The organism is Lysinibacillus sp. JK80 (genome assembly GCF_027557635.1).
In the GTDB taxonomy this organism is placed as follows: Bacteria; Bacillota; Bacilli; order Bacillales_A; family Planococcaceae; genus Lysinibacillus; species Lysinibacillus capsici.
The window spans coordinates 612,053-842,738 of the sequence record NZ_CP058997.1; the positions used below are offsets into that span (position 1 = coordinate 612,053).

A 230,686-nucleotide genomic window follows, 5' to 3' on the forward strand; every position below is an offset into this window, starting at 1 on the left:
CTACTAATCATTCAACAAATCGGGGCTCTTTTTGGCTTTGATACAACAATTTATAACGAGCGAGTTACAGAGTTATTTAACACTGTACTCGCTTTTTTAGTTCTGATTGGTGTGGTTGTTGATCCAACTACCCCAGGTACTAACGATAGTGAAAGGGCTATGGGATATGCACGAAAGGATGATGAATAATGACTTATATGTTCAAACAAACCTTATTACCTTCAAGCAAATATTCAATCAAAGCGCCATACTCAATGGTGCCTCAATATATCACAGTACACAATACAGCCAACGATGCTACTGCAGTAAAGGAAATTGAATACATGATTAATAACAATAATCAGGTGTCTTATCATGTTGCTGTGGATGATAAAGAGGTTATTCAAGCAATACCTTTTAACCGTAATGGTTGGCATTGTGGAGATGGCGGGGGTAGCACTGACACTAATGCACACAAAAAAGGTAATCGCATTTCTATTGGAGTAGAAATTTGTTACAGCAAAAGTGGTGGTGTTCGCTATGGAGTGGCTGAAGAAAATGCTGTTCAATACATTGCAAAACTTTTAAAGCAATATGGTTGGGGTATTGAGCGAGTGAAGAAGCACCAGGACTGGAATGGTAAATATTGTCCACATCGTATTTTAGCAGAAAATCGATGGGATAGTTTCTTGAAACGAATTGAAGAAGCAATGAAGCCGACGGAAATAGGAAAACCAACAGAAAAGGATGATGACACAATGAAATTCACTAGCACAACCGCAAAGGCTGCCGTACGTGATTATATTCAACAAGCAGTCGATAAAAATTTGATTGATAAATCTTGGTTGGAGAAATTCGATAAAGGCACAATGACAAGTGGTGATTTTGAAGGATTGAAGATGATCATTTCACAACGTAGCGCTTAACAGTAAAGGCCTGTTACCTAATTGGTAATGGGCTTTTTTGTTTTAATAACAAAATATTATTCAATTAACAATAATCTAATTTGTGAACTTTTTACAAAAATAATTATAGTTATTAGGACATTTTTTTAAACAGATGTCAATAATAACTGTCTGTTTTGATACTTTTTATCTATATTAGGATACCAATACCGCCAAAAGAATGGCGTAGTGAGTTGGCGTGATAAGGCGTGAATTAATGTAAAGTAGAATAATACCGCCAAAAAATGCTATTAAGACCGCCAAAAAAGTGGCGTCAAATTTCCATTGAATTGGTTCCGCTGGGAATGATAGTATGAAGTTACCTCGAGGGTAAGACTTTTAAATTTTAATTTTCAGAAATGATTTTCGAAAATAATAGCATTACTAACATCGGAATATAAGGATTTAAATTATAAAAAAGAAAAAGAGGGTTACCAATAATGAGCAAAATAAAATTTTTAGCAGCAACTTGTTTATCTACTTCACTACTACTTTCAGCAGGTTTTACAAACGTAGCACATGCTGAAGAAATTAATCAAGAAAGTCAAGAAAAAATTCAACTTCCTCAAGATCAAATTGATTATATGAAATCATTTTTTAATGAATACAATGTTGATAATGAAACACAACTTCAATTAATAGAAAAAGTAGAAAATGGTATTATATTGGATTGTTATTTAGAAAACAAACAACCAATCGATACTTATACAAAAGAATCTGATAATGTTACAGAAACTGTAGATGTTTATGAAGATGGTTCAATTATTGTAACTGCACTTGATTTGTCAGAAGCAATAGTAGAGGTCAATAATCCTAGTATAACTCCATTTGCTATTGATACAAGTGAGGGCAGTGTTACCTCAGGAAGTGGATATACAGTCTACAAAAATGCTTTTATTCATGCAAGATCAGCAACAATCCCAAAGCCGGATTCTATGCAGATTTCACTGTAGTTAATGGTGGTTATAGTTACATTTCGTATGTTAATCAATCTTATTATCTTACTCTTTTTGGAGGCTATGCAAATAATGAGAGTCTAACAACAATTAATGCAAAAGAAACAGGCAGTGCACCAGCTGAGGCTATATTAAAATGGACATTCGTAGCTTGGAATGGTGGTGCAAGTACTACAGGTTGGTTAAAATTACACATTCAAAATAGTAGAGTTACAACACCAAACTTCTTGTAAACAAAAATTTATTTGTAATAAGAACAATAAAAAATGATACGAAGATAGACTTCGTATCATTTTTTATTAAGACAACAGGAGTTGCTTTAACTAATTTATTAGTCAACTTCTTTTAACATTTTTTCTATAATAACTAATCGTTCATTTAATTCATCTAATCTTTTGTTTAACAAGACTGAATTTTCTTTTTCAAAGGCTAATCGTTCTTCATTTTGTTTTTCAAATCTTTTAGCTATCTTTGAAAGGATAAGCCAAGCTAGTAAAGCAATTATAACTATCGGTACTAATTGTATTAAGAAATCCATCATTAAACTATTAATTAAAATATTTGTTGAACTCATAATCTTACTCCTTTAAATAATTTTTCTTTTTAATTGTTAAAGATGAAATAAGTGAATTAATCAGTTCTGAATTGATTTTCAATTCAAATGGATTTAACATATAAAATTTTGCTGCTTTACCGGTTTCTAAAATTTCCATTTCACTTGTAATAAGTTTCGCCTCCTCTAATTTTTGAAGATGCAAGTAAAGCAAAGGTCTGCTAATTCCAATTTCTCTTGCTAACTGACTAACATATTGTTTTCCTTGATATAACACACTTATTATCTTTAATCGATGGGGATTTGAAAGAGCCTCAAGAACTAAAAGCAAATCATTTCCGGAATTTAAATGTTTCATATGTAAGTATTTTATTACACATTTACTTAAATGTATATAGGTTTACACAAAAAAATACAAATGGAAAAATTATTATTAATTCACTAAAACAAAGCCCAGGCGCTCAATTGAAAGTGAGTACCTGGGCTTTTTTGGTTTAACTTAAATATTAATTATTTTTTATTAGGCATAGATAACAGTATACCTATAGAACTTTCTGTAGTTGTAAGCTTAATTTCAGCATCATCTTTTGTATATACCCTTAATGTGTCCCCGTCTTCAAATGTTTCACTGTCGACCTCTTTCCAGCCTTTTAACATAATTAAAAGCTTATAGTCAAACGGAATCCCATTCGTAACTTTTGGCCAATCCAAATATAGCGAGTTAGATATATTTGATTCAATATCTATAAGCTCATCTTCCCCAATTACTTCAGCATTTTTAGGTACTGGAAACCCATTTACTATGACTCCTTCTTCATATTTTGAATCTAGCAAAAAGTAAGATATTCCTATAAGTGCTACTAGTACAATTGCAATTACTGCCACTATTTTTTTTATTTCACTCACTCCCTTACAATACCATTTTAGGAAAAATGAGATGTTTTGTATATAGAAATAAAAGTTGATAATCGAATATTGGAAGGGTATTTAAACTTATATGTAGAAATACCTGTAAAAAGGGTGTGGATTATGAATTACGATATAATTGTACCAGTTAAATTTCTATTCAAACGTAAGCCTGACAATGTACCAATTATAGGTTTATCAAGCTTGCATTTAACACACGAAGAACATGATGCACTAACAGATGATATGGCTCTAAAACTTTTAAGGCAACAGGGTTACAACGTAATCAGAATGATCCATAGAGATGAGAATATTATAGCTGTCAATTTCAAAGAAAGATTTTAAAGGTTATCAAATAAGATAGCCTTTTTTATTTCCAGAAATTTTATCTTGTCAAAATACAAACATATGTTCTATTATGTATACAAACAAGTGTTCTTGTATAAATTATAAATGAGGAACATTTCACGTATTAGGAGGAACTGCGATGAGAGAGCAACTGATTAAAGCTATGCAACGTAATCAATTAGTAAACATGATGTATGTATCTAAAAATGGGTCTGTAACAAAAAGGCGAGTTAAGGTTATAAAAATCGTTGGCGATTCATTTCAAGCATTCTGTTTCATGAGACAAACAAAGCGTACATTTTTAATCAGAAGTATACTCGCTGTTACTCCTGTTATTCGAAAAGAGCGTGATGTTGTATGAACTATGAGGGCATGCCAGACAAACCAATTATTTGCATTGATATGAAAAGCTTCTATGCCAGCTGTATCGCCATGTTAGAGGGGTTGGATATACTAAAGGACCCAATTGCAGTTGTCGGTAATTTTAGTCAACCAGGTAGTGTTGTGCTGGCTGCGTCTCCAGTCATGAAAGAACGATTCAAAATTAAGACTGGGAATCGTCGTTATGAAATTCCTAAGCATCCTGATATAAAATTGTTTGAACCTAAAATGGCTTTTTTTATTCAGATGTCGATGTCAATTACAAAGTTGATTTCTAACTATGTTCCTCCAGAGGCTATACATGTTTATAGTGTGGATGAAAGCTTTGTTGATTTAACAGGTACTGAAAAACTATGGGGTTCAGCAGAGGAAACCGCCAAAGAAATCCAGCGAGCGATACTTGATCAGTTTAATGTGCCAAGTGCTGTAGGCATGGGACCAAATATGCTAATGGCTAAATTAGCCTTAGACATTGATGCTAAAAAAACAGGCTTCGCTAAATGGACTTATGAGGATGTACCAACAAAATTGTGGCCTGTACGTCCCTTGTCAGAAATGTGGGGAATTGGCAAGCAAATGGAGGGCAATCTAAATAAGCTAGGCATTCAAACAGTTGGTGGATTAGCAAATGCTGATTTAGATGAACTAGAAAAACAGTTTGGCATAATGGGCAATCAATTATACCATCACGCTTGGGGCATCGATTTATCAAAATTGGGTGAGCCTTTAGTTAAAAATCCTTCTTTAAGTTTCGGTAAAGGTCAAATGTTGATGAGAGATTATCACACACGAAAAGAAATATCAGTAGTACTCCTTGAAATGTGCGAGGATGTGATGAAACGAGCTAGGGATGCTGGATTTGTTGGCCGCACCATTAGCTTAGGTTTATCGTACAGTCGTAATGCAATGACAAAAGGATTCCATCGTTCTAAAACAATTTCTACACCTACAAATGAAACACTTGAAATGTATAAGGTCTGTATTGAATTACTCGATGAGCATTTTGCAGGGGAGCCAGCTCGACAGCTTTCTGTCCGTATTTCCAACTTAGATCGTGAACATAGTATCCAATTAGATTTGTTTGATGATAGAAAGCCACAAAGACAGCTGATTGGCCCTACCATGGACGCCATTAGAAATAAATTTGGATCAACTGCAATATTACGTGCTGTGTCATTTACTGGAGCAGGGACAGCTATAAACCGTGATCGTTTAGTTGGCGGACATTTAGCATAGGAGTGATTTGATGATAAAAGACAGAGGTAATATTAAGTGGGCATCCATGATGATGCCTGAACATTTGGATGTTCTCAGGGAATACAAACAAGACACTACAATACAACGTCGAGACTTAAACGAATGGGAACTAGAAGAAATACAACAAACAATTGATCAAGCGTTTAGTCAGCATCTAGACATTAAATTAGAAGCATGGCAGGACAACAAAATCATACAATGGACTGGAACTATCAAAACAATTAATTTTAATACTAATGAACTCATACTTGATACACTACTTAAAACAAAACGAATTCCAATTCAAAACATACAGTCAGCTCAATTAGAAGCTGATTTTTATGATTAAACCTGATCAACGACAGTTGTTACACAAATACTTACTAATTGAACTAGCAGTGAAGTCCTTACAGATTGATTATCAAAAAACAGAACAATTTAAAATGAAAGTTGTATTTCTTCCGCTGATGGATGCCCTTTTAAAAGATTTACGCCAAGAATATTTTGAACTTAAAAGAAAACTTGCGCAACAAAAGATACGAGTTATAGGATGGACTAATGTAGATGAATATTTCAGTGATGTACAAATAGCAACTGCTGGTAATGATGTTGTGCTTCGATATGCCAACCAAGCACTAAAGACTCAAGTAGAAAAATTATTGATCAATCATATTAATGAGAAAATGAAATTGTAATTGCCATCAATCCCTTGATTTACATGTATTCTTGTCTTATCTAACATGAGATAATGTAGAGTAAGGAGGGATATACAATGTTATTTACTCCAATAAAACCTATGCTTTTACACATGGGAAATAATGAAGAAATAAATGATAATCCTGAATGGATTTACGATATAAAATGGGATGGTTGGCGGATTCTTTTACACAAGCAAGGAGAACGGATAGAGGCTTTTACTCGACATGGTAACAATGTGACAGCTAAGTTTCCTGAACTTCAAGAGGTTGGCCGTTCAATTCAGTCACATACAGCAATTATTGACTGTGAAGGTGTAGTTCTTCGAAATGGTGTATCTGTATTTGATGATTTTGCATTCAGGGGCAGACTTTCTAATACGAGTAAGATTCAGCAGGCTACTTTAACCCATCCAGCAACCTTTATTGCGTTTGATGTATTAGGGACCAATAAACCGCATACCAACAAGCCATTAGTGGAACGGAAAGAAATCCTTTTATCAATTATAGAACCTTCTAATAGTCTGCTTATCACACCTTCTGTAACGGGTAATGGTAACAATATCTTTCAGCTAACAAAAGACAAAGGCATGGAAGGTATTGTAGGAAAGCGAAGTAATTCAACATACAAAACTAAACATAGATCCCATGATTGGCTCAAATATAAGCATTTCAAAGTAATCGATACTGTTATCTTAGGTTATAAAGAAAATCCTTTTACAATGCTTGTAGGTAAACAATTAAGTAACGGTAAGTGTAAACCATTGGCAAATGTAGAATTTGGATTCAAGCCAGAGGAAAAAACTGCATTCAGGGAAATAGCTAAACAAATCGTTACCAAAGTAGAAAGAGATATGACATGGTTGGAACCTAGACTGTGCTGTAAAGTTCAGTATCTAGAGAAAACGAATACTGGGTCACTACGAATTGTATCCTTTAAAGGGTTCAATTTTGATAAAGTTCCAGAAGCAATAAACTGATAACCAGGCGCTCGAATGAGTACCTGGTTATTTTTGTAGGTGCTGTATTGTAACTGCTCGTGCACGTTTATTTAATTATTCAAAAAGTGGTACCCCACGGTACCCCAGATAGTACCCCATTTAAAAGTGTTTATATGAGTTTATATGGAATAAAAATTTATATTAGAAAAATCGATATTTATTTTAAATACCGAGAAAAGCAACGCTCTATTTTTCACCGTTCTAATTTCCTCAGAGCAAAAACCCCACCAAATCAACACTTTTGCGCTATAATGTAGGACGAGGTGAAGAAAATGTTTGTGAGTGAGAAACAGATTGAAATACGGTACGCAGAGACAGACCAAATGGGCGTGGTGTACCATGCAAACTATATTATTTGGATGGAAATTGGGCGTACCCAGCTTGTAAGTGATGCAGGCTTTGAGTATGCTGCCTTAGAAAAAGATGGCTATGTATCGCCAGTGATGGATTTATCGATTTCGTATAAAGCAGCCATGCATTATGGACAAGTGGCGACGGTGCGCACTTGGGTAGAAAAGCATGATCGTTTACGAACGACGTATGGCTATGAAATTTTACATGAGGATGGCACGGTAGCAGCCACAGCTCAATCCGTACATATTCTTGCGCATAAGGATATATTGCGACCGGTATCATTAAGTAAGATTGACCCAGCTTGGGATGCCAAATATAAAGAAATTGCCGTCGAGGCAAAATAGGAGAACAATAGATGGAAATGTTTATAGCTTTAGGCGCTATTTTGGCAGCTCTTGGTGTTGTTTTAGGTGCTTTTGGTGCACATGCACTCAAGGATAAGTTTGCCTCACCGCACTATGCAGCCATTTGGGAAACGGCTGTGCAATATCAGATGTATCATGCTTTAGGGATTCTAGCCCTTGGCATTCTATCCAATGAGGCATTTTTAGGAAGCTCTAGTTTGCTTTCTTGGGCAGGTTACTTAATGTTTACAGGGATTGTATTCTTCTCTGGTAGTCTATATGTGCTAGCTGTGACAGGTGTGAAAAAGCTAGGTGCGATTACGCCAATTGGTGGCATGTTATTTATTATTGCGTGGGTGCTTGTTATAATAGCTGCCTTATCCTAATACAGAAAAAGTAACGAGAACGTTTTGATGATTTATATCATTGGCGCTTCTCGTTTTTTTAGTTGATAGGAAGAAAATGAAACAATTTGTCTGATTTTGCGTATTACATAGTATGAAGAGATGTTAAAATAAGCTAAACATCAATGTGAAGGTGGGAATATTTATGGGTTTATTGAAAGCAGGCGTTGGGGCATTAACAGGTGTTTTAGAGGATCAATGGCGTGAATATTTTTATTGTGAGGCATTATCCTCAGATGTTCTAGTAACTAAGGGTATTAAACGCACTTCTAAACGAGGTTCAAATAAAGGAAATGACAACATTATTAGCAATGGCTCGATTATTGCCATCAATGAAGGGCAATGTATGATGATTGTTGAACAGGGGAAGGTTGTAGAGTTTTCTTCAGAAGCTGGGGAATATGTCTATGATACATCTACAGAGCCTTCGATTATGTACGGCTCAGATTTATCTCATGGCATTATGGAAACATTTAAACAGATAGGCAAGCGTTTTACATTTGGTGGAGAACCTGCTAAAGATCAGCGAGTTTATTATTTTAATAAAAAGGAGATTGTTGGCAATAAATATGGTACTCCGGCACCAATTCCGTTCCGTGTTATTGATCGTAATATCGGATTAGATATCGACATTGCCATTCGTTGTCATGGTGAGTATTCTTATAGAATCATTGATCCGTTATTATTCTATACAAATGTATGTGGAAATGTAGAGCGTGAATATACGCGAGAGGCCATTGATAGCCAGTTAAAATCAGAATTAATGACAGCGTTACAGCCAGCCTTTGCACAAATTTCAGCAAGTGGCGTTCGTTATAGTGAAATACCTGCGCATACGGTTGCGTTAGCAGACGCACTCAATAAGGTATTATCAGAAAAGTGGCTTGCTACACGTGGTTTAGCTGTTGTGTCATTTGGGATTAGTACCCTAAAGGCTTCTGAGGAAGACGAAGCCATGATAAAACAACTACAACGCAATGCGGTTATACGTGATCCAGGTATGGCTGCTGCCCATTTAACAGGCGCTCAGGCAGAAGCGATGATTGCAGCTGCTAACAATGATGGTGGCGCTATGGCAGGCTTTATGGGGATGAATATGGCTGCACAAGCAGGTGGAGTCAATGCTGGTCAACTTTATCAAATGAATGAGCAAAATAAGCAAGCACAAATGGCTCAGGCTGCGATGCAAAATCAATCAGCCAAAGCACCTGGTACATGGACATGTGCATGTGGTCATGACAACACAGGGAAATTCTGTTCAAATTGCGGTGCAGCAAAACCAGCGGAAGAGGGCTGGACATGTACATGTGGAGCGGTGAATAAAGGAAAGTTTTGTAGCGAGTGTGGCTCTAAAAAACCAGCTGGTGCTTTACTCTATGCATGCGATAAATGTGGGTGGGCACCAGAGGACCCTGCCAATCCGCCTAAATTCTGTCCAGAATGCGGCGATGTTTTTGATGAAAAGGATGTCAAGTAAGGAGATGATGACCTATGTCAACGCAAGAAGTTGAACATGTCAAACAAGTAAAGCTTGACTTTGATGCGGAATGTCCATCCTGTAGTGCATCAATTGAGTTTAATCCTGCTACAGGTAAGCTGACTTGTCCGTATTGTGGATTTGAATCTGAAATTGCAACCCCTGAGCAAGAAGAAGAAAAGGTTGCACAGGAAATGGACTTCTTAAAAGCAGAGGAACGTGGGAATTTCAATTGGGGCGTGGAGAAGAAAACAGTTATTTGTAAAGCTTGCGCGGCCGAGACAATTTATGATGCTCTGCAGGTCGCTGACAGTTGTCCTTACTGCGGCTCAAATCAGGTCATGGAAGCGAGCGCTGAAAATACGCTTGCTCCCAATGGCGTATGTGCTTTTGAAGTAACGGATAAGCAGGCAGGAGAACATTTTCAGAAATGGATCAAAGGTCGATGGTTTACACCAAAGGCTGCCAAAATAAGTGCAAAGCCTGATGCCTTTAAAGGGGTATACCTCCCGTATTGGACGTTTGATTCAAAAACAAGCTCCCGATACTCCGCAAGATATGGACGACATCGAACGGTTACGGATAAAGATGGTAAAACACATACTGAAACAGATTGGTATTCAACAAGTGGGTTTTATCAGGAATTTATAGACGATCATTTAGTGAGTGCCACAACACGCTATGATCGAGACATGATGCGAAAAATTGAACCATTTAATCTTCTTAATAATAAGGCCTATAAACCTCAATATGTAGCTGGATTTTTATCAGAGCGTTACAGTGTTGGTTTGCAGGATGGCTGGAGCCAAGCAAAAAGTGAAATCCATGATCATCTCCATGCGCAGATTACAGCCAAAATTCGTTGGGAAAATAGGGCGGATGTAGTATCCAATCTACGTTTTTCCACAAACCATGATGATATTACATACAAATATTTAATGTTACCGATTTGGTTATCTTCTTTCCGCTATAAGGAAAAGATTTACCGCTTTATGGTGAATGGACAAACGGGACGAGTTGGTGGAAATGCGCCTATTTCACCGCTTCGTGTAACAATTGCTGTTATTTTATCATTAGCAGTAATCGCTCTGATTTGGTATTTCTTTATGTCTGAATAATAATAAACAGTATGCCAGTAGGAGCCTCTTATTGTCCTTTTGGGATACTGTTTTTTTCATAAAATTGTCCTTAAATACTGGGTAAATGACTGAATTAATTGACTGGTATAGGATAATCATCATCCATTATCACGGCTGTCATTGCGTCAAGTTGCATAGATTAAAGGGAGAGTAAAATATCAGAACAGCCTTGGTTGGACAAAAGCATAACGTTGCAAGATGGTGTAACAAGCAACCTACTATGCAGGAAAGTCGTTAGAAATAATGCAATTATGGTGGTTAAAAATTAGGACGGATTTCCATTAATGATGAGAAGTGAAGTTGCGATTTTACTTTAAACAACTTATTATACAGTCAGAGAGCATTTTTTAAGCTAGTCATGATAAATGTAATGTTATTTTTGAATAACAATGAAAACGTTATTCATATTGGAGGTTTCGATGATGGACGCAATTGAAGTGTTAACAAATTTAGATCAAATACATGGGTATTATCAACCGATATTTAGCGCAGATGCGCATACGGTGATTGCCTACGAAATTTCCGGATATCTACAAATTCAAGGTCAGCAAATTAATTTAAAGGATTTTGTCAACAATGAAGATATTCCAGAAGAATATCGAATTGATATGGAACACAAAATTTTACATGCGGCATTAGCCAAAATTGATGAAATTGCACCAGAAATTGATATTTATATCCCAAGCAATCCAAATTTATTGATGCAAGATTTTGGTGAAAGTCATTTTAATATTATCCAACAATATATAGAGGAAAAAGATTTACAGCGTATCGTACTTGTCGTATCAGAGCATCGTTTTATAGGGGATATTAACAAATTACATCACGCCCTACGCTATTTTACGACGTTTGGGGTAAAAATTGCCGTTCAGGAAGTAGGAGCCGAAAGTCATTTAGAGCATATTGCGCTATTGGCACCACATATCTTAAAGGTCAATACACGTGATTTAAATTACGATTCTTGGTCCGCTCAATCGGACATGATTTCTGCCATTGGTAGCCTAGCTTATAAAATTGGAGCAAATCTATTATTTGAAGATATTGAAACGGTTTATCAGCTACAATTTGCTTGGAAAAATGGCGGTAGATTTTATCAAGGGCCATACCTAGCAAATCCAGCTATGACTTTTGTCGATAAGGATATATTAAAGGAACGTTTTAAAAAAGAATGCCAGCAATTTATTACTTCCGAAAAGAAAATGCTGGAGGCGCAATATTTGCAGCTGAAAAAATTAAGGGAGGAATTAGAGGCGATTGTTCACCGTGTGAAACCAACAAGCGACAATGTCTCCCATTTAGAGTACTTAGCTGAATTATTGGATAACTATTCCTTCCGTCTCTATATTTGTAATGAGGATGGGTTCCAGTTAACGCCTAACGTTATGCGAATTGATGGGAATTGGGAGCTACAGCCACGTGCCATCAATAAAATTTGGAGCTGGCGCCCTTATTTCCTTCAAACGATTATCAAAATGCGCAACGATCAAAGTGGGGAAATATCTGAATTGTATCGAGATATTGAAACAGGAGAAATTACAAGAACATTCTCCATTGCCATCAACGAGCATGAATATTTGTTTGTTGACCTTTCCTATGACTATCTTTATGAGAACAAAATCTTTAGATAAGAATGAATAAGTAGTTAGGGGTATAATCAGTGATTATACCCCGCTTTATTTGCAAGATTTTTGGATAAGTACATAAATTTTAAGTTGTGTTTAGGTAGTTGTAAAGCATAAAGGAGGGCTCTTAGTAATGAAGACAGCTATTATCTCAGACATTCATGGGAATATCGATGCATTACAAGCAGTACTACTAGATATTAGAAATCGTGGGATCGAGGATATTTATAATTTAGGTGATAGCTTATATGGACCTTTATTTCCGATCGAAACTTATGAATTATTAGTCAAAGAGAACATTCGAAATATCAGGGGGAATTGCGACAGAATCTTAATAGATCACAAGACAGACAATTCAACGGTACAATATGTTCAGGACTTATTGGAAGAAGAGCAGAGGGATTGGATTGCTAATTTACCATTCTCTTTACAAACGGAGGATTTTTTTTTGCCATGGTACGCCCACTAGTGATGAAAGTTATTTATTAGAGGAAGTGAGTTCAAAAGGTTCTACACTTAAGAAGACAGAAGATATTATAAAGTTGGTGAATGGGATTTCGCAGAATATTATTTTTTGTGCCCATACGCACATACCTAGAGTTGTCTATTTACCTAATGATAAGATCGTAATTAATCCAGGTAGTGTTGGATTGCCAGCGTTTGAAGACGAATTACCAACCTATCATAAAATGGAATCAGGCTCTCCTTATGCGAATTATACAATTATAACTAAAAAAGAAAACGATTGGATGATAGAGCAAATACTTATTCCATATAATCGAGATGCAGCTATCTTACAAAGTGAAAAAAATGGAAGAAAGGATTGGGTAAAAGCCTTACAAACAGGAAGAATTTAAAATTTACTGTTAGACATTATTCAGAAGGTCTTCTTGTGGCCTCAGGGAGATAAGATTGATGATAGTGTGAAAGGAATTAATTTAATTTTAGATGGAAGTAATGCCAGCATAGGTTGTTCAGAAAATGTTCATATTACCCTGATATACTATGAATGAACACGCATATTCACAAAAAAACTAGGTACCGCCAAAGAGGGGTACCTAGTTCTATTATGCAAAGGGACACTTGGGATGGAGTGACCCTAGTAACAATTTCGGAGGTGTAAGGCTAATTTAGCTTTACACTACTATATATATGTTGTGATTGCTATGGTTGAATAGTTAATTGCCTGAGAAATAATCGATGAAATGCAAAAGAGTTTGGGTATTTCATTGATTGTCTAGGATAGAAATGGTAAAGTGAACATAACTTTAGGGACAAGGAGGAGAATTCACATGAAAAAAGAGCTATTCGTTTTTTAAGCATGGGTATAGGGTTCTCCACAGCTGTTTTTTTCTAAAATCAACGAACAAGGGATAAGTCTGCCCTTTTTTAGAAAAAAAAACAATCCTAAAGGAGAAAAGAATATGAAAACAAACATAGTACGTAAAAATCCAATGCAGGTACCTAGCCCTGTTGGGAAGTATAGCCACATCACAATCATTCCGAAAGATGCAACAATGTATGCATTCTCTGGACAAATTGGGGTTGATCAAGATGATCAACTGCCTGCAGATTTAATTGAACAAACCACCAATACATTAGAAATATTGAAGCGCTTTTAGCAACTGAGGGATTGGATGCATCTCATGTGGTAAAGGTGAATATATGGGCGACAGAGGAGATTGATTGGCACCATTTCTATCAGCAATGGGAAGTAATGTTTGGTCATTCCTATCCCTCTATGACTATTGCTTATGTATCTGCATTAGGGCTACCAGATATAAAAATAGAGATTGAACTTTGGGCTGCTAAATAGCTTAAAAAACGACAATATCCATGTGGTATTGTCGTTTTTGTATACAGACTGAATTAACGTAACATCCTTTTTAATTGTTTCATTTCATAATTTAAATCGTCAATTTGCTTTTGTAGTTTGTCAATATCATTGCTATTACTTTCATTTTCCTTCAACTCATCTTCTAGCGCAAGACCAGCCGCAATGGTCGCTAGAGCGTCTCCAAGTGTTGTAATTGCCCCCGCAATGACAGCCAGCTTAGCTGCTTGACTCACGGATTCCAATCCCTCATTATTCCGATTACCTTTATTTTGCTTCATATAATCCTCCCTACAAAAAGGGTATTATTTGCATTGTATGCTTAGAATAAGAAACAGGTGAAGAATTTATGGGCATCAAATAGGTAACAAGGGAAAGTTGGATTTTATAAGGCGTTTTTTAGAAGTTTATGGTCTTTTCTAACATGATTCCAATGACATTCAGAGAATAAATAAATATTTTAACTCATATAAAAATGTGTTGTCAATAATAAATTTGTAATTTATTAAAAAATGTTATAATAGTATTACGATCATTTTTTATAAACGTATTTCGAATTCCGATGTCCTATTTTGCAGAAAGAATTTGGATACGTTTTTTTTATTTTTTAAACGGAAGAAAAATTCGAAATTGTTTAAAGAAGTTATTTAAAAGAATTTACTATCTAATAGTAACTTAATTTTTATTCCATAAGGAGGACTAGATGAATGAATCTAATTAATAAGAAAGTTACACACAAGCGTTTTGGCATAGGTAGTATAGTTAATCAAAATGATTCAAGTATTGAAATACATTTTGCATCAGAAAATAAAAGGTTTGTTTTTCCAGATGTATTTGGAAAGCACCTAACAATACATGATAAAAGTGATGCTAAGTTACTTGAGGAAATTATACAAAAAAAAGAAATTGAACGAAAAGAAGAAGAATCGCGGATGGAAGAGGCCAAAGAACTTCAACGGAAAGAACTCTTGCTTCGCTTGGAACACGAAAAACTTATGAGTAATCATAAACTTCATCCCTCATCACAGATGGTTTTTTGGTGTGATTCAGAGGAACAGAATAGTTCTGTTTCCGAGTGGAATGTTTTTTCAGGTATATTAAAGAGTGGTAATAACAAAGGAAAGCCAAACAAGCCGAGCCGCTTGCACCAAAATAGCGCTGTCCTTTTAACAGCAAGGGATTCCAGCCAGCCTGAAAGTGATAGACGCATCTTAGGTGTCTATATGGTGAATGAAAAATTCGTCGGCAAGCTGTGTGAAGATGGACATATTCCTGCTCATTCAAAATACAGAATTCAACTGACAGAACAGGAATCGGATCAGTTACTTTTCTGGCAATATTATATCAATGAAAAATTCCCCGAAAAAATGACATGGAAGACAGGGAAATATCGTTATTTCGAAAATTTATGGATGGCTCAAATTTTACTTGATATCATTTCGTTGAAAAGTGACCCAAAAGAACTGGAGTTGGCACAACAATTCTTTAAACATTTTTGTAAAATGAATCAGCTAACAGTTCAAGAAATTCCCAAACCTGATGGCGCATTAACCCGTATTTAGTACTGTTAACCAATTATCAAGATAAAGAGCTATACTTGCTTGCAAGAGAAAAATAATGGCAATGAATACAAGTCACGGGATTTTAAAATCCCGTGACTTGTATGTTTTTGTCCCAGTAACTTTATTAGCTTTTAATACCTATTCCACACAAAGTAACCCCAATGATTCACTTATTAGATGTAATAAAAGTAAAAAAACAGCGTTAACAATGGCTTAACGCTGTTTTTAAATTAGTCACTTTGGTGACTAAATAAAATGGGGATGTGTTTCTTGCTGAAGATATGAGCAAAGATGGAAAGCGAGTAGGGTACATTACCAATATATGATGTTTACCACCAAGCTGATAGGTGTTTATCCTTTACGATAAATAATCTTTCGTACTTTGTCGTAGGGGAGGAATTGTCCAATATGTCCCGATTCGCCATAGCCATTCCATAGGGCCAAAGCGGAAAAAGTATAGCCATAGCTTACTAAAGAGCAATTGGCAACCATAAATGCCTAGACAAATCCACAAAGATTCAAGATAGCGAAGTTGTCCAATTAAACCGAAAGCATGGCCAATTAAGAGAATGAGCGCTGTTTGCCCCAGGTAATTAGTCAAGGCCATGCGCCCATATGCTTTTAACGGTGCCAATAGTCGCTGGAACAAAGTGCTTTGTAATAATAGGATGATTGTTCCCATGTAAAAGGCAGAAGCGAATGGGCTAAACTGTAGTCCAATTAATGAAAATTGCTCAATATTTGTAATATGAGCCGCTAGCTGATCCTTGGGCAAATGCTGGATATTAACAAGAGGCTCAGGGACATACTGCCATTGATAAAACCAGCTAGCCATGCTTATAAAGCCCATTACAATCGTCACTAACATGATTTTATTTCGATGTAACGAGATATTTTCAAATAAATGATATTGACCAGCAGCTAGACCAAGCAAAATCAGTGGAAATGGCATTAAAATTTTTAGACCAAAATAGGCAGTGATGGCTAATAGGATGAATCCAAGGATGAGATTGATGTCTTTGCGCATTTTATAAAAGGTAAGGCTACAAAGCCAAAGATAGCATAGACAGTTAAGGCTTCACCTGGTTGGAAATAAAAATGCACTAGCCCCATAAACAGTAAAATCAAAAGTCTACGACTAAATAAGGCATAAGCTTTTTCGCCCCTTGCCTGTGCGCGTGAAATAAAGAGATAGAATCCTATTCCAAATAAAAATGAAAAAATGATAAAAAATTTACCCTCTACAAAAAGTGTTAGAAAGCGGCTATAGGCAATATCGTTTGCCAATTCAGGTGGTTCAATCCACATTAATGAGGGGATATTGACTAAAATAATGCCCAGTAAGGCGAACCCTCTTAAATAATCTAATGTATCAATTCGTTTATTACTGTTGGTCGGTTGCAACGTATATCTCCTCCTTCAAAACCAATTATAAGGAAGATCTTTTAAAAGTAGTAACGATGAATGTTACGTGAATCTGACAAAATTGTCATCTTATAGAGGCTCTTTTGGCTCAGGGTAAATCGCTAATAGCTCATATGCATGCTGACGTATAAGCTGAATTAGTGCGTACGGTTCTTTGACAATCGCATGTTGACCAAGGCGAAAGAAAAGGGAGCTATTAAAGTGGAGCTCATGTTGATCGATGATCGTATCGATATAGCCTGTTCCATCAATATGTCGAACAACCGCTTTTTCAAGATGGGGCTCACTTAAACATTGACGAACGCCCTCGCTTGATAATTCTACATATAACCGAATAGGCAGCTGTGGCTCATAGTCAGTTTCAAGCCATTGCTGCAAATTCATCGTCGTTTTATGGGTTGCTTCACTAATTTTTATCCCTTTAATTCGATCTACACGGAAGAGTAATATTCTTTCATTTGATAGCAGTAGCGCAGGCATATACCATAAGCCATCATGAGCGTACACGCCAATAGGCTGGATATGCTTAGAGGTGATACCAGACTTCGATTCATACTGGATATGCAATTGTGATTGGTTGATGATAGCCTCTAAAACGTCCGTTAAGAGTGGTGTTGTAATGGCTCTTTTAGGGTTCCAAAAGGCAATATAGGATTGCAGCGTATCCACCTTTTTCTTGGCTTCCTTCTGTAAGGATTCATACAGCTTTTGAGAGACAGACTTCATTTCAGTATTAAAGGGTAAATCACGATAATAGTGCAAAGACTGGAATGCAAAGAAAATGGCGACCGCCTCTTCCTCGGTAAATAATATCGGGGGGAGAATGGCATTTGATAGCACCGTATAGCCCCCATATCTTCCCTGTTCCGCATAAATGGGTAGCCCCATATCACTTAAATCCAAAAGGTAACGATGCACCGTTCGCACGGAAATATGGAAGGTGTCGGCAATTTCCTGCGCTGTAAATTTCTTTTTCTTACTGACAAATAGCAAAATATCAATTAATCGTTTAGCTTTGGTCATATTTTTTCACCTTTTTATTTAATCATGCCAATAGTTGTCATGTTTTATATTTAGTATAGAGATTGTACAAGAGATTTTCAAAAGAAGAGGAGCTGACGTAATGTCACGAGAAATACTGGTATTTATTGCAGGGAGTTTAGATGGATTTATTGCCAAGGAAAATGATGATCTACAGTGGCTAGAGGAAACAGAGGGAGAGGGTGATAATGGCTACGGTGATATGTATCAAACCATTGATACCGTCATTATGGGAAAACGGACATATGATTATATCCTAGAACATCTTAAACCGTTCCCTTATCCTGATAAAAAATGCTATGTGTTCTCAACAACTCAAGCTGGGGAAAATGAGCATGTGACGTTTATCCAGGAGGATGTCATCACATTTACTCAACGTTTAAAAGAGCAAGAAGGCACAAAGATTTGGATGGTAGGGGGAGGTAACCTTCTAGATGCTTTTTTACAGGAGCGGCTAATTGACGAATGGATTATTACGATTACACCCCATTTACTGGGCTCAGGGATACCCTTGTTTAAATCTCCCCGTCCGTTCGAAAACTTAAGGCTATTGGAAACAAAACGATATGGTCAAATGGTACAACTGCATTATGAGGTAAGGAAAGAGGCTTAAATCAAGCCTCTTCTTTATTGGATAAAGGAACGATAGATTTCTCCTAAGAGACCTTGCATTTGATGGACGCCTGTATCGGTGTTAGTCATGGCAACAAAGCCTTTGTCTAGGTGGGGGTAGGCCACTAGCATACATTGATAGCCAACGCCCCAGCCAAGCGAGGATATTTCAAGCTGCTCACCAGCACCATCAAGAAATACACCAAGGCCCATCCATTCTTTACAGCCCTGAGGACGAATTAGCTCATGGATTGAAGCTAAACCAAGTGTACCCTTTCCCTTTAAGGCCTGCATTACCTCTTGTAATAATTTTGCTAGATCTGACGGTGTTGTCCATAATCCACAAGCTGCATCATACGGGTAAATAGGGTATCTTTGTGCTGTTAGGGTGCCATCTTTCTGATGACCACTTGCTGTATTGGCAGTTGGGACTGCGGAAGAAAAAAAGCTATTTGTCATGGCTAGTGGTCGGAAAATCACGTCTGTCATGAGTGTTGAAAAACTTGAGCCTATTATATCCTCAATCAGCAATTGAACAATGCAAAAGCCAGCATCTGAATAGTGAAATTCTTGCCCGGCCTCAAAAGTACTATCGATTGGTATGGAACAATAAGGAGTGGTACCTTTTAATAAGTCGACCATCGAAGGCCTCTGCCATCGTGAATGTAAGGGAGAGAAGCTGCCTTTAGGGTCAATAATCCCGGCCTGATGACTTAACAAATGTCGTAATGTTACTTTTTTTTCCTGAGCGTAGCTATGCTCTGGCATCTTCCAAGATGTGAGCTTTTGATTAATATCCTCATCTAAATCTACTATACCTTGCTCGACCAGCTTCATCACTAAAATGCTTGTAACTAGTTTACTAATTGAACAGGCATTGAAGATGGTTTCGGTATTGATTCTGTTAGTTTCCCCGACCTCTAATAGACCAAAGCACTCTGCTTTCTGAAGCTCACCATCCTTTATAGAGGAAATGCTGAGGCCAGCTATTTGTTGTTGCGACATTTGCTCATGTATTGTCATGAATAAAGATCTCCTAGTTTTTCCTTTATTATACCATAATTAGGAACGAATGTTCTTGGAAAACTATCGTTATGTAAGTTGAAATCTATTGTATAATAAAGGAATTATTTCTACAAAGGTACATACAATGGAGGGGTTCTGTGACAAAAGCGTTTCCACAAAAAATACATATCATTGGGTCCGTTGGCAGTGGGAAAACAACATTGGCGAGGAAGTTATCTAAAACCTTGCAGATTCCTTATTATGAGCTTGATAATGTGGCATGGATGCGAAAGGAATCAGGGGATATTCTAAGAACAGATGAAGAAAAAAAGGAGCACTTACAAACCATTCTCCAAACGAACAGTTGGATTATAGAGGGGATCCATCAGGAGGAGTGGGTTGTTGATAGCTTCCAGCAAGCTGATTGCATTATCTTTCTCGATACGCCTTATAAAATTCGAGTCTTTCGTATAATAAAAAGATTTATGAAACAAAAAATGGGCTTGGAAAAAGCTCACTATCAACCTACTTTTTCGATCTTTTTTAAAATGTTTCGTTGGAATAAACGCTTTGAAAGGGTAGGAAAGCCTAAATTCTTTAAACAGCAACATGCTGTATTGGCTAAACTTTTAATGATTCAGCGCAAAAAGGATTTAGATTCCTATTTTCGACAATTCTAAAGCGTATCCCGATGTCAGGATACGCTTGTTCTTAAGCATTTTTCTTTGTACGTGTAGTCCGTTTTCTTGTAGCGGGCTTTTTTGTTTTTTCTAAAGAGGCCTGTAGAGCTGTCATTAAATCCGTGACATTTTCAGGAATTGGACGTTGTTTATCGCTTGTAGATATCGTATTTGTAGCTTTCTTTTCTTCAATTAGTTCTAATAAAGCATTGCGGTAATCATCTGTATATTTTTCAGGGTTGAATGTAGTTGTTAGTTGTTCCACTAACATGAGGGCTGTATCGAGCTCCTTTTGTACTACATCCTGTTCGCTTGGAATATTAGGGACATCGCCAATGCTCCTTACCTCATCTGGATAGTGAATTGTTTCCATCACAAGGGCATTTTGATAAACACGCACAATGGCAAGTTGCTCTTTAGAGCGGATAACGATTTTGGCAATGCCAATTTTCCCTGATTGTTCTAATGTTTTTCGTAACAATGAATAGGCTTTGGCTCCCGTCGAATCGGGTGATAAAAAATAGGTACGTTCAAAATAGATTGGATCGATTTCAGTTAATTGCACAAAATCAATAATTTCCACAGCCTTATCTTCATTTTCCTTACGCAAGTTTTCTAAGTCCTCTTGATCCAACACAACAAATTTATTTTTGGCATATTCATAAGCCTTCACGATATCCTCATCTGTTACCTCTTGGTTACAGCCCTCACAAACCTTTTTATAGCTAATCGGCGTATGGCAGTCTTTGTGAAGCTGACGCAATTTGACATCTTTATTTTCAGTTGCAGCATGTAGTTTCACAGGAATATTAACAAGTCCAAAGGAAATACTGCCTTTCCACACTGTATGCATTGTTGTCACCTCGTTTTTCTTACTATGATGTATTTTGAGGTTTTTTATGTATCTTAAAATGAAATCTTCAAACACTGAATATAAAAAGCAAAGTAGGTATAGCGGAATGAAACCAATGCTTTTATCCGAAACAAACGATATTCCTAGTGGAGATGAATGGCTATTTGAAACAAAATATGATGGTTTTCGCTGCTTATTAGTTTGGGATGAGGAGCCGAAGCTCATTAGCAGAAATGGACGACATTTAAATCACTTGTTTCCCGAAATTTTAGCTTTTTGTCAGCAAATATATGCATCCATCCAAACCTTTTTACCCCTAACCTTGGATGGAGAGTTAGTTTATTTACGCAATCATTTTAAAAGTGATTTTGCCGTTGTTCAGAAGAGGGGGAGAATGCAAAATCAAGACGTGATTCAGGAACATGCTCATTCATGTCCTTTTCACTATCTAGCATTTGATGTTTTAACCCTTAAAGGAGAATCTCTCCAAAACCACTATTTAAAAACGCGTAAGGAGCAATTGGGCAAGCTTGCGACGAAGTTCAAATGGCCAAGCGTAAACTATGAGAATCCAACGCCTATCCAAGTCATACATGGTAGTGAGGAACATGAGAGCTTATGGCAGTCCATCAAGCTTTACAATGGGGAAGGCATTGTTGCTAAGAAGAAAACAAGTAAATGGCTTGAAAACATACGATCAAATCACTGGTTAAAGATAAAAAATTGGCGTTATGTCACAGTCATTGTCACACAATATGACCATAGCAATAGTTATTTTCATGGTGCAGTTTTTGAGGACAATCAATTACGAGAAGTTGTTACGTTTAAGCATGGGATGACAGAGGAAGAGCATCAAACACTTGTCAAATTCTTTCAGACTAATGGACTGCGTAAAAAGGAGCTATGGGCACTTGAGCCTTCGATTTGTGTTGATATTGCCTGTATTGATTTTGATGGTAGTAAGCTTCGGGAACCTAGATTTCATGCCTTTCGATTAGAGATATCACCTAAGGAATGTCATTGGCTGCACATGCAACGTCAACTGTATCCTATCCCTGATTCAGTTGCTATCACACATCCAGACAAGCCTGTATGGCCGAATATGGGGATTACAAAGGATCAATACTTGTTCTATTTGCAAAATATTTCGTCCTATTTAATGCCTTTTCTAAAGGATCGTCCTCTAACGCTAATACGCTATCCACATGGTGTTCCAGGCGAAAGTTTTTATCAAAAAAGTAAACCAGAAAAAATGCCTAATTTTGTGGCAACAGCTGTGATGGATGATATTGATTATATCGTGTGTAATAACTTGGAAACGTTATTGTGGCTTGGAAATCAACTGGCATTAGAGCTCCACATTCCATTTCAAACACATCATTCTCCGTACCCGACAGAAATCGTTTTCGACTTAGATCCTCCCTCAGTACAAGATTTTTCATTAGCCGTTTCAGGGGCACTTGATTTAAAGAACATTATTGATTATTTTCAGCTCCAATCCTTTGTCAAAACATCAGGTGGAAAAGGTTTACAGCTGTATATTCCTTTACCCGCAAATACATTTACTTATGAAGAGGTACGTATATTTACAGAGTTTGTTTGTCGCTTTTTATGTGAGCAAAAGCCAAATCTATATACAATTGAGCGTTTAAAAAAGAATCGTCATGAAAAATTATATTTAGATTATGTGCAGCATGCAGAGGGCAAGACTATCATTGCCCCGTATTCTACTCGGGGCAATGAAATGGGTTTAGTAGCAACACCGCTTCTATGGGAGGAGGTCAATGAAAACCTAACACCAACACTTTTTACGATTCCCTTTGTCATGGAGCGCATGAAAAAAATGAGCAATCCCTTTCAATTATTTCGTGAAGTAGGGGAGCAACAAAATTTTCAAGCAGTTCTAGATCAATTAAAGGAATGAGGACACTTATGGAGATAGGAAAAGCTTGGACAGGGCATAAGCGCAGTGCGATGTAAAGCGAGCGGTTCACCTGAAAAAAGAGCGCCCTCCGATGTAAAAGGGCAGGTTTTACAAAAAGCTTGCTTTGACCAGTACTATAAGCGCTTCTAAAAAAGAGGTGTCCCTAATGTCATTGGGAACACCTCTTATTGCCGTTAAAGTGGAATCTGCGCATTTGCTTTTTCGAGATAATCCAGTATGCCCATTGCGGACACAATGGTATCGAATGGGATGGTTTGATAGACAGGATGATCGGACGGAATGCCGTTTTCCTGTAGATAGTTAAATAAAAGTTCCTTTAAGCGAGCATCTAAGTAGTGAACTTGTTCTTGGAACTGGCTGGATGCTGCTTGCGCTTTTCTACCTTCTTCTAAAAAGAGTGGTGTCCAATAGCGCACCTGACGATAGGCTTCAGCTGGATTTTTATAAGCCCCATAGTGACCGAAGTATAATTCATTTGCTTGTAGCTTTTCGTACAATTTTAAGGATTGTTCCATTGTTTCAGGGTTGTATTGATTTGGAGAGGTGGACGGAATGATTAAATCAATTACTTCCTCATCCATTTCGGGATAGCGAACACCTGTTGTATCTCCTACAAACAAGCCATTTGTTGCGGAATAAAGCATTGAAACATGATGCTTAGCATGCCCCTCAGTATGATAAAACGTTAAATGATGTTGACCTAATTGTAAACGCTGTTCGTGAAGAACTTCAATAATTCTTGCAGCGTCAATGGGTACAATTGGATCAAAAAGGCGGTCAAATTCAGCGCCATAAACCCCTTTAGCACTGCGGATAAGACGACTAGGATCAATCATGTGGGCTGCGCCTCGTGGATGAACCACTAATTTAGCATTGGGACAGCTTTGCAAAAATAACCCTGCTCCGCCTGCATGGTCTAAATGAATATGTGTCACGATGACATAGTCTATATCCTCTACGGAAATATTTAATTTCTGTAACCCTTCCATAATATAAGGTACGGATGGACTGGCTGAAGTTTCGATGAGAGCTATCTTTTCATCGATTAAAAGATAGGAGCTTGTTCGCTGCTCTCGACCTAAATCATGTGTATCGATACAGTAGAAATTTGATGCGATTTGTTGGACGCTAGTCAATTCAATTTCCCCCTTTTATTTCAAAAATAAGCTAATTCTGCTTATAAATGCAATATTTAGCTACAAAAAGTAGTTGTTATACTATATAATAATAGAAAATTAAACTGAATGTCTATTCATTTTTTTTAGGGGGATAGTAATGGAGCATAAAATTCGTTATGATACACGAAAAGTTCATCGTGTAAATTTGGCTATTATCTCAATTTTGGCCATTCTAATATGTGGACCTATGATTCTATCAAAGGGCATCCATTTTTTATTTATTGGGTTAGCTGTCATTGCTTTGGCGGTATGTAATTATTTTTTACCTATAAAAACGTATGTCAAAGGCTTTATTTTTGGCCTCATTCCATCAAGTGTTGTGTTTACCTTATTTTTGCTTGATAGCTTTTCATTAAATAAACATTATATTTTACTGTGCACAGTGGCCATCATTGCCCTATATTTTAAAAAAGAATTGATTGTATTCTTTGGGATTCTAACCAATTTTAGTTTTTTCATTTTATATATGGTCAACTCGTCATCATTGTTAGGCCCATTTGATGACACCATTGTCTTTGTGACACTTCTGGCAATTATGAATGGGGTCATTATTGCTTTTTATTTGCTGGCAAAATGGGGAAATGAATTGATTCAGCATGCAGAAATCCAGCAAAATGAAGTGCAAGCATCCTTCAATCAACTACAAAATACATTTCAGGAAATCGAAAAGAGCAGTCAGGCTTTGGACAAACATGTCACGCAATTCCAACAAACAATGCAAAGGATTTCTGGCTCTAGTAAGCAAATTTTAGTAGCGACAGAGGATATTTCTGCAAGTATTCAGCAGGAGGCATCCAGTTTGCAAATGATTCATGGCACAATGGGCGACTCGGTTCATTTTGTCAATAAAACATTGACGATTTCGAAGGATACGGTCGCTAAATCTACTGATCTACAACAAGAAGTATTAGCAGGGTGGGATAAAATGCAGGATGCAATGACTCAAATGAGCGTCATGGGTCATGCCATGGGCTCAACTGCGGAAACTGTCAACGAGCTGCAACACAGCCTGCAAACAGTGGATAGTCTTTTAAAGGGGATTACCCATATTGCAGAACAGACTAATTTATTGGCCTTAAATGCGGCGATAGAAGCAGCTAGAGCGGGAGAACATGGAAAAGGATTTGCTATTGTAGCAGATGAAGTGCGTAAGCTAGCAGAGGAAAGCGCTGCAATTACTGTCAGCATTACCAATGTCACAAAAACCTTGTTTGAAAAATCAACAGAGGCTCATCAACGCTCTGATGACGGTGAAAAGGCACTCCAGCATGGAGAACGGCTTTTACAGGATGTCAGTCATTTCTTTAATAGTTTAAAGGACTCTTTTACGGAAACGAATACAGATTTAACAAGAGGGATGCATGAATTAAGCAGTGCCATCTCACAATTCGAGGTAATCCAAAAGCAAATTGAAAAACTGAATCACATGACCGAGCAAAATGCGGCTTCTACTGGTGCTATTCTACATTCAGTGGAGGATGAAAATCAGCTTCTAGTAAGCATGACGGATACAACAAATCATATTCAGGCTTTAGGTAACACGTTAAAGGCATTAGTGATGGCAAAGGTATAATAGAACCATTGATATTGAAATAAATGGTAGGGTAAAATAAGAGTAGGATTAACCTTCCTAGATGGAGGGTATAGAGATAGTATTCATCGACATTGTTTTATCCATATCTGGTTGTGGTGATTGTTTTTGAGTTTGTATGAGCCTCAGCACAATAACTTAAATATGCATTTGTAGTGTGTTTGTTATGGTGATTGTCACCATTTATATATTAGCTGTAGATACATTCAGACCATAAATCTGTTGTATGACTTGAAAAGGAGGAGGGATTCCATGAACATTCGTAGTGTACAGAGTTCAGATTACTATACTTTATCTCCATTGATTAATGAGTGGTGGGGTGGTAGGAATATGTCAGACAAGCTGCCTAAATTATTTTTTGATCACTTTACAAATACAAGCCTTATTATGGAGAAGGATGGCGAAATTATCGGCTTCCTCATTGGCTTTTTATCGCAGTCCAAAACAAATGAAGCGTTCATCCATTTTGTTGGGGTCCATCCTGATTACAGAAAACAGAATATTGCAAAAAGATTATATGATGTATTCTTTCATGTGGTGAAGCAATACCATCGAAATATTGTGAAATGTGTCACGTCGCCTATTAATGAAGTATCCATCGCCTTCCATACGAATCTGGGTTTTAGAATGGAAAAAGGTGACAAAGTGATAGATAATATGTCCATTCATAGTAATTATGGTGGTGAAAATCAAGATCGTGTGTTGTTTTATAAAATTCTACCGTAATTTACTTTCGATAGTTGGCATATAGTCCCGAATAAGGGGGCTATACATGTTTATTAAAAGGTTATTTACGTTATGGTTTCTACTTTTAAGCATTGTTTGTGGTGCATTTTTCTTTTTGGCAAATGCACCTATTCAATATGCTGAAAAAACCAATGTTTCTATGCCACAGCCTAGTAATGATGAATTATTGCGTTATATTCAGCAATATCAATTTTTAATTAGTGAGATTTCCTATACATTGCGCAAAGAATCCTATAGCTTTCTATTAGATTATGGAATTTTACCTAATGGAAAAATAGAGCTCCTTGTGTCATTACCCGACAAGGTCGATCACAAGACAAAGCAACATATAGAAGAAACAATGCTGGACGTTATCAAAGCTAATGAATTAAACCCCATCTCTTTTCAAATAACGTTAAAGCAACTCTATGAGCCAGTAGAAGCGATCTCAACTCGGCTAAGTTATAATGATGTCATGGCCAATCTATTTGAGGTGATGTTTGCAGAAAATTTTGGCACTTTCAGCATTGACCATAGTATGACGTCTGAGGAAATTCAAGTAAGAATTAATTTAACTCAAGAGAAAAATCACAAGGCTAAAAAGAAGGCTCAACAGTTAGCGGAAGATACGATAAAGCAGCATCAATTTGATGTAGAAGCCTTTTCTATTGATGTTCAAAATACGATGAAAACTTTAGATTAAAAAATAATTCAGATTAGATGAAGAGGGGAATACATACTCTACATGTGACAAACTCTGTATCTTTTTCCTTTATAGGTGTGTGTCAAGGTATGATGGTCATTTTCAAAGAAGTGCAGTGTAAGGGTTTTGATTTCTAAAAACGGAGCGGACCATTATGGTGATGCTCTTTTTTTTATTAATAATCTCAATAACCATGGGGGTAAAAAGAAATGAATAAAACACAACATAAAATAGCAATCATTACGGGTGCAAGCCACCCTCAAGATATTGGAACAGCTATTTGTAGAAGATTGGCTATGGATGGTGTTAATGTTTTTTTCACACACTGGCATGCTGATCGTAAGTGGATAGGAGAATTCAAACAGGAAATTTTGAGTAAGGGTGTTTCATGTGAAGAATTGTCGATTGATTTATCAGATTCCCAAGCTCCAAAAACGATACTCCAAACGGTTTTCGAAAAACTAGGTGTACCTTCCATTTTAGTGAATAATGCTGCCCATTCAGCACAAGATGGTTATCTAGCATTAGATGCTCAAACATTAGACGAGCATTACGCGGTGAATATAAGGTCAACCCTACTACTTTGTGTGGAATTTGCACGTCTTTTTGAAAAAGCTAATTTAAACTCAGGGAGAATTATTAATATGACTTCTGGTCAAGATTTAGGTCCTATGATCGGAGAGCTAGCCTATGTGGCAACGAAAGGGGCAATTTCAGCCTTTACTAGATCATTAGCACAGGAGCTAGCACCGCTGGGCATTACCGTCAATGCTGTCAATCCAGGGCCAACAGATTCTACATGGATGAATGATGAGATTAGAAGTTATCTGTTACCCAAATTTCCAATGGGGCGGATTGGGACACCAGTGGATGTGGCCAAGGTGATTAGCTTTCTTGCTAGCGAGGAGGCTACATGGATAACTGGTCAAATAATCCACTCAGAGGGCGGATTTTTACGAGGATAATTGATTAAAAGCCTTGCTACAGTTGTGGCAAGGCTTTTCTACGTGCTTATATGTACGTAAAAAGGGTCACTCCCGAAATTGGGAATGACCAAGGTTTGTTAGGTGTGTTCGTTGGAGGAAAAAATCTTAAAGAACAGATACACTACTATTTTATTCGGTTAGTATAATAATTTCTAGGCTTTAAACCAGTGACAGCGTATCTTCCTAAGGGTTTTATTTTTTCCCATATCAACACTTTTATAGTCCTCCTACTTATGTATAGCAAGGCAAAAAGGTTGCTGTAGACCCACTCGATGTTGGGTTGTTATGATGATAATGTACGTAAGTGGGAGGTAAGTGAATTGGAAGCAGAAAGATATAATAATCTTAAATTAGGTGAACGTGGTGCCATTATCAGTATTATTGCTTATATAATTTTATCCATCATAAAAGTTGGCATTGGTTACTTGAGTGGTTCAGAAGCTTTAAAAGCGGATGGTTTGAATAATACGACAGATATTATTGCCTCTATTGCAGTACTTATTGGACTAAAGCTTTCACAAAAACCAGCAGATCATGATCATCGCTATGGTCATTGGAAAAGTGAAACCATTGCATCAATGGTCGCTTCATTTATTATGATGGCCGTTGGTATTCAAGTATTGGTCGGTGGGTTTTCTTCCATTTTTCAAGGTGGAAAAGAATCGCCGGATATGGTCGCAGCCTATGTAGGGATAGGATCAGCATTGGTGATGTATTTAGTCTATCGTTACAACAAACAATTGGCTAAAAAAATCAATAGTAAAGCCGTTATGGCTGCAGCTAAAGATAATTTGTCAGACGCTTGGGTAAGTATTGGAACCGCTGTAGGAATTTTAGGGTCACAACTACATATGCCTTGGTTAGATACGGGTACTGCGATTGTCGTAGGTTTCATCATTTGTAAAACAGCTTGGGAGATTTTCAAGGAAGCCTCTCATGAACTATCGGATGGATTTGATGAGAAAATTCTTCAAACATACAAAGAGATTATTTTAAAAATAGATGGTGTTAAAGGATTGAAAGAAATCAGAGGAAGAAATTATGGGAATAATGAGGTAATTGATGTCGTTATACTTGTAGATGCAAAGTTAGATATCACGAAAGCGCATGATGTTGCTTCGGTTGTTGAAAAAAATATGGTGGAAGAGCAAGGGGTTTATGAAGTGCATGTCCATGTAGAGCCTAAGGATGCAAAGGGCAAATAAGTCCTAAAATGTAATATTCAGCTTCAAAAAATATACGGATTAATGAGGTAAGGAATGTCGCTATTGAAATACAAAAACAATAGCTGCGGGTTATCGTCATACTGATGGGCTAAAGGCTGACGGCACGATGTTAGCTGTGAGCAGGAATAATGAAGGCCAAGGTAATGTAGTTTCCAACTAAACAATAAATAATCTGTAGCTACTTAATGGTGGCGAAATGACTAATTTTAACCTTTAAAATTGATTGTACGTGTAGGTTTTAGCCTTCATTGATAAAAAATTCACTTTTCACTGGACTAATACGATTTTTTATCATATACTGTATGTAATAGAATCTTTCTTAAAGAAATAATAAATTCACATATTACAAAGAGTAATCGTGTTTTGTTAGTTACTTTTTGTAATATGTGAATTTTTTTCTTTGGAAGTAGTATGATTTTATTTAATAACATTATTGGAGGTCATTTAAATGACACAAGGTACAGTAAAATGGTTTAACGCAGAAAAAGGTTTTGGTTTCATCGAAGTAGAAGGCGGACAAGACGTATTCGCTCACTTCTCAGCTATCCAAGGTGAAGGTTTCAAATCACTTGAAGAAGGTCAAAAAGTTGAATTCACAGTTGAAGAAGGTCAACGTGGACCACAAGCTGCTAACATCGTTAAACTTTAATTTTTAAATGAAGAAAAACATTCTTAAATAGAGTGGTTTCAGTAGACAAAGTCGATTTTTTCGACTTTGTCTTTATTTTTTTTCATTACATTTCAAATCAAAATACATTTGTTACTTGCCTATTCTCGATGAAAGAAGTGAGGATATGAGGTTTTACCAAGAAGAATGTAAAAGCAACACGAGGGAGTTTGTTCAGTATGATCTGTTTACAAATCAAAACTACCTAAAATCATAAAATCTACAATCACGCCACTTACTGGATTTTCCGATCCTAATACATTAATTCCTAATACTGTCACACCACTAATATTTGTAATATTAGCAGAGACATATTTCCCACTAATATTCTTCTCTCTCATTTGAACTCTCGGTCTTAAGTTTATCGTTGGATTTGTCGAGTATACACTTGCAACTGCATAGTCAATAGTAGATAAAAGAGCATTGCCATTCGCTAATGCATTGTCTGTAAAATATAATGTGGCTATTCCATTTGCATCAGAGGTAGCTTGTCCATAAACGATGCGCTTTACTTTTTTTGGATTTGCATCTCCTGCTTTAAACACCTGCATGACAGTTGGGGCAAGTGTAATAAAATCAATGCTCATAGGCATTCTCCTTTGTTATTTTTAGCCCAAATTATGCTTGATATATTCTATGAACTGTTTGTTAGATTAGTACACTAAGCAACAAACTTCCTACATACATTCTTCTATGCAACAAAGTAAGTAGTAAAAAAGGGTCACCAGGGTGGAAGACGACCCTTTGATCATAGCATGAATATTTGAGGATAATAGAAGGTAATTATTAATGATATAAGAAAGTAGCACCAGCAATAATTAAAAGAATAAAGAGGACAACAATTAGAGCGAATGATAAATTATCATGCTTGCCATAGTTTGAACCGTAAACTTCATATCCCATATGAAAGTCCCTCCTTTCGAAAATCTAGAATATGTAAAGTATAGAAAGCTTCAGGCAAAATAATCTCCTTTAAAACGAGGTTTATATAAATGAATAAATATTTAAGGGTCACTCGGCTGAAAGTGACCCTAAGTAACAATTCGGGAGGTACATGTTAAACTAGATTAGCTTAACACTACTATTTATATGAAAAGTTAACTCATTGTGCATAGTTTATTGCCTTTAAAATAAAAATAAGACTATGACGGTCAACCAACGTCACAGCCTATGCGATACACTTATTAATAGTTTGTGTAAATACAGTCTATTTTTACATTCAAAAAGCCGCAGCGTCGACAAACGCTACAGCTAAAAGTATTTTAGTTATTCATATCCATCAGGCCAGGACTGTGTTCATTTGGCATCTCTGGCATAACAGGTACTGGGAATCCTTCTGGTGGAGGGGTCACATTTAATTCTCCACCATTTCTACTTGGAGTTTGTCCTTGAAAGATTTCCCCGATACGAGTTGGATCTAATCTAAAGTTAAATTGAGCATTGTGATAACCCATTTCAACAAACTTTCTACACTCTGGGTATTTGTTGATATCGTAGTTCGGTACAGGGAATAATTTTCCCCAATCTACCCCTAAAGTTTCTAATGCTTTGGCAAATGCATTTTGATGAGCATTGTCACGAACAATTAGAAAAGCAAGTGTTTCTCTAAATGTCTGATTAGAGCTCATCTCATATATACGTGTCTTTTGAAGTACACCCGTTGACTCCAATACTAAATTATCCAATAAATCTGCAATAAGGTTTCCATGTGCATAAACCCACGAACCATTCCAGGGATTACCTGCTGCATCTACAGGCAAAGATGATTGTGCACCCACAATATAATGGTGTGGATTAGCATGTTTAACTGCCTCATCTAAAGGTGCTTGGTCCATGCCGTTATTTCCAGGAGCAGAGGATTCCCCAGAATCATTTAGTAATTGGTTGATTGTATTTTGTACAAGTTCAACGTGTGCAATTTCTTCTAAGAAAACGCCCCGTAATAAATCACGATATTGGGTCTCTTTGCCTCTAAAATTAGAGCTTTGAAAAAAGTACTGCATCATGGTTCTCATTTCACCATAATGACCACCAAGTATTTCTTGCATTACTCGTGCTGCTTGAGGATCTGGTTTGTCAGGTTTAATAATGTTTATCAATTCTTCTTTATAATAATACATTTACTTTCCTCAATTCAGGGGAATAGTCTTTATTTTTCAGGATAATTAACATGTAATGGTGGTGGTACAAGCCAGCCTTTATTTTTGTTTAAACGTAAAAGTTTTGCGCCAAGCTGAGCTTTAGCCATATGGAATTGCCCATACATTAATGCGATGTCTTCACGAGTAGAAGTGCCCATTGCCTGACTACATGCAACTAATCCAGCTGCAACGTCAGCAGTAAGGGCAGCGCTTATTTCTGGATCATTAAACTTTGCACCTGGAGGAATATCTTCCAGTCTTGCTACAGGTCTCTCAGGTGATGCAGGAGGTAGTGCAATCCCGTTTGTTTTTAGAATTTTTTCTAATTGCTTTACTTCTTCCCTGCATGTTTCGATGATATCTTCAATAATTTTTTTAAGATCTTCATCACCAGCATGATTATAAAACGTTTGATAGCCAGAAATCATGCCATAGTCTGCAATTAAACCCGACCAAACACTAAATACCTCACCATAATGCAACGGTTCATCTTTTGGATTTCCACCAAGAATACCCATCTGTACACATCCTTTTCTTATTATTCGCCATTAAAGCCATGTTAGTATGGCTGAAAAAATAAGTAAAATTCACTTTTAATAAAATTTTTAATGTAAAAATTAAAAGAAGCCACAGAGAAAGAAATCTCTGCAGCTATCTTTAAGTAGTGAAACACTACGCACTTTATAGAATGGGTGTTTTCTGTTTAGTTATACGTTTAATGTAGCTTGAAAAAGTGAAAAGTATAGATTTTCTTAAGAAAGGCCACTTAAAGCATATTGGAGGTGAGTGTTTTGACAAAAGAAAAGCAAAAAAATGAAGTAGAGCAAGAAGAAATAGCAATGGAATTTAATCCTGAAGAATTAGAAGCAGTAAAAGAGGAACAAGAGCAACAGAAAGAACAGCTCTACAATAAAAAAGAAAAGAAGTAAGAAGGTAAGTATGCCATCATCAATGGTTGTGGCATTTCCATATAGTTTATGCTTGAACCTCCAATGACTTAATTGAAAGAAGATGATTTAAAATGGACAAGAATTTGAATTACGGGGACGATTATAAATTTATCCCAGCAACTTCTGTTGGAAGCGGTGTAGGTATAGACATATTACCTGATTTATATCAATACACGATTCAAATTGTAAATATTGTACTTTATGGTGAACCGCAGATGAAAGATTTTGTGCTAATAGATGCGGGGATGCCCAAAAGTGCGGATGAGATCATTTCAGTTGTTGAAGAACGTTATGGTTCTAAGTCTCGACCGAAGGCAATCATACTGACTCACGGTCATTTTGATCATGTCGGAGGAATCATAGAATTAATAGAGCGGTGGGATGTTCCTGTCTATGCGCATACATTGGAAATACCCTTTTTATCTGGAAAACAAAATTATCCTGAGCCTGATCCAACGGTAAATAACGGCTTGGTTGCTAAAATGTCACCTATTTTTCCAAATGAAGCTATAAATTTAGGTGGTAACCTCAAAGTTTTACCTTCTGATGGTAGTGTTCCATTTATGGCAGGTTTCCGATGGATTCATACGCCAGGCCATTCACCAGGGCATATATCTTTATTCCGTGAGAAGGATAAGGTGCTTATTGCTGGAGATGCATTTGTTACAGTCAAACAAGAATCTCTTTATAAGGTGATTACGCAGACAAAAGAAATCAGTGGTCCCCCTCAATATTTTACAACAGATTGGTCGGATGCTCGAGCATCTATCGAAAAATTAGCAATACTAAAACCTTCAGTTGCCATCACAGGGCACGGATTACCTATGAAGGGCGAAGAACTGACAAGCAACCTAAAAAAACTAGTCGATGATTTTGAACAAATCGCACTACCCAAGCAGGGTAAATATTTAAATTAATCACGTAAGGAAAAAACAAAGAAAAAGCCGCAGCGTCGTCACACGCTACAGCCATTGTTAGTCAGATGATTCATTATATCATAAATTATCAGATTGCAACTGAAGAATGAACATATTTGAATGACAAGACACGATGAATGGCCAAGTTGTTAATAGGAGCCTGTTTTGATAATAGCTATCAAAACAGGCTCCTTCTTTATATTTGAATGTCATAGATCATTTCATGGTATAAAATTTCCTTTTAAAAAAGTGATTGAACAAATTTTTTATTTGTGTATATAATGTTTATATAGTATATATACAATATAATGAATTTGTGGGGGGAATTGTTTAAGTGATAGGCACTGAAAAAGCGGATGAAAGTAATCTGTTAAAACGATGGATCATCACTATTGGTATATTTTTAATTGTTCAATTGATCTTTATCGCGGTCGATGGCACTAATCTGGAGCCGAACATGAACGATAGTAATAATTTAGTTGCCAGAATGGGGAGATGGATTTTAGATTCGAGGCTTTTCACCGAATGGATAACGCCTTATTCCTTTCCTTTTTTTAATATGTTCATCACAATCCATGTTATTGCTATACTGATTGCAGCACTAGGGAATATTATTTCAACGATATTCTCAAAAAATAAAGAAGAGGGATTGGCATGCAAATAATTATTTCGAACAGTTCAAAGGAGCCAATTTATGAACAAATTACGAATCAAATTAAATCACTTATTTTAGCAGGTGAACTACAGGAGGGCACAGCAATACCCTCCATGCGTAACCTCGCAAAGGATTTACAAATTAGTGTAATAACGACAAAACGGGCTTATGAAGAATTGGAGAAGGCGGGCTTTATCTATTCCATTGTTGGCAAAGGATCTTTTGTAGCGGAGCAAAATTTGGAGGTTATACGAGAAAAGAAGCTGAAGGTTATTGAGGAACAGCTAAGTGCGGTCATTGCGAATAGCAGAGAAATAGGCCTGTCTCTTGATGAACTAAAGGAATTATTGAAGATTTTATACGAGGAGTGAAAGGTATGGAAAATGTAGTCGAATTAAAGAATGTCACAAAGAGGTTCAAAGGCTTTTCCGTAAATCATATAAATTTACAGGTAAAGAGAGGCTTTGTAACGGGTTTCATTGGGGCAAATGGAGCTGGTAAGTCTACAACGATAAAAACGATGATGAATCTATTAAGGCCAGATGCTGGAGAAGTAAAGCTTTTCGGATTAGACTACAAGACGCATGAGAAGGAGATTAAGCAGCGCATTGGGTTTGTATACGATGGCAATATATTTTTTGAAGGGTTGAACTTAAAAGATATAAAACGTATAGTTGCACCTGCCTACAAGCGCTGGGACGATACAATATTTTATCAATATGTAGAACAATTCGAATTACCGCTTAACAAAGCAATAAAAACATTTTCTAAAGGGATGCAAATGAAGGCTTCATTAGCAATAGCCCTCTCACATCATGCAGAGCTAATCATTATGGATGAGCCGACAGCAGGATTAGATCCCATTTTTAGACGGGAGCTGTTAGATCTATTACAGGAATTAATGGTTGATGGCAATCGCACTATTTTCTTTTCTACGCACATTACAACTGATTTAGATCGTATCGCAGATTACATAGCTTTTATACAGAAAGGGGAATTAGTATTTAATCAATCTATACACGATGTAGCTGAAAACTATGCGCTCGTTAAAGGTGAGTTGAATCTACTTGATAGAGACACTGAAAAAGCATTTGTCCATGTTCATCGTGCATCCACAGGATTTGAAGCATTAACGGATAATATTAAAGCAGCGAAAAATATTTTCGGAGACACAGTTATTATTGAACGTGCCTCTCTGGAAGATATCATGTATTACTTTAAAGGAGGCATCCATCATGCTTAACTTAATTAAACGCGATGTCATACTACAGAAAAGGCAGCTATTGCTTTTTATTCCTTTTATCTTAGTTTTTATTTTGTTGGGGGCACCACCCGTTTTAATTTTTCTGGTCGCCAGTATTTTTATTCCCTTTAACACGTATGCATACGATGAAAAAGTTGAGACGAATATATTATTAAACTCCTTGCCATACACACGTACAGAAATTATCGCATCCCGCTATCTTGGAGCGATTGTCTATATGATTTTATCCATAGGTGTTACAAGTCTAGCGCTGCTAGCTTTCAATAAACATTTTACGGTATCTGACATTGCCATTGGTAGTGGCTTATTCTTACTATTTGCTGCGCTTACCTTCCCATTATTTCAGATATTTAAACAGGGTTATATTACAACGGTTATACTTATTAGCTTTATCCTCTTAACTTGGATTTCAAGACCGATTGCATTGTATATGAATGAACACTTAACAACAATTATTGATTTTGTTGATAATACATCCGTTACGGTTTTATATACAGGGGCGACGTTTTTTATTATGCTAATCTATATTATTTCTTGGGGGATTACACATATTATTTATCAACGAAAAGCCTTCTGATTGTGTGCTTTTGTTTACTCTTAGCAAGGAAAGTGGTCAATTTTAGAATGGTGCCCACTTGATAAAATATCATTTGGAACTAAATGTAAGATGGATTTAAATGTCTTTATGAAGAACCATATAATACAGGACTGCAAGGTAATTTTTTCTACCTGATTGCTTAATATAAGGGAAAGAATGAAAGCCTCCATATGCCTACAAATCGACATATTTAGGTATGTTTACTTAGTATTTCGAAAGTGGTTTTATAGTAATATTTGGTATATATACTGTAGGAGGTTTTATATGCCTGATTTATTACTCGTTCTTTTTTTATTTAACTTTTCTTTATTTCTTTTGCACGAAATGGATGCAATAAGATGCTCTGAGTGGCGATTGTTTATAATACTTAAAGATATGGAAGATTCAAAGGCTTATAAAGTATTCACTTTTATTCACCTGTTTCTATACGTATTAATCCTTTCCTTACTTTTCAGTCAGTATCAAACCATCATTTTTTGGGTCCTTGATCTATTCTTTATCATTCATGCAATCCTGCATTTATTTTTTGAAAGGCATCCTCGAAATGAATTTAAAAATAGCTTTTCAAGATCCATTATTTATCCAATGGGGGTCCTTTCTGTAATACATTTAGTATTATTAATTAATATTTCGACTTAATTGTATTATAAAGGAAGTTTTCAGCTAGTAATTTGCAGAAAATTATTCCAATTTGTTGGTTTTCTGCTTATTATAAAGATGGAGGTGATTATCAGATGTATAGTAATACGGCAAATATGTTGAAGCAAACGAACAATCTTATCAATGCATTGAAAAAATTGAAGCAAAATCTATCTTTTGTGAAATTGTATATTAATAGCGATAGAATACTGGCTATCTATTTTTTAAGTAATGCGTATAGTGATTTTAATTTATTTAAAACAATTTATTTATCTGTAACACCTGGTGATCAAACGATTGATAAGTTTTTACAGGAGTATGAAAAATTCTTTGTAGAAGTGAATAAATACTTAGAGGTCTTTAATGATGATAGCGTTGCCGAGGATAGACTTCATAAGGAAGTTTTGTTTGCGATTAATGAATTAGAAAGATATTTGTTAAATCTGTTAGATGTGTATAGATAAAAAGTTAGACATTCCTTATTTCTGAGGGGTGTCTTTTATTTTAAAGAAGCTTCTTAGATAAAGCTTCTCTGGTTGTAGGGAGAAATGAATAAGAAATGTTAAGGGATGGGAGAAAAATATGATTAGAAAAATTGAAATGGGTTTGTTTGTAATTGGAGTAGTAATGGCCTTAATAGGTATGCCTTATTTATTGGGGTATTCAACGAATGAATGTTTAAAATATCCTCTCTATCTAGGGTTAATATTAATGGTTGCCACTCTCCCTGTAACAATATCCAAAAGAAAGTAATCCATTGAGATTTAAATACTTGGTGTCTAGAGATTGTAGAGACACACTTGTGATATTGATCCTAAAGAGTAGTATTATTCATAAGTAACGAGTTATCTTGCTGATACGTACTATAAAAATGATTTTAAGTAATAGAAAATTAAACAGTCACAAAAGTATTAAACAAAAATGCTATCTTGCTTTGAAACCTAATTTTAAAGAGAGACAACACTAAATGATGAAGAAATAAATACATTGTTAAAATAACAAAATGAATGCAAGAAAATAAGAAGCTCCATATAACTAAAGAAATACTACTCAAATCCCCTGGATAACTTTCTGCAGCTGTAAATCGAATAACTCCCATAAAAAGCACAGTCACCGATTGGATACAATAAGTTAAGAAAAGTACGATTACAAAATAAACAATATACGATAAAGTAAGAAAAATGTCTTATGAACTATTCCAGTCTCCTCCAACAATAATGATATTAGTTAGTTGCACATTTCTAAAAGTAATGCTCCTTCCATTACGAAAAAGGAAAATATTACATATATAAAATTAGGTGAGACATTGTTAAGATTTGATAGGTAAAGTATTCGATGGAATTGGAATAGAAAGCTAGTTAGTCATTACAAACTTTAAAAAATGGTACATAGGTCTAAACTTAGGGACAATTAAAAAAGTAGTCAAAATAAAATATAGGAGCAGAAATGGCAGTCCTTACGTAATAAAGAAAGGAAAAACAGAGCTGATAATTGAGAATAGAGAAACTATTGTAGAGAAATTATCCGAACTTTTCTTAGTGCGACCATAGCTTTTAGAGGGTTTGTAAAAGGAAGGGAAGTATTTTATGAAAAATCAATTGATACGAATAATCGCTATCGCTCTACTTGGTGTGTGTGTATATATTAATATGTACGAAATAGATGAATTAGGGTTGATGCAATTTTTTGCATATGCTGGCTTATTAGGTTTTACTTTTGCGGTGGGTATTCCAATTATCTTTATTAAAAATAAGATTAGTTTATCCAAAAAATTTGGTTTGTTGTTTTTAAGTATGATTATCGCAGCAATAATTCCTTTATTGGGATTTGGAAATTTAAAATATATCCTTGAAGAACATTTAATGAATAAAGAGATGAATAAAGTTGTAAATCAATATAATGTAAATTTGCAAACTGATGAGGTGTTTTTAACCTTTCAAAATCATCTTCTCGTTGGAAAAAGAGATGATTTGTTTGGAAGTATAGACAAAACACTATTAGTTTATAATGCCGTAGGGAAAGAAACGAAAAGAATAAAAATAACGGAATTAGCAAAAGCAGCCGTTCCTTATCTGCCCCTTACTGATAAAGAAAAGGAAACAACTTATTTTGATGGTATGAAGACACAAGGAAATACATATGACCTTTGGGAAAAAATAGATGATAACGACATACAACTATTTTTTAGATACGTTACAACGGAAGTTTCTGAGGATTATCAACCTGAACCAGATATGCCAGCCGATGCAAAGGACATAAAGTTCCATTATGATATCACCTATTCACCGGTTTTAGATGAGAACGGGGAATTTGTTTTTAGTTCGGATACTTTCCATTTATATAAAAGCAACGACTCAATTCGAGTTAGCTACAAAGCTTCGGGCATTGAAGCGATTGTTGCTCCAAATACTGCAGTGTTAGTGAACGAAATCAAGTAAAGATTACATACATTGCTAACAAAAGTACAACATGAAGCCAGTAGAGTGTTAGCGGCAAATCCACAAACGTAACTAGAATGAATATACTAAGTAACAACAAAGCCTAGGTACTCAAATTAATGTTGAGCCTGGGCATTTTTTACGTGATTTATTTATCTAACGAACGTGTTGTTTTTCGAAATTTCAAATAAATGAATGACCACAACCTAATAAAGTGGTAAAGTATAGAAAAAGTGAATGGAGAATTATGTAATGGAAAAACTGAAGAAGGTTGAATTAAAACATTTTTCAAGTGAATATATGCAAGGACTGAATGCTTTTGTACTTACTGAAGAGCAAAAACAATTTTCTGCACTGCCGAGCAATTTTGAGGAAATTAATGAAGGACAGCATCGCATTGTAATTCTAAGTGAAAATACACCTGTTGGTTTCTTTCTCCTAAATGCAAATGAACGAGTTAAGAAATATTCTACGAATAGAAATGCGATGCTATTATCTGCATTATCAATTAATCATACAGAACAAGGGAAGGGCTATGCAAAACAAGGAATGACATTACTAGTTGAGTTTGTTAAAGCAGAATTTCCAAATTGCGATGAAATTGTTTTAGTTGTAGACAAAGATAATATTCCAGCACAGAAACTATATGTAAAAGTAGGTTTTGAAGATACGAATGAAAGGCTAATAGGACGTATCGGCGAAGAAATAATCATGAGGCAATTCATAAAATAAAGTTAGACCACCATTGTCACCAGAGTTTATGCTACATTTTGTAGATGAACTCTGGTTTTATGTTTTAGGGAAATGTCGCATCCATTCTTGAAAAAGAGTTTCATCGATCAAGATTAGCAAAGAAAATTATTTAAAATATCCTGATTAAAAATACACCGGCTATCATCACCATTAAACCAATTATTTGTAATGGTTGAATTCGATTCTTTAGCGAGTTAAACAATCCGAATTGCTGTACCAGCAAGCTACCAGTGATTTGACCGAATAAAGCAAGAACTACAGTTTGGCCATTTCCAATTTGATTGACAAGAAATACATTGATGAGAACATAAGATCCTCCTAAGATCCCGCCAATCCATATCCACCAAGGAGCAGCTTGTTTAAAAGGCTCTTTAATACTTGTGTAAGATCGATCTTTTAACCCAACAATTATAATCAAGGTAATAGTACCAACAAAGAATGAAACAAGGGCAGCATGAGAAGAAGAGTGAAGAACTTTTCCTAATTGCCCATTAACAGCGATTTGGATAGCTAGTAACATTCCTGCTAGAATCCCTACTATGCGCCAAATCCATAGATTCCGCACACTCTCCTTATTTGTTTGGGGAGAATACTGTTCATTTTTCTTGCTTCGTATAGCTGTAGCTAAAAGGACGCCTAGTAAGACTAGTAATATGCCAAAGATTCGATTCCATCCAAAGGAATATTGTGTTGCATTAAACCAGCCATTATGATCGATTAACATACTCATGAGAGTCATGCCAAAGATCGGTAGAATAGTTGTTTGCACACTTCCCAATTTAGGAAACAAGAGAATGTTAGTAGTTATCGCAATAGCGCCACCAATTCCCCCCAACCATATATAGATAGGTTGGTTCAACAATAAATCTAATGGAATCCCCAGTGATGAACCACTACTTACTAATGTAATAGTTAAGAAGATGACACCAACAGCGAAGGAAATCATTGAAGCTAAAAAAGGAGAAATCACAAACTTTCTTAATTGAGCATTAATGGCTGTTTGCACAGCAAGAATAGCTCCAATACTTATAGCCAAAAGTACTGCAAACATAAAAATTCATCACAACCTTTGTTGAAGAAAATGTAAAGAAAAAGAAATGTAAAACAACGCATGATTGATTATATCAGAGTACGTGTTGAATTTTATAAAATTAAGCACTGAACACTAAGTAAGAAATAGATTTTATTTATGATGTGGAACGTCACCAAACACATTAAGATAACGATAAAAAATCAGTTTCTCAAAAAGAAATGATTTTTCATGTATAGAAGCGGTTAAGAAATAGAGCTTTATGTTAATAAAGTATAGTGTAATCTCTTCATATTCTGTATATTGGTGTATGAGGAGGAGATTTAATGGCAAGAAAATGGATACTACCATTATTTATATTACTAGGTGTTTTGATCTCTGGTTGTAGTGAGGGTCAGGAAAAAGGTAGCAAAGATGGTGGAGATGTAGAAGTAACTATTCCAGCTCTATTTTTTGAGGGTCAGGACATTGATTCTGTTATTTCAAAGGCAAAAAGCAGTGGGATGAAGGAAGTCAGTAAGAATGATGATGGTTCTTTAACTTATAAAATGTCTGAAACAGAACATAAAGAAATGATGAAAGGTTTAAAAGAAGGCATTCTAGCAAGTGTAGATGAGCTTAAAGCAAGTGAAGAGTTCAAATCTATTAAAGATGTAACCTATGACAAGTCTTTTTCAGAATTCACTTTATCTGTAAACAAAGAAGAATTTGATAATAGTCTTGACACAATGGCCTCATTCGGGCTAGCTTTAACAGGTATGTACTATCAATTATTTAATGGTGTGGATGAAAAGGATTATAAAGTCAAAGTAATTTTTAAAGATGAATCAAATGGAGATGTAATTAACACGATAGTTTATCCAGATGATTTAAACAAGAAAAAATGATCGGAAGAGCACCTAACATAGGTGTTCTTTTTAAATGCTTTGAGTGCAATCGAGTTGGGCAGTAGTAGTTGTTCCTGATTCTTGATGGCTTTTTATTTTTGTAAAGGTTTTGTGTTCAAAGTAGAATGTCAGCAGCAAATTCTTAATGCAAACATGGATAGGCATAAGAAAATGATAGAATTTGTTTTGAGAAACGACTGACGATAGCATAGTTGTAAGTAGAGATAGAACTAAATGATCCCACAAAGCCCAGATACTCATTAATTTTGAGCCTGGGCTTTATACTTATTTAACTTGTAATCCCTTTTATTATTCTCAAGATCTGCTGAAGGAGCTATCTAAAGAAATTTTTAATAGCATCCATACGAATTTTGCTATAATATTCTTCGCAACGAAAAATCTTATCGGTTCTTTCCTTTAACTGTCTAAATCTCAGTGATCCCTCGTATACTCTGAATTTATTCCTACAACTAGAACAAATTACCTCATAGTAATGCATAGCTATCCTCCTCAAGTTTTCTGACATATTACTTTTTAGTTGATTTATCGAATATTGTAATCAGTTCTCTCGTATATTCCTCAACATTTAACTGGGGATTTCTCATTAATTCAATAGTGAAACCGTCAATGGAATTTCGTATCGTTAACGCCATAACTCTTGAAGCCAATTTGGTGAATTCGCGGAAGACACCCGCGTGCATTCCCAGTGTAAGTATGTTTTCAATGGGAAGAAAAATAGTATCATCATGATCCGCCGCAAAACGAAGTTTGCCATCAGCAGTTCTTTCATTAGAAACAATTTCAATGACAGCGAAAACATGTTGCCGATTTTCATCTATGAATCTAAGGTTTGATTCAATATAAATGCTAAGCATATCTATAGGAGATTTTTGATTTTCGATTAGAGGAGCAGTATAAGCTTGACATGCCATATAGTAATCATAAATTACTTGCTCTAACAATTCCCCCTTACTTGCAAAGTGATAGGAGATAACCCCCTTACTAATTTGTGCACGTTTTGCAATTTGACCTAAAGAAGCTTGAGCGTAACCCACCTCTGCAATGGTTTCAATAGCACATTCCACAATTTGAGTTCTACGAGCTTTTTCAATAAATGACATTTCTTTTTGATTAGTTGTTTTATTTTTTTACTCATGTATTTATTTTAGCACGGTTGTACTAATTAAGCGATTAAAAAAACATTTAGGGAGGTTCCTAAATGGAGGCTTTTCTTTTACTTTGAAATGTCAAGGGCTAGACTAGGGCGTTTCGTGAGGAAGAATAAGATACTTCAGCTTAATGGAACTATTTCTTATCTGTTGACATGGAGTCGGCTCCATCTTTTAAGATGAATGAAATCAAAGAATGGAGTGATGGGATGGTAATTTTGACAACTATACTAATTGTGTTATATGCGGTTTTAATAGGAGTGGCAGGGATAAAAAATGGAAAGAAGTTGGATTTGAAGTACGAACATTCATATTTGTTATCATATCAATTAGTATTCTCTTAATATTATGTATACCAAGCAAAGGTTGGTTATTTATATTACTGATAATTGCGTTTATCTTGTTACATATACTAGCAGTTATAGAAGGGAGGTTAACAAATGGACGAATTACTTTCAGCCATCATATCATTCGCTTCATTTTCCATTGTATAATTGCCCTAATGGTTTATAAATTTATATTATAGAAGGAGATTTTAATGAAAATTGGTGAATTTGCAATATGTACTGGTCTTAGTAAAGATACTATTCGTTATTATGAAAAAATGAATTTATTGCAACCGGAAATTAAAAATAAGCACCGCTATTATAACAAGAAAGACATTGATACAGTGGAAGCAATTCTTAAACTTAAACAAACGGGATTTTCTCTTCAAGAAATCAAAATGCTTTTTGATTGGTCGGGAAATATTGATCAAAATAAAAAACTGACAAAAGAAGAAATACAAAATCTGCTTGAAATAAAAGTTATATTCCAAGAAAAGTATGAGCAGATGTTACAAAGAGAACATCAGCTTAAACAAATTAAACAGGTTTTATTAAATATAGATAATAAAATAAAGCACCTTTTAGAGAAAAATAAAGAAGAAAATTGCTGGTTTTAACGATGTGTTTAGAAAATAAAGAAAAAGAATGTACCAATAATTAAAGCTGTTTGACGTTCTAATTGAACGTTTGAAACGAACGTCTGAAGGTGAGAAACAATATTTTAAGCTGCTTCTATTTAGTTATTTCTAAAAGTGTTGTTTTTTTATCGGGTAGGTGTGCAAGAAGGAATAGTAGAATATCACGTTGAAATAGAAGTAGAAATAAATTAGTAAGGAGGATGTATTTGTGACTAGCCATGACTATAAATCACCAATAAAAAACAGAATCGGCGGTGTATTTGTTCCAGTTCGTAACCTAGAGAAAGCAAAAGAATGGTACAGAAAAATACTTGGTTTGGAAGGGGGAGAAGAATATTTTGGACATTTATTCGTGGTACCCATGAAAGGTACCGCTGGATTAATTTTAGATTCCATGCCAAAGTGGAGAAAAGAAGATGGTGATATTACCACTTACCAAGTTCCGTCAATTCAGCTTTTGACCGATGATATTGAAGCTTCATATCAATTTATGAAAGAAAATAATGTTGAACTGGTTACAGAGATTCAGGATAATTTTTATTTTGTGTTCAAAGATTTAGATGGCAATTTACTAATGATTTGTAAAGAAACTACTTAAAAAAATGCGAAAATTGTTCTTTGGACTACTGGAAAGAAAGTGGGGAGTCAATAGCAACTGAAAAGTATTGTACAAAGTGATAAACGACAAACAATTCAAGATTGATGATAAATTAATCAAGTTTTACATGACATCAAAAGCGTACTAGCGAGGAGAAGGTAGACAATTAATAAAGTTTACCGAGGATTAATCGAAAGAAAAAGGTCACTTCTATTAAAAGTGACCAGGATGCTTAGTTATGCTTTATTAAAACTCTAGGGGATTAGGTGTTTATTCAATTTTATTGAATTGTAATATTTCCTTTATATGTTGCAAAGTAAATACCTGCATCAGGATCGTATGCATAATCAAATCTTGTTAGGTATCCTGCGTATTTAAAATCTCCATCCCATTCAACATGATAAATTTGTCCAGGTGGAAACGTTGAAGTTCTTGTATTAACTGTGACATATTTAGTATACACAGCAGCTGGACTAACATTGTCTATACTAGTAGAGTTTTGAACAACGTTGATTTCGGCTGCTGAAACATTACCTGATGGATAGATGAAAAATGAAACAAGTAAAGCTGAGAGTAGAGCAAAACCAAAAATGCGACCTTTAATTGTTTTTACCATTATTATTCCTCCATTCTAGTATAATCCCCTAGTAATTTACATTTAAACATATATTGGTATTTATAGCAACGAATGGTGGTCGTTGGTTATGAAATTGATTAAAAAGTAGGTGTTACACATGCATTATGAGTGGTTAAAGAACTATCGATAATTAGCAGATTAATTTGTACATAGAATAAGCGTTAATCTCAAAAAAATCTACATAACATACTTTTTATATTTTCATAAATTTCTCCTTGCTAAAGAGCGAATGTTTGTTCTAATATAAATACAAACAAACGTTCCGTAGAAGGAGAGGTCAAAATGGCGAAAATATATAATTTTCCAACTAAAGCATTTCGAGATATAACAAAGGAAAGAGTTGATGTTGTAACTATTGCTTCTGGTTTTATGGGTGGTGTTGTAAAGGTATATGAATGTGAAGGGACAGTCATTATTCATAGTGAAAATAAGAAATCCAGCCATGCTAGTATTTCAAATGATCTTGGTCAGGTTAAAGAATGGGAGATTAGATATGCAATAGAACATATATTAAAAAGAGGCATTACAGAAGTGAATATAAAAGTTAGTAATACAGGAGTTGTTCATATTCGGAATAAAGATATTAATTCACTTTCTCAGTAAAGTCAGGTCACTTATAAAATAATATGAGTACTGGTTATATCGTTAATGGTCTTTTTAAAACGTAGTTTGCAACTATCCCTTCGACTGTTAGAGACTTTTAAATTTGTTCCAGCTAACTCTGTTAGCAAGTAATTATCAACTTGTTTGGAATGATCATGTACAAGAAATAACAGGTCAATTGGAGTTAGATATTTAAAAGATATTGTTCTGTAAAGTTATTTAACTTTTAGAGGTTTTACAAAGAATGAAATGAACATAACAGAAACCCCTATAGCAATGAATAGTATTGCAACAGATTTATTTGAAATAAATGAATTGTATTCTAGGGCACCTGTTAATCTCGCTGATCCGATTGAAAGCGATAAGATGCCTAAAACAAATATGATATGTCCAATTTTAGAAGGTGTTTCCATTTTATAACAACTCCTTATATTTAGGTAATAACTTACAAAAGGATAACATGATTAGGTAATATTTGAAAATATGGTTCGGTTTGATTATTGCACAATAGGAGTATTTGAGGTTGATGGAGGAAGTACAAAAGTGCGAAAGTCAATATGGGCTGTCAGTAAATTATATGAATTTATTATAAAGGGGTATATTTTATGAAACCATTTATGTTACGTCATAAACTGGGTTGGCTACCTAACAAATTAGAGTATCGCAGAACCTATATCACAGGTTTTAAAGGAGAAATAGACAAAAGTTATACTTTCATTCTAACAAAGAATAGTAAGTATGTAAGATTAGTAAATAACAATAAAGAAATGGTTGTTAGGAAAAGAGAATTAAAGAGATATTTCAAGGATGGTTGTTTACAGTTTCTAACTACACAATATGAGGAACATGCTTGAAAGATATGGAATGGTAAACGTTTAACTTTTTTCTTTTTTGGGTTTAACAAAGTAAGAAATGAACATAACAGAAACGCCCATAGATATGTATAGTAGTGCAACAGATTGATTTGGAATAACTGAATCATATTCAAAGAAACCAGATAATCTTCCTAATCCAGTTATCATCAAAGTAATGCCAAAAATAAATATGATATATCTATTTGTAGAATGTATTTTCAACACAAAACAACCCCCGAGGCTTCCTAATAATTTATATAAGGATAACATAAAATGGTAAATATTTCACTATTCAGATTGAGTCAATATACATTATGAATATGTAAAATAAACACGTTCACTTGTACGTGTATGTCAGAAACGAGCAATTGATACAACTAATCATAAAGGCTTTCAAATCAAAGTGACAATAATGTTAGCTTAAGCAATTAATTGTCACCTTTTACGATGGTTTAAAGATACATTTTTTCTTAACATAGCTTTATAAGCTATAAAGGAGAGAATGTCTTGAATATATTAGAAATAAATAATGATTTATTTAGAATGCTTAATAGTTTAGGAAAAGAATTTCAATTCTTCAATTTACCAATGATTATTATTGCTAAATACACAGTTATTTTCTTAGCTATTTTTGTTATTCTGTTCTGGTTTACCAAAGATAGAGAAAATAAAATAATGCTCATGTGCGCAAGTATTACTTTCGTTTTAGCTGAAATTATAGGGAAATTTGCAGGGTTATTACATTTTAATCACCAACCATTTGCTGTCCTTTCGAATACAAATCAGTTGATAGAAAAAGCAATAAATAATTCATTTCCAAGCGATCATACCATATTATTTTTTTCATTCTGTATGTCCTTTTGGTTATTTAAAAAAGGAAAATGGATTCTATGGATTTTGCTTGCTATATTAGTCGGAATTTCACGTATTTGGGTAGGAGTTCATTATCCATTAGATGTAATGGTAGGTGCTCTTATTGGAATTACTTCTGCAATAATAATTTACTTTACACTTCCGAAATTAACACTAATAGAAAATGGAATTACCAAATATGAATCCATTGAAAAAGTAATTAGAAGAAAATTCCATAAAACAAATCTAATGTAAAACAATATTAAAGGTCACGTCTAAAATTAAAGTGTACCCTTTACAAAGGGTACACTTTATATGGGTTGTGGCTTTTTCTTTTGCTTTGAAAACTGCATCAAACAGCCAAAACGCTTTGAGTTGAGAGGGCAGAGTTTGGTGATATTTTGAAAGTGGAATTTATAGAAAATTGTTCCAATTTATTATCTCTCAGATTATGATTTAGTGGGAGGTTAAATAATGTCAGATAAAATTTAAAACATTTTTATTGGAATCATATTTTTTGTTGTCCTAATTTTAGGGACATCATTCGTAATTGATACAATAATGATCGATGGATTAAATGTTGATAATGGACTTATAGGTAGTATAGTGGGTGGGATAATAGGAATGGTAGGCGTAATTGTAACTACTTATTTCATTATCGAAGCAAACAAAAAATCAATGGAGGATTCGTTAAAAAAACAAGATAAGCAGGCAAGGGATAGAGATTACATTGCATTAATCCTTACCAAAGCATAGGAGTTGAACCATGAAATTATAAAATCTACTCAAATCTACAAAAAAATAATGGATAATTTCAGAATTACTAAAACACACCAAATCTTAATTAACACATATGAGGATAGATTTTCTTTAAAACGTAAAGATGACGGAATTTATGATATGGCTAAAAGGGATTTAGTCGAAAACAATCTGAAACTCGAAAAACTGCGAAACGAATTAACAGTTTGTTTAAATACTTTAATTATAAAAAATATTTACATCGGAATTTTATCCGACCAAATTAATGGTTACGAACATACAGTTAATCGGAATATCGAAATAATAATTAATAGTTTAGATTCGATAGGTAATTTAAATGAACTAGAAGAAACGTTACGATGGCATAATAAGTATTACATAAAGGATTCAAATAAATTACTAAAAGATTTGAATGATTTGTTGTAGAAAAACTGAGCGAATTAAGAAAAGGCGTAAGTTGAATACTTTACTAATCAAAAAGGGTTGATTTCAAACAAATTTTTCTAATAGGAGCGTGTAAAATGAATTTAAAAGAAAAGTTGATAGTAATAAAAGAAAATGGGTACCAAGTACCTCCCGATAGATTTCAGTTGATACTAGAAATGATAAATAACATTGGCTCTTTGGATGCCCAACTACGTGATGAGCTAATTTATACAACCTTATCACACTGGATTCCTGATAAATCTCTCACCGCAAACGAACTAGAACAACTTTTACCGGTTGTTTTGGATAAAAACCATTTGCTTTTTAAGCTTGGTGAAACAAATACAGACTCTGTCTTCACTCGGTCTTTCTCCATGCTAGTCATACCGCTCCTCTTAACGAGGCATAGAGAATCACCATTTCTCTCAAGAGAGCAAATTCATCACATAAAAGAGAAAGTATTTTACAATGTACAAGAAGAGCGAGATTACCGTGGGTATGATGAAGAAAAAGGCTGGGCTCATGCCATAGCCCATGCAGCAGATGCTTTAGATGATTTGGCTCAATGTTCCGAACTGGATAAAAGCGACCTCTTAACTATCCTCGATTTGATTTACGAAAAGATGACTATAACAGAGCGAATTTACTCCGATGGGGAAGATGAGAGAATGGTCAAATCCATAATTAGTGTTTTAAATAGAAAAATACTTAGTCAGACTTGTGTAGAGCAATGGATTCAAAGTTTTGGTGATGTGGAGAAAAATTCAGAATTTCTCCCTGCCTTTAAGCAAAAAAATAATATAAAGAACTTTTTGAAAAGTTTATACTTTCGAGTTAAATTTTACAAAGCGGATGCCGTTCTCTGCTCCACTATCGAGCAGACATTATATAAAGTAGAAAAAGTATACTATTCCTAATTTTAAAAGTGTCGAATAAAAAAAAGAATATCTTCATAATGAATTACTCTCTTGGTAGTTATTTGTAATCATAAAAAAGTATTATTATAGTAGAATGTTGTTTGTATATTAAAAAATAAAAATGCCACAGATTGTGACAAAGAAATACTATTAACTTTAAAGGAATTCATATTGTTCTTTCCTTATAATAATACCTGCCAAAACCTTCATGTTTTACATTTTACAAATTGGGGTACACATTTTACAAAAAGTCCGCGTATCCCAGTTTGTACCCCACATCGTACCCCAGTTAAATACACTTAGATACACTTCGTTAGACAGGTATAGAAACCTTCATTAATACAAAACCTTGATATTATGCACATCAAAAAATTAAAAACATCAGGATAGAAACCAAGGTCATAAGTTATGCTTATCAAAAAAGATAATATTAATGTAATTTACTTATGAATATAAATGCGCTATCATGGGTATTGGAGAAAAGATGCTACACATTTTTAAAGCCTTTTCAAAAAGATATATTAGGGGGATCCGCAAAATGGCACAAGGTAATTTACACAACAGCCGTGCATCATTCGAAGTGAATGGTAAAACTTACAATTACTATGACTTAGCTGCGATTGAAAAAGCTGGCGTTGCAAAAGTTTCAAACCTTCCTTACTCAATTAAAGTATTATTAGAATCTGTTTTACGTCAATATGATGCGTATGTAATTAAAGAAGAACACGTAAACGAATTAGCAAAATGGGGTAACGGTGCTGACCCAGAGGCAGAAGTACCATTCAAACCTTCTCGTGTTGTATTACAAGACTTTACTGGTGTACCAGTAGTTGTTGACCTTGCATCTCTTCGTTCTGCAATGAAAGAAATGGGCGGCGACCCAAGCAAAATCAACCCTGCTATTCCAGTTGACCTTGTAATTGACCACTCAGTACAAGTTGACAAATATGGTAATGCATCTGCATTACAAGCAAACATGGACCTAGAATTTGAACGTAACGCTGAGCGTTATAACTTCTTAAAATGGGCTCAAACTGCTTACAATAACTTCCGTGCTGTACCACCAGCAACAGGTATCGTTCACCAAGTAAACTTAGAGTACTTAGCTCCAGTTGTACACGTAAACGAAAATGCTGACGGCACATTCGAAACATTCCCAGATTCAGTAGTAGGTACTGACTCTCATACAACAATGATTAACGGTATCGGCGTTCTTGGATGGGGCGTAGGTGGTATCGAAGCTGAAGCAGGTATGCTTGGTCAGCCTTCATACTTCCCAATTCCAGAAGTTATCGGTGTTAAATTAGTTGGCGATCTTCCAAACGGAACAACTGCTACTGACTTAGCATTAAAAGTAACACAAGTATTACGTCAACGTGGCGTAGTTGGTAAATTCGTTGAGTTCTTCGGACCTGGCGTATCTAAATTACCACTAGCTGACCGTGCGACAATCTCTAACATGGCTCCTGAATATGGTGCTACATGTGGTTACTTCGCAATCGACGAAGAATCATTAAACTACATGCGTTTAACTGGTCGTGACGAAGAGCACATTGCGGTTGTAGAAGCTTACTTAAAAGCGAACCACATGTTCTTCGATCCAACATTAGAGCCAGTTTACACAGACGTTTTAGAAGTAAACTTAGCTGAAATCGAACCAAACCTTTCTGGTCCTAAACGTCCACAAGACTTAATTCCACTATCTCAAATGCGTTCTCGTTACAAAGAAGCAGTAGTGGCACCACAAGGTACACAAGGTTTCGGTTTAACAGAAGATGAATTCGAAAAAACTTCTGTAGCGAAATTCGCTGAAGGCGATGTAGAAATTCCAACAGGTGCTGTTGCGATTGCTGCGATCACTTCTTGTACAAATACTTCTAACCCATACGTATTAATTGCTGCGGGCTTAGTGGCGAAAAAAGCTGTAGAAAAAGGTCTAACAGTACCGAAATGGGTAAAAACTTCTTTAGCACCAGGTTCTAAAGTTGTTACTGGTTACCTTGAAGATTCAGGTTTACAAACATACCTTGACCAAATCGGTTTCAACACTGTAGGTTACGGTTGTACAACATGTATCGGTAACTCAGGTCCATTATTACCTGAAATCGAAGAAGCAATTAAAGCAAATGACTTATTCGTAACTTCAGTTCTTTCTGGTAACCGTAACTTTGAAGGTCGTGTACACCCACTTGTAAAAGCTAACTACTTAGCTTCACCACCACTTGTTGTTGCTTACGCACTTGCTGGTACAGTGGATATCGATCTACAAAAAGATTCATTCGGTAAAGACAAAGATGGTAACGAAGTATTCTTCGCTGATATCTGGCCATCAACTGAAGAAGTTAATGCAGTATTAGGTACTGTTGTTAACCGTGAATTATTCCAAAAAGAATACGAAACTGTATTCACAGCGAACGAAAAATGGAATGCAATTGAAACATCAACTGAGTCTCTATACACATTTGATGACAAATCAACTTACATCCAAAATCCACCATTCTTCCAAGGTCTTGCAAAAGAGCCAGAAGCTATTAAAGGCTTAGACGGCTTACGCATTATGGCGAAGTTCGGTGACTCAATCACAACTGACCATATTTCTCCAGCTGGTGCAATCGGTAAAGATACACCTGCAGGTAAATATTTAATTGAAAACGGTGTTGCAATCCGTGACTTCAACTCTTACGGTTCTCGTCGTGGTAACCACGAAGTAATGATGCGTGGTACATTTGCAAACATCCGTATCCGTAACCAAGTTGCTCCTGGTACAGAGGGTGGATTCACTACTTACTGGCCAACAGGCGAAGTAGAGTACATCTATGACGCATGTATGAAATACCAAGAGCAAGGTACTGGCTTAGTCGTACTTGCTGGTAACGACTACGGTATGGGTTCTTCTCGTGACTGGGCTGCGAAAGGTACATTCCTACTTGGCGTGAAAACTGTTATCGCACAATCTTACGAGCGTATCCACCGTTCTAACCTAGTAATGATGGGTGTTCTTCCACTTCAATTTATGCCAGGTGAATCTGCTGATACATTAGGCTTAACTGGTAAAGAAGAAATCTCTGTTAACATTACTGACAACGTAAAACCACGTGAAATCTTAACAGTAACTGCTAAATCTGAAGACGGCACAGTTAAAACTTTCCAAGCTTTAGCTCGTTTCGACTCAGAAGTAGAGGTAGACTACTACCGCCATGGTGGTATCCTACAAATGGTTCTACGCGCAAAAGCTGCTGAGTAATCATCACCATAAAAACCGATCTCTTAGGAGGTCGGTTTTTTATTTATTAAGAGAGTGTTGGATAGAAGTGACCAAAATATGTATAAATAGCACCAAATGACGGATTTAATGGATAATTATAATTTAATTTCCAATGAACCTAGCATTTTTCCAATTCTTTCGCTAAAATTAATAGGTAAGCATTAAATTTACATAAACGGGGGACGATTGATTATGACAAAGAAAAAACATAAGTTTTATACAGCGGCAACAGCTGCAATGGCGGTTACTGCTGTTGCGGTAGTACCTGTATCGGCGGCTAGTCCATTTTCAGATGTGAGTGAGGATTATGCGCATTTTAATAGTATTTCTACATTGCATGCAGCAGACATCATTAATGGTTTTCCAGATGGTACATTTAAGCCTTCAAAGGATGTGACACGTGGACAGGCAGCAAAGATGATAGCAAGTGCTTTTCATCTAACTACAACGGATACGGCTGTCGAGAATCCGAATTTCAAGGATGTTGACTCATCTAGCCCATACTATAAAGCGATTGTTACATTAGTTAATCTTGACGTTGTACAAGGCTATGAAGATGATACATTCCGTCCAGATGACACTATTACTCGTGGTCAAATGGCAGTAATGGTAGCAGAGGCTGCAGGTTTAACAGCAGAAGGTAAAAGTCCATTCACAGATGTACAGCAAGATAGTCCATTTGCAGATGCAGTAACAGCTCTATATGAGGCAGGCATTGCGAAGGGTGTTACTGCCACAGAATTTGGTGTAGATAAAAATGTTACTCGTGGTCAGTTAGCAACATTTATTGTGAACGCATTAGGCTTAGCTGAGGATACACAGCCTACAACAGAAGTAAAAGAGGAAGAGCCTAAAGAGGAGCAAGTAACAGAAGAACAACCTACTACAACAAAGGATAGTGCTTTGTTAGAGGAAGTATTTACGAAAACATTAGCCAAGCAAAAAGAGCTAAAAAGCATGAAGGCTACCATGACGATTTCTCAGACAGTAGAGGCAAACGATGGTAAGGAAACCATGAAAATGGATTCTAAAGGCAACATGAAGATGGAAATTGTTACAGAGCCAATGCAATTCTTTGCTGATGGTTCAATGGCTTTAACAGATCCAACAAGTGGTGAAGCGATTAATTTGCCAATTAAAATGTATATGACGGCTAAAGATGGTATGTATATGTATGAGGCAGAACAAAAGGCCTGGGTAAAGTTCCCGAAACAATTATTTGAAGATGTACTGAGCCAAACAGGGATGCAGCCAGATGCAACTGAACAATTGGAGATGCTACAAGCATTTGCCGAAGATTTTACATTAGTAGAATCAGCAAACCGTTATGAATTAACATTAAAAGGCTCTGGCGATAAATTCACAGAGCTAGTGAAGCAGCAGCTTGGCGCAATGGATTTAGGAATGGAAGCGGATCTAGAGGCACAATTAGGCAATATTTCCTTTGATGGTCTCACATATAAATTATTGATTAATAAAGAAACATTCGATGTAGAAGAAATTGCTATGGACATGACATTAAAGATGCAAGTAGAAGGCAATTCGATCAAAACAAGACAGCAAACAACGATCAAATATCATGATTTCAATGCGGTAACGACAATTACGATTCCAAAAGATGTGCTAGACAATGCAAAGGAAATGGATTTGAGTGCATCAGAAACAGCACCAGTAAGTAAATAATACAAAAAGTAGGTTTATGCCAAGTATATTGGTATAAGCCTACTTTTTTTATGCTTTAGTGGAAGCCCATTAATTCTTTTACTTTCGCTGTGTTTGGAGCAGATGTTAGAGTTTCTAGTAAGCGAAAGGCAACATCAAAGGCTGTTCCTGGATTGGAGGAGGTGATGATATGATCAGTTTGTACAATGCGCTCGTTGACAATTGCTGCGCCATAGCTCTTTAGCTGTGCTAAACGTTTACTTGTTGGATGATTATAGGTTGTTGCTTGACGATGCTGAAGAATTCCACTGTGGCCTAAAATAAGAGAAGCTACACAGATTGTTGCAATCGGTTTTTTCTGTTCATCAAAGTGACGAACGACTGCCTGAAATTCCTCGCTAAACGCATCCTCATAAAAACCGGCTTCCTCAAAGCCTCCAGGAATCGCTAATGCATCAAAATCCTCTAATACAATTTCATGGAGCAATTTTTCAGGAGTGACTTTAAAATTCCAGGTGCATTGCAGCTGTTCATGCAGGCCGACCGTAACCACATCTGTTGTACCATCACCTTCCCACTTATTCCAGCCGAGCACATCAGTAAAGACGCTTGCCTCTACCGCTTCAAAGCCATTTGCTAATAGTAACAATATTTTTTTCATGTTTGATTTGCCTCCTTTATTGATATTATTGTAAACAAAAGGGAGAAAAGCTTACATACGTTGTATAATGGATTTTAGGTAAAAAACTTTATATGAAAAGGTATTATGTCATAAATAATTTATTTAGAAAGGTGAAGGACCATGGATCATATTGATACACAAATATTACAGCAGTTACAGCAAAATGCCAAAATCTCTATGAAGGAATTAGCCACTACCGTTCATTTATCCTCTCCTGCCGTTATTGAAAGAATCAGAAAGCTAGAGGAGCAGGGTGTGATTGAGGGCTATCATGCAAAGGTAAATCTGAAAAAGATGGAGCGTACGATTGAAGCCATTATTTTATTTAAGTCCATTGATTGTAAAAGTCTTTCTTCATTTTGTAATGCTCATCCTGATGTTTTGGCATGTTATCGAGTGGCTGGGGAAATTAGCTATATTGTTAAATTAGCGACCTATTCAGTAGAAACATTAGAACAATTTATTGATGCGGCTATGCCCTATGGCACACCTTCTACTAATATCGTGTTATCTTCAACGGAAAAACAAGTGATTACACCATTTGCTGACAATGATTTGGAGTAAATGACAAAAAAAACAAACCTCGAAGCCGTGAGCACCGTTTATAGGGTAGAGAGGAGGAAGAATGTTGCTAATTCATGAACTGGAACGAATAATGGAACAGCATACAGAGAGGCTTATTCGTCTTGCCTTTTACTATGTGAGAGATTTACAAAGTGCTGAAGATATCGTACAGGATGTCTTTATTAAGTTCTATGATAATCAGCAAAACTATGAGGAACGTGGGGAGCTAAAGGCGTATTTATCGAAATTAGTTAGTAATCGAAGTAAAGATTATTTACGTAGCTGGACCTATCGGAAAATTCAAGTGCAACAGAAGATTTTTCCGCAGCAAACCGTTATGAGAAGAGATATGCTTGTACAGCAAGATGAACGTACTTTGATTGAAAATGCGATTCTAGCTCTCCCTTTCAAACAGCGAGAGGTCATTATACATTTTTATTTTGAAGAAATGCCTGTGGTAGACATTGCAGAGCTGTTAACGATTCCTGAAAGCACCGTCAAAACAAGGCTACGTCGTGGGCGAGAGTTATTGAAGCTACAATTACAGCATGTTGAATGGGAGGTGCTCCTGCATGAGTAAAATGGATGCACGCGTAGTAAGGGATTTATCAGAAAGTAAAAAGCGTGTGATGACAAATGTGGTTCAGCATTTACAGCAACGCCAAGAAAAAAAATCTGCAAAACGCTGGCCATATGGTGTTTTGGCTATGATTTTAAGTGTCTGCATAGGGCTGTTTATATATCAGCAATATAATGAACAACAACAGCAAGCTTCTACTATTCCACCCGTATTAGATGAGCGGATTTTAGAGCTATATTTACAACTTGATTCTTTTATGAACGGAAAGAATCGTTTATATAAGGCAAGCTTTGATAACTTTTTATATTTTGAATCGACCTTTGCTTATGCGCAATCGAAAAAACTAGTACCTACACAAGAGCAAGTAGATAAGGCACTCGAACAGTTCATGGAAGAGTGGAGCTATGAGGATGATACTCGGCCAACTTATGATAAGCTTCTGCAAATGTTGCAAGTCACAAACGAAGGGTTTATAGAGAACTATGGCAAGCCAATTGCCTATAAAATGGCTACATTTGACTTGTTATGGGAGGCAAGCCAAGCCGATTATAAGGATGTAAGTAATCCCATTCGTACATGGCTTGTCGAGCAAGAAGCCATGAATTATTTAGAACAACATTATCATAAAGACATTGCTTCCTTACGAGAAAAATATAAAATCCCTGAAAAGGACAGCCAAATGAAGCTCATCAGAAGTGGAACCGTCTTAGCGATCAAGGAACATGAATTTTTAGTTGTCTCAGGCGTATTGGCTAGCGAGGTTGGGCAAAAATCTGTCGATGAATTAGTGCAAAAACATAGTAATGGTACATGGTTTCCTCTAGTGGATGTCCCGAAAACACTATCAGTTGGTGATCGAGTAGAAGTTCAATATAGACAGTCGATTGGGAACGATGACGCTCAGCCATTCATTGATTATAAGGATATCGTAGAAATGAAAATAGTAAAGGAATCTCCCTAACAAGAAGCTAGACATTCTCGTGCTATTCAATAGTAAAACATTGCTGAAGAGCTTTTTGATTCAAACCATTCAACAGCCACAATATGCTGATCTCCATCAAAGTATTGCCACTTGTCTCAACGAAATTTTTTAAGATTGTCCACCGTTGACAGACAATTGGTAATTTGCTAAGATGAAGGACAATAAAAGCATACAAATTCGTTGATGAGAAAGAGTAGTGTTTCACTTTGTTCTACAGAGAGCCGACATTTGGTGGAAGTCGGTGTGCAGGTGTTACATGAAAATCCTCTCTGAGAAGATTAGCTGAATGGAGTAAGCTAATCCGGGTGTCTACCGTTAAAAAGAACACGTATGATTGTACGTTGCTGAGTGCTATTGGCCATCGTGTCAATAGAATTAGGGTGGTATTCGCGGTTAACCCCGTCCCTTTTCCTTGGGACGGGGTTTTTTGTATGCCTTTTATACAAATTTGCTTGTATAGGAGGAACTAATATGCAGAAAGAACAAAAGAAAGAAACAACGGTTGAACGAGAAACAAGGATTCGTACATTATGGGCGCAAGAAGGGACCTTTGCAAAATCTGTAAGTAATCGTGCTGAACAGCAGCCCTTTGTATTTTATGAGGGACCCCCAACAGCGAATGGTTTACCACATGTTGGCCATGCATTTGGTAGAACCATAAAAGATGTGGTGGCACGTTATAAAACAATGCAAGGCTATTTAGTTGAACGCAAAGCAGGTTGGGATACACATGGGTTGCCTGTGGAATTAGGGGTAGAAAAGGCATTAGGAATCTCAGGAAAGCAGGAGATTGAGAACTATGGGGTGGAGCAATTTATTCAAGCATGTAAGAAGAGCGTTTTTACCTATGAGCAAAAATGGCGTACTTTTACAGAGCAGCTTGGCTACTGGCTTGACATGGATGATCCTTACCTAACATTAAGTAATGACTATATTGAATCTGTGTGGCATATTTTAAGCCATGTTCACAAGGAAAAACTGTTATACAAAGGACATCGCGTTTCACCTTATTGCCCTAGCTGTCAAACTTCCTTAAGCTCTCATGAGGTGGCACAGGGCTATAAGGATGTTAAGGATTTATCCGTTACTGCAATGTTTAAGCTAGAGGATCGAGACGAATATATCTTAGGCTGGACAACGACGCCTTGGACATTACCAGCCAATGTAGCCTTGGCTATGAATCCTGCTCTTCGATATGTCCGTGTAAGGCATGCAAACAGCATCTATATACTAGCTAAATCGTTGGTATCAAAGGTTTTTTCAGAGCCTGTAGAAATATTAAGTGAGCATGACGGACAGGAGTTTGCAGGTGTTTCCTATCTATCACCATTTTCCTATGTAACCGTCGATAAAGGGCATATCATTGTCATGGCAGATTATGTGACAGAGCATAGTGGAACAGGAATTGTACACATAGCGCCTGCTTATGGAGAGGACGATTATAAAACGGTGCAGCAACATGGCTTGTCCTTTGTCAATGTAGTTGATCTTAAAGGCTGTTATACAGAAGCGGTACCTGAGCTTGTTGGACGATTTGTGAAAGATTGTGATGTCGATATCATTAAAATGCTTGCAGCAAATGAGCTTTTATTTGCTAAAGAAAAATATGAGCATAGCTATCCACATTGCTGGCGCTGTGATTCACCATTATTGTACTATGCAACAGATAGCTGGTTTATCAAAATGTCGGCATTAAAAGAGCAGCTTTTACAAAATAATCAGCAGGTGACATGGTACCCTAGCCATATTAAGGATGGACGATTTGGCAACTTCCTAGAAAACTTAGTGGATTGGAATATTAGTCGTAATCGTTATTGGGGGACACCACTCAATGTGTGGATTTGTCAGGATTGCAATCATGAGGAGGCACCTAACAGTGTTGCAGCGCTACAACAATTAGCCAAAGGAGCTGTCAATGAACAATTAGAGCTGCATAAGCCATTTATAGATGACATTGTCTGTACCTGTCCTGTCTGCCAGGGCAACATGAAACGTACGCCTGAAGTTATCGATGTTTGGTTTGACAGTGGCGCGATGCCATTTGCCCAACAGCATTATCCTTTTGAAGACGTAGCGAACTTTCATCATCTGTTTCCAGCAGATGTGGTCATTGAGGGCATCGACCAAACGCGAGGATTTTTCTATAGCTTATTAGCAGTATCGACCTTGTTTACAGGAAAACCACCTTATAAAAATGTGCTCTCGTTAGGGCATGTACTCGATGAGCATGGACAGAAGATGTCCAAAAGTAAAGGCAATGCATTAGAGCCTGTTGAGTTAATCCAGGAGTATGGAGCAGATGCTCTACGTTGGGCATTTTTAGTTGATAGCTCACCATGGAATCCAAAGCGTTTTTCGAAGAAAATTGTCTTAGATGCGAAATCTAAGCTAGTGGATACACTCGACAATACGTTTAAATTTTATGACATGTATGCCCAAATCGATAACTTTACGTATGATGCTACAAATACAGGTACACGTTCACAGCTAGATCATTGGATATTGTCCCGCTTACATCACACTATCCAGCTTGTCACAACCTCTATGGATGATTATCAATTTACACAGGCTACAAGGGAAATTGGTCAATTGGTGGAAGAGTTAAGCAATTGGTATATACGTCGTTCACGTGCTAGATTTTGGGCAAATGGAATGACAGCAGATAAACGAGGTGCATTTAGCACACTTTACGAGGCTCTGACATCCATTTGTCAATTAATAGCACCGTTTACACCTTTTATAGCAGAGGATATCTACCGTCAACTATGTGGAAAAAGTGTTCATCTTGAGGAATATCCAATATTCGACGATCAACTAGTGGATGTGAAGCTTGAACAAGAAATGGCAACGGTCTTAACAGTTGTCGAACTTGGACGTAGCATTCGCAATAGTCAGGGAATAAAGGTCAAGCAGCCTTTAAGTGAACTCATTGTTGCCCTAAAAGGTGAACTGTCGGATTACCAAGCCTATAGCGAACTCATTCAGGATGAGTTAAACATCAAAGCTTGTAGATGGACACATGATTTTTCAGCCTATGAAAGCGTGCATTATAAATTGAATTTTAAAACAGCGGGAGCGGCATTTGGACCAAAGGTTCATCAAGTAAAAGAGTATGTGTTGTCATTAACAGAGGAAGAGAAACAAATGCTACAACATCATGAAACTGTGGATCTCATGATGGACGGTCAACAGCTAACATTATTAAGAGAACATGTAATAGCTGAATCAATCGTCAAGGACCATTATATTTTAGCGGAGGATAGCACTCGCCGTGTCTTGATGAATGCTCAACTTACAGAGAGCTTACTACAAGAAGGGCAAATACGAGAATTGATTCGTACTATACAAGATGCACGAAAAAAATGGCAGCTACCAGTGGCACAATATGTATCGATTGCCTTTAATGGTAGTGCAGAGGTACTTTTCATGATTCAGCAGCACGAAGCTTTATTACAAGAAAATGTATTAGTTAAAGCTATTCATTATGGTGAGCAATGGCCTCATGCAAAATCCATTGAGACGGCATTGTTTAATGAAAAGCTCACTTTATTTGTTTCTCTATAAAAGAAAAGCTCAGGGTTACCTCCTGAGCTTTTTCTATGTACGTTAAAATAAGCCACTTGCCAGATAACATGCTGTTGCCCAAATAAAGACGGCGGAGCATTTATTAAATAGTCGCATCAATTTTCCAGAGCCGTCTAGTTTTTTGAACGAGGCGCCAGTCAATGTGAGACCGAAAAACCATAGCCAGGAAATGAACACACAAGCAACAGTGAACATTATTTGCTCGGTTCCACTATATTTTAATGCGCTTGTACCAATAACACCGATTGTATCTAAAATAGCATGTGGATTTAGAAGTGACACAGAGAGTGCGAAGAGAATTTGTTTTTTTATAGGCAATGCTTCGCTATTTTCAGTGTTTGCTGGATTTGAACGCCAAATGCTATAGCCCATGTAAAGTAAAAAGATGATACCAATAGTCATTAAAGTGATACGCAACCATTCAAACTGTAGAACAATTAATGACAGACCGAATACCGCAAGTAGAATAAGCAGTGTATCACAGATCGCAGCAGTCACACCTGCTGGCAAAGCGCGTAATAAACTTGGTTGTGTAGCACCTTGTGAAAAAACAAAAACATTTTGTACACCTAATGGCAAAATGAGTCCAAATGCTAAAATGATCCCATGAAGAAAAGCTTCCAATGACCATTCCTCCTTTCTTTACTTATTTTAGATATGGTATAACTAAAAGAAAACGACCAATTGGATGGTTTTTTATCCACCCAATTTCATTGCATGGAAGGAGAAGGAACATGAGCTGGCAGCCGAATAGACGAAGTGATAATACATTACAGCAGCAGATTGTACAGTGGATAACAGCCAATGTGGAGCGAGGAGACTGGGCAGCAGGGACAAAACTACCTACCCAAAGACAGCTAGCCATGCAGTTCGATGTGAATCGTAGCACAGTTCAGCAGGCTTTGGAGGAATTAAAAGCAATGGGCATTCTTGAAGCAAAGGTAGGCTCTGGTGTTTATGTTACGCACAATTCCTGGCATGCATTAATCCAACAAACACAGCCGAATTGGCAAACTTATATCGAAACAAGCATCCACAAGCCAAACTACCACACCATCCAATTAATTAACGAATACGAACAGCGCGAGGATGTAATTCGTTTAGGAACGGGAGAGCTAGCACCCAGTTTGTTGCCTACCGAGGAAATAGAAGCTTCACTGCGAGAGCTATCCTTTCAACCCAAAGCATTAGGCTACTCTTCGCCACAAGGTAATGATCAGCTTCGTAAAGCTATTTGTAAATATGTTCAAAAAAGAGGCATTCCTGCTGAGCCTCAAAACGTCTGTATTGTTTCAGGTGCACTTCAGGCACTACAATTAATTGCTGTTGGCTTATTAGAGCAAGGGTCTATTGTGTTTCAGGAGCCAACCTCCTATTTAAATTCTGTTCACCCTTTTCAGTCAGTTGGCATGCAAATGATTAGTATTGAACGTGATGTACAGCTTGCTCAAACATTAGCGCAAAGGAAACGAAAGAAACAAGCCGTGTTTTATGCCATTCCTACTTTACATAATCCAACAGGTCATGTATGGACAACACGAGAAAAAGAACAGCTATATGAAGCTTGTCAGGCATCACGGATTCCGATTGTAGAAGATGATGTTTATCATGAATTGCTTTTTGAAGAGGCATCACCGCCGCTTAAGGCCATGGATAATAGTGGACAAGTTCTTTATATTGGCAGCGTCTCTAAAACCTTAAGCCCAGGGTTACGCATTGGCTGGCTCATCGGTCCAACCACTGTGATTGAGCGATTAGCCGATATAAAAATGCAAACAGACTATGGCTCAAGTGCCATTTCTCAGGAAATTGTCCTACATTGGCTGCAATCAGGAAAATATGAAAAGCATCTCGCAGGATTACGTCAACAATTACAGGAGCGAGCCAATTTTACGGAACAGCTTTTAAAGGAGAAGTTTACAGATGTGGCGAATTGGAGCAAACCAAGGGGAGGCTTTTATATTTGGTTCAAGTTTCATGAGCCGCTTGTAGATAAAGACTTCTTTATGAAGCTGTTGCAGCGGCAAGTATTAATCAATCCAGGCTATATCTACGATCCACAAGATCATCATCATATTCGTCTATCCTACGCCTATGCAACCTATGAAGAATTACAGGAAGGCTTACAAATTCTACATGAATGTGCGGTGGAGGCTATTGGACGAAAGAGTAAGTAAGGACTTACCCTGAAGTTAGGAAAACGAGAGAAGGTTGCTCTAAAAGTGATCAAAGAAGTGAGAAACCCGCTCTAAAGTGGTTGAGAAACGATCAAACAAGTAAGGAATCCGCTCCAAAGTAGATGAGAAGTGATCAAACAACTGAAGAACCCGCTCGAAAATTAGCGAAAAGTGATCAATGTAGCAAGCTCCTCTCAATAAAGTATCTATGCTTAGTCAGCCAACCCACTGCCAGAAAAGAAAGTGAATAATCCAAGCTGTGTATCCATACATTTTAGAAGAATAGAAGTATTTTATTTTGATTACAAACATAAAGAGGTGAACGATTGGAAAATTTGCCACCGGGTTATTTTCAGGTGCCTCAGCCTATTCGAGGTGATGGGGCTGGAGGGGTGGATAAGGGGCCACGGGATATTATGAGGGATTTAGAAAATCCTGATATGCTAGTGCCACCAACGACTGATGCGGGTTTGATTCCTAATTTACGATTCTCGTTTTCAGACACGCATATGACCTTAAATCAAGGTGGGTGGTCACGGGAAATTACGGTTCGTGAATTACCGATTGCTACGACTTTGGCGGGTGTGAACATGAGTTTGACACCAGGAGGCGTACGTGAGCTGCACTGGCATCAACAGGCAGAGTGGTCTTATATGCTGCTTGGCCATGCTCGCATTACAGCCGTCGATCAGAATGGTTGTAACTTTATAGCGGATGTGGGACCTGGTGATTTATGGTATTTTCCACCTGGCATTCCTCATTCCATTCAAGGACTTGAGGATGGCTGTGAATTCTTATTAGTATTTGATGATGGGCATTTCTCAGATCTGAACACACTGTCAATTTCAGATTGGTTTGCTCATACGCCAAAAGAAGTGTTATCAGCGAATTTTGGGGTTCCTATTCATGCTTTCGATCACATCCCGAGTGAACAGGTATATATTTATCAGGATCGGGTTCCGGGGCCAATTGATTCTCAGAAAGTGCAATCTCCATATGGTGAGGTTCCGCAAACCTTTAAACATCGTTTGTTGGCACAGCCTCCATTAAAAACACCTGGAGGCAGTGTGCGCATTGTCGATTCGACTAATTTTCCAATTTCTAAAAATATCGCGGCTGCACTGGTGGAAATTGAGCCAGGGGCGATGCGGGAGTTGCATTGGCATCCTAACAACGATGAATGGCAATATTATCTGCAAGGAAAAGGCCGTATGACAGTTTTCACAGGGAATGGAACGGCTCGAACATTTGATTATCGGGCGGGAGATGTTGGCTATGTCCCATTTGCGACGGGGCATTATATTGAAAATACTGGAACAGAGCCATTATGGTTTTTAGAAATGTTTAAAAGTGATCGATTCCAGGATGTGTCCTTAAATCAATGGATGGCGTTAACGCCGACAGAATTGGTGCGAAGTAATTTACAGGTCGGTCCTGAGCTGCTTGAGGCTCTCAGAAAAGAAAAATGGCCGGTTGTAAAATATCCTGGTTTTTCCTATTATCCGAAATAATTAAAGCAGGTGGGAAGTTCTCCACCTGCTTTTTGTTTAATATTGATATTTTTTGCGTGTCATTAGCAAAATAGCGATGGCTGGTATTGTACAAATGAGCATGGCTGCGAAGGACAGACCTGGTGATATTTCGTATAAATAGCCACCTAAAAATGTAAGGATGGCAGTACTTAAGCCCATAGCTAATGCAGAGTATAAACCTTGTGCATTGGGGATTTGTTCCTTTGGTAGCGCTTTTGTTAAGTAGCGAATAAAGGCAAAATGGGCTAATGCAAAGGATAATGCGTGCAAGGTTTGAGAAGCGATAAATACCCAGACATTTGGGAACAAAAAGATAAGTAACCAACGTAGGGAAGAGCCGCTCGCTGCTAAGAGTAATAAGGATGATGAGCGCCATTTCGTCAATAACGTATCAGCCTTCATAAAGTAAAGAATTTCGCAAATAACAGCGATATTAATAATCATACCCATATAGAATGGATCAACCTGTAAATCTTCTAAATAAATATAACCGTAGCTATAATAGGAGGCATGTGCACCCTGTAGCAAGATCACGATGAATAAAACAATCGGGAAGCCTTTGATAGTCCATAGTGTTTTCATCGACAATGATTTTGCACGCTGTTCTTTTGTTGGTACTACGAGTAATTCCTTTGGTGTTGCTAATTGTTGCATAAGTAACATGCCCACCAACCCTATAATCATGCTCCAGAAGATGATGTTCTTTCCAAAAACGCCTGTCAGCATACTAATAATTAAAACAGCGATGACAAAGCCAAATGAACCATAGGAACGGCTTTTACCATAATGAATATTGCCATACTGCACAAGCGTAGCGGCACTGCTTTCCACAGCAGGTAATAGTGCTGGGTAAAAAACACTAAATAAAATGGTCACGATTAATAATGCTGTAAAGCCTGTGCTTGGAATATAGAGCAAGGCAGTTAGCAACGAGCCTATTGCTAAAATTGTAATGAGTCGTTTATTGTGTACGTATTTTGCAAGTGTTGGGAAGAAGAAGAGATTGGATGTGGCACGAGCTAGGAGCCCACAGCCCATCACGACACTTGCCTGCGAGACGGTTAGATGTTTCGCATCCACCAGCCAACCTGTCCAGTAGGGTAAGAAAATGCCCCAAGTGATAAAAAATGTAAAGAAATTCTGAGAAAGCCATCGTTGATTGTTCATATAATTTCCGTACCTCCATTAACTATGTTGAATAATAGCATGTTCATCGCTACAATAATGTGAGATATCTCATATTTTTTATAGGAGAGAGTAAAAAATGCATATTTTAACAGCTGAAGCCCGTACCCATTATCTTGAAAAATATCCGATCGATGATTTTTTCTCATTTGATATCAATCCCTATTTAGAAGTCCGCCAGTTTGACAAGGGGGAGTGGATCTTCCAGGAAGGCTCCTTTCCAGACACCGTGTATTACATGATAGAAGGAAAGGCGAAGCTCTATATGACACATAAAAATGGCAAGGTATCTCTTATTGAATACCTAGAGGCTCCTCTTTTTATGGGGGAAATTGAATTGTTAAATGAGGCTAGGTATACAAAGGGGATACAAACCGTCACCAAAACAATTTGCTATTCGATTACACAGTCATGTAAGGAGAAGTTACTTGTGGATGCTTTGTTTTTACGTAGACTTTGTGTATTTTTAGGGGAAAAAGCGACAAAAATGACATCTAAATATACACAAAATCAGGCCTATCCGCTGGAAAATCGCTTAGCAGCCTTTATCCAATTATCAGCCGACCAAGGTGTCTACAAGGAAAAACATACGGAAATCTGCGAATATTTAGGGGTCTCTTATCGCCATTTACTATATGTCTTGGCACAGTTTTGTGATGAAAGGATATTGGAAAAGCGTAAGACAGGCTACCAAATTATTGATAAAAATCGTCTCGCACAACTGGCACAGGAAGTACTATGAAAACAACCATTCCATAAAGGTTGCCTATTAGTGCAGATCAGCTGAGGGAATTAATTCAATTTTATAAGTTATAAATTAAAAAGGATTTGACTTCTTTAAATGAAGTCAAATCCTTTTTTGTTGTATTCACTTTTTTTAATTAACCAGCGAGCGATATCCTTACCACTATGGTAAAAGTCCACTTCATTTACCTTGTTTTTTTGGATGGAGAGGTCAGGGGTGTTTTCTAAAACGTCAAAAGGTAAAACACCGATACATAAATGATTATTTGTTGGAAAATCTCCTTGTTGCTTACTGCCACTTTGTATCGATTCACTATGCTTGTTCATTGAGTTTTGTGTCATATGGAATGCAAGTAGTTCTCCTTGTGCCAATGCTGTCCTTGATGAGTAACCAGTACTTTTCATTCAACATGCCCCCTTTTGTCGTTATAGTTATTGTACAAGACTAAGTGGGAAAATAGCCGTTATTTACAAGGCTTTTACAATAACTTTAAGGTTCATGGAAAATTTAGTGATTTGTAACCGTATTCATACCATTATGGGATAAAAACCATAGAAAACTGATATAAATTCTTTTTAAAAAACTCATACTCAAACTATTGTGAATTTTTCTAACACGAAGTATTATTGTAATTAGATTTAACGTGAAAGTTTTCACAAAGTCGCGAAATCGTTAGGAGGAATTTTTAATGAGTGCAATTCGAGTAGGTATTGTAGGATATGGAAATTTAGGACGTGGTGTGGAGTATGCCATTTCACAAAATCCAGATATGGAATTAGTAGCAGTGTTCACACGACGTGATCCTTCAACAGTAAACGTAGCAAGCAATGCAAGCGTATATTTAGTAGATGACGCTGAAAAATTCCAAAACGACATTGATGTTATGATTTTATGTGGTGGTTCTGCAACAGATTTACCAGAGCAAGGTCCACATTTTGCACAATGGTTTAATACAATTGATAGCTTCGATACACATGCGAAAATTCCTGAATTTTTCGATGCTGTAGATGCAGCGGCACAAAAATCTGGTAAAGTATCTGTTATCTCAGTTGGTTGGGATCCAGGTCTATTCTCTTTAAATCGTCTACTTGGAGAATCGGTATTACCAGTTGGTACAACATATACATTCTGGGGCGATGGCCTAAGTCAAGGACATTCAGATGCTGTTCGTCGTATTGAAGGCGTAAAAAATGCTGTTCAATACACATTACCGATTAAAGAAGCGGTAGAACGAGTTCGTAACGGTGAAAACCCTGAACTAACAACACGTGAAAAACATGCACGTGAATGTTGGGTTGTATTAGAAGATGGTGCAGATGCAACAAAGGTTGAACAAGAAATTGTCACAATGCCTAACTATTTCGATGAATATGACACAACAGTGAACTTCATTTCTGAAGATGAATTTAAAGCAAATCATACTGGTATGCCACATGGTGGTTTTGTCATTCGCAGTGGTGACAGTGGTGCAAACGATAAACAAATTCTCGAATTCTCATTAAAACTGGACAGTAATCCAAACTTTACATCTAGCGTATTAGTGGCTTATGCACGTGCAGCACACCGTTTAAGTCAAGCGGGTGATAAAGGTGCGAAAACAGTATTTGATATCCCATTAAGCCTACTTTCGCCAAAATCAGCTGCTGAATTACGTAAAGAATTACTATAAACGTAGCTAATGATCCCGATTATCATTGAGTTGATAATCGGGAATTTTTTTAAGCCTAATTTTTTCCTAAAAATAATGCTTCCTTTATAGCAAGAATAGCCTTTCTAGTTGCCACTGTTAAATTTTCTTTCATAAATGGTACTAAGTCTTTTGGAATTGCAATAACCACATATCCATACTTCACTCAAATTCCTTCGCTCGGTAAAGCAGTTCCATTATAATCGGAACTCGTATAATCTCTATATTTAAAGGCGGTTCATTTAGCCACTTTCCTTCTAAATTTTAGTAATATAACAGGATACTAAAATTGGGAAGAAAATACCAACTAAATTCTACTTCCATCCCTCAAACAAAAAATGGGGATAAAATCTATAAAAATACATAAAAAATATGGTAAACTGTCAATAATTTAATAATCTGAATTTTTGTAGAAATTTTTGTAACCTTACAAAATATGGAGGTTATGTTTATATGACAGCAGATATTATTATTCAATCAAAATGTATGGCCCCCAATCCATCCACGCATTGTATTAATAGAGCAACACTAATGCGAACGCTAAAGAAAAGTCATCATCATACTTGTACTTTCTTGCATAGTGGAGCAGGGTACGGTAAAACAACCATTCTAACTCAATTTCTTGCAACCGAATCAAGTACGTTTTCTTGGTATAGTATTTCTGATGAAGATGATAATTTATTACCCTTTTTGAGGCACCTCTTTTTTAGTATACAGCGCGTCGTACCGAATTTTGGTCATACATTTGATGGGTGGAACCAATTATCGCGCTTTCCAAAAATGGATGAGCTCAATCGATGGTATAAGCTTTTTGTCAATTGCCTCTGCGATATAGACGAGCCTCTTCTCATCGTGATTGACGATTTTCACCTAGTAGATCATGTTTTTCCTATTAATTATTTCATGGAAAAAATCATTGAATTTGCTCCACCCAGCATTCATTTTATTTTGGCTTCCAGAACACTACCCAATTGGGATATTATGAGGAAATTAAAGCTACAAAAAAGATGGCTCGTTATAAAAGAGGACGAACTGGCATTTTCAACTGAGGAGATTGCAGTGTTTTTTGAAGAATATGTAGATGTACATTTATCCGAGGCTGAAATGAAAAAAGTATTAGAGATCACTGAAGGCTGGGCCATTAGCATTTCCTTATTGGCAGAGCAATGGCATCATGCTTCGCTAGATCATTGGCTGACGATTCCCACAAATGAGCTATTCACATATTTATCAGAGGAAGTTTATAGTAGGATGACTGCTACTGAGCAGGAGACGATCTTAAAATTAGCGATTTTTCCTACCTTTTCTGCGGAGCTATTGAAAGCGTTTTATGGCGCTGAGATTGCGCAAATGCTGAATGTATTAACTCAGCGTCATTTATTTATCCAACCTGTGACAACAGATGGCTTCTATCGTTTTCATGCATTGTTTAGTCGATTTTTAGAAATGAAATGGCGACAGTATCCAACACAACATGCGGACCTTCATAAACAAGCAGCATTGTATTATGTAGAACTTCAAAATATTCAAGCTGTCCTGTATCATGCCTTTAAAACGAATGATCATCATTTTTGCGGAGAGCTCCTACAGCTTCATGCAGAATCAATCGTACGGGCTGGTCAATTTGAATGGTTGCTCGAAAAAATCAATCGATTTAGTGCACAGGAAAAAGATAAATTTTATAAATTAAATTATTTTGAGGGTGAATGTCATCGCTACCGAGCTTATTATGAGAAAGCGAAACAATCCTATGAAAAATGTGCAATCCTCGCACAGCAGCAGCGGGATCACCTATTTATGACAAAGTCTCAAGCTGGGATAGCCCATATTTACTTAGACACCATTCAACCTGCTTTAGCAGAGCCATATCTCGAGAAAGCATTAGAGCTAGCGAAACATACACCATTGCGCAAAGAGGAATTACTAGAACTTCAACGGCAATACGCTGAAAATTTAGTGAATCTAGGGAAGGCCAAGGGTGCACAGCTCTTTATGGAGGACGTCGCATTGCCAGAGGATGTCATACAGCGAGCAAATGTTGATGTACGTGTTTTACTACGAACAGGACAACTACGGGAGGCCAAGGAGTTATTAGCGCAGCGTCTTGAATTACCGCCTCAGCTTGTTGCAACCCATCGAGAAAGTGAACTGCTGGCAGCTTTCGTTTATGCACTGTTAGGTCAAGGCAAAGAAGCCTGGTATGCTGCCCAGCATGGTATTCGAAGAGGATTAAAAGAGAAGTCTATTTTCATAGAGGCGGTTGGCTATATCAGAAAGGCTCATGCTCTGCTGTTAATGGATTTCCCAGATCATTATGGGGCATGTCAAGCCTATGAAAAAGCGTTGACCCTCATGAATGCCATTAATATTTCTCGTGTGAAGGCGGAGCCATATATGGGTTTAGCCATTGTCAAACATTTGTTAGGAGATATGGTAGCGGCTAAGAAATACTTAGCACTGGGCTTACAGGAAACGGAGCAAGTTCAAGATGCTTGGATGACAGCGCTTATTCTTTTAGCAGAAGTAAAAATAATACTTTCTGAGCAAGAAATAGGGCGAGCGAAGCAATTATTAAAGAAGACACAGCAACTATTTCAGGAGTGCGGTGATCGCAATGGCTTGATGCATGTCTTATTTTATCAATCAATGATTGCCCTGAAAGAGTGTAATAAGAAGCCGTTTCAACAGTATTTTCAACAGTTTGCACAACTATGTGTCTCAAATGGCTATGAATACTTCTTACAAAGGCCAACGATACTTGGTCCGAGCAATCGAATGGTTTTTTACGAGCTATTGCAATTTAGTCAAAAATGCCAGATGGAGCATCCAGCTATATTAGCATTGCAAAATCATTTTCAGGTCGAGGATAGTATTAGTTATCCGCATGATGAAATACAGATAAATCTTTTCGGGAGTTTAAATTTAATTCGTACACAACGAAAGCTAGAAGACAAAGAATGGCAACGTGATAAATCAAAGGAATTATTCGTATATCTCTATTGCCATCGCCATCGCTTTACACCAAAGGAAGAAATAGCACAGGCATTATGGCCAGATCGTAGTGTCGAGTCCTTGGATCGTGATTTTAAGGTGGTGTTAAATACGTTACTTAAAGTGTTGGAGCCGCAACGACATGCAAGACAAGAGAGCTTTTTCATTCAGCGGAAAAATAATATGTATCAGTTACAAAATATTGCTTTTCTCCAAATTGATGTTGAACGTTTTCACTATTATTACAGCTTAGGAATCGACGAATTTGATCCACAGCTGTCCAATGAGTGGCTCTTATTAGCGGAAGCGAGCTATATGGATGCGCTCTATGCGGAAAAAAAGCAAATCGACTGGCTAACGCAGGACCGTGAAAAGCTACAATTTTTATATATCGAAGTCTTAGAACGACTAGCACAAAATGCAACAAGACAACAGCAATATAAAAAAGCCATTTTTTTCGCAGAAAAGATGCTACGCGAGGATGCACTCTGGGAAGAAGCGTATCGCCTGCTCATGTACAGCCACTACCAGCTCCATAATCGTTCTCTTGCCTTAAAATGGTATGAAAAATGTGTCCAGCAATTACAACAAGAGCTTAACACAACCCCGATGGAATCCACCATGACGGTCTATGACTTGATAATGGGGTAATTGGTGTTGTTATTAAGGCTAGGTGAAGTGATTTTGTATTGGATGGGCTTGCTCAAGTGTGGGGAAGTGCTCCATTGATTGTGGGAATGCTCATTCATATGTGGAAACCCGCTCCAACTGAGAGTAGAGCCGCTCCTAAGTAATGTGAAAACACTCCAACAGAGGAGGTGCCCCCTCCTAGTCAAAGCACTCATTCTATGAGGAACTCACTCATAAACTATGTCAATCCGCTCCAACAGTGGGGTAGTCAATACTATAAAAATGTAACCTATTTGGAGGAACAACAATGCCATTTTGTCAGACAAGTAAAGCGAATATTTACTACGAAATAATTGGAACAGGGATACCTATCATCATGCTACATGGTTTTTCTCCTGATCATCGTTTGATGAAGGGCTGTATGGAGCCTGTTTTTAAAGAGCGTGAAGGGTGGAAACGTATTTATCTGGATCTTCCGGGAATGGGAAAAACAACAGACTATTCATCAATTCAAAACTCGGATGAAATGCTAGAAGCGATTATCGAAATGATACACACAATCATTCCACAAGAATCGTACTTGTTGGTTGGTGAATCTTATGGTGGCTATTTAGCGCGCGGTATTATGAGGAAATCAGTGGATCAACTTTTAGGTACTGCCTTTATTTGCCCTCTCATCATTCCTGAAAAAGAACAACGTACGGTGCCACCGCATTGTATTGTACAAGCAGACACCGCTTTTTTATCAACATTAAGTCAGCAGGAGCAAGATGATTTTATGGCTAATCAAGTTGTCTTAGATGCCTATAATTGGGAGCGCTATTCAACAGAGGTGTTGGCAGGGTGTAATCTAGCAGATCAGGCATTTTTAGAAAAAATTCAGCAAAGCTACGGATTTTCCTTTGCCGTTGACGAAAGGTCCTTTGATAAGCCAAGTCTCTTTTTGCTTGGTAAACAAGATTCTGTGGTTGGCTATAAGGACGCGTTTTCACTTCTAGAGAAGTTTCCCAGAGCAAGCTTTGCCATTTTAGATAGAGCAGGCCACAATTTGCAGATCGAGCAACCTGAATTGTTTACCGAGCTGATGAGTGAATGGTTGAAGCGTGTAGAGGGAGCGATGGATTAAAGTGATACTTGCAAATGATAAATTATTTTTAAGAGAATTCAGGCAGCAAGACTGGGTTGATGTGCATAAATATGCCTCTCAGGAGGTTGTTTGTAGGTATCAAACATGGGGACCGAATTCAGAAGAGGATACAAAAGAATTCATTCAGGATGCTCTCGAAGAAGCAACACAAACACCAAGGGAACGATATGTTTTTGCTATTATTCATCAAGAAACATTAATAGGTGCGGTAGAAATGATGATCAGGGATTTTGTAAATGAAGTCGGGGAAATTGGCTATATCGTGAACCCTGATTATTGGGGTAAGGGAATAGCAACGCAGAGTGCTAAATTGATGATGACTTTCGGCTTTGAAACATTAAAGCTCCATCGTATTTATGCAACCTGCGACCCTCGAAATATTGGATCATCCAAAGTATTAGAGAAAATAGGAATGTCAAAGGAAGGAATATTACGTGAAAACATGCTAATGAAAGATGGCGTTTGGCGAGATTCATTATTGTATAGTATGTTGAAACAGGAATGGTTATCATGAAGCGTATGATTAAAAGTCATCTTATTTAGGGGTATAAAGCTATGCAGAAGGAAAAGAGCAATAAGAATCCGATGTATCACTGCAATTAAATGCAGTAGGGAATGAGAAAAAAATTATAAGAAAAATAGATGTGGACTCTAAAAAGCAAGAATGTTGATTTCTAAACATTCTTGCTTTTTGTTTTAAGAAATGTTGTTTAGTTGCCATTCTGCTTCGCTCCATTTTCGGGACAGAGCTAGGTGGCTTATATTTGAGCCAGCTAGCTTGTAACTAATTTGTAACTGGACTTTTATATAGTGTTGTCATAGCAAGAAAGCGCTTTCTAGGGAGCTTATTTTGAAGGGGGATATGGGATGAGGAAGCAGTGGTATTGGTTTCTTTTAGTGATGTTGGCTGTGGTGTTGGTGGCTTGTAATGGGGATACGAAAGAGGGTGCAACGGAAGCGGATTCTTCTGATGGGGAGACGAAGGCGGTTACTGCGGAAGGCGGCACAATTAAGATTGGTGTGCTTGCATCGTTAACTGGGGCGCTTGAGTCATATGGGAAGCAGACGCAGCGAGGATTTGATTTAGGAATTGAGTATGCAACAGGCGGCACGATGGAGGTCAATGGTAAGAAAATAGAAATTGTATATGAGGATACCGAAACAAAGCCCGAGGTGGCTGTACAAAAAGCGACAAAGCTTTTAGAAGATGATCAGGTTGATTTTTTAGTCGGCTCTTCAAGCTCGGGTGATACGCTTGCTGTTCTACCGCTTGCCGAGGAGTATGAAAAAATTATGGTGGTAGAGCCTGCAGTGGCTGACAGTATTACAGGTTCAGAGTTCAATGAGTATATTTTCCGAACAGGTCGTAATTCATCACAGGATGCCTATGCGGCAGCAGCGGCTATTGCAGGCAAAGGTGTGAAGATTGCTACATTTGCGCCAGATTATTCGTTTGGCTGGGATGGTGTGAATGCCTTTAAAACGGCAGCGGAGAAATTAGGGGCTGAAATTGTACTAGAGGAGTATGCAGATCCTGCTGCAACAGATTTTACTTCCAATTTGCAAAAAGTGATTGATGCGAAGCCAGACTATTTGTTTGTGGTTTGGGCGGGGGCAAATTCACCATGGAATCAAATTGCAGATCTTAAAATTCAAGAAAAGGGCATTAAAATTTCGACGGGTGCGCCGGATATTATTGCGCTTCAATTTATGAACCCATTGGTTGGGATGGAGGGCTTCTCGGTGTATTATCATACACTTCCTCAAAATGATGTCAATGAATGGTTAGTAGATGAACATCAAAAACGTTTCAATGAAGTGCCCGACTTATTTACTCCTGGCGGCATGTCTGCGGCGATTGCTATTGTGGAGGCATTGAAACAATCGGATGGGGATGCAGACGCCAACAAGTTAATCGACGTTATGGAAGGTATGTCCTTTGAAACACCAAAAGGGACAATGACATTCCGTGAAGAGGATCACCAGGCTCTACAATCCATGTATTCGATTCGCTTAGAGCAACAAGATGGTGTGGATTATCCAGTACCAGTACTTATTCGGGAGCTTAGTCCTGAAGAGACAGCACCGCCCGTTATGAATTAAAGAATTGAGAGGCAGCATAGCTGTCTCTCTACATAAATGTGAGAAGGAAGGGAGTAGAGAATGGAGCCTATATTATATACAGATAATTTAACAATTCGTTTTGGGGGACATACGGCTGTAGATGGCGTTAATTTTCAAATGCCTGAGAAGCATTTAAAGTCCATTATTGGGCCGAATGGTGCTGGGAAAACAACCTTCTTTAATTTGATTAGTGGTGAGCTAAAGCCAACTGCGGGTGATGTTTATTTTAAAGGGCAATCACTTGCACAAAAGTCGGCCATTGAAAGAACTCGAATGGGATTGGGACGATCTTTTCAGATTACCAATGTTTTTCCAAACTTAACGGTTCTCGAAAATGTTCGTTTAGCCGTTCAATCCAAGGAGAGAATTCGTTATCAGCTATTCCGCCATTACAAAAGCTATCAGGCGATTACGGACAAAGCGGAGGAGTTATTGGCACTTGTGTTACTCGACAATAAACGAGATGCCCTGACAACAATGCTATCCCATGGAGAGAAAAGAAAGCTTGAGATTGCCATGCTACTCGCGTTAGATACAGAAATTCTACTGCTCGATGAACCCACTGCAGGGATGTCATTAGAGGAAGTACCTACGATTTTAGAAATTATTCGAAGCATAAAACAGCAGGGGGATAAAACCATTTTGCTCATTGAACACAAAATGGATATGATTTTGGATTTATCGGATTCTATTATGGTGTTGTTCAATGGTCAGCTATTAGCAGATGGCTCACCAGAGGAAATTATGAATAATGATACTGTGCAACATGCATATTTAGGAGGGCTGTACGATGACCACCTTACTGACATTGAATGAGGTTCACACGCACATTGGTCAATATCATATTTTGCAGGGCGTTAATTTTGAAGCGAAGGAGGGGCAGGTGACTGTACTGCTCGGACGCAATGGCGCAGGGAAAACGACCACCCTGAAAACAATAATGGGTTTAACGCCTGCAACAAAGGGTGACATTGCCTTTCGCTCCCAATCGATTAAAAAAAGTCCTACCTATAAGGTGGCGAAATTAGGAATCGGCTATGTACCTGAAAATCAAGGGATTTTTGCAGATTTAACGGTAGAGGAAAACATGAAGGTAGCGATGCGCAAGGAGGATACAGCCACATTAGAGCGACAGCAATATGTGCTAGAGCTGTTTCCTGATTTAAAGAAGTTTTGGAAAAAGGCTGGTGGGCATTTATCGGGTGGTCAAAAGCAAATGCTGTCCATGGCAAGAGCCTTTATCAATGATAGCCAATTAATATTGATAGATGAGCCTTCCAAGGGACTTGCTCCGATAGTTGTGGAAAAAGTGATGGAAGCCATTGTGGAAATGAAAAAGAAAACGTCCATTGTTCTAGTGGAGCAAAACTTTATAATGGCTAGTCGAATTGGTGATACCTATACATTAATCGATGATGGTAGAACAGTAAATTCGGGCAATATGCAGGATTTGATTTATGATGAAGAGCTAAAACGCAAGTATCTTGGCATTGGATAGAGGGGGGTGACTATCATTGGAGTTATTCGTCAATTTAATCATTAATGGCTTGGCCACTGGGATGTTAATTTTTCTGCTAGCAGCTGGTTTGACATTAATTTTCGGTTTAATGGATGTATTGAATTTTGCGCATGGTGGGCTCTTTGTTTGGGGGGCCTATGCGGGCATCTTTACCTATATGTTGACAGAAAGTTTTATCGTTGGGATTATAGGCGCGATTGTGACTGGAGCGTTGCTTGGACTGCTGACAGAGAAATTCATTATTACGCCTGTTTACGGCAATCATATTCAGCAAATTTTAATTACCTTAGGGCTGATGCTCGTTTTGCAGGAGCTTATTAAGGTGGTCTTTGGACCAAATGGGGTGGCAGTAAAAACACCAAGTTATTTAGCAGGAAGCTGGGAAATTGGTGATGTGATCATCATTAAATATCGTTTATTTATTATTGTCATAGGGTTTGTGATTTTTGGTATTTTCCAATACATGCTGAAGCGCACGAAGATTGGCTTGATCGTTCGGGCTGGGGTGCAGGATAAGGAAATGGCGCAGGCTCTCGGTATTCATATTAAGCGTGTATTTTTATACGTCTTTATGGTGGGCGCTGCTCTGGCGGCACTTAGTGGAATGTTGATGGCTCCCTATTCAGGTGTGATTTATGCGGAAATGGGCATGGAGTATGCCATTTTAGGCTTTATTGTTGTGGTAATTGGCGGTATGGGTAGTTTTTCTGGCTCCCTGCTTGCAGCGATTTTAGTTGGGCTAGCAGGTAGCTTTATGGCTTATTATGTCCCTGTGCTGTCACTGGCAGTCAATATGATTTTAATGGCCATCGTTTTAATTTTCCGTCCTCAGGGGCTGTTTGCGATGCGAAAGGAGCGGACATCATGAACAACAAAATATCTTTACGCGCTTTCGCTTTTTTCCTGTTACTTGTCATTTTTATTATCCTTCCTTTTGTCAATGATTCAAGGACACTACTTATTTTACTAACACAAATCTTTATTTTTGGGATATTGGCAATGAGTTATGATATTTTACTAGGCTATACAGGCATCGTCTCCTTTGGGCACGCCATGTTCTTCGGCATTGGTGCCTACACAACAGCAGTCATGCTTAAGCAGATGGATCACACACTCTTGATCTTTGTACTGTCCATCGTGATTGGTATGATACTAGCAGGCTTCATTAGCTTTTTAGTAGGTTTATTAACCTTACGCTTAAAAAGTCATTTTTTTGCGATGCTGACGCTAGCCTTTTCGGGGTTATTTTTAGTCTTAGCTGAAAAGTGGCGCTCTGTTACGTATGGCAATGATGGCTTTACATTCAGAGCACCTGATCTATTTAGAGATCGAATGACCTTCTATTTCTTTGTGCTAGCAAGCTTGGTTGTCATCTTTTTGGCGCTCTACCGCTTTGTTAATTCACCAACAGGCCGTATTTTAATTGCCGTTCGTGAAAATGAACAGCGGACGAAATCATTAGGCTTTAATACGTTGCACTATAAAGTCATTGCCTCAGTTGTGGCAGGCATTGTAGCAAGTTTTGCTGGCTCCTTATATGCAGTGTCATTGCGCTTCGTTAACACGAGTGTGATGGCCATGGATATTACGCTGGATGCATTGTTAATGACGATTATCGGTGGGGTTGGTACTTTAGTGGGGCCGTTATTAGGCTCGGCGGTCATTGAATATGCGCAACATGCACTGTCAGGGCTTGCACGAGATTATCCTATTTTCGAACGTTGGATTATCTTCTTCGGGATTCTCTATATTTTAGCCGTTATCTTCTTCCCAAAAGGTATTATTGGCTCATTAAGATTGCTCTTTTGGAAGTGGCGAGGAAGGCTAAAGCAACGAAAAACGACAGGTCCCTTGCCTCAGGAAAAGGAGCGATTTGAATGACAGTTGGTATTGTTAGTACAGGTATTTATCTACCTCAACAGAAGATGGCGTCGCAGGAAATTGCGGCTCTTTCCAATATTCCTGAGGCCATTATCCGTCAAAAAATGGGCATTCATGAAAAGCCAATTCCTGATAAGTCTGATCATACCGTGCAAATGGGTATATGGGCAGCACAGGAGGCGATTCAAAAAGCGAATATAGACCCTAAGGATATTGATGTTGTCATCTATATGGGGGAGGAACATAAGGAATATCCACTCTGGACAGCCTCCATTAAAATGCAGGAGGAGCTTGGTGCTGTGAATGCATGGGCATTTGATGTGCAATTACGCTGCGGCACTACAATCATGGCGTTGAAAGTGGCGAAAAGCCTAATGGCCTCAGATGACACGATACGAACCATTCTGTTAGCAGGTGGTTATCGCAATGTTGATTTTATCGATTATAGCAATCCACGAACGCGCTTTATGTACAATTTAGCGGCTGGTGGAGGGGCCATGTTATTACAAAAAAACTATGAAAAAAATTTGCTACTAGAGGCAGATATTATAACGGATGGTTCTTTCTCAGAGGATGTAGTCGTGCCAGTCGGGGGAACGAAAAATCCATTAACCCCAACCCTTTTAACCGAAAATTTATATAAGCTTGACGTTTTGGACCCCATTGGGATGAAGGAGCGGCTAGAACAAAAATCTTTAAGCAATTTTTTGAAGGTCATTCGCAGTTCTTTAGCGAAAAGTGGATACAGTGAGGAACAGCTCAATTATTTAGCGATGCTGCATATGAAACGATCTGCACATGATTATATTTTAGCAGAGCTTGGCTTACAGCAGGAGCAGTCTATTTATTTGCAAGACTATGGACATATTGGTCAGATCGATCAAATATTGTCCCTACAGCTAGCACAGGAGCAAAACCAAATTCAAGCAGGCGATATTGTGATGCTTGTTAGTGCTGGCATTGGCTATGTATGGGGAGCTATCACAATACGTTGGGGATAAGGGGGAAATGGCATGGTAAAAACGATTCAACTAGCGAATGGAGAAACAATGGCCTATCGCAAGCGATCAGGTGGAGGTCATCCTTTAGTGTTGGTACATGGCAATATGACATCTTCTAAGCATTGGGATATTCTGATGGATGCTTTAGACGAGAAATACACCATTTACGCGATAGATTTACGTGGTTTTGGTGAATCATCCTATCTTAAGCCAATCACTGCTATTAAAGATTTTAGTGATGATGTCAAACTATTTGTGGATGCACTGCAACTGCAAAGCTTTGATATGATTGGCTGGTCAACAGGTGGAGCTGTCTGTATGCAGTTTGTAGCAAATTATCCAGGACACTGTCAACGACTAATTTTACTTGCGTCTGCTTCTACACGTGGTTATCCATTTTACACGGATTTAGGAACAGGCAATCCAGCCTCCTTTAAGCGAGCCTATCATTATGAGGAGGTATTAGTGGATACATCCAAAACAAAGCTTATTCAAGGCTTCTACGATGAAAAAAATGCGGAGGGCTTACAGTCTATATGGAATGCATTAATTTATACGCATCATCGACCAAACGAGGGAAAATATCAAGAATATGTAGAGGATATGCTTACACAGCGCAATTTAGCAGAAGTATATCATGCACTCAATACATTTAATATAAGCGCTGTTGACAATGAGGTGGCAAAAGGCTCTCGGGAGGCCATGTTGCTTCATATCCCAATTTTAGTGCTCCGAGGGGATCGTGATTTGGTGATTACAGAGGAAATGAATGCAGAGATATTACATGATTTAGGCAAAACAGCACAGTTTGTAAGCCTAAAAGATTGTGGGCATTCGCCTTTGGTCGATGATTTAGCACAATTGACAGCTGAAATTGAAGCCTTTTTAGAAATTGGAGGAAGACAGTATGCGTTTGAACAATAAAGTGGCTATCATTACAGGCGCTGCAAACGGTATTGGCTATGCGGCTGCTGAGCGTTTTATCGAGGAGGGGGCATGGGTATTTATCGCCGATTATGACGATAAAGCAGGCATTCTAGCAGCACAACAACTAGGCGAAAATGCTGTATTTATACAAGTAGATGTTGCAAGTAGAGAGAGCGTTAATCAGCTGGTGACGGCAGTGATCGAACAGGCAGGACGGATTGATATTTTAGTGAATAATGCGGGGATTACAAGAGACGCGATGCTGACAAAAATGACGGAGGATCAATTTCAGCAGGTACTAGATGTCAATTTGACAGGTGTCTTCCATTGTACACAGGAGGTCATTCCCTATATGGTGGCAGCAGGTGGAGGCAAAATTATAAATACATCCTCAGTTAGTGGAGTATATGGCAATGTTGGTCAAACCAATTATGCAGCGACAAAAGCAGCGATTGTAGGTATGACAAAAACATGGGCGAAGGAATTAGGGCGTAAGGGGATTAATGTTAATGCAGTGGCACCTGGCTTTACAGAAACAGATATGGTCAAAAAAATGCCTGAAAATATTTTGGCTCAAATGCGATCAATCGTCCCCCTACAACGCCTAGGGACACCACGTGATATTGCCAATGCCTATTTATTTTTAGCATCTGATGAGGCCTCCTATGTTCATGGGCATACTCTGCATGTGGATGGCGCAATTATGATGTGATAGGGGGTAGTCAAGATGTTTGTTGAGCAAGAATGGATTTTAAAACGTGCAGCTTTAACACCTCACCACATCGCCTTAATTAATTTAACATCAAAGGAACAATGGACCTACCAGCAATTATCTGAGGAAATCGGCAAATGGAGTCAATTTTTCGAACGGCAGCAGCTACAAAAGGGAAGTAGAGTCGCTGTTTTTGCGAAAAATCATATCCAATTGTTTGCTGTTTTATTTGCCTGTGGGCTACGTGGGCTCATTTATGTACCGTTAAATTGGCGCTTAAGCAAGGAGGAGCTAACACAAATTTTGGAGGATGCGACTCCTGCTATCCTATTATACGAAGAGGATAGTCATTGTCCCTTAGTTTTAGAAAAAATGTTTTCACTTCATGTTAGCCAGCATGAGAAGGAGATACAACCAAGTAGGCAAGACGTGGATGTGGATGATCCATGGTTAATGATTTATACAGGAGGCACGACGGGTCAGCCAAAGGGGGTAGTGTTATCCTTTCAGTCGGTCAATTGGAATGCCATGAATACTATTATTAGCTGGGGTTTACATGCTCAAGATCGGACATTAAATTATATGCCGATGTTTCATACTGGTGGCTTAAATGCTTTATGCATTCCCTTACTGATGGCGGGAGGAACCGTCATTATTGGCGATAAATTTGATGCAGAAGAGGCACTAAAAGCAACGAACCAATATCAAACGACAATTTCTCTTTTTGTGCCAACAATGTATCAAGCAATGATTGCTACGAAGTATTTTCAGGAAAATCAATTTCCTTCCATGAAGGTATTTTTATCTGGCGGTGCCCCGTGCCCTCATCCTATTTACGATGCTTTTTATAATAAGGGATTATTTTTTAAAGAGGGATATGGTTTAACAGAAGCAGGACCCAATAATTTTTATATTGACCGAGAGCGTGCCTATGCAAAAAAGGGTGCTGTCGGGAAAAGCATGCAATTCAATGAAGCTAAAATCATCAGTCATACAGGAAAAAGTTGTGCACCTGGAGAAGTAGGAGAGCTATTGGTAAGAGGGAAGCATATGTTTCGCTTTTACTGGAATAACAAGCAAGAAACTGCCAATATCCTGCAAGATGGCTGGTTGAAAACAGGGGATTTAGCGATGATGGATGCGGAAGGCGATTTTTATATTGTTGGGCGTAGAAAAGAAATGATAATTTCAGGTGGTGAAAATATCTATCCTCAGGAAGTAGAACAATGTCTACTACGGCATCCAGATGTGCGGGAGGTGGCCGTGATTGGTGTAGGTGATGACTATTGGGGTGAGATCGTGACAGCTTTTATTGTTTGTCCCCACCAAGTAGCCTCTCTATTAGATGATCTTAATGAGCTATGTCATCAACAATTAGGACGTTATAAGATTCCAAAACAAATGATTTTCTTAGACGAACTACCGAAAACAAGCGTTGGTAAAATCGATAAAAAGGCATTGTATAGGCTTGTTGACTCATCTATCTGTTAAGTATGATGAGAAGGAAGAAACGCACGTCTTTCTAAATCCGAAATAAGAGAGGGACACATAAATGGCCCACGCATTAGTTATTGGTGGAACAGGGATGTTGGCTGACACATCCCTTTGGTTAGTGAATGATGGCTACCATGTCTCAGTAATTGGACGTAGTGCCCATCGAATGGAAGATTTGCGAAATAGAACAACCAAACCTGCCCTTCTAACGCCGATTTTAGTTGATTATTGTAATATAGCCTTATTAAAAGAGAAGCTAGAAGAAACGCTCGAGCATAACGGGCCCATTGAATTGGTCGTTGCTTGGATTCATTCCTATGCGGACACTACATTAGAGAACATCTCCAATGTAATTTCAATAGAGAATAATGGGGAATGGAAACTGTTTCATGTGTTGGGGAGTAAGGCGAATTTAAGTGAAGTCCAAGAGAAATTGAAGCTCCCTGCTCGTTCGCAATACAGGCAAATCCAGCTAGGTTTTATGATGGAAGAAGGTCATGCGAGATGGCTTACGCATGAGGAAATATCGCAAGGTGTCGTTGCTGCTATTCAACAGGATCAACCTATCCATATCGTCGGGACGCTACAACCTTGGGAAAAGCGACCATTATAAACTAACTAACCTTCGTCTAACTAGATGGACGAAGGTTTTTACTTATCTCCATTATCAGTTTGTTGTAGATGTCTACATAATTGTGAGGGATAGTTAGGTTTGTGTGAAAAACGTCAGGATCAAGCAACTTTCTTCTCCTTACCTTTTACTTAGTATAACAAAATCATTTCCATATAACTTATCCTTATTTACTCACATCTCTTCCCATCAGACCGACATATCAGTAAAATAGAGTAGGTTAGGGGGATTACATGTGAAAGATCAACGCTTTAAAATAGCGCATCGAGAGGCGCTTATCGGAATTGGACTCGTCCTTGTCAACTTTGCGATTTGGTTTGGCTTTGCCTATGGATTAGGTTCAGGAGATCCAAGAAATTATACGTATGTATTTGGTTTTCCTGCCTGGTTTTTCTATAGCTGTATCGCTGGGACAGGCTTTATGATCCTTCTTATCTGGATTGTGATGAAACTCTTTTTCAAAGAGGTACCATTCGATGATGAGGAGGTGGATCACTAATGCATTGGCAAGTTGTATTTCCATTGCTATTATTTTTAATTATTATTTTTGGAATCGGTATTTGGGCCAATAAGCATGTCCGCTCCTCTAATTCATTCCTGCAGGAGTATTTCCTAGGTGGTCGTGAAATGGGTGGTTTTATCCTTGCAATGACGATGATTGCTACATATGGCAGTGCGAGTAGTTTTATCGGAGGACCGGGTGTAGCCTATACAAAAGGACTTGGGTGGGTATTACTGGCAATGGCTCAGCTACCAGCAGGTTATTTTGTACTCATGATTTTAGGGAAAAAATTCGCCATTATTGCTCGTCGTTACCAGGCCATTACGTTAATCGACTTTTTACGTGAACGCTACAAAAGCCATGTCATTGTTATTTTATCAGCCATTAGCATCATTGTTTTCTTATTTTCGGCTATGATGGCTCAATGGGTTGGGGGTGCACGCTTAATTGAGTCATTAACTGGCTTAAGCTACACAGCAGCACTGTTTATTTTTGCGATTTCCGTGTTAGTATATGTGATTATCGGAGGCTTCCGTGCGGTTGCACTTACAGATACGGTCCAAGGTTCAATTATGGTGATTGGTACAATTATTTTATTAATCGGCACCATTGTGGCAGGTGGAGGCATCGACAATATAATGGCCTCACTGGTCGCTGAAAATCCTGACTTTGTGTCACCATTTGGCGCACAAGGAGATTTAACGCCTCTGTATGTCTCAACATTTTGGATTCTCATTGGTGTAGGGGTTGTAGGACTTCCGCAAATTGCGGTTCGTGCGATGAGCTATAAGGATTCCAAAAGTATGCATCAAGCAATTCTTATTGGCACGATTGCCATAGGGACAATCATGTTTGGCATGCATTTAATTGGGGTGTTAGCCCGACCTGTCTTACCGGGCATTGAGATTGGTGATAAAGTCATGCCGCTCCTGACATTGAAGGTATTACCGCCATTTTTAGCAGGAATCGTTTTAGCTGCACCAATGGCTGCGACAATGTCTACGGTTAATGCTTTACTAATGCTTGTCAGCTCTACAGTTGTCAAAGATATCTATTTAAATTATATGAAGCCGAAAGCTAGTGATGCAGAGATAAAGCGTGCAAGCTTTATTGTAACAACAGTCATTGGCCTAGCCGTTGTCATCTTTGCACTCAATCCACCTGATTTATTAGTGTGGTTGAACTTATTTGCCTTCGGTGGACTAGAGGCTGTCTTTATTTGGACAGTCGTTTTAGGATTGTATTGGAAAAAAGCGAATAAATACGGAGCGATTGCGTCAATGATTTCAGGCATGTTGTTGTATATTATGATTGATCGGTTTTATCCTTCTGTCTTTGGTATGCATACAGTCACGATACCAATTGTCGCATCCTTCTTTATTTTTGTGATTGTCAGTTTGTCCACTAGTCATAAATTTAAAAACGAAAAGCTTATGATTTAACGCCAAAACGCCACAGATTTCAAATTCTGTGGCGTTTATTTTAATGCATCATAAAATCATAGGCATTTTTCGCAAGTAATGTCATTGTAACGACAATAAATAGCGTGCGGACAAAGCCACTTCCTTTCTTGATTGCCATCCGTGAGCCAAGCATAGCCCCACCAATTTGCGCAATGCCCATGACTAGACCATAAACATAATGAATTTGACCTAAGTAAGCAAACATACAAACACCAGCCACATTACTCGCCAAATTTAAAAACTTCGCATTACCAGCCGCCTTTAAAAAATCAAAGCCTACCAGTAAGAAGCTAAAGATTAAAAACGACCCTGTCCCAGGCCCAAGAAATCCATCATAAAAACCAATAGCAAATAATAGCAGCATAAATAAAAACAAATGTTTTTTAGATAGATTTTTTACGGTAGAGACGGCACCCCAATCCTTTTTAAAGATCGTATATACCCCAACAGCCGCCAGCATAACAAGCATTAATGGCTTTAGTAATGCTGGATTAATCAGATGCACAGTCCAAGCACCACATAATGATCCGATAAATGCTAGTGGAAAATATTTGAGGACAGAGCGAATGTCCAGCTGGCCAGAACGATAGAAAGAAATAGAGGAAGTGAGTGAGCCCATGGCTCCTGCTAGTTTGTTCGTGGCAACAGCAGCGGCTGGATTGAGCCCAACAAATAGTAAGGCTGGTAGTGAAATTAAACCGCCCCCTCCCACTACTGAGTCAACAAAAGCCGCCAGAAATCCAAAAGAAATTAATAATATTAGAATATGTACATCGATTTCAAACAACATATGACACCTCTTTAAATTTAGTTACTACTGAAATAGTAACTAAATTTATTTGCGCTGTAAACCCCATTTTTTCATTGGCAAATCTTCACATTGGTAGCCTATAATAAAGATAATGGAGGGATTACATGGAGGAATTAATCACCCAGCTGAAAGAAATGGGTTTTACAGAATATGAAGCAAAGGCCTATACGGCACTTGTTCAGCAAAGTCATGTCAGTGCTTATCAGGTTAGTAAAAATTCTGGCATACCACGTGCAAGAGTGTATGATATTTTAAATATCCTTGTAGAAAAGGGCATCGTGTTAAAAGAAGAGACCGCAGAACAAACGACCTATTCGGCAATGCCTGTGTCTGTGTTCTTACAGCAAATGCAACAGCGCTGGGAGTCGAATTTTACGTCTATAAGCGGGAAATTAGAGAAATTAGAGGAAAAAGTACAGGAAGCTGAGCCTAAAGTGGTCATGCTGAAGGGCAAGGAATCCATTATCAACTATTGTCAGTCACTTCTAAAGAAGGCGAAGAAAAAAGTGATGCTGTCGATGTGGGAAGATATGTATGATGCCTTACGTGAAGATTTGCAAGAGGTGGCGCTGCATGTTCCTGTTCATGGCATTACGTTGTATGTAGGAGAGCATCTCGCCTCAATTGACCAGCATAGAGCCACACATTATACAAAAAAAGCGTCTACACCGCATTGGTTTATCTTATCGATAGATGGTCAGGAAATGATTTATGGTCATTCTCCATCTACCCAAGAGACGGCCTTTATCACCAATGATCCGGTTCATATTTATTTGTTAGAGGATTATATATGGCATGATGTGCTCATCAATCGGTTAGTAAAACGTGATGATCAGGAGTTAGAAGACTGGATTGCTAAGGAGCGTAAAGCTTTTTTCTTAGAATAGTCGTATAAGGAAGGGGAGGAACTTGAAAAAATTCGTGTTGCTAGGTTTAATGAGCCTACTAATGCTAGGAGCCTGTAATGCTACACCACCTACCGATCCACCAACGATTCATGAGCTAACGGTTGTCCCAGATAATGTCCAGAAAAATATCGTTTCTAATGACAGAATACAACTATTGCATGAAAAGGATGCTCCATATTACCTTGTTTATTATTCAAAAGGGAATGTATTGGCAAGTATTACAGCTGAGGGAAATAGGCTTATTATCCAGTTAGAAGAAGGCAGCGAGCAAAGGAAAGAGGCTCAACCCTATGTTTTTAAAATCACCGTCAAGAATCCTGAGCTGGATACCATTGATTTGCGAATAAACGGTCAGAGTACGCCAATTGATCGTATGACCATTATGTGATAAAAGAAACCGAAATCCCTTTAGAAATGAGATTTCGGTTTCTTTACGTGATGTCTAATAAAAGACTTTGTCTACGTTATATTTAGAGCGGAAAGTATTAATCGCATATGTTTCGTAAATTTCACGTTCCATTGGATCTTCTACTTCATAGACTTCAATTTTGAACACTTCATCACGATGGTTTTTCATCGGAGATACATTATCCTCGAAATGTTTTTTAATACGTTGACGAATTTTACGTGCTTTCCCAACAAACAATAGCTCATTCTTGTCATTATAGAATAAGAAAATGCCGCCTTTATCACGTGTGATTTTATGGAAGTCAATAAAACCGAAGTAAGGTGTGATTGGCACATCACCTGGTTTTAAATCTTGTTCACGTTGACGGATTACTAGATCTGGTTTTGGAAATTCAATTTTAATCAAACTATTCACGTTCCTCTCCCTTACTAAAAGTATATGGTAACATAATTACGGCATGTTTACCATAAATTTTAAATGTAGAAACCCCACAGATAGCAAGCTTAGTGTACATCAAATGACCAAGAAACATGCGCGTGAATCACAAAATATTCTATGAATTATTGATATTCTAACAAGTTCATGTTACAATTCAAGATAATTAAATAATCTTATCAAGAGAAGCTGAGGGATTTGGCCCGATGACGCTTCAGCAACCTCTAACAATCGTTAGAAAGGTGCTAATTCCAGCAAAGGATTTTTTCCTTTGAGAGATAAGAGTGGACGTGAAAAAAATCCTTCTCATTCTATCTCGTATGGAATGAGGAGGATTTTTTAATTTCGTTGCATTCTACGCAAGCAAGGTTTGCTAAAAGAGAGTGATTATAGAGAGGGGAAAGCAAGATGCCAATTAATATTCCGAAAAATTTACCAGCTGGAGAACATTTACGTGAGGAAAAAATCTTCGTCATGGAAGAAGATCGTGCGAAAACACAGCAAATCCGTCCATTAAATATATTAATATTAAATTTAATGCCTGAAAAAGAAAAAACAGAGCTCCAGTTATTACGTTTATTGGGGAATACACCATTACAAGTGAATATTACCTTTTTGAATACAGCCACACACGAGTCTAAAAATGTGAGTAAATCCCATTTGCAGCTTTTCTACACAACGTTCAATCAGATTCGACACCGACGCTATGATGGTATGATTATAACTGGTGCGCCAGTAGAAAAAATGGCTTTTGAAGAGGTCAACTATTGGCAGGAAATTTCAGAAATTATGGATTGGTCAAAAAAGAATGTGACATCCGTGCTACATATATGTTGGGGGGCACAGGCTGCATTGTATCATCATTATGGCATTGGGAAGGTTGAGCTTTCTGCTAAATGCTCAGGCGTCTATTCCCATGTGATTACAGATTTAACTGTAGATTTGGTACGTGGCTTTAGTGATTTATTTACTGCACCTCATTCACGCTATACATCTGTTTCGATTGACGAGGTTCGCAATCATCCAGATCTACGATTATTATCCTATTCAGAGGATGCTGGGGTATTTATTGTACAATCAAAAGATAATAAAAATATTATGATTACGGGGCATCTAGAGTATGATGCGACAACGCTAGCCGATGAATATAGTCGCGATGTGGCGAAGGGCATAGATATCGCCGTTCCTGTAAACTACTTCCCGAATGACGATCCGACACAAGTGCCGATGAATACATGGCGTGCCCATACGCATCTATTATTCTCTAACTGGTTGAACTACTATGTTTACCAAGAAACACCATATGAATGGGATTTTGTAGATGAAATCGAATATCATATTTAATTAATAAAAAGTCTAATTTCTTTTCTAGCTTAGAAGAAATTAGACTTTTTGATTGTCATCTTCTGTTTCCTGCTGAGGTGTTTCGTTTTTTTGAGCCTTGGATTTACGATTGCGAATAACTACCACAATCAACAAAAGTATGGGTAATAAAATGGTGAAAATAAAGGAAAAGATTGGCCAAATTTCATTATTATAATTAGTAGAATGCACAATATCTGGATGAACAATTTGAGAAAGTCCAATGACAATTATACCCATCGGTATAATAAGCGGACGATGATCCTTAATCTTCAAAATTTGTGCAAGGCCAACAACGGTCGTATAGAAATACATAAATGTACGAATATATATAGACGTAATCCACATAAATGCCATAATGATTTCTATGCGCTGTAAAAAATTCCCTATAGATATTCTTTGCGCTAAGGCATAGCTAGGAAATGTCCTTGATGCAGTGTTTTCAGGACCTAATACAAGAATCGATAGGACAATCAACGTAACTAAGACGATTCCACCAAGGATTGCCCCAATATATAGCCCTTTCTGTGCAGACGGCTGTACATTGACGCCAGTAGGATAGAGCATCAATAATACAATTAATGGAAAGGAAAAGATACTCATAAAGCGTGCAATACTATAAAACATAGATGCTTTGGTCGCTTCTAGTAGAGGCTGAATATTCTCAAATGTAATTTGAGGGGTAATACTAATGACGAAAAAAATAAAAATAAAGATAAACAATGGGAAGAGGATTTCTGCCGAACGGGCAAAGGTCTCAATCCCTAAATAAGCGGCATACATAATAAGGATACTGAACAGTAGGGCAAATGCTAATGTCGGTGTCTCTGGCATAACTTCCGTTTTCATGAAAATACCGATAAAATAAAGTAATTCTCCAGCCGAAAGAAAGGTCATAATCAGGAAACAAATCGCTGTGATTTTCCCGAAAAAACGCCCAAGAATTTTTTCATTGGCCTCGATAAAGTTTAGGGACGGTGTTTGATTGGCCAGTGTTAAAAATAATTTTAGAACCAGTAAACTGAGCAGAACACCAATGCTTGCCGCTATCCAAGCATCTTGCTTAGCGGCACCAGTAATACTCGAAGGGATAATTAAAATCGCTGTACCGATAGAATAGAGAAAGGTAACGATTGTAAACTGTCTTGAACTAATTATCTCTTTTTCCATCAAGCTACCCTCCGTTTCTCAGTCCATCTTTCTATTTTGTGAATGACACAATGTAATCCCTAATCGGTGTGAAGATAAAGGTAATCAAATCTAATGGGCTAGGAATATGGATTTTAAGGGCAATCCCCATATTTAAAGCCGTTCCAATAAATAGCAAAAAGGAGAATACAATAATGGCTTTTCTATCCTGTTGCTTTTTTAGCTTTGGAATAAAAACAAGAGCAACAATGATTGCAATAATCAAGATAGCTACTGCTAGTACCATCTCATTACTCCTCCTTTGGCTTGTTTAATAATGAATTTTGCATCGTACCTGAACCTTGGGTTGTTACCTTTACATGAACAGCCACTGCTAAATCTGGAAAAATGGAAGTCCAGTCATCCTTAATTTTTTTCCACTGCTTTGGATCTGCCCGATGTAGGGCATCCCCAAATCCAAAAACATCGACTTCATATTGCTGTTGAATTTTCTCTACTGTTTTTTCAATGCGGTCATCAATACCCTGGGCTGTTTTTTTATTAACGTAATCAATCGATTTATTTTTGGTAAGATCGATATCACATTCGACCTCTCCAACATTCTGCTCTACATTAATATGGACATCGATTTTCGGTTTCCCGTTTTTAAATGACCCTTTCACCTTTGTAGTGGATTGGGTGATTTCAGTAGACAAGGTCCCTTTATTAGGACAGGCGATGATTTCTATCGTACTTTGAATTTTGTCATTAAGAAAACTAATACTTTTGCTTTCGCTTTCAGTCAGTAGCCCTATATATTTATCCCCTTTAAATACTGCTAAACCTGTATAACGTAATAGCACAGGTGTTTTAACACGTTGCACATTTGTTTGATCTACACCTAATTTCTTATCGCCATGAACTTCAATAGCAGAAATTAACGCCCCTTTATGCTTATTGGTTAACGTATTGACTAATTCATCAATATTAACAGCTATCGTGGAGCCCCAAGCCTTTTCAGAGACATCAAGGGAATTCAAGATTTTATTTGCAGGAACTTTTTCGATGGGTGTTAGTACATTTAATACTTCCTTCGCTGTTGCTTCGTGAGACATAATGACGTCGAAATCCTTACGAAATTCATGGTCCCTTACAATTAAATCAAGTGCATCACTAATGCCTTCTTTCGCGAGATCTTCCCCTAATACAACCACTTGAAGGTGGGCAAAATAAGGTTTTCGAGCTGCAATAGTCGTCATTTTCCGAATGGCTTCAAAGATGGTCTCGCCTCTCGAATGATAGCTAACGACAGGAGAGCGTTGAGTAGAAGCTTGGCGCACTGAGACTTCACTAGGATCAACAATTTGAACTGTAATTTCATATTCCTCATCTATTTTGTCAATGCCAAATGCTACGACTATGGCCAATTCATTTAATTCACGCTTACTCCAGCAGCCACTTAACAGTATTGTGAGGATACATAGTAAGCAAATCCAGTTTATTTTTGCCATATTCCATTCCTCATTTATCCAGTTGTTATTTCCTGCTTTTTACATTGATATATTTATGTCCTCTAACAATATTTTTTTGATTGACCAAACGAGGTCGTGTAAGTAACTTTCTACGCGGGAACAGCACAAACGCATCCTTCTGATCCTGTAATACCAACGGTGCGAATGGGCTTAAATAAGGTACACCAAATGAACGAATGCTACATAGATGAAGAATAATTAGCATAATGCCAAACATTACACCGAATAAACCAAACATAGCAGCTAAAATCATTAATGGGAAACGTAGTACACGAATCGTATTCGATAAGCCATAGGCAGGGAATAGAAAGCTACAAATCGCTGTTAAGGCTACAATAATTACCATTACAGCGGAAACGACGCCTGCATCAACTGCTGCCTGACCAATAACTAAAGTACCTACGATGGATACCGCAGGACCGATTGTTCGAGGCATACGAAGTCCAGCTTCCCTTAAGACCTCAAAGGCAACCTCCATAATAAGCGCTTCTACTACTGCAGGAAAGGGTACGCCTTCCCTTTGTGAAGCAATGCTAATTAACATGGGTGTCGGTAGCATTTCCTGATGAAAGGTAGTAATCGCCACATACAAGGATGGTGCTACTAATGCTAGACTGATACCAAAGAAACGCAAGATACGTACAAGTGAGCTAATCATCCAATGCTGATAATAATCTTCTGCTGATTGTAAAAAGGATGTAAATAGCGCTGGAACGACTAAGACAAAAGGTGTGCCATCAACTAGAATCGCCACTTTGCCATCTAATAATTCACCTGCGATGACATCAGGTCGTTCAGAGTTGTAGACGGTAGGAAACATAGAGTTTTTTGAGTCTTGAATAAAATCCTCAATATAGCCACTTTCCAGAATGCCATCAATATTAATACGATCTAATCGAGCCAATACCTCTGCGACGATTTTGTCACTGGCGATGCCATTTATATACATCACTGCTACATCTGTTTGTGTCACATCTCCGATAACGCGTGATTTTATCCAGAGATTCGGACTTTTTATTTTGCGACGAATGAGCGCTGTATTCGTACGCAAGGTTTCCGTAAAGGATTCCCTCGGTCCGCGAATTACGGATTCCGTCGATGGCTCTGTGACAGCTCGATCCTTGGCACTTCTAGTACTTGTCACAATCCCTTCGGCAAAGCCATCTAATAAAATAACCGTTTCACCATTGAGAATGGCATTGTAGAGTGTTGTGAAATGCTCAATATTCGTCACATCGCCTACCGTTAAATAGGAATTCCGAACATATTGATTAATGGTTGTTATTTCAATATCTTGTTCTTCTTCAATATTTGCCATCAGTTTATCGATAACAGAATCAGAAATAGTCGTTTTATCCGATAAGCCATCAATGGAAATAATGGCGAGGCTATGGGGATCAGTTTCTCCAATCGCAATTTCACGTATGATAATATCATTACTATGCCCTAGTGATTGTTGAATGATTTTTATATTTTTAGATAGGGAAGTATACAATAAATCGTTCGTTGTATGGGATGGGGAGGTCTCGTTATTGTTAGACATGGACATGTGTTTTCCTCCTCAAATGGTCGTTCATTACCTTTAGAATGGACAATTTTTTTGAGAGATAAACGAAAGAGATATGAAAAATCTAGCTATTTGTGGCAATATCACATTCCTTGCAACTTTCGTGTGTCTTGTTTTGTAATAAATAAAAAAACAGTCTGTCCTTTCATGTATGGAAAGGACAGACTGCTTTATGTACGATAGTCGTATTGTAATTCATCATTACTTGTATCAACATCAACATGTAAATTGTGATCGTTAAAGAACCAAAGATCTTTCTCATCAATGTAATAGATAACACCATCAATTTCTGTTTGCACACCTATGGCAATAGGTTCCTCATGTGTCATTCCTAGTGAAAAGCCTTCGTGAAACGGACTTGAGCCACCATAACGTGCATAAAAACGAATTGTATCACCAGGTTCAACTTCCATTTCATGTTTGAACCATTGTAGGGCTTCATCTGTCAATGCAATATTCATTTCAAATGCTCCTCTCTTCCTACAGCCATTTTACCTTTGGTTCGGTGCCGTTTTTAATACGAGCAATATTGGCACGGTGACGATAAATAATAAAGGTAAATAAAAAGGCTACCAAGATGCCTAATGCAAAGTCACCTGTAATAAAATAATAAACGATTGCATAGATAAGCGCTACTAAAGCGGCTATCATTGATGTTAAGCTGACGATTTTTGTGATTTTTAATGTCACAATAAAGGTAATAAATAGTAGGACAAAGAGTGGCCAAGAATAGCCTAATAATACACCAGCTGACGTTGCCACAGCTTTCCCACCACGGAAGTTGGCAAAGATCGGGAACATATGACCGATAACAGCGACAAGACCCAGTAATAAAGAGTGGAGTGTAGTATCAGAGAAAACAGGAAGTGTCACGAGTAAGACAGCGGCAGTTCCTTTTAAGACATCCATCACCGTAACAATAATACCAGCCTTTTTCCCTAATGTTCTAAAAGTATTGGTCGCACCAAGATTACCGCTCCCGTGTTCACGAATATCGGTATTATAAAAAATTTTGCCTATCCATAATCCAGAAGGTATAGAGCCGATTAGATAAGCACATAAAATAATAAGTCCATTGATCATAGTTGGACTCCTTTCATTCATAGTCCATCACTTGGTACTAATAGTTTGTAACAAGTATTTTACACTTTTTCTTGCTAATCTACAATGTTATGAAGGAGATTTCATCCGAAGTCTTGAATCAATACAAAAGAGAATCTATTAGTGAGGACTAGGCTTTTAGACATAAATTTGTAGGAAGCACTAAAACCTTTATAAAAATATAGGCAAAATGGCAATTTTGTCAATCGCTCATTCCTTTGGTAGAATAGAAGTCTAACTTTATCCTGTTTAATCGCAAGGCACGAGTTAGTGTGCTTTTATTTGCAAGCATCACAACTTTATTTTGCAACTAAGTAGGCTTCAATGCGTCAAATGATGATGGAAGCTAGAAGCAGTCTGTCTTGCTCAAATACCAATTTTAAGCAACTGTTGAAGATGTTTACTATTAATAAAAAAGATCAAAACTGTGAGCAAATTTTAAAATTTTATTGGACCTGTCGCTAGCTATTGACAGGAAATGCTATTATTATTAGGATGAGAACATAAATAGAACATGTGTTTGTTTTTTGGAGGGGAATTTTTTTGACGAATAAACAGTCACCTAGCGTCTATAATGATGACGCTATACAAGTATTAGAAGGATTAGAAGCGGTACGCAAACGACCTGGCATGTATATCGGTTCTACGGATGGCCGTGGACTTCATCACCTTGTGTATGAAATCGTAGATAATGCGGTGGATGAAGCACTGGCTGGCTTTGGATCTCATATTATTGTCACAATTCATAAAGATCAAAGTATGAGTGTGCGCGACTTTGGACGTGGGATGCCAACCGGTATGCATAAAATGGGCAAACCGACACCAGAAATTATTTTTACAGTGCTACACGCTGGTGGTAAATTTGGTCAAGGTGGCTATAAAACAAGTGGAGGTTTACATGGTGTTGGTTCTTCCGTTGTGAATGCGCTCTCAACATTTTTAGAGGTGACAATCCATCGCGATGGTAAAAAGTATCGTCAACGCTTTGAGCATGGTGGACAGCCTGTCACAACACTTGAAAATATTGGGCAGACCAAGCAGACAGGAACGCTTGTTCATTTCCTACCAGATGAAACGATCTTCTCTGTCACAAAATTCAATTATGATACGTTAGCAGAACGATTACGTGAATCAGCCTTTTTATTAAAGGGCTTAAAAATTGAATTAATTGATGAGCGCGAGGAAGGCAAGAGCGATGTGTTCTTTTATGAGAATGGCATCGAGGCTTTCGTTGCGTATTTGAATGAGGAAAAAGATGTCCTTCATCCAGTAAAATATGTAGAAGGCGTACAGGATGAAATCGAAGTAGAGTTCGCTTTCCAGTATAACGATGGTTATTCAGAAACGATTTTATCATTCGTTAATAATGTCCGTACACGTGATGGTGGTACACATGAAACGGGTGCAAAGGCAGCATTGACACGTGTCTTTAATGAATATGCAAGAAAAATTGGCCTGTTAAAGGACAAGGATAAAAACCTTGAGGGGACAGATATTCGTGAGGGCTTAGCAGCGATCGTGTCTGTTCGTATCCCAGAGCATTTACTGCAATTTGAAGGACAAACAAAGGGCAAGCTTGGGACAAGTGAGGCTCGTTCTGCAGTAGATAGTGTAGTGTCTGAGCAAATTTTGTATGTGCTAGAGGAAAATGCAGAGTTATCAGCTTCTCTTGTTCGTAAAGCGATTCGAGCGCAGCAAGTGCGTGAAGCAGCTCGTAAAGCGCGTGAGGATGCACGAAATGGCAAGAAAAATAAAAAGGGTAGTACGATTTTATCTGGAAAATTAACGCCAGCTCAGTCACGTAATGCGGCAAAAAATGAGCTGTATTTAGTCGAGGGTGATTCTGCGGGTGGCTCTGCTAAACAAGGTCGTGACCGTACATTCCAAGCGATTCTGCCATTGCGCGGGAAGGTAATCAACACAGAGAAAGCCAAGCTACAGGATATTATGAAAAATGAAGAAATTTCAACGATTATCCATGCGATTGGGGCAGGTGTTGGTACGGATTTTGCGGTGGAGGATTCTGCCTACAATAAAGTAGTCATCATGACCGATGCGGATACAGATGGGGCACATATTCAAGTCTTGCTATTAACATTCTTCTATCGTTATATGCGTCCGCTCATTGAGTCTGGGAAGGTCTATATCGCACTACCGCCGCTTTATAAAGTCTCAAGAGGTACAGGGAAAAAAGAAGTCATTGAATATGCTTGGACAGAAAGTGATTTACAAAAGGCCATCAAGAAGGTTGGAAAGGGTTACATATTACAGCGCTATAAAGGTCTTGGTGAGATGAATGCAGACCAACTGTGGGACACAACGATGAACCCTGAAACACGGACATTGATTCGTGTCACAATCGAGGATGGTGCACGAGCGGAGAGACGTGTCACGACGTTAATGGGTGATAAGGTGGAACCACGTCGTAAATGGATCGAAGCCAATGTAGACTTCGGTATGGAGGATGATTCTAACATTTTAGAGAATGAATTCATCCAACAAGAGGAGGACCAAGCATGAGTAGTACAGAAAAGTTTCAAGATTTACCGTTAGAAGAAGTAATGGGTGACCGTTTTGGTCGCTATAGTAAATATATTATCCAAGACCGCGCGTTGCCTGATGCACGTGACGGTCTTAAACCAGTACAGCGCCGTATTTTATATGCGATGTTTACGGAAGGCAACACACATGATAAGCCGTTCCGTAAATCCGCAAAAACAGTGGGTAATGTAATTGGTAACTATCATCCGCACGGCGATAGCTCTGTGTATGAAGCGATGGTACGGATGAGTCAGGACTGGAAGGCACGTCATATGCTTATTGAGATGCACGGGAACAATGGCTCGGTAGATGGCGATCCTCCAGCTGCAATGCGTTATACAGAGGCGAGACTATCAGCTATTGCCGCTGAAATGCTACGAGATATTGGCAAGAAAACGGTCGAATTTGTGCCAAACTTTGATGATCAGGATATGGAGCCAACTGTATTACCAGCACGTTTTCCTAACCTTTTAGTCAATGGCTCTACAGGAATTTCCGCTGGGTATGCGACAGATATTCCGCCACATGCCTTAGATGAAGTACTGGATGCTGTGTTGATGCGCTTAGACAAGCCTAATGTTACTGTAGATGAATTGATGACGGTGATTAAAGGACCTGATTTCCCAACGGGTGGAATCATTCAAGGTGTTGATGGCATTAAAAAGGCGTATGAAACAGGTCGTGGTAAAATCATCGTCCGTGCACAAGCAGTTGTTGAACCAATTAAGGGTGGTAAAGAGCAAATTGTTATCACTGAGTTACCATATGATGTAAATAAAGCGAATCTTGTGAAAAAAATTGATGAGCAACGTGTAGATAAACGACTAGAAGGCATTGCAGAAATTCGTGATGAATCAGACCGTACAGGCTTACGTGTCGTAATTGAGCTGAAAAAGGATGTACCAGGACAAGGAATTTTACAGTACTTGTTTAAAACAACTGATTTACAGGTAGCTTATAATTTTAATATGATTGCCATTCATAACCGTCGTCCAACGATGATGACATTGCCATTATTGCTAGATGCGTATATTGCCCATCAAAAAGAAGTGGTAACAAACCGTTCCATTTATGATTTACAAAAGGCAAAGGATCGTTCTCATATTGTAGATGGATTAATTAAAGCTCTTTCCATTTTAGATGAAGTCATTGCGACGATCCGTTCTTCTAATGATAAGAAGGATGCGAAGCTTAATTTACAAGCAAAGTTTGATTTTACAGAGGTACAAGCAGAGGCCATTGTAAGCCTGCAATTATATCGTTTAACGAATACGGATATTACAGAGCTACGTCAGGAACAGGACGAGTTAAATAAGCTAATTGCGAAGCTAGAGGGGATTCTACAAAGTGAAGCAAAGCTAGTGCGTGTTATTAAACAAGAGTTACTAGATATTAAGAAACGCTTTACAGAACCTCGTCGCTCGAAGATTGAGCAAGAAATTGAAGAAATCAAAATTACATTGGATGTCCTTGTGCCAAGTGAAGAGGTTGTCGTAACAGTAACGAAGGATGGTTATATTAAACGTACATCCACACGTTCTCATGCCGCTTCAAACGGGCAAGATTTTGCCATGAAGGATTCAGATTATTTATTGTATGAAGCAAATTTAAATACTCAGCACCATCTACTGCTTTTCACAAATCGAGGCAATTATATTTATCAGCCTGTTCATGAGCTGCCTGATATACGCTGGAAGGATCTCGGCCAGCATATTTCAAGTATTGTACCAACAGGGGAAGATGAATCGATTATTGCGGTTTATGGTTTCGAAACATTTGACCAGCCAAATACGTATGTCTTCACAGCCACAAAAGATGGCCAAATTAAGCGCTCACCACTCGCAGACTATGCGGTAACGCGTTATTCAAAGCCAATTAAAACGATGAATGTCAAGGCTGGTGATGCGATGATCTATGCATCATTTGTGACTGATGACGTGGAGCTGATGCTCACAACAGATACAGCCTATGCGATTCGTTTCCCAATGGAGGAACTACCTGTGACAGGTGTGAAAACAGGTGGTGTGAAAGGGATCACACTAAAAGATGGAGAAGCCTTAGTTGGCGTCAATGTATTACAGCCAGATGTTACCCACTATGTAGTGATTGTGACACAGCGTGGGGCCGTGAAGAAAATGAATGTCGCTGAAGTTGAAGTAGCAAGTCGTGCAAAACGTGGACTAAAAGTATTAACAGAGTTAAAAGCAAACCCTCACCGAATTGTGGCAGTTGTTCAAGCAACAGACGAGGAGCAGGTTGTGATTGAAACTGAAAAAGGTGTTCAAGAGATGATTGACGTACAAGCATTGTCTCGTGCGGATCGCCATTCCAATGGTTCATTTAAAGTGGATATTGCAACAGATGGAGCAATTTCTCATGTTGTAACAGCCAAAAAAGAACAGAAACCAAGCTAATAGCATGCCCAGCCTCTTAGGAGCGCTGGGCTTTAAGCTCTATTCAAAAATAGCACCTTGTCATTTAAGTGAAACTATGGGTATAATAATCATCGAAAAGTTCATAGCGAAAGAATGTAGGGGGGCTAGTAATTGCTAGCTGAGATTGTGTCCGGTAGACGCTGACCCTTTGAACCTGATTTGGCTCGTACCAGCGTAGGGAACATCTATTCAAAAAGCAAAGTTTTGAAGATTGATTGCAATACGTCTGGGAGGAATCCTAGGCGTTTTTTTATGTTTTCAAGCAACAGCTTGCCAACATTGTATACGCTTTCTTCTGGTGACAACATTCATTCATGAACACTTTCATATTACAAACTGGGAGGCTTTCGCATGAAAAAATGGTTTTTTATTTTATTGGCAGCACTATTGACATTAGTAGGCTGTAGTGACAAGGATGACAAGCAGGCTGCAGACAAGCTGAAAAAGGTGTCTGTGGTACTGGATTGGACGCCGAATACAAATCATACAGGACTATATGTTGCCAAAAAACTCGGTTATTTTGAGGAACAGGGTTTAGATGTTGATATTATTATGCCTGGTGAGGCGGGCGCAGATCAGCTTGTTGCTTCTGGAAAGGCGGATTTTGGCGTGAGCTATCAGGAAGGCATAACACAGGCACGAGTACAGGATGTGCCGCTGGTCTCCATCGCAGCAATTATACAGCATAATACATCTGGCTTTGCTTCTATTGCTTCGAAGGGCATTACATCGCCAAAGGATTTTGAAGGTAAAACCTATGGTGGTTGGGGCGCGCCATTAGAGCAAGCCGTTTTACAATCACTCATGCAAAAAGAAAAGGCAGATATTAATAAGCTAGATATCGTCAATGCAGGCGATTTAGATTTCTTCACAATGATGGAAAAAGATATTGATTTTGCTTGGATTTATTATGCATGGACAGGAATTGAAGCTGAGCTGCGTGGGGAAAAGATCAATATGCTATATCTTACAGATTATAGTGATCAATTAGATTATTATACGCCAGTTTTAGCTACAAATGAAAAAATGATACAGGACAATCCTGATGTTGTTAAAGCCTTTGTGGCAGCTGCATCGAAGGGCTATGAATACGCAATTGAAAACCCAAGTGAAGCGGCTGATATTTTAATCGAAGCAGCTCCTGATTTAGATAAAGCGTTGGTGCAAAAAAGTCAGGAATGGCTGGCCGATAAATACCAGGACGATGCCAAGCAATGGGGAGAGCAAAAGCTTTCGGTGTGGGAAAATTACGCGAAATGGATGTCTAGCAATCAAGTATTAGAGGGCGAATTTGATGCGAAAAAAGCCTTTACTAATGATTTCTTACCTAAAAAGGAGGCCAAATAAGATGGCAAATTCATTAATCAGTGTACAAATCATTCCGAAGACAGAGAAATATGAAGATGTTATACCATATGTCGATGCAGCAATTGCGGTGATCGATGCTTCTGGGGTGAAATATGAGGTACATCCATTGGAAACAACGATGGAGGGTGAGCTTTCAACATTGCTCCAAATCATTGAAAAAATGAATGAGAAGATGATTGAACTTGGTGCCATTAATGTCATTACACAAGTGAAAATTTTATATCAGCCAACGGGTATTACGATGGAGACATTAACGGGGAAATATCAGTAATGAAACGTGCATTACAGAAGGGAAGGACGATAATTTTTATCGCCTTCCTCTTGTTCATATGGGAACTAATCGTGCGGTTTGCTGAAGTTCCTCATTGGTTATTACCCGCACCAAGTAGTATTTTGTCGGAGGCCATTCAGTCGTATCAAACCTTTCTACCACATGCATTCGCTACAGTACAATTAGCTCTACTAGGTTTGGCCATTGGCATCGCTTGTGGGCTAACGGTGGCAGTAGTGTTGCATCGATTTACATTTATTCGAGAACTGTTTTATCCAATTCTTATTATGTCCCAGAATGTTCCTATTCTAGTCTTGGCACCGCTCCTTATTATTTGGTTTGGATTTGGGTTATTACCGAAGCTTATCATTATCTGTCTTGTGTGCTTTTTCCCGATTGTCATTGCAACGATGGATGGATTTAGACAAACAGCTCCAGAATTAAAGCATTATTTTGCCATGGTTGGTGCTACAAAGGCACAAACCTTTTGGAAGCTGGAATGGCCTTATGCCTATCCTGCTATTTTCTCAGGCATTAAAATTGCGGCTACATATAGTGTGATGGGGGCTGTGATTGCGGAGTGGCTTGGTGCAAAAAAGGGTATTGGTGTTTACATGACCCTAGCCCAGTCCTCCTTCCGTACAGATCGCGTATTTGTGGCAATTTTTGCGATTGTTCTCTTGAGCTTACTATTGTTTAGTGGTATTCGTTTAATTGAAAAATTCATGGTGAAGGGAAGAGGCTATCATGCTCAGCATTCAAAACATCGCTAAATCCTTCGATGCGCTCAAAGTCCTTGATCAACTTTCTTTTGATGTCAAGGATGGCGAGTTTGTGGCCATCGTTGGTCCTTCAGGCAGTGGTAAAAGCACACTTTTTCAATTAATTGGTGGTGTTTCGCCAATTGATCAAGGAGCCATTTTATTAAATGGAGAGGATATCCAACGAAAAAAAGGAACGATTGGCTATATGCCACAGCAGCCATGTCTATTACCCTGGCGTACAATAATAGAAAATGTCACGCTTGTAGAGGAATTACAACATAAATCAAATGTTGAACGTGCCAAGGAATGGTTAGAAAAGGTTGGTCTTGCCTCTTTTATCCATGCCTATCCGAACGAACTGTCTGGAGGCATGCAGCAGCGTGTGTCCTTTATTCGAGCAATGGTCAGTGATAAGCCGATTTTATGCTTAGACGAACCATTTTCTGCGTTGGATGAATTTACTCGACTGGAAATGCAAGCATGGCTTTTATCTATCTGGGAGGAGTACCGCAAATCCATTCTATTTGTTACACATAGTATTGAGGAAGCTCTCTTTTTAGCAGATCGCATACTTGTTTTAACCAAACGTCCAGCTACCGTTAAAAAGGAAATCATCGTGCCGTTTGAAAGACCTCGGAAAGAGGAAATTCGACATTCTGCAGCATTCACAGCGTTAAAGCAACAATTATTTATGTATTTACAGGAGGAAAAGGGTGATATGTATGTTGATTGATGCGCATATTCATTTGGATCAGTACACCGATGAGGAAATTCCTTCCTTATTAGAAGAAGTGAAAGCTGTAATCGCGGTTAGTATGCAACTTTCCTCTTGTGAAAGAACGTTGCGTTTATCGAATAGCTATCAGCAAGTAAAGGCTGCTTTTGGCTTTCATCCTGAACAGCCTTTACTAAGTCCAAATGATGAGACAGCTTTATTTGATTGGATTCGTTCGCATCAGAATGATATGGTTGCTATTGGTGAGGTGGGTCTACCTTATTATTTAAAACAAGAGCAAGCGATTGATGAACGTCCCTATGTGGCTCTATTAGAGCGTTTTGTTGTATTGGCGAAGGAACTGGACAAGCCAATTGTGTTACACGCAGTATATGAGGACGCCCATATTGTGTGTGATTTGCTGGAAAAGCATCAGCTTCACGAAGCCCATTTTCATTGGTTTAAAGGGGATGAAGCTATTGTGAAGCGCATGATAGAGCGTGGTTATTTTATTTCCATTACGCCAGATTGCTTGTACGAAGAGGAAATTCAACAGCTAATTCATGCTTATCCCATTGAACTAATGATGGTAGAAACGGATGGTCCTTGGCCGTTTGAGGGACCGTTTACGAAGAAGCGTACATCTCCATGGATGATGCACTCAACGATTGAGGTGATTGCCTCCATCAAAAGGCTATCAACACAGGAAGTGGCCAAAATTATTACGCAAAACACGAAAACATTTTATCGGCTTTAATAAGAAAAAGCAGTATAGGGTACGAGTTATTCGTCCTTATACTGCTTTTTATATTTCGTATAATCATGCTCTAATTTTTCGTTTTTTGTTTTCGTTAGACGTTCATGTGTACTAAAAGAGATAGATTGTCTATTTTTTTCAACATCTTTACCAACTGTGCGTTTAATGTGCATCCGCTTCTTTTTAGCTTTAGATTGTGACATGAGCATCGCCTCCAATTCATTTTTAATTCTATAGTAGCGAATAGGGAAGAAAAAGTAAAACCTCGTAAGCAAGATACTTACGAGGCTGTCGAGTGTATTAGTGAGATACGTCCTGTACAGAAATACCTGTGTTTGCTTTAACGTCAACTTCACGATACTTCGCATCATCTGTTTCTTTAGAAAGTAATGTGCCGATGAAACCACCAAGGAAACCAAGTGGTACAGAGATTAAGGCTGGGTTCGTTAACATAATTAAAGGATCACCAACGAAAATTGCCTTACCTTCAACTGGATTCCAAACGTTTGGAGACATAGCAACCAATACTAACGCAGAGATTAAACCTGTTAACATCGCAGTAACAGCACCCGCTGTATTAAAGCGTTTCCAATAAATTGTGTAGATGATAACTGGAAGGTTAGCAGATCCTGCGATACAGAATGCTAAAGATACTAAGAATGCAACGTTTAATGTTTGTGCTCCAAGTGCTAATAGGATAGAAATAACAGCGATTGTAATCGAACCGATACGAGCTGCAAGAACTTGCTCTTTTTCTGTAATTTTACCCTTTTTGATAATTTGTCCATAAATATCATGAGATAGGGCAGATGCACCAGAAAGTACAAGACCTGCTACTACCGCTAAAATTGTTGCGAATGCTACTGCACAAACGAATGAGAATAGAATGTCGCCACCAAGTGCTTCTGCAAGAAGTGGGGCAGCCATGTTACCAGCAGCGTTTGCTGCGATAATATCTTCTTTCCCAACGAATGCTGCTGCACCGAAGCCTAAGAAAATTGTTAGAACGTAGAAGATACCTACGATCCAAGTAGCCCAAATAACAGATGAACGAGCTGTTTTCGCGTCTTTTACTGTGAAGAAACGCATTAAGATATGTGGAAGACCCGCAGTACCTAATACTAACGCAATTAACATAGAGATTGTATCAAGTCCATTTGTATATTTAAGACCTGGGTTTAAATAAGCAGCTCCACTGTCAGTAACCGTTGTCATTTCTTTAAACATTGTAGAGATACTGAAGCCGAACTCTTTTAATACTAAGAACGAAATAATAACTGTACCCAACATTAAAAGACAAGCTTTAATAATTTGTACCCAAGATGTTGCTGTCATACCACCGAATAGTACGTAAGTTGTCATCATGAATCCTACGATTAATACGGCGATCCAATAGTCGATTCCTAAAAGTAATTGAATAAGTGCTCCTGCACCAACTAGTTGTGCAATCATGTAGAATAAAACAATTGTAATAGTGCTTAAAGCAGCTGTTCCACGGACTTTGGCGTTATCAAAACGCGCTGTAATCATGTCAGCTAATGTAAATTTCCCAAGGTTACGTAATGGCTCAGCAACGATATATAATACCACTAAGTAAGCTACTAAATAACCAATAGAGAAGAAGAATCCATCAAATCCAAATAATGCTACAGCACCAGCGATACCCAAGAAGGATGCTGCTGATAAGTAGTCACCAGCGATAGCTAGTCCATTTTGCCAGCCTGTTAAGCCACCACCAGCAGTATAGAAATCACTTGCTGAAGATGTACGTTTAGATGCCCACCATGTAATAACTAATGTTAAACCAACAATGGCTACGAAGAAGAATATGGCTGTAAGACTCATTCCGTTACTCATCGGCGGCCACCTCCGTTCTCGTATTCAGCGATAATCGCTTTTGCTTCTCTATCGAAGCTGTTTGCTTTTGCTACATATAAATGACATAACCCCCATGTCATGATGAAAAGACCTGCTGCATAGATCCACACCCAAGTAATTTCCCCAAATGCCTTTTGGTGTAGAATTGTCGTGTACGATGTCAGAATTGGTAACAACATGTATGCCGATAAAAATATGGCAGTCATTGACCAAAGAAAAGAGTTCTTTCTTCGTACAAGAGACTTAAATGATTCTTGATTTGCAATTGAATCATAGTCAATCACGATACCTTTTTTTGCTTGATTGTTCGCCATTAACATTCCCCATTTTGTGTATATTTTTTCTACCTCAAGACTTGATTTTGCTAGTTTAGTGAATTCACATTTTCATTTTATGTAACAGTTCACAAAATTGCAATACATTTCAGAAAAATTATGTAAAAAAAATTTTTCAGAAAATACTCCTAAGAGAGAAAAAATGGCGCAAAGCCAAGAATATAAAGGGTTTTAGAAAATTCAGATAAATAAATGAAGTGAAGAGAAATCTAGATTCTTAACAAAAAATGAAGGGTAAATTTACAAAAAAATCTTGTTTTTTCAATTGAAAATAAACACTATTTACCTAGTGAAAATTGGATTTTTTCTGTTTTTTGGAAGTGAAATAATATTGTTCGATAAATAAATTGGTAGATATTGAATAACAAAAAAGGCGAAAAACTCGACCAAAAATCGAATTTTTTGCCTATTTTTTTGCATTTTTTGAATTGAGATTCATTATGCAGGAGGTGTATAAATATTAATGTGAAATATCAGAGACAGACACGCCTGTATTTGCTTTCACACGAATTTCTTTATAAATACGTTCTGCTTCTTCCTGTGGCACTTTGTTAGATGAAAGAACAGTACCTAAGTATCCAGCAATAAAGCCTAATGGAATTGTAATAATCGCTGGAACAGCAAGTGGCACAAGTGGTTGTCCAACAAAGATAGCCGCACCTTCAACAGGGCTCCACACATTTGGTCCCATTGCTCCTAAAATTAAACATGATACTAACCCCGTTACCATCGCAGTTACAGCACCTGTAGAATTAAATTTCTTCCAATAGATTGTATAAAGGATTACAGGTAGGTTTGCTGACGCACCGATACAAAAGGCGAATGATACTAGGAATGAAACGTTTAAGCTTTGTGCAAACAGAGCGAGAATTATAGACACGATCGCAATCGAGATAGAGCCTGTACGAGCTGCTACTACCTGTTGCTTCTCTGTTAAATTACCACCCTTAATGATTTCTCCATAAATATCATGAGAAATGGCAGAAGCTCCTGTTAGTACTAAACCAGAAACAACGGCTAAAATAGTCGCAAATGCCACTGCGCCGATAAATGCCATCAATACATCTCCACCTAAGTAATGCGCTAGAAGCGGAGCAGCTGTATTACCAGCCTTACTTTCAGCAAGAATTTGATCTAAACCTACAAAGTTTAATGCACCGAACCCTAAGAAAATTGTTAATGAAAAGAAAATAGCTGTAATCCAAGTTGTCCAAGAAATAGAGGAACGTGCTGTTTTTGCATCCTTTACAGTAAAGAAACGCATTAAAATATGTGGTAAACCAGATGTTCCTAAAACTAAAGCCATCATCATCGAAACGGAGTCGATTGTGCTTGTATACTTAATTCCAGGTACAAGGAACTTTTCGCCATGATCTACTGCAATTGTGTCGAACATCTTCATAAGAGAGAAGTCAAATTTCATTAACACTAAAACCGCTAATAAACCTGTCCCGAATAGTAATAGACTTGCTTTAATGATTTGCACCCAAGAAGTCGCTGTCATACCACCAAACAATACATAAGTTGTCATCATAACACCGACAATTAAAACAGCAATCCAATACTCAATACCGAATAATAGCTTAATTAATGCACCAGCACCAACTAGCTGTGCAATCATATAAAGAATTACGATAATAATGGTACCAGACGCTGCCACACCACGAATTCGCTTTTCATTAAAACGAGCCGTTAACATATCTGCTAACGTGTAGCGGCCTAAGTTTCGCATTGGCTCAGCAATGACATAAAGCAGCACTAAATTCGCTACTACATAGCCTACAGAGAAGAAGAAACCATCAAAGCCAGTTAAGGCAATTGCACCAGACACCCCAAGAAAGGCTGCCGCAGATAAATAGTCACCAGCAATCGCAAAGCCGTTTTGCCACCCCTTTAAACCACCACCAGCAGTGTAAAAATCAGCCGCAGAAGATGTACGCTTTGCTGCAATATAGGTAACAACAAGTGTTAAGCCAACAATAGCTAAAAAGAAACCTATGGATACGATGTTCATTTATTTTCCACCTTTCGCCTGATACTCTGCAAGAACAGCAGCTGCAGCTTTATCGAATGAAGCAGCTTTTTTTACATATACTGTACAAAGCACAATGGTCATGATAAATAAACCTGCAGAATAAACCCATACACCCGTAATATTTCCGAAGAATTTTTGTTGTAGTACAGGCTGGAAAGCAAGAATCGGAAGCAGGATATAAAGAATTAAAAACACTGCTGTAATCGAGAAAAGAAAGGTATTTTTCTTTTTTACAAAGCTATTAAACGATTCCATTGCTTCAATTGCATGATAATCAATTGATTGGGCCTGTTTTTTGCTTGAAACATTCGCCATTATTATTCCCCCTAAAGTTATATATTTCTGTTTTAAACGACATATTTCTTTTTCGTTCGTCGTTATATTCACTTATTTTATGGGGGAGAATCCTATAATGCAATACTAAATTTTGAGTTTTTATAATTTTTAGTCACTTCTGTTTTGTGGAAATAACATAGAAATAATAAGGATTTATTAGAAAAATTCTGTTTAAAAGAGCGTGCAGTTTTCTGATGAAATAATATTGTTAAAATAGTTTGTTGTTGATAAAAATGAATGTAGGAGAAAATACAAACATAAAAGAGAATTTTCTGTATTTTATTATTCTGCTATTAAATGCCATGGGAGCTTGTTAAGTAGAAAAAATTTGTTATATAACAATTATCTGAGGTTTTGGGAAATAACGAAAATGATAAAAAAAAGCTATGAAAAAATTTTTAAAAAGGATGTGTCATTTGGAAGAATTAGTGAGGCGGAATTCCAGAATCAGTTAATGTTCACATGTTATACAAATAGCCATCTGGGTGTAAGTCCATTATCTTGTGTTTAGCTTCTATAATGAATAAAATAAGGTGATGAAATGAAGGGAAGTGGGCACCACTAATGACAAAGAAAAGTATATTGCTAGTTTTAGTTCTAGCATTTAGTAGCATTCTAGCTGCTTGCGGTAGTTACAAGTTTGAACCAACATTAAATCTCGAGGTTCAAGATTTCACAGTAACAAATCAAAAAAATGAACAAGTGACCCTAGATGATCTTAAAGGTAAGCCTTGGATAGCCATGTTTATTTTTACAAACTGTACGACAATCTGTCCACCCATGACATTTAATATGACAGAAGTTCAACAAGCACTACAGGATGAAGGCCTTGAAGATTATCAAATTGTGGCATTTAGCGTGGATCCAGAAGTGGATAAGCCTGATGTTTTAACAAATTACTTAAATACGTATAATGTTGTAGATGAAAGCAAATGGCAGCTACTAACTGGCTATCAACAAAAATTCATTGAACAATTTGCACGTAAATCATTTAATTCATTAGTTAAAAACGATCCTAACTCAGACCAAGTCATACATATGTCGAGCTATTATTTAGTAAACGCAGACGGCACAGTTGTAAAAGACTATGATGGCGCGACAAACGTACCAGTTGAAACAATCGTTGGAGATATGAAGGCTCTTATTAAGGAGAGCAAATAACACAGAAGTCCATGTGACTTCTGTGTTTTTTTATGGAAAGAGGGGAAAGTAAGATGTACGCCTTTAAAAATCATTCGTCTCGATTTACTTTCCCAATATTGCAGCGAATACGGCAATATTATATCGTTATATGCAGCAATGGTTCATTAACTTAAACTATTCAACTGATTAGTAAGAGGAGGGATTTTAATGAATAAACAGGACCAGCTTAACTTGATTAAGGACGACTTTATAAATTCTCAAAAGGTACTATTAGCAATTGGTGATGAAACCAGACAAGCTATTTTAATGGTATTAATGAGCACAGATTGTCAAACGGGATTGCGTGTAGGTGAAATCACAGAACAAACACATCTTTCTCGACCAGCTGTGTCACATCATCTTAAAATTTTGAGAGATGCTGGTGTTATTTTAATGCGCAAAGAAGGTACAAAAAACTTTTACTATATAGATATACGGACAAAACTAGGTTCGTTAAAAAATCTTGTTTTGGATATTGAGACGTTGTTAACGAAATTTTATTGACAATATAATAGGTTATCTGGAGGAATGAACGATGAAAGCAATGGTGATAGATCAATATGGCAAAGTCCCAATGCGCATGAAAGAAGTGCCTACACCTGAAATAAATGAATATGAGGTACTTGCTGAAATCCATGCAGCAAGTATTAATCCGATTGATTTTAAAATCCGTGATGGGAAAGTAAAGCTGTTAATCCACTATAAAATGCCACTGATCCTTGGAAATGATTTTTCAGGGGTCCTCGTAAAGGTTGGCGAAAAAGTGACGCGCTTTAAAGTAGGAGATGAAATTTATGCACGTCCAAGGAAGAGTAAAATTGGTACTTTTGCGGAATATATCTCGATTCATGAAGATGACATAGCCCTAAAGCCTAAAAATTTGAGCTTTGAGGAAGCTGCATCAATCCCACTGGTTGGCTTAACGTCATACCAAGCTTTACATGACATCATGCAATTACAAAAAGGTCAAAAGATTTTAATTCATGCTGGCTCTGGTGGTGTAGGTACCTTTGCTATACAACTAGCAAAAGTAATGGGCGCCTCAGTGGCAACAACGGCTAGCGAAGCTGGTGCAAACTTAGTTACATCTTTGGGTGCAGATAAAGTGATTAATTATAAGAAAGAAAACTTTGAAGCTATACTGAAAAATTATGATGCAGTCTTTGATACGCTTGGAGGAAAGACCTTAGAAAAATCTTTCGAGATTATCAAGGATGGTGGAAAAATTGTCTCCGTATCAGGCACGCCGAATGCTCGTTTCGCCAAAGAATATGGTTCAGGATTTTTCAAAACATTATTATTTTCAGCAGCAAGTCATAAACTGACCTCACTTGAAAAGAAATATCATGCTCAATATTCCTTCTTATTTATGAAACCAAGTGGCGATCAATTACGCATAATCGCCGATTTAATTGAATCTGGTAAAATCAAACCAGTCATTGATAGAACTTTTTCATTTGAAGATGCTCAAAAGGCGATGGAACATGCGGAGTCAGGTAGAGCAAAAGGGAAGATTATCGTAAAAATGAAATAGCCTTTATATTGTATTTTGTTTGTAATAACCGCAAACCTCAAGGCTTCTCCTTTTATAGGATAGATGTAGCCCAATATTGAGATGAGCGATGGTTCACCACTTGCGTTCTTTGAAGGTAAATATAGCAAAGTTAGTCAGCCAATAAGTTTATAATTACCTATCTCCTAAACAATAGAAACCATCGTTTGAGCATTATTTGTTCGAACGGTGGTTTTGTCTTTGGTTCAAGTTGGAAAATGGATTGCTTAATTGCTGTAATTATGGACGTTTTTATTCAATCCAAAGGTTGATAAAATCACATCATACTACAAGTAGGAGTGATATCAATGGATAAGGTACGTTATAAAGTAAGAGAAGTGTTGGACAAGAACAAAATTGATGCATTTTTGCAGCAAGCTCGCATTGGGCATTTGGGTATGGTTGATGGTCATTTGCCATATGTTGTCCCCCTTAATTTTGTGTGGACAAATGGAGTGCTTTATTTCCATGGAGCCACTGGCGGGAGACGAAATCAAGTGATGGAAGAGAACCCAGAGGTTTGCTTTACGGTTTGCGATGAATATGGAACCATTACTAATCCAGTACCTGCAAAGACGGACACGGCTTATATGAGTGTCATGGTTTTTGGCAAGGCTCAGCCTATTTTGGATTTGAATGAAGCGACACACATGTTGCAAGAAATGATAAATAAATATGTACCTGGTTACTATAATCGCCCCTTATCCCAGCAACACGTGGATAAATATCGATCAGCCGTTTTCGGAGGGCCTGTTCAAGTTTACCGTATTGATCCTCAACATATTACCGCGAAAGAAAATCCAATTGCCTTAGGGGAGATGTTCAATATTGAGAAAATCCCACATACATAGTATTGGTTTTCAGAAATTAGTACATCAAATCACTGCAAGCACCACTAACTCTAGTCAGATGTAGCTTTGGAATAAAGATGGATTAACAAATAGCTCTTAATCCTTATCTAATAGCAACATCAAAAACTCCATTTTGAAAAATTGATCAAAATGGAGTTACTCTCTTTAGATAAGTATGAGATTTTTATAAAAAAGTTTGATCATTTTTCAGCTATGTTGTTCCACAATTGCGCCCGATTGTTGAATAACGAGTGCCATTACAAGGTTATGATCTGCAATACTCACAAAAGTCGCTTAGGGAACTTTATTATTCCATTTTATGTCTATATTGAAAATTGAAAGTTTAATGGGGGCATCATTATGTGGGTCATATTAGGTCTTATCGCAATAATAGCAACTTTTATTAACCTTTATATGTATGCAACAGGCAAAGACTACAAGCTTGCGATGGCAATGGGATTATCATTTACAGCATTAACGCTATGTGCAGAAAATAGTCTAATAGCTAATTGGGTAAAAGTAGAAGATTGGACAGCTTTATTGGATGTTGTACCTACTATGGAAAAGTCGTTATGGATACTTACAATTATTTCCATCCTACTTAATATAACACCGATACTTTTAGATTGTAAAAAGAAAAAATAAATTCCCTAAATGAATTCAATGGTTTTAGTAGATGCACATAGCGAAAAGTTTATCGATTTATTTGCAGTATTTAATTAAGCAGGGGCTATACAACTCTATACAAAAAAACGTTTCCAGTTTGGGCATACACCAAAAAGGCACGAATGTTGTTAAATAAACATTTGTGCCTTTTCGATAGAACAATTAATTATACAGTTTTCTATACATATGGCATAAACAGTTGAAGTAGCAGCGTTTATACTTGCGGAGCTTGTTCAAAAATTTGCATAAAAACTTGAATAGCATTTCTTATCGTCAAAAGTGTTATTCAACAATATGGCCCTTTAATGGCAACGAGCGCTGAATCTTTGTTACAGAATTGCGCCCGAGTGTTGAATATTGAATGAAATGATAACCAACCTTCAGTCATCTTTCTCTATATATTTTATTTCGCATCAGAATTGAATCGTATTAACGTTAAAATTGAGAACAATGGGAAAATCAAATATATAGACATAAAACCACCAAGAGTAAAGAACCAAATATCAATGCAACCCACCAAAATTAAACCGATAACATTTGTTAGAACAAAAGAAAGTATTTTGTTTTTTATTCTATTAGTTAAATAAATTTCAATAGGGACTACAAGGATAATAGTAAATAAATAGATTCCTAAATAGAGCAGTACAGAAAGCAGTATTTTCTCAGCCGTCGAAGGAGGCATTATATCCGATTGGAATATTCTCTCGATAAACACGATACTTAATGTGGTAACTAATGCTACTATTATCGGGAAAAAAAGTATCTTTGCTATAGAAATCTTTCTCATTCAGTCACCTCTTTTGTTTATTATAATCCAGTCTTTAAGATGACGGCTAACCTAAATTTCTTTAAAGGCGTTATTCCACAATCTGGCCCGATTGATGAACGTTTGTTGAACATCCTTTTTTTAATAGCCCCTAAAGTAAACCTCAAACTTTTATTTGGTAATGAAATATTAAAGCATGATTTATTCATGAATCTTACCTAATAAGTAGTCTCGATGCTTCAAACTTAAATCAAAGTATTTAAAAGTACCTTCGTGTATTTGTTTCAACACTTGATAAAAAACTCGATAGGCAAAATCGTATTGTGATTTTGTAATCCAATTATTGTGTAGAGCCTCTTCTAATTCATCTTTATCTTTTTCAATGATTTCTCCAGTTCGTAATACAACAATATCTAAAAATAAGTCCAACATATAGGGTTCTCCATTCTCAACGCCATTTTCATATGTGATATCTATGTACCACTGAATAATTTCTCCATTTTCATTAAACATTGATGTAATAGCGAAATTTTCATTGAGTGGTAGTTGTTGTAACCATAAGTAATTGTTATCAACAATACAAAGCTTTTTAATTAAATATTCAGTTATTAATGGTTCTTTTACTTCATTCATTTTTATAAGAGCAATAAATCCGTTAAAATCTTTGTGATTTATCTGCTCTAAAGAATAGTCGCGTTTTATAATTCTAGTCCAATCGTTTCTATGTAAAAACCGCTTTTTCAAAAGATAATCGCTCCTCAATTAATGTTATTGGTAAATTATAACATACTAGTGAGTTTAAAATATATATAACATATCCGTAGAGTTTTGCACCATTGCAAAAAAATGTTATTCAACAATCTGGCCCGTTTGTTGACAAATCCTGCATATCAACACAGGATTTTTTTATCAAACTTAATATGAATGATCAATCTTTGTTTTTAACGATTAATCATTTTTATAAAACTCCTTAGAGGTTATTTTATTGTACCTAATTTTATGGACTGCTAAAATTCGCAATTTTGGATGTTTTTTATCAATCCGTATTACGTTATGCTAAGACCGTTCATTTATTAGCAAGGAGGGGAAGTGCTACTGTTTAGTTCAGGTAGATTGACATTTTATCAAATAGCGGCAAGTAAAGCGTTACTTGGAATCAAGCAAATTGACATTTTAATGGAATGACACGTTACATAAAGAGGGCTAATGACAATAGGAAAACGACATTCCACAAGGGAACAGTCCTTAAAGGACGAGAATACGTGATGAATTCCTAGTATGAAGAAGAGATTAACATAATTTGTAGAAAGGTAGGAAAGTGTATGAACTCAACATCCGTTTCACTGAATGTACGTGATTTCCTGTCGCCCACCATCGCTGCTTTTATATCTGTCTTAGTTAACTATGGGGGCACTTTTATCTTGGTGTTTCAGGCTGCCAAGGTTGCTGGTCTAAGTCCAGAAATGACTGCATCATGGATATGGTCGATTTCCATTGGTGTGGGGGTAACGGGTATCTGGCTAAGTTACCGATATCGTGAACCCATTATTACAGCTTGGTCAACACCAGGCGTGGCGTTTCTTGTTTCAGCTTTAGCTGTTACCCCATATGCTGAAGCCATTGGAGCTTATATTATTTCTGCAATAGCATTTGTTTTGCTAGGTTTATCAGGCATGTTCGAACGTTTTGTCCAACTTATTCCTCCAGGTATTGCTTCAGGTCTACTGGCAGGTATTTTATTACAATTTGGTATTTCAGCCTTTGGTGGTGCGAAAGTGGAACCTTTACTTGTCATCGTCCTGTTTACTACGTATATCGTACTAAGAAGGTTTACATCTCGCTATGCAATTGTCGGTATTCTAGTCATTGGCTTGATTTATTTAATAAGTATGGGGCAGGTAGATTTCAGCCATATCGAGTTGGCCTTCGCGTCTCCTGTATTTGTTACGCCAACGTTTTCTCTACATGCATTATTGGGTGTCGCTTTGCCGCTTTTTATTATTACCTTAACAGGACAGTACATGCCAGGCATGTTAGTGTTGCGAAATGATGGATTTAAAACGAGTGCCAATCCGATTTTGATTGTAACAGGATTGGGATCACTCCTGACAGCACCCTTTGGATCGCATGCTTTTAACATAGCAGCAATTACAGCAGCCATCTGTACGGGGAAGGACGCTCATGAGGATTCAAGAAAACGTTATATTGCAGGTATTGTCTGTGGCATTTTTTATATAATTGTCGGAATTTTTGGGGTAACATTGGCTGCATTGTTTTTAATTCTCCCAGCTACGTTCATTGCAACATTAGCGGGATTAGCGTTGCTAGGCACAATTGGTAGTAGCCTTGCCAATGCTTTAACAAATCCTATTGGACGCGAAACAGCACTCATTACTTTTTTGGCAACAGCCGCAAATGTTACTTTACTTGGAGTTGGCGGGGCATTTTGGGGGCTTGTAGCTGGTTTGGGCGCACATTTATTAATGAATGTTCCATTGCTCAGAAAACAGCAAAGTATAAATGAGGGACAACAAATTAGACAAAGATAATATCACTACGAAAGGTGGTTTTTAACATCGATACGACAAAATCAATAGAAGCCTTCGAAATAGCAAAAAAACTTATGCCTGGTGGGGTAAATAGCCCAGTGAGAGCATTTCAATCAGTTGGGATGGAGCCAATTTTTATGAGTCACGGGAAAGGCTCAAACATATATGATATTGATGGCAATCGCTATATAGATTATGTTCTATCTTGGGGGCCATTAATTCATGGACATGCAGATAAGGAAGTTTCAGATGCACTTCTTGAAGCCATCAAGAGGGGGACAAGTTTTGGATTGCCAACTTTACAAGAAAATAAGCTAGCAACATTAATAGCTACTCGCATACCTTCCATAGAGAAGATTCGAATGGTTAATTCGGGTACAGAAGCGACAATGAGCGCCATTAGACTAGCTAGAGGCTTTACTGGCAAAGACATGATTGTGAAATTTGATGGAAACTATCATGGGCACAGTGATCATCTATTAGTAAAGGCAGGCTCAGGAATTGCTACCTTCAGCCTTCCTGATAGTCTGGGTGTACCTATAGAGATCACTAAGCATACAATCTCCATACCTTATAATAATATCGAAGTCCTGAAAAAGATCTTTGATAAATATGGCTCACAAATAGCAGCAGTCATCGTAGAACCGTTTGCAGGCAATATGGCGGGAATACCAGCTAACCCTGAATTTCTTCAAGCAATACGTTCTTTCACTACAAAGTATGGTGGACTATTTATACTCGATGAGGTCATGACTGGTTTTCGTATAGATTACCACTCTGCTCAAGGGCTTTATAACATAAAACCAGACTTAACATGTTTAGGAAAGATCATTGGTGGAGGGATGCCTGTTGGGGCATATGGTGGAAAAAAAGAAATCATGAATCACATTGCACCTGAAGGTAGTATTTATCAGGCTGGAACCTTATCGGGTAATCCAATCGCTATGGTAGCAGGGTATACCACAATCAATAAATTAAATCATAACAGTTATACGTATATCGAAGCGTTAGCAGAGCGGCTTATTCAAGGCTTATCAAAAGTAGCTCATAACAATCATATTCCACTTAAAACAACGAAAGCTGGGACAATGATTGGCTACGCATTCATCGATCATCCCTTACAAAATTTTGATGATGCTCAAAAAATAGATGCTGAGATGTTTCGCCGTTTTTATAAAGAAATGCTTAAACAGGGTATACTTCTACCTCCTTCTCAATATGAAAGCATATTTATCTCGACTGCTCATTCCATACATGATATTGATAGAACGATTCATGCTGCGGATGTAGCCTTTAAAAGGATGTCGTGTAATTAGATGATGCAAAGTGGACTACAAACATCCTATATCTATAAAATGATCGATTTGATAGTATAATACTTATTGACGGTACAAAACGATTAATTTTCGCATATTTTAACAATCCCTATTCTAACTGGAAGTGAATTGAATGTTACAAGTTAACCGAGACGATAAAAATCCTATATGGCAACAGTTACTTGACCAAGCTATTCATCATATTACAACAGGCAAATGGCCACCAGGGGAGTTACTTCCTCCATCCCGAGAACTCGCCTTATTAGTAGGTGTTTCACGCTCAACCATACAAATTGTTTATGAGGAATTATTTAGTCGAGGGTATACTGTGACAAATTGGCGTGGAGGAACAAGAGTAAGTGAATGGGGGTTTAAAACCAACTTGGCAGAAGAGGTGATTCCTCAAGGACCATCTACGCCAACATTACCTTTATTAAACGTGGCAGTTGATGAATTAAACAGTTGGTTTAGAGGCAAAGAAAATGGAAACGTCGCAATCGATTTTTGTCCCCATGAGCCGTATTTGGACGAGCATTTCCGAAAAACTTGGCGACAATCGTTTTTACAGGCTTCAGCAGAAACAGATCTGACCAATTGGGGCTATGGCGATGCCTACGGTTTCACACCGCTCCGTGAACAGATTCAACGTTACCTGACATTTGAAAGAGGTGTACATGTAGAGATTGACCAAATCATCTTAACCTCTGGCGCACAGCATAGCATCGATCTAATTGCCCAAGCCCTTCTTAAGGAAGGAGAAACGGTTTCTGTTGAAGATCCAGGCTTTCCTGCAGCCTGGATGACCATGAAATATCGGCGTATGAATGTTGTTGCTGTACCCGTGGATGAGTATGGCGTACAAGTAGAGCAGATTGATCCACAAACCAAGCTTATTTTTGTTACGCCTTCTCACCAATGTGCGGTTGGTGTCATAATGTCTGAGCCACGCAAACAACAATTGCTGCAAAAATCCGCGAAAAATCAATTCTGGATTGTAGAAGATGATTATGATGGTGAGTTTAGGTATCGAGGTGGCCCGCTTCCTACCTTGTTTAGCCAACAACCTCACAACACATTATATATGATGAGTTTTTCTAAAATGGTTGCTCCTGGCATACGAATATCGGCTGTTATCGGCCCCAAAGATGCTATTCGTCAGCTTGCGCAAGTACAACAATTAACCTATCGGCATCTTCCCATTATGGAGCAATTAACGCTTGCTCATTTTATTGAGCACGGTCATTTTATGCGTCATATGAGGAGAGCCAGAAATGTCTATCGACGTAGACATGAAGCGATGACAAAGGCAATTATGGCGACAGGACTAGCCGAACGTTTCAAGCTAAGTGGCATTGAAACGGGTTTGCATATGCTTCTTGAGGCGGAAGAATCGTTTGATGAAGAAGCAATGACGAACCTCGCACTCGAAAATGGGATACGTGTTTATCCACTGAGCAAGTATTGCTTAGAAAATACTCGAAAAGGATGGGTACTAGGCTTTGCTAAAATTGATGAGCAAGCCATTGAGGAAGGCATTTTTCGTCTTGCAAAGATCCTCTTGCAAGAAACGTAATCATTAGCCGGGCATAAAGGGAATTGGGGGTTGCGATACTATGCCATACATTCATGAGTTTGGAATCATTGCTTGTATAGAAAAAGACAAGGAGTATGCTGCTTATGAACCTGAAAAATACAATTGCATTGGTGTAGATGGTGACCTCTTTGATGAACTGCTTTCTAAGGATTTTGGCAAAAAAATACATCACCTCGAAACTTTTGCACACAACACAAATAGGCCATTTAAAAGTCTCGCCTATTGGGGGATAACCTTGATACCACCAAGCTCTCATAAACAATTTTTAAATATGGTGAGTGAAGCCAATGTCGAGTACCAATCTGCAGAACTTGAAGAATTAATCAAAAAAATAGCTGATGCAATAAAACAAGATAAATGAATGATTCATTATGGTGTTTAATTTTTACCAATACATACAGGTAAGGGGAAGAGGCGATTGTTCAATTAGAGCAATCGCTTCTTATTATTAATGGGGAGATGAATGACAGTTCCCTGAAAAGTTTCAAAAATTTTGAACGAAATGCAACAATGTTGAGTCTAATGAGAGAAGGAGGCGAAAAAGGATGAAATTTGAATTAGAGCAGCGTGCTATACGTGGAGATCAAGAAGCGATACTTTCACTGATTGAAATGGATGAGGATATTTTATATCGCATGGCCTTTACATATATGAAAAATGAGCAAGATGCTATGGACGTGATGCAGGAGCTTGTTTACAAGGCACTCAAAAAAATGCATACCGTTCAACAGCACGAATATGCCAGAACATGGCTTGTGCGCGTCTTAATCAATTGCTGTAAAGACCATTTACGAAAACGTCCGCCGACTGTTCAGATTGAGGAACACCACTTATCTGAATGGGTCATCTACTCAGATATGGAGAGATTATTGGAACATTTATCTTTGTCAGAGCAGCAACTCGTCTATATGAAGTATTTCCAGCAATTGAAAAATAAAGAAATTGCTGAGCTCAATCAAATTCCTGAGGGTACTGTGAAATCGAAGCTTCATCACATTTTAAAGAAGCTTAGAAGCTTTGCTAGAGAAAAGGAGGACTGGCTATGAGTAAACCATTAATTGACGTTCCAAAGGAGAAACTGCAACAAGTTCGCATGAACATGTTTCGAAAGGTTCAACAAGAAAAAAGAAGAAAGAAGCGCATTGTTTCGGTTGCATGCATCTCCATGCTTTGCCTAAGCCTTCTCTTTTCAATTCGCGTCTCGCCAACGATTGCTAGCCAAGTTGCCAAAATACCCGGCTTTCAAGCAATTGTAACAGCGATTGCAATAGATAAAGGAATAAAAGATATTGTAGACCATGAATACTATGAAGAAATCAATGTGACGCAATCTAGAAAAGGTCTAGCACTTACATTGCAGGGCGTGATTGCCGATAATTTAGGATTTGTCCTCTTCTATGACGCTGATGCCTCATTTGATATTTCAAAATTAAACTTAGAGAAAGTTCAATTGTTTCAAGGAGATGAGGAGATTGAATGCGGCTGTACGTTTACCATGAATGCAAGCAATCAAACATACATCTCTTCATCTGTGAAATATAGTTTTTTAAAGCCTATCGCCTATACTTCCAAGGATTTTGAAGCAGTTTTTCACTTTCAGGATGAAGAGAAAGGTAACATTGTAATATCTTTACCGTTTTCACTGAAAAACGAGATCGCAAAGGAGAAAATTTTTACTGCAAATCGTACGATCGATGTCAACGGGCAGAAATTTACGATTACACAAATTCGCCGTTCGCCATTAAAAGTGGCACTCGATATTGAGGTAGCCAAAGATAATACAATGCAACTATTAGCGCTAGATGATGTTGCCATCATGACAGAAAGCGGTGAACGTAGAGAAAGTATTAGAAATGACATTTCAACAGACGGGAATATTCGCGATGGCAAATTTACGCTCTACTTGCAAAGTAATTATTTCGATGATCCAGCGTCATTGACGGTTATGATTGGCGCCATTCAAGCTGTGCCAAAGGGTGAGGATTTTATCGAAGTTGATTTTGGCACAAAAGAGATAATCACGAAGCCTACTTATTTTAAGGGGGACATTTCAATAGTGCAGCAAAGCGTAGCAGTTAAGATGAAAAAAAATAATGAAGGCAAATTATTAATGCTCTCTGACGCCATAAAAGAAGACGGCACGCCATTAGAATTCAAAAGTTTGACTATTTCTCGAGACGAGCAGTATGTAGTGGAGACATCACAATTTGAAGAATATAATGGAAAAGCTAAGCTATATTTAAACTATTACCCTAATCCGATTGGGGAAAATATTGAAGTAAACATTCCATTGCAATAAAATGCAGCAGCTGTTCAAAAAGACGAACCTTTTTGAATAGCTGTTTTGCTATTTTGACTGCAAGGGTTGGGGGCTTCTTTTCTGAACAACTTGATAGACGATAGATTAAAGTGACACTTGATTTAGTTATAACAGAGGTAACGATATGTTTAGATTCGAAGCGGTTATCTTTTCTAGAATTAGTTACATAGCTAGCTCTTTTTTCTTTTTGAACTTACAATGGTTGTAGAGCGATGATGGTATAATTTAAGTAAACTTACTTTAAACGGAGGTGGAAAATGGACTCTTTAGAATTAAACAAATCAAAATATACGGTCTCTAATATAAAAGACATTTTGCAGAATAAGCTTATTCTTGCAAAACCGTTGACTAAAGATGACATCAAAGAATTAAACCTAGTCAATCCCCCTGTATACAATAAAGAAAAGTATCTTATTCAGGAACAGTGGTTATACAGCATGAATATTGGGGAATGGGAGGATGTAGAGATTATTATCCAAGGAAATAATGAAAATCCTGAGGTGAGAATAATCGAACTAGCAGAAAGAATTTTCGATGAACTCCATTTACATATAAGCCGCGCATTGGCGTATTTACATAAGTTTTTTCCTAATCAAGAAATAAACAGTTATTATTTATCCACAATAAGCTTTGGAAATATGGCTAACTTCGATAGTTATATCTTTTCAGGCTTTAGTTTAGCTTTTATTTATGAGGGTCACTTTGAGTTTCAGTATAAAGTGAAATTTAAAGAAAATGGTTGGCCTATTGGTTTTGAGGGTGGACCACTTTAATTCAAGGGGGAAGAAATAGTTATCCCATGACAAAATCGTTTTGAAAAGAGGGAGCTGAATGGAAGGTTTTTTCTTCATACTGATAGGCTTTTTAATTGTTGTTGCAAATGTGATTGGGTTTGTATTCTACAAAAAAAAGAAAAATCTATATAATGCTGCTTTTATCATTTTACTACTGGCAGGTGTATTTGGTGGACTAGGAAGTGTATTAGCACTAATTATTATTCGTGATCCCTTTGCATTATTCTATGGATTGAACATTGCCTATTATTTACTCATTAATAGTTTGATTGTATTTATTCTGGCGATTTTAGTTACGATCATTAAAAAATATACTAGTAGTAGAACCATATAATTAACTATCGTGGTGCGTGAGCATTAGTTGTTTATGAACGAATTACTATTAAAAACGTTAGGGGGGACGCTATGCATAACTTGTCAGGAAAGGTTATTCTTATCACAGGTGCAAGCTCTGGGATTGGATTTGCCACGGCTGAGCTAGTGGCAAAATACGGGGCTAAAGTAATTATCAATTATCATACAAATGTGGAAGGTGCCAACGAAGCTGTCCAACGAATTCAAGAACAAGGTGGAGACGCCATTGCTATTCAAGCTAATATTGTGAATAAAGAAGAAGTGAACGCAATGATTGAGCAGGCTATTTCTACATTCGGCACGATTGATGTTTTAGTGAATAACGCTGGAGGCGGCATCCGTCAAAGTACTTTTATGGAGATGAGTGAAGAGCTATGGGAAGAAACATTCAAGCTAAATGTCAATAGTGTGCTCTTATGCTCTCAAGCTGTATTAATACATATGATTCCGAAGAAATGCGGAAAAATTATTAATGTCTCTTCTGCAGCAGCACGTATTGGTGGAGCAGGGGAAAGTATTCATTATGCATCTGCTAAGGGAGCTATCAATACAATGACGATTGGTATGTCCAGAGAATTAATTGAATATGGAATTATCGTGAACGGGGTAGCGCCTGGAATGGTCGAAACACCCTTTCACGAAAAATTTGCTCCTGGCGACAATCGGCTTGAACGAATGGCTTCCTCTGTACCAATTAAACGAGCTGCAGCGCCTAAAGAGATAGCAGAAGTAATTGCCTTCCTTTCTTCTGATGCCTCAAATTACATCCTTGGAGAAATTATACATGTGAGTGGCGGTAGATAAATAAAAAATAGGCAAATTATTATTGCTTTCGTCTATTATACTAACAGTCGTAAATTTCGGATTCTAAACAAGCTCCACCTTAGATGTCCTTAAATTTGGGGGCAAAAAAGGTAGGACTTGTTTCGCTTATTTTATTAAATCCGACACTACTTGAACAATTAAGAACAAAAAAATGATTGGTAAAATAATTTGAATCCATTTTGTTTGGATATACGGAACGATCTTTAAACCAAAGAAAGAGCCAGCAATAGAGCCAAGTGAAACAGGGATAGCAATTCCCCAATTAACAATGCCAGTAAAGTAATAAAAGAGAAAAGCACCTGTACAGCTTGATAACGAGAGCATTCTTGTTAACTCGACTGCTTTTAAATAATGGTATTGTTTTTTCAAGAAATAGGTTATATTCATTAGAGCTGAGCCTGGTCCAAAACCACCGTCATATATGGAAATTGCAAATGGAATAAGCTTGTTCAAGGGTTGTTCCTCTGTTTCTTTTACATCTTTGACAATCCATTTATTACTGCAAAGGACAATCAGAAATGCAAAAATTAAGCTTATACAAGCGACGACATTCATGATTTGTTCTGATAAGAGGATTGCGAATAATGCCCCAAATACACCACCTATACTAGCAACAAACATGAAAGAAAAATACTTTTTTACAGATAAATGTCCTTTTATGACAAATGAAACAACATTTGATAGGGCTGATAAGCCTGTCGCAAATTTATTAACGGCAACGGTTGTGTGAATTGGAATGCCGACGAGCAACAATGAAGGCATCAAAATAAAGCCTGCTGCACCAAAAAGAACGCCTATTATGGCTGCGAGTAAACCAATTGTAAATAAAATAACTCCTTTTACTGTTAACCATTCATGTAGTAAAATTTCCATTCAATCACCTCAATACTTAAATTACTGGTAAACTATACATAAAACAAATATATAATTATTGCTTATTCATAAATATTATTTATGGATAGAAAGGTTGGAATGGAATGAATTTACATGCATTGAGGATCTTTACGAATGTAGCCAAGCTTGGGGGAATTACTGCAGCGGCGAATAGTATGCTACTAAGTCAACCTGCTGTTACCATACAAATTCGAAAATTAGAGAATGAAATAGGGGCAAAATTGATTGAAGGTAAAGGGCGTGGAATTCAATTAACGTCAGAGGGGAAGTTTTTATACGAGCAAGGCATGCGTTTATTTTACTTAGAAGCACAAATCGATGAGAAGCTTGGTAAGTTTTTAGCAAAGGAAGACAAAATACATATTGCGTCTTCTTACATCCCTATTAATTATATACTTCCGCCTATCATAGCTAAATACAAGCTTGCAAATCCTCAAATTGAATTTTTTGTATCGTTAGGCAATGTTCAATCTGTGGAGGAGCAAGTTCTGAATTATGAAGTAGATTTTGGCTTTGTCGTTCAAAGTAAAATTGGTCATGAAGATTTACAATTTGAAAAGGTATTGGATATCCCGTTTTGGTTTACAGTCCATCCTTCACATCCTCTAGCAAATCAAACGGTCTCCATCTATGAATTATCGAACGAGGACTTTATTTATCGGGAACGTGGTAGCTCGACACTCGATTTATTGGAGTCCATTTTTTACACATTTAATGCGCCATTACCTAAGTTAGGGCTTCAAATGCAGGGCTTACACGAATCCATAAAAGTAGTGGAAGCGGGGTACGGCATGACTTTAGCTCCGTCCTATAGTGTAGATGAAAGTATAGCAAACGGGAAACTTGCTCAAGTGTATGTTGAGCAGGCAGCTATTCAGCAAAGTTTATTTATTTGCTCTCGAAAAACCGATCTCATGGAGCAACCATTTTTGCAATACTTAAAAACGCATTTAAATGCATTAAACTAACCACTTTATTTGGCATAAATAAGACTTCTCTAAATTTAAGTGAAGAATTTAGAGAAGTTTATTTATGATGATAATTAACACAGAAAATTCAGAAAAATAGTATTATAAAAGTATTTTTCCCTCTATTGAAACAACTGCTGCTCCTGCTACTTCAATAACAGCATTCTCCCCATCAGGTGTAATCGTGACATAAAGAGTTCCAGGTCTATTAATCGTATGGCCTTGCCCAATTACTAATTGATGTTTTTCTTGTGGAGCTAGTATATTTTCTAGATATAAATAACCACCTAATGCACCGTTTGCTGCCCCTGTAACTGGATCTTCATCGATCCCTATATTTGGGCAAAAATCTCTTGTATAAATATCAAATTCTCCATTTGTGTCAAAGGTAAAGAGGTGAGTGGTGGATATGTTAAAATGATTGTTCATCTTTTTAAGCTCATTTAATTTAGGTTCTGCTTGATCAATTGCTTGACGTGTTTTAACGGGAACCATAAGATGTGGGACCCCTGTGTTCGCTATTTTTATCGGGTATCGATCATCAATGTCCGTTTCCTCTAAACCCACAAGGTCCGCAACGACTTCAGGGCTAATGTCTATACTTTTTACATGGGGACGTACTTGAGTCATGGACACGCTCTTTAAGTGATTGTTTTCCGTAATCCATTTTACAGGAATTAGTCCAATGTTTGATTCAAAGATTATTTTCTCGTCCTTATCAATCCAATTGTACTTATTAGCCATTAACCATGCTGTACCTAACGTAGCGTGACCGCAAAAGTCAACTTCTTTTGTAGGAGTAAAATATTTTATTTGATAATCTGCATTTACATTTGTTGATGGTAAAAGAAAGGCCGTTTCCGAAAGGTTTAATTCATTGGCTATGTTTAGCATTTCCTCATCTGTTAAATTTTCAGCATGAGGTATGACGCCAGCTGGATTTCCTCCAAACGTTTCTGTGGTGAATGCATCAACATAAAAAAACTCTACCACTTTTTTCATTGCTATCTCCTCCTTCATTCTACGATTATTGTAGTATGATAGAATTGATAAGTAAAATTCATGTTTTTAATCTTAAACATGAGGAAGTCGAATGGAAAGTTAAATCTTATACGGAGGTTATCTTGTGAACCTTTTGCAAATAGAAATATTCGTCAAAGTAGTCGATATTGGAAATTTCACAAAAGCAGGTGAAATATTGGCGATGACACAATCGGGCATAAGCCATAATATCGCTTCATTAGAGTCAGAACTCGGTATTAAACTTTTGAATAGAGGAAGAAACGGTATCTCATTAACAGATAGTGGAGAACGTATCATCAACAATATGAGAAATATCTTATCCGAAGCAGAAAGCATTAAACAAGAAGCGGCATCTATTTTAGGAATACAAAACGGAAAAATAAATATTGGCAGCTTTTCAAGTTTCGCTTCAAAAGTGTTGCCAACGATCATATCACGGTTTAAAGGAGAGTTTAAGGGAATTGAAATAAATTTTTATGAGGGGAGCTATGACCAAATTACACGTTGGGTAGAAGAGGGGAAAGTGGATATAGGTTTTACATCTTTAAGTAACCCTATGGATCATTTTGAGGCTACCACCATAGTAAGAGATAGATTAGTAGCAATCGTACCGATTCATCATCATCTTGCCATAAATGAACAAGTAAAGGCGGAAGAACTTCAAGGGGAGGCTTTTATTATGCCTCAGCTAGGATGTGAAGTGAGTGTTAAGAAGTTTTTACAGGAACAAGAGGTATCCCCAAACATAGAGTTTAATGTGGAAGAAAATCAAACAATCATTGCAATGGTACGTGAAGGATTAGGCATTACAATCATACCAGAACTAGCTTTACCCTATAATTTAGCAGGTACCATTGTAAAACCTCTCTTACCCGAACCTTTCCGAGAAATAAGCATTATTACTCGCTCAAAGAAGCAACCCCTTCCCGCTGTCAAAGAGTTTATAAAAACAACCATGGATTGTATTAAAGAATTAAAGCTATAAGAATTCTGTGTCCATTGCTATTGTTCATCATCATTGTGCTTTTGTAGAAGCATAAAACATACCTACGTAAGAGCATGTTTTGGTTCATTTTTTCAAAACATGCTCAAATCAAGGTGATGATATTTAGTAAAGAACACGCCATAAATAGAAGGTAGCGTAGGATTCCCAGTTTTTCCATGGTATCGAGAGCGATAAAATTTCCTCTTTCGTAGGCTTTTGGTTCATATTACGTAATGTTTTTATTGAATTAATCAGACCTACATCATCGATTGGAAAAGCTGTCTGAAACCTTAGGCAGCGCATTAGCACGTAATTGGCTGTCCAAGGTCCGATTCCTCGTATTTTGATTAAGCTTTTTTCTGCCTCTTTAAAATTCATTTTCATTAATTGTTCCTTCGATAATTCTCCGCATGCCATTAATCTTGCAATGCCAATGATATATTCACTTTTTTTAACCGTCATTTTAATAGCTGCTAGGTCAGTAGGTTCTAACTGTGCAATTCGTTCGTATGGAGGGAATACCCAATACTTTTTACCATTCCATTCGATAGAATCGCCAAAGCTTTCTACAAATTGTCTCTTTAAAGAGTAGGCAAAGGCAAGGTTGATTTGTTGCCCTAAAACGCCCCAGCATAACGCTTCAAATAAATCGGGAATGCCGATAACTCGTAATCCATAGAATTTTTGGGCAGGTATTTTAAGTAATGGATCTGTATTTGCCATTTCATAAAATGGCGTTAAATCGTTATCAAGATCAAACCATTCAATTATATATGTTGCAATTTTTTCCCGCTCCCTCTTTTCAATAGGCCTAGAACCATTTAGGAATTGAACAACCATTTGTTGATTATCGATTACGCTTATCTGTACTAAAGACTGCATTTCTCCAATGGCTATCACTTTTGTGATGATATTGTTCTCTATTTCATACAGGCATTCATTTTTTTCTCTTGTTAAATAGCCTAGATTTGCATTCATATCAAAATTTGCTGGTAAAGTAATGATCATCACATCGTCAACGTCATGCCATATCACTTTTTCATTCTCCTTTTCAACATACACAGTTTGTTAGTTTACTTTATCATAAAAGTAGCTTTACTCATTTTGTTATCTTGCTATTCCATTCTAAACGCCTTATTTTTTTCTATTGATGAGGTTATAGTGTTAGTTATTAAGAAGGCTAAGGAGGGAATAAAAATGGTCCAAGATATTCAAACACGTGTTGGCAGCTTGGAGTGGGATTCCATTCAACATGAACTAGATAAACAAGGATTTGCAAAGCTTCCAGTAATTTTAACAAAAGAGGAATGTGAATTTTTAATAGGGTTGTATGGTACAGAAGAGCCATATAGAACGACCATTAATATGGCGAGGTATCGCTTTGGGGAGGGGGAATACAAATATTTTTCCTATCCATTGCCTGAAATCATCCAAAGTTTAAGAGAGTCCTTTTATCAAGAATTGGCCAAAACAGCTAATCGATGGTTAGGTTATTTAAAGAAAACAGCGCAGTTTCCAGCTCAGCTTCAAGATTTTTTGAACACTTGTGAACAATATGAACAAACTAGACCGACACCGTTACTCTTAAAGTATGAAACAGGAGGCTTTAATTGTTTGCATCAAGATTTATATGGCGATGTGTTCTTCCCGTTTCAAGTAGTATTTGTATTAAATCAACGCGAACAAGACTTTTTTGGTGGAGAATCCCTCCTAGTGGAACAAATTCCACGTGCTCAGAGTAGGGGACATGTCATTACGTTAGATCAAGGCAGTGCGCTCATCTTTCCTACAAACCATAGACCTGTTCTAGGGAAAAGGGGATATTATAAACATACGGTTCGTCATGGAGTAAGTACGATTACTGCTGGAGAACGATACGGTCTTGGCATCATTTTTCACGATTCTAAATAAAAAAACTTCAATATCTTGCTATTCCATATCTAGAATTGTACATTGTGAATTTTTAGGGAGTATATTGTAAGGAGAGGTGAGATAAATGCTGGATCCTATGAATGATGAAAATGATATTTTGAATAATGTAGAAATGATGACAGATGAAAAATGGCAAGCCATTATCACGAATGATACAGCGTACAACAATCAATTTTTTTATGCTGTCAAGTCAACAGGGATATTCTGTAAACCATCCTGTAAGTCTCGCGTTCCGAAAAAAGAGAATGTATGTATTTTTGCAACCGCAGAACAAGCACTCCACGCAAATTTTCGCCCTTGTAAACGTTGCAAGCCTACTAATGAAAATTTGCCTGATAGCGAGTGGGTTGATATTATCACAGCATACATTGATCAAAATTTCGCTGAAAAATTAACGCTCGAATCATTAGCAATGATTTGTCATGGGAGCCCCTATCATATGCATCGAACATTTAAAAAGATTAAAGGCTTGACGCCCATTGAGTATATACAACAAGTTCGCGTACACGCGGCTAAAAAGTATTTGATTGAGACGAATAAAGCAATAGGCGATATTGCCATATGTGTGGGTATGGCGAATGCACCCTATTTTATTACTTTATTTAAAAAGAAAACAGGTGAGACCCCAGCGCAATTTCGTCAAATGAGAAAAATGGAGGAAATGAATGATGGAAATAAAAAATAAACCAACCCTTTTTTGGTCTTTACTCAAGTTTGAGGATTGGCATTTTTATATTGCTGCTACCTCCAAGGGCCTTGTGTTTGTTGGTTCACAGAACAAACCAATCGAGGAAATGTTTGAATGGGCGAAGAAACGCTTTCCAGGAAGTCCTTTTGTTGAAGATGAGGAAAAGCTTGAACCCTATGTCAATGAAATCATTCAGTATCTAGCAGGAAAGAGGCAAACCTTTACTATCCCATTTGAGTACGTAGGTACGCCATTTCAGCTAGCAGTCTGGCAAGCACTTTGTGAAATTCCTTATGGGCAGACGAAATCCTATTCAGACATTGCCCATGCTATCAATAAACCAGCAGCTGTTCGTGCTGTTGGAGCGGCTATTGGGGCTAATCCAGTGTTGCTCACTGTACCGTGCCATCGTGTAACAGGAAAGAATGGCTCTTTAACAGGCTATCGGGGCGGATTAGCAATGAAGAAATTGCTCTTGGAACTTGAAAAGCGAGGTTCATCTAGCAATGCGTAATACTTGCTTTACATGGAATGGAGGTTTCGTATGAAAAGCGAATTATTCTATAAGCATCCAAAAACCATTTTGAATAAAGGAACTGGCTTTCTTTCTGGCTATACGCATTCGCTCAATCCTTATACAGGCTGTTCATTTGGATGTTCTTATTGCTATGTACGTCAAATGCCTGTATCTCTTTTTCGAGAAGGAGAATGGGGTAGTTGGGTCGATGTTAAAAACGGTGCGGCGAATGTATTAAAAAAGGAGCTTCATCGTGCCAAAGCCAAAGGGCCTGTAACCATTTTTATGTCCTCAAGTACAGACCCGTATCAGCCAATAGAGCATAAGGAAAAAGTGACGCGATCTTTACTAGAAGTTATGCTAGAGGATCCCCCTGATTTCTTATTTGTACAGACGAGAAGTCCACTTGTCAGTCGAGATATTGATTTGCTGCGACAATTTAAAGAAAAAGTGCGGGTAAGTATGACAATGGAGACAGATTCGGAAACGATACGTAAACATTTTACGCCAATGGCACCTCCAATCCAAGCGCGTTTTAAGACATTGGAAAAATTAGCAGCTGCGGACATTCCGACCCAAGTTGCTATCGCTCCCATTTTACCAAGTGGGGAATATTTTCCTTTGAAATTGAAGCAACTCGTCGATCGGATATGTATAGATGACTACTTCATGGGAGATGGCAGTGGTGGAAAACGCACAAGAAAACTTGAGATTGAGAAAAAATATGACCAACTTGGTTTAGAAGAATGGTATGGACCAGATGTAATAAAAAAAGTATACAACCGATTTATTGAAATCTTTCCAGAAAATCATGTTTATATAAGTCAGGCTGGGTTTGAGCCGTAAAATGCTGTAATAGATGGATTATAAAAATAGCCCCAATACCCATCTTTACTGAAGTGAGTATTAGGGTTTCTTCACATGATAGTATGATTAACGTTTGTTTTCATTTTGAATTTGACTGAAATCTACTTCTTCAGCAAACTCTTCTCTGTTTTTACGCTCATTGTTAGCATTTTGATTTTGATTCTGCTGTTTTTTGTTGTCTTGCGTTTTATTATTTTTATGTTTATTATTTCCCATTTTCATCTCACCTCCACCATTAGTGTGAGTGGAAGATGTTTTTTTATCCGTAGAACTTACATTTAATTCTTCAAGTAATGTGCTTTATTTTATTAAGGAGTACAGTATGACTGAAAATTTACCTAATTTATTTCTTAGACCATCAAAATAATATAAGATGAAAGTAAACAGGCCATATGTTTTAATAACCAAACAAACGGTATCCGAAGTAACTGTGAAGAATGGTAATGCACCAACAACAGATAGCACTTAAGGAGGTACAGTAGTGAACCAACACAAAATAATTATTACGCAATATACCCCCCAATACGCTGAACAAACAGTTGCTATGTGGCGAGATAGTAAGGAACAGGCGATTGGTCAAAAAGAAATTCATACCTTTGAAAGTCATGTATATTTCTTAAATCATCTATTAGCTGAGCAGTTTCACATCGATTTAGCGTTAATGGATGAAAAAGTAGTTGGCATGATTGCCTATAACGAAGAAGAAATAAGCCAACTATATATTCATATTGACTATCAAGGGATGGGCATAGGTCATACATTACTAGATAAAGTAAAAGCACAATCAAAAGGGCGATTAACTTTATACACATTTGAGGTTAATGAAAATGCCCAACGATTTTATGAAAAACATGGATTTAAAATCATAGGGAGAGGACATGAAAATGAAGAAAATTTAGCTGATATTCAATATGAATGGATAGCCAAATAAAAAATTTCACTAACGAGCTATTAAAAAGCGTTGTACATTTTGTATATACGCTTTTTTGTTTTTGATAAAATCTAAAAATGATGCAGAGGCAAACAATTTCCTTAACAGCTAAGATCACTCGAATGAGTAGTAGTCGAGCTTAATTGCTTTAATGCTCTTAAGAAGTTAATCAGTATCATCTGGTATAATAGAAAATAGATTTTTTTAGAACGGAGTAAATGATATGAATGGAGCGCAAAAAGCATTTTTTGAAGAAAAGGAGCGTTCACTTGGCGTTTATCTAAATGATGTGCAGAAGCAGGCCGTATTGCAGACGAATGGACCGCTGCTACTATTGGCATCTCCTGGTTCAGGAAAAACGACGACGATTATTATGCGTATTGGCTATATGATCGAGGCGCTTGGTGTCAAGCCTGCTCGCATAAAGGCTGTTACGTTTAGTAAGGCATCAGCAAATGATATGAAGGCACGTTTTGCAAAGTTTTTTCCGCATTTGCCACCAGTTGATTTCTCGACGATTCATAGTTTAGCATTTCAAGTTGTGCGGCAGACACTTGAACGTCAGGGCATTTCGTACGGGATTATCGAAGAAGCGGACGGGCCTGGTGTAATGTCAAAAAAACGAGTGCTTCGTGAGATTTTTGAACAATTAAATGGCTCCAAAATTACGGAAGATCAGTTAGACGAGCTACTGACGTACATAACGTTCATCAAAAATAAAATGCTGCCCGAACAGGAATGGGCAATTGCAGAAGTAAAGGTGCCAAGAAAAGTCGAGATTTTACAGCATTATGAGGAATATAAGCGCACAGCTAGTGACCGATTGCTCATTGATTTTGACGATATGCTGTTAATGGCGAATGATATTTTTACGAAAAATCGAGAGGTGTTGGCGCAATATCAACGTCGATACGATTTTTATTTAACGGATGAAAGTCAGGATACATCGCCTGTTCAACATGCGATCATCGAGAAGCTTGTCGCTGTCCATCAAAATTTATGCGTCGTTGCCGATGAGGATCAGGCCATTTATAGCTGGCGCGGTGCAGAGCCAGATTATTTGTTGAATTTCCAAAAGATTTATCCAGAGGCACGTGTTTTACTAATGACACAAAATTATCGTTCATCTGCCTCGATTGTAGAGCCAGCCAACCTTTTCATTCAGCGAAATAAAAAACGATATAACAAACAGATGTTTACGCAGAATCCTGCAGCAGAGCCAATCTCGTTTAAAATCCTAGAGAATTACAGCTTACAGGCCAAATATGTAGTGAATCAGTTAAAAAGCTTGTCTAAGCGTGGCTCAACGGCTGTTTTATATCGAAATAATACGTCAGCCATTCCTCTTATGGACGCGTTAGACAGAGCGGGCTTGCCTTTCTATATGAAAGATTCCACCATTCGCTTTTTTACGCATTGGGTTGTGGAGGATATAATGAACTTCATGCGTCTAGCATACAATACAAAAAATATCTCGATATTTGAAAAAGTTTACAGAAAAATGAATGCTTATATTACACCAACGCAATTAAAGGCACTGCAGAAAGTACCAGAGGATGGCTGTGTATTTACACTATTGCTAGAGCATGTGGAATTAAAGGATTATCAGCCTGAATATATTAAGCGAATTCGCAAAACGTATGATAGCATTCAATTTGATCAAACAACACCAACAGCCATGCTAGAGCATATCCGTTATGACTTTGGTTATGAGCGTGCCTTAAAGAAAATGAGCGAGGACCTCGGTTTTAATTATGAAAATTTACTAGATATTGTGGATGTACTTGGACTAATTGCTCGCCATACGTCGACGATGACTGAATTTGCTGGTCGTTTGAAGTACCTTGAAAATTTAGCACGTACATCTCATCTGAAAAATGAAATGAATGCCATTACATTAACAACCTTACACAGTTCAAAAGGCTTGGAATTTGATCGTGTGTATTTGATTGACTTAATTGATGGGATTTTACCTACTGAGACGGAAGAAGCAATAGAGGAAGAAACAAGACTCTTTTATGTCGGTATCACACGTGCAATTCGCCATTTGGAATTAATTTCGTACAGCAAGCGCTTTAAAGCAAGTGTGGTGCCATCAATATTTATGAAGGCGTTAAAGCAAATCGTTTCACCTCAGGAATTACCAAAGAAAGCGTCGAAAAGTCCGAGGAAAGCATTGAAGCAATACCGTAATGATCAGACAATTACAACGGAGTCAGCGTTAATCGTTGGCTCAAAGGTGAAGCATGTGATGTTTGGAGAGGGAAAAATTTTGGAGGTCACAAGTAGCACGATCAAATTGTCATTTGATGCAGGGATAAAGCAGTTTATGACGGATACATGTTTACAGCAAGGCTATTTAGAAGCGGTGGAAGATTAATGCAGCGTATTCGAGATTTTTTCGAATACGCTTTTTATAGTGTGCAAAATAATAGCTAAACTTCTTTTTTTCTCTTTCTATAGGATAAATATTCTATAAATCTCTTTGCTGCAAGTGACAGCGATTTTTGCTCTCTCATCGCAATCCCAATAGTTCGAAAAGCAGGGATCTCAAGCTCTTTCGCGATAATTTGGTACGGAATGCGTTCTAAAATCAGTTCAGGTAATATACTGATTCCCAACCCGTTTTCCACCATTGACATAATGGCATAGTCGTCCCATGTTGTAAAAGAAATGTGCGGCGAGATATTGTGCTTCTCAAAAATTTCGGAGATTTCAGCTTTTGCGCCTTTTTCTAAAAGCATGAATGGACTGGTCAATAGTTCACTTAGAGGAAATTTATCGCAATCAGCAAGAGGATGATCCTGATGAATGACTACCAACAAACGGTCTTGCTCTACAAAGATTGTTTCCATTTTAGCTTTTGTTGGTAGTCGCAAAAATCCAAAGTCGACCCTACCTTCGATAATCCAGCTTTCGATTTCGGTGTAATCTCCTAAGAGTAACTCGAAATCAATCCCTGGATAATCCTGCTTAAAGAATTTGATCATATAAGGTAGCCAATGTGTTGCTACACTAGAAAATGTACCAATTCGGATGATTCCTGATTGGATATCATGTAAGTCTTCGATCTGCATCATTAACATTTCATGCTCATTACATATACGCTGTAATTGGGGCAGTAGCTTTAAGCCATCGGATGTTAAACTGATTCCGGCACGACCTCGTTCAAAAAGGGAAATTCCCCATTCTATTTCTAAATCGTTGATCATACGGCTGATACCAGACTGTGTATAGTTTAATGCATCGGCAGCTCTTGTAAAGCTCCCATATTCTACTGCTTTGACAAAGGCCATATATTTTTGGATATTCATAACGCTATCCCCCTTGCATGCTATTTTGTTATGTATAGCATGACAAACATTCAATTTTGTAATACATATAAGTATGCTATGCTATTCCCATTACAAAAGCAAGTTGAAAGGGAGTGGAAGGAAAGGACGGAAAAAACACCTAATAGTTCCTATTAAATTGCGGTAGGTTAGGGGAGTAGGCCATGAAATCTAAATTTCAATTTATCGTATCAATGATTATTTTTGGCACAATCGGTTTAGTTGTGCGTTACATTGATTTAGCGGCGAGTGAAAGAGCTTTACTAAGTAGTTTACTAGGATGCTTATTTTTACTCTTCATCTTCTCCATAATGAAGAAAAAAATATCCTGGAATTTAGTGAAATCGAATGCTTTATTTTTGTTTCTCTCAGGCGTTGCATTGGGAGGAAACTGGATTTTTCTCTATCAATCCTACGACCACACATCACTTGCCAATGCCACACTAGGATATTACTTTGCACCAGTATTTGTAATGATTCTTTCACCTGTTGTACTTAGGGAACAATTATCCATAAAAAAAATAATATGCATTGTCATAGCAATTATCGGTATGATAATGATTGTAGGAGAAGGGGTGAGTGCAACGGAATCAGATGATTTCCTTGGACTTACCTTTGGATTGATGGCAGCTGCGTTTTATGCGGCATTGTTACTTTTAAACAAATTTATTAAAGAGATGGACAAGCTAGAGCTGACCATTATTCAACTTGGAACCACTGCATTATTACTGCTGCCATATGTTTTTTTGACAGAAGGCTTGGGGATTTTTGAATTATCACGCGCATCTATTCCTTTTATTTTAATTTTAGGTATCGTTAATACAGGGATTGGATTTTGGTTGTTTTTCTCGGGAATGGAAAAATTGAAAGGGCAGAGTATTGCGATGCTAAGCTATGTCGATCCTTTTGTAGCAATATTGATTTCTGCAATGATATTGCAAGAGCAAATGACCCTAGTGCAAATTATCGGAGGGGTATTTTTATTAGGTTCTACATTTGTTAGCGAAATTCGATCTTTTAACTTTTCAAAACAACTCATGAAAAAACAAATAGAGTAACAATTTATCACGGGAGACTTAAATCGATAGTACATGGTATTTAACATTTATAGGGTTGTTCAATTACTAAGACAACAATCAGCCAATTCAAGTTGGCTGATTGTTGTTTTTTAAACTCTTAATAAGATGCTTGAGCTTCTTAATGAGTTTCTCCAAAACGTTAACTGCTAGTGCAGCTATGCCCTTAATGATTAGCTAAGAGAGTTTAAGAACTTCAATATATCTATACATACCCTTTAACATAACAGATTCATCTCTTATAATTCTGAGCCTTTGATCATTTTGTTTAAACAGCTCCTCAAAACTTCTACCAATATCTGTTCCTAACATACTTATAAATGGCCTTACCAATTTTTTTGTTAGCGTTAGTTTTTGATTTTTAGGAGCAAATTTATCAAAGATAAGAATTCTACCATCCTTCTTTAAAACTCTTATCATCTCTTCAAAGCATTTATTTTCATTAGGAACCACAGAAAGTATTAAACTAGCTACAATATAGTCAAATGATTCATCTGCAAAAGACATTTTTTGAGCATCCATTTCTAAAAAATTGATAGAAGAGTGCTCGAATTTATGTTTAGCTTTCGCTAGCATATCAGGAGAATAATCAATGGCTGTTATATCATAATCAACATAGTTGATTAATTCTAAATCAGCCCCAGTACCAATACCTACATAGAGGATTTTTTGTTTACGCTGAAAAAGTACTTCTTGAAAAATCCTCTTTCTAGTCTTTAAAAAAGTACCTGTATTAAAAAGTTTATCGTAAAAGGAAGAGCCAATTTTATAAATAATTTTGTTCCACGTATTATTCAATGCTACATCCAGCCTTTCTACAGAGCATATGAACTTCTAAAATCCTGTGTCCCCTCCGAAAATAGGAGTGACCCACGCAATAATCTTTGTCATCATGTCAAAATATAATAAAATCCCATTAAAATCAATAATCATAAATGGCTTCTTTTTGGAAGAAACGTAATTTGAGACAGCTTAAGAAAGGAAATTGAAAAACCAAGTACATTAATAAGTATGTATAATAAGCCTTTATCAGGGTTTGTTAGCCCTAAAGCCATTATTACAAGTATCCAGCCAGTTGTGAAACCTGTCCCAAATTTAATCTAATATTCCTTTTCAGACAGTAAAAAATCTAACTTGAGGATGCCTACGTTTATTAGCTGAAGAGAGACCCATATTTTTTTAAAATTTTTGACAGACATATTAGGTAGTGCTAGTATGTTTGACACACATATTAGTGATATCGAATATGATCATATCAAAACATATTAGCTAAGTCTAATATGAATTGGAGGAGATTTTGTGACAGAAAAAAATATTGACTTAAAAATTAAACTAATTCATGGATTTTCAAACAAGGTAAGACTTCAAATTTTAGAGTGTATCAAAGAGAAAGAGAAGACAGTATCTCAAATCGTCGAGGAATTAAAGGGGAATCAGTCTAATATCTCTCAACACTTAGCCTGTTTAAAAGGGTGTGGCATTATTGTTGGTCGTAATGAAGGAAAATATTGCTACTATAGTTTGAGAAATGAGCGTATTCGCGAACTTCTTGGAATGTTTGATACGGTTTTAGAAGATGTTCATTCTGATGTTGCGTGCTGTGCAAACCATGTAGATTAAAGATATATATAAATAAAAGCAGATTCCATAATATATAGGGAAGGATGCAGGAGATTTGAAATTTTGAGGAAATGGGTGTTCCGTAACTATATGAATGAGCTAGTACAGAAAAAATCAAAGATAGAGGAACATCTTTACTAATACGGTTAGTGGTCGTAAAGGTTTGATTAAAGTTAGTCCAAAGTAGAAAACTACCTGATCTGAATAGAAATTATAAAAGGGTTACTGAGATAATGTAACCCTTATTGAGGGAGGTCGTGACGGTCAACCAACGCCACCACCATATAAGTGCGTGCAATACACTCAATATAAATTTGTGCAAATAAAGGCTAATTATACATAAAAAAAAGCAGCGTCGTCACACGCTACAGTAATTTAATGAACATGTGAGGTGATTCATAAAAGAGTTTAACAAAGATTATGAATGGAACCATGCTATAAAATAAATGTTCGATACAGAAGATAACTTGGATTCAAAAGGTTGTGAAGATTATTTTTTTGTCAAACTCATATTCTGACACTTGTATGCTTTTGCTGAATTTTAGTAATCTTTTATTTTTACTTAATATGTGAGCTAATAATAATAAGTGTTATACCCGTAAATAAGCAAACGATTCTTGTCACAGGTATTTTATCTGCTAGTCCAAATAATGCAATTGCTGTCGTTACGATTAAAACTGTTGGACCAACCAAAGCAAGCATTGTATTAATATAAAATGCTTTTTCTAGATTATTTAACTTTAGCATCAACAATCCAGCACTTACTTCAATACTCCCAGACAATACACGTAAAATAACCATAGCAAGAACCGACTTTTCAATAATTGTCATCATCCTATCTTTATAGAAAATTTAATATAATTCCATCATGAATAGAATAATAGATTTTTGTTTTAATGAAATATTAAAATCAATATATGTATGATTCGTATCTAATATGCTTGTTAGATTATGCTTTAATCCTTAGACTAGGAATATAATTAAAGATTTTTTCAATGTTTGGAATTAGCATAAAAAATGAGCTGTGTTTCTATAGTTGAAACACGGCTCATTTTTTATTTTTAATCCCTATTTAGATTAATGTTCAATTTGAAAGCTATCAATAAAATTCTAATTCTTATATCACGCTGCATATGCATATATTCTCCATATTTATAGTCTATACTTTATTTTCAAATGGACTATAGAAAGGTTGAGTGAGCGTATTTGTTAGAGCATTTAAATTTACTTCTTGCATTTGGTGCTGGATTATTATCATTTTTATCACCTTGTTCATTACCATTGTATCCAGCTTTTCTATCTTATGTAACAGGAATATCCTTTAATGAACTAAAAGAAGAAAAAGGGATTTTGAGGCGAAAATCTCTGATACATACCCTGCTTTTTTTACTTGGTTTTTCTATTATTTTTATGGCACTAGGTTTTTCAACTTCTTTTATCGGACAGATTTTTATTCAGTATAAAGAGTTCCTAAGACAAATTGGAGCAATTATCATGGTCTTTTTTGGATTAGTTATTCTAGGTTTTTTTAAAATCGATATTTTACAATCTGAAAAAAAGATTCATTTTAAAAAAAGGCCCAAAGGATATTTTGGTTCGGTACTTATTGGTATGGGTTTTGCAGCTGGATGGACACCTTGTACTGGACCAATTCTTGCAGGAGTAATAGCTTTAGGCGTGTCTGATCCTGGGAAGGGCATGTTGTACATGCTATTTTATGTGCTAGGTTTCTCTATACCTTTCCTAATAATGTCTTTATTTATCGGAAAAATGAAGTTTCTTCAAAGAAAAAATGGACTGTTTATGAAAATAGGTGGTGCAATAATGATTGTGATGGGGGTTTTATTATACTTTGATATGATGACTAAAATTATTGCGTTTTTAACACCGATTTTTGGAGGATTTACTGGTTTCTAGTTTTACATATATAAGAAAGGAAGGAGCCTAACTTCATTATGGATAAAAAAAAGAGAAGATTTCTTATGCGTTCAATTATATTAATTATATTATTTGGGGCAATATTCTTCACAGTCTATACAACTTTAACGCAAGATAAAAATGAAGTATTAAAAATAGGGGACGATGCTCCAAATTTTACTCTAGTTGATATGCATGGTGATAAACATAATTTGGAGGAATACAAAGGAAAAGGTGTCTTTTTAAACTTTTGGGGTACTTGGTGCAAACCTTGCGAAAGAGAATTTCCAATTATAGATAGATATTATAATGATTATAAAGAAAAGGATATACAGGTATTAGCTATAAATATAGCAGAATCCGACTTCGTGGTTCAAAATTATATTGACCGAAAAGGTCTAACTTTTCCGGTTTTAATAGATAAAAATAAAAGTGTAATGGAAGCATATAATATCAATCCATTACCAACGACTATTCTTATTAATTCTGAGGGGAAAATAGAAAAAATAATCACTGGAGAAATGAAAGAACAAGATATAAAGAATTATATGGAACTAATTCTACCAGACTAAATAATGATTTTTAATATTTCTAACGTCAATTTTTAATTTTATCACCGAGAGAAAGTTAGATTTACATGCAAAAAATCGTAGTGGAAGTACAATAAAAGAAATAACAAATTATATTAGACAGGGAATACTAGTTATTATATGGGTAACATTGGACCTCTCACCACCAAAGGTTAAAGGGGGATTGATTATGGAAGAAGCAGGTGAGTACCATCAAATGTATCAAAATTTACATACAATGGTACTATTATCTGTGGGAAATACGACTGTGGAAGTAATGGATCCACGTAAGGGATTGATAACATTGGATAAGGGAGCATTTTTTAATAGCTATGAAGCATTAGGCGAACAGGCAGTTGTTGTTTATAAACAATAGTTCATTATATGCAAGTAATAGGTTAAAAAAATAGCGTTTAATCATGGAAGAAAAATTACTTCAATTACTTGAACAATCTGGTTTATTTGCAATTTTGGTTAGTTTAATGATAAATACTTTGGTTAGTATTATAGGTGTACTACCAAGTGTTTTTGTTACAGCTACTAACCTTGTGTTTTTTGGCGTATTCAACGGTTTGTTGATTTCTATTATCGGTGAATCACTTGGTGCAGTTATTAGCTTTATTTTATATAGAAAAGGAATCAATAAATGGAAAAGACCGTTCGTATTACACCCTAAACTTTTAAAATTAAAGGAGTTGGAAGGGTCTGATGCATTTTGGATAATTGTCAGTTTAAGGATTTTACCTTTTATGTCATCAGGTCTTGTGACTTTTACTAGTGCATTTTCTAAGGTATCTTTAGGCACATTTGCGCTTGCTAGTACGATTGGAAAAATACCAGCCTTAATCTTTGAAGCAGGAGCCGTATATGGTTTTATGCAAGTAAATTTAATATGGAAAATTGTAATAAGTATCTTATTAATGTCAATTATCATTTTGATTTGGAAAGTTAAGAAGTAAAAAAAGTCATATCAAAGTTTTCTTAGATAGCGTGGTTAATACTTGTCTCATTTAATTACAATCCATAATTTCTCCATACTTCTTTGTTATAGTGCCTATGTAAAGAATAAAAGGAGGAAACATAATGAAATCTAAACTTTTGATTGCTTCATTATTGGTAGGCGCTATTATAATTGGGGGATGTAGTGCGGGTAATTCGGAATCTAATAATAATTCAAATATGGACCATTCTACTATGTCTGGTATGGACCATTCCAATATTAGTGATGAAGAAATGAAAAACATGGAGGGTATGGATAATAAAGATAGTAGCATGGAAAATGGTCATGCGAGTCATAACAATCCATTAGCATTAAATAATTCAACTGGGGAAAATGAGCTTGCGCTTCCACCTATTATTGAACCTAAAAATGGAATTGTTGATATTACTGCCCAACAAGGAACGACAGAAATCTTTAAGGGAACTAAAACAGAGACATATGGATATAATGGTTCCTTTTTAGGGCCAGTCATCGTATTCATAAGATCAAACGGTAACGTTTAGAACTAAAAATGACTTATCTGAACCAACAACATTTCACTGGCATGGATTAGAAATCCCGGAAATGGTGATGGAGGTCCACACCAAGTCTTAGAGCCAGGTGTAACAGAAGATGTAAATTTACAGTTAATCAAGGAGCATCTACGCTGTGGTTCCATCCACATCCAGAAGGTGCTACAGCAGAGCAAGTATATAAAGGTTTAGCTGGCTTAATTTATATTGATGATGAAAATTCGCAAAAATCAATTTACCGAATGAGTATGGTGTGAATGATTTTCCGTTAGTATTCCAAGATAGAAATTTACTGAAGAAAAGCAATTAAATTATCAAGCAGTCCTTAATGAGGATGGTACAATGAGATACTTTGTTAATTAATGGTACTTTGAATCCTAAACTTACTGTCGGTAAAGAAAAAATAAGACTTCGATTATTAAACGGTTCTAATGCTCGTAATTATACGTTTAAATTGAATAAGGAGCTACATTCCAACAAAATTGCTACTGATGGAGGTTTCTTAAATCAACCACACTGATATGAAAGAAATTACCTTAACACCAGGTGAGCGAGCAGAGGTAATAGTGGATTTTTCAAAGATGGATGACAAAACTGATATAGCATTAATAAATGAAGAAGGAATTACTTTTACCATTTAAAATTGACCAAAAAGCTGCAAGTACAAGTAACATTGCACAAAAATTAAATGATTTTGTGTTACGGAAGAGGAAAAAACCTTACCAGTTACAAAGAAACTTGAACTTTTGGTATGGGCACAATGGTTTCAATCAATGGTTCACAGTTTGATATGAATCGCATTGATTTCACTCAAAAAACAGGGAGATACTGAAATTGGGAAATTTATAATAAACCTGATATGATGGGTGGCATGACACATCCTTTCCATACATGGCACTCAATTTAAAATCGTGTCGATTGATGGGAAAGAACCTCCTTTAAATTTAAAAGGGTGGAAGGATACTGTTTCAGTTGAAGCTGGTCAAACAGTTAAATTAGCAGTGAAGTTCAATAATAAGGGCATTTACATGTTCCATTGCCATGTCCTTGAACATGAAGAAATGGGATGATGGGTCAAGTTGAAGTAAAATAAAATAGATACAATTTTAAAAACCTCCAAAATTTGGAGGTTTTTTAGATGTCATTCAAGGGCAGATTTAAACTACTTAAAACACCAGATAAAGCCATTTCGAGCCATTTAAATGCTTTCTGTTGCTTTAAAGACTTCTAGGATACGACCTTTTTGTAACTTAACAATTAAATAAGCTACCAAACGGGCCACTTGTTGAATAACAGTCTTTTAAGAAATGTTACCTAACGACGCTTTTGTAAAAATAAATTGTTGTTTTTATCCACGAACAGAGCAGGTTAGTGGAAGCAATAGTAATTAGGTTTGACTGGGAAAATGCCGATGATATTAAAAAGACACCTAAGTGTCTTATGTTTTTCAAATTAAGCATACCGATAAATTTAAATTTTTATTATCTTGGGAGCGAGGTATTTTATCGGTGCGTGTATACAAACCATGTAATGCTGGCTGTTAATAATGCTGCCGAAATCAACGCTGTAAGAATACTATATTGTTGCCAAATAAGTATTGTTGACCAATCGATAGCATAGCACAGTATACCAAGGACAATCGTAGTCATCAGGAAAATAACTGTTATGATTATTCTCTTTTTTGTCATTGGCTGTCTCTTATTCATTTTCTTTTTTCGTAATCCTAAAAGAAATAGCAGAACAGCCAATAGGCAAAGAATAATAGTGATAGACGACAAAATGATATCCAAAAGCTGTGTGCCACTTATTTCATATGACTGAGTTAGATTACCGTCTAATATATCTTTAACTTTTAGTACCAAGTTTATATTGGTATTTGCGCCGTTGCTCAGCAAGCAGACGGCTGTTCTGTCATTTAGCAGTATGGCTACTTCGGTTCGGAAATTTGGATTGCCCCCAGTGTGTTCGATGATTGTTTGGTCGGCGTTTACCGACCAGCCTGCCGCATAATACATATCGTTGACAGCCGAGACAGACATATCACCCCTATGTGATTTTTCGATAACCGTGTGAAATATTTCGGGTATGTTCTGCACAATACCCATCTGTATGCCCATCCAACGTGCCATATCTTTTGTATTAGAAATGATGTAGCCTGCGGGTTTGTTCCCAGCATAATCCGGAGCTTTAAATGGAGTTGTCATAAAAAAGGAAGAACGGTAGCCTTGTGCCAACTGTCCAGTGGCTTGAGCATCTTCTTTATAAACATACGTCTGGTGAAGACCTAACGGCTGAAATACTTGTTCCTTCATAAAGTCTTCATAGCTTTGTTGCGACACAATCTCAATAACCAAACCCAATACGTCATAATTAACGGTTCCATAGTTATACTGTTCACCAGGATTGAACGCCAATTCAGCATCTACGAGCATTTCCACAGTCTTTTGCAACATATCCGGTGTATTGCCTTGTGGAATATTTTGAGTATGCCTAATATTTGTTAGACCACTGGTATGGTGAAGAAAGTTATTTAGTGTAAGGCTTTGCGTATCAACAGGTTTTCCTTGATACTTTAACGTAAACCAAGGTAAATATTTTTGCACAGGGTCCGTCATTGAGAGCAGCCCTTGCTCTTCCAACAGCATAATACCCATACCAGTAAAAGCTTTACTGACAGAAGCTAACTCATAGAGTGTATTTTCACTTGCAGTCAACCCCTTTTCACGGTCAGCATACCCTGAAGAAAAGTAGAACACTTCATCATCGACAATTATTGAGATTGAAATTCCTGGAACACCTGATATTCGAGAGGCATCATCTAGCAACGTTTGTATTGCCGCAGATTTCGAATCTGACAGTGCATAACTTTGTGTTGTGGATCCTAAGAATAATATAAATATCATTAATACAACAACAATAATCTTTTTCATAAACTCTCTTTTTGAAAAATTATAAGAGAATAATATAAATAACCTACTTTTACAACTACTAAACTAAATTATAACTTATCTTTCTATTCACCTTTAAATATTAAGTAAAATGTGAAGAGTTACATTTAACGAACAGATACGTTAGTTCAATAAGAAAAACGATCTTCAACAAAAGGGTGCATTCTGTAATAAGGATCAGCGCTTGTTTTAAAAGTTGTAAAATAATCAAGAAATTTATTATCATCAGGGAGGCTTTGCTGATAAGACTTTTAAATTTACTAGATGACGAGAACTCGAATAAGAGTCAGAAGCCTCATTCTTTTAAACGGACCAATATGCAAATTCCAAATATATTCTATTGGCATAAGAATGGTTACTCGTAATATATTCTACAATTGATGCAACATAAAAATCGTATATTTACCACGTTTTAAAATCTATTTCCGGTTTGTTGTATAAGAGGGATTTTTGAAACAGTGTAGAAAGTTAATATTAGGTGATAAATTGCATTTAACAGGAGATGGGATAGATATATGCAGACGATTTTTGTAGACTGGGGTGGAAATAATGTGAAGCTAACTTGGATGCCTCGAATGAAATTAACAGAATCTTTAATAGTGACGAGTGTTCATGCAGTGTGCTTTAGAGATGGGAAAGTGTTATTATCACAAATAAAAAATCGAGGGTTTAATTATCCAGGTGGACACGTAGAGATTGGGGAGAACGTAGAAGAAGCTATACTACGCGAAACATATGAAGAGGGGTATGTAAAGGGAACAATTAAATACATAGGTTCAATTGAAGTAAGCCATAAAGAAATCTGTCTTTTGATTCAAGTGGAAAATATCCATTGATTGCTTATCAGGCATTTTTTAGAATGGATGTTACCGAATGCTTACCTTTTCTCCGAGAACATGAATCATCTGCTCGAATTTGGGTAGAACCCTCTGAAATACCATTTGTAATTAATGACCATAAACTTTCAAAATTAATCTTAGACGATGCGTTAACCTTTTGTTCTTCTTAAACTAACGTGTGCTTTAATTTAATAACAACGATCTTCAACAATCGGGGCTTTCCTGGAAAAAGGAAAGCTCATTTTTCAGTTTAAGGGCTATTTAATTGAATAACGCTTTTAAAGGAATTATGTGAAAATTAAGTTAGTTGGAAAAGTAATGTATTTAACTAACTGGGAAGGTTAATGTAATAAGGATTTAATGATTTTCTAAGCAAGAAGGGTTATCACTGTGTAGTCTGGAATAGTTAGTTTATAAGTTTCTTTTAACTTAATTAACATTGCGATTGGAGTTTTTGAGCAGTTAAAGTAGTCCCACAATCGGGAAATTTAATTGAAAGACTAAACAAAAGTAGTTACTTTCCCGTATGTAAATTCTGCATTTTCTTAAACTACATCAAGTTGCATGTGTAACATATCGCTTAATAAAAGTACAAAATATCTCCTGAAGCAACCCGTCCTATATTAGAACGGGTTAGCTCAACTGAGATTATAAAATTAGCTATATTATCACTTTATATTACTTCATCTGGTGGTTGTGTCTTTCTCCAGCCATAAAACTGCATGACGTCTTTTGATCATATAAAACATTTCAATTCCCACCTTTCAAGTTTTTTAATTAACAAGATTAATATTGACGAATACGAATATAATCGTCAATTTTTTTTCGGTTCTCTTCAAAGATTTTTTTCACATATTCATCATGAAGTGCTTTCTCAAGAGAGACCTTACGTTTTGTAATAGTTATCGTGAGCGCAAAAAAGTTTAATATCATTTTATCACCTCCTTAAATTGTCATGAAAAATGAAAAAAACCGTAGAGAGACTCTCTACGGCGAAAAAGGCCACAAAAATACCGCAGGGGCACACTTCTCCCTGCGGTATGGGTATGCTTATTTACAAAAAAAACCTTAAGCTATCCATTCCGATGCGGTCGAATGTGTGATTTTCATTTTTAATGAAGTTGTAGCTACCAATGACATCAATTTAACGATAACGATCATTTTATTCGACCTCCTTAAGAATTTTTTGTTTACTTTGTAAGTATATCTAAATTTAAGTTGTTTGTAAACATCTTTTACAAAGCTTTCCTAATTATTGAAGAGAGAGCAGTTATGGATGCTACGGGTACATGGGGGAATCCAAACCCTGTAATTTCTACAGGGGTATGGCTACAAAATGAAAAAACGAAACCCATAGTATTTTATCAAAATTGTAGTTCCAGAACTTTAGGAAAGTTTAAGGATTTTACTACAATTTTGATAAATAAAAGAGGTAAACGTTGAAATGGTCGGGTATGTTGGAGGTCTATTTTAAAAACGAAGAAAATAAGACAAAAAATACGTGCCAAAAATAAACTACGATGATGCAACTAACTGTGAACATTAAAAAAGGGACAATACAAGTTGAATGGAATCATGAAGAAAAATAAAGAGGTAAAAGTTACAATAATGAAGACATAACTAAGGAATGTAATTGTTCAATGGAACTGTAGCTATTCACGAATGTCCAGGTTAGTTCGATACATATATAAGTAGGTTAGTTAAAGAAAGAACAAATTAATTTTAAGGTTATTTTTGGAGGAGATAAGCAATGAGGGCACCTTATCAAGTTTTGGTATTTCCTTATACAATCACTGATCATTCTATTGAATATGCAATTTTAAGAGAAGTGATTATGGATATTGGCAGGGATTAGCTGGTGGTGGAGAAGAGGGTGAGAATCCTATTGAATCTGCTAAACGAGAAGCATTTGAAGAGGCTGGCATTACAAGAGATTATCCATATATTGAATTAGATTCTATTTCTTCACTACCAGTAGAAGATGTAGTGGGGAATTTCCTTTGGGAGAAAACGTTTATGTATTAAAAGAATTTTCTTTTGGAGTTAAAGTTCCTACAAAAGATATATCTTTATCCAAAGAGCACCTTAACTATAAATGGTTATGTTTTGAAGAGGCAGTAACACTTTTGAAATGGGATAGCAATAAAACGGCGTTATGGGAATTGAACAAAAGATTAGTTAATCAGTTGAACACCAAACAAAGTTTATGAAAAAAATATTTAAGCTAACGAGTGCTTTGTTTGAAGAACAAGGAATTGCAAAGGTATTAACGTAGCATAGTATTGAAGAATTAATTAAATAAAAAACAAGCCTGCTCAAATTAACGCATAAGCTGGCTTGTTTTTTATTTAATTAATAGTGGTTATAAAGATTTCAAATTACTGTGGTTTTACTTCTATTGACTCTAGATAACGATAAAGTGTTGATTTACTTATACCTGTTTCATTCTTAATATCCAATAATGTGTTTCCAGACTGATACATCTCAATTGCCTTTTTTATATTTTCATCTGATTTCTTAGGTCGCCCAATTGATTTTCCTTTTGCTTTTGCTTCAGCCATTCCCAAAGTAGTTGATTGCTTTACGATATCACTTTGAAATGTTAAAAAGAATTGTAAAACTTGCTCTAGTGGCATTTCAAGAATTTGTGTGGACGTAATATTTTCCTCCATAAAATGAATTGTTACTTGATCTCTTTTACAAATTTTTAGTAGGTCTTCTAAATGCCTAGTTGTATCCGCAATGCTAAAGAAACGAAGTACCTGAATGGTATCGTTTTTTTCTATAGTCATGAGTAATTCTTCAAGAACTAATCGCTTTTTCGCACGACCATGATTTTCAGTAAATAGATGGTCACAATTCTTTAAAGCAGCAGTTTGAATTTGCATATCCTCATCATTAAATAAGGGTCGTTGATAACCATAAATCATATAATTTCACTCCATTTTAGTTCCGTAAAGGTTCCTTTTGGGAAAAGTGTGCTATGATATTCAAAGATTATATTTTAGTAAAGAAGGAGAATATCATGCAAAGTTTAAAGCAACAATGGCTTGGTAATGTGCGTGGTGACATCTTGTCAGGGATTGTCGTTGCCTTAGCACTTATACCAGAAGCAATTGCCTTTTCTATCATTGCTGGTGTCGATCCAATGGTCGGCCTTTATGCGTCATTTTCTATTGCTGTTATTATAGCATTTGTTGGGGGAAGACCGGGAATGATTTCTGCCGCAACAGGAGCAATGGCACTCGTGATTGCAGATTTGGTGGCAGACCATGGGTTACAATATTTATTAGCAGCAACCATTTTAACAGGAATTATTCAAGTTTTATTTGGTGTATTTGGAATTGCTAAGCTCATGCGTTTTATACCAAATTCGGTCATGATTGGCTTTGTTAATGCACTAGCAATCTTAATTTTCATGGCTCAAGTACCACACTTTTTTCGAGAAGGGTATATAACGTATATATTCATCGTGGTCACATTATGTATCGTATACATTTTACCTCGATTCATTAAAGCAATACCTGCACCGTTAATTGCGATTATTATGTTAACGGCTGTAACATTCATTTTTAATTTTGAACTAAAAACGATAGGAGATCTAGGTGCAATTTCACAGAGCTTACCGCATTTTTTCATTCCAGACGTACCATTTAATTTTGAAACGTTAGTAATTATTTTCCCTTACGCACTAGCATTAGCGCTTGTTGGGTTAATGGAATCACTAATGACCGCACAAATTGTTGATGATATGACGGATACAAAATCCAATAAAAATATTGAGGCACGTGGACAAGGAATTGCAAACATCGTTAACGGTTTCTTTGGTGGTATGGCAGGATGTGCAATGATCGGACAGTCGATGATTAACGTAAAATCAGGTGGTCGAGGACGCCTATCAACACTTGTGGCTGGGATGTTCCTAATGTTCTTAATCCTGGTACTTGGCAACATCGTGGTCGATATTCCAATGCCAGTACTTGTAGGAATTATGATCATGGTAAGCATTGGTACATTTGATTGGGGATCGTTTAAATATATTGTCAAAGCACCTAAAAGTGAGGCATTCGTTATGCTTGCAACCGTAGCTGTAGTTGTCTATACAGATAACTTGGCGATTGGAGTTGTATTGGGCGTAATTTTAAGTTCTTTATTCTTTGTTGCAACGATTTCAAAGGTACGAATACATCAAGATAACGATAAATTTATTGTAGAAGGTCCTTTATTCTTTGCGTCTACTCAAAAATTTGTTCAAACAATTGAAGCAGTTAAGGATGATATCGTTACAATCGACTTAACAAGTAGCCATTTATGGGATGAATCAGCAGTTGGTGCTGTCGTAAAAGTCGTTACGAAATTAGAAGAGCAGGGGAAAACTGTGAAAGTCATTGGCATGAATCCAGCGAGTGAAAAATTATATAACCAATTATTAAATGTAGGTGTATCACATTAAGGGGGATACTTTATGTATAAACATATTTTATTGGCTGTTGATGGTTCTGAGAATTCAGTGCGTGCCGCAAAAGAGGCAGTCAAAATTGCTTCTGAGAATTCACTGATTGAAATGGTGTATGTGGCAGATTTTGAAAAGGCAAAAACAGAAGTGTTACATGCTGTATCTAGTGAAAGTTTATTATTAGAACGTAAACGAAAGGTAGCACTAGTAGAAGAAGTTTTAAGAGTTGCTGGGAGTAACTTCAAATTAACGATTTTACATGGTACACCTGGTCCTATAATTGTGAAGTATGCAAATGAAAAGCAAGTTGATCTAGTTATCATTGGTAGCAGAGGCTTAAATACTTTACAAGAGATGGTGTTAGGAAGTGTAAGCCATAAAGTTATGAAACATGTTCATTGCCCAGCTTTAATAGTGAAATAGCATGCTATAGTGATTCATAGAAAATGGGGATATTATGGGAAAATTTAACTTATGTATGAAAAATTCACGGGTAGCCATCGTAGTTTTATATAAAAGATTGATCATTTATAATAAAGTTTGTTTAAACATCCTGTATCGATATGCAGGATTTTTTGTTTAACAAACGGGGCAGTTTAGTACAAAAATTTTTAGGATACTATAAGAAATATATCTGCAAATTGAGACTAGGGATGATTAAAATTACTGAAGAATTATTACGTGAATACCTGTTTTAACAGGGAAATCTAGTTGAATGGTGTTTAAAACCTCTTAATCGAAGCAACTATTTAATTGTTCCAATAATGTGTTGTACTATGATTCTAAGCAAGCTTTGATATCATTAGGAGGCATACAAACGAATCCAGGGATATAGCCCAATTACATTGCTTGCTGTTATTCAATTATTGGGCAAGTACTGTAATAGAATGCTGAAATTGTGGAGGAAAAAAATGAATAAAACGGAGAGGCAGCTTGCGATCACGCTTGAATTACAGCGAAGCAAAACATTGAGAGCAGAAGATTTAGCTTCTCAATTTGAGACAAGTGTACGTACGATATATAGGGATATTCAAGCACTAAGTGAGGCTGGGGTTCCCATTTTAGGTGCCCCTGGTCAGGGTTATTCCTTAATGGAAGGATATTTTCTACCCCCGGTTAGGTTCACAGCAGAAGAGGCTGTCTCCCTGCTCATGGGAGCTGATTTTATCGAGCAAAGGTTGGATACAGATTATGGTATTAATGCAAGGTCCGCTAAACGCAAAATCGAGGCTACTTTGTCGGAGTCAGTTCGTAACGAGTCAAGGCTTGTTCGGGAAACAATGCGACTGCTTCATATAGGTGAGCAGTCAACTGAAGAGCGGGTAAAAACGTATCTTAATCAAGTTCGCGATGCAATTTTGAAACAGTGCAAAATCAGTTTTATGTATATTAAAAAAATGCCAGGAACAGATGGGAATCGGAAAAATAAACGTGTCGTCTCTCCATATGGATTAACACTTGTCCATGAAAATTGGGTTTTACTAGCATACTGTGATATGAGGCAAGAAATGCGTCATTTCCGCTTGTCCCGGATGTCCGAGCTTTCTGTGTTGGAAGATCAATTTCTTCTACCAAATGATTTTGACCTAAGTAGCTATCGGCCACCTGACAATCGAGATGAAAGAATAATAATGAGGGCAAACCCCGAAATTGCCGACAAAATCATTGAGGCAGTAAATTTTTATATTGAATCTATTGAGGAGCGGAAGGAGGATGTAATCTTTCAATTTCGTGTTCGGTATCCAGAGGAACTATTACAGCATTTACTTGGCTGGGGCGGAGATATCGAGGTGATTGAGCCGAAGTCTTTACGCTTCAAGATTCGGGAAGTAGCGAAAAAAATTCTAGAACACTACTGACATACACCTGTCAGTAGTGTTCTTTTATACTGTGACTATACCAAGATGAAGAGGAGCTGCTTGAAGGATGAAAAGTACAAAGGAAGTATTGAAGTCATTTGAACTTACAGTAGAAAGATATTTGGCAGAACTGACAAAACTCAATATTGATAAAATACATAGAAAGCTGAACGAAGAAGATTGGTCCATAGGACAGATGTATGTACATTTAATTCAATCAGCTTTCATGCATCTACATAATGTCGAGCAATGTTTAGCTGGTAGCGAATCGACATTGAACCCAGCGAAGGAAAAAACTGAGCAGGGTAAGATTGTTTTTAAACTAGAACAATTTCCTGCTGTTCGTATTAAGGTCCCTGCTTCGCCAAACTATACTCCGCAACCACCAGAGAGCATGGAGCAATTGGTAGAAGGACTTCACAGTGTAGTGGAACGGATGAGGAATACGGAATCAGTTCTACTTCAAGTGCCTGTAAGTAACAAGATACTTCATCCGGCGTTCGGTGCTTTAAACGCGCAGGAATGGTTTATGTTGATTGAAATGCATTACAGACATCATTTTTTACAACTGGATCGGTTGAAAAGTTTAGTATTTGAAGAGTAGGGGGATGCATCATGTCGAATATAACAAGTCAGAAAAGCAGATATTGGATTGGCGTTGTATCCGCTTCTCATGTGAATTTAGCCATAGAAGGTGGTTTTGCACAGTTATGTCACGGTAAGGTAGCACCTTTGCGTAAAATGTCTCCAGGTGATTGGCTGATATACTATTCCCCTCGCACAGACATGTCCAAAGGGAAGCCAGTTCAAGCATTTACTGCTATTGGTCAGGTTACGGATAACGGTGCTTACAAACATCAAGTGTCGGAGTCGTTTGTGCCATTTCGCAGAGATATGCGTTATATTCCTTGTCGAGAAGTTAAGATTGCACTGTTGTTAAACCAGCTCACTTTTACGCGTGGAAATCGCAATTGGGGGTTACCATTCCGTCGAGGTCATTTTGAAATTGGAGCTGAAGATTTTATGACAATCGTTACTTCGATGTTAGATGGTGAGGAACAGGCATTATCCGAGATCCTTAAACACTGATTGTAAGTTGTGAACAGTTTCACTTAAACTTTAGAGTGCTTTAGTTAGATAACAATATTCAACAATTGGACGCTATTGTTGAATAGCGTTCTGTTCTTCTGAATTCACGAGACGAGGATTGTTAAGTAAATAAGAACAAATTAAAAGCGGTCCTCCACAGATTAGTTTGTGGAAGGCCGCCTTTATTATAAAAACAGTCACCATTTATAATTGTTCATCTTGGTTCACTTAACCATATAGATGTAAAATAAAAGATCTATTTAGCTTACGGAGCTTTGCGCAATGATTGCACGAATCAGAAATCAGAAAATTTATGACTTCACCATACAACAAGCATTCCACCAATCCATGCGAACTTGCAGCGGAATACAAGGTACTTGAGATTCATCATTCTCGATTGATTATTCATAGTTAGCGATATTAAGTAATTCAACTAAATCGCCTTTGACAAGTTCGTATTCTCTTGAGTTAATGTTAACCATACCATCTTTTGAAATTAATATATTAATTGGATTAGTAGTATCGTCGTTATTAGTGAAAACTATTTTGTAATAAGAGTTAGAGACATCCATACTTTTGAATAAAGTTCGTTTTGCTTCCCAATTATTCAAAATGCTGCGTACTTCGTTATATAATTCATCGTCTTTGTTTACGATAAATATATTTTTGTTATCTACACCACCGTTCATTTCCCAAACGGAAATGCTATCAACAACTTCTTCAAATTTATCAGTGTTTGTAATGAGTTCATCTCCAAAATTCTTTGTTCCATATTCTGAATAAAATAGAATACCAGTTATACAAAGGACAAGAATAATTGCGACAATTGCTAATTTAATTCGTTTACTTCGCATAATATAGCCCCTCCCAAGTTGTAAAAATATGTGTCTTCCGTTTTATTTTACAAAATTTTAACATAAAAGCAAAAAAAACTTATTTACATTTTAACAAAAATCAAGGGATTAGTTTTTAAAGTTGTCGCGTTTTTATCGACTTTTAATCTCTAAAGCTCAATGTTTACACAAAATATAAAAGCAAGATTTTTTCTTGTTCCACAATCGTGCCATATTGTTGAATAAGGGTTTTGGAGAAATTAGGAGGATTAATATTGAGAATAATCTAAAAAATTAGTTTATTATTAGTTCAAATTAAAGTGCTTGAGTCGTGGTGGTAATAATTGGTGTGTGATATGAGTAACAGAATATTGTTTGAAGGTTCTATAACCGGGCGCATTTCTGCAGAAAAAAATGCGTCTACGAAATAAAAAGGGCCATGTGTTTATGGATAAAGTATAAATTATAGGGGGTATTTTATGTTTGTAGTAAATGTAGAAGGGGCTATTCGTCGCAATGAGAAATGGCTTTTAATCCGTAGAAGTGAAAAGGAGGAGCATGCTGGTGGAGGTCTCTCATTAGTAGAGAGGTTCTTGCACATACGGAACTACCTTTATTTCTAAAAGAAAACATTAAACTTGCAGAGAAAATACTACAAGATAATATGCAGGTGAAATATTAGTTATACATTTTCCATAATAGGGCGCGATAGTGGAGTAACACATGTAGAAAACAATCAAACTTTTTTATAAAAACCTAACTTAAAACTGCTAAAGAAAAATCCCTTTTGATCAATCTTTTTCAAAAAGGGATTCTTCTTATTTAACGTAAAATAAAGGTTTGTGAGGTGTTTTTGCTCAAACTTTATTTCAAAGCAACGTCAAATTGGATAAAAATCTGTTGCAATTCAAAACATTAAATCATAATATAAGAATATAGTTATATACGAATTAATTCACCTTTCTAATTATATAAGGAGTGCAGATAAATGGAAAATACACTAATTGAAAAACAACTAAAAGCAGCTGCAGATTTAAACCGCATTAAATTACTTGCATGCATGAAAAATGGGGAGGTATGTGTATGTGATTTTGTGGATGTGCTAGGAATATCACAACCAGCCGTTAGTCAACATCTTCGAAAATTAAAGGAGGCAGGCATTATTACGGAACGAAAAGTAGGGACTTGGAAACATTACCGTTTAGTGGAGGATCAAACGCCATTGATGAAGGGCATCTTAGAACAAATTCAGCCTTTAAAGGGTTGCAACTGTGGCACAGATTGTTGCCATGTAGGGGGAAATATAAATGAGTAATGATTCTTTAACCAAGCAGCTATCTTTTCTAGATCGTTACCTTACCTTATGGATATTTGTTGCTATGGGAATAGGTGTTTTATTAAGTTTGACAATGCCTAATATTGGAGAAGCATTAGAGGCCATGTCTATTGGCACAACATCCATACCGATTGCTATCGGGTTAATTGTCATGATGTACCCACCATTAGCGAAAGTAAAGTATGAAGAGATGTGGCGTGTGTTTAAGGATTGGAAAGTGCTTTTACTTTCTCTTTTTCAAAACTGGTTACTCGGACCGTTCTTAATGTTCTTTTTAGCCATCCTCTTCCTGCACGATTATCCAGAGTATATGGCTGGACTGATTATGATTGGTTTAGCTCGTTGTATTGCAATGGTGATTGTATGGAACGATTTAGCACGTGGAGACCGTGAATATGTAGCTGGTTTAGTTGCGTTTAACTCCATCTTTCAAATCGTGACTTATTCAATTTTTGCTTACTTTTTCTTAAATGTATTACCTGGTTGGTTTGGTTTAGAGAATTTCCATGTATCCATTTCTATGTGGGAGATTACTAAGAGCGTACTTATATACTTAGGTATCCCGTTTGCTGCAGGGTTCCTCACACGTTGGATAGGGATTAAAACAAAAGGGAAACATTGGTATGAGGAAAAGTTCTTACCGAAAATTTCACCTCTAACTCTAATTGCACTGCTGTTCACGATTGTGATGATGTTTGCTTTAAAGGGTGAGCAATTAGTAGAACTGCCACTTGATGTAGTGCGAATTGCTATTCCATTATTTATTTACTTTGTGATCATGTTTGCTGTGTCATTCTTCTCTTCCCGTAAAGTAGGGGCATCTTATCCTGTCACAGCAGCTCTTTCTTTTACAGCTGCAAGTAACAATTTTGAGCTAGCGATTGCGGTTGCAGTTGGTGTGTTTGGCCTGCATAGTGGCGTGGCATTTGCTGCTGTTATTGGTCCACTTGTAGAAGTACCTGTTCTCATAGGACTTGTATGGGTGGCCCTACGTTGGCAGAAAAAATACTTTAAAACCATTAAATTATAAGGAGCAATTACTATGACAAATACACTTTATTTCTTATGTACAGGAAACTCATGTCGAAGTCAGATGGCTGAAGGATGGGCAAAGGAATTACTACCTACCAATTGGACAGTTAAAAGTGCGGGTATTGAAGCAAATGGTGTAAACCCGAATGCTATAAAAGCGATGGCCGAGGTAGGCATCGATATTTCGAATCATACATCAGATGTAATTGATACTGAGACATTAAACAGTGCAACGTTAGTTGTCACGTTATGTGGGGATGCAGCAGATAAATGCCCGATGACACCTCCTCACGTTCGTCGTGAGCATTGGGGATTTGAAGATCCTGCGAAAGCGACAGGTACAGATGAAGAAAAATGGATTGTATTCCAAACTGTACGTGATGCAATTGGAAAACGGATTGAGCAATTTGTAGCTGAGCAGCTGTAATACTTCTGTTAGCAAATATTCAATCTGTTGAATGGAGGATACGATAATGACAGTTAACCATGCTAGCGTATTAACAAAAGATTATTTTATCGCCTATTTAAAGTTAATTATGAATAGTAGAGACTACACTTTGAAACAGGCTAAAGAGTTCGCTTTTGATTTCTTCTTTAAAGGAGATATGGATCGTTACGGCACTTCGACATGTTTGCAATTTGAAAAAGCTATAAAAGAAATTGATAAAATCATGTGTGAAATTGAAGTGTGTTCATAACTATTACAAAAGCTTAAATAAATTGCGTCTAGCTAACTGATAGACGTAAAAAAATATATTTTATATAAGAAAATGCTTATATAGAGAAAAGTGGAGAAATTTATATGAAAACACTAAAAGTAATCAACCAAAATCAATCTTGTTGTACTACAACCAAGGATATTGAAGTACAGGAGAGTGTTAATATCCCAAATAAGAATTTACCGATTGTCATAATTGGTGCAGGTCCTATCGGGTTAGCTACTGCTGCTCATCTAGTAGAGCAGAACCAGTCATTTATTTTACTTGAAGCTGGCAATGAAATAGCACACAATATTCGTACTTGGGGTCATGTCACATTATTTTCTCCATGGCGTTATAACATCAATAAAGCTGCTAAATCATTATTAGAGGGGTCTGATTGGATAGAACCTAACTTAGAAACAATACCTACGGGGCATGAATTAATAGATCTTTATTTAAAACCTTTAGCAGAGTTAACACAAATAAAACCAAATATCCGATTGAACTCAAAAGTAGTAGGTATATCAAGACAATTAAATGATAAAATGAAATCAAAAAATCGATTCAATCAGTCCTTTAATATATATGTTGAAAAAGAGGATGATATCGATATTATTGAGGCGAAAGCAGTTATTGATGCAACAGGAACATGGGGAAATCCAAACCCAGCAAATTCTACAGGTGTATGGCTGCAAAATGAAAAAGCATTAGCAGATCACATTGAGTATGGTATTCCAGATATAAATACGAACCCTAAGAGATATGCAAATAAGAAGGTTGCTGTCATTGGTGGTGGTCATTCAGCGATCAATACCTTATTAGCTTTGGCTGAATTACAAAAAGATAATCCTGCAACAAAGCTTGTGTGGATTATGCGTAAAAAATCTGTAGAAGAGGCCTATGGCGGTGAGGAAAAAGATGCGTTGGCAGCACGTGGCGCACTGGGTATTCGCATCCATGAGTTAGTAGATACAGGAAAGATTGAGGTAGTAACACCTTTCTATATTTCACAAGTGAAAAAAGAAGAGAATATCCATGTTGTAGGTACTAGTAATGGAGAACAAAAAGTACTTACAGGATTCGATGAACTTATTGTTAATGCAGGAAATCGACCTGATTTTACCATGAACAATGAATTGCGTTTATCTATCGATACAGCTACAGAAAGTGTGCAAGCATTAGCGCCCTTAATTGATCCTAATGAGCATAGTTGTGGCACAGTAAGGGCGCATGGAGAAGAAACACTACGACAACCAGAAAAGAACTTCTACATTGTCGGTGCAAAAAGTTATGGACGCGCACCTACATTCTTAATGGCCACAGGCTACGAACAGGTTCGTTCCATAACAGCTTATTTATCAGGAGATGAAGAAGCGTCGAAGCGTGTGGAATTAGAATTACCAGAAACAGGTGTATGCGGTATAAATCTTACTGATCCATCAAATTCATGTTGTTAAAAATTTGACTGTTAGCGCAAGCTAGCAGTCCTTTTAACTAAGGGGGAAATGGGATGGACACACTAATTATTCGTAAAATGGAAAAGAAGGATTTACAAGAGGTATTAAAGATTTATAAAGAGGGAATCGAAACAGGGATGGCAACTTTTGAAACAATAGTGCCAAGTGAACAGAGGTAATGGTAAGGTAAAAATAGTTAAAATTGTTTGAAATATCTATCTGATGTTATATAATAGAAAATAAAAATGTCTAAATTTAGAAATAGAGGAATTAAAATGTATATTTTTGAAAAAGTAAGTGGGAAAATTTATGCATCACTTTTTCTTGTTCTTGTGACATTTTCTTGTTTAATTTTAACACAGAAGCAAGTGGTAAGGATTCGATTGATTCCAACGCAGAGAATTTGGTAGAATTAAAGAAAGAGAAATTCAATATTACTAACGATGACTCATATAACTTGGTTCACATCCGTGAATTGTATGGTTTGGATGATACTGTAATTGCACATTACTACAATATATATGTTAATAAAAAATTAACAGGCTTTGTTTTAGCTGCCAATGACGAAAGATTAGATGCCATTTTGGAATTTGGCAATTTCGATGAAAATATTGATACAAAGTATGGAGAAATCTTAGAGAAAAACACTAATCAAAAGGCATTCTATTTAGGACTTGATGAAATAGAGTTTAGTGATTCAGGAGAGTCACTTAAAGCAAAATTGAACGATAGACTAAATGGAATGGTAAAGAAAGCTCAAGAAGCTAAGGATTTCGAGGGTGCTAGAGAACTTCAAAGATATAAATTTGGACTTCAATACAAGCAAAAGCAAGATCAAATTCAAACGAATGAGGTTTCCACATTTTCAGAAAATACTTTAGATATTACTCCGTTGGGCGTTATAGGTCCAAAAGAATTACCTATCACAAGAGTGTGGCAGAGATTGACGAACGTTGCCAATCCCGATTCATCGTGTGGACCTGCTACTGGTGCAATGATCACCAACTACTATAAAACTCAAGGTTATTCTGTTAGAGACTATAACTACTATTCATATTCAAATGCAAATCTTATAAATCATTTATATTTTGATATGAATTCATCTTTATGGGGTACTAATGCATATTCTTTTGCAAATGGTCTAAAACTTCACTTAAATCATGACATGACAGGATGGAACTATAATTCTAGTGGTGCACCAACATTTGGAGGTATCCAAACAGCGATAAACGGTAATAATCCTGTTGGAGCAGTATGGTTATTACTTAGTGGAGAAAACTACCATTGGAGACTAATACATGGTTATGACACTGAAGGTGGAAATTATGTAGGTTATAAAGATCCAGACGGTGGACAATATAATACATCTACTAATTATGTAAGTTGGACAAGTATATCTGATAAAATCAATACAGTTTACATGAGTAGATAATTTAAAGATTGTGAGGGGGAAAAGTGAATAAATTATCATTGTTTTTTATTCTTTAAACATTATTGTAACTTCTATCGCCTTTTACTTGATTAATTTTTAAACTGAACCAGTTTTGATAGGTAGTTCAGAGAATAATATTAGTAATGGTAATCCAGGACTCTTTCCTTTAGTATTTTAATCCCGTTCTTGATAGTTTCGATTATTGGTACATTTAAAATTGCATATTCTTTTGCTAAAAGAACTTTCAAGACAATGCAATATAAAATAATAATTATATTTTCATTCCTTCTTTCGAGTATTATATATTTCTTTACTTTTAAAGAAGCAAGAGAATTTAGATTATTAGTCTTTGAAAATAATGATTCAGTTACTAAAATAACTCAAATTCCATTACTTAACACATATTCAAATAATATCTTCTTTAATGGATGGACATTACTTGCGTTACTATTTACCACTGTTTTTATAGCTTATTGTTTCGCATTAGTTAAGCAAAGAGATTAATTTTTAAACAAGATGAATAAATGAAGCGTTGATCCAAATGGATTAACGCTTTTTATGTGTGCCCGGCATGTACAACAACTCGATGGTAAAAGTCCATACAGGCTTGGCAGTAGGATCTGTTAGAAAAAGACAGGGGTGTCCATGGCGACGTGGAATCTGGAGGTAATAAGACGCAAACTCTCAAACTGTTGAACAGAAATCAGATAGAAGGCTAGCTTGGGATGGATAAACTTGCATAACAAAGCGAAGTCTAATACTGTTCGAATCCCATACAGTAAATCTGGCGGTTAGTTATATGAGAGGAAAGTGGTTGTGCTTACCCGAGGAGGTCTCTTTAATTGCCATTTCTGCTGGAGGACCAAGTGGAATCTTTTTTGCTTCTAATTATCCAGAACGTGTAAGAAGTCTTACTCTACAATCGGCCGTAACGAAACAATGGCTTACATCTAAAGATATGGAATATAAAGCAGCCAAAATTTTATTTCGTCCTACTATAGAAAAATATATTTGGAGAATAATTAGTCACTTAAGTAACCGATTTTCCGAATTTATGTTTAAACAAATGGCCTCTTCTTTTAGTAAACTTCCTTATATTGAAGTAGCCGCTCAAATTACTGATGTTGATATTAAGATGTTTCGTAAAATGAACAATAGATAACGCTCTGGATATGGTTTTATGATCGACTTATCACAAACTGGAACAATTTCTGCAGCTGATTTATGCTCAATTAAGTGTCCTACATTAATTTTACATAGTATAAATGATAGTGCTGCACCTGTTGAACATGCTTATCATGCACAACATAACATCACAAATTCGAAACTTTGTATTCTTCAAAATTGGGGTCATTTAATTTGGCTCGGGCATGATTCTGAAAGAATGTATGATGAATTAATAAAATTTTGATTACCTGTTAACAATTTAAAATAATTACGATTAATATCTTTCTATCTAAATGTAGAGCAAAAAGAATCAATGGCTTTCTTTTTCTGTTCAAACTCAACATGGGTATAGACTTGAGTTGATGTAATACTTTCATGACCAAGAAGTTCTTGAAGTGTTCATAAGTCAACGTTTTCTTAATTTTGTTGCCACATCAGTGTCGCAAATGTATCGCAATCGTATTAAACAATAATTATTATCTGTACAAAATCATCCCATTATCGTAAAAAAGGAGAGTTATCGTTCACATGAAAATTATAAGGAACTTGAAAATTACAAGTCGAAAAGTACAGATATTGGTGTATTCAAGCCCTCCTCCACGCCAAATAATTTTAGTTTACATAATATAAATTATAGGAAGTTATATTTCATTGAAAAGTATACTAATAATAGTGAGACGAAATGAATTTAAAATGTAGTATTAACCAATTCTTTTGTCGTAATCCTCATTCTATTGAACCATTGAATAACTTGCTCCATCCGTTTTTGACCTGCATTTCCAAGGGTATTCGCGGCGAAAGTTTGCGCTCTCGCATTCAACTTCTGGATGACTTTCTCATCTTGGGGTGTTTATCCTTTTGCATTTCCTTCCAAGCTTGATCTCATGAGGACCATTCCTTAATACTAACAGTTGTCACATTCAACTCCTATTTTTATTTTTTGTTTTAATTGCTTGTACTCGGTTTCATCCAATTACTCAGAATATCTGAGGCGCAGACTTATAAATACTAAGACCAATGCAATAACCGTTAGGAAAACTCCCAGCAATCGGAATCCTGTCAAGTTGAACGCACCTCCCATAATGATACCTGTCAACAGTGAAGATAAAATTGTTCCCAAGTATCTCGATGTATTAAATAGGCCAGATGCTACACCAGCAATTTCTTTTGGAGAGCTTTTAAACAAAGCTGCCTGCATACTAACAGCGTTTAGCCCGTTGCTAAAACCGAATGCGGCTAACGCCAGGCACACACTGATGACTGGTGAACTTTGCGTCCATGTCACAATCCACACTGCCCCCACTACCATCAGTAATGAGGATACAATCAATGCAGGTCTTGGTCCCGATTTACCGACCCATTTCCCTGCTATTGGCGAAACTACAATCGAGCTCAAGCCCAAGGTTAACATAAGAATCCCTGTCTGAAATTCACTGACATGACGCACCATTTGCAGGTATGATGGAATCCCAAAAAAGAGTGAATAATAAAGTAAGTTAACTAGCAAGTATTGTATATTGACCCAAGCCATCCCTGGATATTTGGCGAAGGTGCGTAAAGGAATAAATGGCGACATTGTTTTTAGCTCATGTTGTACGAATATTCCCAACGCAACGAGCCCGATTAGCACAATAACGACATTCCACATAGAGAAATGCCCAGATGATTTCGCTGACAGCAAGCCAACTAGAAGTGCAATCAGACCCACCGCAAAGAGCAGAATTCCTGGCACATCAATCACACCCAGTAATTTTTGAAACGACATGTCACGTGAAACCATTGCTGCCGATCCATCATTAGGAATCATTTTCCAAGCTAATATAAAGCTCGCCACAACAAACGGGATATTGACGATGAAGATCGCTGGCCAGTCCCACCATTGAATAAGTACTCCTCCAGCAAAAGGTCCTATTGCTGCCGCACCGGATAGGAAAATCGATAAACCTGCTAAAGCATCTGCTTGCTTTTCTGTAATATGAATGCGTACGATAGCTGTTCCAACTGCAATCAGCATACTAGTTCCGATTGATTGTACAATTCTGGACACTATAAGCCATCCGAAATTTGGAGAAAATGGTGCCAGAATAGAAGAAATTAAGGATACAACAAGTCCAGCCAGAAATATCTTTCTCCGACCGAATAAATCACTAGCCTTCCCCATTACAGGTTGGGCGATAGCACTAGCGATATAAAATGAAAACACAATCCAGGAAACAGCAGTAAAATCAATGCTATACACATGTTGCAACCTAGCAATAGCAACAGAAATCATTGATGAATTTAAAGGGTTTAATAATATTCCTAGTCCAACGGATATCATTAGCCACCTGCTACGAGAATTCATATTTTACCCCCCTTTATATTTGTTACATTGATATCTTACTTGAAATTTTACATTCATTCCAACGCATTTAAAGTTATGATATCATTGACCAAAAGGAATGATTGGAGAGAAAAAGAAATGGAACTTCTTCAACTACAATATTTTCTTGAGGTAGCTCGATTAGAGCATGTAACCGAAGCTGCCCGAAGTCTCCACGTTACGCAATCGTCGCTAAGCAAAACGATTCAGCGTCTGGAAGAAGATTTAGGGGTACCTTTATTTGATCGCACAGGCAGGAAACTGCGATTAAATGAATTTGGCAACAAATTCATTCGTCGCGCGGAAAGGGCTTTGTTTGAGTTGGAACAGGGGAAGCAGGAGATTAGCGATTTGTCCAGAGCAGAATCTGGTACACTTAAGCTTGCGGTAACCACAGCAAGCACTTTGCCCCAGATAATGCGAGAGTTTCGTAAAAAACGTCCTAATATCCAATTTCATGTGCAAATGCTGACCACACTGGAAATGGTCACGCTTTTACATCGAGGCGAAGTCGATTTTTGCTTGTCGTCCTCTCCTTTTCAAGGGCAAGACATCGAATGTCAAGTTGTCTTTGTTGATCCCATTCTTGTTGCAGTTCCTAATGGGCATCGGCTGGCAGACCGAAGTAGCGTATGTTTAACAGAACTTAAGGATGAAAGCTTTGTCGGTGTGAAAAGAGGATACGGCACTCGTGATTTAGTAGACGCTGTATGTAAATCGGCTGGAATTGACCTTAAATATGTGTATGAGGGCGATGAACCTACACGTTTGATCACTCTTGTAGAAGCTGAAATTGGACTTGCCTTCATACCAAGCACAGCAAAAATATCATGGGAAAAGATTAAATATTTGCAAGTTGAGGATCATGAAATTGTACGTGATATCGCTTTATTATGGCATAAAAGTCGATACATGACGCAAGCTTCATTGGAATTCCGCAAGGTAGTTCTAGACTATTTTGAGGCAATATCAAACCAGTCCAATTAATCTTATTGCATGACTCGTACCGATTCGATGAGGTTAAGGAACAACCTACTATTAAATTGAGTATTATAACTTCTAACGAATAACGTACATAGTATATTTATTAGTTAGAAGTTATGCCCTGAAGTTACTCTACAATCTGGCCCAATTGTTGAATGAAAGTTTAATATATGTTAAAAAACTTAATACATTGGTGCCTAAGATAGTATTACTTTAAAAAATAGTTTCCCCATTTCATATAATAAAAAAGTTGTTTTCAGCTGCCATATCCAATAAGAGGACAAATGAACATAGGCGATTATTTACGAATGCTCATTGAAAAAGATATTAATCCTCAATCACCTCGATATCTATTAAATCGTTTTATAAAAATGCAATTAGATCTTGAATTATCTTCAAATAATTCTTTTAATGTCTCTGTTGGAATATGAATAATTTCGTAGTCCCTTTCGTCTTCCCCATACTCTAAAAAAGAATTTTCTTTAAATAAAACAATATACTGCATCAAGTTTCCTTTTATTAAATTCGTTCTTCTTGATTCCTTAATTCTGAAGAATAATACTAAATAACCAGTCGTCAAATAAATTTCGACAACTGGTTAGGTATATACTTTTTCAGCTGTAATATATCAGTAATTTTCACTGCTACCTGTAGAAAGGACACTAAATAGTAGTTTTACCGAAGCAAGATCTCAGCTTCTTTTGCAAATGCATTACTGTTTTTTATGACCAAATTAGCCGTTTCACTCGGATGGCTAAGAGGAAAATGATGACCATATGGAACAAAATCAACCTTACCCAGATGTGAAGGAGCAGAATAGCCTCTGTCAGAATCCCCCCAAATAATGTGAAGATTATACGTTGTTACTTCATTGAAATCACCTTGAACGTTTTTCGTTAGTAAACTGTTAAGCTGAACCGTAGTATTTAAAATTCTAGGAGAAGTAAAACTTTTACTTAGTTTTTCAATATAATGTTCAGGGATGCTCTCTGTACTTTCAAATAAACCATTACTTAATAAATATCGCTCTATCAAATTAGTAGTTGCCAATTTCAATGTCCATTTGTTCATAAATTGAGGAACATTTATCGATTTAGCATTTTTTTTAGTAATAGGTGGCTGAAGTAAAGTAATTGTATACTTCTTATCTATGTACTTTTGTACTAATGCTTCCAAAAGAATATACGCACCAAATGAATGGCCAATTAGATGGGCGCCGTTAGTAGCTTTCTCCAATAACTTTTTTACTACATTCAAATAGATATTTAAAAGATTTTTCTCGCGTTTAAAAGGAGAACGTCCCAAACCTGGAAGATCCAAGATCCATACAGGTTGACCCGTTTTTTCATGAAGCTCTAGCGCTAAAGGAAATAAATCCTCCCCATCACTCAATAAACCATGTAATAAAATAAACGGTTTTCCCTCTCCGTGTAATTGGTAAAGGGTATTGTTATCGCATAATGTTCGCTCAAATAAATGATGATGCTCCCCATTTTGATACATCAATCGATAATCCAGATCAGCTACTACGGCAGGGAAAAAGTTCATGACACTCATCTTCTTAAACCAATCTCCCCCCCTCATGGTTTTCACCGAACCATTTGAAAATGTTCGTTTTGTGATAAAATTCAGTCCATCAGAAGGAATGTTTGTTATTTTACTTACTCCACTTTTCATTATTGTTTTCATAAGCGGCATTGGAACAGAGATTTTTGGTGCCCTCATATTCATACTTTCCGACATAACACTTAATAATTCAGCAATGTTCGGATCGTTCTCTTTGTCATCAACAAGTGTATATGTTTGAATAGTCGGCTGCTCCAATTTGAAAACCTGCACAATAAACTTCGCAAACTCATCGTTTGAAATCAGTGGCAACCTATATCCCTTACCTCCCGGAATCACTGGCATGAGCCCTCTTCGCATACTTGTCACAAGCAAACCTAATCCTGCTATCTGCTCTGTACTCCCTGTTTTACTACTACCAACCACAGTTGGCGGATTAATGACAGACAGCGGATAACCTACTGCTGATGCCTGTTGACGGATATAAAGATCAGCTAAAAATTTTGTTTTCTCATATGGATTTTTTATTTTTAAAAATTTGTTTCCTTCTTTAAATACATCTATCGCAACCTTGCTATTATTATCATCGAAGGGACTCATGTAACCTACAACATGAATAAATTGCTGCAAGCCCTTCAATTGATGAATACTTTTAGCGAATTCACTAATATGTTTGGCGCCATTCAAAAATACAGAAGTTGCCTCTTTGTTTGTCGCTTGAATATCCATGGAGCCTCCTGCGTGAATAATCACATCCGTTTTCAATACCAACTCCTTATCTTCAGCACTTAGACCTAAGTCTATTTTCGTTAAATCACCTTCAATAAAGTGCATATTTTCCTCTTTTAAGATGTCTCTTTCCTGAAAAATCTGTGTTGCTTTACTTTTAGACCTCACTAAAAGAAGAATGTTCACATCCTCTTTGGCTAATTCCTTCACTAATTGCTTTCCAATAAAACCTGTTCCACCCGTTAAAAATACTGTTCTCATAAAAATCCTCCTAGTAGTACTGTTTAGTACTAATTTGATGTAAAAAAAATGCTTCTTTTACCGAAGCAAGTTAAACAAATGATCTGCTGTTTTCATGATTACAGTTGCATCCTCCAGTGTTTCTGAAATAAATAGCGCTCCTTCAAGATTTGTAATAAAAAGAGATGCGACCTCGTCAATATTTATTGTCTTTCTAAATTCACCATTCTCTACCCCTTGTTTAAGGAATAGGGAAACTTTCGTTTGTAAGCCTTTAAAAAAAAGACCTATTTTTTCTTTTACTTTTGTGGCATTTGTAGGACTATGAATATAAAGCGTAATAAATGGACAGCTCCCCTTATATTCTCTCTTTTGAACTCCTTGTGTTATTTGCTTTAAAAACATTTTGATACGATCTTCAACTAATAAATGGTTTTGAGATAGTAAGTCATCTATTGCAGATTGATACATTTCAATCCAATAATCAACGACCCCTTCCAACAATTCTTCCTTATTAGAGAAGTGATAATACACATTAGACTTTGAAACTTTGCTTACACGAACTAATTCATCCATGCTTGTATAAGCAAACCCTTTTTCTAAAAATAATGTTGCAGCTACTTCAATTACACGTTTTTGATTCATTAATTTTACCTTTGTCATAATTAGTACTATACAGTACTACAATTGGTGTTGCAAGTATTTTTGTTAGTTTAAAAAAATTTTGATTAAAAATGCGAAACTTTAATTGATTTTAAAAATGTCATTTTGAACAAAGTTGAACGGATCCCCAAAACTGTTTTGGATGGCTTGTAATGTTATTTTGTAGTCAATAAAGTAGATGCTTTTATGCTCATTAAGGATGATTGACAAAATTGATTCATTAATATCCTTTATTCAATATAAAAACTCCATTTTGATTGATGATGATCAAAATGGAGTGTATTTACCATAATTTTTTATTATCCCTAGCTGTTATTCAAACAATGGCATCATATGTTTTCTAATCAATTCAACACGATCCTTGGCACGTGGCATAAAGCGCGAAGCAATCGAAATGACCATCTTCTTTTGAGGATTTATGAATATTACATTTCCACCATCCCCCAAAGCTGCATAGCAATCATCAAGTATCCACCACAAATAACCATAGGTCAGCTTTCCTGATCGACTTTGTACTTTAGTGCTGTCCTCTATCCATTGAGAAGAAAGAATTTGGCGACCGTTCCATACACCCCCATTTAAATAGAGCTGACCTATTTTGGCCATATCTCGGGTTGTTAACGTAAGTCCCCAACCAGCGGTATTTACTTCCTTAGGATCTACTATCCAGCCAGTTACATATTTATCATTCAGAAAAGCGAAATAGTCTTCTTTATTTTGTATAGTTGTATTTGTGGGAGCTTTGATTGCAAGAGGTTTAAACAAGTTTTCTGTAGCGAAATCAAGAACAGATTGACCAGTGGCAGTTGTAAGAACACCTGATAAAATATGTGTGCCAACGGTAGAATAGTTAAACACCCCAATACTACCTTTGCCTCCTAGCAAATCCAATGCAGCTTTTACCCAGTCATCACTTGAATATACTTTTGTATAAGGCTCTGACTTGTATTTATAGGGTGCAGTCATTGACAACAAATTTGCGATGGTGATGTTTTGAATGGTTTTTTCGCCACGTTTCACTATATAATTTGGAAAAAAATCTAACACATGCTGTTCTATATTTTTCATATATCCTTTATCAATTGCCATTCCAATAAGAATGGAGATGATACTTTTAGTGACAGATGCTATATGCAAAGCATCATCTGGGGTGTACCCATCAAAATATTTTTCGTAAATTAAATGATTATCTTTTCTAATAGCGATGCCTGCTATATTGGAATACTCTTTTTCTATTAAATCTTCAAAGTTATTCATCATTCTGATTGTTAGGGTTTGACACATTGACGTCAGCTATATCAATCCCCATCCTTTCGCTAAAATGAATCATCAATATTGATGTAATAAAGAATATTTTATTATAAAAAATTATTCAATTCTTTTCTTTTTTCCAGCTAGTGTGATAACAAAAAAACGTTAATCCTTGTTCGATTAACGTTACGGTTTCTTTTTATCTATCTTCATTTTCATAATATGCTTCATTCGCATGTTTCTGATCTGTACCTTTAAGGTATGCTAGGATCATTTTAGGACGTTTAAGTAAAACCCAGTCTCCATGCTTATCAAATTTTCTGCTTGAAGTGATCATTCCATTTTGAATTGTTCCGTATTTTTTTCCGTTCTTTTTTCCCCAATCTTTTAATCGTTTAGCAAAATCGGCATCTTCTGCCATGAGCATATTTTCATTAAATCCATTAATTGCTTGAAAATCTTTTTTGTAGCACCAAAAGATGCCTACAGAAATTGCACCATATTTTAAAAATAGTGGTCCGATTAATAACAAAGCTGAAACAAAAATTCCTAAGGACATTCTTTCAAACTTTCCTGTAACGCCCCCGCCAATGTACTTACCTGTGCTTAAGTTCTCCACTGCCTTCGATAACACATGTTCGTTCATCTGTGTATCGGCATCAATTGTGACGATGATTTCACCTCTTGCCATATCAACGCCAGCGTTCCTAATCTTCGAAAGGTTCTTATCGCTATTTTTTAGTAGGATACAATTATACGATTTTGCAATTTCCTCTGTTCTATCTGTACAGCGATTTAAAACAACAATAATCTCTACTTGATTTTCAAAGGATTTGGAAGCCTTTAAAATAGATTCTAAGCACTTTCCAATGTATTTTTCTTCATTATGGGCTGGTATGACTATTGAAATTTTTATATCCTCTTTCTTTTGCACTTCTAAAGAGTTCTCCATGTCGTACATACAGCTCCTCCCTTTTAAATGTCTTCTGCATTTATAAAATAAACCAGCTGATCAGTCCACTTGTTGTCCTCGTATATGAATCCTTTCCTCGTGCATTCATAAAGCATCCCAACATTTTCTGCTAATTTTATAGATGCCGTATTGTCGAGGTTTATATGAGCTTCTATTCGATGATAATTTAATTTTTCAAATGCTAGATCAATCGCTGCCTTTACAGCCTCTTTACCATAACCTTTTCTCCAAAAATGGTTATGAATGGTATACCCGAACCTAGCCCATTGAAATTCTTCCCTCATAATTGTGGAAAAGTCTACAAAACCAATATGCGTATTATCTGTTTTTCTAAATACTCCAAATACATACACCTTATCATCCTCAGCCATCTGATGATGCTTAGTAACTAAATCAATAAACCATTCTTTCGTACAGATGCTCATATCTAATTTACCTTCATCGTATTTATGCTGGGAAGGTAAACGATTTTCATATTGCGTAAGCCAAGAAGAGTAATCTCCCTCTTCCATTAATCGAATAATTAATCGTTCTGTTTTCGTCATTATCTTAGTCAATCGAACACCTCATACCTTTCTAAATAGCGATTCATGGAAGTAGTTTACTAGGCTTCTTCGTCTGCAGAGGGGCCGTAGATGCCTGGTACTGGAATATCGAGAAGTCGCAAGTATACCCCAAGTTGCGCCCGATGATGGACCATGTGGCTTAATCCGAAGGTGCGGAACGCAATTGCTCGAGGCTCTTGGCGAATAATATGGTCACCATGACGTAGTGTCCATTCCTCTCCAAGCGTTTTCTCATCACATTCAGTAAGCATCATTTCCAGTTTTCTTACGTTTGTATCGAACTCATCCAGAATGTCAGCTCGCTTTTCTAATGCCTCTCGTCGTAACGGAACGGTGGAAAGATCAAAGTCTAAGTACTGTAAAATAGCCATTTGCCAGTTTAGCAGATTGATTAGGTGCGTGGCCAGACCTCCTAGTGTCATTGATTTCTCATGTGGCCTCCATGTCATATGCTCGTCGGGCAAGCGTTCCAGCATGCGACGAGTAGAAGCCAATTCCTGTGTTGTATCCCCAACAATCAATTGTTTAACCATAAAATCCCTCTCCTCCCTTTTAATCAGCATACTATAAATTCCATTCAAGGGGAAAGCTCTCAGATAAGTTTTTATGCTATGGTTAAACCTTTTTTAGACTGTTAGAATATGTAAATACTTTGAGGGTTTTGCAGTTTGAAGAAATGTTCATAAGGGAATATACTAGATTGAACAAAAAGGGGTGAAGACAAGGTGAAAATAAAAACAATTTTGTTGTTAATGATTTGTTCTTTAGCGTTAGTTGCTTGTAACGATCAGAAAGAAGCATCGGAGGTGATAGAAATTCAAGAATTAATTAATTTCGATGAAGTGCAACCCGATACTTTACAACAAATCTCCGATGCGAAAGATATTAAAATTATAGAAAAAACATTTAAAAAAGCTAGAGAATTCGGTGAGGTCGATAACGAAATTGCTCCGCAGTATAAGATCAAACTAAACGATGATGAATACTATCTATGGATTGATAATACAATCACTGGGACAATAGCAAACGTAAACAGTAGAAATATGTTCTACAATATCCTAGCTACCGATGAATTTAAAGAGGCCATTAATTATCGAGAGCAAAATAAATGATTTTAAATAATAGTAGCAACGATCTGTAAGAAACATAGATTGTTGCTATTTTTTAGGGTATGTTTTATATTATCTAGCTTCATGTTGCTGGGAATGTTCTCTCACTTTTTCAACGGATATAGAGCCCCTCCGTATTAGCAACCTTTTCTAATAACTCAAGATTATGTTGGCTGTAAATTAAAAAGGCTAAGCCATTCCCACTAAATACAATATTCTCCTCAGGTAAAATAAAATGTAAATGGAGATGGTCCGAAACAGCTAATTTTATTAGTGAAATTAACATTGTGTAATCATCAATGTTTAATAAAATGCCTTCTGTAAGATCTTTAGGTATAATTTTACCCCACTCATTCTCGTAGACTTTATAATACAATTGATCCTTATATAAAGGATCTGGTAAATAATAAAATGCATAAAATTCAGATGATTTTAACCACATCAATTCAAAAAATCTCTCAAATTTTTCTAGGCTTTTCTGGTACGAATGATAATCCTGCGTTTTTTGTTGGAAATCGACCATCTCTAATTTATCGAAGAATACTTCAACTTGACTATATTTTTCATTACTTTTTATCTGATAAGGGTAAATATCAAGTATTTTAGCACTTTCATAATCATACAATTGCTCTAGTAATTCTTCTAATTTTTTACTGTCTTTATTAGTTGCTTCCTTGCAAATACAATCGATTATATTTTCTAATGACATACCTTTTGACTCCTTTAATTCCTTCTTCAGCACGGTAAAAGAAAAATGTAACGATCTTAGTATACCATCTTTCTTTTGTTGCACCATGCCAGCGTTTTACAAGCTATGCAGCTTTTCCTTCTTCCTGATACCAGCCCTCCCATCTGTCACTAATAAAATTTGTCCAACTTTATGGTAGTGCTTTTTTACATAGTTTAAATAGATGGAATATTTAGATTTTTATTGATGGAATGGAAATGATTAATTATACTTAAATGATTAACGTTCGATTAGAAACAAATAATACTAGAGTATTGGGGAGAGAAGAATGGAAGAATTAAAAGTAGAAAAAGCAATTCAAGATATTTATCCAGATGATATCGCTTGGTGTTATGGGTGTGGCCGTTTGAATGATGATGGTCATCATCTTCGCACGGGGTGGCATGGTGATAAGACGATTACAATCTATACACCTGAATCAAAATATATGGGTATTCCAGGATTTATCTATGGTGGTTTAATTGCTTCATTAATTGATTGCCATGGAACAGGGTCGGCAGCGCTTGCCTTGCATCGTAAAAATGGACATGAAATTGGTGATGGAGCGGAGCCACCTCGATTTGTAACGGCTAACCTTAATGTAGATTTCCTAAAGCCAACACCCCAACATGTTCCATTAAAGGCAATTGGCACTGTTGAGGAAATTCACCCGAAAAAATGGAAAGTAGAAACTGAAGTTTACGCGCAGGATACGCTTTGTGCTCGTGGAACAGTAGTTCTTGTAGTCATGCCTAGTACTTTTCTAAATAAAAATGATTAGCATTTTTTATCCTCACTAAAATAAGAAGAGCACATCTTATTTATAGATGTGCTCTTCTACTGCGTTTTTAATGGATTATATAATCAAGGAACTGTATTACTAATAACTGTCACAAAGCCATTTCTCGTGGCAGTTTCCATTAACGAATAAATAGAGTCACTGGCAGTTTTGTTAAACTCATACCATTGGTCAACAGCTGCGTCATAAATCAACACGTCTGGCTGTCCAGTCAAAGGTTTATCTGAAGATTGCACCAACGAATAGAGATCATAACGTGCTATGCTACTACCTTCCTTGTTCAGGAAATCATATTGGCCCATTTTATAATAGCCCCCAATTACGGTGCTATGGACAGACCATGTGTAGTCGTTAGGCTGTTTTATCTTCTTGCCCATATTTTTAGTAAATATACGGTGCATTTCTTCCATATAGGCATTGCCATTGATTTGCTCGACTACTCCCCCCATTGTCATGTGGTATTCATGAAGTAATGCTTTCACTTCCACACCCTTAATCATCAATGGCTCTGTATCGATAGAGATCGTTAAATGATCGTAATGAACTTTACAGCCAAAGATTTCTGCTAGAAAACGTAATGGTACAATAATGCGTCCATTCTTTAAGTATGGCTTTGCATCCAATAATACCGATTTTCCATTTACTGTGGCTTTACTACTGTTTAACTTTAAACTGACTTTCATCTCACTTTGGGTCAGTATCACTTGCCCATCCGACCAATGCACCTTAGCCCCTAAATTTTCACTAATCACGCGTAAAGGTACCATTGTTCGATTGTTTTTTATTTCGGGCTTCACATCCGTTTGTACTGTCATACCGTCCACTTTTAGTTGACTACTAGCTGCTGCAGCAGTTGTGATAGATGTAAGAATGACAATCAACATAAGGAAAATACCTGAACATATTTTTTTCATGATTATTAGCTCCTTTAATTCGCTATCATTACTTCATTCCATATGTACCCTATTATTTCCTCCTGCTATTAGCAACGGTAACAAAAAAATCCTGCATTTTCGCAGGATTTTTAAGTAAACTTTATGCGGTTTATATATAGGTACGCTATTTCGTACCACTTGCACCAAATCCAGATTCTCCACGGACCGTTTGAGATAATTCATCTACTTCCACTAATTGAATAGAAGGAACAAATTGAATAACCATTTGAGCAATGCGCATTGATTTTTCTACGATAAATGGTTCTTGACCATGGTTGATTAAAATAACACCGATTTCGCCTCTATAGCCTTCATCTATAGTGCCTGGGCTATTCAGTACGGTTACACTATGCTTTAATGCTAGTCCACTTCTTGGTCGAATTTGGGCTTCCGTTCCCTTAGGTAACTCAATCTGAATACCTGTCTTAATGAGTTTGGCTACGCCTGCTGGGATTTCTACTGCTTCTATGGAATAGAGGTCCATGCCTGCATCACCAGGGTTGGCTTGTATCGGTAGCATGGCATCAGCGTGAACTTTTTTAATTTTTACTTCTAGATTCATTGTTCTTCATCCTTAACGATTAAAATTGAATGTGTCATCTGTGATTGGCGCAACTTTTGCCTTGGCATAGGTAGCACCCTTTTGTGAAAAGAAATCATATGTGGAGCCTTCATTACGAATACCATTCATCACAATTGGATTGACTTCCTCTTCTGGGAACATGGCTTCAAAGCCGACATTCATTAAAGCTTTATTAGCATTATAACGTACATATGCTCGCACTTCAGGTGATAATCCTGTTTCCGCATAAATATCATCTGTATACTTCATTTCATTTTGATATAAATCTAATAATAGCTCATAGCCCCATAAATGTAGCTCTTCTTGCTTTTCCTTTGAAAATTGCTTGAATAAATTTTGAGCAAAAAATCCAACTGCTACCCCATGGATAGATTCATCGCGCAAGATGAGTGAAATAATCTCGGCACTGTTTCGTAGGAAGCCTTGTCCTCCTAAGTATAGTGGATAGAAAAAGCCAGAATAAAACAGGAAAGATTCAAGCATAACGGATGAAAACATCGCTTTCCATAAGCTCTCTGGATTGCCTTCTTCAATACTATTATAAATGTCTGCTATTTTATTGGCTTTATACTGTAGAAATTCATTTTTCTTGACCCATTCAAATAGCTCGTCGATTTCTTCGTTTGTACAAAGCGTTGTGAAAATATAAGAATAGGACTTGGCATGTATCGCCTCGAATGCATCAAAAACGGTTAGGACAGCCTTTTCCTGTAAATCGTCTGTATAAGCAGCAACACGATTCATTCCGATATTTGTTTGTACAGTATCCAGTAAGGTTAATCCTGCAAATACTTTTTTATATGTGTCCTGATGCTCAAAGCTTTTCCATTGTTTAATATCTTTACTGACCGCAATTTCTTCTGGAAACCAAATTTGCTTCCATTGCTGGTCCCAAAATATTTGGGCAAGCTCACTTGTTGCCTTATTCCAATTGACTGCCTCATAAATTATATTTGACATGCTACACACTCCTCTAAGCTTTGTAATCGTTGACGAACATAGTAAACAGACTTAATGCCTTTTATCCACGCATAAATGTATACTTTAGCCAATTGTTCGGTTGTCCAATTGTCCGTTACATAAAGCGTCATGGAAATACCTTGGTCAACGTGCTTTTGAGAAGCTGCATATAAATCAATTAAATCATACGGATTTACATCATACGCCTCCACATATAAATGACTATTGTCATTTGTTAAATGAGGCATTGGATAAATGGTTCTACTATCGGCGTAATCACGAACCTCTACGCGCTCTGTACATGGTGCGATTGAAGCCGTACAGCTACGAATATATGAAATACTACCAGTTGGTGCAATAGCCAAACGATAGGAATGGAATAGACCGTACTGCATTACATCCTGCTTTAACGTTTCCCACATCTTGTTTGTGATGATTGGAATATTGCCAAGCGCCTTCAACACAGCAGGCGATAGTTCTTCTTCAGTTTTATTGATATATTGGTCAAAATAGCTACCTGATGCATAATCACTGTCCTCAAATCGGTAGAAGGTTGCAGCTTTTTCTTTCGCCATTTCCATCGAAGATTTCAGAGAATAATAGTTCATCGCTTCCATAAAGTGATCCATGAAATCAATGGAATCTTTTGAGCCGTACAGGATGCCTTCTGTCACGAGATGCCCATGGAGGTTCATACAGCCAAGCCCTACAGAATGCATTAATTGATTGGCTTTTGCAACAGACGGAACATTCTTAATATGCGTCATTTGCGATACATTCGTTAATAGGTGCATGGCTGTATCGACTAATGCGCCGAAATCCTTGACTTTACTTGCTGCATGGATATCGATGGAACCTAAGTTACACGATACATCTAATCCATAGTCATTTGGTTGATCCTGGTCCGTAATGATACTTGTCTCTTGTACTTGTAAGATTTCTGTACATAAATTGGACATTTTGACACGTCCAATATTTTTTAAAGGATGTACCTTATTGACATTATCATCAAAGATTTCAAACGGATAGCCTGATTCAAATTGTGCTTTTTTCACCTCTGTGTAAAGCTTTCGTGCATTTAAACGTTTAATTTTACGAATTTTAGGGTTATCAAGTAGCTCGTAGTACATGTCTGAAATAGAAATTTCAGACATACGTTTACCATATTCTTTAAAAATATCATATGGGCTAAACAACACAATATCCTTATCACGTTTCATCAGTTCGAAGAAAATACTAGGTATAATAATCCCTGTTGAAAGGGTTGCGAGGCGAATTTTATCATCAGCATTTGGTTTTTTTGATGAAATGAAATTTTCTATGTCTGCATGGAAAATATTTAGATAGACAACACCTGAGCCATTTCGTTGCCCTAGCTGATTAGAATAACTGAAAGAATTTTCTAACAGTTTCGCTACTGGGATGACACCACTTGCACGATTTAATATCTCTTTAATTGGATCACCTAATGGACGTAAATCAGTTAAGTTGACCCCAACTCCACCACCAAGGCGTGATAGCTCTAAACAATAGCCAATATTTTCAGCAATACTATTCATGGAGTCATCCATTGATAATTTAAAGCAGCTGACTAATTCACCACGTGCTTTCTTACCACTATTTAAAGCAGTTGGTGTTGCAGGCTGATAGGCTTCCATCATTGCTTCGACAGAGCGTTCTGCTAGAGCCGTGTTGCCTTGAGCTAAATACAAAGCAATAATGACAATACGATCCTCATACTTTTCTAAGATTTCTTCCCCATCACGACTTTTCATAGCATAGCTATCGTAAAATTTGCTTGCGCTCATAAAGGATGGAAAGCGGAAATTATAATCATAGGCTTTCTTGTACAGCTTCTTAATAAATTCCATTTCGTACATGTCGATAAATGCTTTCTCATAGTAGCCCTCATCAACTAAATAGCGTATTTTTTCCTCAATATCTATAAAATAACGCAAACGTACGTTAACATACTCTAAAAAGTAGCGGCGCGTAGCTTCGCGGTCCTTTTCTAACTCAAGTAATCCAGTTGTACTATAACGATTCAGTACGTCATTATTAAGCTTTAAATAGGTTTTCATCTCATTACCCTCGTTTCATAAAACGTTTGTATTGCTTCGTAATCCGTTTGATTACCTCGTAAATCTAATTTCCTTACTAAGGGTACATGATAGGTAGCAGCGATTTTCTCACCAGCAGCGCCAAATACATGATGACCGAAGTTACTATTACCACTGGCAACTACTCCTTTACAAAAATCCCTGTTTTTTTCTAAGAAACGTTGTACCTTTGCTGGAATGTCACCTAAACCATCTGTGTAGGTAATTAAGAGATATGGCTTGTTCAATCGCAATTCTTCCGAGAGCTCGATACATTCTGCCTTTAATTTGGATACAACATTTCGGACATTACCTGTACGACTCGCGTAAACAATCATAGGGCAATCAACTCAATTTGAGAAACAATTTCCTGAACATCTCCTATGAAAGTTTCATTCATCTCTAAAACAGGCACACTTAAAAAACCTGCGTCAATAATCGTTTGCTTTGCTTGTTCATCGTGATCGATGTTAACAATTTCAGCTTCAAGTCCTGCACGTTGTAGTTCAGATTTTACCCATAGGCATTTTGGACAAATTGTTTTCGTATAAAGTTTCATAGAAATCCCTCTTTTCATAAAATAAAAAAGCCTATCTCCTCTAAAGAGATAGGCTAAATGGAAACGTTAACATACCAAAAATACTGACGTTCCCATCTCTTAATCCCCGAAGAAATGATAAATTTGTTTTATAAAGGCAGGTCTCCTGGCTTTGCTTCATTCTCTGATTCCCTTCCCATGCAAATGCACAGTGGTTGCAATCATCGTCAGCTTCACAGTTGCGGGGACAGCGTCGGAATTGTACCGAACTTCCCTTTTAAACTACATGTAGTAGTACCTTTGTAAAACGAACACAATATATAGTTGTTGTTCAATAGTTTTAAGTGTACCATCCTTCAAATGAAAAGTAAATCAAGATTCTAAACTTCTTTATTTTTGGATTATTCAGTATTTTTAATTATGTAGTTCCAAATAGATTACCACTAATCACTTATACCCAAATCAAAAATCTATTTTTAACGATGTACGTGATTTTCTATTAAAATGGATCTAGAATTCTAATTTGAGTTTAAAGAAATCTTCTATTTTATGTACCATTGAAAAATAGTTGTCTCTATCGTAAGTCCTGAAATAATGATCATCTCTTACCCATTTCAAATGATGCTCATTACATTAATAAAGAGCATGCTTTTATCATAACATGCTCTTACCATTCTATCATTGGGATTATAGTCTAACCTTAACCTCAGTCCCGTCCTGAGCTTTGACATCGACTAGCACAAGTCCTTTATAATTTTGTAGTTCCTTGATAATCGGCTTTAACATTTCTTTGTCGATGAGGGGAAAGGTAAAGTCTATTTTCTTTTTATCGAAGTATGCCTTTGTCCACTTATTGGCTTGTTGCTGAATCCATTTAGAAGTTAAAATGGAGAGGACAATGGTTAGCACAGTATAGGGAACAGGGACGGTAAAGCGAACGTCTTTTGCTTTCACTTTTACATGCATCATTCGTCGCCTCTACTCAATGAAGACTGCAACGGAATCTCCGTTTGCTGATTTTATATCTACAATTTGTCCATCTAGTTCATTTTCAATTGCTTCAAGAAGAAGATTGATGTCGATATCTTTTACGTATTTTTCAGATTGCGGAATACTTGCAGCGATGCTGTGTCCTGCCATCAATACGGCTTTGACAAGTTTAATTGGTAAATTTACCGTGACATTATCATTTTCGGTGGATACAACACGGACCTTTAACGTTTTATCTAAATACTTTGTTTTTTCCACAAATTTATTCTCTGATTCTTCTTTCTGTTGTAGCACTTGAATCAGCTCTGATCCTTTATCCGCATCAATTTTGCCCTCTTGAATCATCGTTAACACTTTTGTAATTTCCTCTTTCATGGTCGTTCCTCCCTATTCGTCTTTTAAGAGCTTTATGGCTTCATCTGTTGTGATTTCGCCATTTTCAAGCATGCTTACAATTTTTTTCTCATCTACTTCATTTTTCTTCTTTTGAGCATAGCCAAGGGATGAAATAATATCATTTAGCTTGCCTCGAACTGTTGGATACGAAACCCCCAGTTCCTTTTCAACCTCTTTAATATTTCCTCGGCAGGTTAAAAATACTTCCACAAAATGAAGCTGATCCTGTGATAAGGATGCTAGCTTCGACAATTCAAACTCATTTTCAATGGTCGTGTGACAATGAGAACACTGTAACTTCGTAATTTTTAATGTTTTACTGCAGACAGGACAATTTGTGATTACTTGATAAGCCATAGTGAACTCCTTCCTTTAAGTTAAGCTGATTATATAATAAAGAAATTAAAGATGTAAATAATAATATTAATAATTTTAATTAAAAAATAAATAAAATTAATATCTTGATTAATTTTATTTATTTTTGTTTCTATATTGCTTTAAAAATTAAGAAAACGCCATTTTTAATTTCTCAAAATGGCGTTTCTGTTTAATTGGGTCTATCCTTCTTTTTTCTTTCCCGCGGGTGTGATGGCAAAATTGCATTGTATAACGCTTGTGAAGCGGGGTGCTGATATGTCCCATCCTTGCCTATCTCCTCCACTAGCTGACCATGCTGCATCACAAGGATGCGATCTGACATAAAACGTGTGGCCTGTAAATCATGTGAAATGAATAGATAAGCAAGCTGTAGCTCTTTTTGAAGTCTTTGCAGTAGCTCTATAATCGTCTTTTGCAAAATCATATCAAGACTACTAATGGCCTCATCTAAAACAATCAGTTTCGGCTTTAATGCAAGAGCTCTAGCAATGTTGACTCGTTGCTGCTGTCCCCCACTTAGCTGTGAGGGATAGTTTTGAGCCATTGCCCACTCTAACTCTACACAGTCTAGTAATTCCCTTACTTTCTGTTGTCGCTCTGCTTTGCTAAAATGCTCGAAATTCAAAAACGGTTCTTCGAGTATTTCGAAAATCGTCTGTTTTAGATTAAATGAATGATAACTATTTTGAAAAACAGCCTGTAAATTTCTTCGTATCATTTTTTTCTCTTTGCTGGGTGCTTCGTATAAATTGACACCTTGAAAGATCAGCTCTCCGTTTGTTGGTCGTTCAATCCCTAAAATAATGCGCCCTAATGTGCTTTTTCCAGAACCACTTTGACCGACGATGCCAAGACATTCTCCTTCCTGAAGTGAAAATGTCACATTCTCTAATACAGGGGCTTCCTGTCCTCGTTTGAATAGAAATGGTCTTTGCGCATAGTATTTCTCAATATTTTTTACTTCTAGTAGCGTCATTTTATCACCTCATAGCATTCTCGCTTGTAAAAGTTTCTTGGTATAGGGATGCTGAGGCGCATCAAAAAAATCAAAAACATTTGCTTGCTCAACGATTTCTCCTTGATACATCACAGCCACATCGTCCGCAAGCTCAGCAATGACACCTAAATCATGCGTGACAAGGAGTATGGTAGCATCTGTTTCTGAGCGAATTTGATTAAATAGTGTTAATACTTGTTTCTGATTGATGGTATCCAGAGCAGTCGTAGGCTCGTCTGCGATGTAGAGGGAGGCCTGTATCGCCATTGACAGAGCAATCATCACACGCTGTAGCATGCCTCCACTTAACTGGAAAGGATAGTAGGACAAGAGCTGCTCTGGCTGAGGTAAATGAACTTTTTTCAAAGCATCAAGGGCGATCTGTCTCATTTCTTTTTTTGTAAGCTTAAAGTGTGCTTTTAATGTTTCTCGAAAATGACTTTCAATCGTTTGAATATGATCAAATGCAGCGGGTGGGTTTTGCAAAATCATCGAAAGATGTCTGCCACGATAAGCTCTCCATTTAGTAGCTGAAACGTTTAATAAATTTTCTTGCAGATAGAGTACTTCCCCTTGGCTGACATGGGCAAAGGACGGTAATGTTTGCATGATGGCATGGCAAAGCATAGACTTGCCACTGCCACTTTCCCCGATAATTCCTAGGACTCGCCCTTTATAAGCTGTCAGGTTGATAGAGGTTAATATATTTTTCTCCCCTATTTTGACTGTGAGGTCTATCACTTCTAAAACTTTCTCCATAACTTCCCCTTTCCTAGTCAAGCCTTTTTAAACGATTTGCTAATTGATTAAACAATAACACAACAAGGATGATGGCAAGTCCTGGATAAAGCATTAATTCAGGATGCTGTCTCATGTATTGCTTTCCTTCATTGATCATCATGCCCCATTCTGGAATCGGTGCCTGCACCCCAAGTCCGATAAAGGAAAAGCCTGCAATTTCTAAAATCACCTTCCCGATATCTAATGCGACAATCGTGACAATAGATGGCAATAGATTGGGTATATAATGGCGTCTAATTAATTGGATACCTGTAGTGCCCGTTATCCTAGCAGCTTGAACAAAGTCTTTCTCATTGATGCCAATAAACAAACCTCGGATCATTCTTGCATAATAAATAAGCTGTGTGAAAATGAGCGCTATTAAAACATTTTTTAAGCTAGGACCTAATATACCTAACAGCCCAAATGCAAGTACGAGTGTCGGAAAGGCTAATAAAATATCACATAATCGAATAAAAAGAAAATCAATTAATCCTCTTTTCAACGCTACAAAAGCACCCAGTAGGATAGCTAAAACAATAGCGACTAGCTGAATGATGAGCGCTGAACCTAAAGAATAACGAATACCTAAAAGAAGGCGTGACAAGATACACCTTCCTAAATGATCTGTACCTAATGGATAGTCCCAAGACGGGACTGAAAATTTCTTAGCAATATCGACAGCAAAAGGGTCGTGTGGCATTAAAATTGGCGCCAACAGTCCTAATAAGCCAGTAATGACAAGGAGGAATAGACTGATTAATCCTGTTAAGTTGCCACTTTTTGTTCGTACAAATTTCATTTTTAATCTCTCCTACCCTTCATCATTAGATGAGGGTCCAATAAACGATGCAATATATCTGTACATAAATTGGCAAGCACATAGATAACCGCAATAATTAACACATAGCATTGTACAACTGGATAATCCCTGTTCATAATGGATTCTATTAAGTACCTGCCGAGTCCGGGCCAGCTAAAAACCTGCTCCACAATCACGGCTCCACCTAAAAGATTGCCAAGGGTCATGCCTAGCAAGGAAGTCAAGGGAATAGCAGCATTTCGCAAAACATGACGGATAAGAATCACGGAGCTTTTTAATCCTCTTAGCCGTGCATATTGAACATATTGCTGCTGTAATTCTTCTAGGATGGTTGAACGGATAAGCTGAACGAATAATCCAATTGTTGGTAACGCCAGTGCGAAGGCGGGTAAAACTAAATGAGCAGGTGTGCCCTTCCCGTTTGTCGGAAAGAGTCCTAATTTTAAGCTAAATAAATAGAGTAATAGGAAACCTAACCAAAAGGCTGGAATCGACACACTCAATATGCTAAAGAATCGTATGATTTTATCGATGATGGTGTGCTTATACAATGCGCTTATTACTCCGAATGGAATACTTAGCCCTAAAATGAGGATAAACGCAGCAATAGCTAATTCAATGGTTGCGGGTAATTTCACGAATAGTTCATGTGCCACAGGTAATTTACTAACAAAAGATGTTCCAAAATCTAGCTGGATTACGCCCTTTCCCCATAGCAAATATTGAAGAAAAAACGACTTGTCTGTTCCCAGTTCCTCACGTAATGCCTGAATGGCTTCCTCTGTTGGCGCAACCCTTGCCAAACGTAGTATGACTTCAGCAGGCTCTACAGGAACAAAACGAATAAATACAAAGGTTAGGATGGAAACGCCTAATAAGACAAAGGGCAATGTTAAAATTCTTTTTAAACAAAAGATCCATGTTGATTCATACATGCTGTCACTTCCTACTCAATCCTATGATAAAGAGAGAGCTGTCTCTGCTAGACACACTCTCTCCTCCACTTTTATTTTTCTTTAGCCATTTGTGCATAAGGTATATCATATTCAGATGCACGTGGTGCAAAATCCTTTAGAGATGGTTGATAAATCACATTATTTGTTTCGTAAGAAATAGGGTAAAAGAGTGCCTGGTCATGAAACATCGTTAAAATATTCGTGTAAAGCTGCACGCGTTCCTGTTCATCTGTTCCTACTAATAATTGGTGAATTTTCGTATCGATTTCTTTGGCGTTTGCTAGGCCTAATTTCGCCTCGTACACACCACTAGCATTTGGTGTAGCTGATTCATTTGCAAAGCTATGTGGATCTGTAGGTGGTCCATTGGTACGCCAGAAATTAATATCCACCTGGTCATCCATCAATTTTTGAAGACCGACCATTACATCTGCCCCTTCTAAATTCAACTGAACGCCAATTTTTGCGAGTTCACCTTGCATTAATTCTGCCATTGGTTTTTGAATCGCATCGGATGCAATGTAAATCAAATCTAAAGACAACAGCTGTCCGTTTTTTGAACGAATTTTTTCACCCTTAGGTAATAACCACCCTGCCTCATCTAGCAATTGTTGGGCTTTTTCTGGATTGTATACAATAGGTGCTAAATCTATATTGGCATAAGGAATCGCATCCCAGAACAATGTGTTCGCTACTTTTTCCGTACCATGTGTAATACTGTCGACCATTTGTTCCTTATTAATAGCATATTGAATGGCTTGACGTACCTTTAGCTCAGATAATGGACCAGATTGTGTATTGAATAGCAGTGCTTTCGTAGATAAAGGCTCAGAGGTAGCAGTTTTGTATTTGCCACTGTCTTTTAAATACGTATAGTTATCTAAACTAATAATGCCACGCCCATAAATTAAATCTAATTCTTCGTTTTCAAATGCTAATGAAATAGATTCTGAGTCAGGAATAATTTTTACTTTTATTTGTTCAACTAGTGGTTTTTCTCCCCAATAGTTTTCATTGCGACTAAATAATGCATATTCGTCCTTTTTGTATTCAGTTAATACCCAAGGGCCTGTTCCAATCGGTGCTTTGATAGAATCTTGCGTCATATCATCCTTTGGGAATCCGTTATCCCCTAAAAAACGGAAAGGTCTGACGAAGGCAAGTTCGTTTAAGACTGGATAATAAGGCTCATCCAATTGCAGACGAATTGTAAAATCATCTACTTTTACAACCTCTTTCATGTGGTTAACCATGCCCATCCAAGAATGCATGTCTCGATTCGCTAAAACGGCGTCAAAGTTACGAATGACATTATCTGCATTAAATGCAGTGCCGTCTGAATATTTCACGTCTTTTCTTAGATGGAAAGTATACGAAGTTTTATCCTCAGAGATGTCCCAGCTTTCGGCGAGCTTAGGCGTAACAGTACCATCATCATTGTATTCCACCAAGGATTCATAAACCATTGCTTGGGCAGTCATTTGATTCGGTAAATATGTATGAGGATTCAATGGACCGACATCTAATGGCCAGCCAATCGTTATTATTTTTTCATCTGTTTGGTTTGCTGAGGTCTTTTCCTTTTCTTCATCCGTGCCTGTACAGCCAGCAAGTAAACTGAACGTCAGGACAAGCAGGAAAGGAAGTAAATACTTTGTCAATCTCATTTTCTGTCTCCTATCTCTATTCGTAGTACAAATACATCTACTTGTTGAAGAAGAGAAGGCATAAAAAAACCTTATTCTAAAAAAGAATAAGGACAGAAAAACCCACGATGAGCAAGTCTCCATCCATCTCCCTATCTTTCGTAGATCATCAATGAATCTTCTTACAAGCAGGCATTCTGGCTCATGAATCATCATTTTGTTTCACCTTCCCAAGTACTCACTCAGTGGTATTTGAAACAAAACTCCTCATTTACAGCTGCGGGACAGCATGGGATTTTCACCCATTTTCCTTTTAATTGAATGAAAGACGATTTCACTCAAACTTGTAATGATTGCTATGAAATTAGTAATAAACATAACATGCTCGCATGTTCACGTCAATTTTACTTTCTGAAGATAATATATATATCGACGTAACATATAAAGACTAGGGATTTACCCTAGTCTTCGTTATTGGAGAGTAGATGTGGTAGATTAAAAATCATTTCGTTAGCTTGATGTAGATTGCTGTACAGCTTGACGCAACGTTTTAGTAGCAGCAACCATATTCGCTAAAGCTGCAACGGTTTCATCTTCTTTTCTCGTTTTTAAGCCACAATCTGGATTCACCCAGAATTGATAACGGTCCAGCACCTGTAGACTATCTTTCATAATAGCGAGCATTTCATCCTCGCTTGGTACACGAGGGCTATGAATATCATAGACGCCTAAGCCAATTCCTTTTTTATAGGGCTGTGCTTGTAGTGAGGTAATAAGTTCCCCATGACTTCGTGATGTTTCTATGGAAATCACATCTGCATCTAGTGCGCTAATTGGTTCGATGAAATCATTAAACTCGCAGTAACACATATGTGTATGGATTTGTGTTTCATCTTTGACACTAGATGTCGCAAGCTTAAAGGAATTGACAGCCCACTCTAAGTAAGCCCCCCATTCCTCCTTTCTAAGCGGTAAACCTTCTCTTAACGCTGGCTCGTCCACTTGAATAATTGATATACCTGCGTTTTCTAGTGCTTCCACCTCTTTACGGAGTGCTAATGCAATTTGATAAGCGACATCTTTACGGGACAAATCATCTCGCACAAAGGACCAATTTAATATTGTTACTGGCCCTGTCAGCATGCCTTTTACAAATCGCTTCGTTAGGCTTTGGGCATAGGCGGATTCTTTTACGGTAATTGGTGAAGCCCATGCAACATCTCCATAAATGATCGGAGGCTTCACACAGCGTGATCCATATGAAACAACCCACGCTTTCTCTGTAAAGGCAAAGCCAGTCAGCTTTTCACCGAAATATTCGACCATATCTGTACGCTCAAATTCACCATGAACAAGTACATCGATATCTAATTCCTCTTGTATGGAGATCCAGCGCTTTGTTTCGTCTTCTAAAAATGTTTCATAGGCTTCATTCGATAATTGTTTCTTTCGCCACGCATTACGATTTCTTTTCACTTCATCTGATTGCGGGAAGCTACCGATTGTAGTTGTTGGAAACAGCGGTAATCCTAAGGCTTGTTGTTGGATCGTTTGTCGCTTCGTAAAATTACTGTGTCGTTCAAAATCTTGCTTTGTCACAGTTTGAACGGCTTGATGAATTAACTTATTTTGGCGGATTGGATGATTTTTTAGAGCCTCAATCGCCTTCATACTTTCTGAAAAATTATGTTGTAAGGAACCATCTTTATCTCGTCTATATTTAGTCAGCCCCGTGATTTCTACGATTTTCTCATCTGCGAAGGCCAGAGACTGCTTTAAAACAGGGTCAAGTTCATTTTCAAGAGAGGTTGTGATTGGAACGTGCTGTAGGTTACTTGATGGTTGAATCCATAGTTCAGCCGCATGACTTAGCTGTTCAATGGCTTGAATCGTCGCATTGACCTCCGCCAGGTTTGAACGCCAAATATCACGGCCATTCACTACCCCTATTCCTAATACTTTATCCTGCGGGAAACCAAATTGACGAAGTGACGCCATATTTCCTTTATAGCCATGAACAAAGTCCAAACCGAATCCTTGAACAGGCAATGTACTTAATGCTTCATAGGCACTTAAAGCTTCGAAATAAGTCTGTAGCATTATTTTAGCCTCAGGAACGGCAGTGGCTAACTGGTCATACATTTCTTTCACCAGCTTTATCTCTGCTGGATCAAGTGTTAAGACGAGGGATGGCTCTTCTAGCTGAATCCAAGTGGCACCTGCATCCACTAATTCTTTTAATACCTGCGTATAGAGTGGTAATAAAGCTAATAAGTACTCAATCTGTGTTAATTTGTTGTAGCCTTTCGTTAACTTATAAAATGTATAGGGACCAATTAGTGTCGGCTTCGCAATGATACCGAAAGTTTCCTTCGCCTCTAAAAAGTCGGCTAACACTTTATTTTCTGTTAGTTGTAAGGCTTGTCCCTCATACTCTGGAACAATGTAGTGATAATTTGTATTAAACCATTTTGTCATTTCACTAGCTACGGCTGTTTTGTCTCCTCTTGCTACACTGAAGTAGGTATGAAAATCGACTTTACCACCTTGCCAGTTAAAGCGCTTTGGAACTAAACCAAACATCAAAGCTGTATCTAACATTCTATCGTAAAACGTAAAGTCGCCAACTGTCACCATATCGATTCCAAGTTGCAGCTGCTTGTTTATTCTTGATAAACGGATTTTCTTTAATTTTTCCTCAAAGTCCTCCTCAGAAAGTTCATTGCGCCAAAATGCTTCTAGTGCTTTTTTCCATTCGCGTTCCTCCCCTATATAGGGATAACCGATCAATGTACTTGTATAGTTCATGTTTTTAAGCTCCTTTTTTAGAAAAAATAAAAAGCCATTCTCCTATTAGGAAAATGGCTGCATGTTAAAATTAATAATGCTAAAACAATACGAAAAAGTATCTACTTTCGCATAAACGTTATCGCACAGTGCCTATTTGGTCACTTTTCACCACCTATTTCCACGTAGGTATTTGGTGTGTACTAGAAATTGGCAGGTCTCCTGGCTTTCCATCAACACGCCTCACAGCCTTCCCAGTTTCCCCAGTGGCATTTGTGATTTGCTCCGAATTACAGTTGCGGGACAGCGTCGGATTTGCACCGACTTCCCTTTTAAGCCAAACTTTCATTTGGCACCAAGTCTTACACAATATTCAATTATGCTCCTACTATAGCACATATTTCAGAATAGTAGAAATTATTTTTCAACTATTATATAAATTATTTCTATAAATATTATAGGAATTATTGTATAGTACTAAATGAAAATAAGGTTACATTGTATTCTGTAAAAAAATTTGTTACTATAAAAAGACAATTATGAGAGGACTGATGAATGGACAATGAAGAACTAAACTATATTTTTATTTGAATTGAATGATTTCAAACACAAAATATAGGGTTAGTCTATCCATTTTTAACTATCAGTTTGCATTTTATTTGTCATGACACACATGGCAAATCGCATTTATTCAGAGAAAGACTAATCCTTCCAATGCACAATTGGAGGGATTTTTTCTTGCTTTCATAGTTGATTTTGTACCTTTCATTTACCCATAAAGGAGAGGAAAAATATGAGCGATTCAGAAACTATTGTAACGCATGTAACACTCCGTATAAGTCGTTAATATCCATCTGCTTATACGGAGAAATCAACCATAGATGGATAGACCGACTTTGTATGAAAAGTAATCTGTTGCAATACAAAGGAGGAATTATCATGTCCATGATACAAGTACAAAACCTAACTTTTTCTTATCCAAGCAGCTTTGACAATATTTTTGAGAACGTCAACTTTCAAATCGATACGGATTGGAAACTTGGATTTATCGGTAGAAACGGACGAGGTAAAACAACATTCTTCCAGTTGTTATTAGGAAATTATGAGTATAGCGGAAAAATCATCTCTTCTGTAGACTTCACTTATTTCCCCTATCCAGTTTCTGATCCAAATAAATATACCCATGAAATATTTGAGGAAATTTGTCCTCAGGCAGAAGATTGGGAATGTCTACGTGAAATAGCTTACCTACATGTAGATGCGGAGGTCATGTATCGTCCTTTTAAAACATTATCCAATGGCGAACAAACAAAGGTGCTGCTTGCTGCGTTGTTTTTGACAGAGGGTCAATTTTTATTAATTGATGAACCAACCAATCACCTAGACACGGATGCACGAAAGACGGTTTCCGATTATCTTCGCAGGAAAAAAGGATTTATTTTAATTTCACATGACAGAAGCTTTTTAGATGGCTGTGTTGACCATATCCTATCGATTAATAGAGCCAATATTGACGTTCAAAGTGGAAATTATTCTTCTTGGAAGTTAAATTTTGATCGTCAGCAGGAACACGAAGAAGTAACCAATCAACGACTGCAAAAAGATATCGACCGATTAAAACAATCCTCAAAGCGTTCGTCAGGTTGGTCTAATCAAGTGGAAGCCTCCAAAAACGGCACAACCAATTCAGGTTCCAAACTGGACAAAGGCTTTGTTGGACATAAAGCAGCCAAGATGATGAAACGAGCGAAGAACCTGGAATCCAGACAACAAAGAGCTATTGAGGAAAAATCAAAACTGCTAAAAAATGTTGAAAAAACCGAGTCATTGAAAGTAGAGCCATTGGCATACCCATCAAAAGAAATGGTTGTTGTCACGGTTGTATCGATTCGGTACGATGACCATATCGTGAATAAGCCTATTAGCTTCAAAGTGGCACAAGGGGATCGAGTTGTTTTAGATGGCAAAAATGGAAGCGGAAAAAGTAGTATGTTAAAACTTATTCTAGGTAATCCCATCCAACATACAGGCTCGATAAAGTTAGCTTCAGGTCTAGTCATTTCCTATGTTCAGCAGGATACATCCCATTTAAAGGGATTGCTATCGGAATTTATTGAAGAGCATGGTATTGATGAGACGTTATTTAAATCAATCCTGCGCAAGATGGATTTTGAGCGTATTCAATTTGAGAAGGATATCTCTCATTATTCTGGTGGGCAAAAGAAAAAGCTGCTGATTGCTAAAAGCTTGTGTGAGAAGGCTCATTTATATATTTGGGATGAACCACTCAATTTTATTGATATCTATTCACGCATGCAGATTGAAGAGCTCATAAAAAGCTCTCATCTCACAATGGTGATTGTTGAGCATGATCAGGCATTTCAACAAACTGTAGCAACGAAAACGATAGCGATGTCATAAAGAGAAGAATCCATTTATGGATTCTTCCTTTTTAATGATATTGAAACCAATGGATCCATTTAGAATTTGTCTCTTTTACGATATATAGCTCACCTAGTGATGCACTTTGCGCTGGCAGTAATCTTGGAAACCTTAATCGAACAAACCAGGAGTGATTAGCCACATTTTCTCCACAGAAGTTCACCGCCATTTTATAGTAATTCTCCTCCATGCCAGTTAATATGGGCATGGGCTTTATCACCTCAATTTGCCACTCCTGATAATTAGGGCTTGAGCCATATACTTTTGGAATGATGTCAGCTAATGCTTGACTAAGCTCGTCTTTGTCTTTCTCCGTTGTTTTCATCAATACATCTGGATTTGGACATTTTAAGCCTTCAGGTTCTGATCCCGAAGTAGCTGTTGGAAATAACAAAAGCATACATAAAAAGGGCATTATTATTTTTTCCATTGTTCAACTCCCTTTCTTTAAAAATACTCGATAATTTGCTGTGATTGGTGCACTCTATAAAGTATCATCCTGCAGAAAGGTCACTATTCCATGAAAAAATTTGCTTATGTTTTAATGGCTATCTTCACTATGTTCATTCTGCCATGTAAGATTTATGCGCAAAGTGAACAAACTGATGATCAACTAATCAGGGACACATTCATTACAATCCTTAATCCATTTATTGAAAAGGAAATTGATCATTACTATGGCTATCCTAAGCAGTATGGCTTGTATGATGTGAAAATTTTAAAAATTGTCAAAGAAAGTCAGTTTAGCTTTAAAGTTAGCGTGGAAGTTACGACCTTTGAGCATGCACATTCCCCACCCTACAGTAAGGAAATCATTACGTTTGAAGTCAGTCCAACTGGTGTCAGCACACTTCGCTATATACATGAGGCAGATGATGTAGAAAAGGCAATAAACGCATTCTATAGGGCAACACTGTTAGATATACAGCAGAGTTTTAAACTGGACTTAGCATCGTATACTTCCTACCGATACGATCAATTGCAATATCAAGCTGAAATTAATAATGATATGAAATCCCTTGCTAGGATTGCAGAGGAAATAGTGACCCATATTTTATTTCCTGAGCGAAAGATTCCCTACAAAAATGTCATAGACCCTGTCACTTTTATCAAGGGTAATATAGGTTATATGCTCTTTAAAAGGGCGGATGGTACAAATGTAAGCTATCAGTTGCAAAAGAAAGACGGCACATGGATCGTAAAAGATAAAAAAAGTAAGCCAGGTAAGAAAATGGAGGATCTGTTACCATGGTATATATAGAAAAATGAAGCCAACTGATTCCATCAGTTAGGCTTCATTCTTTAAGAGCGTTTGCATCATACTTTTTATAATTCCCATGTGAAAATTTTCATGGTTCATATGAAAGACAACCATATCACCTAATGTTTTCATACCTAAAAAAGGTTCTTTAAGCGGTTCATGTAGATGTCCTGCACAAGCTTGTTCAATAAGAATTGGTTGTTCCTCTAGGAGCATAATGATTTGATCCATTGTTGGCGGTTGCTCAGTCCAGTCATCTGGTTTACTGCCACTAGGAAACATTACATGATAGGATAGGGGCAAATGCCTTTCTTGTGTGACAGCTGGAAAAACGGTATGATCCCAACCAACTAATAGATGACCAGCATTCCAACGAATATTGTTATGATGTCCAGCGGGTATCTGATCAGCAATATTCTCAGGGATCGTACGTAGAAATTCAACAGTCCAATTACGCCACATTTTCATTTGCATAAATAATTGCGCTTCGTTCATATACTAGCTCCCTTTCTACACGTTTTCAGTATTCGATATCCTAGATTAAATTAATTTATAGTAAATTACGGTTGCTTCTAATTCTCTATCTGGTGAAATAGTATATTGCGGAATTTTCCCTACTTCTTGATAGTCTAATGATTTATATAATTTATTGGAAGGATCCCCTTCTCTCGTATCTAAAACTAGCAAGGAACGGTTTTCTTGTTTTGCTCGTTCCTCTGCTTGTTGCATCAGCGCTCGTCCAATACCGTTGCGTCTAAAGTTGGGATGTGTCATTAACTTGCAAATTTCAGCACGATGAATGCCATTTGGTTTGCTAGTTAAATGCAATTGAATACTACCTGCAATTTCATTATTTATTTTCGCAATGAACAGTAAGACATCTGACGCTAAGACAGATTGCCAATATTTTATCGCTTGTTCTTGTGTGAGTGGAGGTAAAAAACCTACGGATGCTCCTTCATCTACGACCATAATCAATAATTCAGTAAGCCTCTCCAAATCTTGCTCAATATGGTGAAGCTCAATTATTTCAAACTTTTGCATGCCGAAAGCATCTCCTTTTTATAAAATTATTACCTACTATTAAAACAGAAATTACTTTTCCGAAATCGTTTCTAAACGTTGAGTAAGAACTCGTTGTATTTTCTATAAAATTTTTCTGGCACAGCGAGATCAATTTCAGCTAATTTTGCCTCTATAGATTCAAAGAATTTTATACATTCTTGTTTCCTATTTTGTTGAATTAAGAATTCTAACAATTGAAACATATACTGTTCATTGTATTCGTCTAGCTCTAAAAGCTTTTGTAGGCAATTATACTTTAATAAAGTGTGGGCAACGTCTGTACGTGCAATATACTGTTCAAGCACATGTAATACAGATTGCTTTAAGCGGAGCCTGATTTGATTAACCCATAAATACTCCTCATCTATTAAAAAATCACCCTCATAGCAATTCAATAACTGCTGAATGGATTTCTCATCATGTTGATCCTGCTCCAATAGTTGATTCAGCTCATCATAATCAGTTTGAATTTCCGCATTTAATTTATAGTGATTATTGACCAAGAGTATGGGATCTTGAATACCATTGTCCTTTAATATCTTTCTTAAATGATAAATAGTTGTATGTAAATTACTAGCTGCCTTTTCAAAGTTCAAATCTGGCCACAATTCCTCTAAAAGAACTGCATTTAACATAGGCCGTTTTTGGTGAAATAGTAAATATAAAAATAGTTCACGTACTTTTCTTGTTCGCCACTTAATCACATTATGTTGAACATCCAGTAGATAAAAGCTGCCTAATGTATGCGCATATAATGAGTTTTTCTTCTCATCCCTCGGCGCCACCGTCACGACCATTTTTTTCTGTGCTTTTGTTAACGCATTAATCAGTCGTTTTTCCTGTACTGGCTTTAATAAATAATCTGTTGCCTCAACTTCAAAAGCCTCCACGGCAAATTGTGTATGAGCTGTAACAAAAATGATTTGTAAGGATGGTTGCTTGTGTAGGAGCTGCTTTGCAAGTTGCATACCGTGTGTGTCAATCATTTCAATATCTAAAAACACTACATCAATTATTTCTTTTTCAAGAAACTGGAGGGCCTCAGTTGAATTTGTAAATGTTCCCTTAATGTTAATCTGAAATTGGGCAAGTTGTTTAACCATAATAGATAAAACATCAATGGCCAATTTTTCATCATCAACGATCATTATATTCATGTGACACCACCCTCTGGTAATAAAATGACAATTGTTGTTCCCTTTCCTTCTTCGCTGTAAATTCGTAAACTAGCATTTTTTATTAATTTAAATTTCTTTAATGGATTCATAAAGCCAATTCTTGTACTTTCTTCATTTAGCAATTGGTGCAATTTTTCTTCTGAAATTCCTACACCATTATCATAGATTTTAATTCTTACAAATTGTCCCTCTCTCTGTAGGCTTAATTCTATGGTCCCTCCCTCTACTTTCTTAGAGATACCATGGAACACTGCGTTTTCAATTAAAGGTTGAATGGACAATGCAGGGATTCCTAATTGTATCGATTCGTCAATATCATATCTAATACGTAAACGATCTCCAAAGCGCATTTTTTCAATTGATAAATAGGCTTTTACAAGCTCCATCTCCTCATCAATGGGGACAATGCTATTTCGATAATGAACATTCAGTTTTGCACGGAAATAAGTGGCTAAACAATAAAGAGCTTCACGTGTGTTTTCCATATCTGTATAACTTAAACCAATAATCGTATTAAGTGTGTTATATACAAAATGTGGTGTGACCTGTGAATATAAATAGTTCATTTCTACTTCGATTGCATCGATTGATGATTGTCGAACAGCCAATAAAGATTCAATACGAATAAAAAGTTCATCGGTAGAAATCGGCTTTTGTAGATAATCATTCGCCCCTACTTTTAACGTTTGCAGTAAGTCAGATTGCTTCATAACTGTAGTTAAGATAATTATTGGTAGTTCCAGCATATCATATTGTTTACGTACACGTTTACATAACTCATAACCTGACATCCCATTCATCATTAGGTCGATTAACATACAATCTACATGATTGGTTTTAATATAATCGATCGCATCAAAGCCGTTATCTAAGGCGATCACTGTATATCCCTTTAAACTTAGTGCTTCCGTTAAAGTTTTTATATTGACATGGTTGTCATCTACCACCAGTATTTTTTTATCACTTCCTTTATAAATAAGGGGCAGTCGAAGCTGTATTTCTGTATCTGTATGTGATGTAATGGTAGCTTGTTCATTACTTACGTTTTCTAGTGTTGAGAGGGGCATTGTAAATGTAAATGTTGTCCCTTCCCCTACAGTGCTTGTCACATAAATGTTACCATTTAATTTTTCAACAATATTTTTAGTGATACTTAGTCCCAAACCTAGCCCTTCTTTATTATGATGATTGTTTCCTTGATAAAAGGCGTTAAAAATACGATCTAATTCTTGTGTCGGAATTCCACAGCCTGTATCACTTACTTGGATGACCATCTGCTCCTGTTCAACATGCGCAGTGACTATGATTGTTCCATTTTGTGTGAATTTAATTGCATTATGCAGCAAGTTATATAAAATTTGTTTAAAGCGTAATTCATCCGTGTAGATCTTTGGCAAATCTAAGTTTATCTCTGCTGTTACCCTTACTTGACTATTTTTGGGCATAAGACTACGAATTTCGGCTACTACCTCATGTATAACAGATAGAGATACACTGCGTAGACTAATCCTTACTTCCCCTGTCATTTGATTAGAAGAAAACAATAAATCTTCTACTAAATGACCTATGCGCTGTGTAACGCTGTGAATTAGAATAACTTGCTCCTGTTGAGATCGTTTTAATGGTCCTTGAGCACCTTCCATTAAGGATCTGGATATATTTAATATTCCGTTTAGGGGGGCACGGAGTTCATGCGAAGTTTTCAGAAGAAATTCATTCTTCATTTGATTATGTTCAAGCAATTCTTCTGACAATGCTGCTATTTTTAAAACAGCTTTATTGGCACGATAATTTAATAATGAGGCAAAGCCAAATAATATTAGTAAAAATAACATAAATTCTGTATAGTCAAAAGGCATCCCAAATAAAAAGTTACAAATGAGTAAAATAGAATAACAACTAATCGCTGTAATAACTATTAGCACATAACGCACAGCCTCTAAACGTTTTAGCATGACCTTTATAAGCAACCATATATTATAGAAAATAACTGGAGCCGTGACACTGATATAGATTATTTTTCTCATAATCATTTCAAATTCTGAGGAGGCCCTTTCATTTTTTGTAAAGGGATTATAGATACCGTACATAACAAACACGATACCAAGTAATATGGCAAGCGTGTATAAAATTTTTCTTTCTAGTAATTGTGGATACATCGCATTTATAAAAAATGTTAAAGCAAGCAGTGCGAGTGGAATGATTCCTAATTGCAGACGTAATTGATTGACCGTCGATAGATCAGTGAATAAAAGGAAAAACACCTTTTGATTGATAAACGACATATAAAATCCTAATGAAATAGTAAATAGACCAAAGAATAACTCTTCCTTACGCTTGCGATTCTGTAAAAATGTAAAGACATAGATCGCACCAACTATAATATGACCTATACTCACTACTATATCTAAAAACACTTTCCAGTGATAATGCTTTTGAATAGCCTTCATCGTACCAAATTCAATAGGATAAACAATTCCAGCCTGAGGATAATTGTAATTTGCAACATGGATGACAATGTCTAGTTTTTTATTGACACTAGGAGAAAAAACGGTATATTTATCATCATTTTCAGATGCATACGCGCTTAAAACAGTACTTGGATTTCCTTTAGCCCCCACCTCAACGCCATTAATGAATACACGACTAGCTTGACGAATCGTTCGAATATATAGGCCGTAAACTCCATCTGATGGTACCTCTATGTTGACGTGATAGGTTCCCACCGAAAGCCCCTCTTCATTTGGCTCTACATATGCTTGCCAATTAAAGGGTACATTTAAATTCTGTTTTTTATGTTGATAGCTATCAAAATTTTCCCCCAAAGAAATTAATACATTTGGATAAAAGGCCCATTCTCCTTCTAGCTTTACAAGCTTTAATAATTGCTCTTCCTCTAATTTTCCTACACCTTTATGTATAATTTTTGGCTGATTAGTGGAGAAATAATGCCAATTACCAATAAAAAAAACAATCACAAAAAGCATGATTATACTTACAATAATTATGATATTTTTTTTCATTTTCGTGCCCCCAAAGATCGATCATTTATGATGTATCTTTACATCATATTGCTCATTGTTTTTACAATCAACCCCTTTTGAGATAGTAGCATACTGTGTTTGAACAAAATCTAAACAAACAATAATAATACCTTTCTTGATGTTTTGCTTGTTGTTATTTTAAAAAAATGATTGTAAGCGGATTAAAAATTTTTATTCGCCTCTGGAAACATGTGAAGTGAATTGTTTTCAATAAATTACTATTGTCTAAATAGACTTTCCACATTATTGAAGGAAAATATTAATCATTAAAATTTTTCTAAAAAATGTTATGATCAGAAAGGATTTTGATTGATGGAGGATTTTGATGAAGGTTGATTTTGAAGAGTTATTAAATGGTGTTTTTTCATCTTTACAAACTATTGATGGAGTAAAATCCGTGAATTCCATTCTTGAAGTACTAAAGGATCGAATTATTTTCCCTGAGATTACCACTTTAATATTGAACACTAGGTTTGAACTGGTTTATTTATTTAACGAGCAGAAAGTAGTGTTTAAAACATTAAAAGAAGTATTGATTGATTCAAATTATATAGAAGAAATTAATTTAATCAATCAACATTGTCATTCAATTGAGAGTATTCTAAATGACTTTGTTCACACAGATACACTTAAAAATTATTCTTTAAGTCTCCTTTCCTTTAAATATAAAGAGAAAATTCCGAATAGTTAATATTGTGATGGTGAAAACGTTCAAAAAATGGAGTGTGGCAAGTGTTTTTTCTCCAAACTCCATTTTCCAGACGCTAGACCTAGTATTTCTGTTGATATAAAATGGTTTGGGCAATTCCGATAAAATATTCGGATTCTACAATGATATGATTTAATACAACTTTAGCTGTAGGATTTGCGTTTATCGGTTGACTTTCTTGCATAAGCGTTCGGCAAAACTGGATAAATTGATCACTCTGTTGCAAACAGAAGGAAGTAAGCTGTAAAATATCCTGAAACAGAGCTGGAGAAACTTGTCCCTGGGAACGATTGACGGTTTCTATATATCTTACAACTTGCTGATGTGTTTGAGCGAAAGCTTTTTCCCATTCCTTTAACGCATCGACATATTGCTGCTCCAAATCTTTCACAAGCTCTCTTATTACTACTGTATGCTCCTCTTCTTGATGTTTCCAAAATTCAGCTTCATCTAATACACGTAATGGCATTTGATGGCCATAATAAAATTGCATAAAAATCCCCTCCCACTTATCTCTATTATGTATATACAAGAAATGTGGAAATAGAACTTTGAAAGAGATTCACGTCATAGTAGAACTGTTAAACCAAGCATTGTTTAATAGCCTAATGCCTGTGTCAATCTCATCTTCCGCTAGATTAGCAAATCCAAGTAATACCTTTGCAGGCTGAACAACCAAGGGATTTGCATAAAAAATAGATGTTGGGTAGACCTTAACACCAGCCATTTTTGCTGTATCAATCAATTCCTCTTCAGTCATCTTATTATTTGGTTCAAGTAAAATATGTAAGCCACTGCTGGCTCCATAAATTTTCCCATTTTCCCCGAACGTTTGTTGAATGGACTTTAGTAATGCCTCATATCTTCGCTTATAACTATTTCGTGTTTTATTCAAATGTCTCTCCCAATGCCCACTCTCTATAAATAGCTGTAATGTATGCTGATGGAGTCTAGACACAGTTTGAACATAGTAATTGTTTTGATGAAATAAATCCATTAATTTTCTAGGTAATATCATATAGCTTAGCTTAATGGCTGGAATCAAAGATTTTGAAAAGGTGCCCATATAGATGACGCAATCACTTGAATCTAATCCCTGTAGTGCAGGAATCGGTTTTCCAGCATATCGAAATTCCCCATCATAATCATCCTCGATGATATAAGCATCTTCTTCCTTAGCCCACTCTAGTAATGCTAATCTTCTTGAGATAGGCATAACTGTTCCAAGGGGAAATTGATGGGAGGGTGTGACATACACAGCCTTGATGTTATTGTTTCTTAACGGATCGATATGAATACCATGCTCGTCAAGTGGGATTGGTTTCACCTTTATACCATTATCTTTAAACAAGTAACGAACGCGATAATAACCTGGATCTTCTATAGCAAAAAGCTCATTCCGTCCAATTAGGTTACATACGATACCAAGAAGAAACTGCAAGCCTGCTCCTATAACGATTTGCTCTGCACTGCATTGCACCCCTCTTGATTCATAAAGATAGCTTGCCATATAATTTCTTAATTCCAGCTCTCCCTGTGGATCTCCATATAAAAGGAGTTGAGCCTGTTCTTCATCAAGGCTCTGCATTGATAATTTACGCCATATTTTAAAGGGAAAATCTTTTAAATTAATATCTCCATAATTAAAATCGTACTTAATTGCTGGTCGTTCTTGTTTCTGCTGAGTCGCTAATTGTGGTTCAAAATGATGAGGGCCTCCTTGAAAATAACCTTTTTCAAGATCAACTACATATAGTCCATCTCGCTCTTTACTTATCACATAGCCCTCTGCAAGGAGCTGCTGATAGGCTGCATCTACAGTGTTGCGACTAATCTGTAAATGTTTAGCTAGACTACGCTGAGACGGCAATTTGCTTTGAGCCCTTATCTTTCCATTTTGAATTTCTGCTTTTATATAGTTATATAATTGAAGGTAAAGTGGTTCCTCATTATTCAGGTTTGGTGTCATTTCGAGCATGATTCTTGGCTCCTTTAGAAATAGCGTTGTTGGCACTTTTATGAGGTGCCAGTGATTGATTATAATAAAATCTACATCGTTGAGTAGAAAATGTAAAGACGTGCCTACATAATTATTTGTTTATTCGAAAAACTCACGATGATTTTATGTATAAGGAGAGGTTTCCATGTATGTTCCTAAGTATTACAAAGTATCGGATTTAGAAGAAATCAAAGAATTTATTCAACATAATTCCTTTGCAACAATCGTTTCAATTCGAAAAGGTAAGCCTATTGCAGCCCATATACCCGTGTTACTGAAAAAAATCGAGGATGACTATTATCTGACAGGTCACTTAGCCTATGGTAACCCTTTATGGAAGACCTTTGAGGAAGTACAAGACATTCTCGTGATATTTAATGGTCCACATACCTATATCTCTTCCTCTTGGTATGAGCATGAAAATGTGCCAACCTGGAATTATCAAGCTGTCCATGTATATGGAAAGGCAAGTCTGATTGAAGGAATAGCTTTAGAACAAGATTTGACTAGCTTACTTGAAAAATATGAGTCATTCCGTGAAAATCCTGTGTTGTGGGATAAACTATCTCCTGAGCTTTTGCAGCAAGAAATGAAAGGAATAAAAGGGTTTAAAATAAAGGTGGAAGAAGTGCAGGCAGCCTATAAATTAAGTCAAAATCGAAATGCTAGTGATTACGCCAATATAATAAAGGAACTTTATAAAGAGGAAAATCCACATGCTGATGCGTTGGTTGAGGCGATGAAGAAAAATAGAAGCCATTAAAATAGCAGGCAGAAATGTTGTGAATCAACGTTTCTGCCATAAAATTTAGGCAAGTGTTTTCGTCATGATAAGATCAATTTGTTCTTCATCACCCATATAAAATGAATGGGCGCCTGTTTGGACAAAGCCTATTTTCTGATAAAAACCTATGGCACTGTCATTTTTCTCCCAAACCCCTAGCCAAATGCTTTTTTTGTTTTGAGCCACAGCCTCCTCTATTGCTTTATTCATAAGGTATTTGCCAAGCCCTTTTCCTTGATATTGATGTCGAACATAAATTCTCTCCACCTCTAATGACTCATCCCCCATTAGTTCGGATTGTGCTTCGTTGACATTTACTTTTAAATAACCAGCTATTTCTTCCTCATAATAGATAAAATAGAATGCTGAATCCAAATTGGCCAATTCCTTCTCTAGCTGTTGCTTATGAAAGGCACGCTCTAAATAAGCCTTCATATTTTCAGGGGAGTTCTGGTCTTTAAATGTATCATTAAATGTTTCAATACTTATTGCTTGAAGCTGTTTTAAATCTGCGTGCTCACACTTCTCTAATTTAACAGACATTGATTCCACTCCTTTGTTGTAAACTCTTTCTGGATTTATATTGCAAATGCAATAAAAAGAGTATATAGTCAATTTAACGCAATTTTGTTGTATTTGCAATAAAAAATAGTAGGGGGAGGTCTTTTAGTTGAAATATGTCTTTTATGTAGTGGGCATTTTAATTTTAACGCTAGGTATTTCGCTCACGATTCAATCTAAACTCGGCACATCACCTTTCGATGCGCTTCTAGTAGGATTATCTAAAAATGTGGGGCTAACTGTAGGTAGTTGGGAAATCATCTTAGCTCTCCTATTAATAGGTAGTAATTCCCTATTAGCTAGACAAAGACCTGAAATTTTAGGTTTGGTTACTGCATTGATCACTGGCATAGGGATTGATATGTGGTTATTTTTATTACATGATATAGTATCCCCAGATCTTTGGTTTAGCCAAGCTGTCTGTTTTACCATTGGATTAGTTGTGGTTGGTTTAGGAACGGCAACTTATTTACAAACAAATTTTGCACCAATTCCTGTAGATCGACTTACTTTGATCATCAAAGAATTAACAAGAAAAACGGTTTTCTTCTCAAGAACCCTTATTTATATTTTATTTTTAATGTTAGCTATCATTTTTAATGGCCCTATCGGTGTCGGTACATTATTAACAGTTTGCTTAGGTGGCTATATCCTCCATTTTTTTATGCCGATAACTGGAAGAATACTAGATAATATACTGAACAACTCCTAAAATATAAAACCAGATTCTCGTTCAAGAATGAGCTCTGGTTTTGATGACTAATTTTCCCCAAATTCCACACCGTATTGATTGAAAATGGCTTGGTATTTATTTTGAAAAATGGACCACCTCTGCTCGGTTCCATGCTTCTTCTGCAATGCATTATAATAGAGCTTTGCTGTTGTTACATCATTGGCTTGTAATAACAAATGAAAACTTTCTTCGCCCAAGTGCAAAAATGGCCCTGCTATATAATAATCAACAATGGATCTTGCAGAAGTCATCGTTTCATAGAAATTATGAACCTCCTCTAACCCCAGCAGCAATATTTTTGTTAGTTCGTCCAAATTTGTAGTGGCTGTGATGGAAAATCGATCAGGTGCATTTTCGACAATGGAGTTAATCCTTGCTCGGAAGTGACATTCTGCTTCTTTGGGTGCTGTCACCATTTCTCTTGATTGTAGCTGTGCTATCTCTGCTGCATATATCCCACAGTTCACATAAAACATCATAGTGTCGGCTGTATTACCAGAAGATTTTTGGAAATTGATCAGATAGATAAGGTTTTCGGTTGTTCGATAGAAATTCAATCCTTTCTTTTTAAAGCCTAGCTTGATTAGAAATGGCTTGATGTCCTGTTTTATTAATTCATTAAAAATTTGCTGCAATGGAGTGCCTCCTTCTCCTTTAGTATTCATTCGATTTATGTTTCCTTATTATTTCATTAGCTCTCAGCTGTATTTCTTCATGTTGAACCTACTTATTTTATTATAGTTTAACGTATCCATTGCTCAAAAACATAAATTAAGGCTAACTTTTTCTATCTAACAAAATACGACTTTGCAGTTACGGGAACTACATAAAAGCAGAATTTTCTACCACTCTCCTTATTGTCATAACGTGAGTATCACACATAAATAATAATGTTTAAATAACCGTTATGTTGGAAAGCCACTATTACAATAACGATTTTTCGATTGGATAAAACGTTTAAATTAACCCTTATGTCCCTATAAATCCATTAATTTCATATATTTTTAGTAAAATTGCCCATTATTATTGCAAAAGTTTTACACAATTAAAATTAAGGTTTCAATTTTGGTGATTAGGGGTAATTGGTAATATTATTGAAAAATAACTCTGCCCTATTTCATGCTATTCTTACTTTAGTTCAAAGGCGAAAGCTTTTTGAGAGGAGTAAGATTGATTTGAAGAAAAAATGGTTACTACCCATTTTCGCATCGTTTATGTTCTTTACAGGTATGGGTATTCATGATGCGAAAGCGGCAACAATAGCAGATATAACAAATACAGCCAAAGCATATATAGGAGCTCCTTATAAATATGGAGGAACGGATATTAAGACAGGTGTGGATTGCTCAGCATATACACAGTTAGTTTTTTCTAAGCTAGGCATTTCATTAGAGCGTACATCTAAAGCTCAATACCAACAAGGTACTTCGATCGCAAAAGACAATTTAAAAACGGGTGATCTCGTATTTTTTAATACATCTGGAAGCGGTGTTTCACACGTTGGTATATACATAGGTGACAATAATTTTATCTCAGCTACTACAAGTTCTGGGGTTAAGGTAGATACAGTGAATGACCCATACTATTGGGGTTCACGTTATGTAGGGGCAAAACGTATTGCCAACTTCTCAGATTATGGAGAAGTAAAAGATGCGGAAATTGACTTTAGCATATATGCATCGCGTGGAGAGGTAGCTCTTCGATTAGCTAATAAATTACATTTAGATACGAGTAATACGAATTCAAGTTTCCCAGATATTAAGCCATCGTCTAAATATGCAGGTGCTGCAGAGGCACTTAAAAAAATTGGCGTTTTTACGGGTGATGATAATGGAAAGTTCAATCCTGGTTCTCCAATGACACGTGGACAACTATCTAAAGTCTTAGTGGAAGCATTTCATTTAACACAGCAAGGAACAGCTGAACAATTTATTGATGTTCCAGGCTCACATTGGGCAAATCATTATGTAGGAATCCTAGCTTCGAATAAAGTAACCGTAGGTAAAGGTGACGGCACATTCGGTGTGAACGACAATGTCACATTGGTCCAATTAGAAGCCTTTATCCAACGATTAGCTCAATAACTACTAGAAAAGGTATTTCATCTATGGATGAAATACCTTTTTTTAGTCTTACTAGGTTTCCTCACCTTTATATAAAATGTCTTAAGAAAAAACGGGCGTTGCTAAACTGAAGCAACACCCGTCTACTATTATTCCTCTACCTGTTTTCCAGCAACTTCCCCACCTGTGTGATTATCATAGTTAGGCTTAACTCGCTTTATAAAGAAGGCAAGTATGAGTGCGATGGCCGCAATCAATGTGGAAAGGAAGAACGTATAATTAATGCCATGCAGCATGGCTTCGTTTAAGATTTGCTGTTTTACTTCGCTGGCAGACTGTGTCGTAGCCTGTGCTGCATTGGCACTCATATTGTTCATCGCACCTGTAGCCAATTCCTCTGCCTTGGCAGTTGTTTTATTGTTCATAATCGTAATCAGCACCGCAGAACCAATCGCACCAGAAACCTGTTGTAATGTGTTGTTCATAGCTGTACCGTGTGGATTATTGTGTGCTGGTAGCTGATTTAAACCATTTGTCATCACGGGCATCATTACCATAGACATCCCAAACATACGTAATGTATACAGCAGCACCAATGTAGAATAAGCTGTATCCATGCTAATTTTACTGAAGTAATATGTCGTAACAATGGTAATGATCAAGCCAAATACAGCTAAGCTTCTTGCCCCGTATTTATCAAAGAGCTTCCCTGTAATCGGAGACATAATTCCCATCACTATGGCACCAGGCAGCATGAGTAGACCTGAATCCATTGGGGAAATACCACGAATGGTTTGTACGTAAATAGGCATTAAAATCATAGCCGAGAACATCGCCACCGAAATAACGATGGAGATGGCTGAGGATAAGGCAAACATTGGATATTTGAAAATCCGAAACTCAAGCATGGGCTCATCCATTCGTAGCTGACGAAGGGTAAACGTAATTAAAGCAATTGTCCCAATAATAATTGTTCCATATACAAGGATATGATCCCATCCTTTTTCACCTGCGGAACTAAAGCCATAAAGCAAGCCGCCAAATCCAATGCTTGATAGAATAAGAGAAATCACATCGAGCTTAATGGCACGTTGTGGTGTCACATCCTTTAATTTAAAGGCTGCAAAAATTAAAGTTAAAATGGCAATTGGTAGCACAAGATCAAATAACATTCTCCAGCTATAATGCTCGATTATCCAACCAGAAAGCGTCGGCCCGATCGCTGGAGCTGTAATCATGACAAGACCGAACATCCCCATTGCAGCTCCTCGCTTTTCAACTGGAAATGCAGTTAGCATCACATTCATTAATAAAGGCATCATGATTGCTGAGCCTGCAGCTTGGATCATACGTGCTGCTAATAACACACCAAATGCAGGTGCAATACTAGCTAGAAATGTACCTAATGTAAACAGAGCCATCGCTGTAATAAATAATTTTTTATCTGTAAATCGTTGAATGAAAAATGCACTGGCAGGAATTAAAATACCGTTAATTAGCATATAGCCTGTTGAAAGCCATTGTACTGCAGTGGCTTTCACATCGAATTCGTCCATAATGGCTGGTAGTGCAATGTTGAGTAAGGTCTCATTTAAAATAGCAACAAAGGCCCCGATAAATAAAATGGCAATCATGCCATAAGGCGCTTTTGTCTCAACTGAAATGGTTTTCTCTGACATATAGTATCAGTCCTACTTTCTTTATCTTTTTCAATTTCATTCACATGTTTAGGAAGCCATTTGATTGTCTCAAACAATGGAGCTTCTTCGTGTGTTTGTTCCCCCAATCTGCTGTTTTGCCCCTGCTGATTTCATCGCAACCACCCCTCAAAAAAATTAAAATTAAAATTGTTGACGACACAATAGATTGTATTGTATAATTAAAATAGGGATAATGCGCGATATAATAATTATACAGTGTCTATCTCTATAAATTTATCACAAGACTATACATATTTCAATGTATTTCTCATAAATTTTTTCCCAAAAAGTCGATCCCTGAACTACAGGAATGCGACTTTTTTTGTTGGCGTTATTTTTTAAATAATCCTTCCCTAGTGTTAATTCATAATGTAGTGGCGACTTCTTGTAAGTGTAGCGGCGATTATGCAAAACACTAATGATAGCTCACCAAATTGTCTTCTTGCACTACTCAACTACTTTTAATGAAAAAAAGCAGCCACCTAGCATCGATTGAATATCGAGACTAAGTGGCTGGATGGTGTTTTTTTAACTAAGATTTAAGTGTCCGTATAGAAGGGGTGCCTATTTCCCCACTATACCTTTGTGGGAATTAAAATATAATAAGGTGTGACTGCCTTGATGTTTTCTCATCAGCAGCCTAAAGCTAACGATTGAGACTGTTTGAACAGGTAAAACTGAGAAAACCAACGATACTTGTTGTGAATTTTTTAAATCTCTTGATTAAAGTGTTTGCCTATTTTTATAGCGAATCAAGTGAACTACCTCTTCACTGATATCTTTCTCTTGCTACTAACAGGTTTGTCCTATCACCTTCCAGATCATAAAAAATTTCATTACTTGTGTGAATAATTGTGAATCCATCCACACTGCCATGATAGTAGTTAGCCTTGATGGATAGTTGTTATCCATGACTCTATCTTAAATACTTTCTAGCGAATTTAAACCATCCACTTAAGCAATTTCTCAGCCATCCACTTGGCTATAATTTACAAAATTACTAGAAGCTATTTAGAGCTTGTGCAAACCTTTTAATCCCCTCATTGATTGAATGAACATCCTCCCTCGCATAAGTGAAGCGTACAAAACCCTTTTTGGAGCCCATCGTAGATCCAGGAACATAAATGACGCCTCGCTTAATGGATTCCTCAAGTAATTGCGTTTCGTTATATTCCTTGAGAACATGACACCATAAATGTATCCCACCTTGAGGAATGGAAAACGTCACTTCGTCCTTTAAATACATATCGAGGCTCTGTACAATGGTATCTCGTCGTGTTTCTAATTCCTTCACTAAATGCTTAATATGCAAATTAAAATTAGGGGATTCTAAAAAATCATTGGCAATCCATTGCGTGAAACTAGAATGCCCAAAGTCAATTTGTTGCTTGGCATCGGATAGTCGTTCGATTACAGATGTAGGACCAACAATCCATCCGATTCGTAAGCCTGAGGCTACAATTTTGGACAAAGAGCTAATATATAAAACATTCCCGTTCTTATCGAGCGATTTAAGCGTAGGCATTTTATCCCCCGAAAAAGCTGTTAGGCTATAGGGGTCATCTTCTACTACTGGTATACCTAGTTTAGAGGATATGTCTAGAATAGCTTCTCTTTTCTTCAAATCTAAGGAAGATCCCGTAGGATTATGAAAATCAGGATTTAGAAAAATCATTTTAATTCGATGTTTTTTATATAATACTTGCAAATCATCCGGGTTAATGCCATCCTTATTGACAGGAAGATAATGGATTTGTAAGCCTGCTGTTTTAAATATAGGCAGATTAAAGTTGTAAGAAGGATCTTCTATGGCGACTGCATCTCCAGGCTTTAACAGGCATTGGACAATCAAATGTAGGGCTTGCTGTGCTCCTGAAGTAATTAGTATGGAGGAAGGCTTTGTCTCAATTCCTCTGCTTTTTTTAATATGCCGTGAAAGTGTTGTCCGTAATATGTCACTCCCTAAAGGATGGTCATACCCAAGGCTACCGATAAATGAACGCGTTGCGGTAATTTCTCTCAAGGCGCTTTTGGGAAAAAGATCCTCTGATAATTCGCCAGTAGCTAGATTAATTAATTTATGTTCAATAGCCTCTTTTCTAATTTTTTGGGTAACAGGAAGGTTCGGTAAAAAGGAACCTGCCTCAATATAGCGATTCCAGCTAGGAATTCGTTTCCTCGTAATGCCCCAGATGTCTTTGCTAATGGTTGTACCACTTCCACGATTTCGTTCAATCAGCCCCATTGCTTCCAATTCATCGTATGCATTAACTACCGTACTTCTGTTTACACTCAAAGCGTTTGCTAAATAGCGCTCAGATGGTAAGGGTTTATCGGGCGGGAATGTCCCATCTGCAATCCCCTTTTCAATGTATTCTGCGAGCTGCTTATAAATCGCTTTTTTTACTGTTCGATCAGGTTTCCAATCCATGTTTACTCACCTCAGTTATGCCTTATCCTTTCTTAGCTCTAGTATTTAGGCTAAAAAGACAATCATACTATAACAATATTTGAAACTAACCATCCATTTCCTTATTACTTTCACCATCCACTTTCAATTTCAATCCATTCTAATTGATAAAAGCCCTTATTTGATGCGCATTTCCCTCTATAAAATTATACTGAAATTATTTTTCTTGTTTGAGAACATTCTGTGTTATCTTGGAAAACGCCTTGTCTTTCAAAAGAAGTCCCCCTATTATAAAAATCAATTGTGAATCGAATTCCATACAAACCCGTAGTAGCCTATAGCACTTCAATGAAACAGTTAAAGGGGTTTGTTTATGAAAAAAAGTTGGCTCAGATTAATTGGTCTTTCCACTATTGTCACTATGCTAACAGGCTGTGACCCATTGTTAGTATTAGATCCAAAAGGACCTCAAGCTCAAGTGCAAGCCAAAGATATTATGCTTTCGATAGGGATTATGTCCTTTATCGTACTCATTGTTTTTGTGTTGTTAGCTTATATGTTAGTGAAATTTCGTGCATCTAAGCAAAGCCCTGACTATAAGCCTCCCCACATTAAAGGGAGTACAAAGGTGGAAATCATTTGTGTAGGTATACCCGTTTTAATTGTAGCGTACCTATCCTTTATTTCTGTTGAAAGTAACTATAAGGTGGAATCTACACCAGAGAAATACAAACAGGAAGAGCCGTTAATCATTTATGCTTCAACATCGAACTGGAAATGGCATTTTAGCTATCCAGAGGAAGATATTGAAACGGTAAATTATTTGTATATTCCTGCAGAGCGTCCTATCGAATTTAAACTTTATTCTTACGGACCAATTACAAGTTTCTGGATTCCTCAACTGGGTGGTCAAAAATATGCAATGGCCGATATGGTGAATACATTGCATCTGGCTGCGGATCTACCTGGGGAGTATATGGGGAGAAATGCAAACTTTAATGGTAAAGGGTTCGCTGAAAATACGTTTAACGTAACAGCAGTGACTCAGGATGAGTTTGATGATTGGGTGAAGGAAGTAAAAGCAACAGCTGAACCATTAACAGAAGAAAAATTTAATACGTTGCTAGAACCAGGACACGTTGGCCAATCAACCTACACTGGTACACATTTAACATTCCTGCCAGCCCCTGAGGGTGAGAATGGTGGACATCAGCATGGCACATCACACATTAAAGATCATGCTTCTCAACAAAACGATCATTAATTAAAAGGAGACATAGTCATATGGAGTACTTCGAACGATTTGCTATACCCCATCCAAGCCCAGCTATCTATGCATCGATGGTTGCGATTGGACTGACGGTGATAGCAATTATAGTTGGCTTAACCTACTTTAAAAAATGGGGCTACCTTTGGCGTGAATGGTTAACAACCGTTGATCATAAACGCATTGGTATTATGTATCTAATTTCTGCACTTCTGATGCTTTTCCGTGGTGGAGCAGATGCGATTATGATGCGCGCCCAAATGGCTGTACCTGACAATACATTACTTGATGCGCAGCATTATAATGAAATCTTCACAACACATGGAACAGTCATGATTATTTTTATGGCCATGCCTTTTATTATGGCCTTTATGAATTATATTGTGCCCTTACAAATCGGTGCAAGAGACGTTGCTTTCCCGCGATTGAATGCATTAAGCTTTTGGCTATTTTTCATGGGGGCCATGCTACTAAATATATCCTTTGTTATAGGTGGCTCCCCTGATGCTGGCTGGACGAATTATTTCCCTCTAGCAAATAATGAATTTAGTCAATCTGTAGGAACAAACTATTATTTATTTGCCTTACAGATTTCAGGTCTTGGCACATTAATTACTGGTATTAATATGATTGTGACGATACTTAAAATGAGAGCACCAGGCATGACACTTATGAAAATGCCGATGTTTACGTGGTCTTCATTAGTAGCAAACGTGATTATCGTTTTTGCTTTTCCAGTTTTAACGGTAGCTTTAACGATGGGAACTTTTGACCGACTATTTGCTACTAATTTTTTCACAACATCCGATGGTGGTATGGATATGCTGTGGGCAAACTTTTTCTGGGTCTGGGGGCATCCTGAGGTTTATATCCTGATTTTACCTGCGTTTGGGATCTACAGTGAGATTATTTCTACTTTTTCAGGACGCAATCTCTATGGCTATAAATCAATGGTCGGCTCCATGGTAATCATTTCCTTCCTTTCGTTTTTAGTATGGACACATCATTTCTTTACGATGGGACAAGGTGCTTTAACAAATAGTATTTTCTCGATTACAACGATGGCTATTGCCGTCCCAACTGGGGTTAAAATTTTTAACTGGTTATTCACCCTTTGGAAAGGAAAAATTGTTTTTACAACGCCAATGCTTTACTCCATGTTATTTATTCCTACCTTTACAATAGGTGGCGTAACGGGTGTAATGCTTGGCATGTCAGCCGCTGACTATCAATACCATAACACAATGTTCTTGGTTGCCCACTTCCATATGGTGATTATTCCTGGTGTTGTCTTTGCTATGCTAGCTGGCTTACATTACTATTGGCCAAAAATGTTTGGCTTTATGTTGAATGAAAAAATCGGCAAGTGGACGGCTTGGATTATTGCCGTCAGTACGCTGCTAGCCTTTATGCCAATGTTTGTCTCTGGCTTAGATGGACAAGCACGCCGTATGTACACTTATTCTGCCTCTACTGGTTTTGGGCTGTGGAATATGATTTCGTTTATCGGTGCAATTGGCTTAACAATTGGTTTTATCTTAATTGTTTGCAATGTTATTTACAGTATTCGTTATTCACCAAGGAATGTTGGGTCGGATCCATGGGACGCTCGCACATTAGAGTGGGCTACACCAAGCCCTGTGCCTTATTATAATTTTGCCAAGGTTCCACACGTGATTTCAACAGAAGCGTTATGGGATGCAAAATATCATCAGCATGAACTGTTCCCAGAGCCATATGAAAAGATTCATATGCCGAATAATAGCGGTGTACCTTTCATATTAGGCTGTATTTTCTTTACATGGGGCTTCTCCTTTGTTTTTGGTATGTGGATACCAACAATTCTCACAACCATTGGTATTTTTATCTGCATGGCTCACCGTTCATTGGAAAAAGATCCAGGACACTATGTACCTGTCGAAAAAGTGAAAACAACGGAATCGAAATTGCGAGGTAGTCAATTATGAAAATCGATCAATCACTTCCTTTAGAATATAGTACTCAGCAAAATCAATTGAATATATTAGGCTTCTGGGTGTTTATTGGTGCTGAAATTATGCTTTTCGGCACATTATTCGCAGGTTATTTTGTTTTAGTAGACCGTACTGGGAATGGTCCAACAGGAGCGGAGATTTTTGAAATTACACCTGTTTTATTTGAAACGTTTATTCTTTTAACAAGTAGCTTTACCATTGGCTTAGGTATACATGCTATGCGTAAGGGCTATACGAAAGCAATGATATGGTTTTATGTTTTGACATTAGTACTCGGTGTCGTATTTATTGGTTTTGAAGTTTACGAGTTTATGCACTATATTCATGTTGGTGCGAGCTTACAGACGAGTGCCTTTACGGCTGCCCTTTTAACAACATTAGGAACACATGGTGCACACGTTACCTTTGGGGTATTTTGGGGAATGTTCATCGTCTATCAGCTCATCCAACGTGGTTTAACACCTGAAACAGCCAATAAATCGTTTATCTTCTCTTTATACTGGCACTTTTTAGATGTGGTCTGGATTTTTATTTTCAGCTTCATTTACTTGAAAGGAATGGTGTAACATGAGTGATTTATTCCCGATGAAACAAGTCATGGGGTTTGGTGTGTCCATAATCCTTACGATCATTGCGGCATGTGTATATTTTTTCAATCTATCTTTTCCGATTACCATGACTATTTTATTAGTCACAGCATTTATTCAGGCAGGCTTGCAGTTAGTTGTCTTTATGCATGCTGGTGAAACAAATGATAAACCAGCCATCTATACCAATATTTATTATGGCTTAATCATTGCGCTCGTGACCATTTTCGGAACATTATTATGTATGATTTGGGGTTATATCTAAATAGAAAAAAATCGTCCTTACTTAACTTAGTAAGGACGATTTTTGTATGGAAACGCATGATATATAGTCAAAAGACAATGAGGATAAACAACAATTCTTTGAAATTTTCACCATCAAAGTAAGAGTCCACACTTTCATTCATTGTGATATCAAGTAATCATTGTTGAGATTGGTTGAATGGGATAAATATAGGATTGCCTTTATCAATGTTTATTTTTATAACGCCAATTTTATCGATTTCCTCGTTTAAATGATTGGCGTGTAGCACATCCTTTACAAGCTTTTATTGATATTCATGAAAATAATAAACAATGATGAAATCGATAATCAGAATTATTTTTTTGCTCCCCAAAATAGGATCAGCTTCTGCTTGATTATTGTTGAACAATCATGGGGTTGTATATGTTAATGACAGCATTAAATGTACTTTTTCATCCGAGTGATTGATATACGTGTGAAGTTCTTCACCCTTGAATTTAATGACATCCCATTGGTTTAGCTGATGGGTTTTCTCTCCGACCTTTAGCTCCAATTGCCCATTTAATACAAGCACAATTTCCTCGGAACCTGCTAGGTGACACTCGCTGTATTCACTATTCGGTTCAAGACGACCTCTAAACCACTCAGTCCCATTTGTTTTGAATAATGGATCGACAAACCAGTCGTTATTATGACCTGCGAATTGGTAGTCTGAGCCAAAACGATGAACCTCTATATTTTCTTCAAAAGATAGTAAAGCGACAAGCGGAATATTAAGCCCTCTACAAATTTTCCAAAGAATATTGACAGTCGGATTCGTTTCCCCTCGTTCAATTTTCCCTAACGTCAATTTACTAACATTGCTGACATTCGCCAGCTCCTCTAAACTCATCCTTTTGCTTTTTCGAATTTCCCGTAAATTTCCTCCAACTTGTCCAGATAAGTCGATATTTTCCTCCTGCATTCTGCGCACCCCACCCATTGACTTTGTATAAATAGTATATTATAGTATACAAGTCGATTAATTATAGTTTATTTTTTAATTTAAAAGTTAACTATAGTATATCAAATAATAACTAAAAGAGGTGTTTTCAGTAATGGCGAAATCAAAAAACTTTCCGATTATTTGGAGCGTTTTTTCTTTGTTTATACTATCTATGAATTTACGAGCTTCGATCACATCTATCTCGCCGGTATTGAAAAATATTCAAATGGATTTGCAGATGACAAGTGTTGTTGTAAGTTTATTAACAGCACTTCCCGTATTTTGTATGGGGATTTTTGCACCATTGGCTGGCAAGCTAAGTGAACGATGGGGTATCGAATGGACGATTGGGCTATCCGTTTTATTAATTGGTGTATCAACAGCTTTACGGTTAGTGGCAACTTTTCCTTTATTTTTATTAGTAACAGCTATTCTTAGTGGGATAGGTATTGCTATTACAGGTCCACTGATTTCAGGCTATATCAAAAAGGAATTTCCTAAATATTCTTCTACGATGATCGGTGTATATTCTGCGGGTATGGGAATTGGAGCGTCATTAAGTGCTGGGTTAGTTGTGCCTGCTATGCATGCTTTTCATCAATCATGGAACGCAGCTTTAGCAATATGGTCGGTATTTGCTTTTATGGGTATTATTGTTTGGATTCCAATTATCAAAAAATCCAAGCATTCTCAAGAGTCATTAGAGAAATCTACAGGTCAAAAAAGTCGACTACCTTGGGGAAACCGATATGTTTGGCTCCTTATGGTCATGTTCGGTTTACAATCTGGCGTTTATTATTCCCTCGCGACATGGCTCGCTCCAAAAGTACAGGATATGGGATATAGTGACGCCTACGCCGCAACAACGGTCACTATTTTTTCTGTCATGCAAATGATTTGTAGCTTTATCATCCCCATCTTAATAAATAATAGTTTCAAGAGAAAGCCTTGGATGCTACTTTGCGCTTCAAGCTCCTTTATTGGCATTTTGATGTTAATTATGGGCGGCATCTCGCCAATTTTCTGTGCGACGTTGACAGGGATCGGTGCTGGTGGTTTATTCCCGTTAGCAATGATTTTACCTTTAGATGCTACGACTACACCAAAAGAGGCAAGTGAATGGACAGCGATGATTCAATTCGGTGGCTATATCATTAGTGGTATCATTCCTATGCTTGTTGGTGTCATCAAAGATATGACGAATACATTTGACGTTGCCCTTTTCACTTTATTATTTATCATCATCATTATCATGGGTCTGACGTTAAAGGTTAAAACAAAGACGGAATCAGCTACTATTCGCGTTCTTCCTAGTAGATGAAGTAAGGCGTCTTTAAACCGTGTTTCAAACAGTAGACATTCTATTTTTGAAGATGTCAGATGCTAAAATAGTTTGTCTCTTGCTTTTTAGCAAATTTACCCAACAACATTTTTACGTAGTTCTTTTTATGCTACAATTCACTATAAATGAGGAAGGAAGATGTTTTATGAAAATATCCGTTTATGTTGCAAGTGCATTTAGCAAGGATCATCAAGGTGGGAATAAAGCAGGAGTGGTATTTAATGAGGATACATTGACCACTACTCAAAAAATGGCAATAGCCAAAGAATTGGGCTATGCGGAAACCGCATTTATATCAGCATCTGAAATGGCTGATTATAAATTTGAGTATTTTACACCTAAGGAAGAAGTAGATTTATGTGGACATGCCACAATTGGTGCTTTCACGATACTGATGCATTTAAATAAACTTTTCAAGGATCGCTATACGATTGAAACAAACAGCGGTGTTCTTACTATTACGATAAAAGATGACATCATTTTCATGGAACAAAACAAACCGATATTCTATGATGTTATATCTCCAAACGAGTTTATCGACTGTTTTGACATTAAAGATATAGATAATAAATACCCAATTCAAATTGTTTCCACGGGCTTAAAAGATATTTTAATTCCGATAACAAGCGAAACACAATTACATGCACTGCAACCTAATTTTGAAAAAATAAAAGAAATCAGCGAGTATTATCATGTTGTCGGGACGCATCTGTATACGTTTAATGACAATCGAATAATATGTAGAAATTTTGCTCCACTATACGATATTAATGAAGAAGCAGCAACTGGAACTTCTAACGGTGCATTAGCTTGCTACCTTTATGAACAGCACCACTTGCAAAAAGAAGTCTATGTATTTGAACAAGGTTATTCTTTACACTCTCCTTCCGAAATATTAGTGAAATTAGCAACCAATAGCAAGAATGAAATAGAAAAAGTTTATGTTGGCGGCAAAGGCTATTACTGTGAAACAAAATATTTAAATGTAGAAGATATGGTGTGAACAAATAATTTCTCAACCTCAGACTGTAGATTTTTTGAATTTTAATTTAAAAATAGAAAAATAGATAAAAAGACAAACACATTTTTATAATTGAACAATGTGTTTGTCTTCAATTTCTGCTACCTTTTATGAGCTTGTGGGACATAACCGATTGTTTCCATTGCTCAAGTGGCACATCCTCAATGAATGCATTGCCTTTTTTCCACCCTAGAAGCCCGTCATGCATTTCAACAAAGTCGTTTTCCCTGCTTCATTATAATAATAAACCTACTTTAATCCCCTTATTTAAAATATTTTGATAGTCAATATAGTCATAGATATCGTCATCGATGAACGAACTTAATTCTTTCAATTCATCCATTGTTAAATCTTCAATGGCTTTGTCATGATCTTCACAATAAATAACGATAGAACCCACGATGCTGTGTGCATCTCTGAACGCAACGCCTTTGCTCACTAAATAATCAGCGACCTCTGTTGCATTCAGAAAACCTCCTTTGACTGCTTTTTTCATGTTTTCACTGTTCACCTTCATCGTAGCGATCATTTTTGACATAATTTGTAGACAAGATAATACGGTGTCCAATGCATCGAAAAATGGCTCCTTATCTTCTTGCATATCTTTATTGTAAGCAAGTGGTAAGCCCTTCATTGTTGTTAAGAGTGAAGTCAGTGAACCATATACTCGTCCTGTTTTGCCTCGTATCAGCTCAGCGGCATCAGGGTTTTTCTTCTGTGGCATAATACTGCTGCCAGTAGAATAGGCATCATCAATCGTAATAAATCTAAACTCTTGACTACTCCACAAAATGAGCTCTTCACTTAATCTACTTAAATGCATCATAATGATTGAAAAATCTGACATTAACTCTAATAAATAGTCGCGATCACTTACTCCATCTAAGAAATTATCTACAGGCTTAGAGAAGCCTAGCTCATAAGCTGTCATCTCACGGTTAATCGCATGAGTAGTTCCTGCTAATGCTCCACATCCAAGCGGGCTTTCGTTCATAATTTCTATCGCTTTCACAATTCTTTTTTTATCGCGGTTTAACATATGATAATAAGCCATCAAATGATGTTGAAACGTTACAACCTGCGCACGTTGAAGATGTGTGTATCCTGGCATCATAACGTTATTGTCTTTTGCTTTTTGTTCTAAGCTCTGTTGTAACGCTTCAATTGAGGCAATCACCTCAAACGCCTTGTTTTTCGCATAAAGTCTAATATCTGTTGCTACTTGGTCATTACGACTTCTCGCTGTATGAAGTTTTTTCCCTGTGTCACCGATCCGTTGAGTCAAATTCGACTCTACGAAACTATGAATATCTTCATAATTTCCTTCAATTTGTAATGTGCCATTATCAATATCCTCTAAAATGGAAAGAAGAGCATTCTCAATATCTTGTCCTTCCCTCTCAGTCAATAAATTGCATTGTACTAGCATATGGACATGGGCAATACTGCCTTTAATATCTTCTTTGTAAAGTCTTTGATCCACCTTTAATGAACTATTGAAATCTTCCATTAATTTGTTTTCTTCTTTTCTAAAGCGACCGCCCCAAAGCTTCATCATTCATTCTCCTTCAATCAATCTATTAAACGTTATGATATTTCAGAAATGCTTTCCTGTAATTCCTCAATATTTCCTCTTTTACGCATATACCAGACACCATTGTAAACAGCAAAATAGTAAAAGGCTAAGCCAAATATAGCGACAATTACGGACATATAAGGGTCAGGAATGATACCTTTCCCACCGAAATTCCCTAAGAAAGACATCAATACAAGCATTAAAATATAAATAATAATGTAGATACCACCAAAAAATTCAACTGATTGGTGTTTTTGAATAAAGAAAATTACTAAATAACAAACAATACCTATTATTAATCCAGTAATGGCTAGCTGTACCTTACTCCAATTTGTCCAATAAATAAGCAGTGTGGCAAAAACGAATGCCATTGGTGCAATGAATTGCATACCAGGTAGCCCATTATTTTTTGTCAGACCTACTCTACGGAAAACCATAACCGTTACACATGCTGAAGCATATTTAAAAATACCGATAGCTCCTACAATCGCAACGATAGCTGTCCAGCTTTTCAGTGGGAATAAAAATAATAATCCTACTAGGAAATTGAGTGCAAGTGCACGTGTTGGAACACCGAATTTTTTATTAATTGTTTCAAAATAAGATGGTAGGAATCCACTTTTCGCCATACCAAATACATGTCTTGACGTACCAGCTGTATAAGTAAGAGCTGAACCTGTTGGCGAAACCATCGCATCAGCTGTAATAATCCAAGATAGCCAAACCATATTAGCCATCATTGCTAAATTAGCAAATGGTGAATCAAATTTAATGCCACTCCAACCATTCGCTAACATTTCTGTTGGAACTGCGCCGATAAATGTAATTTGAAGTAACACATATAATACTGCCGCAACACCTAATGATGTAATGAGGGCAAGTGGAATATTTCTTCTAGGGTTGACGACTTCCCCACTCATCATGATGACGTTTCCAAACCCAGTATAAGCAAAAAATATTCCGGTTGTTAAAATGGCACTTAAACCAGCGCTATAGCCATTTGGTGCAAATCCTTGGCTTGAAAAATTCTCTGGATGAAAGCCTGTCATAAAAAATGCAATGATTGTTAGTACAGGGACTATAAACTTAATTGTTGTAATGATATTGTTCGTGACTGCGAATAATTTCACCCCAAAATAATTGAAAACAACAAAGAATATCATTAAAACCATCGCTGCAAGAATACCTGATGTTGTCAGTTGTTCTTTTCCTACATCATATAACCCTGGCCAAAACTGATTGGCATATTGAATAACACCTGATGATTCTACGGGAGCTGTAGCACAATAGCCAAACCAGATTGAATAACTAGTAACGGTAGCAAGCATTTTTCCGTGAGAATAAAGCGGATATCTTGCTAGGCCTCCTGTTTCAGGTTTTACTCTTCCTAATTCAGCATAAACAAGCGCTATGAGTGTGATAACAAACGCACCAATAATCCAAGAAAGTATGGCTGCCGGGCCTGCTAATTTAGCAGCTACCCATGGTCCAAAGAGCCAACTAGATCCTATTATTCCCCCTAGAGATAATGTTGTAAGTGACCAAAACCCCATTTTCTTTTTCAAATATTGTTCTTGACTCATGAATGTTCCCCTCTCTGAAAAGAGAATATTGGTATGACCCTTTTAATTTGGACGCTTCAATAAAATGACGTTTTGACAGGAAAAAAATTTACATATTTTACTCTGCAGTGCAATGTAGTGTAAGTGACTAATATAGATTGTGCTCCTTTCTAGATGATGAAACATTGCACACATTTTTCATGCACCATTAATTAAAGGTTATTAAAAGGTGTTTACCTTAAAATGATTTTATTTTAATCGTTTGAATTTTTCAACACTTTTTTACAAAAAAAATAACCATCTCACTTAGATGGTTATTTCAAACGATAAATTTTACTTGGTCGTCCTCTGGATATTTGTGCGTCTTTCCCTGTGTATTCGACGAGATCAACCTCACATAAACTGGCTAAAATGCGTCTAGCATTACTTTCATCCCAATAGAGATGTGCTGCTAAATCTTTAATGGTGAATTCCTGCCAATTCATTTTTTTAATAAGCGTGTATAATTTACTGTAATTTTTTAAACTAATTTTTGCTTTTTTTAATTTCTCTAATAAAATGTCATCATTAATACGGTATGAAAAGCTCACTTCATCTTCTTCACCAGCCGATTCAGTAATCGTTCCATTTTCTTGGACAATCACGATTGGTTGCTCCGATTTCTCCTTGGAGAGCTGGATGGCTCGCTGTGCATTGATTTCCGCAGAATGAACGGTTACCCCATAGCCAATTCCGACAGTGACTGTTGTATGGGATTCATGTGATAGCTGATAGATGGTATCCTGTAAATCCTTGATTTTACGTTCAATGGCTCCTCTCGAACTAAAAATGATATAGCGACCATTTCCTTTTTCTAACAAGGAGCCATCTAGTTGCTCACAAAATCGCAATAACGTTTCCTTTAATTTTAATTCCAAATACTGTAAGTGATAGGAGCTCTTCGCTTTTTCAGAGATTTTATCAAAATGTTCGATTTCGATAATTTGCACACCGATCTGTGTATCCTTAAAATAGAAGGCTCTAAGTTTTTCTTCCAGTATTCGTAATGTTTGGCGAATTTCCATATCTGTAGTGGAAATGTGATAAGCAGGGACACCTACCTCTTTCAGCCCGCGATAAACAGCTTCAAAGCAAGTCAAAGCACCTGCTGTTTTTTGTTGATTCCATAAGTCGATATGAAAATCCATTAATTCTTTTGTACTGGTATTTACATCAAAGGTTTTCACATAGATTTCTTTAGGCGCAAAATCTAGCTGTTTGACGGCTTGCTCCAAGTGTGAAGTCGTGATTTCATCAATGCTTACCTTGTTCAAAAATTCTCCCTGATAAAAGCCCATATGCAATAGACATTTATAAATGCCGGATTCAGTATGTTGAATATAAACTAAGTTTTCACCTGATTGTAACGTATTTTTCGCAACCATATATGAAATTTGGCCAGAAAAAAACCATGCATCAACAGCGTGATGATTATCCTTTACGATATTTACGGTTTCATGAAAATCATGATAGGGAAATGCTACGAAATTCATAGTCATTTCGTATTCTTTGCCTAATTGAATGATGCGCTCTACAGATGAATTAGGGCCAATGACTCCAACTGTATACATTATTTCCTCCTAGTAAAATTACTTTATATATACCATTCTATAGAGAATTGCCCAATATTTATAGTGTCAATTAAAAAAGTCTGTTTTGGTAAAGGACAAGGTGACAGGAGTCGCTCATATTTTATTCAAAAGCTCGCTCATTCTTTAATTCACAACGCTCCGAGACAGCCTTCGGAAAACCAACCTAGCAATGGGATGTTAAAGGAAACATAAAGTGCCCTTGAAAGAAGGGCTTTTTCGAGAGAATAAATAAGGCATCGTCATCATTTGTGGTGATGGTGGCTGTCAAGCCTTCGATTGTAAAGTCAGGTGTAAAATAGAATACTACTTTTTTTGTTGTATTCTTAATAATGCTTGCTAATACAGTCTCTGCATTGGTTGCCTGTAAAGAGATGATATCATAAATATTTAATACCCCTTCCTCCTCCTCCATTAATACTATTGTGTCAAATTCTTCTAAATAGTAAATAGCATGAGGGAAAACTAACGTAAAATAAAACATTAATAAACTTTCATTTTCCTCAACAGCAATCATACTAGAATGGATATAACGATTTTTTGCATACTCTTCAAGAAGTGCTAGATTCTGCTCAATTGTCAGCTGTTGGACGCTGGTCTGCTTTGGTTGAATAGGTCTTGTGGTAAGATCTAAGCTGTATTCACTTTCATGGATTCGCGTAAAGCCAAACTTCGGATAAAAATCTAGTACTGTTTCATTGGCAAAGAGATACATGAAATCACAGGCATCTTCGTACTCTTTCATGAGATGCAGCATCAACTGCTTTGCCAAGCCTTGATGACGATAATGTTCATCCGTCATCACTGTACCAATCTGAATTCCCTTTAATCGCTCATCATTTACGCGAATCGACATCTTATAAATAGAAGCATTCGCAATTACTTTTCCTGCTTGTACAAATGAGTAAGGAATATATTGGTCATTCCAATAGCCTTTGTTATACCAGCCTCGAAAGTCCAAACCAAATGTTTTCATAGCTAAATCATTAAAACTTGCCTTTAATTTTTCATTGTGACGATAATCACTAACTAATTCATATTTTGCCACGTCTATTCCCTCCTATTTTATGTTTCAATCGCTAATTTTTGTGGGAATCATCACCTCCTAAAAACAGAAAAAGACCCTATGAGAACAAGCTCATAGAGTCCTTTGTTATATAAAATATAACTGTGGATTAGACATCATTATGCTTCTCTTTTATCGCAAAAGGGCATTACTAAATAGACCCTATAATTTTTAAAAAAATTATAGAATAACCCCTTTATTAAATTCATTGAATTTAATTTGCGATAATTAGTTTTAGCATAAAAAAGCTAATCTCCCTTCTGTTTTTAAGAATACTATTATATTACCGTTATTTGTTAGATATGTCTACATGATGAAAATAACTGAAATAAGTATAGAATGCCCCTTTAAAGCCTATTCTATAAACGAAGTTAGCAATGAAGGGAGCCTACCATTTACTATGAAATTTAAACTACCTTTCAACAAACAACAACAACAACCAGTTCAAGAGGCGCCTAAAGAAAATCTTGTGAGAGTTGCACATGCCACAGATCATTTTATTCAATCGATTAAAAATGCTACTAATAATCCGGCAGATTTAATCGTTAAATCTCTTCCACCAAACGTCACTCTTATTTACATCGATAATTTGATCGATGATCAGACTTTAAATAATGATATTATTGCTAATTTACAGAGGAAGCCTCACGATACACCCGAGGCAATTGAGATGGCCCTTTCTATTGCAGAAGTCAGTCAATCCAGTCTACTAAGGGAAACCGTAGAATTGATGGTCAATGGTCATGTTGTGATTCACATAGGTGGCTTCCCGCAGACTATTTTAGCCAATATCGCTAGCAGAGAGTCTAGAGCATTGTCAGCGCCTGAGAATGAATCGCAGGTAATTGGTACACAGGTTGGATTTAATGAGAGTCTATCTACCAATATTTCCTTGATTCGTCGCTACATAGTGAGTCCTAATCTTTGTAATGAAAAAATAAAAATTGGTACACGGACAAGTACCTCTGTTTCTCTTTTATATATGCGTGGCATTGCCAATGATCAAATGGTTCAAACAATGCGTCAACGAATCAAAGATCTTTATATCGATGAGCTTATCGATAGTGCCGTATTAGCTGAAATGATTGATGATAATTCACTATCTGTCTTTCCACAAATGCTATTGACAGAAAGACCTGACAGATTTTGTGATGGCATTTTAGATGGAAAAATTGGGGTTCTCGTAGATGGTAGTTCAATGGCTATCGTTTCCCCTCAAGGATTTACTGAGTTTTTTCAAAGTCAAGAAGATCAAAATTTAAGATGGCAAATTGCTACTTTTCTTCGTTTATTACGACTGGCTGCCTTCTTTTTATCTGTTTATTTAACACCATTTTATGTGGCAGCTCTTACCTTTCATTATGAAGTGATTCCACAAGCCTTTCTCGTACCATTAAGTGAATCAAGGGCTTTAGTTCCTTTCCCGCCCATATTTGAGGCTTTGCTGCTGGAATTTATTATTGAACTACTGAGAGAAGCAGGAGCCAGATTACCAACTAAAATTGGACAAACAATCGGTATCGTTGGTGGTATCGTTATTGGAACAGCAGCTGTACAGGCAGGGATTACCAGTAATATATTGCTGATTATCATTGCGTTAAGTGCTCTAGCCTCTTTTACGTCGCCAAGTTATATGATGGGCAATGTGATTCGTCTTATTCGCTTCCCTATTATTATACTTGCAGGATTTTGGGGTTTTTATGGTATCATGTTGGCTTTTTGTTTTATTCTGATTCATTTGTTACGTCAGTCAAGCTTGGGTGCTCCGTATATGTCTCCCTTCTATCCACCGAGGTTGAAGGAAATGCGGGATAGTATTATTAGAATGCCTGTCCCATTAACATCAAAAAGACCTGCTTTGACAAGACCAAAGGATGAACATAAATTTGTGCCAGAGCCAGTGAAACCTGATAAAAGTTGAACTGAAGGTGAAATAAATGGCAAAACCTATACAACTTAGCCCTAAAGATATGATTAATGCTTATTTGCTTTTTTTTGTGGTACACGGTGCTCAAATTGGGGTTGGTATACAGGGATTTCAACGTATTATCTATCAGGATGCTAGACAGGATGCATGGATTTCTGTTCTACTGGCTGGGATTGCCACACATCTTGTTACGTTTTGTATGATTAAAACGTTAGAAATTTACGGCTCTGATGATCTTTACGGAATTCAAATTGATATTTTTGGCAAATGGATTGGCAATTTTTTAAATGCAATTTATGTCATCTATTGCTCCGTGGCGTTCTTTTCTGTTTTACGAAATTATATTGAAGTTATACAAGCATGGATTTTTCCTAGCATCGAGACCTGGTTCCTGTCAGCAACTTTATTAATTATTATTATTTATGCCTTTACGGGAGGGCTTCGTGTCATTGTAGGCGTGTCTTTTTTTAGTATCATTCTCTCCTTATGGATTTTCCCAATGCTAGCATTTCCGATGAAATACGCTACAGTAGAAAGTCTTCTCCCTATTTTAGAAAATGATATTCGCTCCATTTTAAAAGGGGCACAATCAATGACCTTTACGATTATCGGCTTTGAAATTCTAAACGTGATTTACCCCTTTGTAAAAGACAAGAAAAAAATCAGAAAACCTGTTCATTTAGGACTATTAGCTACAACCATCATCTATTTAGCCGTGATGCTGGTGTCCATTGCTTATTACAGTGAGGGCAAGCTATTGAAAACGATATGGGCAACTTTGACATTATTTAGTTTTATTAGCTTTCCCTTTATGGAACGCTTTGAATTTGTAGCTGTTTGTTTTTGGATGCTAATCATTTTACCGAATCTATGTCTATACTTATGGGCTGCGTACCGCGGAGCAATTCGTTTATTCCCGATAAGTGAAAAGACATTTGTTTGGCTCTTTTCATTCATCGTTTTAATTGGAACATTATTGGTTCAAACACGGACACAGATTAATACAATTAACACGGTATTTGGACAGATTGCTTTTTACGTAATCTTTGTCTACCCTATTTTACTTTGGCCAATAGCACGACTAAAGAAGAACTTCACATCAAAGAAGGTGAAAAAGAATGAACAAACTTAGAGGAAGATGGATGATTCTTCTATCCTTTGTTTTTTTATATGGATGTGCACAAACCAATATTTTGGATAAAGTTGGATTAACTACTTTAGTCGGCTATGATGTAGGAACAGAGGATAAAATAAAGACAACAGCTGTTATTCGTGAAGTAAATCCCGAATTTCAAAGCAATGTGGAAGTTCTGTCTACAGAAAACGATACGAGTAAAGGAAATCGGATGGAAGCCAATCGTAAGCTTTCGAAAAAAATCATGGTTGGTCAAATGAGAGTCATCCTATTTGGAGAGGAATTGGCAAAAAAAGACCTTCGCTATTATATTGATACAAACCTAGAAAATGCTAGTGTCAGCAATGGAATCTTTATGGCTATTGTGGAAGGTGAAACAGAAACATTACTGAAATACGAATATCAAAATATTGAGGATATTGGGCAGCATATTTTTAGGTTAATTGAACAAAATGTCAAGCAGGAATATATGATTTCCTCTACACTTCATCAAATTGCCCATGATTTCTATTCATCTGGAAAAGAATTTGCCATGCCTATTATTAAAAGAGATGACGAGCTGGTGGAATTAAGTGGGATAGCTCTTTTTAAAGGCAGCAAAATGGTCAGTACCCTTCCAGCAAAAGATAGCTTTTACGTAAAGATTGTCAGAGATACCTTTAAAGTAGGTTTATATGAAACCGTTCTGGAAAACGAAGATGTACCTTCCGAAATTCTTCAAAAGCCTGCCAATAAAATAACGGTAGCCTTTGATGCAATCCAGTCGAAACGAGAAATGATGTTAGTTGATGCGGATACGCCAACATTTGACCTGAACATCAAAATCAAATCGAGAGTATTAGAGGTGTACCCTGATATCAATCAAGGGGACCCAAAAAGTGTGGCGGCACTGGAAAAAGCAATCGAGAAAAAATTGTCAAAGGAAATACGTAGAGTGATTGCTCATAGTCAGGAAGTTGAGTCTGATATCTTTGGCTTTGGTGAGAAATATCGAAGCGAAGTAAGACATTCTAAGCTAACAAAGGATAAATGGCAAAAAATATATAAAGACATGAAGGTAAATGTCCATGTTGATTTTACAATTTTAAGGGATGGCGTTTTTGAATAACTAGTGAAATGGTTGCCCTGTCATAACCGATAAAAAGTTTTGGAAAAAATGTTCATAATGAATATCAAAGGCAATACGATGCTTTTTTTCGCCATTATTATTTTCATAAGGTCTTGTCTCGGCAATACTTTGCCCCCTTGCAGGTCCTTCTAACTTGTCGACAACGGTTACAGGATAGGACTCATAAATAAACAAGTCAGGATAAATAACTGCCATTAGTGTTAACGCATCATGCACGGGACTTCCTAGAAGTGAGGGGTCCCGTTCTTTATAAAAACGTGTATAGTATTCCATTAAGGGCTTTAGAATTTTTGTTTTGCCAAAGGAGTCAATATAGTCCACCATCCCAGGTGTGACAATGGCCTTTTGTGTCGCATTTAAAGGGATGATTGTCACATTCGTTGCATAGGTAAGCACAATATTAACGGCAAAGGGATCACCATGGAAATTCGCTTCAGCCACTGTCGTTACATTACCTGGCACCCAAAATGCTCCACCCATAATATAAAATTCCTTGATATTTTTCATAAGCTCTTTATAAAGGATAAGCATCGTGGCTAGTGAGGTTAATCGCCCAATATTGACAATAATTAGCTCATCATGCTTATACCTTTCAATAATGTTGACGATTTCAAAAAAGTTCTCAATTTTTAATTCGTGATTATCATTTGGAATGATGGGTCCAAGTCCTCGTTTACCATGAATTTCTGGGTAATATGTCGGCTGCTCTCCTGTTAAGGGTACTTCTGCTCCTAAAATCACAGGAATACCTTGAGGGAAGTCGAACAATTTCATGACATAATAAATATTGGATACCGCATCCTCTCGCGATACATTGCCATAATCTGCAACGAGTCCCACAATTTCTATTTCTTGATTAAGCCGTGCATAGATCAATGCCACCGTATCATCAATACCAATATCCCCGAATAACAGCACTTTTTTTACCAAACCATGTCCTCCCTTTTACTACCATTACTGTTATCTTTATAGTAATCAAAGATGACACGAATTATGAATTTTTGTGGAAAAATGAGTGAGTAATTCTAGTCCAACGAAAGAAACCCATATGCCGAAGCACATGGGTTTGATGATTTAGTGATTTGATTGAAGGAACTGATAGACTGCCATCATTTCCTGCTTATTCAATTCGCGTATACGATTAAAAATAGGAATATTGGCAACGGCCTCAAGATGGGAGCCCTCTGTAACAACATCGCTTACAGTACCAGTTAGCCATGTTTCCACATCAATGCCATCAACGATTTGCTGGCGTCCCTCCTCATTAATGCCACTTGCGCCACAGCTTACACAGGGCACGGTTAATTTATGGACTCCATCATGCAGTCCATCTTCAGAGAGCACCTTTTTCCCTTTACAGAATGGACAGGAATGACTGGCTTTGACTTTATTGATTTGGGTTACGATTTTCTTGTAGCCAAATGCTTCATATACATATGTTAGTTTTTTATATTTACCATTCGTAAAATATTGATCGATGATGGTTTCTCTTGTCTCCTGTATATTGGCAAAATCACAGATGGTCACTTGATTTTTATGGCTGATGCGCTCTAGATTATCTTTGATTTTGGCCCAAAAAGGAAAAGCATTTTGTAGTACGATTTCATAGCCGACAAAGCTTGCTAGCTCTAATTCCAGCATTTTTAGGGATACCTGTGTTTCCCTTGGCAATAAGGAAACATCCTGTAGCAGTGACATGTCTCCGCCCACGATGGCTTTGATTTTTTCTAGTTGTGGTAAGTTGCCTACAATGTTGATGACTTCATCAAGCGGTTGGCGAATTAAGTCACGAATATCTGTGTCCCCAAATCGTAATTTCTTTTGGTGGTTGAGCACAGTCCCATGACAAATTGGGCATGGTACCATTTCTCTTGTTTCCTTCATTTGCTCTTTAATAATGGATTTTGAAATCACGATATAACGACCAATGATAAAATTAAAGCCCTCCCACTTTTTCGAGGATTTCGTTGCCTTATCATAAAAGGACTTGTCCCAATAACCATATAAAAATGTATGCTTTTCTTCCTCAGTCATATCATGATAGCTTTTACTAATGTCCTGACCCAGCTCAATTTTAATCTGCTCAAAGAGAAATTCTAATTTAGAATGTTGATAGTATTTTAAAACCTCCATTATATCGGGATGTAATAGGCCGTCCCAAAATGGCACGTTTTTGTCTTGTACCACAAGATCAAAATCGAATTTTTCAATTTCCAATCGACCAGAGCAGCTAGGGCAATGATTTTCTTGGCTATAAAAATCGAAGCTTCTCGTATCCTTATTTGTTGGATGAGCAGCCACAATATGATTGATTAGACCACCTATTTCATACAGGAAGCTATATTGGCTATATAAATGTCTTTCCAAATCAATGGCAACAACTGGGGCAATTTTGTTCGATTCATATTCACCGTAAATCAGACGAGCCATGGAAGATAAGCTTTTTAAGATGCCACCCTTATATATATTTTCCGCATTTTTGAAATAGCTAATATGGTTGTCTTCTAAGTATTGAATGCCCTGCCTTAATGCGAGTGTAGATGTGATTTGTAATGGAGTTGAACCCATTGAATGATTATCCTGATTAAAATAATCTTCATGGCTAACTACATTTAGATGTGTTACAGGCTCCTGCTGTCTTTTACCGAAGTCAACAACAAAATCAGAGCTTTCCAGCATATAGGCATTATGCTCAATCATGATGATGGAGATAGATTCATCCTCTAGGATGTCCCTGACACTATCGATGAATTGGTTTAAAATGTTCTGAGATAGCCCTTTAGAAGGCTCATCAAAAATAAATAATGTATGGGGATTACGAGCGTTGGCAAATAACTCTGAAACTAGATGCACACATTGGAATTCACCAGTCGATAGAGATTGCGTTTTTCTCTCAAGCGTTAAGTAGCCCAGTCCAAGCTTAATCAATAAGCTTAAGCGTTTATGTGCGATATCCTCATTAGGTAGTTCATCGATTATATCTTCAATCGAGCGTTGGAAAATATCATCAATGTCCTCACTATATTTTGTTAGTTTCTTTTTAATATCAAGGAATGTCGCGACAGTGGAACGACTCGTAATGGATTGGTTACGATCTTGCCCAACCATCACGAGTTTGTCCTTTGGATAGCGTTTGATAAAATCTTTAGCAATACACTCATTAACAAGCGTTGATTTCCCACAACCAGACTCTCCTGTAAAGGTAACAAGTCGATTTTGTGGAATGTCTATTGCATCCATTTGGATATTACGGCAATATAAATCTCGGAATTGATAATAGGATGTTGGTGCTGCTGGATTTCGTTCCCAATAGATAGGCTTTGGCCGTGGAGATTCTTCAACGATTTTTCCTCCGTATTTTCCACTACCTGGTCCAAAGAATAGATGCTCGTCTGCCGTGTCTAACACAGTATCAGAATGATCAATCAACCAAATTTGGTTTTTAGCGCCTAGCTGTTGTATTTGCTCTAAAATTTTTAGTAAGGTGTTATGGTCCAGACCCACAGAAATTTCATCAACAATAATCACGGTGTTTTCGCTTGTTGCCATGAATTCTGCTAAGTAGAGCCTTGTTAATTCTCCACCTGATAAAGTCCCCATAATACGATTTAAGGTTAAGTAGCCAATATTCATTTGCATAATATTATGCAGAATATGCTGTTTTTCTTCACTGATATTTAATTCTTTTGATAAGGAATAGATGGCCTCTATACTTAAATGATGAATATCAGAAATACTATAGAGTTCATTCCATAAAGTGATTTTATACTGCTCCACTTCTGGACTATAGCGCTTACCCAAACATTTTTTACATTCTACATTTTTTGTCGTGCCTCGCCCCTTACATGCAGGACACCAGCCTAACGCATTGTTAAAGGAAAACATCTCTGGCGATAGCTGAAACTCATCTGCCAATCGATTACGAATTTCTTTAAAAACACCTGTATGTGTACCAATTGTGGAACGTGGATTGCTAGAGATTGAGGATTTTCCTAGAAAAAGTACAAGGGGCATGTCCTCCATTTTGATGGCACTGAAGTTCGTTTCCATAATGTTTGGAAACAAATATTGATATTCAGCCTTTGGCAATAAAGAAACAAGACGTTTTTTGGATTCTTCTCCAATCGTTTGACAAAATGTCGTCTTCCCTGAACCAGACAAACCTGCTATGGCTAAAGATTGATCGTCGGATAAAACGACATCTAGACGGTTAATATTATTGGCAATTAGTTCATTAATTTTCATTTAGTTATCCTTCCATTTAAGAAAATTAAAAGATGAGACTGAACATGAAAGAACACAATTCTTGCTACGGAATTGCGCTCTTCTTGCTGTTATTTAATTTATACTACGCTAATACTTTTTCAAGCTGTGCACTCATATTTGTCCAAGCATATTTTGCTCCCTCGATTGCACCTTGACGTGCCTTTGTTTCTTCGCTGAAGCCACCTTGATCAAGATGAAGCTGAGTCGTACCATCTGCTACCTGTGTTAATGTCCATGTAACTGTTGTTGTTTCGCCAGCACTTGTCCAAGTATAAGATAATTTGTGAGGCTCTTCCACTTCCAGTACCTCACAGTCTACAATACCGTCCCACCATTCATTTGGTTCAGCACGGAATTGGAATTTATGTCCTACGATTGGTTGGAAGTCATTGTTCCAGATCCATTTTGCTAGTGTATCTGAGTCTGTTAAAGCATGCCATACTTGTTCGATGGAACTTGTAAATTTAAAATCTAATGATACATCTGGTTTCATTTTTTTTCCTCCAATAATAGATGTAATTTCGCGATTCTTTCTTTCCAAAAACCTTCATAAAACGATACCCAATCTTGTATTTCTTTCAATGGAGCTGCATTCAATCGATATCTCGTCTCCCTACCTTCCTTGCGTGCAAGAACAAGGCC

Annotated in this window: 235 protein-coding genes, 6 pseudogenes, 5 riboswitches and 1 other annotated feature (2 of these 247 cut by a window edge); of the genes and pseudogenes, 148 read left to right on the forward strand and 93 right to left on the reverse strand. The window is 36.9% G+C overall.

Going from position 1 to position 230,686, the window contains the following annotated elements; genetic code table 11:
• From HXV90_RS03180 to HXV90_RS03190, 3 genes are all read left to right on the forward strand, one after another.
• On the forward strand, nt 1-189 hold the 3' portion of the coding sequence (locus HXV90_RS03180) for a phage holin (RefSeq protein ID WP_269898366.1). 66 nt of this gene lie to the left of the window's left edge; the window shows 189 of its 255 coding nt (coding positions 67-255); its start codon lies beyond the left edge, outside the window; its stop codon occupies nt 187-189.
• Nucleotides 189-905 carry a peptidoglycan recognition protein family protein gene (locus tag HXV90_RS03185; protein WP_442916329.1) on the forward strand — a complete coding sequence of 239 codons (717 nt, stop codon included), beginning with the start codon at nt 189-191 and terminating at the stop codon, nt 903-905. Before HXV90_RS03180 ends, HXV90_RS03185 begins: the two co-directional genes overlap by 1 nt.
• Nucleotides 906-1,363: 458 nt before the next feature.
• A complete protein-coding gene (locus tag HXV90_RS03190) occupies nt 1,364-1,876 on the forward strand; it encodes a hypothetical protein (RefSeq protein WP_269898367.1) in 513 nt (170 codons plus the stop codon).
• Between the two features lie 334 nt (nt 1,877-2,210).
• Here the strand turns inward: HXV90_RS03190 and HXV90_RS03195 are convergent, their stop codons facing one another.
• The 3 genes from HXV90_RS03195 to HXV90_RS03205 all read right to left on the reverse strand — a co-directional run bounded on the left by HXV90_RS03195 (nt 2,211) and on the right by HXV90_RS03205 (nt 3,338).
• Nucleotides 2,211-2,453: a hypothetical protein gene (locus HXV90_RS03195; protein ID WP_269898368.1), complete on the reverse strand. Its 243-nt coding sequence runs from the start codon at nt 2,451-2,453 to the stop codon at nt 2,211-2,213.
• A 4-nt stretch (nt 2,454-2,457) separates the two neighbouring features.
• Entirely contained in the window at nt 2,458-2,790 is a 333-nt protein-coding gene (locus HXV90_RS03200) for an ArsR/SmtB family transcription factor (protein ID WP_269898369.1), read from the reverse strand.
• A gap of 152 nt (nt 2,791-2,942) precedes the next feature.
• A complete protein-coding gene (locus HXV90_RS03205; RefSeq protein ID WP_269898370.1) occupies nt 2,943-3,338 on the reverse strand; it encodes a hypothetical protein in 396 nt (131 codons plus the stop codon).
• Between the two features lie 123 nt (nt 3,339-3,461).
• On the opposite strand from HXV90_RS03205, the gene HXV90_RS03210 reads away from it, so the two are divergent.
• The 13 genes and pseudogenes from HXV90_RS03210 (at nt 3,462) to HXV90_RS03270 (ending at nt 14,155) form a co-directional block, all read left to right on the forward strand.
• Nucleotides 3,462-3,683: a hypothetical protein gene (locus HXV90_RS03210; protein ID WP_269898371.1), complete on the forward strand. Its 222-nt coding sequence runs from the start codon at nt 3,462-3,464 to the stop codon at nt 3,681-3,683.
• A gap of 142 nt (nt 3,684-3,825) precedes the next feature.
• Nucleotides 3,826-4,047: a transcriptional regulator gene (locus tag HXV90_RS03215; RefSeq protein WP_269898372.1), complete on the forward strand. Its 222-nt coding sequence runs from the start codon at nt 3,826-3,828 to the stop codon at nt 4,045-4,047.
• Nucleotides 4,044-5,303 carry a Y-family DNA polymerase gene (locus HXV90_RS03220; protein ID WP_269898373.1) on the forward strand — a complete coding sequence of 420 codons (1,260 nt, stop codon included), beginning with the start codon at nt 4,044-4,046 and terminating at the stop codon, nt 5,301-5,303. The genes HXV90_RS03215 and HXV90_RS03220 overlap by 4 nt, the downstream gene beginning before the upstream one ends.
• Before the next feature lie 10 nt (nt 5,304-5,313).
• Nucleotides 5,314-5,652, forward strand: coding sequence for a YolD-like family protein (locus HXV90_RS03225; protein WP_269898374.1), 339 nt, complete (start codon nt 5,314-5,316; stop codon nt 5,650-5,652).
• Nucleotides 5,645-5,998 carry a YhjD family protein gene (locus HXV90_RS03230; RefSeq protein WP_054550297.1) on the forward strand — a complete coding sequence of 118 codons (354 nt, stop codon included), beginning with the start codon at nt 5,645-5,647 and terminating at the stop codon, nt 5,996-5,998. Before HXV90_RS03225 ends, HXV90_RS03230 begins: the two co-directional genes overlap by 8 nt.
• 77 nt (nt 5,999-6,075) lie before the next feature.
• Nucleotides 6,076-6,978 carry an ATP-dependent DNA ligase gene (locus HXV90_RS03235; protein WP_269898375.1) on the forward strand — a complete coding sequence of 301 codons (903 nt, stop codon included), beginning with the start codon at nt 6,076-6,078 and terminating at the stop codon, nt 6,976-6,978.
• A gap of 293 nt (nt 6,979-7,271) precedes the next feature.
• Nucleotides 7,272-7,697, forward strand: a complete 426-nt coding sequence (locus HXV90_RS03240; protein WP_269898376.1) for an acyl-CoA thioesterase — start codon at nt 7,272-7,274, stop codon at nt 7,695-7,697.
• Between the two features lie 11 nt (nt 7,698-7,708).
• On the forward strand, nt 7,709-8,083 hold the full coding sequence (locus tag HXV90_RS03245; protein WP_048392583.1) for a DUF423 domain-containing protein: 375 nt from the start codon (nt 7,709-7,711) through the stop codon (nt 8,081-8,083).
• A 163-nt stretch (nt 8,084-8,246) separates the two neighbouring features.
• Entirely contained in the window at nt 8,247-9,578 is a 1,332-nt protein-coding gene (locus tag HXV90_RS03250; RefSeq protein ID WP_269898377.1) for an SPFH domain-containing protein, read from the forward strand.
• Nucleotides 9,579-9,592: 14 nt separating this feature from the next.
• Nucleotides 9,593-10,696 (forward strand): TFIIB-type zinc ribbon-containing protein, encoded by a 1,104-nt coding sequence (locus HXV90_RS03255; protein ID WP_131520077.1) that lies wholly within the window; start codon nt 9,593-9,595, stop codon nt 10,694-10,696.
• 443 nt (nt 10,697-11,139) lie between these two features.
• Nucleotides 11,140-12,345 (forward strand): EAL-associated domain-containing protein, encoded by a 1,206-nt coding sequence (locus tag HXV90_RS03260; RefSeq protein ID WP_333474125.1) that lies wholly within the window; start codon nt 11,140-11,142, stop codon nt 12,343-12,345.
• Nucleotides 12,346-12,472: 127 nt separating this feature from the next.
• Nucleotides 12,473-13,196, forward strand: a pseudogene (locus HXV90_RS03265) (metallophosphoesterase family protein).
• Between the two features lie 567 nt (nt 13,197-13,763).
• Nucleotides 13,764-14,155: pseudogene (locus HXV90_RS03270) on the forward strand (RidA family protein).
• Between the two features lie 53 nt (nt 14,156-14,208).
• On the opposite strand, the gene HXV90_RS03275 reads toward HXV90_RS03270, so the two are convergent.
• Nucleotides 14,209-14,454, reverse strand: a complete 246-nt coding sequence (locus tag HXV90_RS03275; protein WP_036076404.1) for a hypothetical protein — start codon at nt 14,452-14,454, stop codon at nt 14,209-14,211.
• A gap of 426 nt (nt 14,455-14,880) precedes the next feature.
• Here HXV90_RS03275 and HXV90_RS03280 point away from each other — a divergent pair, with 426 nt between their 5' ends.
• Nucleotides 14,881-15,735 carry a malate synthase gene (locus tag HXV90_RS03280; RefSeq protein WP_269898379.1) on the forward strand — a complete coding sequence of 285 codons (855 nt, stop codon included), beginning with the start codon at nt 14,881-14,883 and terminating at the stop codon, nt 15,733-15,735.
• 358 nt (nt 15,736-16,093) lie between these two features.
• Here the strand turns inward: HXV90_RS03280 and HXV90_RS03285 are convergent.
• Together HXV90_RS03285 and HXV90_RS03290 are read right to left on the reverse strand one after the other, a co-directional pair.
• Nucleotides 16,094-17,139: pseudogene (locus tag HXV90_RS03285) on the reverse strand (DUF418 domain-containing protein).
• Nucleotides 17,140-17,229: 90 nt separating this feature from the next.
• Nucleotides 17,230-18,183: a helix-turn-helix transcriptional regulator gene (locus HXV90_RS03290; RefSeq protein ID WP_269898380.1), complete on the reverse strand. Its 954-nt coding sequence runs from the start codon at nt 18,181-18,183 to the stop codon at nt 17,230-17,232.
• A gap of 100 nt (nt 18,184-18,283) precedes the next feature.
• On the opposite strand from HXV90_RS03290, the gene HXV90_RS03295 reads away from it, so the two are divergent.
• The gene (locus HXV90_RS03295) at nt 18,284-18,814 is read left to right on the forward strand and encodes a dihydrofolate reductase family protein (RefSeq protein WP_269898381.1); all 531 of its coding nucleotides are present in this window, start codon (nt 18,284-18,286) and stop codon (nt 18,812-18,814) included.
• Between the two features lie 14 nt (nt 18,815-18,828).
• Here the strand turns inward: HXV90_RS03295 and HXV90_RS03300 are convergent, their stop codons facing one another.
• Nucleotides 18,829-19,836, reverse strand: a complete 1,008-nt coding sequence (locus HXV90_RS03300; RefSeq protein WP_269898382.1) for a serine hydrolase domain-containing protein — start codon at nt 19,834-19,836, stop codon at nt 18,829-18,831.
• A gap of 140 nt (nt 19,837-19,976) precedes the next feature.
• Here HXV90_RS03300 and HXV90_RS03305 point away from each other — a divergent pair, with 140 nt between their 5' ends.
• On the forward strand, nt 19,977-20,498 hold the full coding sequence (locus HXV90_RS03305) for an AAA family ATPase (protein WP_257960850.1): 522 nt from the start codon (nt 19,977-19,979) through the stop codon (nt 20,496-20,498).
• A gap of 31 nt (nt 20,499-20,529) precedes the next feature.
• On the opposite strand, the gene ku is transcribed toward HXV90_RS03305, so the two are convergent.
• The gene (gene ku / locus HXV90_RS03310; protein WP_004225181.1) at nt 20,530-21,351 is read right to left on the reverse strand and encodes a non-homologous end joining protein Ku; all 822 of its coding nucleotides are present in this window, start codon (nt 21,349-21,351) and stop codon (nt 20,530-20,532) included.
• 106 nt (nt 21,352-21,457) lie between these two features.
• Here ku and HXV90_RS03315 point away from each other — a divergent pair, with 106 nt between their 5' ends.
• Entirely contained in the window at nt 21,458-23,275 is a 1,818-nt protein-coding gene (locus HXV90_RS03315) for a DNA ligase D (RefSeq protein WP_269898383.1), read from the forward strand.
• A 194-nt stretch (nt 23,276-23,469) separates the two neighbouring features.
• On the opposite strand, the gene HXV90_RS03320 is transcribed toward HXV90_RS03315, so the two are convergent.
• Nucleotides 23,470-24,432 carry an MBL fold metallo-hydrolase gene (locus HXV90_RS03320; RefSeq protein WP_269898384.1) on the reverse strand — a complete coding sequence of 321 codons (963 nt, stop codon included), beginning with the start codon at nt 24,430-24,432 and terminating at the stop codon, nt 23,470-23,472.
• Nucleotides 24,433-24,571: 139 nt separating this feature from the next.
• Here HXV90_RS03320 and HXV90_RS03325 point away from each other — a divergent pair, with 139 nt between their 5' ends.
• From HXV90_RS03325 to HXV90_RS03355, 7 genes are all read left to right on the forward strand, one after another.
• Nucleotides 24,572-26,047, forward strand: a complete 1,476-nt coding sequence (locus HXV90_RS03325) for a methyl-accepting chemotaxis protein (protein WP_269898385.1) — start codon at nt 24,572-24,574, stop codon at nt 26,045-26,047.
• A gap of 270 nt (nt 26,048-26,317) precedes the next feature.
• Nucleotides 26,318-26,791 (forward strand): GNAT family N-acetyltransferase, encoded by a 474-nt coding sequence (locus HXV90_RS03330; RefSeq protein ID WP_131520095.1) that lies wholly within the window; start codon nt 26,318-26,320, stop codon nt 26,789-26,791.
• Between the two features lie 46 nt (nt 26,792-26,837).
• A complete protein-coding gene (locus HXV90_RS03335) occupies nt 26,838-27,494 on the forward strand; it encodes a hypothetical protein (protein ID WP_269898386.1) in 657 nt (218 codons plus the stop codon).
• 209 nt (nt 27,495-27,703) lie between these two features.
• Nucleotides 27,704-28,459, forward strand: coding sequence for an SDR family oxidoreductase (locus HXV90_RS03340; protein WP_269898387.1), 756 nt, complete (start codon nt 27,704-27,706; stop codon nt 28,457-28,459).
• A 341-nt stretch (nt 28,460-28,800) separates the two neighbouring features.
• A complete protein-coding gene (locus tag HXV90_RS03345; RefSeq protein WP_103118246.1) occupies nt 28,801-29,685 on the forward strand; it encodes a cation diffusion facilitator family transporter in 885 nt (294 codons plus the stop codon).
• Nucleotides 29,686-29,764: 79 nt separating this feature from the next.
• On the forward strand, nt 29,765-29,866 hold the full coding sequence (locus HXV90_RS03350) for a hypothetical protein (RefSeq protein ID WP_442916334.1): 102 nt from the start codon (nt 29,765-29,767) through the stop codon (nt 29,864-29,866).
• A gap of 288 nt (nt 29,867-30,154) precedes the next feature.
• Complete coding sequence (locus HXV90_RS03355) at nt 30,155-30,355, forward strand: cold-shock protein (RefSeq protein ID WP_004225195.1); 201 nt, start codon at nt 30,155-30,157, stop codon at nt 30,353-30,355.
• Nucleotides 30,356-30,561: 206 nt separating this feature from the next.
• Here HXV90_RS03355 and HXV90_RS03360 read toward each other — a convergent pair whose 3' ends face one another.
• The 4 genes from HXV90_RS03360 to HXV90_RS03375 form a co-directional block, all read right to left on the reverse strand.
• Complete coding sequence (locus HXV90_RS03360) at nt 30,562-30,960, reverse strand: hypothetical protein (protein ID WP_115673692.1); 399 nt, start codon at nt 30,958-30,960, stop codon at nt 30,562-30,564.
• A gap of 199 nt (nt 30,961-31,159) precedes the next feature.
• Nucleotides 31,160-31,276 carry a YjcZ family sporulation protein gene (locus HXV90_RS03365; RefSeq protein ID WP_004225198.1) on the reverse strand — a complete coding sequence of 39 codons (117 nt, stop codon included), beginning with the start codon at nt 31,274-31,276 and terminating at the stop codon, nt 31,160-31,162.
• 359 nt (nt 31,277-31,635) lie between these two features.
• A complete protein-coding gene (locus tag HXV90_RS03370; RefSeq protein WP_269898388.1) occupies nt 31,636-32,493 on the reverse strand; it encodes a manganese catalase family protein in 858 nt (285 codons plus the stop codon).
• A gap of 29 nt (nt 32,494-32,522) precedes the next feature.
• Entirely contained in the window at nt 32,523-33,032 is a 510-nt protein-coding gene (locus HXV90_RS03375) for a DUF3231 family protein (protein WP_237898099.1), read from the reverse strand.
• Nucleotides 33,033-33,305: 273 nt separating this feature from the next.
• On the opposite strand from HXV90_RS03375, the gene HXV90_RS03380 reads away from it, so the two are divergent.
• From HXV90_RS03380 to HXV90_RS03430, 11 genes are all read left to right on the forward strand, one after another.
• Nucleotides 33,306-33,443, forward strand: a complete 138-nt coding sequence (locus HXV90_RS03380; RefSeq protein ID WP_269898389.1) for a hypothetical protein — start codon at nt 33,306-33,308, stop codon at nt 33,441-33,443.
• 92 nt (nt 33,444-33,535) lie between these two features.
• Nucleotides 33,536-34,381, forward strand: a complete 846-nt coding sequence (locus HXV90_RS03385; RefSeq protein ID WP_269898390.1) for an MBL fold metallo-hydrolase — start codon at nt 33,536-33,538, stop codon at nt 34,379-34,381.
• Nucleotides 34,382-34,715: 334 nt separating this feature from the next.
• Nucleotides 34,716-35,045, forward strand: coding sequence for a YfzA family protein (locus HXV90_RS03390; protein ID WP_269898391.1), 330 nt, complete (start codon nt 34,716-34,718; stop codon nt 35,043-35,045).
• Nucleotides 35,036-35,407, forward strand: coding sequence for a GntR family transcriptional regulator (locus tag HXV90_RS03395; protein WP_004225203.1), 372 nt, complete (start codon nt 35,036-35,038; stop codon nt 35,405-35,407). The genes HXV90_RS03390 and HXV90_RS03395 overlap by 10 nt, the downstream gene beginning before the upstream one ends.
• A gap of 5 nt (nt 35,408-35,412) precedes the next feature.
• Complete coding sequence (locus HXV90_RS03400) at nt 35,413-36,279, forward strand: ABC transporter ATP-binding protein (RefSeq protein WP_048392631.1); 867 nt, start codon at nt 35,413-35,415, stop codon at nt 36,277-36,279.
• Nucleotides 36,272-36,877 carry an ABC-2 transporter permease gene (locus HXV90_RS03405; RefSeq protein WP_054550271.1) on the forward strand — a complete coding sequence of 202 codons (606 nt, stop codon included), beginning with the start codon at nt 36,272-36,274 and terminating at the stop codon, nt 36,875-36,877. Before HXV90_RS03400 ends, HXV90_RS03405 begins: the two co-directional genes overlap by 8 nt.
• A gap of 285 nt (nt 36,878-37,162) precedes the next feature.
• The gene (locus HXV90_RS03410; protein ID WP_048392636.1) at nt 37,163-37,537 is read left to right on the forward strand and encodes a DUF6713 family protein; all 375 of its coding nucleotides are present in this window, start codon (nt 37,163-37,165) and stop codon (nt 37,535-37,537) included.
• Nucleotides 37,538-37,632: 95 nt separating this feature from the next.
• A complete protein-coding gene (locus tag HXV90_RS03415) occupies nt 37,633-38,001 on the forward strand; it encodes a hypothetical protein (protein ID WP_112118535.1) in 369 nt (122 codons plus the stop codon).
• A gap of 118 nt (nt 38,002-38,119) precedes the next feature.
• Nucleotides 38,120-38,290 carry a hypothetical protein gene (locus tag HXV90_RS03420; protein WP_197078717.1) on the forward strand — a complete coding sequence of 57 codons (171 nt, stop codon included), beginning with the start codon at nt 38,120-38,122 and terminating at the stop codon, nt 38,288-38,290.
• An 833-nt stretch (nt 38,291-39,123) separates the two neighbouring features.
• A complete protein-coding gene (locus tag HXV90_RS03425) occupies nt 39,124-39,975 on the forward strand; it encodes a hypothetical protein (protein WP_269898392.1) in 852 nt (283 codons plus the stop codon).
• A gap of 252 nt (nt 39,976-40,227) precedes the next feature.
• Nucleotides 40,228-40,707, forward strand: coding sequence for a GNAT family N-acetyltransferase (locus HXV90_RS03430; RefSeq protein WP_054550269.1), 480 nt, complete (start codon nt 40,228-40,230; stop codon nt 40,705-40,707).
• Nucleotides 40,708-40,837: 130 nt separating this feature from the next.
• Here HXV90_RS03430 and HXV90_RS03435 read toward each other — a convergent pair whose 3' ends face one another.
• On the reverse strand, nt 40,838-41,779 hold the full coding sequence (locus HXV90_RS03435) for a DMT family transporter (RefSeq protein ID WP_048392645.1): 942 nt from the start codon (nt 41,777-41,779) through the stop codon (nt 40,838-40,840).
• A 305-nt stretch (nt 41,780-42,084) separates the two neighbouring features.
• Here HXV90_RS03435 and HXV90_RS03440 point away from each other — a divergent pair, with 305 nt between their 5' ends.
• Complete coding sequence (locus HXV90_RS03440) at nt 42,085-42,645, forward strand: hypothetical protein (protein WP_269898393.1); 561 nt, start codon at nt 42,085-42,087, stop codon at nt 42,643-42,645.
• A 334-nt stretch (nt 42,646-42,979) separates the two neighbouring features.
• Here HXV90_RS03440 and HXV90_RS03445 read toward each other — a convergent pair whose 3' ends face one another.
• Entirely contained in the window at nt 42,980-43,144 is a 165-nt protein-coding gene (locus HXV90_RS03445) for a DUF2197 domain-containing protein (protein ID WP_269898394.1), read from the reverse strand.
• A 28-nt stretch (nt 43,145-43,172) separates the two neighbouring features.
• Nucleotides 43,173-43,766, reverse strand: coding sequence for a TetR/AcrR family transcriptional regulator (locus HXV90_RS03450; RefSeq protein WP_269898395.1), 594 nt, complete (start codon nt 43,764-43,766; stop codon nt 43,173-43,175).
• A 586-nt stretch (nt 43,767-44,352) separates the two neighbouring features.
• On the opposite strand from HXV90_RS03450, the gene HXV90_RS03455 reads away from it, so the two are divergent.
• Together HXV90_RS03455 and HXV90_RS03460 are read left to right on the forward strand one after the other, a co-directional pair.
• Nucleotides 44,353-44,757 (forward strand): helix-turn-helix domain-containing protein, encoded by a 405-nt coding sequence (locus HXV90_RS03455; RefSeq protein ID WP_053075698.1) that lies wholly within the window; start codon nt 44,353-44,355, stop codon nt 44,755-44,757.
• A 229-nt stretch (nt 44,758-44,986) separates the two neighbouring features.
• Nucleotides 44,987-45,376, forward strand: coding sequence for a VOC family protein (locus HXV90_RS03460; protein WP_066037316.1), 390 nt, complete (start codon nt 44,987-44,989; stop codon nt 45,374-45,376).
• A gap of 280 nt (nt 45,377-45,656) precedes the next feature.
• On the opposite strand, the gene HXV90_RS03465 is transcribed toward HXV90_RS03460, so the two are convergent.
• Nucleotides 45,657-45,992, reverse strand: coding sequence for a hypothetical protein (locus tag HXV90_RS03465; RefSeq protein WP_054550262.1), 336 nt, complete (start codon nt 45,990-45,992; stop codon nt 45,657-45,659).
• Nucleotides 45,993-46,295: 303 nt separating this feature from the next.
• Here HXV90_RS03465 and HXV90_RS03470 point away from each other — a divergent pair, with 303 nt between their 5' ends.
• Nucleotides 46,296-46,616, forward strand: a complete 321-nt coding sequence (locus HXV90_RS03470; RefSeq protein WP_048392662.1) for a DUF1827 family protein — start codon at nt 46,296-46,298, stop codon at nt 46,614-46,616.
• A gap of 215 nt (nt 46,617-46,831) precedes the next feature.
• Here the strand turns inward: HXV90_RS03470 and HXV90_RS03475 are convergent, their stop codons facing one another.
• Nucleotides 46,832-47,029: a hypothetical protein gene (locus tag HXV90_RS03475; RefSeq protein ID WP_066037317.1), complete on the reverse strand. Its 198-nt coding sequence runs from the start codon at nt 47,027-47,029 to the stop codon at nt 46,832-46,834.
• A 192-nt stretch (nt 47,030-47,221) separates the two neighbouring features.
• On the opposite strand from HXV90_RS03475, the gene HXV90_RS03480 reads away from it, so the two are divergent.
• Nucleotides 47,222-47,470 carry a hypothetical protein gene (locus HXV90_RS03480; RefSeq protein ID WP_269898396.1) on the forward strand — a complete coding sequence of 83 codons (249 nt, stop codon included), beginning with the start codon at nt 47,222-47,224 and terminating at the stop codon, nt 47,468-47,470.
• 21 nt (nt 47,471-47,491) lie between these two features.
• Here HXV90_RS03480 and HXV90_RS03485 read toward each other — a convergent pair whose 3' ends face one another.
• Nucleotides 47,492-47,695 (reverse strand): hypothetical protein, encoded by a 204-nt coding sequence (locus HXV90_RS03485; protein WP_231595622.1) that lies wholly within the window; start codon nt 47,693-47,695, stop codon nt 47,492-47,494.
• Between the two features lie 282 nt (nt 47,696-47,977).
• On the opposite strand from HXV90_RS03485, the gene HXV90_RS03490 reads away from it, so the two are divergent.
• The 5 genes from HXV90_RS03490 to HXV90_RS03510 all read left to right on the forward strand — a co-directional run bounded on the left by HXV90_RS03490 (nt 47,978) and on the right by HXV90_RS03510 (nt 55,372).
• Entirely contained in the window at nt 47,978-48,577 is a 600-nt protein-coding gene (locus tag HXV90_RS03490; RefSeq protein WP_269898397.1) for an undecaprenyl-diphosphatase, read from the forward strand.
• Nucleotides 48,578-48,946: 369 nt separating this feature from the next.
• Entirely contained in the window at nt 48,947-49,078 is a 132-nt protein-coding gene (locus HXV90_RS03495; protein ID WP_269898398.1) for a hypothetical protein, read from the forward strand.
• A 524-nt stretch (nt 49,079-49,602) separates the two neighbouring features.
• Nucleotides 49,603-50,424, forward strand: coding sequence for a DUF2785 domain-containing protein (locus tag HXV90_RS03500; protein ID WP_269898399.1), 822 nt, complete (start codon nt 49,603-49,605; stop codon nt 50,422-50,424).
• Between the two features lie 538 nt (nt 50,425-50,962).
• Nucleotides 50,963-53,668: an aconitate hydratase AcnA gene (gene acnA / locus HXV90_RS03505; RefSeq protein ID WP_048393126.1), complete on the forward strand. Its 2,706-nt coding sequence runs from the start codon at nt 50,963-50,965 to the stop codon at nt 53,666-53,668.
• Nucleotides 53,669-53,881: 213 nt separating this feature from the next.
• Entirely contained in the window at nt 53,882-55,372 is a 1,491-nt protein-coding gene (locus tag HXV90_RS03510) for an S-layer homology domain-containing protein (protein ID WP_269898400.1), read from the forward strand.
• Between the two features lie 55 nt (nt 55,373-55,427).
• Here the strand turns inward: HXV90_RS03510 and HXV90_RS03515 are convergent, their stop codons facing one another.
• Nucleotides 55,428-56,012 (reverse strand): DJ-1/PfpI family protein, encoded by a 585-nt coding sequence (locus HXV90_RS03515; protein WP_269898401.1) that lies wholly within the window; start codon nt 56,010-56,012, stop codon nt 55,428-55,430.
• Nucleotides 56,013-56,153: 141 nt separating this feature from the next.
• Between HXV90_RS03515 and HXV90_RS03520 the strand changes: the two genes are divergently transcribed.
• The 4 genes from HXV90_RS03520 (at nt 56,154) to ileS (ending at nt 61,723) form a co-directional block, all read left to right on the forward strand.
• Nucleotides 56,154-56,597: an Lrp/AsnC family transcriptional regulator gene (locus tag HXV90_RS03520; RefSeq protein WP_048393120.1), complete on the forward strand. Its 444-nt coding sequence runs from the start codon at nt 56,154-56,156 to the stop codon at nt 56,595-56,597.
• 64 nt (nt 56,598-56,661) lie between these two features.
• Complete coding sequence (locus HXV90_RS03525; RefSeq protein WP_081011042.1) at nt 56,662-57,177, forward strand: sigma-70 family RNA polymerase sigma factor; 516 nt, start codon at nt 56,662-56,664, stop codon at nt 57,175-57,177.
• Complete coding sequence (locus HXV90_RS03530) at nt 57,170-58,138, forward strand: DUF3221 domain-containing protein (protein ID WP_269898402.1); 969 nt, start codon at nt 57,170-57,172, stop codon at nt 58,136-58,138. The genes HXV90_RS03525 and HXV90_RS03530 overlap by 8 nt, the downstream gene beginning before the upstream one ends.
• Nucleotides 58,139-58,330: 192 nt before the next feature.
• Nucleotides 58,331-58,569: a binding site (T-box leader), on the forward strand.
• A 61-nt stretch (nt 58,570-58,630) separates the two neighbouring features.
• Complete coding sequence (gene ileS / locus HXV90_RS03535) at nt 58,631-61,723, forward strand: isoleucine--tRNA ligase (protein ID WP_269898403.1); 3,093 nt, start codon at nt 58,631-58,633, stop codon at nt 61,721-61,723.
• A 42-nt stretch (nt 61,724-61,765) separates the two neighbouring features.
• Here the strand turns inward: ileS and HXV90_RS03540 are convergent, their stop codons facing one another.
• Complete coding sequence (locus HXV90_RS03540; RefSeq protein WP_054550253.1) at nt 61,766-62,368, reverse strand: LysE/ArgO family amino acid transporter; 603 nt, start codon at nt 62,366-62,368, stop codon at nt 61,766-61,768.
• A gap of 110 nt (nt 62,369-62,478) precedes the next feature.
• Here HXV90_RS03540 and HXV90_RS03545 point away from each other — a divergent pair, with 110 nt between their 5' ends.
• Both HXV90_RS03545 and HXV90_RS03550 read left to right on the forward strand, forming a co-directional pair.
• Complete coding sequence (locus tag HXV90_RS03545; RefSeq protein WP_269898404.1) at nt 62,479-63,921, forward strand: aminotransferase-like domain-containing protein; 1,443 nt, start codon at nt 62,479-62,481, stop codon at nt 63,919-63,921.
• Between the two features lie 326 nt (nt 63,922-64,247).
• Entirely contained in the window at nt 64,248-65,432 is a 1,185-nt protein-coding gene (locus HXV90_RS03550; protein WP_054550252.1) for an oxalate decarboxylase family bicupin, read from the forward strand.
• A 36-nt stretch (nt 65,433-65,468) separates the two neighbouring features.
• On the opposite strand, the gene HXV90_RS03555 is transcribed toward HXV90_RS03550, so the two are convergent.
• Complete coding sequence (locus HXV90_RS03555; protein ID WP_048393107.1) at nt 65,469-66,620, reverse strand: MFS transporter; 1,152 nt, start codon at nt 66,618-66,620, stop codon at nt 65,469-65,471.
• A gap of 97 nt (nt 66,621-66,717) precedes the next feature.
• On the opposite strand from HXV90_RS03555, the gene yeiL reads away from it, so the two are divergent.
• Nucleotides 66,718-67,380, forward strand: a complete 663-nt coding sequence (yeiL, locus tag HXV90_RS03560; RefSeq protein ID WP_269898405.1) for a transcriptional regulator YeiL — start codon at nt 66,718-66,720, stop codon at nt 67,378-67,380.
• A 95-nt stretch (nt 67,381-67,475) separates the two neighbouring features.
• On the opposite strand, the gene HXV90_RS03565 is transcribed toward yeiL, so the two are convergent.
• Complete coding sequence (locus HXV90_RS03565) at nt 67,476-67,787, reverse strand: hypothetical protein (protein ID WP_066036665.1); 312 nt, start codon at nt 67,785-67,787, stop codon at nt 67,476-67,478.
• 284 nt (nt 67,788-68,071) lie between these two features.
• On the opposite strand from HXV90_RS03565, the gene HXV90_RS03570 reads away from it, so the two are divergent.
• A complete protein-coding gene (locus HXV90_RS03570; RefSeq protein WP_269898406.1) occupies nt 68,072-69,052 on the forward strand; it encodes a diaminopimelate dehydrogenase in 981 nt (326 codons plus the stop codon).
• Between the two features lie 55 nt (nt 69,053-69,107).
• On the opposite strand, the gene HXV90_RS03575 is transcribed toward HXV90_RS03570, so the two are convergent.
• Complete coding sequence (locus tag HXV90_RS03575) at nt 69,108-69,236, reverse strand: hypothetical protein (protein WP_269898407.1); 129 nt, start codon at nt 69,234-69,236, stop codon at nt 69,108-69,110.
• A 287-nt stretch (nt 69,237-69,523) separates the two neighbouring features.
• Here HXV90_RS03575 and HXV90_RS03580 point away from each other — a divergent pair, with 287 nt between their 5' ends.
• The 15 genes from HXV90_RS03580 (at nt 69,524) to panF (ending at nt 86,071) form a co-directional block, all read left to right on the forward strand.
• Nucleotides 69,524-72,712 (forward strand): winged helix-turn-helix domain-containing protein, encoded by a 3,189-nt coding sequence (locus tag HXV90_RS03580; protein WP_269898408.1) that lies wholly within the window; start codon nt 69,524-69,526, stop codon nt 72,710-72,712.
• 286 nt (nt 72,713-72,998) lie between these two features.
• Nucleotides 72,999-73,817 carry an alpha/beta fold hydrolase gene (locus tag HXV90_RS03585; protein WP_269898409.1) on the forward strand — a complete coding sequence of 273 codons (819 nt, stop codon included), beginning with the start codon at nt 72,999-73,001 and terminating at the stop codon, nt 73,815-73,817.
• A 1-nt stretch (nt 73,818) separates the two neighbouring features.
• Nucleotides 73,819-74,352, forward strand: a complete 534-nt coding sequence (locus HXV90_RS03590; protein WP_009371725.1) for a GNAT family N-acetyltransferase — start codon at nt 73,819-73,821, stop codon at nt 74,350-74,352.
• Between the two features lie 353 nt (nt 74,353-74,705).
• Nucleotides 74,706-75,941: a substrate-binding domain-containing protein gene (locus HXV90_RS03595; RefSeq protein ID WP_115673666.1), complete on the forward strand. Its 1,236-nt coding sequence runs from the start codon at nt 74,706-74,708 to the stop codon at nt 75,939-75,941.
• A 60-nt stretch (nt 75,942-76,001) separates the two neighbouring features.
• Nucleotides 76,002-76,778 (forward strand): ABC transporter ATP-binding protein, encoded by a 777-nt coding sequence (locus HXV90_RS03600; protein WP_103118209.1) that lies wholly within the window; start codon nt 76,002-76,004, stop codon nt 76,776-76,778.
• On the forward strand, nt 76,753-77,460 hold the full coding sequence (locus HXV90_RS03605) for an ABC transporter ATP-binding protein (protein WP_103118208.1): 708 nt from the start codon (nt 76,753-76,755) through the stop codon (nt 77,458-77,460). Before HXV90_RS03600 ends, HXV90_RS03605 begins: the two co-directional genes overlap by 26 nt.
• 16 nt (nt 77,461-77,476) lie before the next feature.
• Nucleotides 77,477-78,349, forward strand: a complete 873-nt coding sequence (locus HXV90_RS03610) for a branched-chain amino acid ABC transporter permease (protein ID WP_269898410.1) — start codon at nt 77,477-77,479, stop codon at nt 78,347-78,349.
• Nucleotides 78,346-79,362 (forward strand): branched-chain amino acid ABC transporter permease, encoded by a 1,017-nt coding sequence (locus HXV90_RS03615; protein ID WP_048393091.1) that lies wholly within the window; start codon nt 78,346-78,348, stop codon nt 79,360-79,362. Before HXV90_RS03610 ends, HXV90_RS03615 begins: the two co-directional genes overlap by 4 nt.
• On the forward strand, nt 79,359-80,363 hold the full coding sequence (locus HXV90_RS03620; RefSeq protein ID WP_269898411.1) for a 3-oxoacyl-ACP synthase: 1,005 nt from the start codon (nt 79,359-79,361) through the stop codon (nt 80,361-80,363). The genes HXV90_RS03615 and HXV90_RS03620 overlap by 4 nt, the downstream gene beginning before the upstream one ends.
• Before the next feature lie 12 nt (nt 80,364-80,375).
• Entirely contained in the window at nt 80,376-81,287 is a 912-nt protein-coding gene (gene phaZ, locus HXV90_RS03625; RefSeq protein ID WP_269898412.1) for an intracellular short-chain-length polyhydroxyalkanoate depolymerase, read from the forward strand.
• Entirely contained in the window at nt 81,271-82,002 is a 732-nt protein-coding gene (gene fabG / locus HXV90_RS03630; protein WP_048393085.1) for a 3-oxoacyl-ACP reductase FabG, read from the forward strand. The genes phaZ and fabG overlap by 17 nt, the downstream gene beginning before the upstream one ends.
• A 15-nt stretch (nt 82,003-82,017) precedes the next feature.
• The gene (locus HXV90_RS03635) at nt 82,018-83,493 is read left to right on the forward strand and encodes a class I adenylate-forming enzyme family protein (RefSeq protein WP_269898413.1); all 1,476 of its coding nucleotides are present in this window, start codon (nt 82,018-82,020) and stop codon (nt 83,491-83,493) included.
• 61 nt (nt 83,494-83,554) lie between these two features.
• Complete coding sequence (locus tag HXV90_RS03640; RefSeq protein WP_054550239.1) at nt 83,555-84,109, forward strand: short-chain dehydrogenase; 555 nt, start codon at nt 83,555-83,557, stop codon at nt 84,107-84,109.
• Between the two features lie 253 nt (nt 84,110-84,362).
• A complete protein-coding gene (locus tag HXV90_RS03645; RefSeq protein WP_259419482.1) occupies nt 84,363-84,626 on the forward strand; it encodes a YhdT family protein in 264 nt (87 codons plus the stop codon).
• Complete coding sequence (gene panF / locus HXV90_RS03650; protein ID WP_048393080.1) at nt 84,626-86,071, forward strand: sodium/pantothenate symporter; 1,446 nt, start codon at nt 84,626-84,628, stop codon at nt 86,069-86,071. The genes HXV90_RS03645 and panF overlap by 1 nt, the downstream gene beginning before the upstream one ends.
• Nucleotides 86,072-86,111: 40 nt before the next feature.
• Here the strand turns inward: panF and HXV90_RS03655 are convergent, their stop codons facing one another.
• Nucleotides 86,112-86,882 (reverse strand): TSUP family transporter, encoded by a 771-nt coding sequence (locus HXV90_RS03655; RefSeq protein ID WP_048393079.1) that lies wholly within the window; start codon nt 86,880-86,882, stop codon nt 86,112-86,114.
• Between the two features lie 125 nt (nt 86,883-87,007).
• On the opposite strand from HXV90_RS03655, the gene HXV90_RS03660 reads away from it, so the two are divergent.
• Together HXV90_RS03660 and HXV90_RS03665 are read left to right on the forward strand one after the other, a co-directional pair.
• A complete protein-coding gene (locus HXV90_RS03660; protein WP_054550238.1) occupies nt 87,008-87,790 on the forward strand; it encodes a TrmB family transcriptional regulator in 783 nt (260 codons plus the stop codon).
• A gap of 22 nt (nt 87,791-87,812) precedes the next feature.
• A complete protein-coding gene (locus HXV90_RS03665; RefSeq protein WP_269898414.1) occupies nt 87,813-88,199 on the forward strand; it encodes a hypothetical protein in 387 nt (128 codons plus the stop codon).
• A gap of 54 nt (nt 88,200-88,253) precedes the next feature.
• On the opposite strand, the gene HXV90_RS03670 is transcribed toward HXV90_RS03665, so the two are convergent.
• On the reverse strand, nt 88,254-88,625 hold the full coding sequence (locus HXV90_RS03670) for a nucleotide excision repair endonuclease (RefSeq protein WP_004227912.1): 372 nt from the start codon (nt 88,623-88,625) through the stop codon (nt 88,254-88,256).
• Nucleotides 88,626-88,828: 203 nt separating this feature from the next.
• Nucleotides 88,829-88,940: riboswitch (SAM riboswitch) on the forward strand.
• Nucleotides 88,941-89,063: 123 nt separating this feature from the next.
• Between HXV90_RS03670 and metA the strand changes: the two genes are divergently transcribed.
• Nucleotides 89,064-89,999, forward strand: coding sequence for a homoserine O-acetyltransferase MetA (metA, locus tag HXV90_RS03675; RefSeq protein WP_004227915.1), 936 nt, complete (start codon nt 89,064-89,066; stop codon nt 89,997-89,999).
• A gap of 39 nt (nt 90,000-90,038) precedes the next feature.
• On the opposite strand, the gene HXV90_RS03680 is transcribed toward metA, so the two are convergent.
• The 6 genes from HXV90_RS03680 to plsY form a co-directional block, all read right to left on the reverse strand.
• A complete protein-coding gene (locus HXV90_RS03680; protein WP_115673661.1) occupies nt 90,039-91,187 on the reverse strand; it encodes a GerAB/ArcD/ProY family transporter in 1,149 nt (382 codons plus the stop codon).
• Between the two features lie 31 nt (nt 91,188-91,218).
• Nucleotides 91,219-91,452, reverse strand: coding sequence for a hypothetical protein (locus HXV90_RS03685; RefSeq protein WP_054550235.1), 234 nt, complete (start codon nt 91,450-91,452; stop codon nt 91,219-91,221).
• 4 nt (nt 91,453-91,456) lie between these two features.
• Nucleotides 91,457-92,656: a Ger(x)C family spore germination protein gene (locus HXV90_RS03690; protein ID WP_054550234.1), complete on the reverse strand. Its 1,200-nt coding sequence runs from the start codon at nt 92,654-92,656 to the stop codon at nt 91,457-91,459.
• Between the two features lie 25 nt (nt 92,657-92,681).
• Entirely contained in the window at nt 92,682-94,226 is a 1,545-nt protein-coding gene (locus HXV90_RS03695; RefSeq protein ID WP_269898415.1) for a spore germination protein, read from the reverse strand.
• A 188-nt stretch (nt 94,227-94,414) separates the two neighbouring features.
• Nucleotides 94,415-94,705: a HesB/YadR/YfhF family protein gene (locus tag HXV90_RS03700; RefSeq protein WP_269898416.1), complete on the reverse strand. Its 291-nt coding sequence runs from the start codon at nt 94,703-94,705 to the stop codon at nt 94,415-94,417.
• A 19-nt stretch (nt 94,706-94,724) separates the two neighbouring features.
• On the reverse strand, nt 94,725-95,327 hold the full coding sequence (plsY, locus tag HXV90_RS03705) for a glycerol-3-phosphate 1-O-acyltransferase PlsY (protein ID WP_048393068.1): 603 nt from the start codon (nt 95,325-95,327) through the stop codon (nt 94,725-94,727).
• Nucleotides 95,328-95,888: 561 nt separating this feature from the next.
• Here plsY and parE point away from each other — a divergent pair.
• From parE to HXV90_RS03740, 7 genes are all read left to right on the forward strand, one after another.
• Nucleotides 95,889-97,865: a DNA topoisomerase IV subunit B gene (gene parE, locus HXV90_RS03710; protein WP_048393067.1), complete on the forward strand. Its 1,977-nt coding sequence runs from the start codon at nt 95,889-95,891 to the stop codon at nt 97,863-97,865.
• Nucleotides 97,862-100,300 (forward strand): DNA topoisomerase IV subunit A, encoded by a 2,439-nt coding sequence (gene parC, locus HXV90_RS03715; protein WP_103118203.1) that lies wholly within the window; start codon nt 97,862-97,864, stop codon nt 100,298-100,300. The genes parE and parC overlap by 4 nt, the downstream gene beginning before the upstream one ends.
• A 108-nt stretch (nt 100,301-100,408) precedes the next feature.
• Nucleotides 100,409-100,519, forward strand: a riboswitch (TPP riboswitch).
• 153 nt (nt 100,520-100,672) lie between these two features.
• The gene (locus HXV90_RS03720; RefSeq protein ID WP_054550232.1) at nt 100,673-101,668 is read left to right on the forward strand and encodes an ABC transporter substrate-binding protein; all 996 of its coding nucleotides are present in this window, start codon (nt 100,673-100,675) and stop codon (nt 101,666-101,668) included.
• Between the two features lies 1 nt (nt 101,669).
• Nucleotides 101,670-101,960 (forward strand): thiamine-binding protein, encoded by a 291-nt coding sequence (locus HXV90_RS03725; RefSeq protein WP_112118575.1) that lies wholly within the window; start codon nt 101,670-101,672, stop codon nt 101,958-101,960.
• Nucleotides 101,960-102,733, forward strand: coding sequence for an ABC transporter permease (locus HXV90_RS03730; protein WP_269898417.1), 774 nt, complete (start codon nt 101,960-101,962; stop codon nt 102,731-102,733). Before HXV90_RS03725 ends, HXV90_RS03730 begins: the two co-directional genes overlap by 1 nt.
• The gene (locus HXV90_RS03735; protein WP_269898418.1) at nt 102,708-103,457 is read left to right on the forward strand and encodes an ABC transporter ATP-binding protein; all 750 of its coding nucleotides are present in this window, start codon (nt 102,708-102,710) and stop codon (nt 103,455-103,457) included. The genes HXV90_RS03730 and HXV90_RS03735 overlap by 26 nt, the downstream gene beginning before the upstream one ends.
• Nucleotides 103,447-104,196, forward strand: coding sequence for a TatD family hydrolase (locus HXV90_RS03740; RefSeq protein ID WP_269899014.1), 750 nt, complete (start codon nt 103,447-103,449; stop codon nt 104,194-104,196). Before HXV90_RS03735 ends, HXV90_RS03740 begins: the two co-directional genes overlap by 11 nt.
• A 26-nt stretch (nt 104,197-104,222) precedes the next feature.
• Here the strand turns inward: HXV90_RS03740 and HXV90_RS03745 are convergent, their stop codons facing one another.
• The 5 genes from HXV90_RS03745 to HXV90_RS03765 form a co-directional block, all read right to left on the reverse strand.
• Nucleotides 104,223-104,399 carry a hypothetical protein gene (locus tag HXV90_RS03745; RefSeq protein WP_004227938.1) on the reverse strand — a complete coding sequence of 59 codons (177 nt, stop codon included), beginning with the start codon at nt 104,397-104,399 and terminating at the stop codon, nt 104,223-104,225.
• A gap of 97 nt (nt 104,400-104,496) precedes the next feature.
• Nucleotides 104,497-106,041 (reverse strand): solute symporter family protein, encoded by a 1,545-nt coding sequence (locus HXV90_RS03750; RefSeq protein WP_048393165.1) that lies wholly within the window; start codon nt 106,039-106,041, stop codon nt 104,497-104,499.
• A gap of 8 nt (nt 106,042-106,049) precedes the next feature.
• A complete protein-coding gene (locus HXV90_RS03755) occupies nt 106,050-106,388 on the reverse strand; it encodes a DUF485 domain-containing protein (protein WP_048393058.1) in 339 nt (112 codons plus the stop codon).
• A 481-nt stretch (nt 106,389-106,869) separates the two neighbouring features.
• Nucleotides 106,870-108,423: a solute symporter family protein gene (locus tag HXV90_RS03760; protein ID WP_048393056.1), complete on the reverse strand. Its 1,554-nt coding sequence runs from the start codon at nt 108,421-108,423 to the stop codon at nt 106,870-106,872.
• Nucleotides 108,424-108,759 (reverse strand): DUF485 domain-containing protein, encoded by a 336-nt coding sequence (locus HXV90_RS03765; protein WP_004227946.1) that lies wholly within the window; start codon nt 108,757-108,759, stop codon nt 108,424-108,426.
• A 585-nt stretch (nt 108,760-109,344) separates the two neighbouring features.
• Here HXV90_RS03765 and HXV90_RS03770 point away from each other — a divergent pair.
• The 5 genes from HXV90_RS03770 to HXV90_RS03790 all read left to right on the forward strand — a co-directional run bounded on the left by HXV90_RS03770 (nt 109,345) and on the right by HXV90_RS03790 (nt 113,010).
• On the forward strand, nt 109,345-109,941 hold the full coding sequence (locus HXV90_RS03770; RefSeq protein ID WP_269898419.1) for an SCO family protein: 597 nt from the start codon (nt 109,345-109,347) through the stop codon (nt 109,939-109,941).
• 189 nt (nt 109,942-110,130) lie between these two features.
• Entirely contained in the window at nt 110,131-110,466 is a 336-nt protein-coding gene (locus HXV90_RS03775; protein WP_112118578.1) for an ArsR/SmtB family transcription factor, read from the forward strand.
• 31 nt (nt 110,467-110,497) lie between these two features.
• Nucleotides 110,498-111,496, forward strand: a complete 999-nt coding sequence (locus HXV90_RS03780) for an NADP-dependent oxidoreductase (RefSeq protein ID WP_259950214.1) — start codon at nt 110,498-110,500, stop codon at nt 111,494-111,496.
• Between the two features lie 326 nt (nt 111,497-111,822).
• Nucleotides 111,823-112,365: a pyridoxamine 5'-phosphate oxidase family protein gene (locus tag HXV90_RS03785; RefSeq protein ID WP_054550225.1), complete on the forward strand. Its 543-nt coding sequence runs from the start codon at nt 111,823-111,825 to the stop codon at nt 112,363-112,365.
• A gap of 360 nt (nt 112,366-112,725) precedes the next feature.
• Nucleotides 112,726-113,010, forward strand: coding sequence for a hypothetical protein (locus HXV90_RS03790; protein WP_259950213.1), 285 nt, complete (start codon nt 112,726-112,728; stop codon nt 113,008-113,010).
• Nucleotides 113,011-113,434: 424 nt separating this feature from the next.
• On the opposite strand, the gene HXV90_RS03795 is transcribed toward HXV90_RS03790, so the two are convergent.
• Together HXV90_RS03795 and HXV90_RS03800 are read right to left on the reverse strand one after the other, a co-directional pair.
• Nucleotides 113,435-113,818 (reverse strand): hypothetical protein, encoded by a 384-nt coding sequence (locus tag HXV90_RS03795; RefSeq protein WP_004224262.1) that lies wholly within the window; start codon nt 113,816-113,818, stop codon nt 113,435-113,437.
• A 180-nt stretch (nt 113,819-113,998) separates the two neighbouring features.
• Nucleotides 113,999-114,541 (reverse strand): ribonuclease FAU-1 family protein, encoded by a 543-nt coding sequence (locus tag HXV90_RS03800; protein WP_259950211.1) that lies wholly within the window; start codon nt 114,539-114,541, stop codon nt 113,999-114,001.
• 578 nt (nt 114,542-115,119) lie between these two features.
• Here HXV90_RS03800 and HXV90_RS03805 point away from each other — a divergent pair.
• From HXV90_RS03805 to HXV90_RS03845, 9 genes are all read left to right on the forward strand, one after another.
• Nucleotides 115,120-116,346 carry a benzoate/H(+) symporter BenE family transporter gene (locus HXV90_RS03805; RefSeq protein ID WP_259419475.1) on the forward strand — a complete coding sequence of 409 codons (1,227 nt, stop codon included), beginning with the start codon at nt 115,120-115,122 and terminating at the stop codon, nt 116,344-116,346.
• A gap of 74 nt (nt 116,347-116,420) precedes the next feature.
• The gene (hemL, locus tag HXV90_RS03810) at nt 116,421-117,662 is read left to right on the forward strand and encodes a glutamate-1-semialdehyde 2,1-aminomutase (protein WP_442916335.1); all 1,242 of its coding nucleotides are present in this window, start codon (nt 116,421-116,423) and stop codon (nt 117,660-117,662) included.
• Nucleotides 117,663-117,795: 133 nt separating this feature from the next.
• On the forward strand, nt 117,796-119,235 hold the full coding sequence (gene pdxR, locus HXV90_RS03815) for a MocR-like pyridoxine biosynthesis transcription factor PdxR (protein ID WP_048393035.1): 1,440 nt from the start codon (nt 117,796-117,798) through the stop codon (nt 119,233-119,235).
• A gap of 40 nt (nt 119,236-119,275) precedes the next feature.
• On the forward strand, nt 119,276-119,617 hold the full coding sequence (locus tag HXV90_RS03820; protein WP_269898420.1) for a hypothetical protein: 342 nt from the start codon (nt 119,276-119,278) through the stop codon (nt 119,615-119,617).
• Nucleotides 119,618-119,801: 184 nt separating this feature from the next.
• A complete protein-coding gene (locus HXV90_RS03825; protein WP_115673645.1) occupies nt 119,802-120,302 on the forward strand; it encodes a sigma-70 family RNA polymerase sigma factor in 501 nt (166 codons plus the stop codon).
• Nucleotides 120,299-121,555 carry a DUF4179 domain-containing protein gene (locus HXV90_RS03830; RefSeq protein ID WP_269898421.1) on the forward strand — a complete coding sequence of 419 codons (1,257 nt, stop codon included), beginning with the start codon at nt 120,299-120,301 and terminating at the stop codon, nt 121,553-121,555. Before HXV90_RS03825 ends, HXV90_RS03830 begins: the two co-directional genes overlap by 4 nt.
• Before the next feature lie 278 nt (nt 121,556-121,833).
• On the forward strand, nt 121,834-122,349 hold the full coding sequence (locus HXV90_RS03835; protein ID WP_054550220.1) for a hypothetical protein: 516 nt from the start codon (nt 121,834-121,836) through the stop codon (nt 122,347-122,349).
• Between the two features lie 58 nt (nt 122,350-122,407).
• A complete protein-coding gene (locus HXV90_RS03840) occupies nt 122,408-122,704 on the forward strand; it encodes a hypothetical protein (RefSeq protein ID WP_048393027.1) in 297 nt (98 codons plus the stop codon).
• Between the two features lie 71 nt (nt 122,705-122,775).
• Nucleotides 122,776-123,528: an SDR family NAD(P)-dependent oxidoreductase gene (locus HXV90_RS03845; protein WP_269898422.1), complete on the forward strand. Its 753-nt coding sequence runs from the start codon at nt 122,776-122,778 to the stop codon at nt 123,526-123,528.
• Nucleotides 123,529-123,654: 126 nt separating this feature from the next.
• Here HXV90_RS03845 and HXV90_RS03850 read toward each other — a convergent pair whose 3' ends face one another.
• On the reverse strand, nt 123,655-124,422 hold the full coding sequence (locus tag HXV90_RS03850) for a sulfite exporter TauE/SafE family protein (RefSeq protein ID WP_269898423.1): 768 nt from the start codon (nt 124,420-124,422) through the stop codon (nt 123,655-123,657).
• 104 nt (nt 124,423-124,526) lie between these two features.
• On the opposite strand from HXV90_RS03850, the gene HXV90_RS03855 reads away from it, so the two are divergent.
• Nucleotides 124,527-125,411 carry a LysR family transcriptional regulator gene (locus tag HXV90_RS03855; protein WP_269898424.1) on the forward strand — a complete coding sequence of 295 codons (885 nt, stop codon included), beginning with the start codon at nt 124,527-124,529 and terminating at the stop codon, nt 125,409-125,411.
• 102 nt (nt 125,412-125,513) lie between these two features.
• Here HXV90_RS03855 and HXV90_RS03860 read toward each other — a convergent pair whose 3' ends face one another.
• Nucleotides 125,514-126,413: a PhzF family phenazine biosynthesis protein gene (locus HXV90_RS03860; RefSeq protein ID WP_103118186.1), complete on the reverse strand. Its 900-nt coding sequence runs from the start codon at nt 126,411-126,413 to the stop codon at nt 125,514-125,516.
• Between the two features lie 124 nt (nt 126,414-126,537).
• Here HXV90_RS03860 and HXV90_RS03865 point away from each other — a divergent pair, with 124 nt between their 5' ends.
• Complete coding sequence (locus tag HXV90_RS03865) at nt 126,538-127,419, forward strand: LysR family transcriptional regulator (RefSeq protein WP_269898425.1); 882 nt, start codon at nt 126,538-126,540, stop codon at nt 127,417-127,419.
• Between the two features lie 123 nt (nt 127,420-127,542).
• On the opposite strand, the gene HXV90_RS03870 is transcribed toward HXV90_RS03865, so the two are convergent.
• Nucleotides 127,543-128,454 (reverse strand): DNA glycosylase, encoded by a 912-nt coding sequence (locus tag HXV90_RS03870; RefSeq protein WP_269898426.1) that lies wholly within the window; start codon nt 128,452-128,454, stop codon nt 127,543-127,545.
• Nucleotides 128,455-128,616: 162 nt separating this feature from the next.
• Here HXV90_RS03870 and HXV90_RS03875 point away from each other — a divergent pair, with 162 nt between their 5' ends.
• The 4 genes from HXV90_RS03875 (at nt 128,617) to HXV90_RS03890 (ending at nt 131,402) form a co-directional block, all read left to right on the forward strand.
• The gene (locus HXV90_RS03875; RefSeq protein ID WP_269898427.1) at nt 128,617-129,330 is read left to right on the forward strand and encodes a 2OG-Fe(II) oxygenase; all 714 of its coding nucleotides are present in this window, start codon (nt 128,617-128,619) and stop codon (nt 129,328-129,330) included.
• An 85-nt stretch (nt 129,331-129,415) separates the two neighbouring features.
• On the forward strand, nt 129,416-130,036 hold the full coding sequence (locus HXV90_RS03880; RefSeq protein ID WP_269898428.1) for a bifunctional transcriptional activator/DNA repair enzyme AdaA: 621 nt from the start codon (nt 129,416-129,418) through the stop codon (nt 130,034-130,036).
• Complete coding sequence (gene adaB, locus HXV90_RS03885; protein WP_054550483.1) at nt 130,020-130,553, forward strand: methylated-DNA--[protein]-cysteine S-methyltransferase; 534 nt, start codon at nt 130,020-130,022, stop codon at nt 130,551-130,553. Before HXV90_RS03880 ends, adaB begins: the two co-directional genes overlap by 17 nt.
• Nucleotides 130,554-130,583: 30 nt before the next feature.
• Complete coding sequence (locus HXV90_RS03890) at nt 130,584-131,402, forward strand: SPL family radical SAM protein (RefSeq protein ID WP_269898429.1); 819 nt, start codon at nt 130,584-130,586, stop codon at nt 131,400-131,402.
• An 87-nt stretch (nt 131,403-131,489) separates the two neighbouring features.
• Here HXV90_RS03890 and HXV90_RS03895 read toward each other — a convergent pair whose 3' ends face one another.
• Complete coding sequence (locus tag HXV90_RS03895; RefSeq protein ID WP_016992948.1) at nt 131,490-131,639, reverse strand: hypothetical protein; 150 nt, start codon at nt 131,637-131,639, stop codon at nt 131,490-131,492.
• A 265-nt stretch (nt 131,640-131,904) separates the two neighbouring features.
• Between HXV90_RS03895 and HXV90_RS03900 the strand changes: the two genes are divergently transcribed.
• Both HXV90_RS03900 and HXV90_RS03905 read left to right on the forward strand, forming a co-directional pair.
• The gene (locus HXV90_RS03900) at nt 131,905-132,354 is read left to right on the forward strand and encodes a GNAT family N-acetyltransferase (RefSeq protein ID WP_054550210.1); all 450 of its coding nucleotides are present in this window, start codon (nt 131,905-131,907) and stop codon (nt 132,352-132,354) included.
• 223 nt (nt 132,355-132,577) lie between these two features.
• Complete coding sequence (locus HXV90_RS03905; RefSeq protein ID WP_269898430.1) at nt 132,578-134,734, forward strand: ATP-dependent helicase; 2,157 nt, start codon at nt 132,578-132,580, stop codon at nt 134,732-134,734.
• Between the two features lie 55 nt (nt 134,735-134,789).
• On the opposite strand, the gene HXV90_RS03910 is transcribed toward HXV90_RS03905, so the two are convergent.
• Complete coding sequence (locus tag HXV90_RS03910) at nt 134,790-135,668, reverse strand: LysR family transcriptional regulator (protein ID WP_269898431.1); 879 nt, start codon at nt 135,666-135,668, stop codon at nt 134,790-134,792.
• Nucleotides 135,669-135,850: 182 nt separating this feature from the next.
• Here HXV90_RS03910 and HXV90_RS03915 point away from each other — a divergent pair, with 182 nt between their 5' ends.
• Nucleotides 135,851-136,744, forward strand: coding sequence for a DMT family transporter (locus HXV90_RS03915; protein WP_269898432.1), 894 nt, complete (start codon nt 135,851-135,853; stop codon nt 136,742-136,744).
• Between the two features lie 195 nt (nt 136,745-136,939).
• On the opposite strand, the gene HXV90_RS03920 is transcribed toward HXV90_RS03915, so the two are convergent.
• The gene (locus HXV90_RS03920; protein ID WP_269898433.1) at nt 136,940-137,560 is read right to left on the reverse strand and encodes a class I SAM-dependent methyltransferase; all 621 of its coding nucleotides are present in this window, start codon (nt 137,558-137,560) and stop codon (nt 136,940-136,942) included.
• A gap of 501 nt (nt 137,561-138,061) precedes the next feature.
• On the opposite strand from HXV90_RS03920, the gene HXV90_RS03925 reads away from it, so the two are divergent.
• The gene (locus HXV90_RS03925; protein ID WP_259419460.1) at nt 138,062-138,382 is read left to right on the forward strand and encodes an ArsR/SmtB family transcription factor; all 321 of its coding nucleotides are present in this window, start codon (nt 138,062-138,064) and stop codon (nt 138,380-138,382) included.
• Nucleotides 138,383-138,940: 558 nt separating this feature from the next.
• On the opposite strand, the gene HXV90_RS03930 is transcribed toward HXV90_RS03925, so the two are convergent.
• The gene (locus HXV90_RS03930; protein ID WP_048395961.1) at nt 138,941-139,216 is read right to left on the reverse strand and encodes a YqhV family protein; all 276 of its coding nucleotides are present in this window, start codon (nt 139,214-139,216) and stop codon (nt 138,941-138,943) included.
• Between the two features lie 372 nt (nt 139,217-139,588).
• Here HXV90_RS03930 and HXV90_RS03935 point away from each other — a divergent pair, with 372 nt between their 5' ends.
• The 8 genes and pseudogenes from HXV90_RS03935 to HXV90_RS03970 all read left to right on the forward strand — a co-directional run bounded on the left by HXV90_RS03935 (nt 139,589) and on the right by HXV90_RS03970 (nt 143,450).
• Complete coding sequence (locus HXV90_RS03935) at nt 139,589-140,299, forward strand: cytochrome c biogenesis CcdA family protein (protein WP_112118605.1); 711 nt, start codon at nt 139,589-139,591, stop codon at nt 140,297-140,299.
• 38 nt (nt 140,300-140,337) lie between these two features.
• Nucleotides 140,338-140,871 (forward strand): thiol-disulfide oxidoreductase ResA, encoded by a 534-nt coding sequence (gene resA, locus HXV90_RS03940; RefSeq protein WP_269898434.1) that lies wholly within the window; start codon nt 140,338-140,340, stop codon nt 140,869-140,871.
• A 112-nt stretch (nt 140,872-140,983) separates the two neighbouring features.
• Nucleotides 140,984-141,244 (forward strand): hypothetical protein, encoded by a 261-nt coding sequence (locus tag HXV90_RS03945; protein ID WP_269899015.1) that lies wholly within the window; start codon nt 140,984-140,986, stop codon nt 141,242-141,244.
• A 43-nt stretch (nt 141,245-141,287) separates the two neighbouring features.
• Nucleotides 141,288-141,827 (forward strand): TVP38/TMEM64 family protein, encoded by a 540-nt coding sequence (locus tag HXV90_RS03950; RefSeq protein WP_269898435.1) that lies wholly within the window; start codon nt 141,288-141,290, stop codon nt 141,825-141,827.
• Nucleotides 141,828-141,951: 124 nt separating this feature from the next.
• A complete protein-coding gene (locus tag HXV90_RS03955; protein ID WP_269898436.1) occupies nt 141,952-142,371 on the forward strand; it encodes a cupredoxin domain-containing protein in 420 nt (139 codons plus the stop codon).
• 19 nt (nt 142,372-142,390) lie between these two features.
• Nucleotides 142,391-142,462 (forward strand): annotated as a pseudogene (locus tag HXV90_RS03960) (hypothetical protein); the annotation flags it as partial.
• Between the two features lie 52 nt (nt 142,463-142,514).
• Nucleotides 142,515-142,637, forward strand: coding sequence for a cupredoxin domain-containing protein (locus HXV90_RS03965; RefSeq protein WP_269899016.1), 123 nt, complete (start codon nt 142,515-142,517; stop codon nt 142,635-142,637).
• 654 nt (nt 142,638-143,291) lie between these two features.
• On the forward strand, nt 143,292-143,450 hold the full coding sequence (locus HXV90_RS03970) for a multicopper oxidase domain-containing protein (protein ID WP_269898437.1): 159 nt from the start codon (nt 143,292-143,294) through the stop codon (nt 143,448-143,450).
• A gap of 432 nt (nt 143,451-143,882) precedes the next feature.
• On the opposite strand, the gene HXV90_RS03975 is transcribed toward HXV90_RS03970, so the two are convergent.
• Complete coding sequence (locus HXV90_RS03975) at nt 143,883-145,310, reverse strand: serine hydrolase domain-containing protein (RefSeq protein WP_269898438.1); 1,428 nt, start codon at nt 145,308-145,310, stop codon at nt 143,883-143,885.
• 533 nt (nt 145,311-145,843) lie between these two features.
• On the opposite strand from HXV90_RS03975, the gene HXV90_RS03980 reads away from it, so the two are divergent.
• Nucleotides 145,844-146,164 (forward strand): NUDIX domain-containing protein, encoded by a 321-nt coding sequence (locus HXV90_RS03980; protein WP_269898439.1) that lies wholly within the window; start codon nt 145,844-145,846, stop codon nt 146,162-146,164.
• 789 nt (nt 146,165-146,953) lie between these two features.
• On the opposite strand, the gene HXV90_RS03985 is transcribed toward HXV90_RS03980, so the two are convergent.
• The gene (locus HXV90_RS03985) at nt 146,954-147,100 is read right to left on the reverse strand and encodes a YrzI family small protein (RefSeq protein WP_081011020.1); all 147 of its coding nucleotides are present in this window, start codon (nt 147,098-147,100) and stop codon (nt 146,954-146,956) included.
• A gap of 817 nt (nt 147,101-147,917) precedes the next feature.
• Here HXV90_RS03985 and HXV90_RS03990 point away from each other — a divergent pair.
• Nucleotides 147,918-148,377, forward strand: a pseudogene (locus HXV90_RS03990) (NUDIX hydrolase).
• Between the two features lie 168 nt (nt 148,378-148,545).
• On the opposite strand, the gene HXV90_RS03995 reads toward HXV90_RS03990, so the two are convergent.
• Nucleotides 148,546-149,097, reverse strand: coding sequence for a recombinase family protein (locus HXV90_RS03995; protein WP_112118614.1), 552 nt, complete (start codon nt 149,095-149,097; stop codon nt 148,546-148,548).
• Nucleotides 149,098-149,189: 92 nt separating this feature from the next.
• Between HXV90_RS03995 and HXV90_RS04000 the strand changes: the two genes are divergently transcribed.
• The 5 genes from HXV90_RS04000 to HXV90_RS04020 all read left to right on the forward strand — a co-directional run bounded on the left by HXV90_RS04000 (nt 149,190) and on the right by HXV90_RS04020 (nt 153,571).
• A complete protein-coding gene (locus HXV90_RS04000) occupies nt 149,190-150,620 on the forward strand; it encodes a SulP family inorganic anion transporter (protein ID WP_269899017.1) in 1,431 nt (476 codons plus the stop codon).
• 12 nt (nt 150,621-150,632) lie between these two features.
• The gene (locus tag HXV90_RS04005; RefSeq protein WP_269898440.1) at nt 150,633-151,046 is read left to right on the forward strand and encodes a universal stress protein; all 414 of its coding nucleotides are present in this window, start codon (nt 150,633-150,635) and stop codon (nt 151,044-151,046) included.
• A 488-nt stretch (nt 151,047-151,534) separates the two neighbouring features.
• Nucleotides 151,535-152,482, forward strand: a complete 948-nt coding sequence (locus HXV90_RS04010) for a helix-turn-helix transcriptional regulator (RefSeq protein ID WP_066036714.1) — start codon at nt 151,535-151,537, stop codon at nt 152,480-152,482.
• 67 nt (nt 152,483-152,549) lie between these two features.
• Complete coding sequence (locus HXV90_RS04015) at nt 152,550-153,086, forward strand: DinB family protein (protein WP_259950174.1); 537 nt, start codon at nt 152,550-152,552, stop codon at nt 153,084-153,086.
• Between the two features lie 11 nt (nt 153,087-153,097).
• Nucleotides 153,098-153,571: an EVE domain-containing protein gene (locus tag HXV90_RS04020; protein ID WP_259950173.1), complete on the forward strand. Its 474-nt coding sequence runs from the start codon at nt 153,098-153,100 to the stop codon at nt 153,569-153,571.
• A 401-nt stretch (nt 153,572-153,972) separates the two neighbouring features.
• Here HXV90_RS04020 and HXV90_RS04025 read toward each other — a convergent pair whose 3' ends face one another.
• Nucleotides 153,973-154,425, reverse strand: a complete 453-nt coding sequence (locus tag HXV90_RS04025) for a hypothetical protein (RefSeq protein WP_066036717.1) — start codon at nt 154,423-154,425, stop codon at nt 153,973-153,975.
• A gap of 458 nt (nt 154,426-154,883) precedes the next feature.
• Here HXV90_RS04025 and HXV90_RS04030 point away from each other — a divergent pair.
• The 10 genes and pseudogenes from HXV90_RS04030 to HXV90_RS23480 all read left to right on the forward strand — a co-directional run.
• Nucleotides 154,884-154,988: pseudogene (locus tag HXV90_RS04030) on the forward strand (DNA mismatch repair protein MutT); the annotation flags it as partial.
• A gap of 404 nt (nt 154,989-155,392) precedes the next feature.
• Nucleotides 155,393-155,719 (forward strand): ArsR/SmtB family transcription factor, encoded by a 327-nt coding sequence (locus HXV90_RS04035; RefSeq protein WP_048395856.1) that lies wholly within the window; start codon nt 155,393-155,395, stop codon nt 155,717-155,719.
• Nucleotides 155,712-156,770, forward strand: coding sequence for an ACR3 family arsenite efflux transporter (gene arsB, locus HXV90_RS04040; RefSeq protein ID WP_269898441.1), 1,059 nt, complete (start codon nt 155,712-155,714; stop codon nt 156,768-156,770). The genes HXV90_RS04035 and arsB overlap by 8 nt, the downstream gene beginning before the upstream one ends.
• Before the next feature lie 12 nt (nt 156,771-156,782).
• Nucleotides 156,783-157,199: an arsenate reductase (thioredoxin) gene (arsC, locus tag HXV90_RS04045; protein ID WP_269898442.1), complete on the forward strand. Its 417-nt coding sequence runs from the start codon at nt 156,783-156,785 to the stop codon at nt 157,197-157,199.
• 46 nt (nt 157,200-157,245) lie between these two features.
• Nucleotides 157,246-157,470: a hypothetical protein gene (locus tag HXV90_RS04050; protein WP_269898443.1), complete on the forward strand. Its 225-nt coding sequence runs from the start codon at nt 157,246-157,248 to the stop codon at nt 157,468-157,470.
• Between the two features lie 104 nt (nt 157,471-157,574).
• On the forward strand, nt 157,575-158,930 hold the full coding sequence (locus tag HXV90_RS04055; RefSeq protein ID WP_269898444.1) for an FAD-dependent oxidoreductase: 1,356 nt from the start codon (nt 157,575-157,577) through the stop codon (nt 158,928-158,930).
• 53 nt (nt 158,931-158,983) lie between these two features.
• Nucleotides 158,984-159,109, forward strand: coding sequence for a GNAT family N-acetyltransferase (locus tag HXV90_RS04060; RefSeq protein ID WP_269898445.1), 126 nt, complete (start codon nt 158,984-158,986; stop codon nt 159,107-159,109).
• Nucleotides 159,110-159,273: 164 nt separating this feature from the next.
• On the forward strand, nt 159,274-160,362 hold the full coding sequence (locus HXV90_RS04065; protein ID WP_269898446.1) for a C39 family peptidase: 1,089 nt from the start codon (nt 159,274-159,276) through the stop codon (nt 160,360-160,362).
• A gap of 799 nt (nt 160,363-161,161) precedes the next feature.
• The gene (locus tag HXV90_RS04070) at nt 161,162-161,524 is read left to right on the forward strand and encodes an alpha/beta fold hydrolase (protein WP_269898447.1); all 363 of its coding nucleotides are present in this window, start codon (nt 161,162-161,164) and stop codon (nt 161,522-161,524) included.
• An 18-nt stretch (nt 161,525-161,542) separates the two neighbouring features.
• On the forward strand, nt 161,543-161,773 hold the full coding sequence (locus HXV90_RS23480; RefSeq protein WP_269898448.1) for an alpha/beta hydrolase: 231 nt from the start codon (nt 161,543-161,545) through the stop codon (nt 161,771-161,773).
• A 729-nt stretch (nt 161,774-162,502) separates the two neighbouring features.
• On the opposite strand, the gene HXV90_RS04080 is transcribed toward HXV90_RS23480, so the two are convergent.
• Nucleotides 162,503-163,873, reverse strand: a complete 1,371-nt coding sequence (locus HXV90_RS04080; RefSeq protein WP_269898449.1) for an MFS transporter — start codon at nt 163,871-163,873, stop codon at nt 162,503-162,505.
• 117 nt (nt 163,874-163,990) lie between these two features.
• On the opposite strand from HXV90_RS04080, the gene HXV90_RS04085 reads away from it, so the two are divergent.
• Nucleotides 163,991-164,878 (forward strand): LysR family transcriptional regulator, encoded by an 888-nt coding sequence (locus HXV90_RS04085; RefSeq protein ID WP_269898450.1) that lies wholly within the window; start codon nt 163,991-163,993, stop codon nt 164,876-164,878.
• 672 nt (nt 164,879-165,550) lie between these two features.
• Here the strand turns inward: HXV90_RS04085 and HXV90_RS04090 are convergent.
• The 6 genes from HXV90_RS04090 to HXV90_RS04115 form a co-directional block, all read right to left on the reverse strand.
• Nucleotides 165,551-167,431 (reverse strand): alpha/beta fold hydrolase, encoded by a 1,881-nt coding sequence (locus HXV90_RS04090; RefSeq protein WP_269898451.1) that lies wholly within the window; start codon nt 167,429-167,431, stop codon nt 165,551-165,553.
• 57 nt (nt 167,432-167,488) lie between these two features.
• Nucleotides 167,489-168,055, reverse strand: a complete 567-nt coding sequence (locus HXV90_RS04095) for a TetR/AcrR family transcriptional regulator (RefSeq protein ID WP_269899018.1) — start codon at nt 168,053-168,055, stop codon at nt 167,489-167,491.
• 330 nt (nt 168,056-168,385) lie between these two features.
• Nucleotides 168,386-169,330: a serine hydrolase domain-containing protein gene (locus tag HXV90_RS04100; RefSeq protein WP_269898452.1), complete on the reverse strand. Its 945-nt coding sequence runs from the start codon at nt 169,328-169,330 to the stop codon at nt 168,386-168,388.
• 193 nt (nt 169,331-169,523) lie between these two features.
• On the reverse strand, nt 169,524-170,285 hold the full coding sequence (locus tag HXV90_RS04105) for a glycosyltransferase (protein WP_269898453.1): 762 nt from the start codon (nt 170,283-170,285) through the stop codon (nt 169,524-169,526).
• 14 nt (nt 170,286-170,299) lie between these two features.
• Nucleotides 170,300-170,854, reverse strand: a complete 555-nt coding sequence (locus HXV90_RS04110) for a GNAT family N-acetyltransferase (RefSeq protein WP_115673611.1) — start codon at nt 170,852-170,854, stop codon at nt 170,300-170,302.
• 47 nt (nt 170,855-170,901) lie between these two features.
• Complete coding sequence (locus HXV90_RS04115) at nt 170,902-171,396, reverse strand: DinB family protein (RefSeq protein ID WP_048392745.1); 495 nt, start codon at nt 171,394-171,396, stop codon at nt 170,902-170,904.
• Nucleotides 171,397-171,588: 192 nt separating this feature from the next.
• Between HXV90_RS04115 and HXV90_RS04120 the strand changes: the two genes are divergently transcribed.
• The gene (locus HXV90_RS04120; protein ID WP_269898454.1) at nt 171,589-171,975 is read left to right on the forward strand and encodes a hypothetical protein; all 387 of its coding nucleotides are present in this window, start codon (nt 171,589-171,591) and stop codon (nt 171,973-171,975) included.
• Nucleotides 171,976-172,084: 109 nt separating this feature from the next.
• Here the strand turns inward: HXV90_RS04120 and HXV90_RS04125 are convergent, their stop codons facing one another.
• A complete protein-coding gene (locus tag HXV90_RS04125) occupies nt 172,085-172,681 on the reverse strand; it encodes a hypothetical protein (RefSeq protein WP_269898455.1) in 597 nt (198 codons plus the stop codon).
• A gap of 307 nt (nt 172,682-172,988) precedes the next feature.
• On the opposite strand from HXV90_RS04125, the gene HXV90_RS04130 reads away from it, so the two are divergent.
• Nucleotides 172,989-173,480 (forward strand): PaaI family thioesterase, encoded by a 492-nt coding sequence (locus tag HXV90_RS04130; protein WP_048392750.1) that lies wholly within the window; start codon nt 172,989-172,991, stop codon nt 173,478-173,480.
• Between the two features lie 83 nt (nt 173,481-173,563).
• Here the strand turns inward: HXV90_RS04130 and HXV90_RS04135 are convergent, their stop codons facing one another.
• The 15 genes from HXV90_RS04135 to metE form a co-directional block, all read right to left on the reverse strand.
• Nucleotides 173,564-174,412 carry a stalk domain-containing protein gene (locus HXV90_RS04135; RefSeq protein ID WP_269898456.1) on the reverse strand — a complete coding sequence of 283 codons (849 nt, stop codon included), beginning with the start codon at nt 174,410-174,412 and terminating at the stop codon, nt 173,564-173,566.
• A gap of 145 nt (nt 174,413-174,557) precedes the next feature.
• Nucleotides 174,558-174,995 (reverse strand): dUTP diphosphatase, encoded by a 438-nt coding sequence (gene dut / locus HXV90_RS04140; RefSeq protein WP_048392753.1) that lies wholly within the window; start codon nt 174,993-174,995, stop codon nt 174,558-174,560.
• A 12-nt stretch (nt 174,996-175,007) separates the two neighbouring features.
• Nucleotides 175,008-175,976 carry a class 1b ribonucleoside-diphosphate reductase subunit beta gene (gene nrdF / locus HXV90_RS04145; protein WP_004229921.1) on the reverse strand — a complete coding sequence of 323 codons (969 nt, stop codon included), beginning with the start codon at nt 175,974-175,976 and terminating at the stop codon, nt 175,008-175,010.
• Nucleotides 175,964-178,057, reverse strand: coding sequence for a class 1b ribonucleoside-diphosphate reductase subunit alpha (nrdE, locus tag HXV90_RS04150; protein ID WP_269898457.1), 2,094 nt, complete (start codon nt 178,055-178,057; stop codon nt 175,964-175,966). Before nrdE ends, nrdF begins: the two co-directional genes overlap by 13 nt.
• Nucleotides 178,054-178,413, reverse strand: a complete 360-nt coding sequence (gene nrdI, locus HXV90_RS04155) for a class Ib ribonucleoside-diphosphate reductase assembly flavoprotein NrdI (RefSeq protein WP_048392755.1) — start codon at nt 178,411-178,413, stop codon at nt 178,054-178,056. Before nrdI ends, nrdE begins: the two co-directional genes overlap by 4 nt.
• On the reverse strand, nt 178,410-178,634 hold the full coding sequence (locus tag HXV90_RS04160; protein WP_004229925.1) for a glutaredoxin family protein: 225 nt from the start codon (nt 178,632-178,634) through the stop codon (nt 178,410-178,412). The genes nrdI and HXV90_RS04160 overlap by 4 nt, the downstream gene beginning before the upstream one ends.
• Before the next feature lie 118 nt (nt 178,635-178,752).
• A riboswitch (cobalamin riboswitch) is annotated at nt 178,753-178,930 on the reverse strand.
• 370 nt (nt 178,931-179,300) lie between these two features.
• The gene (locus HXV90_RS04165) at nt 179,301-179,582 is read right to left on the reverse strand and encodes a hypothetical protein (protein WP_048392756.1); all 282 of its coding nucleotides are present in this window, start codon (nt 179,580-179,582) and stop codon (nt 179,301-179,303) included.
• A 9-nt stretch (nt 179,583-179,591) separates the two neighbouring features.
• On the reverse strand, nt 179,592-179,978 hold the full coding sequence (locus tag HXV90_RS04170; RefSeq protein ID WP_016991732.1) for an SHOCT-like domain-containing protein: 387 nt from the start codon (nt 179,976-179,978) through the stop codon (nt 179,592-179,594).
• 12 nt (nt 179,979-179,990) lie between these two features.
• A complete protein-coding gene (locus HXV90_RS04175) occupies nt 179,991-180,356 on the reverse strand; it encodes a DUF2089 domain-containing protein (protein WP_004229931.1) in 366 nt (121 codons plus the stop codon).
• A 190-nt stretch (nt 180,357-180,546) separates the two neighbouring features.
• Nucleotides 180,547-181,353: an ABC transporter ATP-binding protein gene (locus HXV90_RS04180; RefSeq protein ID WP_269898458.1), complete on the reverse strand. Its 807-nt coding sequence runs from the start codon at nt 181,351-181,353 to the stop codon at nt 180,547-180,549.
• A 9-nt stretch (nt 181,354-181,362) separates the two neighbouring features.
• Nucleotides 181,363-182,133 carry an ABC transporter ATP-binding protein gene (locus HXV90_RS04185; protein WP_269898459.1) on the reverse strand — a complete coding sequence of 257 codons (771 nt, stop codon included), beginning with the start codon at nt 182,131-182,133 and terminating at the stop codon, nt 181,363-181,365.
• A gap of 13 nt (nt 182,134-182,146) precedes the next feature.
• Entirely contained in the window at nt 182,147-182,956 is an 810-nt protein-coding gene (locus tag HXV90_RS04190) for an ABC transporter permease subunit (protein ID WP_227744871.1), read from the reverse strand.
• Nucleotides 182,957-182,958: 2 nt separating this feature from the next.
• Nucleotides 182,959-183,912 (reverse strand): nickel ABC transporter permease, encoded by a 954-nt coding sequence (gene nikB, locus HXV90_RS04195; RefSeq protein WP_269898460.1) that lies wholly within the window; start codon nt 183,910-183,912, stop codon nt 182,959-182,961.
• A 71-nt stretch (nt 183,913-183,983) separates the two neighbouring features.
• On the reverse strand, nt 183,984-185,600 hold the full coding sequence (gene nikA / locus HXV90_RS04200) for a nickel ABC transporter substrate-binding protein (protein WP_066036744.1): 1,617 nt from the start codon (nt 185,598-185,600) through the stop codon (nt 183,984-183,986).
• Nucleotides 185,601-185,749: 149 nt separating this feature from the next.
• Nucleotides 185,750-185,942: riboswitch (cobalamin riboswitch) on the reverse strand.
• A gap of 147 nt (nt 185,943-186,089) precedes the next feature.
• Complete coding sequence (gene metE, locus HXV90_RS04205) at nt 186,090-188,387, reverse strand: 5-methyltetrahydropteroyltriglutamate--homocysteine S-methyltransferase (protein ID WP_269898461.1); 2,298 nt, start codon at nt 188,385-188,387, stop codon at nt 186,090-186,092.
• 174 nt (nt 188,388-188,561) lie between these two features.
• A riboswitch (cobalamin riboswitch) is annotated at nt 188,562-188,741 on the reverse strand.
• A gap of 564 nt (nt 188,742-189,305) precedes the next feature.
• On the opposite strand from metE, the gene HXV90_RS04210 reads away from it, so the two are divergent.
• Complete coding sequence (locus HXV90_RS04210) at nt 189,306-190,787, forward strand: Lsa family ABC-F type ribosomal protection protein (protein WP_269898462.1); 1,482 nt, start codon at nt 189,306-189,308, stop codon at nt 190,785-190,787.
• 31 nt (nt 190,788-190,818) lie between these two features.
• Here HXV90_RS04210 and HXV90_RS04215 read toward each other — a convergent pair whose 3' ends face one another.
• Nucleotides 190,819-191,238: a hypothetical protein gene (locus tag HXV90_RS04215; RefSeq protein WP_269898463.1), complete on the reverse strand. Its 420-nt coding sequence runs from the start codon at nt 191,236-191,238 to the stop codon at nt 190,819-190,821.
• Between the two features lie 90 nt (nt 191,239-191,328).
• Between HXV90_RS04215 and HXV90_RS04220 the strand changes: the two genes are divergently transcribed.
• A complete protein-coding gene (locus HXV90_RS04220; protein WP_054550159.1) occupies nt 191,329-192,069 on the forward strand; it encodes a DUF3888 domain-containing protein in 741 nt (246 codons plus the stop codon).
• Nucleotides 192,070-192,096: 27 nt separating this feature from the next.
• Here HXV90_RS04220 and HXV90_RS04225 read toward each other — a convergent pair whose 3' ends face one another.
• The 4 genes from HXV90_RS04225 to HXV90_RS04240 form a co-directional block, all read right to left on the reverse strand.
• On the reverse strand, nt 192,097-192,564 hold the full coding sequence (locus HXV90_RS04225) for a DinB family protein (protein ID WP_054550158.1): 468 nt from the start codon (nt 192,562-192,564) through the stop codon (nt 192,097-192,099).
• A 45-nt stretch (nt 192,565-192,609) separates the two neighbouring features.
• Nucleotides 192,610-193,113 carry a GNAT family N-acetyltransferase gene (locus HXV90_RS04230; RefSeq protein WP_269898464.1) on the reverse strand — a complete coding sequence of 168 codons (504 nt, stop codon included), beginning with the start codon at nt 193,111-193,113 and terminating at the stop codon, nt 192,610-192,612.
• 71 nt (nt 193,114-193,184) lie between these two features.
• The gene (locus HXV90_RS04235) at nt 193,185-194,291 is read right to left on the reverse strand and encodes a response regulator (protein ID WP_048392766.1); all 1,107 of its coding nucleotides are present in this window, start codon (nt 194,289-194,291) and stop codon (nt 193,185-193,187) included.
• Nucleotides 194,288-197,335: a sensor histidine kinase gene (locus HXV90_RS04240; protein WP_269898465.1), complete on the reverse strand. Its 3,048-nt coding sequence runs from the start codon at nt 197,333-197,335 to the stop codon at nt 194,288-194,290. The genes HXV90_RS04235 and HXV90_RS04240 overlap by 4 nt, the downstream gene beginning before the upstream one ends.
• Nucleotides 197,336-197,681: 346 nt before the next feature.
• Here HXV90_RS04240 and HXV90_RS04245 point away from each other — a divergent pair, with 346 nt between their 5' ends.
• Complete coding sequence (locus HXV90_RS04245) at nt 197,682-198,047, forward strand: hypothetical protein (RefSeq protein ID WP_048392769.1); 366 nt, start codon at nt 197,682-197,684, stop codon at nt 198,045-198,047.
• A gap of 79 nt (nt 198,048-198,126) precedes the next feature.
• On the opposite strand, the gene HXV90_RS04250 is transcribed toward HXV90_RS04245, so the two are convergent.
• Together HXV90_RS04250 and pdxR (HXV90_RS04255) are read right to left on the reverse strand one after the other, a co-directional pair.
• Complete coding sequence (locus tag HXV90_RS04250; RefSeq protein WP_269898466.1) at nt 198,127-198,558, reverse strand: DUF2935 domain-containing protein; 432 nt, start codon at nt 198,556-198,558, stop codon at nt 198,127-198,129.
• A 69-nt stretch (nt 198,559-198,627) separates the two neighbouring features.
• Nucleotides 198,628-200,043, reverse strand: coding sequence for a MocR-like pyridoxine biosynthesis transcription factor PdxR (gene pdxR, locus HXV90_RS04255; protein ID WP_269898467.1), 1,416 nt, complete (start codon nt 200,041-200,043; stop codon nt 198,628-198,630).
• A 166-nt stretch (nt 200,044-200,209) separates the two neighbouring features.
• Here pdxR (HXV90_RS04255) and HXV90_RS04260 point away from each other — a divergent pair, with 166 nt between their 5' ends.
• Complete coding sequence (locus tag HXV90_RS04260; protein ID WP_269898468.1) at nt 200,210-200,827, forward strand: FMN-binding negative transcriptional regulator; 618 nt, start codon at nt 200,210-200,212, stop codon at nt 200,825-200,827.
• Between the two features lie 45 nt (nt 200,828-200,872).
• Here HXV90_RS04260 and HXV90_RS04265 read toward each other — a convergent pair whose 3' ends face one another.
• Nucleotides 200,873-201,391, reverse strand: coding sequence for a spermidine/spermine N(1)-acetyltransferase (locus HXV90_RS04265; RefSeq protein ID WP_054550151.1), 519 nt, complete (start codon nt 201,389-201,391; stop codon nt 200,873-200,875).
• A 127-nt stretch (nt 201,392-201,518) separates the two neighbouring features.
• On the opposite strand from HXV90_RS04265, the gene HXV90_RS04270 reads away from it, so the two are divergent.
• Complete coding sequence (locus tag HXV90_RS04270; RefSeq protein ID WP_054550150.1) at nt 201,519-202,121, forward strand: YczE/YyaS/YitT family protein; 603 nt, start codon at nt 201,519-201,521, stop codon at nt 202,119-202,121.
• Nucleotides 202,122-202,168: 47 nt separating this feature from the next.
• Here HXV90_RS04270 and HXV90_RS04275 read toward each other — a convergent pair whose 3' ends face one another.
• On the reverse strand, nt 202,169-202,777 hold the full coding sequence (locus HXV90_RS04275; protein WP_112118654.1) for a DUF4304 domain-containing protein: 609 nt from the start codon (nt 202,775-202,777) through the stop codon (nt 202,169-202,171).
• 540 nt (nt 202,778-203,317) lie between these two features.
• Here HXV90_RS04275 and HXV90_RS04280 point away from each other — a divergent pair.
• Entirely contained in the window at nt 203,318-204,226 is a 909-nt protein-coding gene (locus HXV90_RS04280; protein WP_115673598.1) for a C40 family peptidase, read from the forward strand.
• A gap of 128 nt (nt 204,227-204,354) precedes the next feature.
• Here HXV90_RS04280 and HXV90_RS04285 read toward each other — a convergent pair whose 3' ends face one another.
• A complete protein-coding gene (locus HXV90_RS04285; RefSeq protein ID WP_112118655.1) occupies nt 204,355-205,884 on the reverse strand; it encodes a DHA2 family efflux MFS transporter permease subunit in 1,530 nt (509 codons plus the stop codon).
• 1,021 nt (nt 205,885-206,905) lie between these two features.
• Complete coding sequence (gene pdxR / locus HXV90_RS04290; RefSeq protein WP_054550146.1) at nt 206,906-208,336, reverse strand: MocR-like pyridoxine biosynthesis transcription factor PdxR; 1,431 nt, start codon at nt 208,334-208,336, stop codon at nt 206,906-206,908.
• A gap of 352 nt (nt 208,337-208,688) precedes the next feature.
• Here pdxR (HXV90_RS04290) and qoxA point away from each other — a divergent pair, with 352 nt between their 5' ends.
• The 4 genes from qoxA to qoxD are packed head-to-tail and all read left to right on the forward strand — an operon-like array spanning nt 208,689 to nt 212,428.
• Complete coding sequence (gene qoxA / locus HXV90_RS04295) at nt 208,689-209,579, forward strand: cytochrome aa3 quinol oxidase subunit II (protein ID WP_054550145.1); 891 nt, start codon at nt 208,689-208,691, stop codon at nt 209,577-209,579.
• A gap of 20 nt (nt 209,580-209,599) precedes the next feature.
• Nucleotides 209,600-211,549 (forward strand): cytochrome aa3 quinol oxidase subunit I, encoded by a 1,950-nt coding sequence (qoxB, locus tag HXV90_RS04300; RefSeq protein WP_269898469.1) that lies wholly within the window; start codon nt 209,600-209,602, stop codon nt 211,547-211,549.
• The gene (gene qoxC, locus HXV90_RS04305) at nt 211,546-212,142 is read left to right on the forward strand and encodes a cytochrome aa3 quinol oxidase subunit III (protein WP_048392792.1); all 597 of its coding nucleotides are present in this window, start codon (nt 211,546-211,548) and stop codon (nt 212,140-212,142) included. The genes qoxB and qoxC overlap by 4 nt, the downstream gene beginning before the upstream one ends.
• 1 nt (nt 212,143) lies before the next feature.
• Nucleotides 212,144-212,428: a cytochrome aa3 quinol oxidase subunit IV gene (qoxD, locus tag HXV90_RS04310; protein WP_036079092.1), complete on the forward strand. Its 285-nt coding sequence runs from the start codon at nt 212,144-212,146 to the stop codon at nt 212,426-212,428.
• 388 nt (nt 212,429-212,816) lie between these two features.
• Here qoxD and HXV90_RS04315 read toward each other — a convergent pair whose 3' ends face one another.
• Nucleotides 212,817-213,371 (reverse strand): helix-turn-helix domain-containing protein, encoded by a 555-nt coding sequence (locus HXV90_RS04315; RefSeq protein WP_131520223.1) that lies wholly within the window; start codon nt 213,369-213,371, stop codon nt 212,817-212,819.
• Nucleotides 213,372-213,504: 133 nt separating this feature from the next.
• On the opposite strand from HXV90_RS04315, the gene HXV90_RS04320 reads away from it, so the two are divergent.
• Together HXV90_RS04320 and HXV90_RS04325 are read left to right on the forward strand one after the other, a co-directional pair.
• Nucleotides 213,505-214,713, forward strand: coding sequence for an MFS transporter (locus HXV90_RS04320; protein WP_103118129.1), 1,209 nt, complete (start codon nt 213,505-213,507; stop codon nt 214,711-214,713).
• Nucleotides 214,714-214,879: 166 nt separating this feature from the next.
• Nucleotides 214,880-215,737 (forward strand): PhzF family phenazine biosynthesis protein, encoded by an 858-nt coding sequence (locus HXV90_RS04325; protein ID WP_257960980.1) that lies wholly within the window; start codon nt 214,880-214,882, stop codon nt 215,735-215,737.
• A gap of 253 nt (nt 215,738-215,990) precedes the next feature.
• On the opposite strand, the gene argH is transcribed toward HXV90_RS04325, so the two are convergent.
• From argH to HXV90_RS04345, 4 genes are all read right to left on the reverse strand, one after another.
• On the reverse strand, nt 215,991-217,313 hold the full coding sequence (argH, locus tag HXV90_RS04330; protein ID WP_269898470.1) for an argininosuccinate lyase: 1,323 nt from the start codon (nt 217,311-217,313) through the stop codon (nt 215,991-215,993).
• Nucleotides 217,314-217,342: 29 nt separating this feature from the next.
• A complete protein-coding gene (locus tag HXV90_RS04335; RefSeq protein WP_269898471.1) occupies nt 217,343-218,914 on the reverse strand; it encodes an APC family permease in 1,572 nt (523 codons plus the stop codon).
• A 293-nt stretch (nt 218,915-219,207) separates the two neighbouring features.
• The gene (locus HXV90_RS04340) at nt 219,208-220,503 is read right to left on the reverse strand and encodes a helix-turn-helix domain-containing protein (protein ID WP_054550140.1); all 1,296 of its coding nucleotides are present in this window, start codon (nt 220,501-220,503) and stop codon (nt 219,208-219,210) included.
• A gap of 184 nt (nt 220,504-220,687) precedes the next feature.
• Nucleotides 220,688-221,569: a GNAT family N-acetyltransferase gene (locus tag HXV90_RS04345; RefSeq protein WP_269898472.1), complete on the reverse strand. Its 882-nt coding sequence runs from the start codon at nt 221,567-221,569 to the stop codon at nt 220,688-220,690.
• Nucleotides 221,570-221,987: 418 nt separating this feature from the next.
• Between HXV90_RS04345 and HXV90_RS04350 the strand changes: the two genes are divergently transcribed.
• Genes HXV90_RS04350 through HXV90_RS04360 form a run of 3 tightly spaced genes read left to right on the forward strand, consistent with a single transcriptional unit; the run spans nt 221,988 to nt 225,757 of the window.
• Entirely contained in the window at nt 221,988-223,508 is a 1,521-nt protein-coding gene (locus tag HXV90_RS04350) for a spore germination protein (RefSeq protein WP_054550138.1), read from the forward strand.
• A gap of 16 nt (nt 223,509-223,524) precedes the next feature.
• Nucleotides 223,525-224,646 (forward strand): GerAB/ArcD/ProY family transporter, encoded by a 1,122-nt coding sequence (locus HXV90_RS04355; protein ID WP_131520226.1) that lies wholly within the window; start codon nt 223,525-223,527, stop codon nt 224,644-224,646.
• Nucleotides 224,633-225,757 carry a Ger(x)C family spore germination protein gene (locus tag HXV90_RS04360; protein WP_269898473.1) on the forward strand — a complete coding sequence of 375 codons (1,125 nt, stop codon included), beginning with the start codon at nt 224,633-224,635 and terminating at the stop codon, nt 225,755-225,757. The genes HXV90_RS04355 and HXV90_RS04360 overlap by 14 nt, the downstream gene beginning before the upstream one ends.
• Here the strand turns inward: HXV90_RS04360 and HXV90_RS04365 are convergent, their stop codons facing one another.
• The 4 genes from HXV90_RS04365 to HXV90_RS04380 all read right to left on the reverse strand — a co-directional run.
• The gene (locus HXV90_RS04365) at nt 225,758-226,708 is read right to left on the reverse strand and encodes a nucleoside hydrolase (RefSeq protein ID WP_269898474.1); all 951 of its coding nucleotides are present in this window, start codon (nt 226,706-226,708) and stop codon (nt 225,758-225,760) included.
• A 144-nt stretch (nt 226,709-226,852) separates the two neighbouring features.
• The gene (locus HXV90_RS04370; protein ID WP_269898475.1) at nt 226,853-230,023 is read right to left on the reverse strand and encodes an ATP-binding cassette domain-containing protein; all 3,171 of its coding nucleotides are present in this window, start codon (nt 230,021-230,023) and stop codon (nt 226,853-226,855) included.
• Between the two features lie 103 nt (nt 230,024-230,126).
• On the reverse strand, nt 230,127-230,537 hold the full coding sequence (locus tag HXV90_RS04375) for an SRPBCC family protein (protein ID WP_048392814.1): 411 nt from the start codon (nt 230,535-230,537) through the stop codon (nt 230,127-230,129).
• A protein-coding gene (locus HXV90_RS04380; protein ID WP_048392816.1) for an ArsR/SmtB family transcription factor crosses the window boundary here: on the reverse strand, nt 230,534-230,686 show its 3' portion. 174 nt of this gene lie beyond the right edge of the window; 153 of the gene's 327 nt are visible here — the last part of the coding sequence; its start codon lies off the right edge, out of view; its stop codon occupies nt 230,534-230,536. The genes HXV90_RS04375 and HXV90_RS04380 overlap by 4 nt, the downstream gene beginning before the upstream one ends.

What these genes read in the sequence shown, in the direction of transcription:
- qoxB (WP_269898469.1), top strand. Translation starts at nt 209,600, where the DNA reads ATGGAGTACTTCGAACGATTTGCTATACCCCATCCAAGCCCAGCTATC.
- HXV90_RS04260 (WP_269898468.1), top strand. Translation starts at nt 200,210, where the DNA reads ATGTATGTTCCTAAGTATTACAAAGTATCGGATTTAGAAGAAATCAAA.
- HXV90_RS03225 (WP_269898374.1), top strand. Translation starts at nt 5,314, where the DNA reads ATGATAAAAGACAGAGGTAATATTAAGTGGGCATCCATGATGATGCCT.
- HXV90_RS04285 (WP_112118655.1), bottom strand. Translation starts at nt 205,884, where the DNA reads ATGTCAGAGAAAACCATTTCAGTTGAGACAAAAGCGCCTTATGGCATG.
- phaZ (WP_269898412.1), top strand. Translation starts at nt 80,376, where the DNA reads ATGGTAAAAACGATTCAACTAGCGAATGGAGAAACAATGGCCTATCGC.
- HXV90_RS03230 (WP_054550297.1), top strand. Translation starts at nt 5,645, where the DNA reads ATGATTAAACCTGATCAACGACAGTTGTTACACAAATACTTACTAATT.
- HXV90_RS03765 (WP_004227946.1), bottom strand. Translation starts at nt 108,759, where the DNA reads ATGGCGAATGTTTCAAGCAAAAAACAGGCCCAATCAATTGATTATCAT.
- qoxD (WP_036079092.1), top strand. Translation starts at nt 212,144, where the DNA reads ATGAGTGATTTATTCCCGATGAAACAAGTCATGGGGTTTGGTGTGTCC.
- HXV90_RS04015 (WP_259950174.1), top strand. Translation starts at nt 152,550, where the DNA reads ATGAAAAGTACAAAGGAAGTATTGAAGTCATTTGAACTTACAGTAGAA.
- HXV90_RS03890 (WP_269898429.1), top strand. Translation starts at nt 130,584, where the DNA reads ATGAAAAGCGAATTATTCTATAAGCATCCAAAAACCATTTTGAATAAA.
- HXV90_RS03790 (WP_259950213.1), top strand. Translation starts at nt 112,726, where the DNA reads ATGTGGGTCATATTAGGTCTTATCGCAATAATAGCAACTTTTATTAAC.
- argH (WP_269898470.1), bottom strand. Translation starts at nt 217,313, where the DNA reads ATGATGAAGCTTTGGGGCGGTCGCTTTAGAAAAGAAGAAAACAAATTA.
- HXV90_RS03280 (WP_269898379.1), top strand. Translation starts at nt 14,881, where the DNA reads ATGAATCTAATTAATAAGAAAGTTACACACAAGCGTTTTGGCATAGGT.
- HXV90_RS04105 (WP_269898453.1), bottom strand. Translation starts at nt 170,285, where the DNA reads ATGTACGACATGGAGAACTCTTTAGAAGTGCAAAAGAAAGAGGATATA.
- HXV90_RS23480 (WP_269898448.1), top strand. Translation starts at nt 161,543, where the DNA reads ATGATCGACTTATCACAAACTGGAACAATTTCTGCAGCTGATTTATGC.
- dut (WP_048392753.1), bottom strand. Translation starts at nt 174,995, where the DNA reads ATGAATCTAGAAGTAAAAATTAAAAAAGTTCACGCTGATGCCATGCTA.
- HXV90_RS03845 (WP_269898422.1), top strand. Translation starts at nt 122,776, where the DNA reads ATGCATAACTTGTCAGGAAAGGTTATTCTTATCACAGGTGCAAGCTCT.
- HXV90_RS03255 (WP_131520077.1), top strand. Translation starts at nt 9,593, where the DNA reads ATGTCAACGCAAGAAGTTGAACATGTCAAACAAGTAAAGCTTGACTTT.
- HXV90_RS03430 (WP_054550269.1), top strand. Translation starts at nt 40,228, where the DNA reads ATGGAAAAACTGAAGAAGGTTGAATTAAAACATTTTTCAAGTGAATAT.
- HXV90_RS04010 (WP_066036714.1), top strand. Translation starts at nt 151,535, where the DNA reads ATGAATAAAACGGAGAGGCAGCTTGCGATCACGCTTGAATTACAGCGA.
- acnA (WP_048393126.1), top strand. Translation starts at nt 50,963, where the DNA reads ATGGCACAAGGTAATTTACACAACAGCCGTGCATCATTCGAAGTGAAT.
- HXV90_RS03950 (WP_269898435.1), top strand. Translation starts at nt 141,288, where the DNA reads ATGGAAGAAAAATTACTTCAATTACTTGAACAATCTGGTTTATTTGCA.
- HXV90_RS03875 (WP_269898427.1), top strand. Translation starts at nt 128,617, where the DNA reads ATGGTCCAAGATATTCAAACACGTGTTGGCAGCTTGGAGTGGGATTCC.
- HXV90_RS04180 (WP_269898458.1), bottom strand. Translation starts at nt 181,353, where the DNA reads ATGACGCTACTAGAAGTAAAAAATATTGAGAAATACTATGCGCAAAGA.
- HXV90_RS04095 (WP_269899018.1), bottom strand. Translation starts at nt 168,055, where the DNA reads ATGAATCAAAAACGTGTAATTGAAGTAGCTGCAACATTATTTTTAGAA.
- pdxR (WP_054550146.1), bottom strand. Translation starts at nt 208,336, where the DNA reads ATGGATTGGAAACCTGATCGAACAGTAAAAAAAGCGATTTATAAGCAG.
- HXV90_RS04050 (WP_269898443.1), top strand. Translation starts at nt 157,246, where the DNA reads ATGACAGTTAACCATGCTAGCGTATTAACAAAAGATTATTTTATCGCC.
- HXV90_RS04360 (WP_269898473.1), top strand. Translation starts at nt 224,633, where the DNA reads ATGAACAAACTTAGAGGAAGATGGATGATTCTTCTATCCTTTGTTTTT.
- HXV90_RS03185 (WP_442916329.1), top strand. Translation starts at nt 189, where the DNA reads ATGACTTATATGTTCAAACAAACCTTATTACCTTCAAGCAAATATTCA.
- arsB (WP_269898441.1), top strand. Translation starts at nt 155,712, where the DNA reads ATGAGTAATGATTCTTTAACCAAGCAGCTATCTTTTCTAGATCGTTAC.
- HXV90_RS04160 (WP_004229925.1), bottom strand. Translation starts at nt 178,634, where the DNA reads ATGAAACTTTATACGAAAACAATTTGTCCAAAATGCCTATGGGTAAAA.
- HXV90_RS03415 (WP_112118535.1), top strand. Translation starts at nt 37,633, where the DNA reads ATGTATAGTAATACGGCAAATATGTTGAAGCAAACGAACAATCTTATC.
- HXV90_RS03480 (WP_269898396.1), top strand. Translation starts at nt 47,222, where the DNA reads ATGAAACCATTTATGTTACGTCATAAACTGGGTTGGCTACCTAACAAA.
- HXV90_RS03720 (WP_054550232.1), top strand. Translation starts at nt 100,673, where the DNA reads ATGAAAAAATGGTTTTTTATTTTATTGGCAGCACTATTGACATTAGTA.
- HXV90_RS03520 (WP_048393120.1), top strand. Translation starts at nt 56,154, where the DNA reads ATGGATCATATTGATACACAAATATTACAGCAGTTACAGCAAAATGCC.
- HXV90_RS03855 (WP_269898424.1), top strand. Translation starts at nt 124,527, where the DNA reads ATGAATTTACATGCATTGAGGATCTTTACGAATGTAGCCAAGCTTGGG.
- HXV90_RS03420 (WP_197078717.1), top strand. Translation starts at nt 38,120, where the DNA reads ATGATTAGAAAAATTGAAATGGGTTTGTTTGTAATTGGAGTAGTAATG.
- HXV90_RS03635 (WP_269898413.1), top strand. Translation starts at nt 82,018, where the DNA reads ATGTTTGTTGAGCAAGAATGGATTTTAAAACGTGCAGCTTTAACACCT.
- HXV90_RS04335 (WP_269898471.1), bottom strand. Translation starts at nt 218,914, where the DNA reads ATGAGTCAAGAACAATATTTGAAAAAGAAAATGGGGTTTTGGTCACTT.
- nrdE (WP_269898457.1), bottom strand. Translation starts at nt 178,057, where the DNA reads ATGAAAACCTATTTAAAGCTTAATAATGACGTACTGAATCGTTATAGT.
- HXV90_RS03895 (WP_016992948.1), bottom strand. Translation starts at nt 131,639, where the DNA reads ATGGGAAATAATAAACATAAAAATAATAAAACGCAAGACAACAAAAAA.
- HXV90_RS03840 (WP_048393027.1), top strand. Translation starts at nt 122,408, where the DNA reads ATGGAAGGTTTTTTCTTCATACTGATAGGCTTTTTAATTGTTGTTGCA.
- qoxC (WP_048392792.1), top strand. Translation starts at nt 211,546, where the DNA reads ATGAAAATCGATCAATCACTTCCTTTAGAATATAGTACTCAGCAAAAT.
- HXV90_RS03740 (WP_269899014.1), top strand. Translation starts at nt 103,447, where the DNA reads ATGTTGATTGATGCGCATATTCATTTGGATCAGTACACCGATGAGGAA.
- HXV90_RS03290 (WP_269898380.1), bottom strand. Translation starts at nt 18,183, where the DNA reads ATGACCAAAGCTAAACGATTAATTGATATTTTGCTATTTGTCAGTAAG.
- HXV90_RS04350 (WP_054550138.1), top strand. Translation starts at nt 221,988, where the DNA reads ATGAAATTTAAACTACCTTTCAACAAACAACAACAACAACCAGTTCAA.
- HXV90_RS03660 (WP_054550238.1), top strand. Translation starts at nt 87,008, where the DNA reads ATGGAGGAATTAATCACCCAGCTGAAAGAAATGGGTTTTACAGAATAT.
- HXV90_RS03700 (WP_269898416.1), bottom strand. Translation starts at nt 94,705, where the DNA reads ATGAATATTGCATTGACAGATGAAGCCCTACAATGGTTCAAACATGAA.
- HXV90_RS04210 (WP_269898462.1), top strand. Translation starts at nt 189,306, where the DNA reads ATGTCCATGATACAAGTACAAAACCTAACTTTTTCTTATCCAAGCAGC.
- HXV90_RS03435 (WP_048392645.1), bottom strand. Translation starts at nt 41,779, where the DNA reads ATGTTTGCAGTACTTTTGGCTATAAGTATTGGAGCTATTCTTGCTGTG.
- HXV90_RS04100 (WP_269898452.1), bottom strand. Translation starts at nt 169,330, where the DNA reads ATGAATAACTTTGAAGATTTAATAGAAAAAGAGTATTCCAATATAGCA.
- yeiL (WP_269898405.1), top strand. Translation starts at nt 66,718, where the DNA reads ATGCATATTTTAACAGCTGAAGCCCGTACCCATTATCTTGAAAAATAT.
- HXV90_RS03695 (WP_269898415.1), bottom strand. Translation starts at nt 94,226, where the DNA reads ATGTCCATGTCTAACAATAACGAGACCTCCCCATCCCATACAACGAAC.
- HXV90_RS03385 (WP_269898390.1), top strand. Translation starts at nt 33,536, where the DNA reads ATGGACAAGAATTTGAATTACGGGGACGATTATAAATTTATCCCAGCA.
- HXV90_RS03370 (WP_269898388.1), bottom strand. Translation starts at nt 32,493, where the DNA reads ATGTATTATTATAAAGAAGAATTGATAAACATTATTAAACCTGACAAA.
- HXV90_RS03300 (WP_269898382.1), bottom strand. Translation starts at nt 19,836, where the DNA reads ATGACAATACATGAGCAAATGTCGCAACAACAAATAGCTGGCCTCAGC.
- HXV90_RS04265 (WP_054550151.1), bottom strand. Translation starts at nt 201,391, where the DNA reads ATGTCTGTTAAATTAGAGAAGTGTGAGCACGCAGATTTAAAACAGCTT.
- HXV90_RS03405 (WP_054550271.1), top strand. Translation starts at nt 36,272, where the DNA reads ATGCTTAACTTAATTAAACGCGATGTCATACTACAGAAAAGGCAGCTA.
- HXV90_RS03825 (WP_115673645.1), top strand. Translation starts at nt 119,802, where the DNA reads ATGAAATTTGAATTAGAGCAGCGTGCTATACGTGGAGATCAAGAAGCG.
- HXV90_RS04090 (WP_269898451.1), bottom strand. Translation starts at nt 167,431, where the DNA reads ATGAGAACAGTATTTTTAACGGGTGGAACAGGTTTTATTGGAAAGCAA.
- HXV90_RS03395 (WP_004225203.1), top strand. Translation starts at nt 35,036, where the DNA reads ATGCAAATAATTATTTCGAACAGTTCAAAGGAGCCAATTTATGAACAA.
- hemL (WP_442916335.1), top strand. Translation starts at nt 116,421, where the DNA reads ATGCCTGGTGGGGTAAATAGCCCAGTGAGAGCATTTCAATCAGTTGGG.
- HXV90_RS03220 (WP_269898373.1), top strand. Translation starts at nt 4,044, where the DNA reads ATGAACTATGAGGGCATGCCAGACAAACCAATTATTTGCATTGATATG.
- pdxR (WP_048393035.1), top strand. Translation starts at nt 117,796, where the DNA reads ATGTTACAAGTTAACCGAGACGATAAAAATCCTATATGGCAACAGTTA.
- HXV90_RS03600 (WP_103118209.1), top strand. Translation starts at nt 76,002, where the DNA reads ATGGAGCCTATATTATATACAGATAATTTAACAATTCGTTTTGGGGGA.
- HXV90_RS03915 (WP_269898432.1), top strand. Translation starts at nt 135,851, where the DNA reads ATGAAATCTAAATTTCAATTTATCGTATCAATGATTATTTTTGGCACA.
- HXV90_RS04340 (WP_054550140.1), bottom strand. Translation starts at nt 220,503, where the DNA reads ATGTATACAGTTGGAGTCATTGGCCCTAATTCATCTGTAGAGCGCATC.
- HXV90_RS04355 (WP_131520226.1), top strand. Translation starts at nt 223,525, where the DNA reads ATGGCAAAACCTATACAACTTAGCCCTAAAGATATGATTAATGCTTAT.
- HXV90_RS03735 (WP_269898418.1), top strand. Translation starts at nt 102,708, where the DNA reads ATGCTCAGCATTCAAAACATCGCTAAATCCTTCGATGCGCTCAAAGTC.
- HXV90_RS03835 (WP_054550220.1), top strand. Translation starts at nt 121,834, where the DNA reads ATGGACTCTTTAGAATTAAACAAATCAAAATATACGGTCTCTAATATA.
- HXV90_RS04130 (WP_048392750.1), top strand. Translation starts at nt 172,989, where the DNA reads ATGGAAGAATTAAAAGTAGAAAAAGCAATTCAAGATATTTATCCAGAT.
- HXV90_RS03515 (WP_269898401.1), bottom strand. Translation starts at nt 56,012, where the DNA reads ATGAAAAAAATATTGTTACTATTAGCAAATGGCTTTGAAGCGGTAGAG.
- HXV90_RS03425 (WP_269898392.1), top strand. Translation starts at nt 39,124, where the DNA reads ATGAAAAATCAATTGATACGAATAATCGCTATCGCTCTACTTGGTGTG.
- HXV90_RS04225 (WP_054550158.1), bottom strand. Translation starts at nt 192,564, where the DNA reads ATGAACGAAGCGCAATTATTTATGCAAATGAAAATGTGGCGTAATTGG.
- HXV90_RS04070 (WP_269898447.1), top strand. Translation starts at nt 161,162, where the DNA reads ATGAGAGGAAAGTGGTTGTGCTTACCCGAGGAGGTCTCTTTAATTGCC.
- HXV90_RS03465 (WP_054550262.1), bottom strand. Translation starts at nt 45,992, where the DNA reads ATGGTAAAAACAATTAAAGGTCGCATTTTTGGTTTTGCTCTACTCTCA.
- HXV90_RS03275 (WP_036076404.1), bottom strand. Translation starts at nt 14,454, where the DNA reads ATGAAGCAAAATAAAGGTAATCGGAATAATGAGGGATTGGAATCCGTG.
- HXV90_RS03295 (WP_269898381.1), top strand. Translation starts at nt 18,284, where the DNA reads ATGTCACGAGAAATACTGGTATTTATTGCAGGGAGTTTAGATGGATTT.
- HXV90_RS04020 (WP_259950173.1), top strand. Translation starts at nt 153,098, where the DNA reads ATGTCGAATATAACAAGTCAGAAAAGCAGATATTGGATTGGCGTTGTA.
- HXV90_RS03245 (WP_048392583.1), top strand. Translation starts at nt 7,709, where the DNA reads ATGGAAATGTTTATAGCTTTAGGCGCTATTTTGGCAGCTCTTGGTGTT.
- HXV90_RS04080 (WP_269898449.1), bottom strand. Translation starts at nt 163,873, where the DNA reads ATGAATTCTCGTAGCAGGTGGCTAATGATATCCGTTGGACTAGGAATA.
- HXV90_RS03495 (WP_269898398.1), top strand. Translation starts at nt 48,947, where the DNA reads ATGGTAGGCGTAATTGTAACTACTTATTTCATTATCGAAGCAAACAAA.
- HXV90_RS04115 (WP_048392745.1), bottom strand. Translation starts at nt 171,396, where the DNA reads ATGGTTAAACAATTGATTGTTGGGGATACAACACAGGAATTGGCTTCT.
- HXV90_RS04220 (WP_054550159.1), top strand. Translation starts at nt 191,329, where the DNA reads ATGAAAAAATTTGCTTATGTTTTAATGGCTATCTTCACTATGTTCATT.
- HXV90_RS03980 (WP_269898439.1), top strand. Translation starts at nt 145,844, where the DNA reads ATGCAGACGATTTTTGTAGACTGGGGTGGAAATAATGTGAAGCTAACT.
- HXV90_RS04035 (WP_048395856.1), top strand. Translation starts at nt 155,393, where the DNA reads ATGGAAAATACACTAATTGAAAAACAACTAAAAGCAGCTGCAGATTTA.
- metA (WP_004227915.1), top strand. Translation starts at nt 89,064, where the DNA reads ATGCCAATTAATATTCCGAAAAATTTACCAGCTGGAGAACATTTACGT.
- HXV90_RS04135 (WP_269898456.1), bottom strand. Translation starts at nt 174,412, where the DNA reads ATGAAAAAAATATGTTCAGGTATTTTCCTTATGTTGATTGTCATTCTT.
- HXV90_RS04230 (WP_269898464.1), bottom strand. Translation starts at nt 193,113, where the DNA reads ATGCAAAAGTTTGAAATAATTGAGCTTCACCATATTGAGCAAGATTTG.
- HXV90_RS04215 (WP_269898463.1), bottom strand. Translation starts at nt 191,238, where the DNA reads ATGGAAAAAATAATAATGCCCTTTTTATGTATGCTTTTGTTATTTCCA.
- qoxA (WP_054550145.1), top strand. Translation starts at nt 208,689, where the DNA reads ATGAAAAAAAGTTGGCTCAGATTAATTGGTCTTTCCACTATTGTCACT.
- HXV90_RS03360 (WP_115673692.1), bottom strand. Translation starts at nt 30,960, where the DNA reads ATGAGCATTGATTTTATTACACTTGCCCCAACTGTCATGCAGGTGTTT.
- HXV90_RS03260 (WP_333474125.1), top strand. Translation starts at nt 11,140, where the DNA reads ATGGACGCAATTGAAGTGTTAACAAATTTAGATCAAATACATGGGTAT.
- HXV90_RS03880 (WP_269898428.1), top strand. Translation starts at nt 129,416, where the DNA reads ATGCTGGATCCTATGAATGATGAAAATGATATTTTGAATAATGTAGAA.
- HXV90_RS03570 (WP_269898406.1), top strand. Translation starts at nt 68,072, where the DNA reads ATGAGTGCAATTCGAGTAGGTATTGTAGGATATGGAAATTTAGGACGT.
- HXV90_RS03240 (WP_269898376.1), top strand. Translation starts at nt 7,272, where the DNA reads ATGTTTGTGAGTGAGAAACAGATTGAAATACGGTACGCAGAGACAGAC.
- pdxR (WP_269898467.1), bottom strand. Translation starts at nt 200,043, where the DNA reads ATGCTCGAAATGACACCAAACCTGAATAATGAGGAACCACTTTACCTT.
- HXV90_RS03930 (WP_048395961.1), bottom strand. Translation starts at nt 139,216, where the DNA reads ATGATGACAATTATTGAAAAGTCGGTTCTTGCTATGGTTATTTTACGT.
- parC (WP_103118203.1), top strand. Translation starts at nt 97,862, where the DNA reads ATGAGTAGTACAGAAAAGTTTCAAGATTTACCGTTAGAAGAAGTAATG.
- HXV90_RS03410 (WP_048392636.1), top strand. Translation starts at nt 37,163, where the DNA reads ATGCCTGATTTATTACTCGTTCTTTTTTTATTTAACTTTTCTTTATTT.
- HXV90_RS03200 (WP_269898369.1), bottom strand. Translation starts at nt 2,790, where the DNA reads ATGAAACATTTAAATTCCGGAAATGATTTGCTTTTAGTTCTTGAGGCT.
- HXV90_RS03830 (WP_269898421.1), top strand. Translation starts at nt 120,299, where the DNA reads ATGAGTAAACCATTAATTGACGTTCCAAAGGAGAAACTGCAACAAGTT.
- HXV90_RS03250 (WP_269898377.1), top strand. Translation starts at nt 8,247, where the DNA reads ATGGGTTTATTGAAAGCAGGCGTTGGGGCATTAACAGGTGTTTTAGAG.
- plsY (WP_048393068.1), bottom strand. Translation starts at nt 95,327, where the DNA reads ATGATCAATGGACTTATTATTTTATGTGCTTATCTAATCGGCTCTATA.
- HXV90_RS04055 (WP_269898444.1), top strand. Translation starts at nt 157,575, where the DNA reads ATGAAAACACTAAAAGTAATCAACCAAAATCAATCTTGTTGTACTACA.
- HXV90_RS03565 (WP_066036665.1), bottom strand. Translation starts at nt 67,787, where the DNA reads ATGAAAAGTACTGGTTACTCATCAAGGACAGCATTGGCACAAGGAGAA.
- HXV90_RS04005 (WP_269898440.1), top strand. Translation starts at nt 150,633, where the DNA reads ATGTATAAACATATTTTATTGGCTGTTGATGGTTCTGAGAATTCAGTG.
- HXV90_RS03655 (WP_048393079.1), bottom strand. Translation starts at nt 86,882, where the DNA reads ATGTTGTTTGAAATCGATGTACATATTCTAATATTATTAATTTCTTTT.
- HXV90_RS03685 (WP_054550235.1), bottom strand. Translation starts at nt 91,452, where the DNA reads ATGGTACTAGCAGTAGCTATCTTGATTATTGCAATCATTGTTGCTCTT.
- HXV90_RS04085 (WP_269898450.1), top strand. Translation starts at nt 163,991, where the DNA reads ATGGAACTTCTTCAACTACAATATTTTCTTGAGGTAGCTCGATTAGAG.
- HXV90_RS04170 (WP_016991732.1), bottom strand. Translation starts at nt 179,978, where the DNA reads ATGAAAGAGGAAATTACAAAAGTGTTAACGATGATTCAAGAGGGCAAA.
- HXV90_RS04060 (WP_269898445.1), top strand. Translation starts at nt 158,984, where the DNA reads ATGGACACACTAATTATTCGTAAAATGGAAAAGAAGGATTTACAAGAG.
- HXV90_RS03585 (WP_269898409.1), top strand. Translation starts at nt 72,999, where the DNA reads ATGCCATTTTGTCAGACAAGTAAAGCGAATATTTACTACGAAATAATT.
- HXV90_RS03595 (WP_115673666.1), top strand. Translation starts at nt 74,706, where the DNA reads ATGAGGAAGCAGTGGTATTGGTTTCTTTTAGTGATGTTGGCTGTGGTG.
- HXV90_RS03440 (WP_269898393.1), top strand. Translation starts at nt 42,085, where the DNA reads ATGGCAAGAAAATGGATACTACCATTATTTATATTACTAGGTGTTTTG.
- HXV90_RS04125 (WP_269898455.1), bottom strand. Translation starts at nt 172,681, where the DNA reads ATGTCATTAGAAAATATAATCGATTGTATTTGCAAGGAAGCAACTAAT.
- HXV90_RS03725 (WP_112118575.1), top strand. Translation starts at nt 101,670, where the DNA reads ATGGCAAATTCATTAATCAGTGTACAAATCATTCCGAAGACAGAGAAA.
- HXV90_RS03805 (WP_259419475.1), top strand. Translation starts at nt 115,120, where the DNA reads ATGAACTCAACATCCGTTTCACTGAATGTACGTGATTTCCTGTCGCCC.
- HXV90_RS03995 (WP_112118614.1), bottom strand. Translation starts at nt 149,097, where the DNA reads ATGATTTATGGTTATCAACGACCCTTATTTAATGATGAGGATATGCAA.
- HXV90_RS03210 (WP_269898371.1), top strand. Translation starts at nt 3,462, where the DNA reads ATGAATTACGATATAATTGTACCAGTTAAATTTCTATTCAAACGTAAG.
- HXV90_RS03355 (WP_004225195.1), top strand. Translation starts at nt 30,155, where the DNA reads ATGACACAAGGTACAGTAAAATGGTTTAACGCAGAAAAAGGTTTTGGT.
- HXV90_RS03795 (WP_004224262.1), bottom strand. Translation starts at nt 113,818, where the DNA reads ATGAGAAAGATTTCTATAGCAAAGATACTTTTTTTCCCGATAATAGTA.
- resA (WP_269898434.1), top strand. Translation starts at nt 140,338, where the DNA reads ATGGATAAAAAAAAGAGAAGATTTCTTATGCGTTCAATTATATTAATT.
- nikB (WP_269898460.1), bottom strand. Translation starts at nt 183,912, where the DNA reads ATGTATGAATCAACATGGATCTTTTGTTTAAAAAGAATTTTAACATTG.
- HXV90_RS04185 (WP_269898459.1), bottom strand. Translation starts at nt 182,133, where the DNA reads ATGGAGAAAGTTTTAGAAGTGATAGACCTCACAGTCAAAATAGGGGAG.
- HXV90_RS04370 (WP_269898475.1), bottom strand. Translation starts at nt 230,023, where the DNA reads ATGAAAATTAATGAACTAATTGCCAATAATATTAACCGTCTAGATGTC.
- HXV90_RS04025 (WP_066036717.1), bottom strand. Translation starts at nt 154,425, where the DNA reads ATGCGAAGTAAACGAATTAAATTAGCAATTGTCGCAATTATTCTTGTC.
- arsC (WP_269898442.1), top strand. Translation starts at nt 156,783, where the DNA reads ATGACAAATACACTTTATTTCTTATGTACAGGAAACTCATGTCGAAGT.
- HXV90_RS03455 (WP_053075698.1), top strand. Translation starts at nt 44,353, where the DNA reads ATGAAAATTGGTGAATTTGCAATATGTACTGGTCTTAGTAAAGATACT.
- HXV90_RS04175 (WP_004229931.1), bottom strand. Translation starts at nt 180,356, where the DNA reads ATGGCTTATCAAGTAATCACAAATTGTCCTGTCTGCAGTAAAACATTA.
- HXV90_RS03755 (WP_048393058.1), bottom strand. Translation starts at nt 106,388, where the DNA reads ATGGCGAACAATCAAGCAAAAAAAGGTATCGTGATTGACTATGATTCA.
- HXV90_RS03680 (WP_115673661.1), bottom strand. Translation starts at nt 91,187, where the DNA reads ATGGAAAAAGAGATAATTAGTTCAAGACAGTTTACAATCGTTACCTTT.
- ileS (WP_269898403.1), top strand. Translation starts at nt 58,631, where the DNA reads ATGCAGAAAGAACAAAAGAAAGAAACAACGGTTGAACGAGAAACAAGG.
- HXV90_RS03620 (WP_269898411.1), top strand. Translation starts at nt 79,359, where the DNA reads ATGACAGTTGGTATTGTTAGTACAGGTATTTATCTACCTCAACAGAAG.
- ku (WP_004225181.1), bottom strand. Translation starts at nt 21,351, where the DNA reads ATGCATACAGTGTGGAAAGGCAGTATTTCCTTTGGACTTGTTAATATT.
- HXV90_RS03315 (WP_269898383.1), top strand. Translation starts at nt 21,458, where the DNA reads ATGAAACCAATGCTTTTATCCGAAACAAACGATATTCCTAGTGGAGAT.
- HXV90_RS03450 (WP_269898395.1), bottom strand. Translation starts at nt 43,766, where the DNA reads ATGTCATTTATTGAAAAAGCTCGTAGAACTCAAATTGTGGAATGTGCT.
- HXV90_RS04320 (WP_103118129.1), top strand. Translation starts at nt 213,505, where the DNA reads ATGGCGAAATCAAAAAACTTTCCGATTATTTGGAGCGTTTTTTCTTTG.
- HXV90_RS03850 (WP_269898423.1), bottom strand. Translation starts at nt 124,422, where the DNA reads ATGGAAATTTTACTACATGAATGGTTAACAGTAAAAGGAGTTATTTTA.
- HXV90_RS03975 (WP_269898438.1), bottom strand. Translation starts at nt 145,310, where the DNA reads ATGAAAAAGATTATTGTTGTTGTATTAATGATATTTATATTATTCTTA.
- HXV90_RS03335 (WP_269898386.1), top strand. Translation starts at nt 26,838, where the DNA reads ATGTTTATTAAAAGGTTATTTACGTTATGGTTTCTACTTTTAAGCATT.
- adaB (WP_054550483.1), top strand. Translation starts at nt 130,020, where the DNA reads ATGGAAATAAAAAATAAACCAACCCTTTTTTGGTCTTTACTCAAGTTT.
- HXV90_RS03770 (WP_269898419.1), top strand. Translation starts at nt 109,345, where the DNA reads ATGACAAAGAAAAGTATATTGCTAGTTTTAGTTCTAGCATTTAGTAGC.
- HXV90_RS03545 (WP_269898404.1), top strand. Translation starts at nt 62,479, where the DNA reads ATGAGCTGGCAGCCGAATAGACGAAGTGATAATACATTACAGCAGCAG.
- HXV90_RS03190 (WP_269898367.1), top strand. Translation starts at nt 1,364, where the DNA reads ATGAGCAAAATAAAATTTTTAGCAGCAACTTGTTTATCTACTTCACTA.
- HXV90_RS03400 (WP_048392631.1), top strand. Translation starts at nt 35,413, where the DNA reads ATGGAAAATGTAGTCGAATTAAAGAATGTCACAAAGAGGTTCAAAGGC.
- HXV90_RS03640 (WP_054550239.1), top strand. Translation starts at nt 83,555, where the DNA reads ATGGCCCACGCATTAGTTATTGGTGGAACAGGGATGTTGGCTGACACA.
- HXV90_RS03195 (WP_269898368.1), bottom strand. Translation starts at nt 2,453, where the DNA reads ATGAGTTCAACAAATATTTTAATTAATAGTTTAATGATGGATTTCTTA.
- HXV90_RS03470 (WP_048392662.1), top strand. Translation starts at nt 46,296, where the DNA reads ATGGCGAAAATATATAATTTTCCAACTAAAGCATTTCGAGATATAACA.
- HXV90_RS03905 (WP_269898430.1), top strand. Translation starts at nt 132,578, where the DNA reads ATGAATGGAGCGCAAAAAGCATTTTTTGAAGAAAAGGAGCGTTCACTT.
- HXV90_RS03445 (WP_269898394.1), bottom strand. Translation starts at nt 43,144, where the DNA reads ATGCATTACTATGAGGTAATTTGTTCTAGTTGTAGGAATAAATTCAGA.
- HXV90_RS03745 (WP_004227938.1), bottom strand. Translation starts at nt 104,399, where the DNA reads ATGTCACAATCTAAAGCTAAAAAGAAGCGGATGCACATTAAACGCACA.
- panF (WP_048393080.1), top strand. Translation starts at nt 84,626, where the DNA reads ATGCATTGGCAAGTTGTATTTCCATTGCTATTATTTTTAATTATTATT.
- HXV90_RS03215 (WP_269898372.1), top strand. Translation starts at nt 3,826, where the DNA reads ATGAGAGAGCAACTGATTAAAGCTATGCAACGTAATCAATTAGTAAAC.
- HXV90_RS04315 (WP_131520223.1), bottom strand. Translation starts at nt 213,371, where the DNA reads ATGCAGGAGGAAAATATCGACTTATCTGGACAAGTTGGAGGAAATTTA.
- fabG (WP_048393085.1), top strand. Translation starts at nt 81,271, where the DNA reads ATGCGTTTGAACAATAAAGTGGCTATCATTACAGGCGCTGCAAACGGT.
- HXV90_RS03580 (WP_269898408.1), top strand. Translation starts at nt 69,524, where the DNA reads ATGACAGCAGATATTATTATTCAATCAAAATGTATGGCCCCCAATCCA.
- HXV90_RS04245 (WP_048392769.1), top strand. Translation starts at nt 197,682, where the DNA reads ATGAAGGTTGATTTTGAAGAGTTATTAAATGGTGTTTTTTCATCTTTA.
- HXV90_RS03860 (WP_103118186.1), bottom strand. Translation starts at nt 126,413, where the DNA reads ATGAAAAAAGTGGTAGAGTTTTTTTATGTTGATGCATTCACCACAGAA.
- HXV90_RS04240 (WP_269898465.1), bottom strand. Translation starts at nt 197,335, where the DNA reads ATGAAAAAAAATATCATAATTATTGTAAGTATAATCATGCTTTTTGTG.
- HXV90_RS03785 (WP_054550225.1), top strand. Translation starts at nt 111,823, where the DNA reads ATGGATAAGGTACGTTATAAAGTAAGAGAAGTGTTGGACAAGAACAAA.
- HXV90_RS03325 (WP_269898385.1), top strand. Translation starts at nt 24,572, where the DNA reads ATGGAGCATAAAATTCGTTATGATACACGAAAAGTTCATCGTGTAAAT.
- HXV90_RS04165 (WP_048392756.1), bottom strand. Translation starts at nt 179,582, where the DNA reads ATGATGCATGTAAAAGTGAAAGCAAAAGACGTTCGCTTTACCGTCCCT.
- nrdF (WP_004229921.1), bottom strand. Translation starts at nt 175,976, where the DNA reads ATGTCAAATATAATTTATGAGGCAGTCAATTGGAATAAGGCAACAAGT.
- HXV90_RS03820 (WP_269898420.1), top strand. Translation starts at nt 119,276, where the DNA reads ATGCCATACATTCATGAGTTTGGAATCATTGCTTGTATAGAAAAAGAC.
- HXV90_RS03500 (WP_269898399.1), top strand. Translation starts at nt 49,603, where the DNA reads ATGAATTTAAAAGAAAAGTTGATAGTAATAAAAGAAAATGGGTACCAA.
- HXV90_RS03475 (WP_066037317.1), bottom strand. Translation starts at nt 47,029, where the DNA reads ATGGAAACACCTTCTAAAATTGGACATATCATATTTGTTTTAGGCATC.
- HXV90_RS03780 (WP_259950214.1), top strand. Translation starts at nt 110,498, where the DNA reads ATGAAAGCAATGGTGATAGATCAATATGGCAAAGTCCCAATGCGCATG.
- HXV90_RS03690 (WP_054550234.1), bottom strand. Translation starts at nt 92,656, where the DNA reads ATGGCAAAAATAAACTGGATTTGCTTACTATGTATCCTCACAATACTG.
- HXV90_RS03730 (WP_269898417.1), top strand. Translation starts at nt 101,960, where the DNA reads ATGAAACGTGCATTACAGAAGGGAAGGACGATAATTTTTATCGCCTTC.
- HXV90_RS03605 (WP_103118208.1), top strand. Translation starts at nt 76,753, where the DNA reads ATGACCACCTTACTGACATTGAATGAGGTTCACACGCACATTGGTCAA.
- HXV90_RS03510 (WP_269898400.1), top strand. Translation starts at nt 53,882, where the DNA reads ATGACAAAGAAAAAACATAAGTTTTATACAGCGGCAACAGCTGCAATG.
- HXV90_RS04375 (WP_048392814.1), bottom strand. Translation starts at nt 230,537, where the DNA reads ATGAAACCAGATGTATCATTAGATTTTAAATTTACAAGTTCCATCGAA.
- HXV90_RS03955 (WP_269898436.1), top strand. Translation starts at nt 141,952, where the DNA reads ATGAAATCTAAACTTTTGATTGCTTCATTATTGGTAGGCGCTATTATA.
- nrdI (WP_048392755.1), bottom strand. Translation starts at nt 178,413, where the DNA reads ATGATTGTTTACGCGAGTCGTACAGGTAATGTCCGAAATGTTGTATCC.
- HXV90_RS03985 (WP_081011020.1), bottom strand. Translation starts at nt 147,100, where the DNA reads ATGATATTAAACTTTTTTGCGCTCACGATAACTATTACAAAACGTAAG.
- HXV90_RS03235 (WP_269898375.1), top strand. Translation starts at nt 6,076, where the DNA reads ATGTTATTTACTCCAATAAAACCTATGCTTTTACACATGGGAAATAAT.
- HXV90_RS03910 (WP_269898431.1), bottom strand. Translation starts at nt 135,668, where the DNA reads ATGAATATCCAAAAATATATGGCCTTTGTCAAAGCAGTAGAATATGGG.
- HXV90_RS04190 (WP_227744871.1), bottom strand. Translation starts at nt 182,956, where the DNA reads ATGAAATTTGTACGAACAAAAAGTGGCAACTTAACAGGATTAATCAGT.
- HXV90_RS03750 (WP_048393165.1), bottom strand. Translation starts at nt 106,041, where the DNA reads ATGAGTCTTACAGCCATATTCTTCTTCGTAGCCATTGTTGGTTTAACA.
- HXV90_RS04235 (WP_048392766.1), bottom strand. Translation starts at nt 194,291, where the DNA reads ATGAATATAATGATCGTTGATGATGAAAAATTGGCCATTGATGTTTTA.
- HXV90_RS04325 (WP_257960980.1), top strand. Translation starts at nt 214,880, where the DNA reads ATGAAAATATCCGTTTATGTTGCAAGTGCATTTAGCAAGGATCATCAA.
- HXV90_RS03775 (WP_112118578.1), top strand. Translation starts at nt 110,131, where the DNA reads ATGAATAAACAGGACCAGCTTAACTTGATTAAGGACGACTTTATAAAT.
- HXV90_RS03375 (WP_237898099.1), bottom strand. Translation starts at nt 33,032, where the DNA reads ATGGGTATTCTTGGTGGAAATCCAAAAGATGAACCGTTGCATTATGGT.
- HXV90_RS03760 (WP_048393056.1), bottom strand. Translation starts at nt 108,423, where the DNA reads ATGAACATCGTATCCATAGGTTTCTTTTTAGCTATTGTTGGCTTAACA.
- HXV90_RS03365 (WP_004225198.1), bottom strand. Translation starts at nt 31,276, where the DNA reads ATGGGATATGAAGTTTACGGTTCAAACTATGGCAAGCATGATAATTTA.
- metE (WP_269898461.1), bottom strand. Translation starts at nt 188,387, where the DNA reads ATGAACTATACAAGTACATTGATCGGTTATCCCTATATAGGGGAGGAA.
- HXV90_RS03615 (WP_048393091.1), top strand. Translation starts at nt 78,346, where the DNA reads ATGAACAACAAAATATCTTTACGCGCTTTCGCTTTTTTCCTGTTACTT.
- HXV90_RS03340 (WP_269898387.1), top strand. Translation starts at nt 27,704, where the DNA reads ATGAATAAAACACAACATAAAATAGCAATCATTACGGGTGCAAGCCAC.
- nikA (WP_066036744.1), bottom strand. Translation starts at nt 185,600, where the DNA reads ATGAGATTGACAAAGTATTTACTTCCTTTCCTGCTTGTCCTGACGTTC.
- HXV90_RS04250 (WP_269898466.1), bottom strand. Translation starts at nt 198,558, where the DNA reads ATGCAATTTTATTATGGCCATCAAATGCCATTACGTGTATTAGATGAA.
- HXV90_RS03530 (WP_269898402.1), top strand. Translation starts at nt 57,170, where the DNA reads ATGAGTAAAATGGATGCACGCGTAGTAAGGGATTTATCAGAAAGTAAA.
- HXV90_RS03555 (WP_048393107.1), bottom strand. Translation starts at nt 66,620, where the DNA reads ATGAACAATCAACGATGGCTTTCTCAGAATTTCTTTACATTTTTTATC.
- HXV90_RS03330 (WP_131520095.1), top strand. Translation starts at nt 26,318, where the DNA reads ATGAACATTCGTAGTGTACAGAGTTCAGATTACTATACTTTATCTCCA.